The following is a 185688-nucleotide window of genomic DNA, read 5'->3' on the forward strand; positions in this document are numbered from 1 at the left end:
AAAAAGGTTTTGAGAAGATCCCAATCTTCATTCATCATGGCTTTGTTCTCCTATAAGTAGCGGGATAATTGTTATAAAAATACCATGATGAATAAAATTTGTCAATAAAACAAGTTAGCGCTTATGGAGCATACCCCTGCCTGGCCGCCGCATGAGTTAACTGCATTGCCCTTTGGAAATAACCGTGGTTTGTTCCGGCAATATAAATCTTTCTTTTTCGAATGCCCGATAACCCGTGATAATATAAATAGCCAAGCCAATCCTGAGCCTGAGGAGAGCTAAAGGAGAGCTAAAGGGAGAGCTAAAGGTGTCGGATCTTTCAAAATGACAATTTATTTATCCGATTTGTTCATCAATTTTTTTATCAACAATAAAGATACGTCCTCTTACGTCTTTATTTTTCCCAGTGTTCTCTGCGCCCTGTTGAATTGTTACATGATTTGAATACAAGACGGTGTCTTAAAGAAGGTACACGAGTAAATCCCGGATCTTTTTAACTACTTTTGTTTAGCTCCGCTTTATTTATCAGTGCATCTTTTAAAATACCTGCAACTGTTTTTTGCACCTTCTTCTCCCTCAAAGTTGAGTAGGATGGGTTAAACGAAGTGAACCCATCAGGACAATGATCTCGTTGGGTGCGCTTCGCTTTACCCAACCTGCAAAACTGATATACCTCCAAAGAGAAAACGCGGTTTCCTATCATTTCACATGACCGAGATTTGCACCTTGACGCAAGAGTTCTTTCTGGATATCCACTACCGGTATAGCTCGTAACGTTTTACCTCTGAGAGATGCAAACGCAGCGCATACCCCTGCTGCCTGCCCCGTTGCCATAGAGGCAGGTATTATACGGTACGAAGCATGGGCTTCGTGGGTGCCCGAAATACAACGGCCGGCAACAATGATCCCCTCAACACCTTTCGGCAAAAGGCAACGCAGGGGGATATCATATGCTTCCCCCGGAGGTAGCCGTTTAAATTCCGTTCCTTTGCCTTCGGGATTGTGCATGTCTATAGGATATGTACAGCGTGCAATAACATCAGGAAATTTGCGGGCATTCAATACATCGTTTGCCGTGAGTTGATAATCTCCCAGGATTCTTCTTGTCTCACGCACACCAATATTTACCCCACTTTGAGCAATATATGTCTTCTCAAAACCTGACACATAACGGCGTAAAAATGACGCGATCTGATGCATCTGCCGGCGGCTTGCACATTCTGCATATGTCAAATCCCATACATCAGTACCCAGCATCTTCGTTACGCGCGTGCTGTTCACACTTACCTCTCGTTCGTGCGGAGTTGCAAAAAACAAGATATCTTCCCGTTGCAGTTCGAGTTCACCTGCATCGGTAGCCTTACGGATAAGGTCCCAAAGCCCGTGAACACCGTACCATTGGTCAGGATGTTCATTTACATATGCCTTAAAAGCCGTGCGGTCAAACTCTACCAACCGAAACATTAATGTCATAGGCTGCACCAGTCCATCTTGATCCCGCCCTATTTCATATTGGGCTCCTGCCCGAGCTGCCACGTCACCATCACCGGTACAGTCAATAACAACCTGCGCCTTAATTACTACAGGGCCGGATTTTGTCTCGAAAACAACCCCTCTCTTCCCCTGATCACCAACAATATCACTTGCGAATGCATGCAACAAAATATTTACGCCAGCTTCATCCATCATTTCTAACATAATGAGTTTGAATATCTCAGGATCAAAGGGTACCATATGGCCTGTTTTAGGAGATGGCGGAATAGCTCCCCCCGATTTTATCAGGCGGTTGATCAGCTCCTTAAACACACCTGCTATTACAGGTTCACCCGGTCCATGGTCTGTGGGGAATAGCGTTGTGGCGGCAGGCTGTTCTTGGGTCGGATGTTCTGTATAAGTTGATGCTAGAGGCATAACCAAAGCTGCTGTTGCATTACCACCAAGGAAACCATAACGCTCGGCCAAAATGACCTTTGCACCTGCCCTTGCAGCACCCAGAGCGGCACCCAGTCCTGCCGGACCACCACCAACGACAAGCACATCTGTCTCAGCAGCAACTATCGCAGAACGGGCTGGCAAATTGACAGAAACAGGATGCATCGGATGGGAAAGTACAGGCACCCCCCTACCCTCCTATAAGTAATTTATCGGATGACTTTCTTGTTAAACCTTCTTTTCGCTTCCGGCCTTCCTTCAGTAAGCGTACCAAAAAAGTATTGTTCTCAAGGGCACGCCTTTTCAGCCCTGGAAGAGCACGGTTGATTTGCCTCTGCAGCAAACGCTGCTTATCCCAGGATCGGTCTATATAAGCTATAAGCCTGCCAGCGTTCACTAAATTGAGAGGAGGCATTATCATGTGTAATCCCTCAATAAACCCGCTAATTTTGGATGCATACGGCAGTGCAACAAAAGGTACCCCCTGGATCGCCGAGAAAATGAGAAAATGCAAACGCATACCGACTGCAAATGACAAATGCCCAATGATAGAGAGCAGTTGTCCTGACGTATATTCACCTTTCAACACGGTGGCCCGTGATGCACGAAGCATACGAGCAACTACCGCATGGGACTGCTGCATATCCTTCACAAGCCGCTCCATAGGAATGAATATCACATCGGCATCGAAACGATCCACCATATAATCAGCTGCATCTGCTAAAAGCGCATGATAATGATCTTCGGAGATATCCGGGGCAGCGAACCCCGGCTCACGGACAGACATGCCTATCATACAACGTTGTCCATCGAGATGCTCCCTTTTTAATGTACCGGGTGGCAGAGGCTCAGGCTTGAGAAGAAGTGCGGGGTCCGCTGTCACCACGATCTCACGACTCACTCCCACTTCCTCCAGTGCCTTCTGAGCATCCCGCTCACGAACAGTCACTATTGTTGCCCTGTTCAAACAATCCCGCACCATTTCCCTGGTAGTTGGGTCATTCAGTGGTCCGACACCTACGGCATAGACCATTGTCGGCACGCCCTTCTCTTGCGCCAGTACTACTTCCCGTAAGTATATTTTCACCTCCGGATCGAATAAAATTCCTCCTCCACCAAGAATCATAAGATCGAGCCGTTCAATCTCAGGAAGTACCTCATCACGGGTTATGTTACGAACCGGTACCGCCCGCTCAACATGGTGCCGTCGTAAAGTATCTTCAGGATTCCGTGAAAATACGGTAATCTCCACGGGCAAAGATTGACGCAACTGAGTAATAATACTTTGCAATATTGCCTCATCACCCAAATTCAGACCACCGTAGGACCCCGATATGCCTACCTTAAAAATATTTTTTTTATTTTTATTTTTTACTTTCATAAGATATACCTGATAGCCGATAAGTAGTATTACTTATACTAAATCCTGCAAACAAGGCGAAGCATTATTGCAGGATTAGGCATAAAAAATGTGGAATCTCCAGGGGAATTGGGACTTGAGAACATTTTAAATGAGATTCACCTTTTCAGTGAAGAATATAACACAAAGAGACCGCAGAATACAACCGAAAATCAAGGCGGAGATGAGGGGAAGGATTAACATTACATGCAGGACTTTTACCCATCCGTGCTTGACCGAGTCAGGATGAATATTCTTTGTGCCTATTCTTGTCTGTTACTACAGCGAAGAAGAACCCATTCTTTTTGCTGGTATGGTAATCTACGATATTGCATTATTTCCTTACTATGCCAAATTAGATTGTTGGGTTTCGTTCCTCAACCCAACCTTACGAGACTGTATCGAGATTAAAGGTAAATGTATTCCTAGCATTATTGCTGTTGCTGATTTTTCAATATTGATAAAAACACTGTATTCAGGTATATTTTGTGTCACGCTTCTACAATCGTTTACCCTCTTATTACGATTTAAAATACTTTACTTAAGAATTTCAAATCGAATATGAAATATCAAGAAATAATAACAATTGAACCTGGGAAACGCTGCGGTAAACCGTGTATTCGTGGTATGCGCATCACGGTATATGACGTATTGTCCTATTTGGCAGCCGGTATGACCACACAAGAAATACTAAAAGATTTTCCCTACTTGACGAAGGAAGACATTCAGGCATGTTTGAGCTATGCAGCAGACCGTGAGCGTCAGTTGCTGATAACGCAGTCATGAAGCTCCTTTTCGATCAGAACAACAGATGCAAGAAGACACAAACGCCGGGATTCTTTTATTTCAATAAATTAAATGAATATAAAACCCACAAGGCGGACGCCTGAAAATATCCAGAGAACCGTAGGATTCAAAGGATTCAACCAGCATTCCGTGTCGGCGATTATTGCATCCACAGATCCAAGAAAATACAAGGTTCAAGGGGCATGAGGAATTTTAAAAAGAAATTTTACCACAGAGACACAGAGGCACGAGGAAAAACAGAAAAATCAATGATAAATCACAAATCAAGGTGTGACACCACAACCATTGCCACAACCATGACTCGTAATTGAGCTTGCAAAGGGGAATTATAAGATTGTTTCTTTTTTCGCAGACTCAAATAAAATCGGTACGGTTTTATTCCATAGCTCAACTACGGATAAAATACTTAATGTTGACTAACCGTCATTAGGGCTTTTACCTAATTTTGTAAAGGCAATCTTTGAAAAGCTAATAGAGATTAATAAGAACGGAACGAACATTTTAATTGTTGAACAAAATGCTAAAAAGGCCCTCGAGATATGCCATAAAGGGTATGTCTTTAACATCGGCACGATTGTCCTGCAGGGCAAAAAAGAAGAACTTGTCCACGAAGAAAAAATAAAACAAGTATATCTTGGAGGGTAAAGCTTATTAATTATTATAAAAAGATTGATTGGTTGTTATTAATCTAAAGCCGATGTATTGGTACAGTCGGGCCATAAATAAAGGGAATTTTGATAGTTAAGTATAGTTCTAACAGGACCATCTTCAGAAGCAACAAACGCAATCGAACCTGGATGATTACCAACAAATTTTATTGCAGATTTATGTCTAGTTCCATAACCAGATACAGAGATATCGAATTTTTCAACATTTGGATTTTTTTTTGTAGGCCCTAGGAATATATTTCCTTGCCAATCATTTGAGTTCAAATGAGTACCAAAATAAAGCGGTTTAAGTTCCTCATCAATTATAAGTGCTCCGTCAATACCGGTAAGTTGTACTAACAAATCGATGTGGTCACATATATTTTGAAGTATGATTCCCTTTATTTCAGGGTCTGATTCATTAATAAGATCATAGAGGAGTTGAATTCCTGAAATAGATCTCTTAAATTTAAAACCACCCTTAATATCTTTTTCTGCAGAATCAATAGTTGATTTGGGAAGCCAGATTATTGTTCCTCCTCTTAGAAGGAGTGAAGTCTGGGTGTAAATTTCAGTTAAACAATCGCGGTACGATAACCAATATGAATTTCCAAATCTTTTATATCCCTGATGTTTCTTGATGTACTCTAACAAATATTCAATATATATCTGAGATGCCGTAGGACCAGGATTTGATTCGTAAAACTTACCATCTTCTAATCGCCCAATGATAAAATTCCCAAAAGAAATATCTACTGAACCTGGTTTATTATTACTAACAATTAAGTACTCTGGAATAGCACTACATTGGCCAACCTTATTAATAAGTGATAAACGGGCCCCGTAAGAGACAAATCCATTTATAATGAATTTGTTTGCGTTCTTTGAAATGACTAATGCTGTTTTTGTTTGGTCAAAAGATAAAGACAGTTTACGTAATTGTTCGGAGGTTAATTCTAAAGGTAAGTTAAATGGCAAATATAATACGCTACTGTACCTGTTAAACGTCAACGAAGCGTTGGATGTATCGGTATCTACCAACATGATACGTGTTTTAATTGCTTTTCCTTCTTCTGTCTTTAAACTTACAAAAAAAAACAATTTCAACCAGTTTAGCTAAATCCTCTTGTAGGGGTTTCTTCTTTAGCATTTCAGGACGATTGGTAAATTTGGCAGCATTTTCCCATTTATTAATAATCTCTTCATAAATACTTTGGTTAAAAAACATTAATTAATAGCCTTAATTAAATAATAGATTATTACTGTTTTATTTTTTTATCATTTAAGGGAAAGGTGTCGAATCCTTGTTATTGACTAGTGCCATAATGGGCAATCATTGCTATAGGCTCCTTACTCTATGCTTACTATACTCCTCTCCTTAATTTTACAGGCAATTCCATTCATCTGCAGTAATTTCTTTACCTATTATTTCTTCTACTTCACGTATCATCATTCGAAGCTGAGGAATAGAGTATTCAGAATTAGATGGAATTGACAGACGATGCCGTTTATAAACCATAAACTGATGTCTTGTTCCAGAAAATGGCCCATCAAAACCAAGTATTCGTAACCGACAAATGAAATCCCGACGTTTACACGGAATCCATCGGCTCACTCGTTGGCTCCCTATTTAAATCAATCTCTCCAATTACAGGTAGAGAATGTCCCAGTTTTAATCCTAACAGAATCCAATCTTCGAGTGTTGAACGTAGTTCATTTTCACACTCTCTTAAAGTATTTCCAAAGGCTATAACTCCTTTACAAATCGGAATTTTTCCGGCAAATGTACCGTCTTCAAGCTTGTCATAAAGGGCCTGTGCCATAGCATGTTCCACATATTCGCTCAGGACATATCGTATTGCAGGCATATTTAGCCCTACTGAATAAGTACCAACAATATTAAAGGATTAAATCTAAGAAAGGGGAGCTCTGGTGTTATTTTTCTATCATTTTAGACCTTTTGAATATGCAAGTCAACATGTTTAGTTCTTTACGTTAACCGCGGTGAATCCATCGGCATAATGGTCTTCCTGATAGAGAAACAAAAGAGAGCTTAATGCCTGATTCTACGTGGGAAGCAGACACCTTTCCTCAACAGCAAGATGAGAAAGGAATTTACTGACTTCATTTTGTCCCATGTGTAATGGATGCTGTTTTTCGTGAAAAAGGATAAATCGTTTAATCAAATGAACAGAAGCTTCTTCGGTTCTCATTCTGTAGTGTTTTACCCGAATCGCATCACGCACCTGATCAAAGATTTTAGGTTTGTCCATAAATTTCTCTCTTTTTAAGTAATTTTTTACTTCTAACAGATGAGTTTTTCACTCATTAAAAACTTGACATTGTTTTGCCAATTATTTAATATTTTGGTAAATAGTCTACAAACTTTATTATATGCCAAAATGGCCGTATAATAAGTCACTTGCAAACGTATTATATGTACTAATAGCCGTAATAAGATGGCTATTAGTACGGATACTTAGTATTAGGACTGAAGACTTGGTAGTCGGACGCTTGCTAAACGACGTGGTTCATGGATCTGGCTTGCGCGCCTGGATATGGAGAGCCTTGAGCGCCCTTGGGCTCGCTGGCATTACCTATCTCATTTGGGTTTCCTTCAATTGGCCGCTGACACAGAATGTCGTTGGCGGGCTCTGTGCTAGCCTTGTTGGCATCGGCATTTTGTGGCTTTGGAGGGAGTATCGTGCTTACAGTCCCATCTTTCAGTTTTGGAACGAGGTATTCCCCGAGGTCCCGCCAAAGCCATTGGAGATTGTGCTTGGGTATCGGGTGAAAAAAGATGAACAGCGCGACATGGGGTACGGACAGGCGATGTCTCTGCCATTGATCGCGCAGACGCTCCGTGCTTTGGGTGTGGACTGGGCGGATGCACCTGTGAAATACAGCGACCAGTCTGTGCGTGCTGATGTAAACTCCGTGATTATCGGAGGGCCCGTAACAAATCAGCACACAAAGGCGATGCAGAGCAGCCTTAGCCTGCCCTACTGCTTCAGTGACATCACCGACAGCGCCCCAACACGGAGGCTGAGTTCTACTCATCACCAAACCGAGTATGTTGCCAGTATTGCCGAAAACAAAGACTGTGCAATGATCGTTGTATGGCAGCGGACCACCACATCTAGGCACATGTTTATCGCTGGGGGCAAGCGCCTTGGTGTGCTAGCGGCTACACAACTAGTTTGCCAGCCCTCAAACCTGAGGTTGCTGCTCCAGAAAAAAGGAAAGATCGAAGGGTCCTTCCAGGTTGTTCTGGGTGCCACAGTGGATTTCGCCCATGAAAAAGTTCTTGCCATAGATGTTGACACGCTAAAGATACTGCCCGTTGGCTGCCCATCTGGCGTCGCGCTTAACAACGGTTTGAAGGTGACGAGCCGGCTGGCCGCGATGGCGCAGACGAACGACCAAATGTGTCTAGGGCAAGGCCAGCGCGTCTAAGGCGTCGGCTCGCAGCTTAATCCGACCGTTGGGCGCACCAGACCACGGACAACAGCACGATACAGTCTCTCGATCTCTCGTGTGGCACGCGATCACGCAGTTCGGTACTGGTACTAAAACAGTCATCATTTTCAAATAATGACTAGGATGTCTTTCGGTGCGAATATCCTAGATGAATGAGCGATTGACTCAATATCCTGTAGGCTCAACGAGCATTAGCAATTTTGGGAGGCAACAAACATGACGAGACTGAAGTGGAAAGAGTTAAGTAGGATGGGTTAAGCGAAGTGAACCCATCAGCATACCAAAATCTCGATATATTGCCCTTTTTCATCGTATCTGGCTGGTGTCTTAAATTCAGCGCTGAGCTTTTGTATTTTCCCTGAAATTTCCCTTGCTTCTCCCTGCGTGGCTAACCGTGCCTGAAAATCACGAATAACGGTTGGGTAAAGCCTGAGCCTATAAATTTGGGAATCGCGTGTTTCTACGGTAAAGATGAAAGACTGGTCGTTGCGCTCTATTTCGTCAACTGCATAATCATCGATAAAATCACCGGCGCCATAGATAATCGGTCGACCCTCATATAGCTCTATACCCTGAAAGACATGGCAGGAATGGCCAAAAACAACATCTGCACCGGCATCGATCAGGGGTGACCAAACGGGATGTGGCCGGGCCGGGGGTCGATAACCCCAATTCGGCCCCCAATGAGTCGAAACAATCAGAAAGTCAGCCTCTTTTTTGGTCTGGCGAACAAGCTCAAAAAGCCTTTTTGCACGATTATCATGAATATTAACCGGAATATAAAAGACACCAGGCATTTCTGTGGTGGATTCCCAATCCGGCTCATTATCAGTAAAGGCAATAAATCCAATCTTTATTCTTCCTATCTTAAATAAGGCAGGTCGGGATGCTTCGTCGAAATTGACACCGGCATAATGAATACCCGCGTCATCCAAAATTTTCAACATATCAAGCATTGCATCATATCCGTAATCTAACGCATGATTATTAGCCAGAGAAACAACATTAATTCCAGCGATTTTCAATGTTTCAATATTCCTTGCATCGGACCGGAAGTGAAAGACCTTGGGTGTTATAATCCATGGAGAACCCCGATTAGAAATCACACATTCGAGGTTACAAATTCTTACATCGGCATTTCGGAAAATCGGCAGGATATCACCCAGGGATACTCTGGCGGATTTTCCTGTAAAATAATGAAATTTATCGTTCGAAGGATGCTCGACATGATTTCATCCGTGCATGGTAAGCATGTCGAACCATCGCGACGAAGTCCGTGCCACCCTTAATATTATTTCTGAACACAAACTGAGCGTTTTTTATCCCCTTCCCCCTAACCCAAACGGTCCGGAATGGAATATACTGTGAAGATAGTATACAAACAGGAAAAACACTACTAAAATAAAAAACTCTTCCGACTCGTTCGGGTTAGGAAAAATTCCATAAAATGTGAATTGTTTTTGTATGGTATGGCACCTTTGTTTCTATAAATCATCGTGAATAATATAAATAACACCGAACTCAAGATTATGTTTTTTACTTGACAGAAAATTTTTTTTATGCTTTAGTTATTCAAATTTGAAATTGCTCTATAAAATTGAATTTGTTTCCGATAAAGGTAAACCCTGAGCGATTAGGGGGCACAAAGTAAAGGGTCTTTAGACGAACCGTTGAAGTTTTAGTATTGGATAAGACAGCCTTACTGCCGAAGATGTTGTTGATATCTTTGCAGTAAGGCTTTTTTTATTTTACAGGTCTTGTAAAGAATACGTATTGCTCAGAATAAAGCCATCTACTTCTTTATTTTTTGTTGGTTTTGTCGCCTTGTTGGTTTGTTATCTTTTGGGATTCCATTTCCATCACTTTGACAATTTCTTTATAGTTTGGATTTACCAAGCAGCAACTATTTCAGGTACAGTTTATTCCCGATCACACGATACCGGGGAGGTGTTGAGATCGTCTTGCTTAACACAAATCGCATTAAACCTTTTCTGATATGGAGACACACGTGAATTCAATTAGCAAAATTCTTTTGTTAATTTTTAATACCAGTAACTGCTCTTTGTTCCTGTTAAGGAATGCATCAGGCACGGAGAGACAAAGCTTTGTCCGTTCAACCCTAAAACCTGCATAAATAAAATAAAAATCCTATAAACTACGTGTACGAAAAAAGGAGAGGAAGATGAAAAAGATTCATTTGTTTCTTGTATTAACAATATGCCTTTTCTATTTAGGATGTGAAAGAATTAAAAAAACATTTGAACCGAAAGAGGAAGTACCCGAAGTTACTGTGAAAGAAGAACCAGAAGTTGTCAAAAGAGAAACATCAGAATACGCCAAAGAAGAAGCACCTGAAGTTGAGAAAAAGGAACCGGAAGAATTAGAAATGTCTGCATTATTAAAATTATCAGAGGAAGATATTGCAAAAGAACTCTGGCAGAAAATACAAAAGGAAAACTATCAGCATAATTGGAAACTGTGGCCGGACAAGAAGACTTTCTATGAGGCAAAAGAACCACATGGGCCTTTACTCACTACATACGTGAATGACATTTCATACGATACTATTATAAATAAAAAGGGGAAGATGCCGTTTGATGCAATAATAATTACTGAAAATTACACGTTTGATAATAGTCTCATTTCCATAACAGCGATGCGAAAAATAAAAGGTTTTAATCCTGTAAACAATGATTGGTTCTGGGTTGAGTTTGAACCAAGTGGCAAAGTCATGACGATGAGAGCAGACGACAAGATTATACAATTAGCTGGCAAAATTGCCACCTGTATCGAATGTCATGGGAAACAAGCCCATAATGACTATATCTTTACACGTATACTGAGAGATATAGAGCAGGAAACACTTGAGGCAAAAAAACGGGAAGAAGAAGAAGTAAATGCCATAAGAATTGCCAAGGAACTCTGGGACAAAATGAAGGAAGAAGATTATCAGGCAAACTGGCAGATGTGGCCGGACAAACAGGCTTTTTATGAAGCAAAGCAACCGCATGGAGCTTTGCTCACAACATACGTAAATGGCAGAGCTCATGATACGATTCTCAATAAAAAAGAAATAATGCCTCCTGGTGCAATTATTATTGCAGAAAACTATACCTTAGGCAAAAATCTCGCCTCTACAATCGTGATGCAAAAAATAACAGGTTTTGACCCTCAAACTCATGATTGGTTTTGGGTTCAATTTGACCCGGACGGGAATATTATGACAGAAAAAAAATATGGAGAGATCATACTCCAGGCGGGAAAAGTCGCACGGTGTATTGAATGCCATAGGGAGAAGGCCGACAATGACTTTATTTTCACAAGCCCTTTGAAGAAAACAGAGAAAGTCGAAGGAGTAACACCCGAAGTTAAAAAAACAGAAGAAATATCAGCAGAAAAAATGGCAAATATTCTCTGGAATAAACTGCAAACCGAAAATTACAGGAAAACCTGGCAGATGTGGCCAGGCAAGCCGGTTTTTTATGAAGGAAAAGAACCGCATGGATATTTTCTCACCACCTTTGTAAATGACATTGCCCATGAAATAATTAAATATAAAAAAGGAGAAATGCCCTCAGGAGCAATAATTATTAAAGAGAATTATAGGCAGGATAAAAACATTGAATCAATAACTGTAATGCAGAAGATAAAAGACTTTAATCCCGATTCCAAAGATTGGTTCTGGATTAAGTTTGAACCAGGTGGCAATGTAATGACGGTACAAAAGGAAGGCGAAACTATAAAGTTGGTTGGTAAAATTGCCAGCTGCATTGAATGTCATGGCAAACAGACCAGTAATGATTATATTATGACAAGTCCTTTGAAGTTAGAACATACGTACTAACCTTATTGAATTCAGAAATTCGAAACAAATTCTAAATTCGAATGTTCGAATGCTCAAAACATTTTGTATGTTGAATTTTATTCATTTGAATGTGTTTCATTCACCATCTCTGCCCGGCATGACATCATTCCAAAAGAGGGAATAGGTATGGAGAATAAAGAACCTGAAGAAACAGGAAAGAAAATTTGTTTAAGCTGGAAGGACATACTTGCATGTTATATTGCTCCATTGGGAAGTATAATTGTTGCTATAGCTATTGGGATTTCAGGGTTCCTTGGTTCCAGCTATTTGAGAGAAAGGGCTGCTTCTAAAGCGCGCACTGAAAAGGGTTACCTGACTGTGGAAGCATTGAGAATATACTCGGAGTTAATGAGCAAACGGGAAGTGGCAGATAATGAACTTTATAAAGAGATGTTTGATTCAATTATGAGATCGTATTCTGAGGCTGATAAAATGCCAACAGAAGAACTCTTATTAAATCTTAAACTCCTTGCCTATAATTTTAACGAATTATTGAATATTAAACCCTTTTTTTTATTCCTCAGGAATAAAATTTTAAATTCCTATGATTTGTCCCGTGAGGAATATTTAGAAGATTTGAAGTACATTGCACAATGGGTTGTTACGAGACAGATATGGGTTTTGGAAGGAGATGGGAAATGGTTTTCAAGAACTATTGATTTGGATTTACTTCACCAAAACCGGTCATGTCTTCTGCTCAAAGACGAGACCCTCATACTGGAAGGAATAGAAAGAAATTTTAAAATTGCAGTATTAGAAACTAATACTGCAATGAAAGAAATAAAGGTTAGATTAGAAATCAAAACACCAAAAGAATCAAATCATGCACCTGTCATAAAGGTAGCGGAATTCTGGATAGGCTTCTTTGACTTTCCCATGATTGATAATATTCGTTTGTCCCATGACCAGAGGTGTGCGGTTGTATTGGACCAACTTTCAGAAACATCCGCAGATATTACTTTAGTGACATTTCCCGGTGCGCTTGCAGGTATGAAAGGGAAACCATATTACCAGAAAGCAGTACAACATATTCTTGAAACAGGTGAAGTTTTTGGTACCGAAGGATTAAAAAAAACATGGTCACTTGAATAAATAGTATCAATTAATTTGATAATCATGAAGGCGTTCGTAAAATAGCAGAAAACAAGCCCGGGCTTTCCTATATTCTTCAACTCTGCTCAGACACCAGGAGGCGAGAGGATTGATTTGGGCTTATGCCTGTGAAGTGAAGTATTTCGTAAACCAATCACAAGCCAGTTGTGCCACCTTTTCCAATGTCCCGGGTTCTTCGAAGAGGTGTGTGGCGCCCGGAACGATGACCAGCTCTTTGGGACACGTCAATCGTGCATATGCTGTTTCATTCAAGGGGATAACCGGTTCGTCATCACCCCCTACGATAAGCAGGGCAGGAGCCTGAACGAGGTGCAAATATTCCATAGCAAGATCGGGACGTCCCCCGCGGGAAACCACGGCGGCAATTTCTTCGGGCTCCCGTGCTGCTGCCTGAAGTGCGGCAGCGGCACCCGTACTTGCCCCGAAGTAACCAATCTTCAACCCTTGTGTTTCCGGCTGCTGGCGTAACCAGTGGGCATTAGCTAAAAGGCGATCGGCCAGGAGGTCTATATCAAAGACATTCTTGCGGTCCAAAGCTTCCGGTTCCTCCAGGAGGTCTGTCAGCAATGTGGCAATACCCGCATCCTGGAGGATTCGGGCCACAAAATTGTTGCGCGGGCTGAAACGGCCGCTACCACTGCCATGAGCAAAAACAACTATCCCTTTTGCCTGAAAGGGTAAGCCAAGGATGCCCTGAAGATGTACAGAGTTTGCAGGGATTACAACTTCTTTTTCATTTTTTCCGATTGATTTTGGTCGAGTCATGGCACATTCCTAACGCGGCATAGCCGCAACCAAAAAGAGTTACCTGGTACTGAATAGCAAAAACTTACAAATAAAAGATATTTTTACAAATACTCTATTGCGAGGTCAACACATAACTCTTTCAGTCGTTCACAGGTTTCTGAGGTTTGGATCGGGCCCAATTGCGGCGAAGGATCGCAACGGCCTCCTCATCGCTCACCTGGTCAAAATCGCGGTACCATGCACCAACAGAAAAGAAGGATACTGGTGTGCTGAGAAATATCATTTCATCAGCAAAAACGCTTAACATATCGACACTGCTTTGAGCAGCGACCGGCGCCGCAGCAACGAGCCGCGCAGGATTACGCCGGCGCAGACCTTCCAGCGCGGCGCGGAAGGTATATCCCGTTGCAATGCCATCATCGATCACAATGACAGTCTTTCCAGTGACCTCTGGCGCTGGCCTGTCACCACGGTAAACGCGCAACCGCCGTTCAATCTCCTCCTGCTGGCAGGCAATCTCACTATTCAGATAATCTGACGAAACACCCAAAGCACGAACCAGCTCTTCGTTAATGATGCTAATGTTATCGCCGTCCACCACTGCACCAATACCCAATTCAGGTTGATAGGGGGCCCTGAGTTTACGGACGATAACGACATCCAGGGATGAGGAGAGGGCTTCGGCGACTTCATCCGCGACCACAACGCCCCCGCGCGGGATGCCCAGAACCGCCAGCGGCTGATTGCTATAGCCGCGTTTCATGAGGACTTCAGCTAATTGACGCCCGGCGTCACGCCGGTTTTCAAAAATTACATTTTTCATTATGCCCTCCACTTAGATAAAAAATACACCTTATCGCTCATATGTCAATTCAATTTTTTTCAGAAGATGGAATCCGGCCAGTACGGCGTCCTTATCCTTGATGAAATCAACAGTGCACTTAAACTGAGGTTGATGTATCCAGGACAGGTCAGAATATCATCCGGCATAAACCACCCCTGATACACCTTGTTCTAACGAATTGGGAGCCTATCCTCAAATAATTGATCTGGCAGTACCATGAGTGAAATAAAGGAAGTGAGGCATGCTTACAAAAGTGGATCAGACCTCAACCGGGAATTGATTCTTGAAAAGTAATTCCAGAATTTTTATGTTTTAAAAAAGGGGTATTGCTTACTATCACAATAAAAATTTCTGGCTAGTTGCCGCACTGCCTTGTTCAACTTGAAAAAATCGATTGGTTTACGAATATAGCTAATGGCACCCAATTTATAACCCTGAACCAGGTCTTTATCCTCTTTTGATGAGGTAAGAATAATCACCGGGAGCAGCTTTGTCCGCTCATCTGCACGTATGCTGCGCAGTACTTCCAGACCTTCAACTTTCGGCAATTTCAAATCCAAAAGAATAATCGCAGGCATCACACTCATATCTCGTCCTGCGTAAACACCTTTACCAAATAGATAATCCAGCGCCTCTTCGCCATCACGGGTCACTATTACCTCATTGTTGATATAATTCCTTTTTAGCACACGTAAGGACAATTCCACATCGTCCTGATTATCCTCCACCAGCAAGACAACTTTTACTTGTGGATTTGAGATTGAAGATTGTTGATTTATCATTGAATTACATCTTTTAATACTTTTGATTCCCTGCTTCGGATTTGAGATTGCCAGGAATCAGTCACAAATCTGAAATCTTAAATTATAAAATAAAAAACTGCTCCTTTGTCCACTTCGCCTTCGGCCCAGATATGGCCACCATGGCGTTGAATAACGCGCTGGACGATAGCCAGCCCAATGCCGGTACCTTCAAATTCAGTCGCCATATGCAGACGCTGGAATGCACCAAATAGTTTATTGACATATGCCATGTCGAAGCCAACACCATTGTCACGGACAAAATACACTGATTTTTCATTACTCTGTGTAATACCGAATTCTATCCGGGCTTGTTGACGATTTCTGGTGAATTTCCAGGCATTACTCAACAAGTTTTTAAATGCTATCCGTAACAAATTGGAATCACCTTTGGTGATTAATCCATTAGCTATGATGAACTCCACTTTTCGCTCCGGCTGCATCTCCTGCAGTTCATTTGCAATCGATCTTACCAACTCACTTAAATTAACCGTTACAAAGCATATCTCGCGCCGTGCTATACGGGAGAGATTGAGCAGGTCGTCAATAAGTTGCCCCATATGCTGGCTTGCAGCGCACACACGCTGAAGGTGCTTCCTGGCCTGCACATCAAGCTTATCAGCATAATCTTCCATCAGCACCTTACTGAAACCATCGATGCTGCGCAACGGGGCTCTCAGGTCATGAGATACCGAGTAGCAAAATGCCTCTAATTCTTTGTTCGTGGCCGTGAGTTGACGAGTAATATATTCAAGCGAATCGCGTTGTTTCCGCAATTCGTCCTCTGCATGCTTGCGCTTGGTGATATCTTCCTTAACCGCAAGGAAATGGGTAATAACCCCTTCCGAGTTTTTGATTGGTGAAATAGATGCATATTCCCAATAGCGTTCACCGCACTTTTTTTTATTATGTAATTCTCCTCTCCATTCATTTCCTGTAGTAATGGTGTCCCATAAACATTTATATTCTTCGGGTGGTTTCTCACCGGATTTTAAGATACGCGTGTTCTGCCCGATTGCCTCTTCGGGGGTGTAACCTGTTGTCTTGCAGAATTTGGGGTTTACATATTCGATGTTGCCATTTGTATCGGTAATGACAATTGAGCACGGGCTTTGTTCAATGGCATTGGATAACTTACGAAGTTCATCCTCCAGCCGCTTATGATCAGTAATGTCACTTATTGCAGTCCGGCATTGATTAAAATCAGCATCGTTGTTCCGCACCGGTATGCTTTCCAGTTGTGCATAGAATTGAACCCCATTCTTATTCATAAGTTTAATCTCACAAGTTTGACGGGCCCCGGTTCTAAAAACCTGTCTGAGGTGTGAATAAAACAGATCCTTATCAGCCGGAACAACATAAAGAGAAAATGGTTTTTTTATTAAAGAGATTCTTTCTTTACTTAATTTATGAGAACCGGTAAGATTTACTTCTATGATCAGTCCATTTTTATCAAAAGTAAAGTAAGAAACGGGGGCAAAGTCATAAAGATCGGAATACTTACTGAGTAAATTTTCAAGTTTAATTTGGGCACTGCGAAGCTCTTCGTTTTGCATTTCCAGTTCAGTCTTATGGATCTGGAGTTCTTCTTCCATCCGCTTTCGCGCGGTAATGTCTCTGATTATACCCCACATCCCCTTCGGTTTATCTTCTCCATCTCTGATCAGCCAAACCCTGATGGATATCGGGAATACAGTTCCGTCTTTTCTTCTATATTCCTTTTCATATTCATCGGAATAACCTCTTCCAATGATCAGTTCTTTTACTATCCTGGATTCCGTCCGGTGCCACTTTTCCGGTGTAAGCTGGTGGTAGGTTAATTTCATTATCTCGTCTTTCGAATACCCAAGCATATCCACATACGCCTGGTTGCACTCAAGTATATGCCCATCCATATCGGTAGCCACAATCCCGTCTCTGATAGTCTCGTATAAAATGCGGTACTTTTCCTCAGACATTCTCAGCGCTTCCATTGCATGCCTGCGCTCAGAACTTTCAAAAAGCTCCAGCCTGCCTTCGCGCTTAATAAGGGCGAACTGATGATTGCGAACCACATCGATGATCTCATATGCTCCACATGTATCGAGCGAATAACTGCAAATGGCCATCATTGGGTGTTTGCCAATAACATTGTCTATTTCTTCTTCATAATGGGCAAAGTTCCGCCAATCATTCTTTTCAAGCCAGGCCGTATTCCCTGTTATTCTCATACCCTCGTAACCTCTTGCCATGGCCAGGTTAAGCTTATCAACCCATCCATTGAGGACCCTCCGGAGATTGAAAACTCCATCTTTGAGATACCATTCGGTATGCGGAATAATCTCTATCTGCCCTTTATTCGCATAGAGTTCAAAATCACATACCTCCTTTTTCATCGCATCTCTGGCCTCTTCTACCGTAAGGGGCGCAGAAGTTATCCACATGCAGAATTCGTTGCTTTCCAATCCTGTCTTGAAGTAGGGTACTAAAATATCAGTTAAATCTTCTTTGGTTTGATAAAATTGACAAAAATGAGTGCCCCATGGTACATCCCCTATGATATCTATCCCTGTTTTCCTCATATTATCTGCCATTCTGCCTATCATTACGCTAATGTAAAATAAAACGTCGCACCCTTGCCCTCTTCACCCGCAGCCCATATTTGTCCGCCATGACGCTGGATGATGCGCCGTGCGGTAGCCAACCCGATACCGGTACCTTCAAAATCAGTTGATGAATGCAGGCGCTGGAAAGCATTGAATAATTTATCGGCAAGGTCCATTTTAAAACCGACACCATTGTCTCTTAAAAAATAAACTGATTTTCCATCATGCTGTGCCACCCCAAATTCTATTTTTGCATTTTGATGCATTTTAGTAAACTTCCACGCATTACCCAGCAGGTTCTCAAGCATTATCTGTAACAATCCAGGATCACCCCTGGCGGTCAGCCCTTCAGCGATAACAAACTCCACCTGGCGTTCCGGCTGTCTTTCCTTGAGTTCGTTGGCTAGCAGCTTCACCAGTACACTTAAATTAACTGTCTCATTATGCATCTCACTGCGGGTTGCGCGGGCAAGATGCAGCATATTTCTAATAAGTTTTACCATGTGCTGGCTGGCGGTAATCACACGGTGAAGATGATTTTTACCTTGCTGGTCAAGTTTATCAGCATAATCACTTAATAAGATATCGCAAAAACCTATGATACGATTCAAAGGCGCACTCAGGTCATGAGATACAGAGTAGCTGAATGACTCCAGCTCTTTGTTCAGAGCGGTAAGTTTACCGTTAAGATATTCAAGATGTTCGCGTTGTTTCCTCTGTTCTTTTTCAATACGTTTTCGCTCTGTTATGTCCTGTCCAACCGCAATTATCCCGGTAATGTTTCCCCTGTCATCCATGAGACGGTCAGCATTCCATATGAAAAAACGCTCGCTTCCGTCAGAACCCCTGACAGGATTTTCAAAACCCCGTGTTGGCTCACCATTCAAAACCTTCTTTACATCCTCAACAACCCTTTCTCGTATCTCAATGGTAATAAGCAATTCAAAATAATTCTGTCCAAGCACCTCTTCCCGTTTCCAGCCATAGATGTGTTCTGCTTCAGGATTGAACTCAAGAATCCTGCCCTCTGGCGACAGGCAAATAATAACACTCGGAGCGGCTTGAATGAGCGTCCTGAATCTTGTCTCACTTTCCCGCAGTACCTCCTCCGCCCGCTTGCGCTCGATGGCATAGCGTATGGAGCGCACCAGCACTTTGCTATCCAATTGCTCCTTCATCAGGTAATCCTGCGCCCCTTTCTGGACGGCTTCAATACCGATCATTTCGTCGGCAATACTCCCGGTAAGCACCACTATGGGTAATTTCTGTGCCCGGGGAAGGATATTGACAAGCGTGGGAAGCCCATAACTTTCCGGAAGCCCAAGATCGAGTAATATCACATCAAACTCTCTCTTTGTAAGGCGCTCCAACCCTAGCGAAAGACGGTTGGCATGCTCCAGCTCAAATTGAGTGGCGCCGGCATCTTTCAGCATCTCCTGTATCAACCGCACATCGCCTGGGTTATCCTCAATCAGCAGGATATTGATTCGCTTTTTATCCGTTTCACTCATACCGTGGCAATTTCACAATAGTAAACCAGAAATTCTCAATTGCCTTTACCACTGTGGTAAACTGGTCGAAATCAATCGGCTTGGTAACGTAACAATTTGCATGGAGGTTATAAGACCTGAGGATATCTTCTTCTGATTTTGAGATGGTCAGAACCACCACCGGGATGCTCTTCAGATCCTCCTCTGATTTTATTTCTGCAAGTACTTCGCGTCCATCTTTCTTCGGCAGGTTCAGATCGAGCAAAATAAGATCCGGACGAGGCGCATTGGCATACTTGTCCTTTTTTCGCAGAAAGGACATGGCCTCGACGCCGTCACCAACAATATGTAAATTATTTCGCATCTTGGCTTCCTTTAAAGCCTCCTGCGTCAACCGGACATCACCGGGGCTGTCCTCTACCAACAGAATTTCAATAGGCTTAGCCATCTCTTCATTGTTCATATGTATGTTCTCCCTTCTCTTATTGGAATTGTAAAATAGAATGTTGATCCCTTTCCTGGCTCCGATTCCACCCAGATTCTTCCGCCATGCCGTTTTACAACTTTCTTGCATATCGACAGACCCAAACCAACGCCAGGATATTCTCTGCTATGCAGGCGCCTGAAGATGACAAAGAGTCGCCCATGATATTCAGGCTCGATACCGATGCCGTTATCATGCACGGAGAATATCCATTCGTTTTCCTTGTGTTTGGCTGATATATGGATGCAGGGTGGTTCATTACCACGAAATTTGACGGCATTGGTTATGAGGTTCTGAAACACAAGCAAAAGCTGTGAACTATCAGCCATAACAGCCGGAAGAGGATCATGGGTAATTGTAGCGGCACTCTCTTCAATCACTACTTTCAGGTTGGTCAGGGCCTGCTGAAGGACAACCTCGCAATCTGCCAATTCGAATGATTTACCGTGGGTATCCACGCGTGAGTATTCGAGCAAGCCGTTGATCATTTTTTGCAGGCGATTGGCTCCATCCACGGCATATTGAATGAATTCATCTGCATCTTTATCGAGATTGCCTTTATATCTTCTTTTTATCAATTGAAGATAGCTGGATATCATACGGAGGGGCTCCTGCAGGTCATGAGAAGCAATATAGGCAAAGTGCTGTAGTTCCTCATTACTCCTCTTCAGCTCAGCTGAATAATGCTTTAACTCCTTCTCCGTCCGCTTGTGTTCGTTAATTATCCGCGCAAGTTCCTCAGCCATACTATTAAAACTGTTTGCCAGGACACCGATTTCGTCCTTGCGTGTTATCTTTACTCTGTGTTGTAAGTCTCCACCGGCGAACCGCTCTGTTGCCTTCGTCAAATCTTTAATGGGGCGTGACGTTGAAACAGCAAAGACGATTCCGAAGCTTGTAACCGTAGCAGCACTAACAGCCCCTAAAGTCAGGGCGATAATACCCAACATCTTTAATGGCGCAAATGCCTCTGGCTCATTTGCCTCGGCTAAAAGAATCCAGTTGTATTCGGGCAAATCCGTCGAAACGCCAACAACAGACTGACCTCTGTAATCTTTGTAAGTACCAACCATCTCTTCACCACTCTCTATAATTCTGCGGACCGGTTCCGTATCTACTACCATCTTAAGTGGTGCATCCTCCAGAAATCGTGATTCAGTTAACATCATCCTGTCCCTATTGACCAGATAGACCTCTCCGGTCTCACCCATTCCTATATAATTTGTTGTAATCTCATCCAGGGTTATCAGGTTATAGACATTCATAAGAACACCCAATGCCACTGAACCATGCTTGGAGATAATCGGTGACGAGATAAATATACAGTTTTCATCGAGATCAGGGAAATAATGCGGCTGGCCAACGCATGTTTCACCATAGTCCTTCTGCATGCATTGAACGAATACATCCTGGCTGGAAAAATCCATACCCACGAACTTCTCATCGGTGGACGAAACAACCTTACCGGACTTGTCCACAAGGATTATAGCCAGGAGATGCTGAGAATAAAGTGGCTGCTTGTTTTTTTTGAGGTATGTATTTAAGCGAACTACTGCCTTTTGCCGGGAAGGCCTTCCACGGACAATTTTCTCAAAACTATTTCTTATGAACCCGTCAGAGCTGAAATCAATGGTTCGAACCTTTTTCCGCTCCATGGTAGATAAGATGTGTCGCTCTCTCGATTCTGCAACTCCCTCCAACTTTTCAATGATCTCAAACTTCAATGCTTTTCTGGAATGGTAATAGTATATGGTTGTAATTATGGCAATAGGTATGAGCGCAACACAGAGCACAAATATGAGTAATCTGGCCTTAATTGATAGAAATGTGGTCACCTTGCAAGGCCCCTTAGGATTGTATCGGGATAGCGTTTTAGTAAAGTGTATACGTAAAAAAATGCAAGCTTGTGTCTTTTTTGCAGCAAATAATTGCTTCGCTGCTTTGCTCTCTGTAATAACGTTTTTCTGTGTATACCTTCGTATACTTAAATCTGTTTGACCACGAGATATTTTAACACACCAATGCTTTCTGTTCAACTCAAAAGATGGAACAGGCATTTGTATTCAGACTTCTGCACTGCTTCCGGTCTTGCTACGCTGAAACAGTCCGATTAATTTAAAAAGGACTGGCAACATGCCGGTAAATGTTGATAAAAGAGTTACGGTTGAGTTAAAAACATCCTGCTGCGTTATAAATATAAACAAAGCCACGCCCATCAAGCCCATCAATAAAGGACCTTTCAGGGTGTCCCAGCTGCTCCTTGCCCCTTTCCGCCAGGCTACAACCTGATCGGGATGGCTTTCCGTAAGAACAAATCGCCGAAAGCTCTCGTTCATAAGGCGGAGATTCGGTTCTCTGACAATGAGACCTCTCCTCATCAATCTCTGAATTTCGGGATTGGTAAAACTTAAAAGCCTGTCTTGCGCAAGATGAAACAGGGTAAGTTTTTCGTCTGACGTACAAATAGCCCAGATTCCATAATAATACGCATAAGCCCGGTCAGATATCTGTTGAATAATCTGGTGAGAAGTGAGTTGTTTGTGTCTGAGCTGTTTTACAATCTCTTTACCAATATTCTGAAGGTATGTCCTGGATTTACATTCCCTGTTCACGATGTTGAACAAACTGGTAAGACATTCTTTCATCCTCTTATCTCTTGTATCGGACAAAATCTTCATCTGCTCCCGGTACACATCCTTCAGAAAATCTTCCGGAGTTCCTGTATCCTCGATAGTGATTTTTACAAAGGACTTTAAAACTGTTGTCCAACGCTCCATCTGATTATCTTCAACCCCGGTCTTTCCTGTGTGATCTTCCCTGGCTCCAGCCTTGAAACGGAAATTCGCCGGATCAACCATTGAAGAAACAACCACGGTTCTGCCGTACATAAGGAGTCCTTCCAGCAACTGAAGTTTTTCAAGATTACACCGATGATCATTCATCCTGTACTCAAGGTGATCAATGACAATAACCGTATCTTTCCCGGTCGGAACTTCTTCATACGTGAATGTCTCAGACCATCCCGCTTCTTTTGCTACTTCCCGCAAATCGATCAGAGTAACCTCTTTTCTTTTCAAAAGTTCACTCCCTCCGGCAAACGGAGATCTCAATACGAGGAGATTCTGTGAAATGCTTTTGAAACTCAAATCCCCGTTGTATGAAGGCAAAGGCTCATCCAGGTTCAGGAGAAAAAGTCTCTGCACCATAGAGCGGACTACGAAGAAAAGGATGGTCAAAAGGATCATTGGCCCTATCCACCATAAAGGGTTCTTTGGTATTTCCAGAATAGGGATCATGGAGCTGATATGGAGGACGCTATCTTTCTTATCTCCCCGATTATATCCTGTTCTATGGAGAAACAAACCTGCAGGTGAACTTTTTTCCCATTGCCATAACCCGTCAGTTGAGGCATCAGGGGTCAGCCCGCCGAGCTCTATAGAGGTTTGATTGTAAAGAGGCCTGGTTTTGGCAAGAAACCAGCGGAAGTAGCCATGAGAGCTTTCGTTTCTCCTGAAAGGGCATTCGGTTTCCCAAACAGATGTCTCGAAGAAAAATGAATCATAGATATCCCATTTGAGATTCAACCGATTCTCTAACCAATCGTCCTTTTGTCCACTCACGGTAATGTTATCATAACGGTCTTTTACTCGTCCAAAGCGTTCCTTCAAACCAACAGCAAGATTGAACTGTCCGTGCTTGACAAAAAGTTTCATCTCCTCATCGTGGATGATTTTAAAAAAGGCACATGAGGGAAGAATGCCAATCAGTGTTAAAAGAGAAAACATCATGAATACATATCCTGCACGATAAGGGAGTAAATTCCATTGTTTGAAAACTACAGGGGTTTCAGCTCCCTTTCCCAGGATCGGCCCTTTTTTCAAAATGAAAGCGACCAGAACCATCCCAAGGAAAGGAAAGGCGAGGGATGAGAAAAAGAGTCGCCATCCATGCGAAGTCAATACCTCCCTGAACAACAAAACACAGAACAGAAAATTGATAATAAACAACAGATTGTAACTGACCGTCTGTTCCTTATTGGGCCAAACCCGCCTGGCCTGATCGCCCGAATTCAGTGAATAAATCAACCCAAAGATGATTACCAGACCGAGTGAATAAAATACGAAGAGAATCACAGAAATACTGAGGATATTGAGGTTGACAGTTCCCGGAATTTGCTTGTCCCGGTAAACAACAAGGGACCAGGGAAAATCGTCAACCGGACGCACATAGAGCCGGTGCCCCCTGCCCAAATACTTGGCGTTGACAAATTCCTTCTTCCGGCCAAACACGGCGGAAAGAAGCAACCGATCATTGTCGCACTCCACAAAGAAATTCTCCCGCAAGTTCCTTGTCTCGTCAGAGTGGAATAGCACTTTCCCATCATTCTCGATAACACAATATCCGAAGCCAGGGGGTAAAACGGTTTGGATGAGCGACAATATCCGCGTATCAATACTTGCTATCCATGCAGGATTATTTTCAGCCACGCGCATCGAAATGATCGCCGTGTTCTCCCCGGTATTCCAGGAATAGATCGGCTCCAGCCAGAACCGGTACTTTTTATTTTTCTCTCTATCTTTTATTTCCCAAAGATGGTCTTCTTTCGCTTTCTTAAAATAGTCCCTGGGCGAAACATTAATAAAAGGCGTTGTGTGTTTTCTCACACTCCATTTAATACGTTGTTGCCCTTCACTATCGGTCCAAAATGCCATGTTGAGGTATGGGTATGGGTCATCATGATGAATCATCTGAGCCAGAATGTCGGTAGCTTTTCTCACATTTTCTTTTTCTTTTAAATTCTCGAGCTCTTCAATATCATGAGCCAATGTATCGTTTAGGTTCCTTAGTTCTCTGAGAACACAGATCACTTCCGTAGTAAGATTTTTGCAAATATTGTCAGAAAATTTTTTCAATTGATCATCTGTTTTCATTCTTAAATTAACATAAGCATACGTGTCAAGAAAAACAAGAGTCAATAACGCACTGCCCATGAAGGCAGAGAAAACAAGAAAATACACATCGGAAGCACGAAGCCTGTCTTTAGGCCCCATGAACCATAATTTGAGAAAAGGCAAACTTAAGAATATGATCAGGACTAAAAATATGAATATAATCAGGATGGCATAAGGAATGGCATGAATTTCCGAATGAAAACGGTCAGACCGCACCAATCCGCAAATAACCCATTTCTTCACGGTTCCCTGATCGCCTGTTGTTCCACTCGCAGGTAAAGAGATTTGAACGGGCTGTAAGAAGAGGTTATAACTCGTGCCGGCAAGACGCACTCCATACAAGCTCGCGGGTGGATTGATCGATGTGAATTCGCTCTGCGTGCCATCCTTATCCAGGAGCTTTCCCAGCTTCGCAACGCTCAATTTTGATGCTGCCCGTTGAAAAATCACCCCTCCGTCTTCTTCTGCCAGCAGTATCTCGTCGAACACCCCCCTGCTGACAAATGGTTCGAAAAGTTCATTCAGATCACTCCTCGCATGAATTTCTATTGTATAGAAACCCTCATCCTTGCTACCTGTGTAGTCAAAGTAAAGCCATCCTCTATAGTCGATGTACAACCAATAAGTTTCCCCTTCCTGTCTTGTGTTGAAAAGTATCTCAGGGTTGGAGATATTTCCTTCGGTTACGGATGGATTGGCTTTTGGAGAGTAGTCTATTAATTTAAGATTTGGAACAAGACTTAAGGATCCTTTGACCCTGGCATGTATGAACTCAGCGATGGAATCCTTCGATGTTAAATTTGCATCTTTAGGAACACTTTTAGCGGCGCTCGCAATGTTTTTCAGATTGGTGCCAAGATTCTCGATCCTTAATTTCATTTGATTACCGATAACGGCAAGCAAACGGAAATTTCGGTTCGTAAAATACGTCTTTTGGGAAGAAACATAAAAGATGTAATACACACCAAAAGAGATAAGCAGGATAAGCAAGGTGATGGCTACGACATGAAGTTGCGTTAATTTAGAAAATTTTCTGCCCATGACAACCTCTCGGCACTAAAACAACGATGAATATTCGAGAGAAGAGATATTCCTGTCTCACTTACAGGAACCCTAACCCGAACAAGTCGGAAAAGACAAAATCCGAAGCACAAAATTTGTGAGTCAACCCTGTCAGGGTATAAAACCCTGCCAGGGTTAATATTCATAATTGTTGCTGGAAACGTCAAAATTATCTTTGGAAGCGTCTAAATTATATATCCAGGATTACCTGCGTTTCCCACCCGTAGTCGGTCTTTTCCAGGCGAAAACGATGGAGGGTGACGGCCTTGACGTCTACCCGAGGATGATGCCGGTCCGGATCTAGTTTTTCACCCATGAGGATTGCCTCCAGAACATAATTGTGGTCTTTCCCGCTGATTTGAATTTGCCTAACCCGTAACATCAACTGTTCGGAATCTTTGTAATAGATAAACTCCTGCAGGAAATTGAAAAGGAGCATATCCAGTTCGCTGTTTTCGAGTTTGATTTCACGCTTTTCACGAGGTTGGATCAAGTCGGGTTCCTCAACCATCACATTCATCGTGGCGTCTGCTGCTGCCGTAAACGTCTCCTCTAAATCCTTACCCCAGGCTTTAAAAGCGATATCAGCAATGGCGATGTCTTCTAAGAATTTGTATGGCATAATTTACTCCGGGATAGCCGCAACCAAAAAAACATTTGAAAAAATGTTACAAGTTGCGGGTTGCGAGTTACGAGTTACGAGTTACGAGTTGCGGGTTGTGCATTGTATTTATCTCTCATAAAGTAAATACTACTTCCATTTTAATATTTTAGTTTTTTGAAAAATCTCAGTAAATGAAACTTAGCCTGGCTTCGAGATTGAGGCCTGAAAAGGCCGTTAGAATATAGCAGGGGGTGAAGCCCCCTGACCTTGAATACAAAACAACAAGCCCCAAAGGGGCGAAAGGACATCTCTTTATTTCCAAAGATAATTTTCATCGTATTCGATGCCATGTTTGTTAAGAATTCCTTTCGCCCTTTCAGGGCTAATCAATTTATTATTCATTTTTCAGGGGGCTTCACCCCCTGCTATACACTGTCTGCCCTTCGGGCATAAAAGTTAACATCTCGGTATTTCGTAAGGCAAAATACTTACCTTTTTCAAAATACTTAACTGATACCTTTCATTCTGTCTCAAACATACTGAATGAATCTATATCTCACACCTTTTCAACTCCCCGATGATCTTTGATTCCTGCGATTTGAGCTCTTTTCCGATGAAAACCAATTTAGTCTTTTCTGCCTGGAAAGGCTCCAATTCCCAACGTCCGGCAACAAAGTTAAAAAGATACGTCCCTTGAGAAAAACGCACAAAACCCTTGGCGCGATAGACATATTCATTTAAATGATCAGCAAATTGCTCAAAACAGCTTTGATCTAAGGTTGCGCTGGTTTGATGACTGAATGACTCAAATTCGGGCTGGTGAATATGTTTGGGCTGTAGTATTTCCCGCTCCCGGGCAATTCCAAAAAGTAAATCAGGGTCGACCTGGGTGCGCTGGGTATACAGGATAGGTGCCATATTATTAAGCTGATGCAGCTTTTCTTGCAACATATCCAGATTTTCAGGCGTAACAAGGTCGATCTTATTGAGGAGAATGGTATCCGCCGCCTGGATTTGTGTCCGGGTCGTATACCCAAGTTGTGGATACTTTATCATGGCATCGGCATCTGCAATCGTCACTACCCCGTCCAGCCGCACACGTGGGATGTTTTCATGAATATTGAAGACCAGGGCATCGGGTTCTGCCACCCCGGTGGTTTCAACTACGATGGCTTCCGGGTCTATCTTGTCGATCACTTCATTTACCGCTGCCTCGAACTCTCCCTGCAGGGAACAACAAACGCATCCACCACCCAGTTCGGCAATGCGGATATTTTTCCCTTCGATGATTTTGCTATCGATGGCAATTTCACCAAATTCGTTCATGAGGATCGCTATCTTCTTTGACACCGTATCCAGGATGTGGCGAAGCAGCGTGGTTTTCCCGCTCCCAAGAGGACCGGTAATCAGGGTAATGGGCGTTCTGACATTCACGTCCTATCCCTTCACGTTACCAATGGGCGTAAAGCGTACTACTCGCCTGCTGATCCCCGCCCGCTCAGTGGCCTCGATGACATCGTCAATGTCCTTGTAGGCACCGCCCGCCTCCTCAGCAAGCCCTGACCATGAGGCAGTACGGACATAGATCCCGCGCTTTTCCATATCCTGCTGTAATTTTTCTCCCCACCACATCTTCCGTGCTTTGGTCCGGCTCATGGTTCGGCCGCTGCCGTGTGCCGTGCTGAAGAAGGTTTGATCGCCTCCGGGGGTTCCCACCAGTAAATAGGAACCCGTCTCCATGCTGCCTCCTATGATAACAGGCTGCCCTGCTTCCTTATATCGTTCCGGTATACCCTCCATTTGTGGCCCAAAGGCGCGGGTGGCACCCTTTCGATGCACGAGCAGGTTTTTGATTTGTCCATCAACAACATGCCGCTCGAACTTGGCGGTATTGTGTGCCACATCATATACCATGTGCATCTGTAAGTCCTGGGGAGAACGATTAAATACATCAGAAAAAACTTCGCGTACCCGGTGTAAGATGACCTGGCGGTTGGCAAATGACATATTGATCCCGCATTTCATGGCAGCAAAGTAATCTCTCCCCTCAGGAGAATTGAAAGGGGCAGAGGCCAGCTCACGATCCAGAATTTTGATCCCATACTTGCTTTGCATGACCCTCAGAAAAACCTGCAGGTAGTCGGTTGCCACCTGATGTCCAAATCCCCTGCTACCGCAGTGAAACATAACTACTACCTGGTCAGGGATAGTTATGCCAAAGGTCCGGGCCAGTTCTGTATCGTGAATATTTTCGCGTCGTACTACCTGGATCTCCAGGTAATGATTGCCGGAGCCCAGGGTACCAATCTGGTTATAACCACGGTCGATGGCTTTTTCACTGATTTTTGATGCATCGGCCCCATCGATACAACCAGACTCTTCAGTTAACTCCAGGTCTTCTTCCCATCCATAGCCATTTTTGACACACCACCGCGCACCCTGTTCAACCACCTGGCGGAACTCGTTCCTTGTTAACCTGAGAAAGCCCGTACTCCCCACCCCTGCCGGGACCCTGTCATAAAGCTTGTCGATCAGGGTTTTAAGATGCGGCTTTACATCATCATACATAAGGTTAGTCGTCACCAGGCGCATACCGCAATTGATGTCAAAGCCAATACCCCCCGGAGAAATCACCCCTTCGTCAGCATCCATGGCAGCCACTCCCCCAATTGGAAAACCGTATCCGAAATGGCCGTCTGGCATGCAGAGCGCATATTTGGTGATACCCGGCAACGTGGCCACATTGGTAACCTGCTCATAGACTGTTTCGTCCATCTCGTGAATCAATTTTTCCGTTCCGTAGATTCTGGCCGGAACACGCATCCCCTCCTTATAAGAAACGGGTAACTCCCAGATTGTATCGGATATCCGTTTCAAGAACGTTGGGGCAGGCATCGCTTCATTACTCCTTTCTTCAACATTTGGTCCTGTTAAAATAAACCTGCCTTAACATTTGATTAGGCCAACGGCAACTTTTAAATACAAATTTTTACGACAGTGTGCCACCCCCCTTCACCCCCGCCAGCGGGGGACAGGCGACTGTCCCCCTCAGTGAGGGGGATTAAGGGGGAGGAGCTTTTGTTTGAAATCCCTCACATTCAGATTAGGCCTTTTGGCGACGCATCTGTGTTGCAAAGATATCCCATAAAAACACTTACTTTATAATATACTACGATTCAGTTCTATAACAACTCTTTTTCCTATTTTACTTTAGTTGTTAAAATGAGTACTATATTTAAAAACAGAGAGGTTATTACCGCCTTAAAATATCTGCTGTCACTGACAAGATTAATAGGGAAAAACGGTTATTGCAGGTAAAGAGGCAAATGCGTCCTATACATTTGAAAAAGGGCCTGTTAAAAATCACTATGATCCGTAGCGCTGACCCCGATACGATACGTCCATATCTTAAAGACGCTTCTAACCTTACCGGTGGCTATGCAAGCGAGGTGGTCTTTCCTGAAGATGAAAAAGAGGTCATTCAGGTGCTGGATGAGGCGTGCTACACCCGCACACCTGTAACAATTGCGGGAAATGGTACAGGTCTCGCCGGAGCGAGGATACCGTTTGGCGGAATCGTTCTCTCAACTGAAAAGCTCGGCGGATTAAGGAGAATTTATCAAATCAACGGAGGTTCCAGTTACGCCGTGACAGGGCCGGCCATTACTTTAAGAGCGCTGCAGGAGGCGGTTTCTGCAAGAGGACTCCTTTACCCTCCGGATCCGACAGAACAGAACGCCTTTATCGGCGCCAGCGTCGCAACGAATGCATCGGGGGCACGCACTTTCAAATACGGAGCTACCCGACGGTGGATAAAACGAATAAGAGTTGTTCTTGCAACAGGAGACATCCTGGAACTGCGCCGTGGGGAGTTCGTTGCTGATAAAGAAGGCCGCCTTTTCCTGAATGGGGACAGAAACTCTTTTGAATTAAAGCTGCCCCAGTATCAAATGCCGGAGGGAAAGCACTCCGCTGGCTACTATGTGGCTCCAGGAATGAGCGCCCTGGATCTTTTTATTGGTTCAGAAGGGACTTTGGGTGTGATCACAGAGGTTGAGGTTGAGTTAATTCCTAAGCCACAGGAACTCTTTAGTGGCGTTGTTTTCTTTGACCAGGAGGAGAATGCCTGGCAGTTCACCGACCATGCAAGAGGAGAGTCGTTAAAAAACCGTGCTTCTCAAAGAAAAGATCAGATTGATGCCAGCGCTCTGGAGTATTTCGATTCTCAGTCTCTGGAAATTCTGCGTTCCTCCTATTCTCAAATTCCCCGAAATGCACGGTCAGCCATCTTTTTTGAACAGGAGATGCAATATGAGTCCGGAAAGATACTCATGGAACAATGGTTTCAGTTATGCAGAGATCATCAATCGCTGTTTGATCAGAGCTGGTTTGGCAAAAACCCAAAGGAACATGCTGAATTCAGGGTATTTCGTCATGCGATTCCGGTTCTTGTCAATAGAATCCTGCGACAGCATCATCAACTGAAGATTGGCACTGATTTTACCGTTCCAAACAAACGCTTTTTTGATCTGTTTAAGCTGTATCGTCAGAGTTTGGATAACTCAGGTCTTCGGTATTGTATCTTTGGCCATATTGCTGATAATCATCTCCACGTAAACATCCTCCCGCAGAACGATCAGGAAGCTGACCGGGGGTGGCAAATTTATCGCAAAATAGCCAGACAAATTATTGAATGGAGAGGCACCATTTCCGCTGAGCATGGCGTGGGCAAGATCAAACGTGAATATCTTTTGGACATGTTTAGCCAATCGGGACTACGGGAGATGGCCTTCATCAAAAAGACGCTCGATCCGTACGTAATTCTGGGCAGGGGGAATATTATTCCGGAAGAGTTTTTACTCCGCTGAGGTGATTAACCCGGTCATTCACGGTATATCTCGAACACATTACTTCAAATAATGCGCTATTCATACATATTCAAACCATCATTGTGATATGATGATGTAATAATGCCGTATCAATACAATCTCCGGAATGGGAGGCAAATATGGTGAAAAACGTCAAACGTTTCACTTTTTCTCAATCAATGTCAATTGTTTTTTTGTTATTCATGGTCGGCTGCGCCCCGGTTATATCAAAACAAATCAGAGATCAGATGAGACCTGATATCAGTTTTACTGAGGTACTAAAAGACCCCGAACAATACAAAGGCCAGCTGATTATCCTGAGCGGAATCATTATCGAAGGCAGAAATACCAGGGAAGGTACCTTATTACGGGTGTTACAGCGTCCAGCAGGTTTTCGCGGGAAACCCAAGGACGTGGATGAAACCGAAGGGAGGTTTCTGGCTCTCGACCACCGCTACCTGGATGTAGCCGTATTCACAAAAGGAAGAGCTGTTACAATCGCGGGAGAGGTTCAGGGAAAGAGAATTTTTCCTTTGGACGAAACAGAATACACCTATCCGCTGCTTCACGTGAAAGAAATATACCTCTGGCCGGCTGAAAAAAGCTATTATTCCCCTTATCCCTCATGGCACATCGGCTTCGGCTTTGGATATTCACACTGGTGAACCTTTCGCTGCTGATAATTATTAACGACAAAGCAGGATTGGACAGTGTGTAGACCGCATAACCCTTACCGTAGTGCCACCCAGAATCATTTCCTGGAGCCGGGAATGACCATAAGCGCCCATAACCAGGATATTAAATTTTTCATCTTCGTCATTACAAAGTTCCAGGATGCCTTTTGCATGATCGGTTCCTTCTTTTGCGACAGTATTGACGGTAAGGTTGTAACTTTCGAGAAATGTTTTTGCCTTTGAAAGTATCTCGGAAGATTCTTCTTTTTTGCCTGCCACGAAGACCACCGTTACAGGTAACTTCATGGGTTGTGCTATTTCAGCGCCGCTACGCAATGCCTTGTCAGCAAATGAGCTCCCGTCATAAGCAATCAGCATTTTGGTAAAAGGTTTGAATTCTGATGGCGTAATGAGTACCGGTTTATGGGTCTGTCGTACCACAAATTCAACATTAGTGCCTAAAAACACGTCTCGCCATTCAGCGTGAGCCCCCATCTTTCCCATAGAAATCAGGTCGCAGTCATCGGCAGATTTAATAATCTCACGACTCACAACCCCTTCTCTTACCTCCCGGGAAAACGGTATTCCTGCCTGACTGCATTTTCCCTCCAGCAGATTCAAGGCTGCATCAGCCTGCGATTCCATCATCTCTCTTACGGTTTGATTGAATGTGCCGTAGGGGACCATTCCACCAATGCTCGTACCAATGTCATGGATCAGGGGACCGGTCAATACCTTGACATCTTTAACGAACAATCCTTTGACACTGGCGTTAAAAAGGCGTGCCAGGTGTATTGCATAATCGGCTGCCGTTATACTGTTTTCAGAACCATCCGTAGGGACAAGGATTAGCTTTATCATAAAATGCAGAACCTCCGATTGTCTGGTTTTTGAAAAGTGTATGCTAAAACAGGATTCTCATTCTTCTTAAGTTAGTAACCATTGAAAATCGATGCGATTATTACCCATGAGTACTGTTTTGTCAAGTTAAATATGATGTTTGATACATATGTAATTTCGAATATCAGTGCCCAATCGTTATTTTAGAACGTTCAAGCATTTCAAAATATAAGAACGTCCACAAATCTGTTCTTTAAAATCACTTGTATTGAAATTTCAACCAGGTAATGCTCGACTTAGGTGATAAAGACGGATTTATTTTCAGAATAAGCCATGAAATCCCCCCGCACGAAAATATTCAGTATTATTAAATTATTTATATTAAATTATTTTATTGATCTGCCGATAATATTAACGAAAACTGACATTAATAAATGGAGGTAATAATAATGATGAAGATTACCCTTAACGCGAAGATTATAACGTTATTTGTAATTGCAGGTTTACTGCCTTTTATCATTACGGGAATGTTGAGTTATCGCATAGCGAGCAAGTCTCTTTCTGAACAGTCTTTTAATCAGTTAACCTCTGTACGGGATATAAAGAAGAAGCAGATAGAGGGATATTTTGAGAGAATACGATTAGATATAGCTGCATTATCCGGGGATCCAACACTCTGCAGCGCCATACAGAAAATGAAACAGGCATTCACGGAGATAGGCGCAGAGAAAGTCCATGAGCTTTACGTCAAAAAAAATCCATTCCGGAAAGAGAAAAAAATCGATTATCTCCATGCAACTGATGGAAGTGAGTATAGCAGTTTACACGCCACATATCATCCCTATTTCAAAGGCTTGTTGGAAAAACGTGGTTATTATGACATTTTTTTAATTGATTCAGAGACCGGGGATGTAATATATACCGCCTTTAAAGAGTCAGATTTTGGTTCTAATCTTTTACATGGTCCGTATGCAGATACGAATATTGCCAGGCTTTATACGGAGGTAAACAACGCGGACGGACAAGATCTTGTAAAGATGGTCGATTTTGAGTCATATGCGCCTTCTAACTTCGAACCTGCCTCGTTTATTGCAGCCCCTGTTTATGCAGGATTTAATAAAATAGGGGTTTTGATAATTCAAATACCCATCGATCAGATCAACACTATTATGACTGAAAGGGCTGGCCTGGGAGAAACCGGCGAGACCTATCTTGTAGGAATTGACAAATTTATGAGATCTGATTCCAGGTTTTCTGAGAAAAGGACAATATTGGTAAATAAGATAGACACGGAAGCAACCAGGGATGCCTTATCAGGCAAGAGTTCCTGTAAGATAATAAAAGATTACAGGGGTTTGGAAGTGCTCAGCGCATATGCACCCCTTGATATAAAGGATACAAATTGGGCAATTATTGCAGAAATTGACAGAAAGGAGGCCTTTAAAGCAGCAACGTTGCTAAAAAATTGGAATTTTATTATCGGCATAGCAGCAGTGCTTTTTGTCACAGCACTTGGATGGGTTGTACTGAAGATTACGGGAAAGATATCGGGCCTCTTTAAGATGTTGCTGGCCGATCTTACGGAGGGGTCTTCTCAGGTTGCCTCGGCAGCGGAGCAAATCTCAGAATCAAGCCAGAATCTGGCCGAGGGGTCTTCGGAACAAGCGGCTTCAATAGAAGAGACATCTTCATCTATGGAAGAGATTTCTGCTATGACCAGGCAAAACGCCGACAATGCCAAAGAAGCCGCCAGTTTGGCCAATTTGTGTAATGCATCTGCAGCCCAGGGTGATCATTCGATGGGGATGCTGAACACAGCTATACACGAAATCAGTGATAGTAGCAAGAAGATAGCAAATATTATCAAGGTAATTGACGAGATTGCATTCCAGACCAATTTGTTAGCCCTGAATGCAGCCGTGGAAGCGGCGAGGGCTGGTGAACATGGGAAGGGATTCGCTGTGGTTGCGGAAGAGGTAAGAAACCTGGCACAACGCAGTGCCAGCGCCGCAAAGGAGACAGCCCAGCTGATCGAGGATAGCGTAAAGAAGGTAGATGTTGGTGTGGAATTAACAAATAAGGTCGGAGAATCCCTCAAGGAAATTGTGAAAAATGTCAAGAAAGTGACAGATTTGGTAAACGAGATTGCCAATGCATCACAGGAACAGTCTGAAGGAGTCAGTCAGGTGGGAAAAGCCATAACCCAGATGGATCAGGTCATACAGCAAAATGCTGTAAATGCTGAAGAAACGGCATCGGCAAGTGAAGAGTTATCTGCACAGGCAAATAGTCTGCTCTCTCTGGTGGATAAAATTGCCAAAGAGGCGGGAGGCAGGGAAGCAGATACAGAGACACACAAAGATAAACCACAGGCAGCAAATAAACCTGACAGAGCAAAAGAACCGGCAAAGAGAACAGTGACAAGGGACAAAACGATATCGTACAATAAACGAAGTAATGAGCATGTCATACACATTTCAGGAGATGGGAATGGAAAAGAGCGAGGATTTGGGAAAAGACATCATCCCGAGTCAGATGCAGATGCAATTATTCCGATGGATGAAGAGGCTTTTAAGGACTTCTGAAATCTACTGATGAGCGATATCTGAAATGTGTTGATAGTCTCCTGGGGTTTAGCTCCTCCCGTCTATACCTCAAAGACTATCAATACATTTTGGATTTACAAACTACGTCATAAAATAAAGTACAGTGCAAGCAGCGCCAGTGCACCACCGAGAAAATATTGGGAAACATCTTTGATAATATTTTTCTTTTTGATTCCTATGATGTTTTTGTGTTTTTCAATGACCTGTGCGAAAATATGTTTAAGTTCGTTGCCTGTGGCATCATGCTGATAAGTCCCGCCAACCATTTCTGCAATTTCCCGTAAAAAAATCGGATTGGGATTGGTATAAATAGTTTCTCCTTCTTCCGTAATCTCGTAACCTGTTACGTTCCCTTCCTTATCTCTTTTGGGTATAGGGGATGCCTTTTTCAGGTCTCCGATGCCGACAACATAAATAGCGATATCCTTCCTCTCCAACAGCAGTTTTACGGCCTCTGCGACCTGGCTGCGGGTAATGATTTGCTCTTCTCCATCTGTGAGGAGAATCATCACCTTTTTTGTATTTTCTTTGCCGAACGTATTCATAGCCAGGATAAACGCATTGCCAATATTCGTCCCGTAAGGTACAAATCGCACATAATTTTCATTGATCATATTCAATATGCGCAGGAAGACCCTTTCGTAATCATTGGTGGGATACGGCAGAAGTGAAAAGGCACGGGCTGCAAACACCACCAGACCGACACGGTCACCTTCCAATCCTTGCACAAGATGGGATATCTCCATCTTTGCACGCTGTAATCGGTTGGGTTTTACATCTTCCGCTAGCATGCTGATCGAGACGTCTAAGACAAAGACAATCTCCAATCCCTCTTTTTCATAATGGTCCTGTGTTGTTTGCCATTTAGGCTGTAACACCACCATTCCCAGGATACAGCAGGCTGCACTCATACAAGCACCTTTCAGGAGGTTTCTGTGTATCCTGGGAATTTTGCTAAATCTGTTGATTAAACTTCTTTGGCCAAAGGCCTTTAACCAGGCTGACTTTCTTCGATAAAGGAATACATACAAGATAAAGATCAGACCTGCAAGTGCATAAACAAGGATTTTATGTTCTTCGTAATTAAAAAATAACATGGAGGCCCTTATTTCTTAATTTTTAACCAAGAAATTACCAGCGTATCTTCTGTTCTCCGCTATACTTGTATTTTGTACCCCACGGGATGAGTTTTAAGGCTTCGATCCGGTCTTCCCGCTCCTGTTGTTCCGGGCTAAACATGGTATTAAACTGCTGTTCGCCCAATCTCATCCTTTCTAAGTTCTTCTTTGCCTGAAAATCATTGGCATCAATTTTCAATACCTCAGCATATTGCATAGCGGCGGTAGAAAAATCCATGTCAGTTGCGATGATGTTCGCATTGTTATAAATTGCCCTTGCCTTTAATATTGGGTCACTTGTTTCCATTGCTTTTCTGTACTCTGCGCTTGCCTTTTTCTTGTTTTCCATAAGGGTGTACAATACTCCTTTATTATAGGCAAGCACGGGGTCTTCTTTTTCAAATTTCTCCATGATGCGGATTATTGCAAAATTTTGCAATTCCTGGATGGATGCCAGGGCGTCTTTATACTTTCCCATTTTAATCTTTCCTTCCAGCATTGCCAGAGTGTGGTATTTTTTATAATAGCCGTAGCTATACAATACGAGCAAACAAGCAAATACCAGAAGAAATAGCCTTATAAGATTTTTTCCAGACATTACATTCTCCTTTAATGACTCAGCAGTGAACAAATCATACTAGAGGCAGGGGCGGGGTTACCCCGCTCCTACGGTGCAATTTACATTTTTCAATTTCTTATTTACACTTCCACCTTGTTCGGTTTAGGCTTTGGTTTTATTGTGGTGGTGACTGTTGTTCAGTTTCCTGTAAGAGTATCGTTTCTTCTTCATTTGTCTGTTCCGGTTCTCTCTGACCTGACCTGGCCTTTCGTTCTGCTTCTGCTTTGGCCTTGGCTGCTTCTTCTGCCGCGCGCTGTTTTTGTAAACGTTTTTTCTCTGCTTCTCTTATTTCATATTCAAGTTCTTTGTTTAATTTATCCGGGTCTGTTTTTGCGTCATCAACGTAAATTTGCCTGGAAGTCCTGAATTCAATGTTAACCCGCTCACTGCCACAACTGAAAAGTAACAGCGGAATACTGCTCAATAATATAAATATATAGAGCAAATAACCATCGGTATGCATAGAAACATTCCTCTTTACATCATACTAAACGAAGATTGGAAACTAATGAAAATCAGGAATTAAAGATAAAAGGTCAAAATTACAAATTAAAATATGATTCATGAAACAACTGATGTTCCCAAGATGCGCTGGATATTTTCAGCAAAGGGTTTCGTGATTACTCCCTTTTCGGTAATAATGGCTGTGATATTTTTTGCCGGGGTTACATCAAAGGCGGGATTAAAGACCTTGACCCCTTCAGGCGCAGTTTTCTTGCCGAATCCGTTGGTAATTTCTTCGGGTGAACGCTCTTCAATGGGAATATCGTTTCCTGATTTTATGCTCAAATCAAAGGTTGAAACAGGAGCTGCGACGTAAAAAGGAATTCCGTGTTCCTTTGCCAGAATAGAGACACCGTAGGTACCAATTTTATTGGCGGTGTCACCATTGGCGGCGATCCTGTCTGCGCCCACAATTACGCATTGCACCTTTCCCTGCTTCATCACATGTGCTGCCATGCTATCACATATCAGGGTAACATCAATACCTGCATGCACGAGTTCCCAGGCAGTCAATCTTGCGCCTTGCAGCAGGGGGCGCGTTTCGTCTGCATAGACCTTGATATGTTTGCCTTGTTCCTTGGCCTTAAACAGAACGGCTAACGCAGTGCCATAATCAGCAGTGGCTAAACCGCCTGCATTACAATGGGTTAAAATACCGTTACCGTCCTTGATAAGTTTTGCGCCATTCTCGCCAATCTGCCTGCAAATAACCTTATCTTCATTTTGTATTCTTATTGCTTCATGGAGGAGTGCATCTTTTATTTCCCGGACGGATTTGTTCTTGTTTTCCCGAGCAACTCGCTCCATACGGGCAATTCCCCAAAAAAGATTGACTGCTGTTGGTCGTGCAGTGCTCAAATAGGACGTTACCTGTTTCAGTTCTTTTAAAAAGGTATCCGCATCCTTTGCACGTATGTCCTTAATTCCTAAGACCACACCCATTGCTGCTGCGATACCAATTGCCGGCGCACCTCTCACCATGAGTGTTTTAATTGCATGCCAGATACTTTTTATGTCCTCACAGTAAACGAATTTTAACTCGGTGGGCAACAAAGTTTGGTCGACCAATCGGATACGACCTTCAACATTTCCTTCCCATTCTATAGTTGGTAACGGCATTTCTTCTCCCTCATAGTATTCACGGTAAAATCTTCTTTTTATAAGCTTTTCGTAATTGCTACGTATTGTACGTTGCGGGTCATTACTTTGGATATTGAACTCTCAACTCATTACAACTCGCAACTTTCACCTTGGTTGCACTTGGGAGCATTCCCGATTTTTTGTAACTGTTCATGAGGTCAGGACGACACAACCCTGTCAGGGTTAACACTCTGCAACATTTCACCAAAACCAGCGGAAGTCACAAAAAATCGGGAATGCTCCCAAGCGCACTTACAGTAATCCAAGTTCAGTCCGCGCTTCTTTATCCTTTTTTGCAACATCATCCGACAGTTTCTTTTTATACAGTACCATTTTTTGCCTTATTTTTGGATCGGACAGGCTCACTATCTGGATTGCTAATATTGCGGCATTCATAGCGCCGGATTTTCCAATAGCCATGGTAGATACAGGAATACCCGATGGCATCTGCACCATAGAAAGAAGTGAATCCAGCCCACCCAGCCCGGATGTCGGCATGGGTACACCAATGACAGGAATAGGGGTCAAACTCGCAACAACCCCGGCCAGATGTGCAGCTCCGCCCGCGCCTGCAATAATTACATCGTACTTCTCTTCCGCTTCTGTCGCATACGAGTGAGCTCTTTCTGGCGAGCGATGGGCTGAAATGATATTCACATCGAAATCCACATCAAATTCCTTCAGTATATTCATGGCCTCCTTCATTATCGTGAGGTCAGAATCGCTACCCATGACAATCCCAATCTTTTTTTTTGCCATCATCCCCCCTCTGGAAATGGTTTTTATACTAACAAAGAATTATATATTTGTGTAATAAAATTTGGGAAGAACACCGATAAGGTTTTTGTGGCACACCCGGTCTGTTTGCGCAAACGATTCAGGTAGGGGATACGGTGTGGTCTATTCAAGAGATAACGCACGGTGGCCGATATGCTGACATTTCCCCCCTCGGTTACCATATCTTCGCAAATCTCCATGTCTTCATCTACGCCATCAGAAATTGCACGCACGACAATAAAAGGAATTCCCATGGCATTAGCCCGTTCTCCTATCACAAACGATTCCATATCCACGGCTATCGCAGAAGTTTTGGTCCCGATATGTCTTTTGACTGAAGACTGATGGATTATCTTATGAACGGACAAGATATCTCCGCAATGTGATCTGAGATTATCTGCGCTGCTTAAGGCAACTGCAAGATCTGCAATGGATGTATCACAGGAAAGGGTTGAATCGATTTTGATTGTTTCTTCCCAGGTTTCCTGGGAAGAATACAGAACATGTTTTCCTATAACTAAATCCCCGATGCCGACTTCTGGCCTTACGCTGCCTGCAAAACCAGAAGAAACCATTAATTGTATCCTGAAGCATTTTGACAGGCGGTGTACTACATCCGATACATTTTTCCCTATGCCTGTCTGAACAAGGGTTATCGGAAAACCATGAAATTCTGCCTGATAGAATACGGCATGGGCATACCGAATCTTTTTTACGATATTTACTTGCGATTTTAAGGAGGCCATTTCCTGGCTTAATGCAAAAAATACTGCTATCATAAATCTTCCTATCTGATAAGAAACGCATAAATGGAATCAAATTTAATTGAAATTTTCAATATAATTATGAAAAAGTTCTCGCCTGATCAATCACCAGACTACGGAAAACTCAACAGTGACCACTTAAATAATCCTTGACAGTATTATCTATTTGATATAGCATTTTGTGTTTACGTCTTTGCTCATTATTTTTTGCTTTGTTACAAAATGGAGTTTTCCCTATTATGAGGGTATCATTATCATTAGGTTCTTCTTTGACAAAATATCTGATTAAGAACAAGTTTTTATCCAGAGAACGGTTTCCACTGGTATTAATGTTAGAGATTACTCATTTATGCAATCTCGCTTGTGAGGGTTGCGGCCGCATACGGGAGTACCGGGAAACCATGCGGGAGATGTTAAGTCCTGAAGAGTGTATTCAGGCGGTGGAAGAATGTCCCGCACCTGTTGTCTCTGTTACAGGCGGCGAGCCACTGATGCACCCTGAGATTGATAAAATTATCCGTGGTATCCTGGATAAAAAAAGGCACATCTATTTGTGTACCAATGGCATCTTATTGGCAGACGCGATAAAAAAGCTGAAGCCCAGTAAATATGTTAACATTAATGTTCACATCGATGGCCTTGCTGAAACACATGATGCTATTGCAGGGAAAGGGGTCTTTGATCGTGCAACCAGGGCTATTCGGGAGGCAAAACGGGCGGGATTTAATGTCTGCACAAACACAACCATATATAAGAATACCAGTGAAGATGAGATAGAGGAATTGTTTTCATTTCTGGAGGGGTTAGGTGTCGATGGTATGCTGGTTTCCCCTGGCTTTAGTTTTGAACACAACGAGAATGAGGTGTTCCTTTGCCGGAATGAGATACAGGAACGATTTGGATTCATTTATGGAATTTCAAAGAAATACAAGATACTGAACTCTCCCCTGTATTTAAAATTTTTAAAGGGGGAAAGGTACCTAAGGTGTACACCCTGGGGAAATCCAACCCGAAACTATTTAGGCTGGAAAAGCCCTTGTTACCTTATTACAGATACTCACTATAAAACCTTTGCTGAGTACATGGAAAATACGGATTGGGAGAAGTATCAGGAAGGCAATGACCCGCGTTGCGAAAATTGTATGATGCACTGCGGTTTTGAGCCCACAGTAGTGTTAGAAGGTGGAAAACGATTATCTGATATCATTGAAATGGCCAAATGGAGTTTCAGCTAGAGAAAATAATCACCTTAGCAACTCACGTGGTTGCGGAAGGAAGTGTTGCATCTATACACAGCGTCATTAATCAGATACGAATATGTCATTCCCGCGGAAGCGGGAATCCAGAAAAATACTGGATTCCGGGTCAAGCCCGGAATGACAGACAGTTGTAAACTTATGTCGCTATGTATAGTTGTCTCGTTTAATTATGTTACAGAGTCCTTGAACAGTCCTCTCTTCTGTAAACGCACCCTTACAAAACTCTGGATCCCTTGTCGTAGGAGTTAAATCATATGCCCCCCTTCCTATTTCAAAGATGCGAGGACGTATCTTATTTAAATCGGCATCATCTTCATTTAAGATGTCCAGTGCCTGTAACGCAGCAACAAAGACGGAAGTTTGATAGGTGGATCTAAACGGAGGAACATCTCGTTGCCATTTACCAGGAAATTCCAGTCCATAACTCGATGCGGCGATCAGGTTCCTTGTAAAAGGTAATTCTGTGTATGCCAGGGGCGGGCGTCAAGGTCTGTGGTAAAAAAGATGGTGTTAGGAAATTCATCACGAAGCGCTTGCAATATCAGCGTATCCTGACGATACCACTCGTATGGAACTAGACGTTCTTCCCCATTAATCTCTGCTTTAAACGCCCCAATATGTGTTTCATTCCTGGGTTGATATCCGGCAACATGAAGCGCTGAAAGCACGGCATATCGAGTTCTCAGTCGCTCCTCTGCATCTTTTGTATAATGACCATCTGTAATCATAACGGGCATGATCAATACCTTCTTAATATCTTTTTGAGGTATGAATATCTTTGAACAGGGGTCATTGATATTACGAATTGTAAAATCTTGATGTGCCACCTTGGCATCTTTTCTATAACTTTCAACGGCTTGAAATGGATCCTGCCACAGACGGGCAAGCACCTTTTCCTCATCTACCTGCCGTTCCATCCACCTGCGATAATTGCAGCAACAAGCAGGGTAATAGAAAATGGAAACGATGCTTGTTGCTCTTGTTGTTCGGTCATAGTTATGGTATTAATTTTTTGAAATAAAAAGGATGCAAAGTTAAATAGCTATTATGTTTGTTCAGCAAAGAATCAAATAGGTGGATAAAAAATTATGACCCTTTTTTCTTGTCCTAAAAATAAAAAAGCCGTACTGCAATATATTCATAGCAAACATCTTTGGCAGTAAGGCTGTCTTTTTCAAAGCCGTTTGAACGGTTTAAGCGGTTTAAACTGTTTAAACCGCTTACAAGACCCTGTCCTTTGCGTCCCCTGATCGCTCAGGGTTTGCCCTTATCGTGATGTGAATTTTTCAGTGGAAACAGACAAAGTGTGCCATGTCACACCTTGTTATGTATGGAATTGCGATATCTCCCCAATGCCATCAAGGGGAAATAGTTGCGATACATATGGTATTTTAAATAAAAGACCTTAGGGAAACCCGTTGCGGTAAATTCAACTTCATCCCAGCTTCCGTCTTCTTTTTGTTTCATTAATAAAAATTTTATTCCCCTTTCTACTGCATCAGAATGTATCTCGCCTGCGGCCATTAAACCCAACAAAGCCCACGCCGTCTGCGAAGGCGTACTTTTGCCAATTGCCTTAAGGAATGGGTCATCATACGATTTTATCGTCTCGCCCCATCCCCCATCGGAATTTTGGACACTTTTCAACCACGCAACGGCCTTTTTGATATACGGCTTGTTCATGTCCTCTCCAACTGCTGCAAGTCCGGCGAGCACAGACCATGTGCCGTAAATATAGTTTGCGCCCCAACGCCCAAACCATGTTCCGTCTTTTTCCTGTTCTTTTTTGAGAAATTCTATCGCCATGCGAATCTGGCCCGAGGTCTTACTAAACCCAATACGACCTAAAAATTCTGTACATCGGGCAGTAACATCGCTCGTACTCGGGTCTAATAATGCATTAAAATCCGCAAACGGTATGTGATTGAGAATAGCTCTGTTATTGTTGCGGTCAAATGCGCCCCAACCTCCATCATCACATTGCATAGCCATAATCCATCGTAATCCACGTAAAACCGATGCCTCCTTGTGGGCAGTTTCAGGCAATGATACCCGCTGTAATGCCATAAGCACGGCCGCACTGTCGTCGGTATCGGGATAAAACTCGTTTGCATATTGGAAATACCAGCCGCTCGGTTCTTCCACCTTGCACTTTAAAGCCCAATCTCCAAAATTCCTGACTTCCTTGCTGATGAGCCATCGCCCTGCTTTTTGTAATGCCGGATCGCTGCCGGGTATCCCCGAGTCATGAAGCGCAATGATTGCCCATGCCGTATCCCAGACAGGCGATACGCATGGTTGTAAATAGAGTTTATTCACTTCGTATACAACCAGGTTTTCTACCTCTTGCAACTGGCTTTTTAATGCGGGGTGGTCATCCGGATATCCAAGACATTTCATGGCAAAGATCGAGTTGACCATTGCGGGCCATATAGCCCCTAAACCACCGGATTTTTCCACATGGTCCAGCATCCATTTTTCTGCCTTGCGGAGAGCCATCCTTCTGATAAATTTAATGGGTTGCTGTTCATATCTCCTGAAAATACTATCGGCATCAATAAAGAAATTATGCCAGCTCAATCCCGATTGGTCCCGCTTAATACGGTAAACTACCTTTTCGCGCGGGATCAGGTAAAGTTCCTTCAGCATGTCATCCCCTACCGGAATATGCGGCTTTTTAGCTATGGCAATGGAAAGAGGAACAACAATACATCTCGACCAATACGACATCTCGTAGATGCTAAAATAAAAACCCGGTGGAAACAGGATCATTTCGGCCGGAACGGCGGGTACAGCCTGCCAATCAACCTGTCCAAACATGGCAAGATAAATTTTCGTAAAACAGTTGGCCTTCATGATGCCGCCCATCTCAAGGATGCGCTTCCTGGCTTTTTGCATAAAGGGTTCGTTTGCAGAGTATCCTGCCAATTTCAAGGCAAAATAGGCCTTTACCGAAGCGCTGATTTCGCTCGGCCCTCCGTAATAAATATTCCACCCCCCGTCAGAGATCTGATGTTCACAGAGTAGATTCGCTGCCAATCTCTGTTTTTCCTGGTTTACCTTTCCAAGAAAATGCATGAGCATGATGTATTCAGATGTTATGGTAGTATCTGCCTCTAAGATTCCCACCCAATGTCCATCAGACCGGTTTTGATTGCGGAGAAGGTATTGTTGTGCCCTATATATGGTAATGTCCAGGGGATTTTTTGTTGACAACGGAGTATGGAAACCTGCCCCAAGAGGCATACTTTCGAATCTTAATTCATGCTCGGATAATTCAGGAATAGGGTGATTGCCGTTCCCGTTCCCGTTCCCATTTCCGTTGCCGTTGAATTTATGGATACTTGTTTCCAATCGTTCAAAAAAGCTAATTAAGAAATTTCTCATACTTTAGAATCTCCCAAACAACACTCCAATATCAATTTATTATCATTCTAAAATAGTAAGTAGATGATTACCATAAGGTTAAGGAAATACTTTGGCCAACAAAATAAGTGTCTTTCGTATTTAAGTTGAAAGCTTAGGGTCAAGAAGTCCGCAATGTTGATGAATCTTGAGTAAGAAGTATTTGACGTCTCGATAACCGTATGCCATGCGCTTTAACCTCTTTATTTTGTTATTGATTCCTTCTGATATAGCGGACGTTATTTTGCAAACAAAATAGTTCAGAACATAATGCCTCTTCCGGAAAAATTTGTATCCTAGCTCTACAAATGATGCTATCCCAGACCTTATTACTGTCCCTATCCACGCCCTCAGATTTGCATATGCTACCCTTCGATTACTTGCTACATAAAGAGAAAGAAACTGCTCCTTTAAAAGCATTGCCTTATATACCTTCTCATTGAGCGTTGAGAGTTTATCTAAAATGTCCTTCTGCTTATTTGTAACCTTATTTTGCATCAATATAAACCTCTTGTTGCAATGAAGAATTCGACTCAAGTCTTCCTGGTTTTGTTGCCTGGCTTTTCTGAGTTCTTCCTTCCTTACCGCATCTACTGCCTCATTGAGATACTTCTTTACATGAAAATGATCCAATACTATCAAGGCATTCTTCAAATGCTCTTTCGTAGACGTAAGAAAACCCTTTGCTCCATCACTTGCCACTGCCTTTATCCTCTTACAACCTTCCTTGCCTATCTTACGATAAAATTTATCCAGCGTTGTCTTGCCCCGTCCATCGTGATTCCAAATCACCTTGCGCTTTTCCACATCAACAACATTGGTAACATACTTGTGCCACTTCTGCCATGCAACCTCATCCACACTCATATGACGCGGCGCCTTCACTTTCTCAATTCTCTCCAGTGATAACTCCTCTAACATCTCCTTATCTATCCGGTACACCGTCTCATCGTCTATTCCAAGAAACCATCCTGCTTCCTTATTTGTCGTTATTGAGGTCAGTCGATACACCTGTTCCACAAAACGCTTCGTAAATCTCCCCCTTATCCACTCGTGCTCCTCTACCCGAATACTCCCATCTTCAAGGCACATCGATTTCCTCTTCGGTACGTGCAAATATACCCTCCTACCACTCATCGGTAGGTCTTCTACTGTTATTCTTCCCACACTATGCACTGCCGTATTGTGCACTTTACCGCAACCTGAACATACACTCGCTCTTTCTTCCTCTTGCTCCAATAAAAACTCTATACTGCTTTCCGTGCTGGATATCATATGCGTTACTTTAAATCCTGGAATTCGTAATAATTCTGTGATAGTATCTAACCGCATCGAATTTCTCCTCGTGTAGTATGATCTTATCTCTCATAAAACCATATTACATACGGATGAAATTCGATGCTATCCTTTTACTCTCATCTTTTACCCTATCTTCCCTACTTATATTTTCCTGTCTTCAACTTTTTTACGAATGAACCCAAAATAACAAATTTAGGAATTAATTGCAAGGAAAACTTACATTGTTACTAAATTTCTTGATAGAAAATACCTTCTGTTATTTTTCTATTGAAACAGGCCAAGGTGTCGACCATCAAGATGAAGTCTCTGTGACCTTTGCGGTATCTGTGGTGGGTTGAATCGGCACAGAAATTCTTTGCTGAGACTGAGATGGAGCAGTATGGATGGTGTATGTCGTGTAAGGAATTTCCCACCCAAATTTATTGCATGTGTTTAATGCAATTTTTTGAATGATTCGGGAAAGTTTATAATAATCTTTTGCAACCTGCCCCGAAAAATCAGCAAGAATTATATAGTCGAGAGATGAATCGCCGACTGCTTTAAATTCCACAGTAAGCTTGATGATGTCATTCCCATAACCTTCGTTTATAAGCCCAGCCTTTATCATTTCTCTCAGTTTATCAGGAATTTCTGTAGTACTTATTGACTGATACTGGTAATCAATACCAAAGGTAACATTAACGCGAAAATTCCTGGAAATATTCGTTGGATTTTGTTTCAAAAATTCTTCCGTAGGATAAGTTTTATAACTGCCACCGCCGATAATAAGTTGTACAGTCTCGGGAGTCTGTGTAACCACCCTACCCATTGTCCCATCTGCCAGAAGCACCCAATCGTTTTCTTTGCAAGGAAACCAGGGTTCATCCGGATGATATGGGCGCGATCTGATATCTTTCAAATCCCGTATGGGAATCCTGAGCATTCCACCCTTCAATTCCTGATTAACCAGGAGGGTATAGAGGTGCAACGAAGCCACCTTCCATGGAAGACCATTGTATATCACGCGTTCATTTTCCTTCACAGTTCCAAGGTTTAATAAAAGGGTGCCTTGTTCATAGAAACGAGGAAGAGTTTGCTTCGCCGCCCAAATAAGCCCTATAATAAAAATGAATGCAATACCCAAAAGTACCCAATCACCGCAAATATACAATACGATCAATAATGCCCCGGTAGCGCCGACAAATGTGAGTACATAATATAACACTTCTGCAAGGCGAATGTAAAACGAACTCGCCACCGTCTTGTGAATAAAACTGCCTCTATAGATATGTCGGTGAATGTAACGAAGCAAAAAGAATACAAAAAGGAATGCTAATACGGATAAGACAAAATTTCTCCCCCGGCTTTTGAAAAATACCTGCACGATATTTTTGCTCGATTCAAGAAAAGATTTCCTTTCACTCAATTTATCAGCCAATTGGTATTTTGCCACGGTAAGCTGGCTTGAAATTTGTTTTCCTTTATTATACCATTCAGTTTCAAGGTCAATGAGTTGATTTTTCAGATTTTCACCCTTCACTTGAGCAGCAAGATTGTGGATATTTTCTATGGCATTTCTTACCAGGAAAATTTGCTTTTCGTAGTAATCCACTTGTGTCCGCAGATTTTCAATTAACCGTGGGCGGGCAGTCATGCTTTTCAAGTCATTAATAATCGGCCCTATCAGGGTTTGGATTTCCTCCTTCCAGTCAAAACGTTTTTGAGGTTTTGCATAAAACGTCTCCAAATCCAGACCAGTTGCAATTTCCTCAAAATTTACCCTGAGAGATTCCAATCGTTCATTCAGTTTATCAATTTCTTTCGATATTTCTGATCTCTCTTCATGTGTTTCCGCCTCATGGAGTTTCGTTTTTTTGTCTTCGATTTCTTTCCCTAATTCCCTAATTACTTGAATAACGCCGGTAAGGGCGTCTATTGTATTCACCGCTCCTGTGGCAGCCGGGTTACCGGCAGCAGGGAGTTCCCGGTTTTCTGCTTGCCCGCACACCGGGATATTCTTCAAAAAAAGGAAAGACGAAATGACGATAAGAAGCGCAATAAGACCTGTCTTTGTTTTCATTGTATTTGTACAGCCTCCATAATTGAACACCGTGATAACAATTTCTTTTGCATCAAATTGATAAGACCGAAAATTTATGAAAACTGAGCGGATTATACCCAATACGATACCAAATACTTCCTCAAATGCATGGACATATGTTGTCTGCATAACGAAGCATTCGTGCAAGTATAGCTTATTTAAACGAACACTCAAGGAGAAATTTTCAACATCGTGATCCAATGGATAGAGGATCTTTTTTATCTTTGAAGATCAATGCTGACCATCAATACCTTATGATTCCAATCCGACGACCAAGTTACATTTTACCTTGAGAAAATGCCGTAAAAAATTTATATTCAACAAATCAAAGATTTTTTGACACATATCTGAACTTCCGTGTAATATAATGGGTAAGTCATTTTATTTAAGAGGTACAAAATGAAAGTACTAAAGCATTGGAGGAATTAAAATGATTCTGGAACGATTTCGCTTGAGTTGGGTTTATTTGACTATTGTAACAATTACATTCGTGTCTGGCTGTTACAGGGACAAATCCCCGCAAGAAGTAGCTCAACACTTTTGGGATACCATGAAAATTCAGGACATGGAGAATGCCCGTAAATATGCCACAACATCGACCCGAACTTTGATAGACACATCCAACGAACAATTCAAAGATGCGTTTGTGACGTTTGGCAAGATTGTTATTGATGGTGACCTTACTACCATAGAGACAATGGCGCGAGTACAGAAACATGGCACTGAAACTACTATTCCACTCCAAACGATTCTTAAAAAAGAGGATGGAAAATGGAGGGTAGATTATGCACAAACAAAAGAAACGATACAGGAAGATGATACCTTTTCTGATATTGCTAAAAAATTAGAAGCGCTGGGCGGAAAATTGTCAGAGCGTATGGATGAAGCCCTCGGAGAGATAAAACAAAAAATGCCTGAATATGAGGAGAAAATGAAAAAGGCGGGTGAAGCTGCATCAAAAAAACTGGATGAAGCATTGCAGCGATATGTAACGGAAATTAAGAAAGGTATAGAAAAATTAAGTGGAATCCTGGATGAGGTTCTGAAAAAAGAGAGTGAAAAAGACCAACAGGAAAAGCCTGAGGCTGAGGTCCAACTATGAATTTGAAACAGCTTCAAAATGAATTTACCGAAACAGTCCTCATGAAACCAGTCTTCGTAAAAACGGAGAACGGGGAAAAGAGGTTTTCACGCAGTAATACTATAAAAGGAGTTTGATGTGTTAAACTATCATTACTTGAGAAATGCTATTCTTTTTCTTTTGTTTTTGCCTTTCATTATTCCTGTTTCTGTCTCTGCACACGAAGGACATGATCATAATAATGAAACGGTAATTACTATCGCAAAGAGGACATATATTCATTTTCAATCGGTCCTGCTGGGTTACCAATACATCTATAGTTATATGGTAAAAGGCGGGGCAAACGAGATCTCCGGTCTGGCTCAGAATGTAATAGACGCTGCCACTCTGGGTACTCAGACCGAACCAGATGGGCCTGGCCAACACATGATGCAGCATATTCTTGAAGGGGCGGAGTTATTAAAAAATGCAAAGAATGTGAGTGAACGACAGGAGGCATTCGCTACAATCAGCAATGCCCTTTTCCCTTTTTTTAAGCAATGGCCAAATCAGCTCATGCGCAGCAGGCTGAAAATATGTCGCTGCAAGAGCGGACACCAATGGCTTCAACCGGACAATTGTCCCACTGCATGCCCCTATTCTTTGAATAAATCCTCAAATTGTTTAACTATTGAGGAAACAATATACTAACAAAGGCTTGTCCCCGGACCCGAACGAGTCGGAAAAAACAAAATCCGAAGCACGAAATTCGTGAGTTAACCCTGTCGGGGTTAATTATTTTTGCTAAAAATGTCAAAATTATCTTTGGAAGATACTATGAGGATGCTTTCCATGAAAAAAGGCGCACCCGAAACATCTTCTGCCGTACTGACGATCGGTCATTCTACGCATACACTTGATGTCTTCATAAAACTCTTACAAGCCCATGGCGTAAAACATGTAATAGATGTTCGTACCGTACCACGCTCACGGCGCAACCCGCAGTTTAACCGGGAAACACTGCCAAATAGCCTGAAAGCTGCTGGGATAGCTTACACACATATGCCAGGACTCGGAGGTCTTCGGCGTCCACGTCCCGATTCACCTAACACAGGATGGCGTAATGCATCCTTCAGGGGTTTCGCCGACTACATGCAAACGCCGGAATTTAGGGAAAACTTAGAAACACTCACTGAACTGGCAAGTAAAGATCGCATCGCATTGATGTGTGCGGAAGCTTTGCCCTGGCGCTGCCATCGCTCCCTGATTACCGACGCATTACTTGTTCGGGAAATTCAGGTTGAACATATTATGAATGAGAAACACAGGCAGGCCCATAAGCTCACACCCTGGGCCGTGATAAATGGCGCGAACATCACGTATCCTCCAGCATCAGCTCAGACCGGCATTGAAGCTGGAAAAGAATGTTGAGTTCCGCGGGTAAGTTGGTTATCATCACTCCGTATCTTATGTAATAGCAACACACTTTCTTGAGAAGGTACCTACTATGGCGAAACTAATCAAAAAAAGATCGGAGAAAGCCGGCCTCCTGCCAGACGCACTGATCCACATTGGAGAGAGAAAGACTGAAAAGGTAAAGATTACGATCACAGAGTATGATGAAATGCATTTTCATGAACAAGAGGCGAAGGCAATTGAGGAATGTTTTCCTTTTAAGGATAAGGGCCGGCCTACGATAGCGTGGATAAATATCGACGGAATTCACCGGAGTGATATATTAGGGAGACTCGGTGAAGGTTTTGGGCTTCATCCACTCACTGTGGAGGATATTATGAATACCGATCAGCGGCCAAAGATTGAGGATTTTAAAGAATATAGTTATATTGCGCTTAAAATGCTGCAGTTTTCTGGTAAGGATAGCGAGGTTATCTCTGAACAGGTTAGCCTGGTTTTAGGGTCAAATTTTGTCATTTCATTCCAGGAACGAGAGGTTGATATTTTTCATGTAATCAGGGAACGGATCAGAACAAATAAAGGCCGCATAAGAAAGATGGGCGCTGATTACCTTGCGTATTGCCTGCTCGATGCAATAGTTGACAACTACTTCATCATCATGGAAACACTGGGAGAAAAGATAGAATCATTGGAGGATGAATTAGTCAGTAATCCGACCCCCAGGGTTTTACATGCCATCTATAATCTGAAAAGGAACATGATATTATTACGCAGGTCAGTATGGCCATTGCGGGAGTTAATCGGTGGTTTGGAGAGGGGAGAATCTTCACTGATTCAGGAATCTACCAGAATTTACCTGAAGGATATTTATGACCACACAATTCACATAATTGATACCCTGGAAACCTTTCGGGAAATGGTTGCTGGAATGCTTGAAATCTATCTTTCGAGCATCAGTAACAGATTGAATGCCGTCATAAAGGTGCTTACCATGATTGCCACAATCTTTATGCCACTCACCTTCATCGCTGGCATCTATGGAATGAATTTTAAACACATGCCGGGGCTTGAATGGCGCTGGGGGTATCCGCTGATTTTACTCGTCATGTCCACTATAGGCATTACCATGGTGTATTACTTCAAGAAGAAAAAATGGTAACAAATATTTGCATCTTTCGCTGGTTCAATCGTGGACGATTGAACCGCAACGTTTGGCATTTTTCAAGATTTGGTGCTCGTCCAAAACGTTATGGTACGGTGCAAAACTGCTGGTTCAAACTGCAAGTTTGAACCAGCAGTCGGTATTTCCCATCTTTATACCTCAACCGTCCAATCAGGATCGTATCTGGCATGGCAGCGCGGACAGATGAGGATGATCTTGCAGGTTTCTTCTGTTGTCCGCACAAATGACGTGTGGAAACCGTCATCATACCCGCAATTGGGACAAATATGGAGTTCATGTTCTATCTTTATGGCTACAGGTTTTGGTGTCGTATTATTCAAAACACTCCTCCTTCTTTATTGAAACCGCCGTGTGGGCATTGCTGCTGGTTCAATCTACAAGATTGAACCAGCACAATCACTTATTCCACAATCACGATTAAATAGTTGTCATTCTGGAAGACTTGTCTGGCCAGGCGTTCCACATCCTGTACAGTAACCTTTTTTAGCTTCTCTGCATCCTGATCGTCTGCCTCTGGTCCTTTGCCGTCAAACACCTCCATGCTTATGTAATATGCCTGGCTTACCCGGTCCAGCCTGCGCATGCCACGTCTTCCCAAAATGGCATTTATGGTTTTTTGGACTTCCTGTTCTTCGATCTTTGCTTCACGCATGGAGTGAATCTCATTGCAAATACCGTTGATGGCCCGTTCTATGTTTTCCGGCCGTGTACCCATCGATATACGATACCACTGAACACCATCGAATTTATGAAAGGAAACGCCAATACTGTAAGCGAGACCTTGCTTTTCACGCAGATTAAAAGCGAGCCTGTCACTAAAGATGGTTTCCATTACATAGAGCGCCGGTTGATCTTCCTCGCTCACATCACAGACATTTGCCACAGAGATAGACGACTGCTGTTTCCCCATCTTTTCACGTATCGTAGTACCAAGGGCCTGAAACTGCGGCGTAAATGCTGGGGGATGCCATCCTGCCTCACCCCAAACACCCCCAAAACATTGTCTGATCAATGATAGTGCCTTTTCGATCGGTATATTACCAGAGATAACCAGCATCAGGTTCGCAGGGTTGTAAAACTTACGGTGGAAGTCCTGTATATCTTTTAATTGAATCCGTTCTAGTTGTTTAACATCCCCAAACAGCCGTCCAAAACCGGGGTTTTCTTTAAACAGGTTATCATAAAAGATTCGCTCTGCTACCTTTGGTGTACTCATCTTAGCATTAGCCGATAGCGTTATAACCTCTTTCTTCGCTTCAGCAAGGGTTTTTTCAGTAAGGTTTGGCTGCAATATCATTTCCGAAAGCAGATTCAATCCCTTCTCAAAAAAGGCATCTATTATCTTTAACCGGATGTAAGCAAAACGGGGGGTATGGTAATAGTCATCGAAAGGAACGGATGGGTCATCGCAAAGTTTTATTTCAGCACCAATGGACTCAAATGCCTGATACAGCGTATTGTCCGGGTGTTCTGTAGTTCCGCCATCGAGGAGCATGCGCTGTAAGATTTCCGTCATACCCCACTTCTCTTTACCTTCGCTCAGGCTACGATCTTTTGCCAGAAGATGTATACCAGCGACCCGGCTGTCCCGGTTTTCTTTCACAACAACTGTCAGGCCATTTTTCAACGTTTCCATTTTATATTGATTGACCGATTGAGTCGAAACATCTTCGGTTGTTTTCTCAACCGGAGGGGTCATCAATGTAACCACAGGCACCTGGGTACTCACGTATTTTTCAGCTGTCTTTTGAATAGCCTGCGGTGTTACCTTCATTAAACCATCCATGTAATTGCGAAGAAGGGCATAGCCGCCAGCGGCCAGATAACCTGATTTCATCATACCGTAGTAGTGTAAACTTTCCTGCAAATAAAGTTCGTGCGTTGCCCTCGCAATCAGCGTTGATTTCACTTCATTTTCTGGAACGGTTTTTTTTGCCATGCCTTGCACCGCCTGCATAATCAATTCTACCACACGCCCTGCATCAGCATTCATGGGAAGTTCGGCAGATATCTGTAACGTTGAAAAATCACGGTTGAAATCTATGCTGGTATCAATTGTTTCAACCATATTTTTATATTGCTCTTGTTTAAATAATGCTTTCAGAACGGCATTCTCCCTGCCACCGAGAAATTCAGAGAGCAATACCAGCGCTTGAAAATCATCAGAAACTGGCGGTGGCAAGAGATAACCCATATTCAGATACTGACGATCCTTTGGAAATTTGCCCATACCATTTGCCTTGCTAATGCGTAATTTTTGTGGTGGATTAAGGGTTATGGTTTTGTGCTCTGGTATAGGACCCGCTGGATATAGGCCATATTTTTCTTTAACCAATTTCACCATCTCCGGGGTTGAAAAATCACCAATTACCATTAAGGTCATGTTATTGGGTACATACCACGTCCGGTAATATTCCCATACGCTTTCCCGTTTGAGATGTGTAATGGTGGAAACTGTCCCAAGTACCGGGCGTTCGTATGGTGTGCCTGCAAAAAGAGTCCTCTGAAAATGGTTGTTGACCTGATATTCAGGCCGGTCTGCGCTTTTGCCTATTTCTTCTATAACGATGCCGCGTTCCTTTTCGAACTTTTCTTCGGGCAGGGTGGAATTGAAGAGCATATCCGCCTGGATATCCATCCCCTGAGCGATATACTCCTTCGGCATAAGGACCATGTAGTTGGTGTAATCCTGACCGGTATGGGCGTTGTTATAGCCACCGTAAAAATCCATTTCGTCGTAAATCTGTTTCTGCGTGCGTGTCTTTGTGCCGTTAAATAACAAATGTTCCAAAAAATGGGCAGATCCATTGCTGGCCTCATCTTCATTCCGACTGCCGGTCTTAACAATAGTTACTGCTGCGATCATGGGACTGGCATGGTTTTCCACGAGGATCACTTCCATGCCATTATCCAGGTAAAATACCGAGGCTTGTTGTGTTTCTTTGAATAAAGATGCTATTTGGTTGTTTTGATCTTCTCCATAACCCAGATGGCATGCCATCAAGATGGATACTACCATGATCGCAATGAGATTCCTTATGCCTTTTTGCGCATTCCACTGAAAATACCGGATTTTCAACTGATACCAGAGTCTAGGAATAAATGACATTGCACTCTCCTCATTTTTGTTGTGAATGTTTCTTTAAAATACACCATTTTTCCAATCAACTATTTATCAAATAAAATATACTTATTGTACCAGCAACCTGACGAACTTCAAAAACTATCTATCGTATTATTTATCATATAAAACTTTCTTTCATAGCAAGTATTTTACCTCCCCCTGCCTAAACAAACTTATGGATATCCAGGTATAAGACCACCGGAATTTTCACTCATACCATTCCACCCCCTTAATCCTCCGCCAGCAAGGGACATTGGCTCGCAACTCTCTGGCAATATTCATACCATTGTGAGTTACAAGCAGCCACAGACAAACATGGTTCGTTCATGCACTCAAATCGCTTAACTTAGCACCTAACCCGAATGAATCGGAAAAGACCGTAGTGGCAAGGCGCGCCTTGCCACTACAAAAAATATTTTTGCTGAAAATGTCAAAATATTTTTTGCAAGGTATTACGGGGTACGGGGGGAGAAACAAGGAATTTCGTAACAGTTTAGTTTCTTGAAAAAATTCCAATAAAGCGATGTTTTGCCGCGCTGTATCGCACCATTCAGGAAATTCTTGGGTACAAAGACGTTAGTACAACGATGATCTACACCCATGTCTTGAATAAAGGAGGTCACGGTGTCCGAAGTCCCGTCAATGGGCTGTAGTCCGGTTTATACAAATTGTATAAACCGGAATGGACAATTTAGCAAAAAGGCGGAAAATGCTTAATTCGAAATAAGTTACAATACGTGATAAGAAGACACGGCAACTTCTTAAATATATTGAAACAGTCGTGTTTGCCGTTTTATACAGACTGTATAATCATTGTTAGCAGCATCGAAGATAGACCAACTATTCATAAATGGAAAATCATGGGACACTATTGTAGGATATGTGGAAGACGCCGATCAAATGAAAAATTTTCAGGGAAGGGTCATAAAACTCACGTGTGCAAAGAATGTGCTCGCATGCCAAAGGAAGAGCGTGAAGCCATCGAACAGGAAGACGAAATATTCGGATTCTTAACGCAGTCTCACATATCGGCAAAAAATATTTCGAGACTCGAAGCTCTCGCAAAATCTAACAATGATACAATTGTGGCGCTTGCAACCATAGTACTTGAAGTCGGCAAAGTTACACCATACAAAAGACAACGTCTGAAAATATTAGCGCAAAAAAGAAGAGACCTATTACGAAAGCTTGATGAAACAGGCTTGATTTTCGCTCACTATTGAGAAACGAGAAAACAAATAAGGAATACTTTCATTTCAAGTGCCTCTTTTTTTGACTTACCATGGGCCATGCACCCAGGAAGTTCTGGTACTTCAACAACCTAAATATTGTCCGTTTTATCCCAATAAATAATCATTTCATAATTGTGATTCACTCATCGCTTCTCCATATATTAAATTTATAAGTTGAGTGCGCTTCGTACCATCGACAAGCTCAGGACGGGCTTCACCCAACCTACAAAACTTATTGTTCAGTGTCTTCGATAAATATATCTCTACTCATCTTTCCCGAAATAAATCATTTTTGACACATTTCATTGTTCATTTTTTGAGTCTAGCCCCGTATAAGTTTCTCCACTGCATCAGCCACAGCGCCGATGGTGAAGGGTCGCTGGAGTATTGCTGCCCATTGAAAATCTCTAATCAACTTTTGATTCAACTCCGTTACGCCACCAAGAAGGATAATGGGGACACCGATGCGTACCATGGCTTCTAATTCATGTCGTACTAAGATCAGATCGCAAAGCTCAAGTACGATCAAGTGAGGTTTTTTAATAAGCGGATAACGGAATGCTGCCAGCGCATGGGCGGGGTTTATATAGCCAACTGCCTCAAAGCCACGTTCGATCAGTTCGGCGCGTAAATTCGCACGCGGCCAGTGTTGGCTATCAATGATCCATATTACCGGTTTTGCTGGTTCAATCAAGAATATCTTAACAGGTCATTATAGTATTACATGGGAAAAAAACCTCTTTCCTTTATTCCCCATTTTCACGGGGACAAGTTTTCATGAGGCCAAGTTTCTGTGAGTTTTTACCTCTTCCCATCCCCTCCTTGCAAGGACAATGTCATTGAGTTAAAATACCATTTCTCCCTTTCAGGCCGAGCAATAAAATCCCTTAACACAAATTTTGAGAAGATCGTTAAAGAATTGTTTTCTTTCTATTTTATGGGAACAATTTCAGCCCTTCTGTTCAGGGAGCGGCCCTCTTCGGTATCATTGGGAGCAATAGGCTTTTTATATCCAAAACCCACGGTAGAGACGCGCGATTCATGAATGCCTTTTCCGACCAAATAATTCTTTACCGCCTGGGCTCTTTTTTGTGAAAGGTCTATATTGTATTCCATTGAGCCGATATTGTCCGTATGTCCCTCTATTCTTATATGCATATCCGGATTTTTTTGCAAAACATCGACAATGTTGCTGAGATTCGAGTCAAATTCCTCTTTAATATCCCATTTCTTATAATCAAAAGTAACTCCTTTTACCACCCAGCACCCTCTGGAATCAACAATAGCCCCTTTCGGCGTATCCGGGCATTCATCGTCCTTATCGTAAACACCATCACCATCACTATCACTAACTTGTTTTGGTATAGCTGTCAAAAACACCTTTCTGACAAAATCTGCCATGTTGTCACTGGACGCAATTTCATCAGCAGTTACCGAAAAACCACATTGTACCTCTCGTGCAAGCTCTCTTAGTGCTTTTTCTCCCTCGGCAGTGTTCCCCACAAAAATAGTATAAAGGCATACCCTGTCTCCATACATCTCTTTTAAATCTTGTGCCTTCTCCAGAGGACTTCCGATTAACTGTTCACCGTCACTGACAAGTATTACTGCATTTTGACCTCCAGACGTCAGTAATAAATTCGTTGCATCTTTAATAGCATTACCAGCCGGGCTGCTACCCTCGGGAATCGTTATTCCGTTCAATTCGTTTTCAAAAAGATCCCGTGAGTGCTTCGTAAGTTCATAAACAATAAACGTCCTGTCCAACGGCTTAAAAAATCCATGTCCAAAGGTTACAAGGGCACTGTTGATATCGATTTCAGGCAGGGTATTATTCATTCTCGTCAAAATATCTTTAGCAACGGTAAATTTGGGATGCCCATTATTAACGGCGCCGGCAAATGCATCTTCCATAGATGCTGATGCATCTAAAATAATTACAAAACTTTTAATTTTTGGTACATATTCCACATCTTGAAATTCTGCATCTAAATTTTGAGGAACGAAAGTTTCAAGGGGCCCGATAGGTTTCTTAAAAGACTTCAGCTGTGCACAACCTGTAAAAATGGTCATTGATGCCGTAAGAAACGATGCTAAAAGATATATTTTCCGCATAACGATTCCTCTATAAAAAATATTAGATGAGATAACAGGAAATCGCTTTCCCCATTGGGTGGATAGCCTAACAAAAATGAAGAAGATTGCAAGTTATTTTCATTCTTTTCAGTTACATTGATCGAAAAGATGAGTGAAAATAATTAAGAATGGTATGAAATTATAGAATTAAGGAGTGCCTTGATAGACGAGACTGACAGTATCCGGATCTATCTCTCTCAGCACCACAGAGGATAGGTTTTCGGATAAACGACTTTGGCTAGATCGCTTCTCCGAGCCGTCGGATCCATAATTTTTGAAGCGGATCGAGATTTCCCGCATCGCCGGCTCGCAGGGCTTCAAGATATTCATGACGCCGCTCAGGGTCCGTTGGTGCGGCTTCGACAGGAGGCAGGGCAAGCTTATAAAGAAGTGCGGCCAGCACCAGGCGACCAATGCGACCGTTGAAATCTTTGAAAGGGTGAATCCACTGAAATCGCCAGTCCACCCAAGCAAGAAACGCTGCTATCTCCGGCAGATTATCATCTTCCAAATGCCGCAACCGCTCGGCTAAATCGTCACAGAAAGACCGCACGAGAATCGGCACTTTATAATAAGCCGGTGGCTCCAGTGTTCCGACTTTCACATCCGTTGTGCGAAACCGGCCAGCCCATTCGGGGAAGAGGTGCCCGGCAAGTTCCCGGTGCCTCTGGCAGAGCCACTCGGGCGTGATGATGATCTCATGGGCTGGAGTTTGCAAAATCTGAGCAAGCATCCTGGCAAGCGAGACGGCAAGCCTTTCTGAGACTTCCGTATAGGTAAGCACGCCCTCAGCCGTGTCAAACGCACGGGTTGATCCTAACTGTCCTGATTCTTTGCCCATTGGTCTAATTGATCTAACAGGATTTTAAGACGGGTCACCGTAATCGGTTCGCCTTCGAATGTCATTGATTGGGCCACTCGTTCCAGCATGACTTCCCGATGGGCAGCGACAACCGTGTCTGGTGTTTTGTGCTGAGCCCGCCATTGGCGAAACCTGGTTGCTAACGCATCAAGATCGATGGGCTCGCTACTATTTGCTGTCATAGCGTGTGTTCTTGCATGGATCCGAGTTTCGGGCAATCACTTTCCTCTACAGGAGAGACCAACGACATGGCGTTGATGATGGGAAATTACCTTTTTCACTCTGAGGCAATGTTAAATAAAAACGGAGAAGATTGCAAGCTTTTTCATTCTCGGTTGAATAGACCTGCTGATTTTGCAGATTCTTTGTCTCTTGATACTATTCATTCTCGTTTAAGTTATACATGCAAAGATACGGCATTGCCTTGTCTCTATTGCCTGAAAAACCCGCTTCAATAAAATGAAAATTCCTGTGTAATCGAGTTATTTGACATGCTTAGTCAAATCTGCTATCATTGAGCCAAAACTGTAATCACTGGAGGCTAATATGGTACGTACTCAAATTCAATTGACAGAAGAACAGGTAAAGGCATTAAAAAAAATTGCATTATCCCGGCATCTATCTATTGCAGAGCTCATAAGGCAAGCAGTCGATACCATGATCCGGTCCAACACAATGGTTGACATCGAAGAAAGACGGAAAAGGGCTATTGACATAGTGGGCAGATTCAGTTCCGGCAAACGTGACATTTCAAGGAAACACAATACATACCTTGTAGAGGCATTCGGCAAATGAGAATTTTTGTTGATACACCGGCATTTTTTGCCCTGCTCGACAGAGACGATGCCAACCATAAAAAAGCAAAAGATGTATGGAATAAAGTACTCTGCCCTGAAAATGTCCTTATCACCACAAATTATATTTTGGTGGAAAGCTTTGCCCTTGTACAGCATCGTCTCGGCATGGATGCAGTAATGGGATTTCAGGAAGACATCTTGCCGATTATCAATATTGAGTGGATTGCATCGGGAGTACACAGATCGGGAGTAAGCGCCCTTCTGGCGGCTTCGAGACGTAAACTGAGCCTTGTTGATTGTATAAGTTTCGAAATTATGCGCAATTCAGCAATTAAAACCATTTTTACTTTTGATTCCCATTTTGAAGAACAGGGTTTTCATTGCATTCCTTAAACGGTTTAGGTGATCAGGTCTTTCCATGTAATAAGGGGCAAACACTATTTATTTGTGTTTTGTTTCTTCGGCCTTACCCCTGGCAAGAGATGCCTCTTTTCGTGGGGTTGCAATAAAATGCACATGATTACCAATCAGGCAGTAAGCAAACAATGATAGATTATATGTCTTGCTGTACTCATCAATCCGGGAAAGATACCGTAATCGATCTGCGTCATCTTGAAAAATATTTTGACGAGCATCACCTCTTTGGGTAATATGGCAAATATCGTTTGGAACAACTACCCCTGAAGTACCTGGCATGTTCAAACATCTGTCCCTATGTGTCTTAACCTTAAATTTCCCGGCAAAAATGATTCATAGAACTTATAAAGAACAATTAGAAACCTGGGATAAGACCTATCTCTGGCATCCTTTCACCCAGATGCAGGATTACACCAAAGAAACACCTCTGATTATTGAAGAAGGAAATGGTATTTTTCTTAAGGACGTTGATGGCAAAGAATACATCGATGGGATCTCCTCCATGTGGTGTAATCTGCATGGCCACCGCAAGAAGGAGATCGACAATGCCATAAAACGGCAACTCGATAAGATTGCGCATAGCACACTCCTTGGCCCATCCAATATACCGGCCATCGAACTAGCAAGAAAACTTGCAGAAATCGCGCCAAAAGGGCTAACAAAGGTTTTTTATTCGGATAACGGTTCCACCGCGAATGAGGTTGCACTCAAGATGGCCTTCCAATACTGGCAACATAAAGGATTGAAAGATAAGACACAATTTGTAGCCTTGCAATACGGTTACCATGGAGACACTGTAGGAACTATGAGTGTTGGCGGAATAGAAATATTTCATCGCGCCTTCCGCCCCCTGTACTTCAAGACACACTTCGCACCATCACCTTATTGCTACCGCTGTCCACTGGGAAAACAGGATAAGGATTGTGCTTTGGCTTGTCTTGAGGAATTGGAAAATATTTTAAAGGATCATTCAGACCACATTGCCGCTCTGATTATGGAACCACTGGTGCAAGGAGCCGGGGGGATAATCGTCCATCCGGCAGGCTATCTATCAGGAGCGCGGACTTTGTGCAAGAAATATAACGTGCTTTTTATTTTAGACGAGGTACTTACCGGCTTTGGACGGACAGGCAAAATGTTTGCCTGTTTCCATGAAAATATTGTCCCTGATATCATGGCGGTGTCCAAAGGCATCAATGGGGGCTATATGCCATTGGCCGCCACACTTGCCACCGAGGAAATTTACCATGCTTTTTTAGGAGAATATTCACAGCTTAAGACATTTTTTCACGGGCATACCTACACGGGAAATCCTTTAGGTTGTGCAGCCGGGCTGGCCAGTCTGGAATTATTTGAAAAGGAACATCTACTGGAAAATCTGAAATCAAAGATTAATCATTTACGAGCCAAACTTAAGCGCTTCGAATTGTTGGAACATGTTGGAGACGTCAGACAATGCGGGCTTATCGCAGCTCTTGAACTGGTGAAGGATAAATCCACGAAAGAACCATATCCCTGGGAAGAGCGGGTAGGAATCAGGGTATGTCTCGAGGCCAGACAACGCGGCTTGCTCATACGACCGCTTGGACACATTCTTGTTCTTATGCCCCCACTAACTATCGAAATTAACGAATTGGACAGATTACTCAATATCGTTTATGAATCTATACAAAATGCAGTATGAATTTAAAAAGAAAAAAATCACTGTTATGGGGTTAGGCTTGTTTGGAGGCGGGGCAGGCGTTGCCCAATTTCTTGCAAAACGCGGTGCTCACGTTACCATAACCGACCTGAGAAACGCCACAGAACTTGCTCCATCCATAAAACAACTTGAAGGACTTCCTATTACATACAAACTCGGTGGACACTGCGACGAAGATTTTATCAATGCGGACATGATTATCGTTAATCCTGCTGTACCAAAGGAATCAAGATTTATACGAATCGCAAGAGATAACCACGTTCCATTAGATACAGAAATAAACATTTTTTTTCAATTATGTCCGGCCCCTATTATTGGCATCACCGGTAGCAACGGGAAATCAACTACCACAACACTTACCGGTAAAATATTGCAACAGACACAACGTACAACGTGGGTCGGCGGAAATATCGGGAAATCACTCCTCTTACATCTTGAAGAAATAAAGCCTTCCGACATCGCGGTCCTTGAGCTTTCCAGTTTTCAGCTGGAAGAACTCCATAATGCAAAAAAAAGTCCCGGCATCAGCATCGTAACCAATATATCACCCAATCATTTAGACCGCTACTCAAGCATGGATGACTACATTCAAACAAAAAAAGGCATCATCTTACACCAAAAACCAGATGATTATGCAATCCTCAATTATGATGATCCGGAACTGAGAACGTGGCAAAAAGAATGTAAAAGTACTGTTTTGTGGTACAGCGCAAAAGACACGTTAACCGAAGGTGCCTTTGTAAAAAATGATACCATCGTCCTCTCTGTGAAGGGTAAGATGACGACAATACCGTGCATATCCAGGATCAGGATACCCGGTGTCCATAATCTTCAAAACATTCTTGCTGCCTCAGTGGCAGCCTATCTGGCCGGCACCGGCGAACAATACATTGAAAAGGCCATAACCACCTTTTCTGGATTAGAACACCGTCTGGAATTTGTTCGTAAGATAAACGGTATACGGTATTACAACGATTCTAAGGCCACTACACCAGAATCGGCCATGGCTGCCATTACGGCATTCCAGACACCAGTAATACTTATTGCCGGTGGATATGACAAGGGTAGTAGTTTCGAGAAATTTGCTGAGGCATGTGCAAGGCACACCAGGGCAGTTGTCCTCATGGGGAAAACAGCGAAAAAAATAAAAGAACTCATACTACAGAAACAGGCGCAAAAAGAAACCCCATCAATATTCACGTCAAACACCTTCCAGGAGGCATTTCAGCAGGCAAATATCCTGGCAAAGGCGGGAGATGTTGTATTACTTTCTCCTGCCTGCGCCAGTTACGACATGTTCCTTAACTACGAAGAGCGTGGAAGGCAATTTAAAGACATGGTACAAGCATTATGAACACATCGGTCCTGCAGAACAAAAAAAACTTTTAGCCCGATTTAACTTGGCCAGATACCACACACGGTGTTTTCCACTGAAAAATTTTGTCTGTTATGGAAAGAGAAGGGTATGTTGTTTTTGTATAATCCCTTGGACATGTCCGATGACATTTGATATATATCCTTTGAACATTGTATATTTGTCGTTATAATAAAATAAGTCTTGCGGTTTTTAAAGTAAAATCAGGATGTTTTCGAGTTAAGGAAATCTGTATGAACAAATTTATGACACACGGTGGAAAAACTGCCCGTCATATTATACAAAAAGCCTTAGTCCAGAGTCGATATGAATTACTTGAACCTGAGGCTAAGGAATTCATTGAAACGTTTGGTATAAGCGCTACCAGGCATATCGTTACATCTTCACGTGCAGATGCAATTCAGGCCGCGACTTCTATCGGATATCCGGTTGTCCTCAAGATTGTTTCTCCTGATATTAGCCATAAAACCGATGTCGGTGGTGTTAAGCTTGGTATAAAGGATGATGAAGGTGTCAGGAGTGCGTACGACGAAATTATAAGAAGTGTAAAAAAGAGGCAGCCGGACGCACGGATTGATGGGATTCTTGTTCAGGAAATGGCAACACCTTCCACGGAAGTTATTATAGGCGGGCTTCGGGACCCTCAATTTGGCCCGGCCGTGATGTTCGGGTTGGGGGGTATCTTTGTTGAGATTTTTAAAGACGTATCTTTTCGTATCGCCCCGGTGGAGGAATATGAGGCATTGAATATGATTCACGATATAAAGGGGGCAAAGGTATTCAAGGGTTTTAGGGGTAGGGAAGCAGCGGATATTTCCGCATTGACACAAACCATTGTACGGGTATCAGACATCATGGTTTCCATAGAAGAAATTAAGGAGATAGACCTGAACCCAGTCCTTGTTTATCCGAAAGGCTTGAAGGCTGTTGATGCGAGGATTATTTTATGTCAATTGTAGAATAGAGGTATAAGTGAAATTAAAAGACACTGCATTTACGGTAAGGGCGGAACGCGCCATTCTTTTCCGGGTTATGCTGTCTGGAGATCATAGTGATAATGAAGCACCCCTGGAAGAACTTCGGCGATTGGCAAAAACTGCAGGTGCAAACGTTGTCCACACAGTAGTTCAAAAAAGACCGAACATCGATCCCGTATATTATGTTGGGAAGGGAAAAGCAGCCGAATTATCCGGGATTTCAAAGGATTTAAGTGCCGATGTGCTTATTTGTGACGACGACCTTACTCCGGCGCAGGTCAGAAATCTTGAAAGAGTTATCGAGAAAAAAGTAATTGACAGGAGTGAATTAATCCTGGACATATTTGCTACCCGTGCAAAAACATTTCAGGCAAAACTTCAGGTAGAATTAGCTCAATTAGAGTATACTCGACCCAGATTAAAGAGGCTGTGGACACACCTCTCCAGGATTGAGGGTGGTATTGGAACAAGGGGACCCGGTGAAAAACAATTGGAAGTTGATAAGCGCATTGTGTTAAAAAAAATCCATGACCTGAGAAAAAAATTACATGAGATCGAAAAGAGGCAGGAACGGCTAGTCGCCTCGCGGAAGGAATTTTTCACGGTATCCATCGTGGGATACACCAATGCCGGGAAATCGACATTAATGAATGCCCTGACGGAGATTGATACCTTTGTAGAGGATAAACTCTTTGCAACACTTGACACAAAGACAAGTATCTGTAAATTGGAAAACGGAAGAAAGGTTTTAGTAAGTGATACGGTGGGTTTTATCCAGAAGCTACCTCACCACCTGGTTTCGTCCTTTAAAGCAACACTTGAGGAGGCCAGGCACGCCGACCTTCTGCTCCATGTTGCAGATATGAGTTCCCCTCTGGTTCACAAACAAATCGGCGCGGTGAATGCCGTGTTAAAGGAATTAGGATGCGACAATAAACCGACGATCATGGTATTTAACAAAATAGATGCCATAAAAGACGAGTCTGCTGTTCCTTTGCTCCAGAGTTATTACAGGGATTGCGTTATGATCTCTGCGAGGACACACCAGGGGATAGAAGAACTGAAACGAAAGATCAGGGAAATACTGGAAAAAAATTTTATGGAAGTGGAGCTTACCTGCAGCCCAGCCAATGGGAAGTTAATTGCATATCTTCATGAACATGCACATACTTTAAGTAGCCGTTTTGAAGAACAGCGGGTAACATTCCGATTGCTTATAGAAGACAAGCTTATTCAGAAATTACGGGTGCTGGATGATGACATACAGATAAAAGAAGCTGTTGTGGCGAATTAAGTCTTTATGACCACTTCATGCTGGTTCAGGCTTGTAGCCTGAATCAAAACATTTTAGAGGTATCCAAAAAGGTCCCGTGCAACTTAATTTTAGCCCTAATCAAAACGTTGAAAAAGCTGTCAAGGGCTGATGAATTGGCATGGGTTTATGCCATAGCGCGGTTCAAAACCATGGTCTGGTTCAAAATAAACGGATAGCACTCATCCAGGGAAAATCACCCTCCCGGTTTCTTCCTTTGATGGGGGATTAACTTAATGACATTAATTATGTGGTATCCCCGGGTTGTTCCTTACCGGTTTAAGTCTGGAGATAGCAAAAAGACTTATTGATATAATAAACATAGCGATACTGATAATCTGCGCGATGGTAAAAAGCCCAAAGAATAATGGATTATCATCCCGGAGTGCTTCCATGCAAAATCGTATGATGGGATAAAGTATACCAAAGAGGAGCAGCACCTCTCCATCCCTTTTCCGATATTTAAAGAAAGCACTGAGAATAAAGAAAAGGGCAACATCGGAAAGAAATGAATACAATTGGGTGGGATGTATGGGCAGAGTATGTACATCAGAAAGGTGAACTAATCCGAGTTCGTATTGATGAAGGAAGGCAGGGCTGCCATCTATCATGCCTGTTTTATCCTGCGTTCTTGGGAATTGAATTGCCCAGGGGATATGGAGGGCAACCTTTCCAAAGCAGCATCCGTTCAGGAAACATCCGATACGGCCAAAGCCGAGCCCCAGTGCAGCAGAAGGCATAAGGATATCAATGATCTTTAAAAAAGACAGTTGATGCTTCTTAACATACACAAACAAAGTAACAATGCCGGCGAAGAGTCCCCCATAGTATACTAAACCGCCTTCATAAATCTTAAAGATGCTTAAGAGATTGTTTTTGTAATCTTCATAGAATTGAATAATAAAAAACAACCTTGCTCCAAAAATTCCTGCACAGACGAGATAAATGCCAAGATCTGTAATCTTATTTGGGTCAATACCTTCCTTCCTTGCCCTCCATCGTGCAATGGTAATGGCCACCAAAAAGGCGACCATCAACATGAATCCGTATGAATAAATGGGTATGTTTCTCTGGAGGAAGGGGAGCGGGATTTCGAATAAGATTCTTCTCATAACTAGAGGGTTTTCATGAGTTTGTTGTTTCCGTCAACGAGAATAATCTTCGGTTTCCAGTTTCTTGCCTCTTTATCTTCAACAAGGCAATAAGAAATAATGATGACCCGGTCTCCTGGTTGTGCCCATCGTGCAGCAGCACCATTTAAACATATGATACCGGAGTTGCGTTCTCCCTCAATTATGTAAGTTTCTACCCGCGTTCCATTGTTAATATTGAGGACCTGTACCCGTTCGTAATGCAGGATGTCTACAGCATCGAGAAGGGCTTTGTCAATAGTAATACTACCGTTATAATTAAGGTTGGTTTCCGTTACTGTTGCAGCATGGATCTTGGCCTTGCACATCTCCCGTAACATTGTTTCTCCCTATTAGGTTGATTACATACAAATTTTCATAATGTACAAATTTTATCTTAAACTAAGACAAAATCAATAGTAACTCCTCATTGTTCCTGTGGCGGGTAATAACTCCTGACGCAAACCTTGACCAGATCAACAATCTCTTCGTCTTTCAGCTTGCCCTTAAAGCCAGGCATCTTTTCTTTACCATTGGCCACAGAAATAATTAATCTCGAATCGGATACGTTGTCCTGCCATTTGTGATTGGTAAAATTCGGGATTTTGAAAATAAGTCGACCGATGAAAGAACCCTTTCCGTTAGCTCTGTGGCATTTCTGGCATTCCCTTTCATATACTGCCCAGATCCCGCCTTTTTCTGACAAGGCTGTTTGTTTGGTATTGCATCCATAGGATAACAAGACACAAAAAATAAAGATACCTATAAAGGAAGTAATTTTTTTCATTCTTCTCTCCTGTGATAGTTCTTTGTGTTTGTTTTTACTTAACTTTCCGAGTTTACCATAAAACAGCATATATTCAAGTCTCTTATCCTATTATTGTGATAAATTTAACACAAAATTAACAATTCTTTAATAATTTTTTAACATTAAAATACTAGTATAACAACAAGATTTTCATGATTAACCCCCATGTGAATCTCCGGTAAGGATAACCGGACCCCATGCGGGAGAGAGATTTCCTCCCCTCTCCCGCAATTCTTGAAATTACGCTGTTGAGTAATTAGGTTGTATAGGAAGGTTCATTTTATTATGCAGTTTCTTAGGCGGCCGAGGTATAAAAATCCCCGTAGGGACACGGCGCTCCGTATCCCTGCAAGGGGGATTGGTTTGAAATTTATGGAAAGAGTAGTTTTGTACGTTTATATGAAAGGCTACTTGTAGAAAAGGAGGGTTAAGAAATGCGAAGTAAATGGTGTAAATATGTTTTGTCGTTTGCCACGGTATTTTGTGGGACATACACAGACGGTATGTTGCAAGATGTGTTTGCCCAGGAGACAGAACAAACCGAGGAGATATCAGGAAGCGCGCGGGATTATTTACAATGGCAGTTGAAACGGATGGAGGAATCAATGCAAAGGCAGCAGGAACAGATACAGGCCTTAAAAAATCGAGTGGAGGCATTAAGTGTAGAGAAACCACCGGTTACGAAGGAAGAGATTAAGCATGAAATTGAGGACTATCTTGCCACAGATGAGGCACGGAAAAAGATGGGGCTAGGCCTTCCGAGTCTCCCAGCCGTCTACACCCCTGATGATGAAAAATATGCACTGAGCGTTAGGTCGCCTGATGGCAAATTTTCCTTAAATACGGGTGGCCGATTGCAGTTCCGATACACATTCAAGGATAGAGATGCAGATTTTGGAAAAAACGATACCAATAACATTGATGTTCGCCGGGCAAGGGTTTACTTTGGTGGAAATATTTACAGTAAACTGGTGCATTATTACGTTGAGCTAGACGGAGATAGCTTTGATGTTGGCATTAGGGATTTTTATGTATACTGGACTCCTCTTGAAGAATTAAATGCCAAGATCGGGTACTTTAAAGTACCCTTTAACAGACAAAGAGTTGCATCATCCGCAAAGCTCTTATTCCAGGACAGATCCATTGCCAGCGAAGCCTTTGATCAGGATCGAGACTATGGATTCGATATCTATGGACACCCCTTTGAAGGACACATGGAATACCATGCAGGGATATTTAATGGGGCTGGTGAAGATCCTGAAGATAGGGGTACGGACGATAACCTCGATAATGAACTCATGTATGTGCTTAATGTTAGATATAATCCATTTGGAGAGTATGATTATTACGATGAAACCGATGTGAAGTATTCCGATGCCTTAAAGGCAACAATCGGTGTTTCTGTAACTTTTAATGCAAAAGATAGAGATGAAAAGCTTGAGAATACTGATGCAATAGCCGGAGTCATTGATCTTGGTGTAAAGTACAGGGGCTTATCATGGAACAACGAGTATTATGTAATGACACAGGACCCGGAATCTGATGGCGATTCAGTAGATTCCGATGGTTTCTTTACCCAGCTCGGCTATTTCGTGATACCGAAAAGACTGGAATTGGACGTTCGTTATTCCCAGCTTGATCCCAATAACGATGTATCGGACGACTTTGAGAGGGAATATGCGGCCGGTGCAAACTATTACTTCCGTGCCCATCGTTCCAAGATACAGGCAGATTTTGGTCACCATGTAACCAAAAAGGGTGATGCGGGAGATGAAGATGAGAATCGGTTCAGGGTGCAATATCAGATTATATTTTAATATTTAGAATTTCAAACTTTTCGCCTCCCCCTTAATCCCCCTCATTGAGGGGGACAACAACTGTCCCCCGCTGGTGGGGGTAAGGGGGTGGAATTTTGTTGTAAAAAAGGCGTACGTGTAAGTAGCCGAAGGCCTAATTTAAGGAGGTAAGAAAGAGTATGAGAAAATTGAGCAGAAGGTTTTCGAATGTGTTTTTTGCCATGGTTGTGGCTCACATGCCATCTTATGTTGTTTCGCAAATGGCAATGTCCCATGCTGCTGACCCATCGCAGGCCGAGTCATCAAAGGAAAGCGCATATCAGGAGACCGAAAGGGACGGAAGGCTGTATGTCTTTACTTCATCCACGTGGTTAACAGATTTTGAAAAATCGGGAGAACTTGGCAAGGCAGCAGTTATCAAAATAGGTTACGGACCAAATGGTGAAACGGTCGTCTTTGATTCTGACGAAGCTGTGAAAGAATATAACTACCGACGTTATGAAAAATGAATCGACTTCTGCAATAAATTTGATTAAGATATTGTCCACGAACATCTATTTAAGGAGGGGGATGTATGGTAAAAAAATTATGGCTTTTGATGTCAATTTTTAATCTGGGTCTGGCCTGTACTGCCATAGCTGGTGAAACTATCCATGTGGACCCGAAGATTAAGTCATATGTCAAAGTGGGTGGGGTTTCTGGAAATCTCAACAGCATAGGCTCTGACACCATGAATAACCTCATGACCTATTGGGCAGAGGGTTTTAACAGGGTATACCCAAACGTGAAGGTTCAGATAGAGGGGAAGGGATCTACAACCGCACCACCGGCCTTAATCTCAGGAACGGCACAGATGGGACCCATGAGCCGGGCAATGAAACCGACAGAAATTGATGCCTTTGAAAAGAAATACGGCTATAAACCCACAGCAATAAAAACTGCACTGGATGCCCTTGCAGTATATGTAAATAAAGACAATCCTTTAAAGGGTTTAACCCTTTCACAAGTTGATGCTATTTTTTCAAGAACCCGAAAAGGTAAATATAAAGAAGATATTAAAACATGGGGGCAACTCGGATTAACGGGAGAATGGGCAACCAGACCGATAAGCCTCTATGGCCGTAATTCTGCATCAGGTACCTATGGTTATTTCAAGGAGCGGGCCCTTTTCAAGGGAGACTTCAGAGATACCGTAAAAGAGCAACCCGGTTCTGCTTCTGTTGTGCAGGGTGTAACTGAAGACCAATATGCCATGGGTTACAGTGGGATTGGATACAGGACTTCAGGTGTGCGTACTTTGCCTCTTGCATTTAAAGAAGGGGAACCGTATAAAGAGGCTGAAATGGAAAATGTAATGAACGGTTCCTATCCGCTGGCACGGTTTCTTTACGTATACCTTAATAAGAGGCCGGGTCAGCCGCTCGACCCTCTGGTTAGGGAGTTTGTGAAATTTATTCTGAGCAGAGAAGGTCAGGAAGTAGTCGTAAAAGACGGATTTGTACCTGTACCGACATCGGTTGCTGAAGAGGAACTGAAGAAAATAAATTAGATACATGAAAAGTTTGAAGAGAAGAAAGTTTACAGATATGGCTGCCCACTGGGTAATTACACTCGGTGGAGCGGCTACCGTTTTTGTTGTACTTGCCCTGTTTTTCTTTATCTTTTTAGAAGTTTATCCACTTTTACAGGGCGCTAAGGTAACAAAGGAAAATACCTACACTTTACAGGGTAAGGCAATTTCCATAGGAGTGGATGATCACCAGGAGGTTGCCTTTGCCGTTTATAATAACGGCAATATAGAGTTTATCTCACTACCAAATGGAGAGGTCTTTAAAAAATATACTGTAAAAGGCCTTAACGGTTCTTTCCTGCCACATCAAGCCGCAACCAATTTCCCCCCTAAAACAAATGCACAGAGTAATTACATCACATCCGTTAGTCAAGATCGCGATCGTCTTGCTTTGGGAACGAATGACGGGAGGATCTTAACAGTATCTATCAGCTTTTCTGAATCGTTTGACAATGAGAAAAGGATTATTCTCCCTGAGATATCAGAAGCGGAAACTGTACTAGTAAACACCGAAGGAATAGGGCTCAAATCTATTACATCCAGGGGAAATGAAGGCGCAATAGTTACGGCAGTCCATACAGAAGATGGGAAATTAGTGTTCATATCCTCAGAAGTCGAAAGGACGCTCTTTGGTGAGGGTGAAAGAAAGGAGATTAAGAAGGATATCACCGATCTCGTTGTGCAGTATAGCTTAAACCAAATTCCCCCCCCTTCGCAAAAGGGGGACTTCGTCGTGAGCACTCAGTCGAACAATGACGGAGGAGGAAAACCTGAGCCTGGTACAATGCTTATATCACATAACCCGATACATTTGACAGAACAGGGAAACAAGACCGGGATAACTTCCCTTGCGCTTGACCTCTTTATGGAAAACCTTTATGTGGGGACATCTTCGGGTGAGCTGTTCCACATAAACGTGAGTGACAGGAGTAATCCCTATCTTGTAGAAAAGGTAAAAATGTCTGACGAAGCAGTTACCGCATTAGATTTTTTATTGGGTGATGTTTCACTTATCGTCGGCGACGCCGCAGGTGGAGTGAATGTATGGATGCAGGTAAGAGATGAGATGTCATCTTCAGGATGGGCTTTGAAAAAGGTGCATACCCTTACATCTCACAGCGCTCCGGTTCTGGCAATTGCCCGGTCTATGAGGGATAAAGGGTTTGTGACAGCAGCAGCTGACGGAACAATTCATCTCAACCACGCAACCTCTGAACAAACACTTTTAAAACTCGGGACAAAATCTATTCCGGCGACCCTTTCCTTTTCGCCAAAGGCCAACGGCATTCTGGCGGCTGATGCGAATAACCATCTCTTTCAATGGATCATTTCAAACCCTCATCCGGAAACGACCTTAAAAACCCTGTTTGGACCGGTATGGTATGAGGGATACGAAAAACCGGAGTTTATCTGGCAGTCTACGGGTGGTACAGATGATTTTGAACCGAAGCTGAGCCTGGTACCATTGATCTTTGGCACTATTAAAGGTACAGTATATGCCCTGATTATTGCTGTACCTATTGGCATCCTTGCTGCACTCTATACTTCCCAGTTTCTTCATAATTCCTTAAAAATAATAAAGCCGGTTATTGAAATCATGGCGGCGCTTCCCAGCGTTATCCTTGGTTTTCTTGCCGGACTCTGGCTTGCGCCATTATTGGAGAGAATATTTCCTGCAATCATTATCATGCCGTTTTTCATTACCCTATCCATTGTCATAGCCCTTGTTATCTGGAAAATCCTGCCAGTCTTTGGAAAGGGTTGGCACAAGTATGGAACAGAGGCACTCGTTTTAGTACCCTTTCTTATCGGGGCGATATATGTGTCTCTTCAGCTTGGTGATATCTTTGAATCCTTCTTTTTAGGAGGTGATTACAGGGAATGGTTTTCCAATATTTTTGGATTAAGGTATGACCAGAGGAACGCCGTTGTTGTGGGTATTGCTATGGGATTTGCCGTCATACCCCTTATCTTTACCATATCAGAAGATGCCATGAGCAATGTTCCCAGTAGCCTCCGGTCGGCCTCACTGGCGCTTGGTGCAACCCCGTGGCAGACGGCGGTCAGGGTAGTTTTACCCACTGCAAGTCCGGGAATTTTTTCAGCCGTCATGATTGGTTTTGGGAGGGCGGTGGGCGAGACAATGATTGTTCTTATGGCCACCGGTAATACTCCCATCATGGACTGGAATTTGTTTAATGGCTTCAGGGCACTTTCGGCAAATATAGCGGTTGAGATACCGGAGGCGCCGCTTGGAGGAACACTCTACCGGGTACTTTTTCTTGCTGCATTGCTCCTTTTTGTAACCACCTTTATCGTTAATACCCTTGCAGAAATGGTAAGGCACAGAATGAGGCTAAGGTATAACAAGCTATGAAAAAACTTTTTAGAACCGGTAACCCGTATATATGGTTGACAGCTGGAACGCTGACATTTTGTCTCCTGATGATAGGTGGGTTGGTTGTACTCATTATGGTAAATGGATTCGGTATATTCTGGCCTCGGAAGATAGTTCAGTTTACCCTCCGGGACGGGACGGTAACTTTGGGAGAAATTGCAAAACGAGAATCCATTCCCCACAAAAAAGACTCTTACCGGACAAAGCTGAAAGTTGGTAACAGGGATGTTTATGGTATGGATTTCAGATGGATAGATAACGCAGATATTGTATCTCAGGATTATCCTGTACATGCGTTAGTTTTCGAAAGACGCGAGTGGGGCAATATGTATGGCTTTTTAAAAGGTTTTAAACAGGATGATGGTGTTAAACCACTGAAATTAGAAGACATGGTTTCCTTGCTCGAAGAGAGCCACACTCTTTACAAAAGGATACGGTATGTAGAGAAAAAAGAGATTGGTAATATAAATTACCGGATGGAAAAATCCCGTCTTGAGTTGAAGCGTCTGATGACGTTTCAGCCATCCGAAAAAATTCAAAAAAAAATCGCGGCTGCGAGGATCAGGACGGACAATCTGGAAAAAACATACCGGGAAAAAGAAGATGTGCTTGCCGGACTTTATACGAAGGTAAGGGGAAAAGAGGTTGTTGTGCTCCTTGCGGATGGCAAGGAAAAGATTTTACCTGTTTTTCAGATTATCCGTATCTATGCCCCGAATGAGATGGGAATTCTTACCAAAATGGGTTTTTATACAACAAAATTTTGGGAGTTTATCTGGGGCGAACCGAGGGAGGCAAATACCGAAGGTGGTGTATTTCCCGCTATTTTTGGGACAGTTATGATGGTCCTGATCATGAGTATTGCAGTTGTTCCACTCGGTGTATTGACAGCGGTATATCTCAAAGAATATGCCAACGATAATTTTATTGCCAGGCTTGTCAGGATATCAGTAAGCAACCTGGCGGGCGTGCCATCTATCGTCTTTGGTGTTTTTGGCCTCGGTTTTTTTATTTATTTTATCGGGGGAGGTGTAGACAGATTGTTTTTCTCGGAATCCCTACCGACTCCTACCTTTGGAACAGGTGGAATTCTGTGGGCATCGCTTACCCTGGCGCTCCTGACCGTACCGGTGGTTGTGGTAGCAACGGAGGAGGGTCTGTCAGCTGTACCCATGTCCATACGAGAGGGCTCGTATGCGCTTGGCGCTACCAAGAGTGAAACTCTATGGAAAGTGGTGATTCCTCAGGCAACTCCTGGTATACTTACCGGCACTATTCTGGCTATGGCAAGGGCTGCCGGAGAGGTCGCACCCCTGATGATTACCGGTGTTGTGAAGCTAGCACCCTCTCTGCCAATTGACAGTTACTTCCCCTATATCCATTTGGAGAGGAAATTTATGCACCTGGGGTTTCATATTTATGATGTCGGATTCCAATCACCCAATGTAGAGGCGGCCATCCCCATGGTCTATACCACAACCCTCGTTTTGCTCTGTACAGTGCTTGTGTTGAATCTTACGGCCATTGTGGTGAGAAATAAACTGAAGAAATGGTACAGCACTGGGGCGATGTAGAAGAATAACGATTTACCACAGTAACCTTGACTTACAGGAATTTCAAATAAAAATTTCCTCCCCCTTTATCCCCCTCACTGAGGGGGACAAACAACTGTCCCCCGCTGGCGGGGGTGAAGGGGGAGGGCTGTTATTGCAAAAATAGATATTTTAAATTGCCGAAGGCCAAATTAAATGTTAATTTCACTTCCCCCCCATAATCCCCAGTAAACGGGGGGATTATGGGGGGGAAGTCATCGAAGGCCTGATTAAATTGTGAGAAGCAACGCGACAAAACAATCTCAAACGAGGATTGTTTTGCTATCACTCGCATGACAATCGCATGCCAACTTATTTGAGACGTTCACCATACTATGGAAAATGAGAGAACAGAAGTCCCGGAACCGATCGTTAATATCATAGACCTGGTCCTTTATTATGGCAAGATTAAAGCATTGAAAGGGATCTCTCTGGAGATCCCAAAGAAGAAAATTACTTCTTTTATCGGTCCGTCCGGGTGCGGGAAGTCCACATTAATCCGGTGTTTAAACCGTCTGAACGATCTTATAGAAAGCGTGACAATTGAGGGGAGTATCAAAATAGACGGCAGGGATATCTACGATCCCGCAATTGATGTTACTGAGCTCAGAAGAAGGGTTGGCATGGTCTTTCAAAAGCCTAATCCTTTTCCAAAAACCATTTATGAAAATGTAATATTTGGTCCCAGGATTGTGGGGATTAAGAAAAGGGGTGTACTGGACGAAATTTGCGAAAAGGCGCTGAAAAAGGCAGCCCTCTGGGAAGAAGTAAAAGAGAGGCTCCATACGAATGCCCTCGACCTTTCCGGCGGCCAGCAACAGCGAATTTGTATTGCCAGGGCGATAGCCATGGAACCCGAGATTATCCTCCTTGACGAACCATGCTCCGCCCTCGACCCCATTGCCACAGCCAAGATAGAGGATATGCTCGTGGAACTCAAAAAGGATTATACCGTTATCATTGTCACTCATAATATGCAGCAAGCAGCCAGGATATCGGACTTCACAGGCTTCTTTATGCTTGGAGAACTTGTTGAGTTTAACGTTACCACCGGGATATTCACGAACCCACGGGAAAAACAGACGGAAGACTATATTACGGGCAGGTTTGGGTAAATTTGCTGTAAGAAGTTTCCTGCTGGACGCGGATGAACGCAGATAGATACGTATGTTTATAGTAGAGGTTTAAGATTTTAAACCCCTAACACGAATGGATCGGAAGAGACAAAATCCGAAGCACGAAATTTGTGAGCTAACCCTGTCAGGGTTTAAAACCCTGACAGGGTTAATATTCATATTTTTGCTAAAAATGTCAAAATATTTTTTATAAGATATATTATGTATCTGTGAAAATCTGTGTCCTGTTTTAAAATAAAAATGAGGAGAAACCATGACACGTGAGGCCTATCACAAGGCATTAAAAAATCTTGAGGACGAAGTGCTGCAGATGGGGGAGATGGTGGCAAACGCCATAAGAAACTCTGTGGAGTCGTTACAAAAAAGGGATATAAATGCATCCAGGGAGATCATAAAGAACGATCTTCTCATAAATAAAAAACGGTTTGATATTGAAGAAAAGTGTATTTTGCTTATTGCCACACAACAACCCATGGCGGTTGATTTGAGGGAGTTGACTTCTATCTTAAGCATAGTAACGGATCTCGAACGCATGGGTGACCATGCAGAGGGGATTGCAAAGATAAACATTTTAATGGGTAGCGAGCCGTTGGTAAAGCCTCTGATAGATATTCCCAGGATGGCCGATATAGGGCTATCCATGCTTGACAAATGCCTTAAGGCATTTATTGATAGAGATACGGAGACGGCAAGACGTATCTGCAATGAGGATGATCAGGTGGATGCCCTTCATGACCAGATTTACAGGGAGCTCCTGGTACTCATGATGGAGAATCATCGGATAATCCGCATGGCTACCTATCTTACCTGGGTGTCCCACAATCTGGAACGCATTGCTGACAGGGTTACTAATATTGCAGAAAGGATTGTCTTTATGGTCACAGGGAAGATGGAAGAGATAAACGTGTCGAAGTATTAGTCTTGTTGTGATTGTTTCTGATTGTGAATAAAATCGGCTCGATTTTCAGTACCTCCATACTGATGTTGCCCAAAAAGTTTCAAAAAACGATTTTGGTATACAACATGTAGCGCGAAGTTCACTTCGCTTTACTTATAGTGTACAGGTAAAGTATGGGCAGAAATTTTTGGAGATTCCCAAAACGTTTCGGTTCAACCTACAAGATTGAACCGGCAAAAGAGTATTTCATTTTCAAGTTTCATTCTATAAAAGTAATGCTTCGGCACAGAGGTAGAGTTTTGCATGCTGCCCGGCAGAACAGTATGCTTGCCAGAGGGTTCCACTGCCTAATGATCCGCTCCATAACTGTTAAGTCTTGCACGCTTATTGGCAGTAAAAATTAAAATATCATTTGATATTGTAGTTTGAATCTGTTTTCGTTTTCATCCGTCTCTGTGGTATCAGTTACGAAGTGACTCATGTCGGCCTGTATCTTTGAGCGATGGCCCCTGAAGTAATAATTGATACCATCCGCATACTCCTTCTGGACATCATCCGGCATATCATTGTCAGGGTCAAGCAAAGAGTAACGGGCTGCAAGTTCTAGTTTTTGGGGAAGTACAAAATACCCTGCCTGGGTATAGAAACCGTCAGAAGTTATTGAGTCGCCATTATCCTCAGGGTCATTTTTCCTTATGTAATATTCACTATCCCAGGTAAACCCTCTGTATCTCATACCCAGGTCAACGTTACCCATGATGGAATCGGTATCCGCCAGCTTTCTATCTCTCTCCTTTGCATTACTGACCACAGATGCACCCATTACGGCCTTAAATTGCTCTTCATATTTCAGGTCAGTCTCATCCCAACCCGTTGCCAAATTATAAGAATTATACCATCCAAAAGGATAATACCGTGCGGTAAGCACATACAGGAGTTCATTGTCGATATTTTCATCCTTTCCGAGTACCTTTGAGGGATTCTGACCAACACCGCGGAAAACGGCTGCGTGATATTCCATATGGCCATCAAATGGTCGTCCAAAGATATCCAGGCCATAATCACGGTCCTGCTTAAAGGCATCGCTGGCAATGGACCTGTCCTGGAACAGGAGTTTAAAACCCGATGAATTCCATTGACGGTTGGCCGGTACCTTAAAATACCCGGTCTTTATATTTAATTCCTCCAGGGGTGACCACCAGACATAATAATCCCTCAGATTTACCTCAAAGCTGTCGCCATCGATTTCCACGTAATAATTCACATCCTTGCTATAGATATTACCACCAAAGCAGAGTCTTGCCCTGCGCACATCGATATCGGTTTTATCGGGTTCGTCAAAATCATGGTCATTGTCTCTATAGGTAAATCGTGTCTGGAATCTGAAACCCATATTGAAAGAATAATTTCCATCTCGTGTTTGAAAACCTATCGAGGCCTTTTCCTTGTCGAGCAGGTAGTAACCGTTAACAGGTACATCTTTGCCAGGCAAGCCTAATCCCAATTTTTCGCGCGCCTCATCCGATGCGAGGTAGTTTCCTACCTCTTGCTTTACTTCTTCTTTTATTTCTTCTTCGGTAACTATTGCAGATTTTTCACTAACCTTTTCGATGCGATTTTTTAATTCCAGGATTTGCTCTTGTTGTTTTGAAGTGGATGCTACCAATTGCTGTATCAGCTCCTGTTGCTTTATAAATGCCTCTTCCATCTGCTTTAACTGTTTTTTCAAATTATCTGTTTCGCTTTCAGATGACTCATGAGTTTGTTCAGCCTCCTGCGAAAACACTTCCAGCAGTTTCCCATGTGAATAAGTAATGAAAAATACGATTACCGGCAGCAAAACTGTTTTACACAAACTTCTGACCATCCCATTCTCCTTTATTTCTGTATTTCTTCTTATTTTCAAACGCTCCAATTCCTTATTTTTACAATGCCGACGATTCTTTAAAATTGAGCAAGTGCCAAAGCGTTATATCATAAAAGACATAACAAAATCAAGAAGTTTATCCGTTTTATTCTACTAGTATTTAAAAAGATTCCTTACATCAAAGCTACGTATTATTCTACTAGTATTTAAAAAGATTCCTTACATCAAAGCTACGTAACCCTTAAATAGTGAGTCAAATAGCCAAAGAATAAGACATTGCGAAAGTATCATGGGATGATTTTCGAAGGAAGCTAGCGAAAAAACTTACCGAACAATGCAAAACTCTTTAAAATAAGTATCTTACAGCTTATTTATTCCTCCTTACTCAGCAGTGAACAACTGCTTATATTGTATAGATGCCTTCCCGCTTTTGAATGAAAATTTCCCAGTCTGTTTGGTTAATCCTCTTTACTTCAAGAATCTTGTGCCCTTCGAATTCCATGGCTTTTGGCACCTCGTTTACGGCTACTTCGTAATCAACTACGACCTTCAAAACCTGACCGTGTTTCAACTCCTCTAAAGCGAGTTTTGCCTTTACAAAATTATCAGGACAGACGGTCGCCTTTAAATTCAATTCTTTATCAATGGTAAGTTCTTCAATAAATTCTCCGTTAATGTAGTTTTGAGTTTTTACATATTTTGGGTTCTTAAGAACTTGCACAGTTGGACCATGTTCAATGAGATTGCCTAAATATAGAAAGATAACATAGTCGGCGAGTCTTTCCGCTTGTCTTAAGTTATGGGTGACGAGTACAATCGTATATTGGTTTTTGAGTTCCAGGAATCGTTGTTCGATGCGTTCGGCGGAAAGAGGGTCTAGGGCCGAAGTGGGCTCGTCTCCTAAAATGACCTCGGGCTCAACGGCCAAACCCCTTGCCAGGCAAAGTCTTTGCTGTTGACCAATGGATAGTCTTGTGGCAGAGCCGTGCAGTCGGTCTTTTACTTCATTCCAAAGGCTTGACACTTTTAGATAGCATTGAACAATACCATCCAATTTCTTCTTATTCCTTACACCGTGTATCCTTGGGCCATAAGCAACATTTTCATAAATAGACATCGGCAAAATCTGTGGTCTCTGTAAAAGCAGCCCCATCTTTTTTCTCAGGTGCGTAATTTCAACCCTGGGATCATAAATATCTTCACCGTCGACTAATACTTGGCCACTAACCCGAATTTCATCTTGCAGGTCAATTATTCTATTTAACGACTTTAATAAAGTCGTCTTACCGCAGCCCGAAGGCCCAATGATAGCCGTAATTTTTTTATCAGGGATATCAATACTAATATTATTCAATACTTGAGTCTCTCCGTAAAAGACACTCAGGTTTTTAACGCTTATATGAGTCTTATTTTCCATGAATTCTTTTCTCCTATTTGACAATGCGTTTGCTAAATTTCTTTGACAAGATCCTCGACAATATACTTATCAGGAAAATTATCCCGGTTAATACCAACGCCGAGGCATAACCGCGTTCTTGTACCTCAGGGAACGGTGTGCCTAGTTGGAAAAATATTGCCAGTGGTAGTGTTGCTACGGGTTTAAAGAACGAATAAGGCAAAGAGTCTGTGAAACTAGCCGTAAATAATACTGCTGCAGCATCACCGATACCCCTGCCGAAGGCAATCAAAATTGCTGTAATAATCCCAGGCAATGCTTGTCTGAATATTACTTTTGCTGCGGTTTCCAACCTCGTTGAGCCTAATGCAAAAGATGCCTCTTTTAATTCTAAGGGAATCATCTTTAAGACCTCATCCATGCTCCTAGACATAATGGGAATGATTACTAAGGCCACGGTAATCATGCCGGCTAAAAGTGACGCTCTTAAGCCAAAGAATATCATCAGGGTGAAACCAAATGCCCCATAAACAATGGAAGGGATTCCCCAGAGAACGTCGAGAAAGAAACGCACAAGAAAGGCAAACCTTGACTTTCTTCTTACACATAAATTTAAGTAAAACACCAGGGGAAGACTGATAACGAGGGCCAAAAATGTCGCCCCTGTTCCCAAAACAATTGACCCCAGGATAGCATTGAGTATCCCGCCTTCTTTCCCTATGTAATACCCGCCTTTGGGTGTCTTTATGAGCATATCCAGATTTAATGCCGGAAACCCTTTTAAGAATATCGTCACCAAAATAAGGGCTAAACTTCCTACGACCACAATGGTAGAAAGTACCATGAAACAGCGGAATATATTCTCTTCTATCTTTCTTTTATTCATAATGAATACCTCCCTCTTGATTTTTGTCATTTGCTTTGCTTGTTCCCAAACTCTGTTTGGGAACACAATTGTATAGAAACTGAGTTTCTCGTCTATTACACTCCCAAACAGGAGTTTGGGAGCGAGTAAGAAAAAATTTACGATTTACGAATTACGATTTGAGATTTTAAAAATCTGAAAATCATTCGGCTTGGCTTATGACGAAATCCGAAATCCAAAATCTGAAATCCTAAATAGATTCCCTCCTTTCAATGCGAAGCAGGATTCCCCATCCAACGAGATTGAATAGGATGGATACAACCAACAAGATAAATGCCGCTAAAAGCACGGCTGCATCATATAACGGTATCGACATCATCTCGCCGTAGGTATTAGCAATGAGCGCAGGTAAAGGATATGCCGGATCAAAGATGGATTTCGGAAATGTATTAAGGGCACACCCTGCAACCATGAGTACCGCTATGGTTTCACCAAATGCACGAGACAATCCCAGAATTATTGCTGCGATAATGCCTGGCCAGGCCTTTTTTAAGATCACATGTTTTACGGTCTGCCACTTCGTTGCACCCAGAGCCAATGATGCCTCCCGTATCTCAAAAGGAACCGTTCTGATTACCTCACTGACTATGGATATAATTATAGGGCAGACCATTACTGCTAAAATGATACCACCGCTAAGGGCAGTAAAACCGGTATAATTATCAGAGGCAAACGGGAAAAAGGGCATCTTCTCACTCATGAAAGGCATGAGATAGTCACGTACAAAAGGCACGATTGCAACTACTCCCCAGACACCGTAGATAACGGGAGAAATTCCTGCAAGTAAATCAATCATTGGTTTCACAATTTCACGCACCCGTTTGTGAGAATATTCTGAAAGATATATTGCTGTTAGTATGCTTAAAGGTACGGCAATAATCATTGCAATTGAAATAACCCAGAGTGTGCCAACAATGAAACTCGACAGACCAAAATTACCCTGAGCAGGATGCCAGGTGGCAGAAAAGAGCAAATCCTTCACACTCTTTATTGCCAGAATTGGCCTGGACCTTTGATATAAACCAAAGATTATGAGAAAAGTTAAACTCAAGACAAATATACACAGAAGAAACATCACTTTTTGAGCAACAATATCTTTGAATTTCCTCGTATTCATTTCCCCTCCGGAGATGAAGATACATAATTTCTTAAAATGTTACGAACTTCCACATCTAACTCCTTCCTCCACTCTAAGTATTTTCTTGGAAAAAGTTTCTTTTCCTTCAACACTTTATATAAATAATTAATCCTGGAGATTACCATTAATTCAGCGGTTTTTGTATTATCATGAATGTATTTATCTAGCAAACTTAATATCTTATCTCGGTTTTTATAAAAGTTTTCTATCAATTCCGCAATATGTGAAATATCGTGAACAATCCAACTGCAAAAGAAACATATTGTTGAATTTGGAAAAGACAAAATATCTTCGTCTTTACTAATAATAAGGCAAGCGCTGTTATCTATAGCGTGTATCTTATTATCATCTGTAAACAATACATTTTCCAGGTGTCTGTCACTATTCCCGATCACGAAATCAAAGACCTTTAGCCGTTCATAATCTTTTCTTTGTTCACTTGTAAATCTTTCTATCTGATACCCCTCTTTAGCGTCTTGAATCCAATCCTGAGCCGAACCATTGTATCGTACATTGTTAATTGTGTCGTCAATTACCATGGTTTTCGGTACTAATCCAAGCTCCACGGCTTTGTCAATTTGAAAAACTATCGCATCGCGAATGGCGGTATCGGGATTATTGGCGCTCCAGTAATGCCGAATATCACACTTAAATATTACGGAGCTACCGTCCTCAAATGTTATTTTCTCAGGTCCCCGCAGTCCTCCCCACCACCGATCGCGGTCTATTCTAGCGATCTCCTTGCCCTTTATACTGCCAAAGATGCCAGCTTTTATCCCGTCTACAATGGTCTTATTTTGTTTATTATGTGTATCACTTTTTTCAATTACTAGGTTATGACCACTCATATTTTACTCTCTCCAAAAAACCATGATATTTTCAATGAGTTCAAACATCAAAATTCCTTAAACAAAACAGTAGACAAATATCTTTCGCCCGTGTCCGGAAATACGACCACAATCAGCTTCCCTTTGTTTTCGGGTCTTGCTGCCACCTGCAATGCCACATATGCAGCGGCTCCTGAAGAAATACCAACCAAAATGCCTTCTTCGTGTGCCAATTGCCGGGCTAATGCGAATGCCTGCTCATTTTTGACCGTAAAAATTTCATCGATTACCTTCATGTTGAGGATATCGGGGATAAACCCTGCACCAATTCCTTGTATCTTGTGGGCTCCGGGTTTCCCTCCTGAAAGCACCGGTGAATCGGCAGGCTCAACGGCAACGATCTTAAGTGACGGTTTGCGTTTCTTGATGACCTCCCCAACGCCCGTAATCGTTCCCCCTGTGCCCTCTCCTGTTTTGATAGGTACTAATAACCGGGAACGAATTTCCGGTATCTTAACCCGACACCTTGTATCGATATGTGCATCGGGAATAATAAGGGGCTCCCCGGCCGTGAATACGTGGCCTCTCAGTCCCTCGTCTGTTTTAAAGCGTGAATTCAAATGCTCATGCTGTTTATTTATCCCCATAGCGCTCTTAACAACCAATTCGTGTGTTTCCCTATCCAGGACACTAATTGTTCCATTGGATGTACGAAGCACCTTTCCAATGGATTCCAGCGCCAGATCAAAGATGTGTTGCAAGGCAGAGGGATCATTTAAAGACCAACTACTCAGAAGTTCAACGATCATGAATATATTTTCCGATAGTTTCAATTGCTCCTGAGACGCGATAAGTTCGGAATAGTAGATCTCGCATCGCGAACAATTCTTAGTCCTGGTTCTGTTTATCTGGTCTTGATTGTTATGTCCTTGTCCAAGAACATCTTTTTGTTCTTTATCTACCACCATTTTTCCCCTTTAAGAAACGTTCTTCTCTACTTCCTTGTGTAAAGAATCTTCTTTCATTTGATAATATCCCAAGCCATTTTGTAAGTTGTTCTACATGGCTCTTTCCCATTTACACATCCTTAAATCGGGCTGCCTTCGGCAGTTTTATAACAGTGTAGTGGCAAGGCGCGCCTTGCCACTACGGTTGGTTTGAAATTCCTATTTCTTGATAAATGTCTTGCCGATAGCTTGCGCGGTATCGCAATCAAATCTTTGAGAGCACAACTGACATTCAATATAGTTGTCATTTTCTCGTAAATTTGGCAAAGCGCCGCTTTCTATTCGTATCCCCATTTCAGGGGATTGCTCAATGCTCCGAAAGCTGCTTGTAAAGACCCTGAACTTCTTTTTGTTACCGCACTTGGAGCATGCAAAAAATGTATTTGATATCATGTTTCAACCTCCTTTCTGCCCTGCCCTTTCTTGACATATGAGACCTTAAAATGTTTATTGAAAGGGCGGGGCTCGTTTTACTCTAAACTTTTTAACAGCTTCTCCCTTTCTGCCTTGAGTACAGGGAGGCTTGTTCCCGCCTCATCAACAATCTTTGCGCCTTCATCGGAAAGGGCAAATTTGATAAATTCTTTCACTATGCCTTGAGGCTTACCCTTAACAAAGAAGTAATTCTTTCGTGTGGCAGGGTATCTGCCGGACCGTATGGCCTTAATCGCTGCCTCCCGGCTTTCGTAGATCTCATCGGGGTCAGCAATACCGTTTTCATTAGAGTCTATGGGGATCAATTTTATCCCTTTTAATACTTTGCCTTCGCGCGTAAAGACGAAACTGAAGTTCCCATAGCCAATACCAACGGGGTCTTTTTTTGCAGCCTCAATGACCCCCGGATCACCATAGATACCAACGCCTTTTAAGTCTTCCTGCTTTTTGTTGCCAAGGTATTTTGCCCAACTGGCAGCAGCTCCGCAAGAATCGGATCGTGTATAAACATGTACGGGTTTGCCTACTTTGTTGCCCACTACCACATCCCAACTCTCTATAATTCCCTTAATATAAAGCTCAATCAAAGTTTGCTTCTTTACGCCTTTCTTTAAAAGGCCACCAAGCGCCGGATTTTTCTCGCTTACTACAGGAAATACCGCATCATGCAGGATGTATATGGGGACGATACCCTTTTTAATCTCGGCGGGGTCGGGGTCCCGTGAGACCATCCCGATATCCACAAGGCCCGCAATGGCATCAGATGCGCCTTTGCCTGCCCCGCCGGCAGACACATCGACTTTTACCCTGGGATGCAATGCCTGGAATGCATTACCCCACGCTACTGCTGTTGGATAAATTGCCCATGCGCCTGACAGGGTTACTGTGCCTTCGAGTTCTTCCTCCACAGCGCCCACAGGTTCTTTTTCCTGAGCCGATACCAGAGCATGGCTCAAGAACAAAATACTGATGAACAACAAACCACGAATTAATCCCTTCATTTCTCTCTTCTCCTTAAAAAAACCGTATTAAAACGACAACTGAAGGCGGGTGGAGAATACCTTTTCCGTCTGACGATCTCCTCCGCCCGCCGCACCACCATCAAAATAAGTTTCCTCATAGTTGGCCATGAGCCGCGTAGCTTTGTTGAGGAACCAGTTTGCGCCCACAGTCCAGGTTCTCGCATGGTTCACCGACCTGTCAGGATCCAGGAATGCAAAAGTATCATCATCGATGTCCAACTCCGTCCAGCGCGCTGAAAGTTGCAGGGCACCCCATCCCCCATTCCGCGGATCGAAGTTTTTCCGGGGAGTTACACTCTGGAAGGTATTGTCTTCACCGGTCACCACATAAGAAGCTTGCACCTGCCAGGCAGTATTGTCTTGTCGAATGAAGCTCTCACCGCTGGCATTTTTGCCCAGCAATTCTTGCGACGACACCACGTATTCGCCCAACAATCCGAATGGCCCATAGTACCAGTAGGCTTGCGGGGAAACGCGGGTGTGGTCACCACCATCGGCGGTAAGTGAGGTAACACCGCTTCCCAGTTTCGAATAATCGACAATCGTATTTTGGCCGTTCGGGCTGGGCAAATTCGTCAGCCTTCGTGTATGTGGCTGCCCCCAACTGCTGCTCACACCGATACCCAGGCCATCGAGTATATCGACACCGCTGTACTGAAAGGGATGCGCCCAGATGCGGCCGGCGAACTCCTTATTGTCGTCGAAATCCGTTTGTTGATCAAGGGGTCCGTTGTCACCAACGCCATTGAAAACACCGAGTTGATAACTGAATAAATTTTTGAAGTTCACGTGGCTGCCGGTGTACACCGTTTTATAGCCCGGTCTGGCGAACTCGCCGTGCAGCACGATGCCGACATCGCGGTTTGGTCCCAGGTATGTGGGGTAAGCCCGCTCTAAGAATGTAAAATCGTTATCACCCTGCAAACGCTCCAGAATGATGGGCGGCTTTTGCTTCCCGACATTGAGACTGGCGAATGAGAAATAGTGGGTGTCAAGATAGGCATCGTACAAACGAGTGCCGCTGTTGCCGCCGAAATCGGGCATAATCTTGAAGTCGAAGTATCTGAACAGCGTACCTTCGAGTCGGAGACGGGCTTGTTTGAGTTCAAACCTGTCCGTCAGATTGCTGCCCGCTTCGGGCGTACGTTTATTGTCAGGTTTATCGTCTATGAAGAATTTGCCGTCAGTTTGCACTGAACCGCGCAAATTCAAGACGTGTGCGCCATCGGCTGAACTGAACCGGAGCCCGGCGCTGCCAGCTTCGATTTTCGGTGCTTTTTTGGCGGTCTCCGCGGCAAATTCCTCTCCCGCCTCCACCCTTTGCTCCAGAACCTTTATCTTTTGATCCAATGCTTTAATGTCTGGCTGCGAACCAGTCGGTACGATTGTGGATTTTTCGGCGCGAAGTCTTGTATTTTCCCGCTCGGATTCTTCCAGCCGCTGCTCAAGCGTCTCGATATGCCGTTCCAATTTTTCCAACCGTTGTTCCGATTCCTTTCTTGTCATATCCCCCCTTAGCCCGGCTGCCTTTTCTGGTGTAATCAAGTGCTTTCCTTGAAGAAGGTCGAGTAAGTCATCTGCACTAGTTTCTTCTGCATGAGATGAAGTTGTTAAAAACAAAAGGCTGATTATCAGCCAACTAAAAACGAGAAAAATTCTCATTGTTTTCCTCCTAGAACTTTCCTGCCTCCAGTTGACTGGTCAGCCTGAAATATTTACATTAATAATAAATCAATTTCACACCCACCGTTGTCGGATTGGTGTAATGTTTTCTAATCGTTTTCACCCCCTTTCGGTTTTAACGACTTTAGACCATCTAATCGAAACTTCTCCGTCTTCTCAATTTGAACTACCTTGGAATCTTGAACAGTAATTTGGACATAACCGTATTGAATGCTCTTTAGCGCTCTGAGAATCTGAGTTATGATTGCCTCATCGGTTTTCTTGTTATCAGTTAAGTTTTCATCCATTTTTAGAAACTTCCCTTTAATACATTGTCTATAAAATCTACTAAATTAGTAGACAACTAAAGAAAAAATTTTTTAATTATATAAAAAGCTTGTCCAATAGCATTAACACTACAGATTCTGTCAAAGATGTTCATGTGTCTAATGTAATCAAAAATTGTATCAATTTAGTTTTTGAAAAAACACTTTGAAAAGCTCCGTTAGGAGTAGCATATTAATTAACAGGAAAACGATTTACACCAATGTTAAGCTCTATCGGAGCTATACATTGTTTGTTTCACGTGTCGCTCCTCTGGAGCTATGATTTTGTGTATGATTCTTTTTCTATTAATATTTTGCCCCTAACGGGGCTTTAGAAATACTATTTTGATTTTTTTCAAAAAACTAAATTGTTACCAAAAATTTTATATATTAAACCCTTGCCAATAAGATGGCAGTTTCAGTTTATTTATATAAATTCTACAAAGATAGTAGATAATGTAAAAAGTTCAAGTACTTTTGTCAAACATTTTTTTAAAATTTTTCGACACCGGATCAGCATTGTCCGGTTAGGGAATTGCGAAAGAGCGTCCATGTTGTTCTTTGAGATTATGAATATCTGCCTGATGACAGGCAGGAGTTGGTAGACCAGAGTCGAGATTGCGGGCTTCGTTTTGTATTTTGATGCGCAACTCTCTGACCCTTTTAATACTCACCTTCTCCTTATGATGGTTGTAACAATAAATTGCAAGAAGCAGATAGGTTATAAGACCACCGAGTATTTGCGCCATTAATCCGTGTTCACTTCTTGCGATAAGATGATAGACTTTGAGATGTCGTTTCCACCAGCCGAAGAAGATTTCGATGTTCCATCGGAGCTTATAGACGGTTGCGATTTCTTCCGCAGAGAGGTCAAATCGGTTCGTGGCAACCCAGTATACTTTATTATCAACGCGATAGCCAATAACCCGCAATTCCTTTTCTGTTTGGTTAACTCCGGCAGTGCCAAGCAGTACAAGAGCATCATAAAAAACGATGCTGCCGGGTTTAACGATATTGGCTTTTATACAGGTCTTTTTGGTATTTTCTCTGATACGACAGACAAAGGACTTTCCTTCTGTCTGCCAGAGATCAAAATCTTTATGGCACTGGTAGTACCTGTCCATAATTCCGGTTTGACCAGGCGAAAGTATCTGTTGGACAAAGGGACGTTCATCAGCCTTGCCATCAGTGAGAAATATTTTTGACGGTATGGATTGATTAATGTCAAAGCCTATATGTACTTTGGCCTTTCTGCAATCTTTGCGATAGTCGGCCCAGTGCATGGAAAGAACCGCATCAATGAGCGAACCGTCAATAGCAACGAGATTTCCAAGCTCTGCATGTCCTTGGGCAGGATTTTAGCTGCGCTAGCCTGGAGTTGCTGGAATACATATATTAACTGTTCAAGACCGCGGGAATTTATTGCCTCGAAGAAGCTGCTCTTTTTTATTCCCTCAGGCGGTGCTATCATTTTACGGGCGAAGTCGTCTTCTTCGAGAACTTGTAGGAGATGTCGCCCTGAGGTATGTTCTTCAAGGTGGAAGAAAACTAATGACTTAAGCTGGTGTTCAAAATCCATTTGCAAAGGTCTATTTCCCCGTGCCTCAAGCGGAGGCATACTGATAAAAACGGTTTCGACAGGTTGCCATAATTCGTGAAATGAAGGTACATTTTGTTTTTTGTCGTGAGGATGAAAGGTGCACGGCATTTTTCGTAACTCCTATAGTTAAGGGTTTTTACGAAAAATTGTGCATGCACATTTTACTGATTTGTCAAGTAAAATATCTCCTCAAAACATTATTTTTTCTCGTTTTTTCTCACACTGTATTACGCAATTTCCTAACCGGACAATGCTGAAAACATCCATGATTGAAAATGCCTTTGTGACAGTATGTAGTGGCAATTCACGAATTGCCACTACAGTGCATGATAACCACAATTATTGCTGGAATTTTTCAAAAAACTAAACTGTTACGTACCAAGTAATAGCGAACGGCCGAAACTTGAGCTTGCGATAAAGAGTCCAGCGATGATCGGTGATGCAAAATCAACCGTCGTATAGACTTTATATCCTTCACAGACATCATCATTTTTGACGGTTATATAAAGGCATGAACATCAGCAAAAACCTCAGATCGGGATGTTGCATAAAGCAAAAATTCGTGTTCATTCGTGGCCAAACTAATACCCAATTCTGCCGTTTTTCATTTTGATGGTTACGTCGGCAATCTTTTCAAAAGAAGTATCGTGGGTAGCAATGAGGATGGTTACTCCTCGTGCTTTTAGTTCGCTCAGAAAATTTAGTATATGCGCGCTGGTTTCGTCGTCGATATTTGATGTGGGTTCGTCCGCAATAATAATTTCAGGATTATTTATCAGCGCCCGTGCGATAGCCACCCGCTGCTGCTGCCCTCCGCTGAGTTCCTCAGGGGTATGGTCTAACCGGTCGCCAAGTTCCATCTTTTCTAAAAGGAATTTTGCCCTTTCAAAACGTCCTTTGAAACCGATCCCTAATGGGATAAGCGGATAAGCGACATTCTCCCAACTGGTAAGCCTTGGGATCAGATGAAAATCCTGAAAGATAAAGCCGATCTTTTCACGCCGCAGCCGTGCAAGGGCAATATCGGAAAACGAGGTGATTTCCTCTCCATACATGAACACCTTACCCGCAGTAGGTCTGTCCAGAGTACCAATAATATTCAGCAGGGTAGTCTTTCCTGAGCCAGATGGACCGTTGAATACCACAAAGCTGTTTTTTGAAATGTTTACGGTAATATCATATAAAGCGCGTACCTCATAATGTGAATGCAGTCTATAAGATTTATACAGATTCTCTGTTCTTATCATTGCATCGACACAACCGGTGATACCGTTGATGCCCTCCATGAAGAATAGACACTGCCAACCATAGTCAGGAGAAAGGCGAAGAAAAAACTCAGGAGGCACGGTAAGGGGAGAAACTGTGCAGGGAGAGTAAATTTGGGCAACATGGTCACCTCCGCAATAAAAAATTGTGCAATAAAAGCACCATTAAAACCCTTGACCCAAAGGATGGATAGCACTATGGCAATGGTAGCCCCCAACAAACTGATGAGTAACTGTTCAAAGGAAATGAGTTCTAATACCTCCAGGGTATGCCACCCCGTAGCCTTCATAATACCGATTTCCTTTTTTCGCTCAGATAACCCAAAACCAGACGCAACCAGGATAGCTGGAACTCCTAATGCAAAGGCAACGATATATAACGCACTAAAGATACCTTCCTTGAGCATAAACCCCTTTTTAAAATACAGTTCTATCATATGTTTATCTTGTAGCCGGTAGGCTTCATTCTGAAAGATGTCATACAAATCTGTAGCAATTTCTGAATTATGCCCCGGCAGGCTGTGAATTTGTATATCGGTAGCGACACCCTGTTTGCCAAACAGTTCTCCCGCATCATTGAACGACATGAATATCATAGATGCCCCCCAGATACTGGAGTCTGAAGAAAAGAAACCTACAACAGTAAAGGTCTTCCGTTGCTGGCAGCGCATGCTAAACTGGTCACCGATATTAAGCTGGAAATGCCTCGCCAGTTCATGGCCCACAACCACCTCATTCGCATTTTCAAAAATCCTGCCTGAAACACAGGATATGGACTCAGGGATATCTTCTTTATTAAGACCAACGATGACCGTCAGTTTATTTTGCAAAAACCCCCTACCAATAATTCGGGGTATCACCTTTGTTACCCCAAAGATTTTTTTAATCTCGTCCAGATATTTTAATGGAATGGCTGAATTTCGGCCAAATTCATCAAATGTCAGATAGAGATCCGCACCGGCATTTACGGAGATGAGTGATTGAGCACGTACCCCCTCCGAAATGGCAATAGCAGTAATAAACGGTGTAAGGATGGCAATAATACAAAGGCAGACGACAATAGTCTTTGTCCTGTGACGCAACAAATTTTCAGTTGCCAGAAGAAGTAAATTACTATGTTTGCTCATAATACGTTTATATCGTTATATTCACTAAGAACGTTTTCAGTTCAACAGAAACCCTTTTTTGTGATATATACTGAATTGATGAAAGGTTGTTTATTTTTCCTTATACTGGTTCATCCTGAGCATGTCAATAGATGGACGGCAATAAATCAAAACAAAATCTTCATTTCTCGTACCTTCATGTGTATTTTATTTAATTGTATACACATTATCAAACGTTATATTGAAAAAAAACATCTTCAGGTATCTCCTGTAATCATGCTGATTTTAGGTTGACACGCGCTATTTCATGAGATACTATGCTGAAGATTAAGGAATATTGATTTTATACAATTTGCAGAATGTATCGGCGCTCTCTTGTGAATGTCACAAGAAAGTTGGTATAACGGTTTGCCTTGTAAATTTCCCGGTCGCTCACTAATCAAGCATGTCATTATGCGGAAACAATGAAGAACTATCACGTACCCACCATCACTGAAGTCGATCGAATCTCTGCAATTCAGGACCCGATCCTGCGCAATCTGCAGATCACACAGTGCTATCACGAATTGTCCGCAGTACTTTCGGAACGAACGGGTCTGAGTGCTAACTGGTGCACGTTCGCAACCTGGGCATCCAAGCAAGCCGGGCAGACAATTCGCAAAGAGGACCTCGTGCAATCACTGGAAAACATACTCGATAGAGAGCCCATAGTAACACAGGCAGTCAGGGATATCGCCACACTCGCACAACAAGCCGGCGCAAGACGAGACATCCGGGAGATACAGGAAACAGTGCGGGATATCTTGAATCCTTTCTTGGCAATTGATCGGGCAGGCAATGTGGTGGGCAGAGGCAATAAAAAGGTCTTTGAAGAAATCGGCCGCGAATTTGCCCGCTTCTTTTCAATGTGCCTGCACGACGAAACGTTCGATGCCGGTAAGATAGGACGTTTCTGCGATGAACTGCGGCCCGGCGATCCGCCCGATGGACAAAGATATTTGAGCCAGGCATTCACGCGGCACTATCAGTCGTTCTTCGAAGACGATGCTAAAAAGCGTGCAGAACTCAGGCTGCTGGCCAATATTGAAATCGGTTTTCATGAACAGACGCGATTACAGCCAGAGATTGCAGAAGCCCTTAATGCTGCCATCACGGATCACCGGCAGTTCGCCCATCTCCTCATAAAGGCTATTTTCACCTCCAGAGGATGGCTTGCACTGGTACAACGACTTTTTACACGACTGCTTGGCAGGCTGAAGCCATTCGAAGCGGCGATCAACACGCTCATTACCACCGCACGACAAAAGGCCCGGCTGGTTATCACTGAACACTTGATGACCATTAGCCTGCCACACGAGCGGTTACGGTTGGGCAAAGACCTGAACGCGGAGTTTCCCGTTTTACTGAAAGAGATAACAAACCCCGATCTGCGTGCCCTGCTTGATCGGATCGACCCGACACCTGACAGCCTGAACGAAACCGGTGCAGTTGATTGGGCTGATCTGCCAGATCGATTACACTTTATCATCGACCTGTTCCGATGTTATCAGGAGTCGCAGTATCTCTTCGAGCCACCCTTCACCCCCGAACAGGTTACTGCACTGAAAGCCGGTCACATACCCGGCGGCCAGTTGTGAGTATTTGATTCCGTCCAATCGGCATGGTTTATTCATAGAAACCTTATACCGGAGCACAGTCACGACCAAACCAACCACCTTTGTTCCACACCTTCGCAAGGCAACGTCAATGAATTAAGATAATGTGTCGCCCTTTCAGGGCTATAAATATTATTAAATATTTATTCCAGGGCTGTCGCTCGGACTTTACTTCAAAGAGAAAATCGCTTTTGCCTTAATTCAATAACATTTTCTTGCGAAGGAGGGAAAAAGGAGAAAGAGGAGTGGTTATAACTTGACAAATACTTCAACAAATCTTTCCACAAGATAGGCAAGGTATTCAATGTCAATGTAAGCCTCAGCGCTACTGTCCAGAAAGAGCTTGCAACTCGCCGGAAACTCTTCATCGGCCTCCCAAAAGCATAAATATAAGGGTATGCGTGGCAAGAGGTTAAAACGACAGATATAATCGGCCTTCATTTTGCCCTGGCTTTCCAGCCCTCCTAGTTCTTTACACCGTTCCTTCAGGCCATTCATATTCTTGTTGAAGGTTGTCGCGATCTTCTCTTCAGCACTGCGTTGAAATGCCTTTACATGCGAGGCAGTATTAGGGAAATATCCCAGCGTGACCCAATCACCTGTTAAAGGCTTATTTCCCTTCCTGCGTATATAATCATAGATTATGATTTTTGACCACGAATCGTGACAATACGCACCATTTTCAAATAAACCCTCTTTGCACATCTCGTAAAGTTTGTTCATCATGGTAAGCCGTATCGTTTCCTGGCCATTTTTAGCTTCAAAATTGCCGCCGATGGCATGAGCCGACTCTTTGAAGTCAGTATGTTTGGCCGCAACTTCTAATTCATTACTTACACGTTCGTAGTTATCATCCATGGTGACTGTGGCTTTCTGGGGAACGGATTCCACATTTTCTTTGGCAATATAAGGACAATCCCATATCTTGAGTTGTGCATTTTTTACCTTAAGTGCAAAGGCCATGCAGGTAGGTACACCACATTTACCGCAATTTGTCTTGGGTAGTTTTTTATATATCTCAATCATTAGATTTTTTAAAGCGTTCAGCCACCAGTGGTCAGTATTCGACTTTTGCCTGATTGCTGATGGCTGATGCTAACTGCTTAAGGTTTTTTGTTCATCCGCCTGAGCCAATGCCTGCTAGCTAATCTTTGTAAACATGGACTTGGATGCGCCGCAGATAGGGCATTTATCCGGTACGGTCTTTTCAACCGTATTTCCACAGACCTGGCAAACATAGTAATCCATAGTCTCATTCTTTCCCAAATCTTGTAATGCCTTTTGATAAAGACCGGCATGGATCTTCTCTACTTTACTGGCAATCTCAAAGCTCTGCAGGGCCTGTTTGTTTCCCTCTTTCCCGGCCTCCTCAATCATTTGCGGGTACATCTTGGTAAACTCGTGCGTTTCTCCACCAATGGCCTCCTGGATATTTTCTTTTGTACTCTTAATACCTCCCATTACCCTCAAATGGTTATGGGCGTGCACAGTTTCGGCCTCGGCTGCAGCACGGAAAAGCTTCGCTACCTGCTGAAAACCCTCTTCGTCCGCCTTTTTAGCGAAGGCGAGATATTTTCTGTTGGCCTGCGATTCACCCGCAAAGGCATTCTTCAAATTATCCATTGTCGACATATTGATTCTCCCCTCTTTTTATTAAATTTTATCAAATAAAGCATCACGAGAAAATGGCTACTCGCAGATAATCCCCTCATTTTGTAATAACCGTTTGCACTTCGTTATCATCACCTCCCTTTCGTTTCCGGAGATATAAAACCTTACCTTCGCTCTTAAAGGAATCTTATGGGTTTCTTTTGCTGCCTCGTCACTCAGCAGACATTCGCTTTGAAGAGCTTTCCGTAAATGTCTGGCTGTCCCACAATTCCCATCTATAATAGCAATTTTGCATCCTACCGTATTCACAATTTCTTTTTTTATTAAGACATAGTGAGTGCAACCCAGGACGATGGCTGAAATACTTTCTTTGTTTACCGGAGAAAATATGTGAAAAAGATATTCTTTAATCTCGCTTCCATGGGAATGATCACGTTCAATGATCTCCACAAGTCCTGCGCACGGGAACGGAACGATCTCGACACGATGTTTGTAATGACACGCCAACCCTTTAAATTTATTACTTTTTAACGTAACGGGGGTAGCCATAACGAGAATTTTTCCCGCAAGTCCCAGTTCCACAGCTGGTTTTAGTGCAGGTTCCATACCGATTACGGGGAAGGGATACATCTTCCGAATCTCATTAATCGCAACGCTTGTAGCTGTATTACATGCGACGACCAGGGACTTTATGCCTACAAGGGATAGGAATTCAGCTGCCTTTATGGATAAAGAACGAACAACATCTTCCGGCTTGGTCCCGTAAGGGGAATGGAGCGTATCTGCAAAATAAACAAACTCCTCGCAAGGAAGTATCCTGATTATCTCGGCAAGGACAGAGATCCCTCCAATGCCGGAATCGAAGATTCCGATTGGCAATTGGGTTCCTGGGTTTTCCATTCAATTTTAGCACATAAAATTATGGGCAATGGGCATTCGTCTGCCTGATCCAAATGCCTTGGAAGTTACTTTGATACCAGGGGCTGCCTGTCGCCTCTTGTATTCATTCCTGTTTACCTTTCTGATAATCTCACGCACAACCTTTTCATCAAACCCCATCCGAATAATTTCGTCAATTCCCCTGGCATCTTCCACATATGCCTTCAGGATACCATCCAGTACATCGTAAGGGGGTAAACTGTCCTGATCGAATTGATCCGGTTTCAATTCGGCTGAAGGAGGCTTGGTGATAGAATCCAGCGGAATAATTTCTTTTTCCCGATTTATATACCTGGCCAGTTCATAAACCATCGTTTTGGGGACATCGGAGATCAGGGCAAATCCGCCACTCATGTCTCCATACAATGTACAATAGCCTACGGCCAGTTCCGACTTATTTCCCGTTGTCAGAACAAGGTATCCATACTTGTTAGAGAGTGCCATCAGAATATTGCCTCGGATGCGTGCCTGAAGATTTTCTTCGGTAATACCAAAGGAGAGTCCTTTGAATTCTGTCTGCAGGGTTTTCTGATATGTTTCAAATACGTCTTTAATGGGTATGACCTTGTAAGCAATACCCAGATTCTGAGAAAGCTTCGCGGCATCATCGATACTGCTTTGCGAAGAAAACTGGGATGGCATGAGCACCCCGATGACATTTTTATTGTCCAGGGCTTCTACGGCCAGCGCGGCGGTTACGGCAGAATCGATCCCCCCGCTGAGGCCAATGACCACTTTCTTAAAGCCGCACTTTATGACATAATCCTGGAGTCCGGTAATTAAGGCCATATGAACGGTTTGGATAGGGGAATAGGTCTTAGGTTGCACTTGTACCGCCTCGTTTTCAATATCGACCACCATCAAGTCCTCTTCAAAGGTAGCAGCTTGGGCAATAAGTTTGCCCTGGGCATTTATTACGACACTGTTTCCATCGAAGACGAGATCATCATTTCCTCCCACCTGATTTACATAGATAAAAGGGATTTTATATTTCACAGCATCATGAATGAGCATGCGCAATCGTATCTTGTCATGCTTCTCCACGGTAAAGGGCGATGAAGAAATATTTATCATGACATTCGCCCCGTAAGAGATCAGGTTCTCGATGGGGTCTATCTCATATAAGGGGCGTGGCCAAAACTCTTCGTCATTCCATATATCTTCACAGATAGATATACCCAATATGGAGTCCATAAATTTTACCGGAGAAATCGTATGTGCCGGCTCAAAGTAACGGCATTCATCAAAGACATCATATGTCGGCAGGAGTGACTTGTGATGGACAGAAACAATTTTGTGGTCTTGAATAAATGCCGCCGCATTATGGACAAACTTACCATGCCGTCGTTTGTTTCTGTCGACGAAGCCTACAATGGCAGAAATACCATATACGCGGCTGGCTATTGTGTCGAGAGTTTTCAGGTTCTCATCGATAAACGCGGGAATGTCCAGAAAATCCTTTGGAGGGTAGCCCGTAACAGCTAATTCCGGAAAAACGATAAGATCGGCACTTTTGCTCCTGGCACGTTCAATGTACGAGCATATCTTTTCGGCATTTTTCTGAAAGTCGCCTACGGTTTGATTAATCTGTGCCAGCGCAATTTTCATGGCTCTTAATTTAATATGTAATTTTATCTTTAGCAAACAAATTTTATTCTTTTGGATTGATTTTAGCACAAAATTAGCACAAATTATGACACAAGAATTTACCATATAACCTTGCATAAATAGAGCTACAATGTACTCGGGCCGGTCTCTCGCACGAAATCTGAACCGGCCTGTTTGTGGATAATGTCAATAATATTTATATCGCTTTATTTATGCAATGCTGTATAAAACACCAATTCTCGGATAACGGATAACATGAAAAATTCGACCCCGTTCCTTTCCCCGGAAAAAACCAAAAAAGCTTGCATTCTTCTTTATTATTGTATTATCATCCTTTTTAAAGAAAAAACAATTTCCAACCCTCTCTCCATTTAAAAGAAGCTTGACATTGCAAAACGGTAAATGACAATATCTGATTACCTTCACCAAAGACGTCACCATGACGATAATATACACCCATGCCTTGAGCAAAAGAGGTCACACGAAGTGTCCGAAGCCCGGTTGATGGGTTGTAGGCAGGATTATACAGTCTGTAATAATCCAGAATGGGCAATTGCCGAAAATGCAGAAAAAGCTGTATGCGAAAGTAATTACAATGCGTGACAAGAAGGCATGGCTACTTCGTTTAAATTTGATGAACCTAATCTGAACGAGTGGATTGAAAAATAGTTATTCGCTTATTATTGTATATTATGTTTGCAGGTTCTTAAAACACAAAACTCTTCCGACTCGTTCGGGTCAGGAATAATAACACGATAATTTAAAAGTACGAATGTCTCTGAAGGGAGGGGGATAAATATGATAAAAAGACGCGAATGCTTCAGTTTTTCTCATTCAATGCTGATTGTCTTCTTGTTATTGATATCTGGTTGTGCGCCGGTTATATCAAAGCAAGTCAGGGATCAAGCCAGGCCAGATATTGCTTTCGAAGAAGTATTGAGTGAACCCGAACAATACAAAGACCGGATGATTATCTTAGGTGGGATCATTATCGAAACTAAAAACACCAAAGAAGGAACCTTCTTAGAAGTATTGCAATGTCCCGTTGGTTACCGCGGGAAGCCTAAAAACGTGGACGAAACCGGAGGGAGGTTTCTGGCTCTTGACAGTCGCTATCTCGATGGGGATGTATTTGCCAAAGGGCGGTCTGTTACGATTGCGGGGGAGATTCAGGGAAAGAGGACGTTACCGTTGGGAGAAATAGAGTACAACTATCCCCTGATTTATGTCAAAGAAATATACCTCTGGCCAGTTGAAAAAAATTATCCCAGTCGTTATTATTACTACAATGACTATTGGTGGTGGAGAAGCCACTATTTGTATTACTAACCCGGATATCCTGCGCAGCCAGAGAAGTAGCATAAGCAAGGGATCTCCCATATTCACGAAAGAGTGATCACATGATATTGCGCAGCAAATACTTTACATTCCCTAAATCAATGTTGTTTGTGGTATTATTTTTAACGGTTGGCTGTGCACCGGTTATATCGAAGCAAATCAGGGATCAAGCAAGGACCGATGTTACTTTTAGGGATGTACTCAATGACCCTGAGCTTTACAAAGGCCAAATGATTATTTTCAGCGGCGTCATTATCGAAGCCAGAAATACTGCGGAGGGGACTTTGTTACAAGTATTACAGCGCCCTGCTGGTTTCCGTGGGAGGCCGAAAGAGGTGGACGAAACCGGAGGAAGATTTCTGGCGATTGACAACCGTTACCTGGATGTGTACGTATATGAGAAAGGACGAGATGTTACAATCGCAGGAGAAGTTCTGGGAAAGAAGATTTTACCTTTGGATAAAACAGAGTATGTCTATCCACTGATTCAGGTGAAAGAAATATACCTCTGGCCGGTAATTGAAAAAGGATACTACGTTCCTTATCCCTATCCCTACTATTACTATGATGACTATTGGTGGTGGCAAAGCCATCTTTCGCCCAGAAGAAAGCATCATCGACATCGGAAAAATCGGAAACAATCGCAGGGGATGTTAAAACTTCAAACTGTTAGTTCCTTGGTTTGGCTACAACCCTGTCTTTTGCAAAGCCTTGCCATGTATCCTCCATCCCCTTCATCCACGCTGGGCAAATAATATGCCTCTGCGTCCAGGGAAAATTGGGATTCAATGCCCATAAATTTTTTTACTATATCCTGATTTTCTTCGGGTTCGATACTGCAGGTGCTATATACCAAATAGCCGTTAGATTTTAGCAGAGAGGCACCCGTTTTTAGTATCGAATATTGGAGATCAGCAAGTTTTTTTATATCGCCTTCCTTTAACCGCCACCGGGCCTCTACGCGGCGTGAAAGAACCCCCGTATTGGAACACGGTGCATCTATGAGTATACGATCAAATTTCATCTGGAAAGGAACCTTTTCGTCTGATGCATCACCACAAACAATAGAAACGTTGTGAATTCCCATCCGCAAACAATTTTCTTTGATCAACTGCAACCGTTTTGCAGAAATATCTAACGCATATATCTTGCCCGTATTTCCCAAAAGTTCCGCAATATGAGTCGTCTTTCCTCCGGGCGCCGCACACATATCTAACACGGTATTCGATTTTTCTACCTTGAGGAATTGCGCAATCTTCATAGCGGATATGTCTTGCACAAAGAACAATCCTTCTGCAAACCCCGGAATTTCAAAAACTGCAATATTTTCAACAACGACAGCGGTATCAGTGGCGCGTGCACTGATGCCCTCTTTATCGAGCAAAGCAAGAAATTTCCGGGTAGACATTTTTTCCTGATTTACGCGAAGGAATACCTTTGGGACAAGATTATCGGCTTTGCATATCGCAACGGTCTTTTCCTTCCCATACCTGCTGATCCAACGTTTTATCAACCATTCAGGGTGACTGTAATTAATTGCTATGGAAGAGGAAAGATGTTTGACCGGATCGGGAAAGATCGGATGGTGAAACGTACACCATATGTTTTTTCTTCTGTACAGGGCTTTTTGCAGGTCGGCAATCTCCGGTTCGCATGCAGATTTATTTTGGATACTTCTTTCGATGGCGCGGAGAATCGCATTGGTAAATCTGACCGCGTCCGTTCGGCGGACCAATTTTTTTACGATTGCCACTGACGTGTTTACTGCGGCGGAAACGGGGATTCTGTCCAAATAGACAATTTGATAGAGACCCGCACGCAGGGAGTATAATACCCATGGTTCTATCTTATTTAAGGGAATATTCGAAAAAAAGGAGATAAGGGTATCGAGGGATAAACAATGGCGAATAACACCGTTTACTAATTCTGTGAGAAGGTTTTTGTCCCGCTTTGACAAATCACCCTGTACACATCTTTCAGAGATAAGTTCCCGGGCAAAAACCCCTTTGTCATCAACTTCTCTCAGTATACGAATGCCTGCGTAGCGAACGTCTGTCTTATGTGAGGAATTTTTCAATAGCTTCTTTTACCTCATCCAGATACACATCCGTATCCTTACAATATCCGTGAGGTCTTAGATTAGGAACTGCAAAAATTGCCTTAGACATGGCAGCCATCAAACCCGTCCGGAGTTCCTTCTCGCAGGCAATAGCTATTACCCCATGTATGTCTTCAGCCATTACCCTTTGAAGGGCAACACGCCCCCCTGTTGCAAGGCTAATATGCACCCCATATTTCTCAGAAAATTCCAGTAAATCCTTGATTTTACATTTTCCACAACGTTTACATTCGTTCAGGTCATTCCTGACATTTTGTTTGCACTGTGAATTCTGGATGCAATGGGGAAACAAGATCAACAAATTTTTCGGAGAACACTTTTTCTTGCGAAACTTCAACATAAGGTTATTGATAGAAACTACTTTTTTATCAATAAATTCCATGGTACCTGCCTTTGAGTAAATGATAAAAATTTGGTTTACCGCAGAAAACACCAAGGTTGCGGAAAAGTATTACAGCAAATGAAAAATGGTGTTACGATACAAACATGTCTTCAACTACTATCTTATGACCACGCAAGTATTCCTGTGCACTCATCGCTCGCTTACCCTCCGGCTGTAATTGCGTAATACAAACAAACCCGTCCCCGGTAGCAACATGGATTCCGCATTGAGCAATCTCAATTATCATACCGGGGTTAAGAGATATTTTCGTCTTTGGTACGTCGTGAATTTGCGTCTTCAAGATAATAATTCTTTTTTTCTCTTTGGAATCTTTTTTGAGATAATACGTATAAGCTCCGGGGGATGGGGTTAATCCGCGTATCAGATTTTGAATTTTTTTTGTTTCCTGGGACCACGGAATTAAGCCGTCTTCTTTCTTCAATTTAGGAGCAAAAGTTACTTCTCTTTCGTCTTGTTTTGTGTAAGTAGCCTTTCCTGTTTCCACAAGGTTTAACGTCTCAATCAACAGATCTGCCCCCATGGAAGCCAGTCTCTTTTCAATATCCCCTGCATTTTCTCCTGAAAATATTGGCGTTTTTTTCTGGGCAATAATATCCCCTGCATCCATTTTTGCGGTCATAACCACAGCAGTAACACCGGTGACGGTCTCTCCCTGCATAATTGCCCAGTTAATGGGTGCGGCACCTCGATATTTTGGTAACAAAGAGGCGTGGATGTTAATGCATTGATAGCGCGGAAGATGGATAATCGAATTGGACAAGAATTGCCCGAAGGCAACAACAACGATACAATCAGGCGAGAGATTTTGAAGTTGTTTCACAACCAGCTCATCATTGACATTGACAGGTTGCATAATTTTTAATCCCAATTTTTCAGCGGCTTCCTTTACCGGTGAAGGACACGGTATTTTACTCCTTCCTTTTGGTCTGTCCGGTTGTGTAATAACAGTGATAATTTTTTGTGTAGCTGTTGCCAATGAACATAAACTGGGAACCGCAAAATCTGGTGTTCCCATAAAGATCACATTCATTATTTTAAAACACCATCCTGTGTCCCTTGTTTGACTTTTTTATGTAAGCGTAATTATCAATCACACAGGAACTTGTGTGCTTTTGTAGGTCCGTTCAAATTCTTTTAACCGCTGTGATATAGCCAAACGGTTTGAAGGACTCATTCTGTCAATAAAAAGTTCCCCGTTGAGATGGTCCAGCTCGTGTTGCCATGCACGTGCAACCAGCCCTTCTGCCTCTATTTCTAATTTTTGTCCTTTGAGGTTATAAGCGTAAGCCTTAATTCGCTGGGCTCGGATGATTTTGCCCATAATGCCTGGAAAGCTTAAACAACCCTCCTCTTTGTTCAACTCGCCAGTTTCTTCTATTATTGTCGGATTGATAAACACCTTTTCTTCATGGCTATTCCCACCAGCATCAATAATGAACAGGCGGACAGACCATCCCACCTGAGGTGCTGCCAGCCCAATACCGTGAGCTTGATACATCAATTCCATCATTTCTTCTGCTTTTTTGCATACTTCTTTATCAATTTCCTTGATCGGTTTCGCCTTCTGGCGAAGTACCGGGTCTGGATACAGGACAATATTCATGAATTTCATTTCTCTCAATAAACTAAGGTTTTATATGATTCTTGATTCACTATACTAAAAAAACAGAAAGATTGCAAGTCTCTTTCATTTTCCTGTGTTTTCCTATTGACTTTATGTTATAAATTCAATACATTATAGTTCTTTCAGTTTTTGAACCTGATAATATTTATCATTATGGATCTTAATTAAAGGAGCATCGGACAATGCCTATAATGCAATCAGCCAAAAAAAGGCTCAGGCAAAATATAAAACGCAATTTGAGAAACCGGTCTTACAGATCTGCACTGAAAACTCAAATAAAGAATTTTTTGGGTGTTATGAAAGCAGGCAATGTTCAGGCTGCCGAAGAAGAACTCCGGCTTGCGATAAAAAAATTAGACAAAGCAGCCGCGAAGGGAATTTTGCATAAAAATACTGTCAGCAGAAAGAAGTCGCGCCTGACTAAGAGATTGAATAAAATAAAAGCCTCAGCACCACAGAAAAGTTAATTATGCCTGCAGTAATGCCTTGAGGTGGGCTTCTATACATGAAGGGAGATCGGATAGATTGTAACCACCTTCAAGGCATGATACAATCCTGCCGCGGCATCTTTCAGCACATGTCATAACAATTTCTGTCAGCGTACGGAAATCCTGTATTTCCAAATTTAATCCACCAATAGTGTCTTTTCTATAGGTATCAAAACCTGCTGAGATAATGATAAATTCCGGGGCAAATTGATTTACCCGATGGTCCATAATATCCAGAAATGCTGCGATATACTCTTGAGAAGTTATATCTGCCGGAAGAGGTACATTAATGGTAAATCCCTTGCCTTTGCCCTGTCCATCTTCCTCTTTCCGGCCTGAACCGGGGTAAAACAGGTGTCGGTGTATGGAAAAGTACAACACCGTTGGGTCACAGAAAAACGCATCCTGTGTACCGTTTCCATGGTGAACATCCCAATCAACGATACAGATTTTTTCTAGCCTATACCTGGATTGAATGTATTTTGCTGCAATGGCTACATTATTGAAAAGGCAAAACCCCATACCCCCTGAGGGTGTTGCATGGTGACCTGGTGGACGTACAAGACAAAAGGCATTCTTCCCTTCGCCTTTCATTATCAAATCTATTGCCGTTAATGGCGCCCCTGCTGCATGAACAGCAGCATCATATGAGGCTGTAGAAACCACGGTATCACCATCCAGCCAACCCCCGCCAGTATCAGCGATTTGTTTGATAGCCTCAATATAGGTTTGTGGATGAATCAGGCCAATTTCCTTTATCGATGCTGCGCGGGGATTTACAACCCTTAATTGTTCCCAGAGGCTGTTTTCTTTCAGATACCTTAGGGTGTTTTCCAGTCGCCGGGAATTTTCCGAATGCCCAAAGCCAGTATCATGTTTTAAGAAGATTTCATCATAAATGAGGAGTGTCATAGATTTTAAACCTTATACCCGGTATTACATTTTTTACGTTCTTTTGTGATAGGAAAGCCCATGAAGGTTTATCAGGAAAATGAAAGGGCTTCTAAAAAGAACCATTCCGTCTGCTAAGAATGGCTTTTTTTCCAGAAAGGAGTTTGAAGTAATGTACACCTCTTGGAATCTCGGTTTTAAAAACGAAGAATTGCTTAAATTTTGATCTAACCCTTATAGCGTATAAACATATCCTGAAGTTTCCTGAAGATTTCTTTAACAAACGTGGTATTATTAAAGAAAATACCCCAGGGGAATTGCCCGTCCTCAAAAGATTCAGCAAAGTTCCCCCCTCGATCATGACCAGAAATCGGTGCTGCTTTCTCTACCAGATGATTTACCTGGTCATGCCGTAACATCAAAGTTGGCACACGCTCTTCTACCCTGGTAATCATCTCAAGAGGGATAATTCCATTCCACTCCTTCGAAAAACCCTCCACAATATACGCACTGCCATGCTTATCAAATAATTGATACCATACATGGGCAAAGGCAATCGAAGTATTTCTGTCTACCACCCAGCCCCATACCAGATCACCATTAATGTCCAGTCCGGAGAGATTTGAAAAGAACAAGAAGATCGAATCTTCACAATCGCCCTTTTTGCTTTGACGTGTTTCTCCCGGTGTCTGCCAGTAGTCTGTCTTCGGTGGTTCGGCCCGGTAGTCAATATCAAAGGCTATTTCCCTATACGCATCATAAATTTGTTCGCCATTCTTGAAGGTGTTGATACACCATTCTTTGTAAAATAGATTGTCAGGTATGCAGCTCCCATCCGGTGAATGAGCCGTCAATGGCTTTTCTGCCCAAATATCTTCAACCGGTTTATAGCCCCTTCCCGTCAGAAATAAATCGGCGTACGAAACATCCGCATATGTTTCCACGCAACACATCCCCGATAAAACTAAGGTGGTTACAATCATTACCAAATGTTTCATAAATGGCTTCAATTGCAACTCCTCTCATTTCGGATTTGGGATTGCGGATTTCTGATTTTCGCCTGTTCCGCAACCCACATACTATAATCAACAAAATCAAAACTTAATTGCGCTTCTCCTTTATAATACGATAAATACTTCGTTTTCAACAAGTTTCTGCACTATACAGGAGGGTGAACTTAATTTCGTCTTACTTCATCTCCCCTTACAAAGGGGAAAAGAGGATCAATTTGGTTGCAGTTGCACGGCACTATGAAGTTTTCAGTACCGTAAGATCGTGCTTTACCTTTGTATTTCCACGTTCTTCAATGGTCTTTATAAGTTTTTCTTTTGTCGTCCATCCCCGATAAAAACTAACCATCACTTCATTGGTAACAATATCGACATCCGAACCGGACACTCCAAATATACCCAAAAGATATGCCCGCACGTCGTGGGCATCAACCTCAGCCATACCCTCTGTCTCAAAGGTAATTGCGTCTATGGGCACTATAGCCTTAAATCCATTATCTTCAAGGGTTTTGACTATCTTTCTGGCAAATCGGATCCAGCCTTCATAATAGTTGATAGTGACGTCCTTTGTATTAAGGTCGATATTGGCAGTTGTAACTCCCGGTAGTTCATCCAGGCACTCCCTTAATCTTTTCACATCTGATTCATGTATGAAATTATCAATTTTAAAAGTAAGGTAATCGGGTAACGATGCATCATAGCCTGCATCTTTAATGGCTTTTATAATCTGCTCCTCTGTGATTGCTCCCGGGCAGAGGGTAGAAATACATATCTCAGTTTTATCAGGGCTGATATTGGCGCACTTGATCACCTCGTTCTTTTGTAAAGTGGCTTTTAGTTGAATGGCCTCTGCAAGATCATTTACTCCCCGTAATTTTAAAGTAATGCCATCAGGCGAGGAACCACCGCCGCCGCATGCAGAGAGTTCATTCGAAATCGTATTGAACGATACGAAACTTACGAATAATAACAATATCGTCATGTATTTACATGAAATCTTCATTTGTATTCCTTCCTGAAGATAGTATTTTATCAAAATAGTTTTTAAATAAATTGAATGACCCGCCGATATAGCGGGTCATTCAATCTGGTACTTTACAAAGCCTTCAGGAACTCCACCAAATCCTGCAAATCTTGAGCACTCAGGTGTGACGTCCTTCCATGCATGTCCTTATCATTTACCGTGTTGTTGATCGTGTCAATCAACGTCCTGGCACTCCCGTCATGGAAATACGTACCTGAAGCATAGATGTCCCTCAGGGTCGGTGTATCAAACTCCTTCACCAGGTCTAACCCAATGATCGGCGTATCACTCTCCTCTCCATAGGGATCCTCACCGGCATTCAATGCCTGCATGTTAAATACCTTACCCGGTGTTGACCTGAAACCCTTCACTCCTACACGACCGGTTCCCACATCATGGGTCTGTGCATCGCTAAATAAGGCCTTCGGATCCATTGCATCACCAGGATGACACTCCGCACACCCTACATTCGGATCATTAAATAACTTCTCACCCCTCTTTGCAGCCTCTGTCAAACTGCCATCCGCATTCCTGAACGGACTTCCCGTAAACTCCAATGCCCGAATGTAACAAATCAAAGACTCCAGCCTCTCCGGTGAAAAGTTCTCACTCCTGAACACAAACCCAGGGTCTCTTCCGCACACCCTGTCAAGAGAACTTGTTGCACCTACGATTTCATCCGGATGACCCGTAAACCCTTCATGCCTGAATGGAGGCAAATACCTTCCGCCACGGATATACTTTACATTCTTCCAGCTTCCCCATCCTTCATCTCCAAGGTCCCAGATCAAACCGGTCGTCTGTCCCCTCTCGTAATGGCAGCTGGCGCATGCATACTCACCCTGTAACCCCCATGATGCGTCATTGAATATGAACTGCCCGTACCTCACCAACTCACTCTTAAAGGGTGAGTGTTTTACCCGGTAATGTACCTCAGGCACCGTCAATGGCTCGCCCCTGGGAAGAGGCTCCCACTCCGGCCCCGTCTGGATCGTTGCTATCACCTGTGGCGTACCCGCCATCAACTCTCCAGTTGTCACCACCCCTGCTATACCAAGGACTGCGACCAAGCCTAATTTTAAAGTCTTTGTAAACATGTTAAACCTCCTTCACTACATAAAAAATTGCAAATCCAAGAATGAGACCGACAAAAACAGTAAAACACATCATAATTTATCCTCCTTCCGTTATTTCACTTGCTAAACAGTTCCTCCGGAATCACCTCCTTTCATTCGGGTTCAATTTCCTTTCATTTCCCCTATATTCTCTGTCGTAGGTGAATATCTGTCCTATAGAATTAGCAATGAGAGTGCCAGGATAAATCCAATTGGGTATTTAGTTCTACAACTATTTATAAATTCATAACTTAAAGAGATTCAAAACAAAGTTGTTTGTGTTTTTTAGAAATCGGTAACACTTGAAATTTGACTGGTGTAAGTCTGGAATGCTTCCTGGTAAGAATAAATTTTGTATTAAGCCTTGAAAATATAGGACTTAGAAAAGTGCCTAAATGTGGGCACCGTCTCGCCCATTCACTGGCAGGAACATTTTTTTATATGTAGTTTACCGCAGAGGACGCAGAGAACACAAAAAAAATAAAAGAGAGAAATACTTCATTTTATTTTATTATAGCCATGCTCAGTCAGAATGGGATTGCTGCTATGCAGATGTCTGTTCAGTGGCGGGGATATTGGTTTTTGTTATGTTATACTTAACGAGCTTATTTTGAAGCGTAGTACGAGGTATCCGCAATATTTCTGACATGCGTACCTGGTTACCGTTTGTCTTCTGATAAGCCCACAAAAGAAGCTTTCGTTCAGCTTCGCTAAGGGTTTCTTGCAGGTCCAAGGAGTCAATCGTAGAAAGTTCAATAGGGAATATACCAGAAGAGGTCTCTCCCTGCGTTAAATTTTGTGGGAGATTTTTTGGGAGAATTGCACCAGATGTACAAAACGCTACGGCATGTTCCACAGCATTTTCTAATTCGCGGATGTTTCCAGGCCAATTATACGATAACAGCAAATGAAGCGCTTCCTGAGAGATTGAATTAATCACGACACGTTGCTGTGCGGCATATTTTTTCATAAAGTAATTTACCAGGAGTGGTATATCTTCTTTCCTTTCCCTTAAGGGTGGAAGATGAAGAGTGACTACATGAAGTCGATAATACAAGTCTTCACGAAATCGCCCTTCCTGGACAAGCTTTTTAAGGTCTTTTTTGGTTGCGCAAATAACTCGGACATTGACGGGAATCGTTTCCTCACCTCCAACGCGTTCAAATTCCCGTTCCTGAAGGACTCGCAGGAGTTTCACTTGCATTTCTAATGGAATATCATCTACGTCATCGAGAAATATCGTGCCTCCATCGGCGAGTTCAAAACGGCCCCGCCTCGTTTTTATCGCACCGGTAAAAGAACCCTTCTCATGTCCAAAGAGTTCGCTTTCCAGGATTTCCTTGTTTAAAGAGGCGCAACTGAGCTTTATAAAAGGCCCATTCCGCCGGTTACTATTGTAATGAATAGCCCCAGCTGTAAGTTCCTTTCCGGTGCCGCTCTCTCCCTGAATAAGGATTGTGGTATCACGATTGGATACCGTGTTTATAATTTCAAACACGTGCTTCATAGCATCGCTGCTTCCTATCATATTGTCGTAACCATATCGGCTCATAACCTGTTGTTTCAGTAAAATGTTTTCTGCAACCGTGTCTTTGTGTTTGAGTGCCTTCTGGAGTTTAATCATTAATTCTTCCAGGGAAAAGGGCTTCGTTACGTAATCATACGCCCCTGCTTTCATTGCTGTAACAGCACTTTCAATGGAACCATAAGCAGTCATGATGATAACAACCATATCGGGTGATGATTTTTTTATCTCCTTCAAAAAATCTATCCCATCCATCTTGGGCAGGCGCAAATCTGTTATTACCGCATCGAAGTTTGTTGATTGCAGTACCCTGAGACCTTCAGTGGCATTTGACAAACAAGTGACGGCATATCCCTCTTTCACTAATTTATCTTCAAGGGATACACGCATAAGTTTTTCATCATCAACAATTAGTATTTTGCTTTTCATTTGAAAAATGTTCAGTCTCCTCTGCGACTGGGAAGACATACCTGAAAGGTAGTCCCTTCCCCCACATTACTTCCTATACGGATTTCCCCGCGGTGGTCCTCGATAATCCTCTTCGATATTGCCAATCCCATCCCCAGCCCTTTTTCACCTTCTTTGTTTTTCGTGGTAAAAAAAGGTTCGAAAATCTTATCCATAATTTCTCCCTGGATGCCGCAGCCGGTGTCACTAATACAAACGGCAACACACCCTTCATGTCTCTTGCAAGTATCTGTCTTTATGGTCAGTGTTCCCCCGTCTGGCATACTCTCAATGGCATTAACCAGCATATTGATGAATACCATAGATACGTGGTCCACATCTATAAAAACCGGTGGAAGGGATTCGTTGAGTTCTTTCTGAATACGCACAAGGCTGGGTTCAATCCTGTGCTCTACAAACTCGAGAGAATTATTTATGACCACGTTAATATTGTTTTCAGAAAAGCGCAGTGTATAGGGTCGGGAAAATGTTAAAAGGCGTTTTACAATCAATTCCACCCGCTTTAGTCCTTCCAGCATAAGAGTGGCGTATTTCTTCGTTTGCGGGACATTTTCCGGTTCGTGTTCAATCATGCTGGCAAAGTTCTGCAAACCACCCAATGGGTTATTGATTTCATGGGCCACCTCGGCTGCAAGCTCTCCTACCGCAGCGAGGCGTTCAGCGCGCAACAACTGTGCCGTTCGTTCCTCTACCTTTTGTTCCAGATTCGAATACGACTCTTTCAGTTTTGTGGCCATGTGATTAAATTCCCTGGCAAGAAGACCCACCTCATTTTCCGATAGAATCGATATACGATGGTCAAGATTTCCTGAACCAATAGCCTTTGCCCCCTGCGCCAGTTGTAATATAGGCTGTGTGATCCGGTTGGTGAATGAAATGCCAAGAGCAATGACCACGGTAATACAAACAAAGATCAGCACGATAACACGGTTTTTCAGTTTTTCAACCGCGGCAAATGCCTCTGTTAAATCCTGTTTTGCCACAAGTCCCCAATTGAGAACGGGGATGTGCCGGTAGGCAGAAAGTACGGGAACATTCCTGTAGTCTACAGATTCTTTAATCCCTTCTTCGCCACCGGAGCTTAACACCGAAGGGATATCCAGGGTAGAATGGATGGGGCTGGTAAATTGCAAGGCCGCTCCCTCCTTATGACGAAGGTCATTTAAATAGACAATGGTATTCCCTTCTCTCCTCACCAGGAGTGTTTCTCCTGTTGTTCCCATTCCTGGCCAGTTGCGAATCACCGGTTCAACGCTGTTTTTCACATTAACATCCAATAATATGGCGCCAATGATAATGTCGCTGCTTTCCAGGGTAATGGTATCTGTCATGCAAACCGGGCAAAAATACGTCATACAATTCTGGTCGGTCAGTTCAGAGGTATGGATATCCTTCACTGCTACCTCTTTTTCCCCCAGGATATCTATGTAACTGCTAAATGAATCCAGGGTTTTACCCACGATCCCGGGGTATGTGGATATAACCACCTCCCCATTTGCGCCGTCTATTATAGAGATAACGTTGTAATGTTTATAAAACTGCTTCAGGACATGAAGATTGTCTAAAATTCGTTCGTAATTTATCCGGCCGGCTTCTGATTTTCTCAACTCATCGATACTTTCAAATCTTCTCCTCTGTTGTAAAAGACTTGTTGCTGCCGCAGCAAGCACCTTGTTGCGGGCAATTACCGAGGTATCTGTCAACCGCTCTTCCAGCCAATTGTTCAGCTCGCTTTTTTTCAGATCAGCAATGGAGGTCAATTGTTCGATCATCCGCTGTTCAATGGCGTTCTTACTACTGTAATATTCCACGACACAAACAAACAATAATGGAACAGTGGTTAAAAGACAGATATAAGAGATGAGTTGTATCTTAATACTTTTGAAGATGTTTCTGTAGTAATTCATAAAAATCTATTTTAAGAGCAATATCCCGCCTAAAATAAGTAACATACCTGCTACCTTGGACAGAGTCACCTCCTCGCCCAGGAAAATCCAACCCAAAAGAAATGTAAATAACGGGTAACAGCTTGTAATGGGAATAACCCTAGATATCTCACCCATCTTGAGCGCCTTGTAAAATATCAATTGTGCTACAACACCTGCCAGAATACCAGCAAAGATAAGAAAGAAAATCGATTTAACCCCCATCTTCCCAAAAGATGGAAACTGAGGTGTAAAAGCGATAAGGATTACAACACCCAGAAAAACGCCTGAGCATCTTACCAGGTACGCTGCTGTGGGTTCAACGGACGAGAGTCCTACCTTTTCCAGAAAAGGCACGAATCCCCAAATAAAGGCCGTAAGTAAGGCAAGGAAAAATGTTTCCATGAAAGTACTCCAAAAATAGGTGGCTTTCCTCAGAGAATTAAAATTATTAATATTAAGCAACGAATTAACGCCGATAAGGATACATATAACAAATGTACGGTGTAAAGTCGCACGATTATATGAAAATCCAGGAAAAATTTCTTTAGCAATATTTTCATGGCCTTTTCGATGTCTTGATATATTTTGTCCTCTTATGATTTTACCAGTATTTTTCAGGCATTCAAGACAATTTGAAGCTTGTATGTTTTCATCAAATCTGATATGTTTTTATGACGATGAGTAATCAAAATCCGGAACAAAGAGCACGAGACCATATTGATAAGCAACTCACTGCCTGCGGCTGGCTTATTCAGAAAAAGAACAGGATTAATCTTCATGCGGGAATTGGAGTTGCGGTTCGTGAGTATCTGACTGATGCGGGGGTAGCCGATTATGTTCTGTTTGTTGATGGGAAACCCGTTGGTGTTATTGAAGCCAAGCGTGAGGAAGAAGGACACCGCCTCACCGTTCATGAAGTACAATCTGAAGAATATGGCTCATCAAAACTCAAATACTTGCATAACGAAAAACTCCCGTTTGTATATGAAAGCACAGGCGAAGTAACCCGGTTTACCGACTTCAGAGACCCCAAGCCACGCTCAAGACCGGTATTTTCCTTTCACCGCCCGGAAACCTTCCGTGAAAGGCTGAAGAAATCGAAATCGCTCCGTGGCAGTTTGCTTGACCTGCCAGCGCTACCTGTTGAAAGATTGCGTGATTGCCAGATCAAGGCCATCAACAACCTTGAAATATCTTTCAAAGACAATAGACCGAAGGCGTTGATTCAGATGGCAACGGGTTCCGGAAAAACCTATACCGCCATCACGTTTATCTATCGTTTACTGAAATACACCCAGGCAAAACGTATATTGTTTTTAGTTGATACCAGAAATCTGGGCGAACAGGCAGAACAGGAATTCATGGCGTATCAGCCAAATGACGACAACCGCAAGCTCACCGAGTTGTATGGTGTGCATCGTTTGAAATCAAACAACCTCCCTTCCGACAGCCAGGTTTACATCAGCACCATTCAGCGATTGTATTCCATTCTGAAAGGAACGGAACTGGAGGAAAGCGCTGAGGAACAAAATCCGAACGAGAAAAGATGGCAGCCGAAAGAAGTCCCGCCTGTTGAATACAACGAAAAATTGCCGACTGAATTCTTTGATTTTGTGGTGATTGACGAATGCCACCGCAGTATTTACAACCTGTGGAAGCAGGTGCTGGAATACTTTGACGTGTTTCAGGTGGGATTAACCGCAACACCTGACCAACGCACGGTGGCTTACTTTGACCAGAACCTGGTCTCGGAATATGCTCACGAAATGGCTGTGGCTGACGGTGTGAATGTAGGTTACGATGTATTTCTTATTGACACGCGAATTACTCAACAGGGCGCTACCTTCTGGAAGGGCGCATACATAGAGCATCGTGAGCGATTGAGCAGGAAGAAACGACTGGAGTTGCAGGATGAGGATGAGACTTATACCGCCCAGCAGTTGGACAGGGACGTGGTGAATCCGAATCAGATCCGCACGATCATTCGCACGTTCAAAGAACATCTGCCCGAAATATTTCCCGACCGCTACAATGGACAAGGCGAATTTGAAGCGCCCAAGACACTCATCTTCGCCAAGACCGATTCCCATGCTGACGACATCATTCAGATCGTCCGTGAGGAGTTTGCCGAAGGGAATCATTTCTGTAAAAAAGTGACTTACAAAACAACTGAAGACCCGAAGACCGTGCTGGCGCAATTCCGCAACGAATATTATCCGAGGATTGCCGTTACGGTTGACATGATTGCCACCGGCACGGATGTAAAGCCATTGGAATGTTTGCTTTTCATGCGTGATGTAAAAAGCCGGAATTATTTTGAACAGATGAAGGGGAGAGGCACTCGAACCGTTCCCTTCGATGACCTGAAAAAGGTCTCGCCTTCTGCCAAATATACCAAAGACCATTTTGTGATCGTTGATGCCATCGGCGTTACAAAAAGTCTGAAAACCGACAGCCGTCCACTGGAAAAGAAGCCCGGTGTGCCTTTAAAAGATTTATTGGCAGCCATTGCCGTAGGCGCGCGGGACGAAGAGTTGTTCACCTCTGTTGCCAACCGTCTGACACGGCTGGAAAAACAAATTACCGATAAAGAGAAACGGCAATTTTCTGAAAAGACCAATGGCAAAACCATTTCGCAGGTGGTAAAAGACTTGTTGAATGCCTTCAATCCTGACGTCCTGGAAGATTTGCGCTCGAAAGTAGAACAGGAAAATCCTGACGCAGCGCCCGTTGTGAAGGAAGAAAAATACAACCATCTGAAAACCGAACTGCAGAACAACGCAGCAAAGGTATTTACCGGTGAGTTGAATGAATACCTTGAAAATGTCCGCAAGGCGCACGAACAGAAGATTGATATGCAGAACCCCGATACCGTAACTGCCGTGGGTTGGGACAGAGACAGTAAAACAAAGGCGGAAATCATCGTACATGATTTCAAGTCATGGATGATGCAGCACAAGGATAAAATTACTGCCTTGCAGATATTTTATGCGCAGCCTTATCGCAGGCGTGAACTCACCTACGCCATGATTAAAGAGGTGCTGGAAAGATTGAAGGCAGAGAAGCCCGTGCTTGCGCCCATGCAGGTGTGGCGCGCATACGAGCAACTGGAAAAAGCAAACGGCTCACCGAGAAATGAACTGATTGCATTGGTCTCTTTGATCCGTAAAGTTTCAGGTATGGATAAGACGCTGACGGCTTACGACAAAATCGTGGACAAAAATTTCCAAAACTGGGTGTTTAAGAAACAGGCGGGCGCATTGAAGTTTACAGAAGAACAGATGCAATGGTTGCGGATGATAAAAGACCACATCGCCACCAGCATCCATCTGGATGCCGATGACCTGGATTACACACCCTTTGATGCCGCAGGCGGCAAGGGGAAGATGTATCAGCTTTTTGGCGACAAGATGAATGAGATTATAAACGAACTCAACGAGGCATTGGCGGCATGAGATGAATGACAGAAATCCTACAGCGTGTTTGGGTTTGTAATCTGCAACCAAATAGTTTGTTCGCTGGCAACGTTGGAAATTCAAATCGGCTTGGAGATTAAATAAAGCGCTGGCGGCGTAATCCCGAAGGGATGCTATGATTATAGCAATGCATTATGAAAACGCATTTGAATCCCGTATGGATGACATAAAAAATTTCACCCCTTCGGGGGTTGTTTTCAAATTTAGGTGGTCAATTACGCAACCATAGTCAAATAAATCTGATTTTAGAAATTTAAGCGCCAGAATAGGGCTTAAAACTGGGGAGCTCTATAAAAATTTTTCGAAAAATAGATTTTTTGACTAGATAAACATTCCACGCCCCTGGTGCTAATGAGTATATACAGCATCACTATAGCTGCAGGGCAGCGATATGTTTATAGAAAAAACAAACCAATGAGCCAAAATAGCTCCATAGGAGCGAAATGTAAATGGTGAGAGAACATATCACCCCTACGGGGTTGCATATATGGAGGGAATTACACGACTATAAACATCCCGCACCTCTGGTGCTGATAAGTATGTACGGTACACTATAGCTGTGAAGCAATGACATGTTTATAGGATTAAAATCTCATTTGATAGTAATTCGATAGGCAGGGGTTGTTTCAATCGTAACTCCTTAATTAACAACCATTTTTTTATTTGATGGTTATTTGATAGATATCCCGTATTGGTCCCGTATTAATTCCGATTTGTTTACAATATTGTTCCGGTATTTACCCATAAAAAAGCCGTATAAAAATGATTGACAAAAGCAAAATACCTCCAAGCTGGGATGTGGTAAAGTTGGGGGAAGTGTGTGAAAACGTTGAAGTGGTAAAACGAAAAGAAAAAAATGGAGACACAGAATTTCTGTATTTAGATATAGGTGGAATTGACAACTCAATAAACAAAATTGTCAGTCATAAGAAATATAAATGGAAAGATGCACCTTCAAGAGCGCAGCGAATTATTTTTAAAGATGATGTTCTTTTTTCAACGGTAAGAACTTACTTGAAAAACATTGCAATAGTTGAGAATAAGACATACAACGGAGAAATTGCTTCATCAGGTTTCACTGTAATCAGAGGCGATAAGAAAGTCACAAATCCGAAGTTTCTTTTTTACCTATCTTTGTCTCATTCATTTCTTCAACCATTGAATGAATTGCAAACAGGAAGCTCATATCCTGCTGTTCGTGATAAGGATGTTTTCTCACAGGCAATCCCTCTTCCCCCCCTCCATGAACAACACCGCATCGTTTCCAAAATAGAAGAACTCTTCAGCGAATTAGACAAAGGCATTGAAAGTTTAAAAACCGCCCAGCAGCAACTCAAAATCTACCGCCAAGCCGTGTTGAAGTGGGCGTTTGAAGGAAGGTTGACAGAGGAATGGAGAAAAGAAAACTCACATTTAAATACAGCCTATGACTATTTAAGACAAGTATCGGAAATACGTAAGAAGAATTTTTTAGAAGCTAAAAAAAATGGTATAAAGGCAATTGAAAAAAATTATGATTTTGAATTTAGACGAAGTGAGGAAATAAATACTTGGGCAAAAGCCACTTTGAGTAAATTAATCTACATAGCGGGTAGAATAGGATGGAGAGGTTTAACAAAAGATGAATACACAACTGAAGGCCCATTGTTTTTAAGTGTGCATTCACTTAACTATGGAAAGCATGTAGAGTTTGAAGACGCTTATCATATTTCCGAAGAAAGGTATTTGGAAAGTCCAGAGATAATGCTTAAAGATAAAGATATATTGCTTTGTAAAGATGGTGCAGGTATTGGTAAAATTGGCATCATTAATAAACTTCCATCGGAGGCAACGGTAAATTCCTCTTTGCTTATAATAAGAGGTATGGAAATATTTATCCCTGAGTTTTTATATCATCTGCTAAGTGGACCTAAATTACAGAGTATAGTGCGAAAACGAATTACTGGAAGTGCTACTCCTCACTTATTCCAAAATGATATTAGAAAGTTTGAACTTCTTATTCCTCCCCTTGAAGAACAAAACCAAATCGTTCAAGAAATAGAAACCCGCCTTTCTGTATGCGATAAATTGGAGGAAACCATTACAACTGCTTTGCAGCAAAGTGAGGCGCTGAGACAAAGCATTTTGAAAAAGGCATTTGAAGGAAAGCTGGTAGAACAAAACCCCAAAGACGAACCGGCATCAAAACTGTTGGAGAGGATAAAGGCAGAAAAAGCTGCTGAGCTGCGACATGTTTATAGGAAAAAATAAACCAACCGTAAATAGAGCTCTATACGAGAGGACATGTCACCCCTACGGGGTTTTTCTATTTGGGTGGTGATTCCATAGCTATAAACATTCCGCACCTCTGGCGCTAGTGAAGATATGCGGCATCACTATAGCTGCAGGGCAGCGACATGTTTATAGAAAAATAGACCATCCACAAATAGAGCTCCATAGGAGCGGCATATTTATAGAATGCGTAGCTGTGGCATGTTTATAGGAAATTCGACTACCAAACGGAGGCGCTAAAAAATGGCAAATACCTATACACAAATTTATCTGCATGTGATTTTTGCAGTGAAGGGACGAGACAATCTTATTTCGCCCACGTGGAAAGAGGAACTATACAAATACATCACTGGCATCGTTACCAACAAAAATCAAAAACTGATTGCCATTAATGGCATGCCCAACCATGTTCATCTGCTGGTTGGATTGAAACCAGACATCGCACCTTCAGACTTAATCAGGGATGTAAAGGCAAACTCATCCAAATTCATCAAAGATAAACAATGGGTCATGGGAAAATTTGAATGGCAACTCGGTTTTGGTGGATTTTCATACAGCCATTCACAATTAGATGTCATTATCAATTACATCAGAGGCCAGGAAGAGCATCATAAAACAAAATCATTCAAGGAGGAATACCTTGAATTTATGAAACGCTATGCAATTGATTACAAGACGGAATACCTGTTTGAAGATGTTTAGGGAATAAACACCAATAAACGACATGTCACCCCTACGGGGTTTTAAATCTGGGAGGTGGATCTATTGTCTATAAACATTCCGCGCCTCTGGCGCTGACAAATTGAACAGGCATGGAAACTATACCACAATATAAGGACAGGATTAAAATAATATGAACAACACATCCGGCACTATCAGCAAAATATGGAGCTTTTGCAACACCCTTCGGGATGACGGTGTAGGCTATGGCGATTATTTAGAGCAACTCACGTATATGCTGTTCCTGAAAATGGCAGATGAGTTTTCCAAACCGCCATATAACCGTAAACTTCCCATCCCTCAGGCATATACCTGGGAAAGTCTGACTGAAAAGAAGGGCGCAGCGCTGGAACTACATTACACCACGTTGCTTCGTGAGCTTTCGCAACAAAAAGGCATCCTGGGGCAAATTTTTACCAAGAGCCAAAACAAGATTCAAGACCCCGCCAAACTCTACAAGCTCATTGACATGATTGACAAGGAACAGTGGAGCACCATGGGCACAGATGTGAAGGGACAGATTTACGAAGGGCTGCTGGAGAAAAATGCAGAGGACACCAAAAGCGGCGCCGGGCAATACTTCACACCAAGGGCGCTGATTAAAGTAATGGTGGAATGTCTTAGGCCTGAGCCTTATAAAACCATTGCAGACCCGGCATGCGGGACTGGTGGTTTCTTCTTGGCTGCTTACGATTTTATTGCCAGCAAACCTTCGCTGGATACGGGACAAAAGCGGTTTCTTAAGTATAAGACATTTTTCGGTAATGAGATTGTCGCCAGTACCCGCAGGCTGTGTCTGATGAATATGTTCCTGCACAACATTGGTGACATTGACAGCGAGAGTGTGATTTCTTCCAACGATGCGCTGGTTGCCGACGATGGCAGGCGGTATGATTATGTCCTTACCAATCCGCCTTTCGGAAAGAAGAGCAGTATGACGTTTACCAATGAAGAAGGCGAACAGGAAAAGGAAGACCTTACCTACAACCGGCAGGATTTTTGGGCAACTACGAGTAACAAGCAGCTCAATTTTGTCCAGCATATTCACACCATTTTAAAAACGACAGGGCAGGCAGCCGTCGTGGTGCCTGATAATGTATTGTTTGAAGGCGGGGCGGGAGAAACGGTGCGCAGGAAACTTTTGGAAACAACTGACCTGCACACCATCCTTCGCTTGCCAACGGGGATTTTTTACGCTCAGGGCGTAAAGGCGAATGTGATTTTTTTTGATGCAAAAACTGCCGGGAAAAAGGCATGGACGAAGGAAACCTGGTTTTACGATTACCGTACCAACATTCATCACACACTGAAAAAAAATCCCCTACGGTTGGACGACCTGAAAGATTTCATTACATGCTATAATCCAACTAACCGCCACAAAAGGAAGGAAACATATAACCGTGAAACAAATCCCGAAGGCAGGTGGAGGAAATTTATGTATGACGAAATCATTGGCCGTGATAAGACCTCGCTTGACATCACATGGATAAAGGATAAGTCCTTAGCCGACCTTGATAACTTGCCCGACCCTGATGAACTGGCTGGAGATATCATTGAAAATTTGGAAGCTGGTCTGGAAAGTTTCAGGGAGATCATGCAATCTATCAACGGTAGGAAATAGTCAAGTCCGTGACCCTGACGGACTGTCCTTAAACATAGGGAAAATACTAGAAGCAACAAAGAACTTTTACGAAGTGATACTATAGGATAACGATATGTCAGATCAAACAATAACATGCCCCTATTGCGGTAAAGAGATACCATTAACTGAAACACTCTCCCATCAGATAAAAGAAGGGCTTCGAAAAGAGTTCGAACTGAAATCACGGGATAGAGAATTAGAGCTTGCCAAGCGTGAGAAGATACTTGCAGAAGAGAAGAAAATTCTGGAAGACTCACAGAAGGCAATTGACCAGCAGGTCTCCCAGAGATTGCAGGCCGAAAGAGAAAAGCTAAAGCAAGAGGCTAGAAAAGAGGTTGAGAACGCCATTCAGGTTAAGTTAAAAGATTTGCAGGAACAGAATAATGAAAAAGAGGTGAAAATTGCCGCGGCCCAAAAGGCCGAGTTAGAATTTCGCAAGAAGATACGCGAGTTAGAAGAATTGAGAAAGAACCAGGAACTCGAAATAACCAGAAAACTCGACGAAGAACGTAAATTGATCTCTGAAAAGGCTAGAAAAGAAGCGGAGGAAGAAAATCGCTTAAAACTCATGGAAAAAGAGAAACAACTGGAAGACACCAAAAAGGCCCTTGACGAAGCCAAACGCAAGGCACACCAGGGTTCCATACAAACTCAGGGTGAGGTGTTGGAGTTGGATTTGGAATCTCTTTTAAGGTCCCAATTTCCGGTTGATGAAATCCAACCAGTACCCAAAGGAATTAAGGGGGCTGATATCGCTCAAAAAGTCCATAACCGGAGTGGCCATTATTGCGGCACTATTCTATGGGAATCAAAGCATACGAAGGTCTGGAATGACGGCTGGCTATCGAAACTGAAAGATGATCAGCGGGAGGTAAAGGCAGAAATTGCCGTCCTGGTGACAGAAACTCTGCCCAAGGGACTAGAAACTTTTGGTCAAATAGAGGGGGTGTGGGTCACGGGTTCTTTGTTGTCAATTGCCCTGGCGTCAGTTTTACGGACGAGTTTAATAGAGTTGGCGCAACACAAATTATCCATTGTTGGCAAAAGCGAAAAAATGGAGGTGCTTTACAATTATTTGTCAGGACCGGAATTCAGACAAAGAATTGAGGCGATCGTCGAATCGTTTAAAACCATGAAAGAAGATCTGGATCAGGAAAAAAGGGCAATGATAAAAATATGGGCAAAGAGAGAAAAACAGATTGAAAGGATAGTCAATAATACCGCCGGTATGTATGGCGACATGGAAGGTATTATTGGTGCGTCTCTGCCGCACATCAAGAGTTTGGAATTGACCGATGGGGCAGAGCCTCTTAAGAGAGATGATATCTCCTAGTGCGTCTCAGTAAAAGGTTTACATGAATACTTTTCTATTATATAAATTCGAAATTCGAGTTTCGGATTTTGAATTTAGTGTTTAGTAGTCAGCGGAATATGAATCAATTCCAAAAAACGTAAAAAGAGGTTTTTGGCAAGGTAAACTATAATGTTATCCGTTAAGATTGGATACTATCATCCATCCCTTGAAGATTCGTTTGTAAATACCATACAAACGTTAAAAGAGAACGATCCCTTAGCACCCCTTGCCGTTGTGGCACCCATAAACTGGATGCTGAATCGCCTCCAGGAACGTCTGGTTCAGGAGCATGACGCCTCATTTATGAATATCTCGTTTATGAACTTCTCTATCTTTGCAAATGAGATATGCAGACGGTCAGGAGTAGACGCAGGCCAGATTATTCAACAGCAGGTTATTTATGAAAGCATCATTGCCGGATTATTAAAACAATATACGACTCAAGAGCCTCTCTTTAAAAATGTACAGTCCCTACCTGCCCTCGCTAAAGCCCTATTCCAGGTCATACAAGACCTTATTGACGCAAATGTTCGGGTCGATGACTTGAAAGAGGCTGTTCGTGAAGGATTCGTCGAAGGTATGGAAATACAGAAACTTCACGGAATTATACATCTCCATAACATGTTCTGCCGGAAATTGAAAACCTTAAATATATCCCATTATTCTGATGTCTTTCGGATGGCCACTGCATGTATACCGGATTCCGGATTTCTTAAAGGTTTTAATCGCATCCTGGCATATGGGTTCTATGATCTTACAGGAGTCGAACAGGATTTTTTCAGAGAAATATTTCGGACTTATCCATCAATACTGTTTTTGCCTTACCAAAAGAAACATCCCGCCTTTTCCTATGTAAAGCCCTTTTTTGAATCATTCGTTCTGGGACTGGCACGTGATGTAGAGGAGTTATCCGCAGAGGGCGATACCGGATTCTCATACCTGATTGCTCTTCAATCAGAAGATAGCTCTGTTGCGGGTTGCGGGTCACGGGTCGCTGGACACAAGTTAAACACACAACACACAACTCACAACACGAAACCCGTATCAGATATCCGTATTATAAATGCCTCAGGTAAACGGGATGAGGTCTGGACGGTTGCTAAGGAGATACTTACATTAGCGGATGAGGGTTATAAGATGGAGGAGATCGGCGTAGTCGCAAGATCGCTTGATCCTTACACCGATGCCATCAAAAGAATATTCCAGGAGAATTCTATCCCATTTATAACCAGTGCACAGGAACCTCTGGTAAGGTATCCATTGGTAAAAGTCATCCAACAGATCCTCAGGTTGAAGCGGGAAGATTTCTATCGTCCTATGGTCATTGAATTGCTCTGGTCACCTTACTTCAAGGTGCCGCCGTGTGATCCTCAGGGAGTTATTCCACGCCCCGACCTCTGGGACATCCTGAGCAGAAGGCTGGGTATTCGGGGTGATATCACGTGCTGGTTGTCGAGACTTGAGCAAGCGAGGACAATGCCGTCAGAATCTGTTGACATGGATAATGAAAAATCCATATCAAAAGAAGACACAAATATTGGCGGAAATACCCCTTCGTATTCCCCTTTTAGTGAAGGGGATGTCAGGGGGGGAAAAAATATGTTTCCAGATGATGAAGAGACAGGCAGGCGCGTCCACATCCCCACGGATCAAGTGAAGCTTCTGGAAAATATCCTCTATACGTTATCAAATGATCTATCTTCCCTTCCTGAAAAGGCGTCATGGACGATTATGAGTCAAAAAATAACTCATTTTCTCTGGAACTATATCCACATTCCCTCCGAAGGCATGAATCCGGAGGAGGAAGAAAGAGACCTCTTAATACTGAATAAAATAGGGGATTTGTTGCGCACTTTATGCACCCTGGACTGTTTGGGTGAAGAGGTAACATCGGATCAATTTATAGATACCTTCATAGACGCATGTTGGCAGGAATCCTTACCCATAGGATTGGGAAACGGCAGAGGTGTAAAGGTTCTGGATGCCATGTCGGCCCGCGGCATCCCCTTCCGTGCCCTGTTTGTACTGGGTCTCAATGAAAAGATATTCCCCCGTGCCATTTCTGAAGAACCCTTTTTGCGCGACCATGTCCGCCGCAGGCTTTCTGAAGTCCTGGGAAACTTCATTCCTGAAAAGCTCCGGGGGTTTGATGAGGAACGTTTGCTCTTCACTTTCTTGTTAAATGCTGCGGGGGAGCGACTCTATCTCCTCCATGAACGTTCAGATGAAGCAGGAAAGCCGAAGGTTCAATCACATTATCTCCTGGATATCCTTCAAAATATAAAAGGGATGTCTGTGACTGGAAAGAATCTTTTGAAAAAGCCGGAATACGCAGTTTACGCTCCGCGGGGTATTAAGGACAAGCTATTCAATAGAGAAGTGTCCTTGCTTACACCCAAAGAGATTGGCATTCGCATGGCACTCGACCGAATAGACCCCACCCATTATCTGAAGACCTTTGGAATCAACCGGGATGTCTTTGATCGCTCACAGTCAAGCTTAGGTTTTCTCGAAAGCTACATGCCTCACTTAACATCATGTGACGGGGTTATTGGTGACATGTCCGAATGGCTAAATGAGCAGGCATGCCGTGGTCTTAGCCCTACCGCGTTAGAGGTCTTTGGGGTCTGTCCGTTTAAGTTTTTTATGAGCAGGATTCTCGGATTGGAGTCCCTGGAAGAACCAGAAACGGCCGAGATGATAGCAGCCGTGGACCTTGGTACCCTTTATCACAACATACTGAGGGACTTTTATCATGCCCTGATAGAGAAAGGATATTTTGCCATAAAAGGACATAAATTGAATTCTGTAGAACAAAACAGTAGCGGGCCAAAGACATCTCCTTGTCGTGATCGGAATACCCCTCCTTCATCCCTCCCTTGCAAAGGGGAGGAAACAAGGGGGGGAAAAGCCCGCGATGGAAAAAAGACGTTTTTACATGGGAATCCTATAGAACTTTTGCGCAGTATTGCCCAAAAATATTTCACAGAAATAGAGCAAAAGATACCGATTCCATACCCAATCATCTGGGAAATCGAAAAAGAGGAGATACTCGACCTTCTCACAAGGTTTATAACTTGGGATCTCGAACAGATCGAAAAAACGGGCTATATCCCCACTTACCTGGAAAAGACAGTAAAACTGGGTCCACAAAATGATTTGTTCAAACTCATCCCCGAATCCTTTCAACAGGAAAAAGGTTCAAAGATGACGTTTAAAGGAAAGATCGACCGGATAGATATAAAACAAGCCGGGGACATAGCTAGTTTTCATGTGATCGATTACAAATCCGGGAAGTTTCCTGTGGAAAATCTCTTGAAATCTGTCATCAGGGGTCAAAGATTGCAACTTCCCTTCTATATCATCATGGCAGAACATTTACTATTGGGGGAAATTAAGAAGGGTCGTATTCCCAAAGATCAGGTCAACTTGGATGAGGCCTCCTTTGTATACATTGCAGGGTCTCAGGAGGAAAAGAAGAGGCAGATGTGTCCGCAAAAAAAGACCATCGACGGTGAGGGTTGGGTGTCGTGCAAGGAGCAATACTGGGAGACCTTGCGTGAATTTCTCCGGGTCATTCGTGAGGGCATCTTTCCCGTTTCGCCGGCAGAAGACACACAAAAATGTGCATGGTGCGAATTTGCTACCATATGCCGAAGGGGACACCAACCGTTGCGATTTAGACTGGAACAGGATGCAAGGCTAAAAAAATATAGGGAAATTATTAATTTGAATATCACGAAAAAGTCAAATAAACACCGATAAGTCTATTGCTCTCATGAAGATCATTGAATTTCAAATCGATGTGATATATTTCAATAACGATAAGTATTGGCAAGCAACTTATAATAGGGAAAATTTCGCCCTGGGCAATCCGTCTGTCTGCAGTGTCTGTGCATGATAACATTTTCCGAAGGAATATGACATCTGTTCTGCAAGTATTCTGTCAATACTGAAAGTGAGGCCATTTGAGCTGCCGTTGGAGAGGATTCGTTAAAGTTTCCCACAAGGCATATTCCTATGCCATAATGGTTGTATTCCTCCACGCCGGCATGGGCGCCATTAATCTGATTTACCCATCGATTACCGATCTCAATCTTTCCGTCCGGGGTGCCGTTTCCATTCCCGATCACAAAATGATATCCCAGGCCATTCTCCCATCCTTTTTTTTCCCTGTGAAATCTGTCAAAATCGGCGGCGCTACCGGACGCTGAGGCACTATGATGAATAACGATGTACTTCCAGTCTCGCACAAAATAACGGTCTAATTGACTGATAATATAAGGTTCTGCTCTTTTATGGGGTTTTCCAGGGGGCAGGGTACTTTCGCGAGGTTTTATGATAGTAATCGGTTTTTGAGCAGGCGGTGTATAACAACCGTACACGCCAAGGACTGCAAGAAAAGATATACAAACATATATTTTCCACCGAAAGTGCATGGATATTCTCCTAAATAGATTTGATACCGGCTAAGCACCTGAAATGGTTATAATTTCTCCTGAACAACAAAATTCATCTGATGGTTTTTTCCTGGTTTTTTAGTATCGTATTTATTATTAAATGTTTTGCAAATAATATGCCTCGTTAATTTCGGTCATTTTTCAGGAGAATTATCTGCAAGGGGCATAGTTATTGTGGTTTTTTTGTACTCTTCGTAGGCATTTTAAACACGCACTGCGTGTCTTCAGAAGATGTTGTTTCTATTTCTGGATCTTAAGCTAAGGTAAATTTTTTCCCTTTCTTTTTAATAAAACCTTCTTTTTCCAGTTGAACAAGGTTATTTGCAAGTTTTTTCTTGCTGATCCGAAGTTTTTGCGCCATTTCAGGTTCAGAAACAGATGATGCACCGGTAAGGGCTTTCAGAATCATTCCACGAACTTGCCTGTTGGAACCTTGAAATGGAGACTGCCTTTGGTAATGGGCGCTTTTCCTGTTAAAATTTTCATATTTCTGATTCAGCATGACTCCATAATCCATGAGGGCATAATACCACTGCCGGGGATTGGAAGTATCAAGGGTCTTTTCCACCAAAGGAAGGATTTCGGCATCCGTGATATTCGTCTTATCATGGAAAAAGCTATGGATAAATACCCTTCGTATATTTGTTTCAATAAAGACCGTAGGTAGGTAAAATGCAAAGGCAGAAATTGCACAAGCTGTCGCCCTGCCGATTCCGGGAAAGGTAATCAATGTTTCTACAGCAGAGGGAAGATTGCCATGAAATTCTTCTATGACCCTTTGAGCGATCTTTTTTAAGGCTATCGCCCGGCGGTTGTAACCCAATCCCTGCCATTCACTGAGTACCGGGCGGAGCGGTGCCTGGGCGAGGGAAGAAAAATCCGGAAATATTTTGATGAATCGTTCGTATTTTCTTATAACCCTCTGTACCTGGGTTTGCTGCAACATAATTTCTGAGATGAGGATATGATAGGGGTTTTGTGTCATTCGCCAGGGAAGGTTACGGCCGTGTTCCCGGTAATAGCAGTAGATCATTTCCTGGAATTTCTGCACTTCGGATGAAGTGATGACCTTTTTCCGGACTGCCGGTGCCGCCCCAGAACTTCTGTTTTCCCGTTTCTGTGCGTGTGCTGCGTATTCTCTTTTCATGAATTACAAAGAGAATTACGGTTACCCAAAACCTCATTCCAATACTGATCGACCGTTGTTTGTATACTCTTAAGGATGCTTTCTTGCCTCACCGGTTTAAAGAGATGTGAAAATCTCCCCTGTTCTTTTAAATAGTCTTCGACAGGTTTAAATTTCCTTGGAATAATCGTATGCGTTACCTCACCATAAATAGCCTCTTTCAATGCCCAGATACCCGTATCCACTGCGAGCTTCGCTAATCTGGCAGAATGGGACGGATCTGTTGTCCAGCCAGGCGGACAAGGAGAAAGGTTTATGAAGAGTTTCGGCCCTTTGTACTGTTCTGCCTTTTTAAACTTGTTGATCAGATCAACCGGGTGGGCCGGAGAGATGGTTGCAAGATATGGTGGTTTATGACTTCTCCATATCTCAAAAAGGTCCTTTTTAGGGAGTAAAGCCCCGGTTGGACTTATCTTCCCTATGGGCGTTGTCCCCGTCTTTGATGCAAAGGGTGTCGCACCTGACGACTGGAAGCCCGTGTTCCCATATGCTTCGTTGTCGGAGCAGATGTAATAGAAATCGAGATTACGATGCATGGCCCCCGATGTGGATGCAATGCCCATATCATAAGCAACTCCATCGCCCGTCAGCACAACCACCTTCAAATCTTCTTCGGGATCCAACCTTCCCTTTTTTATCAATATGTCAAGGGCATCTCTTATACCTTGTGCCCCGGCAGGGGCACAGGCCATCGCTGTATAAAGCCAGGAATTCTGAAAAGGCGTAAATGGATAGACTGAAAGCAGGGTGAAACAACCGGCGGCATTTACAATTACGGTCTTTTTCCCCAAAGCTTTCAGACAGTGCCTCAAAGACAAAAGACCCCCACAGCCTGCACATGTAGGGGTGCCAGGGAAAAGATTCTCTTCTGCAGGAAGGTCTTTTAAGGATTTTATAAGTTGCATATTCATATTCAAATATTAATTCCGCGGGTCTCCGTGGTTATCTATTATAATTTTTATTATACTTCTTTCCAGCAATTGTTTTTAATCTCTCCATATCCTTCCATTCTCCCTCTGTATAAAGGAGCCGGGGTGCCTCAACTTTCCCTGTCTCTCCTGCCTTAATCATGTTATCGAAGATAAATTCAAACTCCTGGGGACTTATGTTTTTCCCCCCGAGTCCGCCAATAAAAGACAGTAAAAGAGGCATTTCTTTTCCGTTAAACAGTGCACCGGCGATCTCCGAATACAAAATGCCACCCTTTCCCACGCTAATATTCTGGTCTAAGACAGCCACGGCTTTTTTCCCTTTCAGCGTCTCCTTTATATCAGCCTCTGGAAATGGCCTTAAAAGCCTCAACCTCAAAAGCCCGGCTCTAATGCCTTTCTCCCGTGCCTTTTCTATAGCAGCCTTCCCGAGGGTTGAAAATGAATTGGACATGACCAGGATATATTCGGCATCGTCTATCATATACCCTTCGATGGTATTATAGCTTCGGCCAAATATCTCTTCAAATTCCTTAGAAACCTCCTTATAAACATCCAGCGCCTTCATGCTTGCAAGGTGCATCTGATATTTAAAATACGAATAGAGGGAACCTCCAATGACCGCCAGGCCCTGTGCCATTGGTTGACTTGCCTTGAAAAATGCATGTTTTGGTTGGTAAGGTGGCAGAAACTTTCTGACATCTTCTATCTCCGGTATATTTACAGGTTCCCTGGTAAAGGAGAGATGGAATCCGTCCATATTTACAAAAATGGGGAGAAGGACACGCTCATCCTCTGCCAATCGATACGCCATTAATATGGAGTCCAGTACCTCCTGGCATGTTTCACAGTGAATTTGCAAAAACCCCGAATCTCTGGCTGCAAGGATGTCATTATGGTCGGGTTCCAGCGTTATCGGGGCTGATAAGCCCCTTGAAACGTTTACCATCACAAGGGGCACCCGCCACCCTGCTACGGTATAGAGCATCTCAAAGCCGTACAAAAGCCCCTGACTTGATGTCGCAGTAAAAACCCTCACCCCCGTTGCTGATGCGGCCCCTGCTGCGGTAATCATGGAATGCTCTGAATCTAAAGAGACAAAGTTGGCATCCATAAACCCGTCGCTAATCCATCGTGACAGTGTTTCGATAATCTCTGTCTGCGGTGTTATGGGGTATGTCGGTATATAATCGACATCAGCCAGCCTCACACCCCAGGCAGCCGAGGCATTACCCGTGAGCATCTCCCTTATCATTTCCACATTATCTCCCTTTCAAACCCTAAATTTCAAATAAATTCCAGGAGTCGACATTGTCTGAATTGCTATTTTCCGGGACCAATGGGTATTGCAGCATCCAGCTCGTGAATACCCCCAAAATAATTGCTATTACAAAACTGATCATGGTGCCTATTAATATGTATTCGGCCTCTTTTCGGCAATTTGGGGTTCTCATCTCGCCAAACCGAAGGATCGATTTCGCTGCAATCAGGAAACCAATGGCTTCAAAGTGTCTGAGCAGGACAAACGTCAATATGAGGAAGCGTTCCAAACGTCCAATCCATAGTCCGGCCTTCTCCAGACCCGGCGAAGACGTTTCTTTTATTTCTTCCCTCCACGGTTTTGTAATTTTACCGATCCAGACACCTGCCGGCCAGATTACTATAATATAAGACAGAATTACAGCCCAAAATCCTGCATTTGCTGTTCGTGAAACCAGAAAGGTAACGATGCCTGATATATTACCATGTATCAGTAATATCCAGCATCCTAAAATAATGACCAAATGTCCTGATTGATCACACAGGAATGACCGGGCTGTGTCATCTCCTTTAGATTTTAAACCATCGCGCAAAACGTGTGAAATAAAAATAACAAACGGGAGCCAAAGTGCATTCCAGAATCCCGCAAAAATATATGCAAGTATTCCGGCAAATGCCCCATGCACGCAAAGCCAGCCGGATATCTTTTTTCCCCCGAATCGCTGCCCTGCCCAGGAATCCCCTTGAAACACAAAGTCTGCAATTACGTGGGCTACGATAAGGCGGAGGAGTGGTAGTAAATCATCTTGACTCAATGGGCTTATCATTATAAGCTCCTGACCTTATTTCGCTTCATTATAAGCCCCTGTGCTTTCTTTTCGGCAATAAGCAGTTCATACCGGCGGCATAGCTCTTCGATGGCCCAGCCACCAGCACTTTTCAAACGCTGGCGGACGGCTGGTTGGGAGATACCGAATTCCTTCGCAGCCCTCTCTTGAGTTAAACCCCGGATTTGACCAAGTATTGCCTGCGACTGCTCGGCAGACCACCTGTTTATCAGGGCATCGAGCAAGGCGCATTCTATATCAAGTTCCGCATCAACCGCTTGCCAGGGAGTGCGGATAAGCAACCGCCGGTCTCCCTTCATCCCATCCAATGTCGGCCCGGAACGACGAAATGCCTCGCCATCTCCTTCAGACCCCCGACCAGAGGGAAGAAAGTCGATGGACCCAATTCCTATGGCAATCCGCGCATCCAGTGCATAGCGGCGCTGCTTTGTCTTAAAACCGTGTCGTAAACCAGCACGAATAATGATAGCTACCCGAAGGGCTGCCTCTGGTTTGGATAACACCCCCTGGAAACTATCCCCACGATGTATTTCAAAGGGTGCGCGTATTCCGTCAGGCAGGATATCTTTGATCGTATTGAACGAAGATTTGAGTACCGATAATAAACGGCTGCGCTGAGCGGTGGTGAGTCTTGAAGATCCAACGATGTCGCCAGTTATAACCGCATAAAGCCCGTCATTTCTCATACCCCACATTCTCCCGGTGTTTTTGAAATTATAAGTCCTCACCATTATATGCGTAGTATATAAGCCTTAGGGCTTATAAGGCAAGAGAATATTGGCAAATGGCCGAATATTTAAGAAGCTCAACGATAAACAGCATACCACTATCGCAGGGTGGCATCGGGAAACTTTGAAAATATTTCAGATGTTTCGGCGTGTCCCCACACCGAAACATCAAGAGACAGTATTCTGGCTATCATTCCGGTGTCTATAAAGCCCGGACAAATCAAGTATACTCTGTTAATCGCTAACAGCAGGTTAACCTGGCCTTTACTTCATTTTGAAAGCGAGTGCTGATATTGATTTTTTTAAAATTTCTTTTAACTGGTTATCCCCTTCATGTTGTTCAGCCCTAATTCTATTTATATCAAAAGGTACATTTGCAATAGGAGTTTGAGTAAGAATAATACAATCCTTTTCAAGCATATGTGCCAAGCCTAGTTCATATAATACATTGGGATTAAGAGTAGTAACCTCGGCAATTATAAATGCCGATTTCAGGAGATAGCTATAAATTTTATTATCAATACGATCGGGTAAACGATCCTCATCTACCCGATAAAATGAAATTTTAAAAAACTTCCTCAACTAAGGGTTTTATGACTTCCGTATAAATTCTTTGCGGAAACTCTTTTTGTTTAAATGGCATTATGATAAAACAAAATGGTTCAACGGCCTCGATTTTAATTTCTTGATAATATCGGTTAATTTTTCTATCTAATGATACTTCACCCTTCGGTAAAGGCAGATTATCGAAGATACTGGGTTTAACTTTATATATATCTTGTTTTATTTCTTCAATATGACCTAAAAACTTTAGAGTATTAATACCTCGTTTTAACATATCAACAGGAATATCAGTAGAAATATATATTTCGTACAATGTTATATTTTCACTTGGAAAAACGCGGACCCAGGACATGAGTATAACACGCAACATCTGTTCAGCTTCATTATCAGTAATTACCCTACCCAAGTAGTCATTAAAAGTAGTTGTTGTGAGGACTTCTCCACCTGTACCGGCAAGAATGTGAACTGAATTCGTGCGAACGTAATGAGATAAAAACCTGAAAAGAACCCATTCAAGAGGAATAGCCTGTCTGAAACCAGGATAATCCTCGTAAAGTTCTTCGCTCACCTCAGAGTGTACTCCATTTATCTGAGTTAGATAAAGGATTTTCTCCCGTTACGTGAAAGTCTATAAGACCCCGGTTAAACGCTCGACTACCATTTGCAGGAAAAACAGAAAGATTGTAAACTTTGTTTGATAAAATAAGATGTTTTGGATATTCTGGCATTTAAGATGTCCTCATAAATAATTTTCCCTTCATAGTTCTGTAGGTTGGGTAGAGCGAGAGTGAAACCCAACATCAACCATGCCATTTACAGAAACGTTGGGTTTCGTTCCTCAACCCAACCTACCCCCTAAACGAACAGGAATGGAAAATCTATCTATTTCCTCACACAAAGCCACTAAGGCACAACGATTTATTGTGTATCCTCTATTGATTATCCTTGATATTCCATCCTTCATCATTCTTTGCGGCTTCGTGTCTTTTCGAGATTATCCCTCTTATTCGTAACAGTTCAACCAACAAAAACAGTCTTCAACCCTTTTCCTTCAGGAATATCTTCAAATAGGCGCTTGTATCAATATTATCCAGGGCGGGTTCATTTAAAACCTTTCTTCCCTTCTCTCTATCACGGTTTCAGATAAAGGCTTTCCGGCAATCGTAATAGTTCTGCCAAGCGGCAACTTCCCTTTAACAGCCCCTCGCAATATCCCCTGATCTTCCAGACCTTTGATCTTATCGTCCGGTGTCCCCTCTTTCATAACCGGCTTGATAACGGCAACAGGGGTTCCCCTCTCCGTTACAACAACCTCCTGCCCTTCTCTGACGAGCTTCAGGTATTTTGAAAAGTGCATATTTGCTTCCCTTAATCCAACGTGAAGCATATCAGTCCTCCTACTATAGTTACGTTACTACTTTTTACCTGTTTATACATTCTATGTCAATTTTTTTAAAGACCGCCATGATATTCCAGTTTATAATGGGTGCTCCACAACAATCATAATCAACTTGCAATCATATAACTTTCTGCTTAACCAGAACGAGTCGGAAAAGACAAAATCCGAAGCATGAAATTCGTGAGTCAACCCTGTCAGGGTTAATTTTATTCACAATTTTTGCTAAAAATGCCAAGATTATCTTTGGAAGATACTACTAAACAGTTTTCTTGTTTCTATCTTCTGCTTCAACCGCGACTCAACTTCGTCAATCAAATTTTCTTTTTTGTAATTAAAGAATAATATCAGCTATTGCAAACATGTCATCCCTTTTCCCGTTATACCAACGTGCACTTGACCATTTCAACTTTTGGGGAGTTAATACAAGTCCCCTAGTAACAGGGTTATTGTGAATGTAATGAATTTTTTCAAATTTACATTTTATGAGATCAAACAAACACGGACAAACATGTTTGTCCGTGCTCAAGTTTATTTACCATGAATGATTAAAAGGTAAAATCATTCATTGGCTAACACGACGTCCCTTTCTCCAAGGTACCAGCCCGCGCTTGACCATCTCCATTCTTGAGGAGCTAATACTAAACCTCTCTTAACGGGATTATTGTGGATATAATGCATCTTTTCAAAGAGTTCATTTTCACTGTTAATATTCCGATCATATCCCGGCCCAGTTTGCCAGAATCTAAAAACCTTTCTTGACCCACGTTTGACAGTTAATTTATCCAACCACTGTCGATTGTTTTTTTCCAGATAATGTTTAGCCTTTCTGGCTACCGATTGTTTAAGTGTTTTCAGAAATAATGAAATATTATACTTTTGAACCAGTGGATAGACTGCGAGATGAACATGTTCTGGCATGATTACGTATGCTCATAGGGCGTACTTATGTTTTCCTTTTGCTTCTGTAATTGCCTCAATTAACCAACGTTTTGTTCGTTCCCTGCTCAACAAAGGAAGTGTTGATAACATGAAAAGGTTAAAAGGTGTGCGTGGCCTGGGCTGTTGTAATGGCAAATGGTTTTCCTTTGCTGCTGCTCCATTTATATCCCATATCACATTCTATGCAAGATAACACAAACACGGACAAACAAGTTTGTCCGTGCCACCCAGCCAATCCCCTGTTTTTATATTCGTTATTTAGCGCATGGATGAATCTTGATAGTTTTGTACTTACTTCTAAGTACCTTTTTAAATATTGCTTATGGCTATGTGCCGATGTAGTGAGAAGTTTCTCTATCGGTGTAATTTTGAGTTTACCATGCATGAACCTCCCGCACCTTCTCTATTGCCTTTACAGGACATTCCTCCACACATATCATACATCCCTTGCAGTTGCTATAATCGGTATAGGGGAAGCCGTCTTCATTCACAGCAATGCAACCGTCCGGACACCGGGCGACACAGGTCATACATTTGGTACAGGCTTCGTAGTTCCAGACGGGCTTAAATACCCGCCAGTTACCCGTCTTTCGTAAAGGGGTATTTCCCGTAGAATTTATGGCGGGACTGGAAATTAAGGCGGGCTCGAACGGTACGTCAATAACGGGGCTTTCTTTGTGAATGGCTTCTGTAGTCTTTATTTCTATAGGTTGGATCGCATGAAAACAATAGAGTGCAGCCTCTACGTTTTTTGCAAGAAGTTCCTTGTCGGTTAATATCTCAGACGTCTCCTTTTCAACCGCCTTTTTTAAGGAATCCGCTTTGAGACCGGCAATCCTTGAGGCAACGCCGCCAGCTAAGGTGCTCAGGACAGGCAGTCCCAGCATATCAAGGCCGATCTTCGTTAAGTCCAGGGTAATAACCTGTGCTGTTACTTTGTACTTGTCCTTTGCCTCTGCCGGACTGTGGGTGGTATTTATAAAGACAATACCACCCTCTTTAAGCCTTGATAACGGGTTTGCCAGGGGATCATCCAGGAGGGTCTCGTCCATCACGATCACAATATCCGGCATGGGAATCACACCTCGTTCCAGGATGGGTTCTTTTGATATGCGGGTGAAGGCAGCTATGGGTGCACCCCTCCTCTCGGCACCGTAGAGTGGGAAGTCCTGCGCGTAGTAACCTTCAAGAAAGGCGGCAGTACCGAGTACCCTGCTTGCCACCTTTGCCCCCTGACCGCCCCTGCCATGGAATCGTACTCTGAACATGTTTTTAACTCCGAAAGCTACAAATCAGACCATGAAAATTTTTTTTCTTCGAACTTTTCTATACCACTGAATTTTGGATTAAAGGTATTTTGGAAAGATAAACGTGATACGATAAAATATTGTACTATAATAAACACTGAAGAGGCAAGGATTGTTCTCCTTAATTGTTACCGGTACAACCAACGTTGATGTGTGGTTTATGATAAAGAATATTTTTTGTTGACTCTGGAAAAATATTGTGTTATAGGTTCTGTATGTATTTTTAATCTATCCTGCCACATTTTGAAAAAGGAGGATGGTCATGTTAAAATACGTTTTGCCCTGTCTTGTATCATTAGTGACACCCTTCGCAGCATCATTTGCCGCAGACACCAAAAACACACCGCCGTCTATTGTGTGGGAAAAAACCCTTGACGAGGCAGTTACAAAGGCAAAAATGACGGGAAAGCCTGTCTTGTTAGACTTCTTTGCACCCACCTGAACAGGCTGCAAAACATTGGGTACCGTGACGTACCCTGATGCTACAGTAGTAGACTATGTCAGAAAAAATTTCATTCCCCTGCAAATCAACGTTCAAAGCGGTTCGGACCTTCTCGGCAAATACCGGGCATTTTGGACACCAACGATCATTATTTTGGATTCTTCCGGTACCGAATATTATCGTTTCAATGGTTTTCTGCCCCCAGAAGAATTTATACCACAATTGCAGTTCGGACTGGGTTTTATGTCACTGCAAAAACAGGATTATAAGAGTGCCGGCGCCCAACTAAAGTGGGTGGTGGATAGATATCCTAAGAGCGATGTTGCTCCGGAAGCACAATATTGGTTTGGTGTTTCGGAATATAAGGCCGCCCATAACGTGGACGCATTACTAAACGCATGGAAGAAAATCAAGAAGGATTATCCCGGGAGTATTTGGGCAAAGAAGGTTTCTTTTGTAAAGGATTGATTGTTTTGTAGGTTTTTTATAACTGTTCAGTTTCCTGATTTGAGTAAGCAGTCGGTAATGGAAATTCATCCCTCTCTGTCTATTGCCAACTGCGTACTGTCTGCTGCATCTTCTGGGTTGCGGTCACGGCCGCAGTAGGATTATATATTACGCCTCTTTCCAATCGATCTGTTGGGGAACCTTGTAAAGGGGTTTACGGCGGATGAGTTCCGACAGCAGTTCTTCGGGGTCGTGAGATGTTATAATGAGACGATGATGTTTTGTTTGTATAAAACGTTCCTCGAATACATGATTTATAAACGCCAGTAATAAATCAAAATATCCTTGCACATTGAGTAATCCAATTGGTTTTGTATGTAGTCCCAGTTGTGCCCAGGTAAGAATCTCGAAGAATTCATCAAAGGTGCCAAAGCCACCTGGCATGGCAATAAAGGCATCGGATAACTCCACCATCATGGCCTTTCGTTCATGCATACTCGATACCATTCGGAGTTCTGTCAGGCCAGGATGGGCAAACTCTTTGGAAGCAAGGGCATGTGGAATTACACCGATAACATTTCCCTTTTCTTTTAAAACAGCGTCTGCAATGATTCCCATCAGACCAATACTCCCTCCGCCGTAAACAAGTCCCATTCCATGTGATACAATAGCGCTACCGAGCTGTTGAGCAACATCGGTATACACCGAACGCGCACCGGTATTGGAACCACAAAACACACAGATACGTTTTATAGGGTCATCATCTACCATATGTTACCTATATCTTTACGCCTGTTTTATAGAGGGTATTCAGTATGTTCATAGCGAGTTCTATTGCCTGAGACTTGGAGAGGTACAATTCATAATCATCGGTATCTTCTTCACCTTCCACAACAATCTCAATGCCCTCTGTCCTTGCAACGACAGCAATTTTTTTCTTTTCTTCCATGTTCGTCATCCTTCCTTAAATAAAAGTTAGTCTCTAAATTTTGTTTTTAACAATTTCCATCTTCAAATGGGCGATAGAACCACTCGGATTCAAGTCCCTGGGGCATACCTCCTGACAATTGAAAACCGTATGGCAACGCCATACACCATGTTCATCGTTTACAATTGTCAGACGTTCTTCCTTTGCGCCATCCCGGCTGTCTGATACAAACCGGTCTATCGTAAGGAAAGCCATAGGACCAAGATATTTTTCATGTGATGCCGTAACAGGACACGAGGAATGGCAGCAGGAGCAAAGGATGCAATCGACCAGGATATCAATTTTCGCCCTTTCGTCAGGACTCTGTATCCGTTCTCCTGATGTTGGTAATGGTTTACCGGGCATCAGGTATGGTTTGATATACTCGTACTTTTCCCAGAAGGGTTTCATGTCAACAAAGAGGTCTTTATGTATGGGCATGTGGGCAATCGGCCGAATCGTAATGGTATTTGATTTGAGTTTTGAAACCAGGGTGTTACAGGCCAGGCGATACTTTCCATTGATATGCATAGCACAAGAACCGCAAATAGCCTCCCTGCAAGAAGACCGAAAGGCCAGGGAGTTATCCAGTCGCTGCTGGATATAATTAAGCCCCTCAAGCACTGTCAGGTCTTTCCGGGTAAAAGGGATTTCAAATTTCTGGAAAAACGGCTTTTTATCAGTGTCCGGATTAAAGCGAAGGATATGAAAAAAAACCTTATCGTTTTTCATCATATATTTTTCTTTTTTTGTTTTCTTTGCGTTCCCGCCACTCTCTGCAGGAAAAGCAGTATACTATTCAAACAAGGCATTCACAAAGGCATCGGGGTTAAATTTCTCTATATCCTCTGCTTTTTCACCCAACCCGATATATTTTACGGGAATGTTTATTTCATTGCGCATGCCGAGTACGAAACCGCCCTTTGCCGTACCATCTAACTTTGCTAAAAAAATTCCTGTAATGTCAACAGACTGTTTAAACATTTTTGCCTGGGAGATGGCATTTTGTCCGGTTGTGGCGTCGAGTACCATCAGAACTTCATGGGGAGCACCAGAAATTCTTTTGGAAATAACCCGTTTAATCTTGCCCAGTTCGTTCATAAGATTCTCATGGGTGTGAAGACGTCCTGCTGTATCAACAATGACGACATCGATACCCCTTGCAATACTTGCTTCCAGGGCGTCATATGCTACTGCTGCTGGGTCAGAACCGGTTTGATGCTTTACAATCTCCGCCCCGATGCGTTTGCTCCAAATATCCAGTTGATCAACAGCGGCCGCCCGAAAGGTATCGCCTGCTGCAACCATCACCTTTTTGCCATCTCTAATGAAAGTGTTTGCAAGTTTTGCTATGGCTGTGGTCTTGCCAACTCCATTTACTCCTACAACCATGATAACCGTAGGGGGGATAGGGGCATAATTGATATCGATTTGAAGAGACCGTAGGCTTTCTTTGAGTCTGTCTTTTATAAAATCATGTATCTGTGAGGTTTCAGTTATTGTTTTGGATTTCCATGCTTCGTGTAATTCGTGTACTAATTTTTGGACGGATTTTACACCGATATCAGCACCAATCAGGATATCCTCCAATTCCTCAAGTACAGATTCATCGATCTTTCTCCTGAAAGAAAAGAGGTTTTTCAGACGGGACCAGAATCGATTACGCGTTTTCTCTAAACCCTTCTTGAGCCTTTCTGATGAAACAGGAATTTCCTCTCCAATATGTTCTTCAACAACAGCAGTTTCCGGTAAAACCGGAACGGTCTCTACTGGTGGAGGCAAGGTCTGACTTCCAGCTTCATCTTTACCAACAATAGTTTCCGGTGAGATCGAAACCGCTGTCTCAGAAGGGACAGAAGTTTGTCTTTCCGGAGCTTCTTCAATAACCTCAGTTTCCGGTGAGATTGGAACGAGCTTTATCGTATCACCATCTACAACGACAGTTTTTGGCGCTTCTGCTGTAAAATTTTTTAATCGGGACCAAAAACTGCCCCGGTGTTTTCCCCTGCCGTTCTTCCGGTTTTCAGATGATCCTTCAGATTGCTTTTTCATGTCTTCTTTTCCGCGAACGGTTTCCGGTGTTTCCACTTTTGTTTCATCCAATATATTTTTGTCTTTCTTCGAAGACTGTGCCATTCAGTTATTATCTCCTGTCTAGATTTTCATAAATAGACCATTCCCAAATAACATCTATTTGTGACGTTTGAGAATGGTCTGTTGTTCAATGAGTTTATTGGTAAATTAATAAAATAAACTTCTGCATTACGCAGGACATTTTTGCCTGAGTTTTGTAACGAGCTCCCCCGGCACCACTACTTTAGCGATAGGACTGTCTTTCTTTCGTTCACCGTGGAAGTCTGAGCCACCAGTTGCGGCCAAGTTGTACTTCTTTGCTATCTTGAGATACTTCTCGACTGCCTGGGGGGTATGAGATGGATAATATGCCTCGATCCCTTTCAGTCCGTATTTTACCAAATCTTCAATAACATTATCTCTTTGAGTTAGTCCTGGATGGGCGAGAACCGGCACACCCCCGGCATCTCTGATTAATTCAATAGCCTGTTGTGGCGTCAATGTTTTTTTGGGAACATATCCAGGCTTATTATCGCCTATATATTTTAAAAATGATTCTACAATGGAATTACAATAGCCGTGTTTCCATAGCACTTCTGCCACGTGCATACGCCCGGGGGAACCCTTTCCGGCGAGCGTCAAAATTTCCTGTGGATCAATATCAACCTGGAGCTTATGTAATTTCTCCACCATAGCACATATACGGTTAATGCGGTCCTCGCGGGATTGTTTTATTACTTTTAGTAAAAATTTGTTATTCACATCAATAAAATATCCCAGGATGTGAATTTCCGAAGGGCTAAGATATGAAGAAAATTCTATACCAGGTATAATATGGATATTTTTGTCCTTGCTGTAACGAGAGGCGACCTTAACACCGTCAATAGTGTCGTGGTCCGTAATCGCAATAGTTGAAACACCGAGTCTGATAGCCTCATCGACAACCTCTTCTGGTGTCATCGTCCCGTCGGAATAGTTTGTGTGTACGTGCAGGTCTGAGTTTCCATAGTCTATTTCTCCTCTGTCCTGAAAAACGGAAGTATACCCACTGTCTTTCCATTTCCCATTTCCAAACTGAGTATAAATCTTGTCTAAAATTCCATTCACAAACGTTCCTGAATTTTTCGTGCTGAATTTTTTTGCAAGCTCTATGGCCTCGTTGATTGATACCTTTGGGGGGATATCACTTCTGTACAGTAATTCATAAACCCCTAAACGCAGAATATTTTTATCAATAATAGCCATGCGGCGTAATTCCCAGTGTTCTGTAACACCGGAGATTTTTTCGTCGATCTCTTTTATCCGTGACCGGCAGCCGTTGACGAGTGCTATGGCAAACTGATAGATATCTTCCTTTTCCGTGCTGTTTTTGCAGAAGGTATTAATCTCGTTAATGATGTCATCGCCGCGTAGATCAAGTTGGTAAAGGGATTGAAGGGCGAGTTCGCGAGCAATCGTTCTGTTGCGCATGGAATATTTGGTTTTTAATAAGAGCAACTTTAAAATAAATCTACAATTGAAATAACTGATTAAGAGAAAAGAAGGGTAAAATACCGATAGTGGGTTAACGACTTTTGATTGTTTTTATACCGGATTGCATTTGTTCAAAAAGATTTACCATCTCTATGGCGGATATGGCAGCCTCAGCACCTTTATTTCCAGTTTTTGCGCCAGCACGGTCAATGGCCTGTTCCAGGGTCTCTGTTGTAATTACACCATAGATGGTTGGAATTCCTGTAGATAATCCAACGTGTGCAATGCCTTTGGCAGATTCGCTTGCGACATAGTCAAAATGAGGTGTTTCACCACGGAGGATTGCGCCTAAACAAATTACTGCATCGTATTTACCGCTTTGCGCAGCCTTAAGAGCGGCGACTGGTATTTCACAGGCGCCGGGTACCCAAAAAATATCAACGTCCTCTTCTTTTACACCGTGCCGAATAAGTCCATCGATTGCGCCATCCAATAAACGCTTTGTTATAAAATTATTGTATCGGCTAATGATAATTCCAAAAACCTTTCCCGCACCAATTAAATTACCCTGAAATTCAGCGCCCATAATATAAGTCCCTTTCCGGGTTGTACCAAACAGGGTACAATTATTACTTTAACCTAAATGGTTTTTAAAGATTTTTACACAAAAATCATTCAATTTGGGGGTTTGAACAAATATACTATGGAAATTTCCTTCTAATAAGAAGATAATACTAGCATATGCCCGTAAATCTTTCAAGGCTTTTCTCCTGGCTTTTCTGGTGGAATTTCTATCCGGAATAGCACCCATGTGGCTTTGTTTTTGACTGGTACCTGTCCGAAAGGGCAAATTCAAAGACAATAATATTTCTCCATGACTACAGAACCTTTGAAGTTTATTGCTGATGCCATGCTTGGCAAGCTCGCACGATGGTTGCGCATAATAGGACATGATGTGGTGTACGAATCTTCTATTTCTGATGATGACCTTATCGCAATGGCCATTCATGAGCACCGCGTCATCTTAACAATGGATAGGAAGTTAACTGAACGTGAATCAGCAAAAAACTCCCTGCTTATCAAAAGCCCTTATTATAAAGAACAACTCAGGCAAGTTATCGGCCATTACAACATCGATTACATGTCGGGTATTTTTACCCGATGTTTGCTGTGTAACAGACTGTTAGATTCTGTCGAGAAGGAAAAAATAAGAGACAGAGTACCACCGTATGTTTATTCAACACAGGATGAATTTGATGTTTGCCGGCAATGCAGCCGCGTGTACTGGTCAGGCACACACAGGGTAAAAATGCTGGAAATGCTGGATAAAATAGTGAAGTAGGCCTTTTAAGAAAATAATAGATTCGCTTCTTTGATGGAAAACCTGATTAGTTCACCTATTCTATAAAAATTTTGATTATAGAATTTAATTTCACCTTGAGGTATCTCGATATAATATCTGTACCTTCCGCCTATAAATTCCCGTTTAATAATTACCCCCTCATAAAAACCATTTTGCTCAACCTGTACCTGATGTGGTCTAAAAAAAAGAAAGGCCTCTCCCCTCTCATGACCCTTTGTCCTACATACCAACTCACCCCATGGGGTTACTACTTTATCCCTGTCTACTATTCTTACCCGTATAGTATTCGATTCTCCGATAAAATTAGCCACGAAAAGTGATCCCGGAGAAAAATAAATCTCCTCGGGACTATCGATCTGCTCCACTACTCCTGCATTCATTACGGCTATCTTGTCAGCTAACAGAAATGCATCTTCCTGGTCGTGAGTTACATAAACGGTTGTAATTCCTGTCTCCTGCTGAATACGCTTTATTTCCTTTCTAATATCATCACGCAATTGCACATCAATATTCGATAAGGGTTCGTCCATGAGGAGTAACTTGGGTTCTGTAACAATAGCTCTTGCAATGGCGATGAGCTGTTGTTGTCCCCCTGAAAGTCTTGCAGGGTACTCTTTGGCATATTTTTGCATATTGACCTTGCCAAGAACAGCCTCAATCCTCTTTTGTCTCTCAGTTCTTGTAAGCCCAATTGTCGTTAATCCAAACTCTATGTTTTTATATACCGTCATATGCGGCCAGAGGGCAAGGTCTTGAAACACCATTCCGATATGACGTTCTTTTTGGGACATCACTATCTTTTGGCTGCTACTGGCAAGTGCCCCATCTATCCAAATCTCACCATAATCGAGTACTTCTAAACCTGCAATCATTCTTAACGTCGTCGTCTTTCCACATCCGGAAGGGCCTAAGAGGGCCAGCAGTTGCCTTCTTTCAACCTCAAAGGAAACACCTCTCACAACCTCCTTTTTGCCAAGGATTTTTAGCACGTGTTTTACTTCAAGCACATTCATAATAAACCTATTATCATAAACGATCGTATTACCGTAGGACTCTGCTACTCTTTTGCTTCCGTTGTCAGGAAATACCTTGTGGTTGCAAGGAAAATACCGAGAGGTAATAATGTCATTACCACAATGATAAGAGAAAGCGCCGAAACAATGTTTGCCGGACTATTTACCATCACCGTGAATAGTGTTATCGGAAGCGTTTCGTGTCCTGGTGGATATACCAATATCGTTGTACCCAACTCTCCAACACAAAACATGAAGGAAATCAACCATGCAGCGACTATCCCATACCCTTGTAAAGGTACGATAATTTTCTTTAAAATACGGAACCATGAGGCGCCCATTACTATGCCTGCTTCCTCTGTTGAATTGGAAATTTGCTTAAAATAATTCGCCATAATACGGCTCGATAATGGCAAAAAACGTGCCCCGTACCCCAAAATAATGATCCATAAGGAACCATATATAAACTGGAATATACCTTCAGGCCTATTGCAGACCTTAATGAGTCCGACACCTATTACCGTTGCAGGCACTGCAAAGAATAGCCAAATAAACGGTGCTATACTGTTTCTCAATTTTGATTGGACTTTTTCTGAAAGATAACCCAAAAAGAAACCCACAACGGTAAGAAATGTAGCTCCTAGAGAACCGTAAAGGATAGTATTTTTGATACCAATCTTTGCTAAACGAAATGCATCATAATACGCCGATACTGTCTTACTGCTTACAATAAGGGTAGTAAGAGGAACAATAACACAGAGAATGAAAATAAAGGTACAGAAGAGTATGCCTATCACAGTAAGCCCTCTTTCTTGATAGTGTATCGTACCATTTGAAGCCCTTCTTCCCAATATATCAAACGACTTTCCCCGGAAATAAACCTGCTCTAATATCATAAGAATGATGGTAATTACAATGAGTGGGAAGGCAATTGCCGTTGCAGCCTTCTCATTATAAAAGGCACTAAATTGGGTAAATATCTGGGTGGTAAGTACATTAACCTGCAATAACGACGGTATCCCAAACTCAGAAAGCGACAGTATAAAAACAATCATCATGCTGGAAAGAATGGCAGGGGCAATTAAGGGTAATGTAATTTGTCGTACTACCTGAAAAATACTTCCTACTATAAGGCCGCTCTCTTCAAGCCGTGGATTTACATTTTTTAGAGCATATTCAGTCATTAACATTACGACAGGAAAGAGATTTATCGAAAGGATAAACGAAGCACCATATAAACTATACATAAAGTTTGAGATTGACTCAGGAGAGAGCGGCGTATATTGAGATAGGAGGGTATTCAAAAATCCTGTCCTTCCTAATAAATTTGCCCACGCAATACCTACTATATAAGATGGTATAATAAATGGGATAAGAAAACATATTTTAAAGACATTTTTCAGGGGAAGATTTGTCTTCGCCAAAAAAAATCCTGCGGGAATGCCTGCAAGCGAAGACAACGCGGTTGTGATAGAGGCAAGGATAAGACTATTAAGGATAACCTTTACATACCTTTGTGTTAAAAAAATATCCCTGTAATAAACAAATGAAAACCTACCATCCTCATAGAGAGAACTTCCAAACATCCACAAAATTGGTATGAATGTGGTACAGACAAACACCGTAAAGAAAAAACCCAATGTTAACCTTTTTTGCATCTTTCAATAGTATCTCCAAAATTTATTAAATTATTCCTCCGACAATTTTAACAGAAACAAGTTTCAAACCTGTCTCTGCGTTTGAAATTTCTAAACACTAAATTAGTACCCAGCCCACTGTTTGAGAAATTCACCGATCTCGTCAAGCTTTTGTGCAACTGCATGGTAATCAACATCCATGCCTTTTACGGCATCGATGGTTAACACGTCAGCAGGTGTCCGCACATCATACCTCAGTGGCATCTGTGCACATGTTGCCCATGCAAGACTTTTTTCAACCTCACTACTGACTAGGTAATCAATCAGTTTCTTTCCATTTTCCTGATTCGGACCGTTTTTTATAAGACTGACCATATTGGGCATAATGAGGGTGCCTATGCTGGTTTTGTCCGGGAATTCCATTTTTACCGGACTTCCCTCTTTAATAGCTACACTGGCGTCATCCGTATCTGTGATACCAGCCTTAACCTCACCCCTTGCAACAAGTCGTTTTACTTCACCATTTGATGAGACAACTTTTACACCATTTGCTTTCAAATCTTGTAGAAATTTCCTTGCCTTTTCATCACCCAATGTGATAAAAAGGGCTGCCATGTGTATGGAGGTGGTACCAAATAAGGGGTTTGCCATGGCTACCTGACCCCTCCACATGGGTTTAGCAAGATCAAATATGGATAATGGCCTTTCGTCCATGTTTATCAGATTTGTATTATAAAGAATAATGCGGGCACGTGCAGAAAAACCAGTCCAATGCCCCACATTATCCTTGTAGATTTCCGGGATATCTGACGCTGAACTTGAAATATACGGTGTTGTAATACCCTTCGTCTCAAGCAATACAGGTCGTACTGGATCCCCACTCCAGAATACATCCGCCTGTGGATTATCCTTCTCAGCAATCAGGCGGTTAACCAAACCGGTACTCTTTGTCTCTTCCGTATCATAAATAGCACGAACCTTTATCCCTGTCTTTTTCTCAAACTGTTGAAGAACAGGTTCTGAGAAAACCTTATCTTCTGAGGTATAAACAACGACCTCTCCTCCAAGGCATATTTTAAAGAAGAGTAACGGAACTAAAATCATCAAGGTAATAAATCTCATAATTTCACCTCTTTTTTTTCTGGCACTTTCAGTGCAAAAATAAATGACGATACTATCAACAAAAGGGCAATAATAACAAACGAGTGTTGATAACGCAGATGCGACAAAAGGAATCCGGCTAAAATAGGGCCTGAGGCATGACCAATATCAAAGATACTTCCAAACGTCCCCATGGCAGCGCCGTAGTTCTGTTCCTTACAGAAATCAGCGACCATAGCTGCCGAAGAAGAGGTCACAAATGCCTCACCAACACCAAAGACGGCAGCTAAAAGGATCAGAAAGTAAAAATTTTGTGTGAAAGGGATGCACGCTAAAGAAACAGCACATATCCACATCCCGGAAAAGATTATAGGCTTTCTCCCGTATCGATCGGAGACCTTTCCCATAACTGGTTTTGCAAGGATTGTTGTAACCACCTGTGCACCCCACAGAATTCCAGCCCGAAATGGATCCAATTTTGCCACAGTAACGGCATAAATGGGCAAAAAGGCCTCCAGGGCACCAACCGACAGATTTTGTATACCTTCCATATTACTGGTGATGATAATCCGATAGTCACCAATGACCTCCCTGATGCCTTTCAAGAACTTCCGCCATACTTCACTCAGGGGATTTTTGATTTGTATGGTTTCTGATTTTTTTGAATTCATCAATTTTACGGTAAAACCCAAAGAAATCAGGCCAATAATCCCACAGACTAGATATGCACTATGAAAATGGTGTATAGAATTACTTCCGTTGCCGGAGAGATACTTGAGGATATATCCACCGAGTGGTGCACCAGTGAGGTTTCCGATAATGGTAATAGATGAAAATATCGAAAGCCTTTCCCCTTTTTTTCCCCCGGCAATATCGGCGATTGTCGCCATGGCAACTGGTCCATAAATCGATGTGGCCAATCCGTGGAAAAACCTGAGAGAAACGAGTTGCCAGTAACTTGTTACGAGATAGTAAATAAAAGGGGTAAATGCAAAAACCAGGACGCTGAGAAACAGCATTTTGTATCTGCCGTAAATATCGGAAAGTGTGCCTGCTGGTAATTTGAAAAAGATCCCTGTTATGGTAGAAGCACCGACAACAAACCCAATTGCCTCCGGGCCCGCACCTAATGACAATGCAAAGAGTGGCAAGAGTGGTGTTCTTGCCATAGCATAACTCATCCTTGTAAAGAACCCCACCGTGCAAAGGATAATGAATGGGGATAATACTCTGGTATTGTTTATCATTTGAAAAGCCCAAAGTATTGCAGATTTTCTTTTAATCTGTGTTCCAGGTCTTCTTTTATATGAAGCACAAACTCCTGAACCGCTGCTTCTCCCCATCACTCACGGGCGTATGCTATATTTTCATGAATTTTTGCAAGATCATGAATTCCCGGGGCTGTTGTCTTATTATCATCAATCCAGTGATGAAGTTCCTCATAAGCATTTCCTGTTCTTTCCATACTATTTTTAAAATGATCATCAAGTGGTGGCATATCTGTTACCTCCTTTCTTTATCTTGATTGTATAGGTAATTTTCATTTTATTTATGCGTGTTTGCGGTAGGGTGGATTAAGCGAAGCGAATCCACCACATCACAAAATGTTGAAGGTGGATTCGGCGTAAAACCAACGCCTTAATCCACCCTACTCATAGTTTGAAGAGTAATTTTGATAGAGGGCATCAAATATCTCCATACCCTTCTCCAACAACTTATTATCGTTATTGAGTTTTTTGCTAAGCCCGGCAATAATTTGATCTATTCCATCGGCCTCTTTGCGATTATATTTATTATCTTTCAAATCTATATCATGCACAATCTCTGCAATTGGCCGTAAAGCAGGATCTTTTAAATCAAATACCATGATTAAGGTTTCAAAAGTACAGTCATCGCCATGATGGGTAAACTCTGCGCCATACATATCGAAAGGTATAGTATTTTTGGGTAGGTTATTTTCTCCTTTGGATATAAAGACGAACTTCGCATTTGGATCGATAAATTTTCTGATAAGCCAGGCAGATGCTAAACGATCGATATAAATATCTTTTCGCGTCACCCATTTTTTACCCAGGAAGTCCTTTTTTTGATAAAATTTATTGATCACAGGTACTTCTTCTTTCATTTTTTTAGACCATTTTTCTATCTTCTGGCGTATAGATTCAATTTTTTTCAGGAGCACGTCTCTCTGTGGGGCATGGAAAAAATCGATCTTTGCTACCTCATCAGCACCTTTCATTATCTCGCTTAATTTCCTTTTCAAATCTTCTACAAAACGGTCTGTTACCCCTTCTGTCCCTTCTATCTGCTCTATTTGTTTTAGTACATCATTGCATTGATCAATTAATGGAACATACTCCTTATTACAGGATTCCTGAAAGGTTTTGATAATTTCTTCATTGTGCTTTTTGTCCATTGATTCAGTAATAAAGAGTGATGCATCACTTCCACTGTCCCTAATTTGTTTACAAATCCACTGCATACTCTCCTCATGTTCCTTCGTATAAGGGAGTAAATATACGGCATTTTTGAAGAGTACAGCTCCCAGTTTTTTCAGATGCCGCCAGACCTTTACCCTGAGGTTTGGTGCATCTTGTGCAATTTGATGTGTTAGGAGTATCCATTTATTCATGAATTTTTATTAAGACTCTATGTAAGCAAAAATTTATGTCTTACCTCCTCCTCTCTTCTTAGCGATAAAAAATGTTATACCCATTGTTATGCCCCAATCCACGCTTTTGCTATTTAAACCTGCAAACCCTGCAATATCATAATCTATATTGAGCGGTCCTTCCCATACCACTCCACCCAACAATTGATGATCTAGGATAGCATTTTCTATCTTTTCTCCACTATATTCTGATACAAGATGAAGTTTTTTATACCAGGGCGAAGGTACGTCTAATATAATACCGTAGATAAAGAGACCTCGCGTGTTATGCTCAAAAGCCCCTTTTTTTGTACCTCCACCAAGGGTGAGGTGGCATGTTAATTTCTCCAAATACCACGAGAAGATACCGGTACCTTCAAAATCTAATCCTGAGGTCCCCTTTTCTGTAGGAAACACAAAACCTGTCTCTGTAGCAAAATTAGGTATCCAGCCACCGTTCTCGCCACTACGCCACCAGACCTTTTTGTAAAAGGCTGCCGTATCAGCAAATTGTTTCTCTTTTACGCCCAGCGTTCCTACATATTTGCTATCGATTAATTCACCTATAGTCTCAAGCACAATTTCGCTATCCCATGGCAACCCATAGTTAAAACGTATACTCGGTACGTCTAATACGAATTCGTCAGGACCAGGATGCTTTTGCTCATGCAATCCAAATATTCCCAATTCTATCTCCGCAATATTGGGTTCAACTACATCAGCATCTGTTGTAACGAAAGGCCGCAATGCCAGGACATTTTTAGGGGCAACAATTCCTCCCAAAGCACAGAGTATTATTAACCATAATATTTTTTTATTTAACTTGTCCACTTGTAAAAAATTTATCTCTTTATATGGTGATTCAGACAACTATGTATCGGTAAGCATTAGATTATCAAAATGTGTCTGTACATCGGCCTTTGTCCATAAACCAATCTTGCCATCCTCTGGAAAAGTTGAATCTTTTACCTCTGAACAAAGACAATTTAATATATGTTATAAACGTAACATAATGTTATTATCATAACAACACCATCTTTTATGTCAACAAACTTTTAGGTAAGATTCGGTTTTGCAATTAATTTATGGAAATTTGTTGACACTGCAATTATTTCATTCATCATCGTTGCAGGTTTATTAGCGGGCTGTAAAGATGATAATCATAAACACGGTAATGCCGACACGGACATTTGCATGAAGGCGAAGTACATACAGGTGGAGGGCTTGAACCGCTTGTTTATACGCTCTACACAGACAAATCGGAACCATTTGTAGAGTTTAAACCTTTGATCGTAGGGGAAACCTCAAAGTTCGCTGCCCACTTTACACAATTAGGAGAAACCTTCAAAGCAGTAACAGAAGGTTCCGTAACAGTTAGCCTCATCGGAAACGAGACACAATTAACTGATAATGCCGAAGAACCATCATCTCTGGGCATTTTTCGACTGGCTTTGAATCCTGAAAATCCTGGCACATATCAATTGGTCTTTGACATTCAAACTAATGAGTTTTCCGACAAAATAACAATAGCAAATATCACTGTTTACCCTGACACACAAACTGCACTCGTAAACCAACAAGAACAGACAATCGACGAAGAAATTGTTTATTTAAAAGAACAGGTATGGAAGATAGATTTTGCCAATAGGGAAGTAAAAGACAGCCCTTTACTGAAATAATCAAAACAACAGGACAAGTCTTGCCTGCGCCTGGAGACGAGACAACGATGATAGCAAAATGCAAAGGCATCATAACATTCGGAAACAATAAAAAACTGATTGGTTCTGCGGTAAATGCAGGCGAAACATTATTTATAATTTCAGGAGCCGGTTTAACAAAGGTAATTTAGACGCGAAATACAAAGAAGCAAAAAATAACTACGAAAAAAGCAAAATAGATTTTGAAAAAGCCAAAACATTGGTGAAAGACCATATCATTTCACAAAAATCTTTTCAGGAAATACGTCTCCGATACAAAAATGCTCAAACCACTTTTAACATTATTGAAAAAAACTATACTACTGACGGATACAAAATCATGTTGCCAATACAAGGCTATATAAAAAATGTGATGATAAGCGAAGGGGATCATATTGAAATCGGGCAGCCCATTGCCGTCGTTTCCCAAAACCGCAAACTCATTTTAAAAGCCGAATTGCCTCAAAAGTATTTCTCAAAACTCAATAGTATTTCATCGGCGAATTTCATAACTGCTTATGACAATAAAACACACAATACTGACAGCTTAAATGGAAAGCTCGTTTCATATGGGAAAAGCGCAGAGAATAACGCTTATTATATTCCAGTAAACTTTGAGATTGACAATAATGCTGGAATCATCCCTGGCTCATTCGTAGAGGCGTTTATAAAAACCAATATAATCAGTGATGCATTAGTAATTCCCTATTCGGCGCTCATAGAGGAACAGGAAAATTTCTTTGCCTATGTGCAAACATCAGGCGAAGGATTCCAGAAGCGTGAATTAAAAATCGGAGCCAATGATGGTATGAATGTACAGGTATTAGCAGGTATAAAGGAGGGGCGAAAGAGTTGTCACGAAAGGAGCCTACCAAATAAAATTAGCAACAATGTCGGGTAAAATGCCTGCTCATGGTCACGAACATTAAAGAGGGAAATCATGATAAATAAGATTATAGAATACTCCTTAAATAATCGCTTAATGATTATAGCGGCATCAGCGTTGCTTTTGATAGCTGGCATTTACACGGCCTCAAAAATGGAAGTTGATGTATTCCCTGACCTTACTGCCCCAACGGTAGTAATGTTAACCGAAGCGCATGGAATGGCCCCGGAAGAAGTCGAAAAATTAGTAACCTTTCAGATTGAAACGGCAGTCAATGGTGCCACCAATGTGCGCCGGGTAAGATCATCATCTGCCGCGGGAATATCCATTGTTTGGATAGAATTTGAGTGGGGGACGGATATTTTTAAGGCACGACAAATAGTTAGCGAAACACTAACCACCATTGCCGAAAAGCTGCCGCTGGGAGTTGGAAATCCTACGCTTGCGCCTCAATCGTCCATCCTGGGGGGAAATTATGCTCATTGGTTTATCATCAGATAACACGTCCCCAATGGATTTAAGAACCATTGCATCGCAGTGGACGAGCTACTATGATTGATATAAATAACTCTCAAACATTACGCTTAGCTCAGCAGTCAGCGGGGCTGGAGAGCTGTAGCGTTCCTGATAGTCGTCATACCCTACCAGTCCGCTGCATCGCCTTGTTCGGTGTCCGCCCTTGCTCAAACTGGCTCACCTGAGCTTCTTGGACTTTCTTCCGACGGACCTTGCGAACCACGACTCGCATAGCACCCCTTTCGACAACATCGCCACCGCGAACTTCCCTGCCCAGGTGTCCGCTGACCCAATCACTGAGCGTACGGGCACCGGCAGCGGGATGATCGATACTTAGGTCGATGCCGGTTGTGGCCTTCAATCGGTCAATGGAAACCCCACCACCTGCAACCCAGGAGGAACCAGATTCGACAATGTGGGTAGGGAGGCGATCGTACTCATCCTCAATCTCGCCCACCAATTCCTCTAGGATGTCTTCGAGCGTGACTATTCCCACCACCCTGCCGTCGGCGTCACGCACCAAGGCGATGTGTGTGTGCTCGCGCATCATCTGCTCAAGGCATACGGCGATCCGTTCGTTGTCCTTGAAGGACAGGATCGGGCGGATGATGGTACGGAACGTGGGTTCCTGTGGGGCCAGGCGCATCGTGGCAATGATGTCCTTGAAGTTTGCATAGCCGATGATAGTCTGCGGGTCGCCCTTCCGTGCGACTACGGGAAAGCGTGTATGCATGTCGAGGTGGGCCGTAATTAGATTTTCCGCCAGTGAGGCATTCGCATCGAGTGTGGTCACATGTTCAGCCGGGAGCATGATAGTGCGGACTACGCGTGACTGCAACTCCATCGCTCCCAGAATGATTCGCTCCTCCCGGTGCCCAATGAGCCGCGATGCGCGGGCCATAGCGGCTATGGCGCGGAGTTCTTGAAACTCCACCGTCTTAGACTTACCCGCATCGCCCGAGCCAAGGCGGCGCTCACCCCACGACATTACACCCATGACAACCGTTTCAAACAGCCACACGGCAGGCCAGACGCTGAAGGAGAACCAACGCATAAAAGGCGAAAGGGTGAGGCACACCCTTTCCGCATTGCGCAGCGCGAACACCTTCGGTATCAATTCTCCGACCACGATTGTCACGACGGTGAGAGGGACAACCACGAGCGCAATGGCTAGGACCTCAGCCGTACCCTCCGAAACACCCAAGCGACCAATAAGGGTCGGGGCCACCTTCTCCTCAGCGCCGGATCCACCGACAGCCGCCGCGATGGTGCCGACCAGTGTGATCCCCAGTTGGACAACGGCCAGGCTCGCCTCCATGTTCTGCTTCATGTACAGGGCGACTTTCGCCCCGCTCCGGTGATCATCCGCGAGACTCCGTAGTCTGGCGAGGCTTACGGACGCCAAGGCGATTTCGTACGCTGCAAAAACGCTGTTGATGCCGATCATGGTGACCATGATGGCAAGTTCAAATCCCCACATGTACCCTTGTAACAAGCCTCCTGTTGGCGGGCGACGATCCACTGCCGTGAGTGCCACAGGCAAGCACACCGCTCCGCCGCCGAATATTAATTAGTTTGATCTGCATACTATGCGGAATACAGATTTATTGCGCATATAACATGCCTTTAATATGGCAAGTACTATATTGATAAACACTTCAGACATCACTTACGTCTCTTTGCACTTTTTATCATGTCACCCTATACGTGATCAGCATAAAATATTCTTGTTCTATTTCAAAGTATATCTCATGGAGAGATAATAGGAAATTATTTTTTTAATGAATAGAATTAATATTATGATGCCAGCAATACATTAATTTTAAAAGTAAAACAGGAAACCAGCCCAATATCAAGGACTTAAAGTTTTTAACCCTTGTCGCCCTTTCAGGGCTAAAAATATTATTAAATCCTGATCCCAGGGCTGTTACTCCGGGCAATACACTGTCAGCCCTTCGGGCTTTACCTCGAAGAGAAAAGCTCTTTACTTTAATTCAACGACATTGCATTTACAAGGGGGCTAAGGGTAGTATAAAAAACTTGATAAAAAAAGGTGGATATTTTCGGATGAATACGATAAATCAGGCATGGTAATTTAAACAAATACATATCCCTCGCGCAGGTAGGTATCATTAGTGGGAATGCCCGCCCGGTTGCAGATGGCACGGGATGTAGCGACTGTAGCAATGACGCTGTCAAGGGCGTCTCCGTAATCGTCGCCTAAGACTGCCATACGGACTGTTCTGGGTAGGGACATACCACATGCTTCTTCTATCCAGGCAAAGATACGTACCCTGACCGAATAATGTGACCTGGAACTGCCTTTATAGGGAAAATAGAGACGTGCCTGCTTTAAGGTCGAAGCAGGACAGACTTCCAGTAACCATGTTTTGCCTGGCAGGGCTTTTTGCATGGGGAGCACACATACCAAATGGTCCCGAATTAGTGGGGAAAGTACTTCCCGGATGCCAAAGTAGGTTTGACGATAGAGCCTGAGGTTGTAAGGAGAAAAGGGTGTTTGGCATTCTTTATCAGTAACTCGCTTGAGTTCGTAACCACCAGAGGATGTGTAGAGAATCTTCCTAAACGCTTCGGCGCTGAGGTAGTTGCATGGAAAGGATAACACAAAGTCCTCCCACCATTCCTCTTTTACCAGACTCTGAGGCAACCCAAAAGGGAAATCGATCCCGAAGGCACTCGGACGTTCTTCCATGATGAAATTCCGAAGTGCCGCCATACATTCGTTACGATTACTCCCTGAGCCAGGAAGGGCTTCTGCCCGGAAACAGTCTTTAATTAGCAGGGTGTCCTTTTCTATTATCCCGCTCGTAATCCATATCTTTTTACCGGCGTTTGCCGCACCGCTGAAGTCGATACCGTAAACGGGTTGCGGGTAATGAAAAAGATGCTGCTTCGAGCCTCTCCTCCTGAAGTTATTCTTTATTCTCTTTTCCTTTTTTCTAAAGTGGATAGGTACTCTTTTAAATGGTTTATTCTGGAATTAATCATTTTCGCAGAGGAAGTTAGACCCCCCAATCCAAACATATTTTTGCGAATCATGAGACTGAGATGCCTTTCCAGAAAGTCCAACAGACCGTTGGGATTAAATCCGGCTTTAGATGCATATAAAACACCCGTTGTATCAGCTTCCTGTTCAAATTCTTCGAGGTGATTATTTAACAGTAATAAATTCTCAGGTGTATGAGTCCCATTATTCTGCCGGGAAAGGATTTCCATAACTTCGTGATACAATTTTGAAGCGTGATGCAAGGACGCATGAGCCACTTCATGGCCGACAATTCCAGCCACTTCGTCTTCTGTTTGCGCAAATTTGAGTAATCCATAGGTTAGATAGATGTGTCCGCCCGGGGCAGAAAATGCATTGATCGAAAATGATTGAAGAATGGTGCAGCTGAAGGGAAGTGTATTTCTATCGGATACCGTTACAAGTCTTTGCGTAATGTTGCTGACCGCCATGTTGAGGTCTGGATCATTTTCCAGATAAAATTGACGTCGTATATACTCATCAACCCGTTTCCCCAACTCTATCTCTTCCGCATCGTTCATTTCTGACGGAGTATCATCCAGTTGCCAATCGTCGTCAGCTATGCTGTGTTGTCCATTGGTAAGGAGGATAACTGCAAGAACAAAGATAATAAATAATAGCTTTCTTTGTAATGCCATAGCAGGATAGCCTGTAATTAATGATTATTTATCACACGATGACATACCCACGGAGAAAACGTTTTTTGTAAACATCCGGAAAAATAAAAAAACCTTACTGCAAAGATATCTTTAAAATCTTCGGCAGTAAGGCTGTCTTTATATTTTCCTGCCTTTGCAGAAAATATTTTAAAGACCCTATACTTTGCGTCCTCTGATTGCTCAGGGTTTGCCCTTATCGGAAGTATGAATATTATAATTATGAAAAGGTTTGGTATTCGATGTCAATCAAAAATTTGGAATATTGTCAAACTACTTTTACATAAGTGGCCTGTGGTCCTTTTTCGCCCATTTCTTCACCAAAACGTACCTCCATTCCGATCTCCAGTTGCTTAAATTTATGGCTCTGTACGCTATTCTCGTGGAAATAAATTTCCCGTCCATCCACTGTGGTAAGGAAGCCGTAGCCCTTGTCCTGGAACAGGGTACTTATGCGGGCATGGGGTGGTTCCTCATGGCGTTTTACGTCACCACGCTGCCTTCTGGCAAAATCCTCCAGCTTACGGCGCGCATCATGAAAGGCATCTCTTATTGCAATATAGAGGTCTGAGTTCGGATCGAGTTTTATTACAAGTTCCACACCAGGGACGGTCATATCGATACGTACGTTGTACAAAGACCTGTTGGGAAGCGCCTCTACAGCGACCCGGCAGCTCATAATCCGGCTGTAATATTTATCTAAACTTTCTGCATGCTCACGGATGTTTGTTTTGATCGCTTCAGTGAGTTCTAAATTTCTCGACGTAATTTGCAATGGTAGTATCATTGTATTTCCTCCTTAAAATCCATTGATTTCATAATAATATCAGTGGGGCTATTGTAGCAATCAATTATGGCCATGTCAACGTAAAGCATCTCTATTTGTCATTTCCCATTATCTGCAATGCGGCGCGCAGGCGGTATAAACTCTTTCAAATTTTCAGCACTGTTGTTAGGTCAGATTTGTGCACTGGTATAATTTTACGAATTTGCTATTCTGGCCGGAATTTCTCAACTTTAGAATGGAGCGGGCGAAGGGAATCGAACCCTCATACCCAGCTTGGGAAGCTGGTATTCTACCACTGAATTACGCCCGCATCATATTTCTATGGTATGCAGTTTCGACTCTTCGGAAACTTGTCCCTGTATGTTTTGGACAGGAAATGGTGTCGAGTGATTTATTGCAGGTACTGACACGTTATACCGTGAGCCTTGCCAGGTACCCCTTTGTTCCAATTCCCGTGTAATTCCGTAAGTGATCTCGGCCTTACTGGCCTTCCATATTGGCGATATAAGGAAATTGCCATGCGTGTCACCTACGAGTCTTTGTATGGTAATATCCGATGGAATACGCTCCAGAAAATCAGCGGCAAGCTGAATATAGGTATTCATATCCAGCGTCTGTACCTTCCCCTGAAAATACTCCTCGGCCAGTGCCGTATTTTTCGCCACATACAAGTGGTGAAGTTTGATACCCTGTATGCCCAGGGTTGCCACTGCCTCAGCTGTTTCCATCATATCGTCCCTCGTTTCGCCAGGGAGACCTAAGATAACATGAACACATATATTGATGCAAGTTTTTTTTGTGCGATTTATGGCATCCAAAAATATCTTGTAATCGTGTCCTCGGTTAATTCGGTCGAGAGTCTTGTTGTGAACAGATTGGAGGCCATACTCGATCCAAACGTGGTATTTTTTTGTATAACTTTCGATGTGGCTTAGAATAATATCCGTGACGCAGTCTGGCCGCGTGCCAATAGAAATTCCAACAACATCTTCATCTGTTAGTGCTTCTTCATAACGGTCCTTTAAGGTTTCCACGTCTGCATAGGTATTTGTAAAGGACTGGAAATAAGCGATAAATTTTTCAGCACCATATCTCTTTTTATGGAATATCTTGCCTCTTTCAACCTGTTCCCTGATAGAAAGAGAATGTCCTTTGACATTTGGACTAAAGCTTTCATTGATACAATAAGTGCAACCACCCACCCCTGCACGACCATCACGGTTCGGACAGGTAAAACCTGCATGAAGCGGAATCTTGTGCACTTTATAAAGAAAATGTTCTTTCAGGTATTCACGAAATGGATAAAATCGATGCTTTCCAAGATACGACTTTTGTTGAGATAACAGTGTCAGACTTTTCATACACATAATTTAGCACGAATATGAGGAATTATCAAATACAAACTGACGGGGTTATACGCCAATCTAATGGTAACCTAAGCATTTAACCATCCTGGTAATTATTTTATCATCCCGGTTCCAAATTCAAAGATCCAAATCCGGGTCAGATTGGAAAATCACCTGATAACTTACTTCTGTTTAAAGATGGTATTCATATCAGATTTGTAAAAACGGTAGGTATTTTTCCCCCGTGCCTTGGAAATGTACATGGCAATGTCTGCCTTTTTGACCAGGTCTGCTTTGTCATCCCCATCGAGTGGATAGAGACTAACGCCAATGCTCGTAGAGATGTGAATTTCGTGGCCTTCAAGCAGAAAGGGCTGGTTTAGTGCATCAATAATTTTACTTGCAACAATGATAGTATTTAGTGCATGAACAAGGTCAGGGAGAATGATCGTAAATTCATCGCCACCCGTGCGCGCGATCGTGTCACCCTCACGAACACATCGCGTCAGCCGCTCGGCGACCGCCTTGAGCAACAAATCACCTATGTGATGTCCCAGAGAGTCATTGATAGTTTTGAAGTGATCCAGGTCAAGGATCATAACAGCCACCATCTTTCCATTACGCTTTGCCTGAACTATTGCTACTTTCAAACGGTCATGAAATAAATTGCGGTTGGGTAAGTTTGTGAGGGTATCATGATAGGCCATGTAGGTGATACGGGACTCCGACTGCCTGCGTGCAATCGCATTTCCTATAATCTCTGCCATAATGCGAAGCAGTGCAATATCTTCTTCATGCCATGGGTCAATAGCCACGACATTGTCAAAACCAACAAACCCGGCCAATTCCTTTTCAGCATATACCGGAAGGATTAGTATTGCCTTGATACCCTGCCTCTTAAATTCCTCTTTTTCAGTTGCAGCCTCAGGCGGCATTTTAGAAACATCGGCAATATGAATTACCTTGCCAGCATGCAAGTTCTCCAACAGCCAGGGCAACATCGCAGCGGGAAGATTTTGGAGATGCTGGATTTCAGATGCGACCCCTTCGCCACACCATTCATGGGTGTTGTCCATAATTTTGCCGTTATCACGAAACTGGAAGAGGTACGCTCTGCTGGCTTCACTCAGCCGGCCTGCATCGGCCAATGATTTAAAAACGGCATTGTTAAAATCCGAAAGAGTAACAAATCTTGTGGAGATATTGGCAACGGTCTTTTCAAAGTCTATTCTGCGCCTGAGGGCCTCTTCCGATTGTTTTCGTTCAATGAACTGGCCGATCTGACCGCCTATGGAGGCCATCATCCTGAGCAGGTCTTCATCCGGTGGTTGTATCGCATTGCTAAAAAATTCAATTGCGCTCAACACATTGTTTCCAATCAAAATGGGAAAACCAAAAGCCCCGTACAATCCCTCTTTCGCCGCGACTGGTGCCCGGGGAAAGTTTGCATCAGAAACGACGTTGGTAATCCAGAGGGGTTTTTTGCTGGCATAAACACTGCCTGGCAATCCGACACCAGGTAAAAAGGTAATCTGCCGGGTAAGTGCTTCAAACTCCGGAACCTTTAACGACGGCTTGTGCCAGATTTCAATACAATTGAGCACATTGGTTTTCCTATCAACAGTCCAGAACGCGCCTAAGTCCCATTCAAGACTTTCACATATGGCTTGAAGAATTTTTGGAATGGCCTCTTTAAATGTGGCAGACTCTGCCAATACCTGCGTGGTGGCATACAACACGTTTTTGCGCCGTTTAATCCGTTTGGACTCGGTAATGTCAGTCAATGTAATAATGCAGCCGACCACCGTATTCTGTGAATTCTTCAGGGGTGAGGCGTTGATGAGCAGATTGAATACTTTAATATCGTACGGGCGAGTAGAGGAGAAATATTCCAGTCTCACTTCATCTTCCCGAAATTCTTTACCACGCAAAACATCTGCAATCCGGAAATTTCTGTAATGCTGTTTTTCCCTCTTAAACCGCATCGGAAAGATAGTTTCAAATGGCTGTAGTAATGGCTCTTTGCCACAAATGACTTTGGCTGTTTTACTGGCATGAATGATCAGGCCATTTACGTCGCATATCACAATGACTTCCATCGCCTGGTCGAGGATCGCATGTGTCAGGTATTCAGCAGTTACGGCTTCTTCATTTTCAAGCTGTAGTTCTGTTTTTGTTTTATCATGGTTACTCATAGGAGTATTTTGATAATTTCCCGGATGAAAATTGGAAATGCATCCCAACCTTCAAGAAAATTTAATTCAACACCACAAATTATCTGAAAAGAAATAATATGATATGCCGCTCCTTCCTTGTTGCCAAAACATACCGTAATTTAATATCAGATTGGTTTTTGCTTCAACTGTTTTTTCATCTCTATCGCGATCTCTTCCTCTCCTCCCTCTTCAAGCATTACCGTCTGCCTGCCTTTCCGATACCCCCTTTTCTTTGTCGTTATTTTATAAGTATCAGCCTCTAAGTCCGCGAATTCAAAGGATCCTTCCGTATCGGAGAGGGTTTTCTTCCTGATCTTTGTTTCTTTTCCTTTGAGATTTACCTTTACCGATACAAGGGGATTACCTTTGATGTCCACAACATATCCATATATTTTACCAGTTTTCACCGGGGTAGGTACCTGCGTTGGTACTGTTGAGGGTGTGGGTATTGGTGTAGGTGTTTGTGAAGGAGAGGTGGGTGTTGGTCTTGGAGTATTTGTGGCAAGTTTATAAATTTTACCATCCAAATCACAGAGATAAACTTCATTATACTTATCAACCCCAAAAGATGAAATATTAATATCTTCTTTTAATAAAAGGGCATTCGAAACTGGGTTAATACCATCATATTTTAATGCCCATACTCTGCCAGTGCAGTAATCACCATACAGATATCTGCCGGAAAGCTCTGGAAATATTTTCCCACGATAAACATAGCCACCAGTTACTGAGCACCCACCCTGATCATCATGGCCATACTCCCATATCGGCAATGCAAGTCCGGAAGTATTGCAGGAAGAAGATTTATAACAGTGATTTCCTTCCATGATCTTCCAGCCATAGTTTTTCCCTTTTTCAACAATGTCAATCTCTTCCCATAAATCCTGGCCCACATCCCCTGTCCATAACCGGCCAGTAACAGAATCAAAGCAGAATCTCCAGGGATTGCGTAAACCATACGCATAAATTTCTTCTTTGTAGCCTTGTGTGTTTCCTGCAAATGGATTATCAGGCGGGATACAATAATTTTTATCGTCTGATGTGCAGTTTACATCGAGACGTAATATCTTTCCAAGGAAAGATGATTTATTTTGCCCATTATTCTGAGGATCGCCAGCAGAGCCTCCGTCTCCTAATGCAATATATAAATATCCATCAAGGCCAAAGGCAAGCTGACCACCGTTATGGTTGCTATAGGGCTGATTTACCTGAAATAAAATAAGTTCACTCTTTTTGTCAGCTGAATTGGAGTTGGTTGTACTTACCGAGTATCGTGCAATAACGGAGCGAAGGGGTTTGGGTGCCGTATAATTCACATAAAAATATCCGTTCTTTTCATAATCAGGATGAAAGGCAAGTCCCAGCAATCCTAACTCGCCACCAGCAATTACTTTGTCCCGGATATCCAAAAAAATCTTTGCTGACTTTACGTTTGATGTATTTTCGAAAACAGAAATGAGTCCATTTTGCGATACGACAAAGAGCCGATTTGTACCATCACCGGCGTGTTGTAAATCCAGGGGTCTATTAAAGGAAAGATTGGGGAATGCATCTTGTAATTTATATGACTGCTGAGCTTGTTGGGCATTAACAATGCAGGATACAGAAAACAGTAAAAAGAAATTGGTCAATATATGTGGGAATTTCATAACAGGTTCCACCTTAGTGCGGTTGTTTAAAAAGTTCTAAAAATCGATTTTATATTCCATTATTGAAGCGTCGTACATACCTTTTGCGTCATAGGCAATTCCAGGATTATAATGTGCCTTGGGTATGCATATTGTACCTCTGATGCCTTTGACAGGGCAATAGTATACTCTTCTATGGCCTTATCGGTCAGACCTTGTTGAAAGCATTCCTTTCCCCGATTGTTATGTGCATTAAAACTGCAAGGGGTGTCATTCACGGTGTGGAGCCACAGTGTCCGCTCATCAGTCCAAATCCTATTGTGCTTAATGGTACAGGTAAAATAAAAACAAGTATGGCTATTAAACAAACCGAGACGACAGGGTTATACACAAAATGATAAGTGGTGCGTATTTTTTTTATAAGTATTCCCAGAAACATGCAAAATCCCAATGAAGGAATGTACAGATACCTTTCAGCCATACTATTGCCAATGGGTATAATATTCATACCGGGTATCAGCGTAATGAATATCCATAGAATAGAAAAGGTTATTTCCTTTTGTCTGTTGTAAAGCCGTAAGGTGATGAATACGATGCAAATCAACAAAACTCCGGAGAAGAAAAAAGGAGGTCTCATGGTGGATATTTCTGGTGTGATATGATAATCTGCGTTGAGAACAATGGGAAAGAATAGCAGCGTAACAAGTATTTTTATATTTTGAAGTATATATCTTTACATAAAAGAATAACGTCAACAGAAAAAAGGTTGCGCATAACAGGTCTTCTCGAAACCCTACAGAATTTACGGTCTCGGTAAGTATGGGATGAACGCCAAAAAACAAAGACGATATTCCCGCAAGCTCAAGGTCTTTGGTTATTTCAGAAATTAAGGAATATACCAAAAAGACATTTAACGCATGGAGTAATAAATTCGCTAAATGGAATCCAAAAGGATTATGATGCCACAGGGTATAATCTATAAAATAGGATAGGGTGACAAGTGGACGATAGCTGAGTTCCCCTGATATCTTGAAGTAATTGCCGGTAAAAAGTGTCGGGAAATACTTCCAATCCTTTATATACGGATTGTTCACAATAATCCTGAAATCATCGAACACAAATTGATGATGAAGCGTGTTCAGATACGCCAGAAGTGAAACTGACGAAATCAGGAGGGGCAGGAAAATTCGATAATTTTTAGTCAAAGGAGATAGTGGATTTTAAATACCTTATATGAGGTTATATTTATAAATAAGTTACGTTTAAAGCAATACAAATAGGCCGTTTAAACCGTTTCAATGGTTTCAATGGCTTTTATTCATCTGTCCAGGTTGATGCCTCGATAACATAGTATGATGTACTAACTAATTTTACGCCCTGGGATGTGCCTTGTCATATACCTGTTTCAGCCGTTCTGTGGTTATATGGGTATAGATTTGGGTTGTAGAAAGGTTGGCATGTCCCAGAAGCTCTTGTACAGAACGCAAATCGGCGCCGCGGTCTAGCAGGTGGGTTGCAAAACTATGCCGAAAGGTATGGGGAGAAATATTCAGGCTTAGGCCTGCTTTTTTTACATACTTTTCCAGCATCCTTGCCACACTGCGTTCGGTAAGACGTCCGCCCCGGTTGTTTAAAAAAAGGGCTTTACTGTCTGAATTCCTTTTGTCCATATATAACCGTATGGCATCTAAGGCATGATTCCCAATAGGTTGTAAACGTTCCTTTTTACCCTTCCCCTTTACTTTAATAACTTCATTGAAGAAGTCCACATCTGCAACATCGATTCCTACCAATTCGCTTACCCTCATACCCGTACTGTATAAGGTTTCCAAAATGGCCCTATCGCGGATGCCCAACAATGTATTCAAACCAGGTAGATTTAAAAGGGTTTCCGTCTCGTTGATACTCATAAATCCGGGGAGTTTTCTTTCCAGCTTAGGTGCACGAATATTCTCCAGGGGATTGAATTTTAAAATACCCTCACGGCATAGAAATTTGTATAGGGATCTGATAGAAACTAATTTTCTGGCAATCGTTGTTTTAGAATAGTCTTGTTTTTTCAGGAAGGCAAGAAATCTTCTCAGGAATAAACGGGTGACATTTCCAAGATCACGGCAACCTTCGGTGCCAAGAAATGAAAGGAATTGGTGTAAGTCATTCCGATAAGCCCGTAAGGTCTGCGATGAAAAATTTCTGTTGTGTTCAATATGGGCCAGGTATTTATTGATATAATCCTGCATAATTTGGACCCTTTAACCACAGAATTCACTGAAAAACAGTTTAAAAAATAAGGTGAAAGGGAGAAGAAGGGGGAGATGGAATAAAAATATGTTTTTTGGTTTTTCTTTCCATTTTTTGATTCCCCATTTTCTCCTTATTTTTTATTTTTGTTCTTCAACAAAAAACTCGCGTGTGCTCTGTGGTTTGCCTTTTGTATTTGATTGTTGATTTTTGATGTTAGCATACCCATCGTGAAATGACAAGGATAAAAACGGCATTTTAAGGCACTGAACAGGCGATTTGCCTTGACAAAAAATTGCACCACCTTTAAAATTACTCACCATAAAATAAGCCTACAAAAAGAAGTCTTGAAGTGTAATATCAAATAATGGATTCAAACAAGAGTATAGCAGGTGAAATTTTTATCCGGGAAATCAAGGATGCTTGCTCCCCTTTAGAAGCATTTTGCCGGTTTGCTTCCCGTGCGAACGTATTTTTTCTCGACAGTGCCTTGCCTGTAAAAGGGATTTCAAGATATTCCTTTCTGGGTTTTAATCCTTTTTTGGTAATGAAGGCGAAGCAACGGAAGATCACCCTGACCGACTGTAATGGTGTACTCGAAATTGAAGGGAACCCCTTTGAACACCTGCGTGAGTTACTCAAACAGTTTTCATTACAAAACACGATTGAATCCATCCCGTTCCAATGCGGCATGGTGGGATATTTTGGTTATGACCTGTGCCATTTTATCGAACGGTTACCCATAAAGGCTGTGGACGATATTGGACTGCCGGATATGTATATGGGATTTTATGATACTATTGTGTCGTATGATAATTTTCTCAACAGGTGCTACGTAATCGGGGCGGATTTTGGTTTAGATAATACACTGAAAGAGAGAATGGAACACGTGGTTGACGTATTGTGTAGAAAATTCGATACGGGTTACGAGTCCATGGACGGTAAGCCTAATTCAGAAATACCTGAACCCACACTGAAATTTAATTTCACAAAAGAACTCTATATCGATGCAATCAAACGCATCAAGGACTATATTACGGCAGGGGACGTCTATCAGGTAAATCTCTCTCAACGGATAGAGACTCAGATTGATATCCCTTCCTATGAACTGTACAGAAAATTGCGTTTGATAAATCCTGCTCCGTTTTCGGGTTATTTGGCCTTTGACGACGTTGCTGTCATCAGTTCCTCGCCAGAGCGATTCCTTCATATTAATGCCAGACATGTCCAAACCCGCCCTATCAAGGGTACACGACCGCGGGGTAAGGATGCAAAGACAGACGAGGTTATGAAACAGGCACTGCTTTCGAGTCCGAAGGACGATGCAGAGCTTACCATGATCATTGATCTGGAGCGTAACGATCTCGGACGTGTGTGCGATTACGGTTCTGTCAGGGTTGTAGAAAGAAAGGTTTTGGAGGCCTATCCCACCGTATATCATCTAGTCTCTACAATTGATGGTGACCTGTACGAACGATATGATTTCATAGACCTCCTCAAGGCCATGTTCCCTGGCGGTTCCATCACAGGGGCACCGAAGATACGTGCTATGCAGATCATTGATGAACTTGAACCTACCCAAAGAAGCGTTTACACAGGAGCTATCGGTTATATCGGATTTAACGGGGATGCGGACCTGAATATCGCTATACGAACTTTCATTATGAAGGATAAAAAGGTATATTTCCAGGTTGGTAGCGGTATTGTTGCGGATTCAAATGAGGAAGAGGAATATGAAGAGACTCTGCATAAGGCCAGGGCCCTCATTGATTCATTAAAAACATGCCCAATCTCATCTTCTTAAACGGTAAAATTGTGGAAGAAACCCAGGGACATGTAAGTATCCTGGACCGTGGTTTTCTCTATGGTGACGGGCTCTTTGAAACCCTCAGGGCTTATGATAAAAAACCTTTCCGTCTGGAAGATCATGTTACGCGTCTCTCAAACTCTGTTCAGCATTTCGGAATCCCTTTTCATTATACACCCCTGCAAATACGGCATATCATTGAACAACTCCTCACCCGGAATAATTTACCAGACGCCTATATCCGGATGACGTTGTCTCGCGGGTCCGGAGCCAACGGACTCATTCCCACAGGTATATGCAATCCCACCTTTGTGATTTATACAAAGCCGTTTATTGCTTATTCAGCAACATTGTATAAAACAGGTGTATCGCTTATTACTTCCCATATACAAAGGAGTACCACCTGTCCCATCTCAGCGCACAAGACTCTAAACTATCTGACCAATTACCTCGTTAAAAAAGAGGCGGTTGAGAAGGGCGTTCACGATGCAATTATTCTGAACACAGAGGGTCATGTTGCCGAATGCGCTGTAAGTAATATCTTCATTGTTGAGAGAGGTACCGTTATTACCCCTTCCCTACAGGCCAATATCCTGCCAGGTATCACCCGTAAGATCATCCTGGAGTTAAGCAAAGAAAATGGCATTCATGTTTCAGAGGAGCTATTTGGGATGGAAAGGGTTCGGGCGGCTGAAGAAGTCTTTCTTACCAACTCTCTTATGGAAATAATGCCCGTCTCTAAGATTGAAGGACGGACCGTTGGTATGCTTGCCCCGGGTGCCGTAACTAGCTTTTTGCATGAAAAATACAAGGTTTTAACACATTAAGGTTCTTGTCTGATTCGGCTGAATATGGAAATTCCTATACAATCAAGGTAAGAATCACTAAAATAATGCAATAGAAAATATGAATATTTATTATTAGATGGGTGACCCTTTAACCTTCCCTTAAACATGAATCACTCACCAGATGAAATAATAAAGTTTTTTCACAACGAGTTAAATGGGGATATCCAGGGTCACCCATTAGAAGGCTTTTGTCAAGCGAAAAAAAATTCTCTCGAGCAAAAAATCGAAGATTTTTTGCCTTTATTATCACGAAAATGATATTGTCTCATAAGCATTCACCTCATTGACCGCACCCGTATTTTCTCCTTTGTAGTTACGGATTACAAAAATCCGCACCAGTCACCCATCCGGATCAAGGCTCGTGCTGAACAAATTCAGCACACGTTCAGGAATTATTCCTCATTTCCATGAGGACGTGCTTGTACGATAAATTCCTTATGCCCCTGGCAAGTAGCTGCCCCAGAAAATCGTTGGTACCATGCTGTGTCCAATTGTTTGTCACAAACCTGTGGCTCTCCGGCCAACCCCTTGTGGCTCACAGCATAGGCGGACTTTGAAGATCATGCCTTCAGACTCCATTTTATGCATGGAACAGCTTCCCAATCACATCTCATGGATTGATTACCAACCCTTATACCGGTTCACTGCCCCATTCTTTCATTCCTTTACATACCTCTGCTTCCCTGTTCTTTCATCTCTTTGATCTGATCCTCCTCTCTTGCACTTTTTCCTTTGCCTTTGCTCTTCACATGACTTTCTCTTTAAACATATCTTTTTTCGGGTGTTAAATAACCCATGAATGGCTTTTTCCAGGGCAATCTTCTGCCACCCCTCGTACTGATTATTGACAAATTATCCGGGATTCCCTTTCCCTTACTCCTTTCTCTGGTGAGTGGAACAGTTTCCATTTTATTTGGGTTTTATAAACCACTTCGTATCTCTTTGGTTCCCTGCTCCACCCACGGTTTTAGTGAAATAATTTCTTCGGATCAAACGGTGTTTGGTCCTTTATGATAAAGTAACATGCCCTGGCTATCTTGTTACTCAATGCCTTGATTGCTACGATTTTGTTCGTCTTCGCTGCCTTGCGTTGATACCATCTTCTGGCAGGTTCACTATATCTCACCATAAAATTTGCCGCTTCCACATACGCCCACGCCAAATATTTGTTCCCGTTCTTTTTATTCCCCTCTCCCTTCTTCTTCCCGTTTGATATCTTTTGGGACGATACACACCGGCAGTATGAGGAGTAATCTGATACCGTGGGAAACCGGTTAATATCTCCTGTCTCAAGCATGATCGTTATCCCTAATATCTTGCCTATCCCCGGTACGGTGAGCAGTTCTTCATACGGATATCGTAATTTTACCTCTTTCAGTACGGCCTTTTCTATCCGGTCTATCTGTTCATGGAAAAAGTCTATCACTGCCTTGTCGCTCTGCACGGCCATTTTGTGGTGTTCATCCGTTAACTGCTCGCTTATCTTTTCTTCGCTCAGCCTCTTCGCATCGTTGACGTTCACCTTTCTTCCCGTATTGCGATTCACCATGTTTTGCAGGCTTAATATGTGCGCTGTTCTGTGCCGTACCAACATGGTTCGCTTTCTCAATAAATCCCGTATCGGCCTTATCTCTTTCGGATAAATGTACCCTTCCGGTAATATGCCCAAACGCAGCAGATGTGCCAGCCAATAGGAATCCCAGGTGTCGTCCGTGTACTTCATGCCACTATACTGCTGCATCTCCGCAGGATTGGCCAGGTGTACCTGGTATTTCGCCGCCTGTAATCCGTCCACCAACCAATACCAGTTGTATGTCGACTCTACCGCAATCCCTTGTATCTTCTTCTGAAACGGCTCCAGTGTCTTTAAGATCATGCCAAGATCATTGGGGAGTTTCTTGCCAAATATCCGACTATCTTTCTTATCGATCACTCCCAGGTAACTATTATCCGAATGTAAATCTATTCCCACAAAATAACTCATATCTGCTCCTCCTTTCTTACCGTTTTCACCGTTTATTTCACGATGCCCTTATGATACAATTTGGCATCGAATTGTGAAGGAGCCTTCTATATGATTATCACATCTTAATTGTTAAATAATGATGGATATAAAATTAAAATAGATAATAACTTACAAAACTTTTCAAAGCCTCTTATTCGTTATTTTCCTTAGATTTAATTCAAAAAAGGAAGGGCGATACAGTTACTCCGCTTCTTGGTTGATATAAACCCTGGGCACACGTTTGCTTACAGCACAGGTAATTTCATAGGGAATGGTATTTAATTGCTTCGCAACCGATTCTATTGAGATCGTTTTCTGTCCCTGACTGCCGTATACTACGACCTCATCTCCGACTGATATATCTTTTATATGGCTTACATCCACAAAACATTGATCCATACAAACCCGTCCAACAATAGGCGCCTTTATGCCCCTTATAATGACTTTTCCTTGACCAGACAGTAATCGATTATATCCATCGTTATATCCAAAGGGAAGAGTTGCGACACGGGTAGGTTTTGTGATTCTGTATGTCCTACCGTATCCCACAACATCACCCGATTGCATGTCTTTGATATGAACAACCCGAGTCTTAAAGCTCATAACAGGCGTGATGCCAATATCCTTTGGTATATCTTCTGAAGGATAGAGTCCATACAACGATAGACCCGGTCTGACTATGGTAAAATAGGCATCAGGATAACTGATAATAGCCCCACTATTTGCCATGTGTCTTAGTGGAATGTGTATCTTAATTGCATCCAGGGTTGTTAGTACGTCTCTGAATCTTTTTATCTGCAGATTCGTATATTCTGAATTTTTTTCATCTGAAGAAGAACAGTGCGTATATATTCCACCGATAAAAAGGTTTTTCATATCTTGTAAAGACTTTACAAACTTTACGGCCATGTCATGCTTCACACCAATACTCCCCATTCCCGTATCCACATATACATGTACATTCACGATTTTATTATAATAGTGTGCTTTTTTTGATAATACTTCTGCAAGCTTTAAATCATACACAGTCGGTGTTAAATTATATTGAATAATTGCGTCAATTTGATCTTCGAAGATACCACCAAACAGTAATAACGGCGCTTGTATGCCTTTGTCTCTTAATTGGATGCCTTCTTCAAGGATGGCTATACCCAGCATTTCAACCCCGTGGTTTAACAAGACCCTGCATACCTCATAGTCGCCATGCCCATAGGCATCGGCCTTGACAATACCCATAATTTTTACCTGCGGTCCGACCCTTTTCTTTATGGCCAACACATTATGTCCCAGGGCATTTAAGTCAATTTCAACCCACGTCGGTCTATGCATAATTCTCCTTAAAATCTTTAGCCACCACAGATTTCGCAGATTACACAGATAATGAAAAACCCTGAGAAATCTGTTTTTTATTAACTTATGAATCTTTTGTAACGAAGAGATTCTTCACCGAAATTCAGGAGTAATCCTACATTATGATAAATAATAGTAAGACTATTTATTAATTGTGCTTCGTCAATCTTTGTCAAGAACTTCTCGGCTTTATTTTATTTTCTGTGCAATCTGTGGTTTCAAAGTGCTTATCAATTTGTCTATATCGTCTTCAGTATGAGTAGCCATTAAGGAAATACGTAATCGGCTTGTGCCTTGAGGTACCGTAGGTGGCCGGATTGCAGGGATTAAAATACCGTTTTCATAGAGTTTCATGGATACATTGATCGCATCTTCTGCAGATCCTATAACAAGAGGAACAATAGGACTTTCCACTGCAATAGTGTTTATAAATTTCGATAGTTGAGACTTTAAATAGTTAATATTTTTCCATAATTTATCCATAAGGGATGCATCTTCCTGGATGAGTGTCAGTCCCGCCAGGGAGGCAGCACATACTGCCGGTGGCAGCGCCGTTGTATAGATAAAAGGTCTGGCCTTATTTTTTAAAAAATCGATGAGGTCCTTGCTTCCTGCAATAAATCCACCGATACTGCCAATCGCCTTGCTGAAAGACCCCATAATAATATCGATTTTTCCTTCGAGACCATAATGTTCGATCATGCCTTTCCCCTGTTTACCAAACACACCTGTAGCATGGGCATCGTCCACCATAATGATGGCATTATATTTTTTGGCAATACCTGCAATCTCTGTAAGCGGGGCTGTATCGCCATCCATACTAAACACGCTGTCGGTAACCACCAACTTTCTACGATACCCTGAAGACCTCTGTAATAAGGATTCCAATTGGCTTACATCCTTGTGAGGATAAATACGAAACTCTGCGCCAGAGAGACGACAACCATCAATAATACTCGCATGGTTTAATTTGTCGCCAAGAACAATATCCCCTTTTGAGACAAGAGCACAGAGAGCACCCAAATTGGCCATATATCCAGTCGGAAACAGAAGTGCCGCCTCTGCCCCTTTAAACTCTGCAATTTTTGCTTCGAGTTCTTGGTGAAGGGTCATAGTCCCGGAGACCAATCGCGATGCGCCTGTACCCCATCCGTATTGATGAATGGCCGCAATGGCGGCTTGTTTTATCTTTGGGTGGTTGGCAAGTCCGAGGTAATTATTTGAACAGAACGACAGATACGATTTGCCGTTTATTTGAATATAGGGATTTTGTGGGCTTTCAATGGTTTTGTACTCACGCAACAACGTGCGATCTTTCAACGTATTTAATTCGTCTAAAATAAATTCTATCTCCATGAAGTAAACGTTTCCTTGTTTTTATCCTGTGTCGCTATTATAATACAACAGTCGTGATGCCTTTACGACCGCTATTCTTTCTTTGGAGGAAATCTGTATGAAGCCAATAAATCATTTTAATCTGTCTCTTATTACGGGTGCTACTACCTTTCTGGCAACCAAGACAATTTTTCCCAGCCTTGCATCGTTTCTGGCAGGGTGGTTGATAGACGTTGATCATATATGGGATTTTTACAGAAACGGGTGCAGACGCTTTAGTGTCAGAAGATTTTTGGATGCCATGGACAATGGTGAAATAAAGAAGACTTATTTATATTTCCACAGCTACGAACTCTTGTTGATATTGATATCTCTGTGTTTCGTTACTCATTTTCATTATCTTTTATCCTTTACGACCCTGGGTTTCGCCATCCATCTCTTTTTTGATCAGCTATTTAACTCTGTAAATCCCCTCACCTACTTTCTTACGTACAGGATGTTACACGGTTATAAGACAGAAATTATTCTTAGAACAAACACCCATGCATCTTCTGCTCAAGAAAGAGCACATTAGGTTGAAAACATCGTAAATCTGAAATCGTAAATCGTTCGACTGAGCGCTCACGACGAAATCTAAAATTTTAATCCCAGGTCTTTGATCATCTGAAAGTCGTCCTCAACCTTTCGACCCGTTGTCGTTAAGTAGTTTCCGATCATCGTGCTATTAGCACCAGCGTAAAACATCCATGATTGTAAGTCCCTCAGGTTCCTTTCTCGACCGCCTGCTATCTTAATTTCTTTGTCGGGTAAGACAAATCGAAATACAGAAATAATTTTTAGCGCTTCCATAGGCGTCAACGGGACACTGTTCTCCAATGGCGTACCTGATACCGGATGTAAAAAATTAATGGGGACGACATCGACGTCCAGATTCTTTAATGTGAATGCCAGACCAACACGGTCCTCTATTCCTTCTCCAATGCCAAAAATTGCTCCGCTGCATATTTCTAGTCCAACCTCTTTTGCAATACGAATGGTATTCATTCGATCCGAAAATGTATGCGTCGAACATACGTTTGGGAAAAATCTTTCAGATGTTTCCAGGTTGTGGTTAAGCCGCTTTAATCCTGATTTAACTAGAGATTCAGCGGTTTCTCTGGTCAATATCCCAAAGGAACCATGCGGATGGACATAAGTATTCTTCGCAATTTTTTCAATTGATGTGCAGATACTCCTGAGATCACGAGAGCTACTTATTCCACGCCCGCTGGTAACGATACCGATGGAACTCGAACCTGTTTGCTCAGCACATCTGGCAACATCTAGTATTTTGTTTGTATCAATAAGCGGGAATTCTTCTATGCCGGTATGGTAGCGGGCTGATTGAGAACAAAAACTACAATCTTCTGTACATCGTCCCTGTTTTGCGCTGACAATGGAGCATGCCTTTACAGAATGGCCAAAATACCGTAAACGAATCTGATTAGCCCAATACCATACATCATAGATTTCATCACCGTCTACCTGCATGAGATAAAGGGCATCATCACGACTGATTGGCTCATTCTGCAAGGACTGGTTTGCAATTTCTTTTATTTTATCGTTCATTACCGGTAATCATTTAGCCACGAATGAACTGAACTATTATTTATCTTTATATTTTAGATAAGCGCTACGAACATTTTGCCAAACGACATCAGGGCGTTCAGACCGGACATACGTCATGCAGTCTGTACCTTCGAAGCTCCAGGTAGCGATGTTACGAATTCCCGACTTATAAGCCACATCCACTGCTGTCACAATCTCCTCTTCTCTGTTTGCAGGCACCCGATAGCCCTGTATCCATATCTGTGGCTCTTTGTTATACCTTTTTGAGAGTGTAAGCACCTCATTGGAGATACGGTGTACAAAATCAGTTACGTCTTGCTGATAAGCATACCAATAGGGATCGCTTCCAAAGATGTCCATACTTTTAATCATGGCAACTTTTTCCCACTCATAAATGCCGTATCTCGGATCGGTTGTGGGAAATAAACATACTGAATTCTTCAGTCCCTTCTTTGCCGACGCATTTGCGAGGTATTCAAGAAAATGAACAATGGTCATTTGACGGAATGCCTTTACATCATCTGTAAAATCTAACGGCATCCCATAGCCGTACTGCTGTTTGAAGATATCTTTACAAATTTCACAGGTACACCCCCAAATATCCCTCTTTTTGCCACCAAACAAGGGAGTAAACTCTCCGAAAAACAAATGCGGTTCATCCCAAAAAACGCCTTCTGCGCCCGTTTTTGCTGCAAGTTCAATCCAGGTTGTCATGGTATCCCGGAACGTTTTTGAATTCAAACACGCCTTGTATACCTTTATTTCACCCTCGGTAAAATTTAATTGCTGCCTGCAATTGGAATAGGTCTTAACAAAGGTAGAAAATGACTCTCCGCCAAATACGCGTCCTATACCCCAAGGATCGAGAAAGACTTCCAAGCCAACCTCGCAACTTGCCTTTACGATATCGACCATTGTTCCCGTATGGTATGTAATGTCGTGTTCACTCATGGTGTGAACGACAAAATTACATCCGTCGTCAATCATTTTTTTCATGTCTTCACGAACGTGACGTAATATCCTGCTCCCAAAATAGCTTGCTCCAAATTTCATGTTTTTCATGTTATCCGCACCGGGGCTTTATGTCAAGAAAATCCGTCAATGCAACTTTTTACTTGCCCGGAGTTGAATTAATTGCTAAGATAACCGCAACTTTGGTTGAGGCTCTGCCATGTACGTGTTTGAGGTGTTATTTTTAAGGACCTATATCAAATATCTTGGGAACCCGTCTTTGCTAGGAAACGTACATTCTCAAAGAGAAAAGTACAAATCTAACATAGGGTAAACCACCGTAAAATACGGGTCCAAAAGATAGCCTCTCACGGCATTGCGGTGGAGCCTTAAATCATACCTTACGCCTTTTCATCATAAATATTGCTTGCCTCATTTTAGCTAGTGGATAAGAGCAAAATCCACAAACAAATCCCATGCCATTTTGAGGTTGTGAATGTAGATTTATACAATATTATAAATAAAAAGAATAAGGAACCTTATTCAAAGTTTTATTGTTAAAAACAAAGGAAATCAAGCAATGAGGGAAGAGAATAACAGAAGAAAAGAATTTGAAGAGAGCGCAATGGCGCATATCGATTCCCTCTATAACATGGCTTTACGTCTGGTGTTTAATAAAGAGGAAGCTGAAGATCTTGTCCAGGAAACGTATTTAAAAGCGTATCGATTTTTTGATACCTTTGAAAAAGGGACAAATATAAAAGCATGGCTTTTTAAGATCCTCCGAAATACTTTTATCAATAAATACCGGAAATCGACAAGTATGCCGGGTGAAGTTTTTTTCGAAGATATTGAATCGGTTAACACCAATATGACCTATGAGCAGGAAGCCAAATCCGGGGAAGCAGTCGATACCCTGGAGAGTAAGTATACTGATCTGAGTAGTTTATTGGATGATGATGTAAAGCGCGCGATAGATAGCTTGCCGATTGAATACCGTGAAGCGATTTTATTTTCAGATGTGGAAGAATTATCGTATAAAGACATTTCGGAAATTACAAACGTGCCAATAGGAACTGTAAAATCGAGACTGAATCGGGGGAGAAAGTTACTCCAGAAGAGTCTGTGGGAATATGCTAAAGACAGAGGTTTTATTAAAAGGGGGAAATGATGTCTTGCATTGAAGCTAACAAATATTTTCATGAGTTCATGGATAAGGAATTGGATAAATCTCATTATTTTGGAATTAAAAAGCATATTGATCATTGTGAGGTATGCCATCAAAGGTACGAATTTGAAAAGGGTGTTCGGACCCTTGTAAAAGCATACTGCATAAACACAACAGCGCCCGCATTCCTCCGTGAGAGGATTATAGAAGGTCTCGATTCCCTCGCTGCAGATGATACGGAACGTGCAAACAGAGGAGATGTTTATAAACAAAAGGCAGGAATACACAAATTATTTTCATCGCGTACCGTTGCTATCGCGGCATCCATTCTTATTTTAGTATCAGGAGGCATTTTTTATTATGCAAATTATTATGGTAATGATTCCATAACTATTGTTGATGATGCAGTAAAAAATCATGTCGTGGCAGTAAATGACAATTTAGTATTTAATGAAAAGACCTCTGTTGTGGGCAATGTCAATAAATATCTTGGGAATACAATAAATACCAACCTTAGCAATTCGTCTCCGGTGCTCAACGCAGAAAAAATTAGTGTCATGGGAGGATCACCTGTCAGATTTTCTGGAACAAGCAGTTCCTGTGTTCTTTTCGACAAAGGGGGCAATAAATTATCACTCCAAGTTGTACGCAATAGCCGTATTCCAATCAGAAATCTTGAAAGAGTCAAATTGGGCACGAAAGAATTTTATATAGGAAATCGACGGGGATTTAACTCCGTATTATGGGAAGAAGAAGGTATCACATATTGCCTTACCTCAGATATTAACAAAAGCGAAATGCTAAAATTTGCAGCAACCCTTACCGCCCGCTGACGCCGTCTCTCTATGCGCATCCACAATGTAAAATACAATGTCCCCCATTTCACCCAACAGAAAACAATCACTCCCCTATTATTCCCCATTGCTAAGACACTTCTGAAAATATCAAAACGCCTCACTCTGGAAGATATAATATCGTTTCTTTCATGACCAGAGGGGATTTCTGAAATGAATTTTTATGACGTCACACTTACCATATCGGACACCCTTGTCACATGGCCTGCAGACCCCGCCGTATCCATTCGAAAAACAGGTATGATTTCTCAAGGCAACTCATGCAATGTATCTGAACTAACATTCGGTTCGCATTGCGGCACGCACATTGACGCTCCCTATCATTTCGAAGAAGATGGCATTAAGGTCGATCAAATACCATTAGATCTTCTCATGGGAAACGCAACGGTATTTGAGATAAAAAATAAAGAAAAGATTGATTTATCGGATCTAAAATCATTAAAATTAATTAATTGCAAAAAAGTCATTTTTAAGACCATTAACTCCACCTATTGGAAGTCTTTCGGGTTTAAAAAAGATTTTGTTTATATCACCAGAGAAGCTGCCCGGTACCTGGTAGATTGTGATGTAAAACTTGTGGGGATAGATTATCTTTCAATCGAAAGATTCGGAAACAAAGCCGCCGAGACACACCATACTTTTTTAAAAAATGGTGTAATTATCATCGAAGGGCTTGATCTGAGCAATGTAAATGCCGGGAACTATGAACTGATTGCACTACCACTAAAAATAAAAGACGGTGATGGAAGCCCGGCTCGGGTAATTTTAAAAAGTGTATGATAAACAAAAGTTAAATAGTATACGCAGATGGGAGGTGTATATCCATTGATCGAAATAAGGATTCATGGACGCGGAGGGCAAGGTTCTGTTACCGCGGCAGAATTATTGGGTTTTGCAGCCCATAGTGACGGGAAATATGCACAGGCATTTCCGTCATTTGGATCAGAAAGAATGGGAGCGCCGGTTCAGGCCTTTGTGAGAATCAGTGACAAGCCAATCCGTATCCGGAGCCAGGTGTATAAACCGAATTATGTGATCGTGCAAGACCCCACTTTATTAGAAGTAATTAATGTATTGGATGGATTACAAGAAGATGGATTACTGCTTATAAATTCAAAGAAAAAGGCTACTGATCTCGGTATTAACACAAAGGTAAAGGTAAAAACGATTCCGGCTATGGAAATTGCCTTAGAGGTGATTGGACGACCAATAATGAATACGACCCTTTTGGGGGCATTTGCCGCTGCTACAGGGGAAATCAGCCTGGAAGGTATCCGGAAGGCGATTCACCATAAATTTCCAGGTTCGGTCGGGGAAAAAAATATTGCAGCCGTCATGAAGGCTTTTGATTTTATTAAAAAGGAGTCATTATGAGATTAGATTTAGGCGCCATTGCAAAGGCAGGTACCAGTAAGGCTAACCAAACCGGTGGCTGGAGAAATTTTAAGCCGGTCTTCCATCAGGAAAAGTGCGTTGGTTGCGGCCTTTGCAAAATCTATTGTCCCGAGGGTTGTGTTACCATGGTAGAAAAAAAGAAATACTCGGTAGATTATACGTATTGTAAAGGTTGTGGAATATGTGCTGAAGAATGTTCTTCAAGCGATATCGAAATGGTAGTGGAGGAAAAGTAATGAGTACTACATTTATTGAAGGCTCAATTGCAGTAGCGAAAACTGTGGGTGTCTGCAGGCCCCATGTGATTTCAGCTTATCCTATTACACCGCAAACCCATATTGTGGAGCATCTTTCGGAATTGGTGGCTAACGGAGAACTCAAAACAGAATATGTCAATGTGGAAAGCGAACATTCCGCGGCATCCGTAGCCCTGGGTGCAAGTGCAACAGGGGCCAGGACGTATACCGCCACGACCTCACAGGGATTTTTACTCATGATCGAGGTACTCTACAATATTGCCGGCATGCGGCTTCCTGTCGTCATGACGTGTGTCAACCGGGCCGTGTCTGCCCCTATTAACATCTGGAATGACCAGCAGGATTCTTTAACAGCTCGTGACAGCGGTTGGATACAGCTTTACGCAGAAGATAACCAGGAAGCAAGCGATATGCATTTACAGGCATTTAAGATCGCCGAAAATAAGGATGTCATGCTTCCCATTATGGTTTGTATGGATGGATTTGTCCTCACTCATTCATTTGAACCCATTGAACTTATCTCGCAGGAAGAGGCCGATAAATTCCTGCCGCCATTCAAACCCCAATATTATCTTACACCGAAAAATCCGCTTACCTTTGGAACAATGGTGGGTCCGGACGGGTACATGGAGACACGCTACTTTATTGAAAAGACGATGCGCACCTCGTTACAGGTTATCGGTGATGTTGCGGCCGATTTCCATAACCAGTTCGGCCGTTTTCAGGGTGGACTTATTGATACGTATAAAGTTGAAGACGCCTCTCTGGTACTCGTGGCTATGGGCTCTGTTATCGGGACACTGAAGGACGTTGTCGATGAGTTACGGGCAAAGGGGCAGACAATTGGTGTTCTTAAAGTCCGTTCATTTCGGCCTTTTCCGAAGGATGAAATTTACAATGCATTAAATCATGTAAAAGAGATTGCCGTGCTGGAAAAAGCAGTCTCCCTTGGTTATGGTGGCATATTAGTAAACGAAATCAAGAGCGTATTCTACGGCAAACCCAAGACACCCAAGATTAACGGGTTTATTCTGGGGCTTGGTGGCCGGGATATCACCGCCGACACAGTACATCACATCATTAAAGATACTGTGAAGGGTACATTCGAAGAGAAATTTGTTGGACTCAACGAGGCATTAATTGGGGGTAAATAATTTTATGACTACAACACTTACAGCATCAAAGGAACAATCGTGTCAAACACTCTTAGCTTCCGGGCACACCGCCTGTACTGGATGTGGTGAAGCACTTGCCGCAAAGCTCGTACTGGGTGCGGCTGGTTCCAATGTAATTGTAACAGATGCCACGGGGTGTCTGGAGGTCTTTACCACACGGTTTCCTCAATCTTCATGGGAAGTTCCTTTCATCCACTCACTATTTGAAAATTCGGCTGCCGTGGCATCCGGTATCGAGGCTGCCCTGAAGGCATTGGGAAGACAGAACGAGGCAAAAGTCATTGCACAGGGTGGTGACGGCGGAACGGCCGATATTGGCCTCCAGGCACTCAGCGGTATGCTGGAAAGGGGGCACGATATTCTTTACGTTTGTTACGATAATGAGGCGTACATGAATACCGGCGTGCAGCGTAGCGGTTTGACACCCTTCGATTGCATGACGACGACCAGCCCTTATGGAGAGTTTTCGTGGGGGAATAAACACAACAAAAAAGATATGCCCGGCATTGCTGCTGCACATAACATTCCTTATGTCGCAACGGCCTCTGTGGCATTCCCGAAAGATATTGAAAACAAGGTAAAAAAGGCACTCTCTGTAACGGGCCCAAAATATCTGCAAATCCATTCCCCGTGTCCACTGGGTTGGAGATCGAATCCCCAGATGACCATCAAGGTCGCCAAATTAGCCGTACTGACAGGCCTTTACCCCATCTTTGAGATTGAGAATGGCAAAGTAACAAAGGTAAGAAAGGTTACTACCCCAAAAACTCTGGTGGAAGAATACCTGAAGATCCAGGGCCGTTTTGCCCATCTCTTCAAGTCACCGAATGGGAAGGAAGAGATACAGAAGATCCAGGAAATTGCGGACAGGAATATTGAGAAATACGGATTAGCTTAAGTGGACAATTCGCCGCAGTTATCATACTGCTCCTGCGGCACCCGGAAAACCATAAAAATATTTTGGATGTTTCGGTGCGTCCCCACACCAAAACAAAATAACATGGAAGCGTATGTACGTTTTGGTGTGGGGACACACCTTTTTGCCCTTTACTCCAGATGACAAATTACTTAAAAAATCAGGAATACCTTTAGTAAAGTTTAACCTTGATTTCAAATTTGCTATTGTTGTAGAATTCTAACTAAAGCTCACGATACAGCCCCCATAGCTCAATTGAATAGAGCGTTGGCCTCCGGAGCCAAAGGCTGCAGGTTTGAATCCTGCTGGGGGCGCCAAGCCACACCGATTATCGATGCCTTGTTACTCTCACCTTTTTGCAGTAGATATTAACCAAGCAGATATTGCATTTCGGGGAGATGGGACGCAGATATTTTGACCGGAAGTGAATGTAGATTGGGTTAAGCCTGTCCTAAGTGCGTGAAGGGCGAAGTGAACCCAACAAAAGAGAAACAGTATTATAAATAGAAAACAACGCGAAAGTGCAGCAAAATATCTTTACGACATAAGCAAAGGAATAGCCTTGCTTTCAGTAATCGGAAATTTGTTAAAGGAAAATGGGATATCCCGGTAATAATCATAGGAATGTTAACAACCATATCACTTTTTATTTGGGCATAAATTTTAGAGGAAGAAATCGCTAATGAGTAACCTCGCCATACTCCTGCTGATCGTCTTTATTATTTCACTAAATTGCAAAATATTTTGTGATCACAATTCATAAAAACCAGCGCTTTTTATTTATATTCGTTAGTAAGTGTTAACAAAATTGTAGGTCGTAACTCACCCATATTAAAATACATATATCACAAAACACACACAAATCAAAGAACTCCAAAAAACTCGAAATCAGGTTTGAGTCCTGCTGGGGGCGCCAAAACCACATCGATTATCGATGTCTTGTTACTCCCACCTTTTTGCAATAGATATTGATCGGGCAGATACTACATTTTGGCGAGATAGGGACGCAGATATTTTGACCGAAGGTAACGAGGAGGTCATTGATGGTAAGCCAGTATTTTCTGGGGAGTTTTTCACGGAGGGCAAATTCGGTTTCGTGTGGATTCTTCGTTTTAATATATCCCCATCGATTGGTAATCCGATGAACGTGGGTATCAACACAGATGCCGGGCTTTTGATACCCCAGAGTTACCACTAAATTTGCCGTCTTACGGCCAATACCATTGAGTTTCAATAATTCATCGATTTCGTCCGGCACCTTTCCATCATATCTTTCAATTAATACCTTACAAATCTCCTTGATCTTCTTTGCCTTTATCCGGTAGAACCCCACAGGATAGATGAGTTTTTCTAACTTCTTGGTAGGAATCTTTATCATATCTCCCGGGTTGTCGGCCGCGGCAAAGAGCCGCATCGAAGCCTCACGGGTGGTCTGATCCTTTGTCCTTAGGCTTAAGAGACAGGAAATGAGGACATGGAACGGCGTCAGTTCCCTGGAAATCGTTGTAACGACGGGTTCAATAAACCGCCTGTTTTCTTGCTCAATAATCTTTAGTATAGCATCAATATCAAACAAGAGTTTTTTCTCTCAATGAAAACGGCAACGTATAAATCAGATTTATACGTTGCCGCTCTTTTGTTTCAAACCAGTTTCTAAATTTATTTATTGTTACCAATAAGCCTAATTTTATCTGGTCGTAATTATTATTTTCTGGTCTCAGCAAAGAGTTGATCGTAAACAAACCCCGCGACAATTCCTCCCAGGATTGGGCCAATCCACCAGACATAGTGATGGGTAAACTGCCCTGACGCGATGGCTGGACCGAACACGCGGGCTGGGTTCATTGCACCGCCACTGATCGTACCACCAATCATTGCTCCAAAGAGTACCACGAGTCCAACTGCCACCCCGGCAAATCCCGCGGATGCCCTTCTGTCTACGAGTGTCCCGTAAATGGTAAAAACCAAAAGAAAGGTAATAATAAATTCCATCAATATCCCACGCCCAATAGAAACCCCGGGCGACAACATACATGTTCCTAAATATACGGTCTTGAGCGCATCGGGAAACAGGGTTCTTAACGCGAGTCCTGCCAATGTTGCACCGGCAATCTGAGAGACAATGTACATAATTGCCGTATTGGGATCCATCCGTCTGCTGATCCAAAATGATATAGTCACCGCCGGATTGACATGGGAACCGGACACATAACTCGTGGCATAAATAACGGCGATTACCACTACGCCAAATGCGATAGAAATACCTAATAGACCCAGTCCTTGCCCGCCTGCTTGCCTCAAATAAAAATCGGCGCATACAGAGCCAGCCGCTATAAACACAAGCGCAAATGTTCCAACTAACTCGGCCATATACTTTTTGTACGCTTTCATTTCGCTTTCTCCCGTATATTTTTAACTAAATTTGCTTTTGCACTTAGCAAGAACATTTATAGATTATATATAACCTACTAAATTAAATGCAAATACTCCAAATTATTATTTTATTATCCTCTAAATTTCCCTTTTATCTTTTAAGTAACCTCCTTTCGGATTTATAAATAGTATCTAACTATGTTAAAGACATAAATTTGTAACAAACTAACACAATCAATTAACCCTGTCAAGCAAAAAGATATATAAGACTTTATCAAAATATGCAGGTCGAATAAATTGAGACACAGATTTTATAAATACAATACCGATAAATGCTTTCTAAAATTATCAAACATCTTAATAACATAGAAAAAAATATTGGGTCAATACATTTACTCTTTACTCGACAAAATGTGAAAAATATTGTATGCTGGTTGTTATAAAAATACTAAATACCACTTAACTACAAAGACATAAAGGGCAAGACGAATGGAATTTTAAATAAAAAAACTCTGTTAACTTTGTGGTTTAAAGTGTTACGTTGCTACGTTTTTTGGATAAATACGTTAAATCAGCAAGGAGAATATTATATGAGCCGTAAGATGGTAACAGTTGATGGCTGCACGGCGTGTGCACATGTAGTGCATGCCACCAATGAAATTATTACAATTTATCCGATAACCCCTTCATCGCCCATCGCAGAGATCTGTGATGCAAAATCTGCAGCAGGACAGGTGAATATTTGGGGATCGGTACCGAAGGTAAGCCAGATGCAGTCAGAGGCAGGGGTTGCAGGGGCAGTGCACGGGTCATTGACAACGGGCGCACTGGCAACCACTATTTCGTGCTCTCAGGGGCTCTTATTGCTTCTTCCGAACATGTACAAGATTGCCGGAGAACTTGCCCCAACGGTGTTTCACATAACCGCCCGTTCCCTGGCATGTCAGGGATTGTCTATTTTTGGTGACCATTCTGATGTTATGGCTGCACGGTCTACCGGTTTTGCCATGTTATGCTCAAGAAATGTGCAGGAGGCAATGGATTTTGCCTTAATTGCCCAGGCTGCAACACTTGAGTCCAGGATACCCTTCATGCACTTCTTCGATGGGTTCAGGACATCCCACGAGGTACAGAAGATTGAGGAGGTCTCTTTTGACGATATGCGGGCAATTATAGATAATGACCTGGTCATAGCCCATCGCATGCGGGGGCTTACCCCAGATCGGCCGCATATACGCGGTACGGCACAAAACCCCGACGTATATTTCCAGGGAAGAGAAACAGTAAATAAATACTATAATGCAACACCAAATATCGTTCAGAAGGTAATGGATAAATTTGCCCAAAAAATCGGACGACAATATAAGCTCTTTGAATACTCTGGCGATCCGAACGCCGAGTGTATCATTGTGACGATGGGCTCATCAGGGGAGACGGTATTCAATACGATTCATGCCCTGAATACAAAAGGGGCAAGACTGGGGCTTGTTCAGGTAAGACTCTTTAGACCCTTTGATATCGATGCCTTTGTTAATAGTTTACCAAAGAGTGTCAAATCGATTGCCGTCCTTGACCGCACCAAGGAACCTGGTGCGATAGGTGAGCCGTTATACCTCGATGTCAGGACTGCCATAGGCGAAGCAACAGAAAGGGGGACGGCCAAGTTTACGGATTACCCAATAATTGTTGGGGGCCGTTACGGTCTTGGTTCGAAAGATTTTACCCCGGCTATGGTAAAAGCTGTCTTTGATAATATCTCACGGAACAAGCCAAAGAACCATTTTACCATCGGCATTCATGATGATGTCACCGGTACCAGTCTTGAATATGATGAGTCCTTTAATATAGAAGGAAGTGGAGATTTTCGTGCCCTCTTTTACGGCTTGGGCGCTGACGGTACCGTTGGTGCCAATAAGAATACCATTAAGATTATAGGGTCGGAAACAGACAATTACGCACAGGGTTACTTTGTTTATGATTCTAAGAAGTCAGGTTCCACTACGGTATCCCACGTGCGATTTGGAAAAGAGAAGATATTCAAACCGTATCTCGTTTCAAAGGGGAATTTCATTGCCTGCCATAACCCCGCTTTCCTTGAGAAGATTGACATGTTGTCCCACGCTGAGGAAGGAGCAACATTTCTGCTCACCACCTCACATAATAAGGACGAGATCTGGGATACTTTACCGGTTGAGGTACAGGAGCATCTTATCTCCAAAAAGATGAAGTTTTATATTATTGACGCTATTTCTCTCGCTGATGAGCTTGGACTCGGTTCAAGGATCAATATGATCATGCAGACTGCCTTCTTTGTTATTTCTGGTATTATTCCCAAAGAAGACGCTATCAAAGCGATCAAGACCGAGATTAAAAAGACTTATATAAAAAAGGGTGAGGAAGTTGTCAATATGAACTATGCTGCAGTGGATAAGGCACTGCAAAATATTGTTGAGGTGAAGATACCAGGCAGGGTTACGAGCAAGATCAGGATGCGGCCGCCTGTACCTGAAGATGCACCTGAATTTGTCAGGAAGGTAACGGCGAAAATGATTACCGACAAAGGGGATTCCCTGCCCGTTTCGGCTATACCTGCCGATGGGACCTGGCCAACGGGAACCACCCAGTATGAGAAACGAAACATAGGGGTATACATCCCGATATGGGAGCCTGATATCTGCATACAATGCGGTCAATGCTCATTTGTCTGTCCTCACTCAACCATCAGGATAAAGGCATATGACCCATCATTGTTAAAGGACGCTCCTCCTGCATTTAAATCCATTGATGCCATGGGTAAAGAACTCAACGGGCTTAAATTTACCGTTCAGGTAGCGCCTGAAGACTGTACTGGCTGCGGTTCCTGCGTGTACAACTGCCCCGGGCAGAAAAAGGATGCCGAAGGGAAGAAGATTCCGGACTTTAAGGCAATCAACATGAGACTCCAGGAACCACTGCGGCATCAGGAGGCAGCGAATTATAAGTTCTTCCTCAGTCTGCCCGAAACCGATCCTGCAAAATTTAACGTAAAATCGGTAAAAGGAAGCCAGTTCGTGAAACCTCTCTTTGAGTATTGCAGTGCGTGCCCTGGCTGTGGAGAAACCCCTTATATAAAATTGCTTACTCAGTTGTTTGGCGATCGTTTGCTTATTGCAAACGCTACGGGCTGTTCTTCTATTTACGGTGGCAATCTGCCAACAACCCCATACACAAAGGGGGCCGATGGCAGAGGACCGGCATGGTCGAATTCATTGTTTGAAGATACTGCCGAATTTGGTCTTGGCATGAGACAGACGGTGGACAAGTTTTATGCACAAGCAATTGAATTGACGGATAGGTTTTCAAAGAACCCTTCCTATTCAGATGCAAAAGAACTCTTTGACTCACTGAAAAATGCCGATCAATCCACACAGGGGGGCATTAATGCACAGAGGGCTCGTGTTGAAGAGTTGAAAAAGAGATTGTCGCAAGATACTTCCCCTGAGGCAAGGAGCCTCCTTTCCCTTGCCGATTACCTGGTCAAGAAATCAGTATGGGCGATTGGTGGTGACGGGTGGGGCTATGATATCGGTTATGGCGGGGTAGACCATGTGCTGGCATCAGGTGAGAATATGAAACTCCTTATTATGGATACCGAGGTCTATTCGAATACCGGTGGTCAGATGTCAAAGGCGACCCCTCTTGGAGCGATTGCACAGTTTGCGGCGGGAGGAAAGAGGACTCCCAAAAAGAATATTGGTATGATGATGGCTACCTACGGCAATGTGTATATTGCCCAGGTGGCCTTTGGGGCAAATCTCGTACAGACAATGAAGGCAATTTCTGAGGCCGATGCATACAATGGCCCTGCATTGATAGTCGCTTATTCAGTATGCATTGCGCATGGCATCGATATGAGCAGGGGAATCGAACAACAGAAAAAGGCAGTGGCTTGCGGTTACTGGCCTCTTTATCGCTATAACCCCGAACTCGAAGCCCAGGGGAAGAGCCCACTGGTCATCGACAGTAAGGAACCGACCATCTCCTTTGAGGAATATGCATACAATGAAAACCGGTACAGGGCATTGAGGGCAAGCAAACCAGAAGTTGCGGCGGCACTGGCAAAACAAGCCGAAGCTGAAATAAAGAGGAGATGGAAAATACTCAAGCATCAGGCGATGTGGTCGCCTGTTGAGAATCAGTAATACCAGGAAGAAGCATGAGCGTAATAATCGTAATAATAATGATCGGGTGGCACGGACAAACGTACAGACTGTGCCAAATGAAACTGTTCTTTGACAAAAAAGTTTGAAAAAGAAACCCTAGCAGGCACTATTTTTCAAAAGCGAGTTGTTTCAAGCTGAAATAATATGATAAGTGACTATCGATATCACA

Annotated in this window: 155 protein-coding genes, 2 tRNA genes, 7 pseudogenes and 3 riboswitches; of the genes and pseudogenes, 55 read left to right on the plus strand and 109 right to left on the minus strand. The window is 42.6% G+C overall.

What is annotated here, in order from left to right:
* Positions 1-699 precede the first annotated feature (699 nt).
* Complete coding sequence (locus E3K36_04810; protein MCF6154570.1) at positions 700-2118, minus strand: FAD-dependent oxidoreductase; 1419 nt, start codon at positions 2116-2118, stop codon at positions 700-702.
* A gap of 4 nt (positions 2119-2122) precedes the next feature.
* Complete coding sequence (locus E3K36_04815; protein MCF6154571.1) at positions 2123-3313, minus strand: polysaccharide pyruvyl transferase; 1191 nt, start codon at positions 3311-3313, stop codon at positions 2123-2125.
* 579 nt (positions 3314-3892) lie between these two features.
* Between E3K36_04815 and E3K36_04820 the strand changes: the two genes are divergently transcribed.
* The gene (locus E3K36_04820; GenBank protein MCF6154572.1) at positions 3893-4117 is read left to right on the plus strand and encodes a DUF433 domain-containing protein; all 225 of its coding nucleotides are present in this window, start codon (positions 3893-3895) and stop codon (positions 4115-4117) included.
* 704 nt (positions 4118-4821) lie between these two features.
* On the opposite strand, the gene E3K36_04825 is transcribed toward E3K36_04820, so the two are convergent.
* The 4 genes from E3K36_04825 to E3K36_04840 all read right to left on the minus strand — a co-directional run bounded on the left by E3K36_04825 (position 4822) and on the right by E3K36_04840 (position 7058).
* Positions 4822-5892: a hypothetical protein gene (locus E3K36_04825; GenBank protein ID MCF6154573.1), complete on the minus strand. Its 1071-nt coding sequence runs from the start codon at positions 5890-5892 to the stop codon at positions 4822-4824.
* 277 nt (positions 5893-6169) lie between these two features.
* The gene (locus E3K36_04830; GenBank protein ID MCF6154574.1) at positions 6170-6400 is read right to left on the minus strand and encodes a type II toxin-antitoxin system HicA family toxin; all 231 of its coding nucleotides are present in this window, start codon (positions 6398-6400) and stop codon (positions 6170-6172) included.
* Positions 6378-6653, minus strand: coding sequence for a type II toxin-antitoxin system HicB family antitoxin (locus E3K36_04835; protein MCF6154575.1), 276 nt, complete (start codon positions 6651-6653; stop codon positions 6378-6380). Before E3K36_04835 ends, E3K36_04830 begins: the two co-directional genes overlap by 23 nt.
* 198 nt (positions 6654-6851) lie before the next feature.
* The gene (locus E3K36_04840) at positions 6852-7058 is read right to left on the minus strand and encodes a hypothetical protein (GenBank protein MCF6154576.1); all 207 of its coding nucleotides are present in this window, start codon (positions 7056-7058) and stop codon (positions 6852-6854) included.
* Positions 7059-7353: 295 nt separating this feature from the next.
* Between E3K36_04840 and E3K36_04845 the strand changes: the two genes are divergently transcribed.
* The gene (locus tag E3K36_04845; protein MCF6154577.1) at positions 7354-8241 is read left to right on the plus strand and encodes a hypothetical protein; all 888 of its coding nucleotides are present in this window, start codon (positions 7354-7356) and stop codon (positions 8239-8241) included.
* A 296-nt stretch (positions 8242-8537) separates the two neighbouring features.
* Here the strand turns inward: E3K36_04845 and E3K36_04850 are convergent.
* Positions 8538-9493: pseudogene (locus tag E3K36_04850) on the minus strand (CapA family protein).
* A gap of 379 nt (positions 9494-9872) precedes the next feature.
* Positions 9873-9975, plus strand: a riboswitch (cyclic di-GMP riboswitch).
* Positions 9976-10447: 472 nt separating this feature from the next.
* On the opposite strand from E3K36_04850, the gene E3K36_04855 reads away from it, so the two are divergent.
* Both E3K36_04855 and E3K36_04860 read left to right on the plus strand, forming a co-directional pair.
* Entirely contained in the window at positions 10448-12109 is a 1662-nt protein-coding gene (locus E3K36_04855) for a heme protein (protein ID MCF6154578.1), read from the plus strand.
* 147 nt (positions 12110-12256) lie between these two features.
* Positions 12257-13222 (plus strand): hypothetical protein, encoded by a 966-nt coding sequence (locus E3K36_04860; GenBank protein ID MCF6154579.1) that lies wholly within the window; start codon positions 12257-12259, stop codon positions 13220-13222.
* 120 nt (positions 13223-13342) lie between these two features.
* Here the strand turns inward: E3K36_04860 and E3K36_04865 are convergent, their stop codons facing one another.
* From E3K36_04865 to E3K36_04915, 11 genes are all read right to left on the minus strand, one after another.
* A complete protein-coding gene (locus tag E3K36_04865; protein ID MCF6154580.1) occupies positions 13343-14008 on the minus strand; it encodes an alpha/beta hydrolase in 666 nt (221 codons plus the stop codon).
* Between the two features lie 121 nt (positions 14009-14129).
* The gene (locus E3K36_04870; protein ID MCF6154581.1) at positions 14130-14813 is read right to left on the minus strand and encodes a phosphoribosyltransferase; all 684 of its coding nucleotides are present in this window, start codon (positions 14811-14813) and stop codon (positions 14130-14132) included.
* Positions 14814-15139: 326 nt separating this feature from the next.
* Positions 15140-15616 (minus strand): response regulator, encoded by a 477-nt coding sequence (locus E3K36_04875; GenBank protein ID MCF6154582.1) that lies wholly within the window; start codon positions 15614-15616, stop codon positions 15140-15142.
* A 77-nt stretch (positions 15617-15693) separates the two neighbouring features.
* Positions 15694-18219: a PAS domain S-box protein gene (locus tag E3K36_04880; protein ID MCF6154583.1), complete on the minus strand. Its 2526-nt coding sequence runs from the start codon at positions 18217-18219 to the stop codon at positions 15694-15696.
* The gene (locus E3K36_04885) at positions 18219-19730 is read right to left on the minus strand and encodes a PAS domain S-box protein (GenBank protein ID MCF6154584.1); all 1512 of its coding nucleotides are present in this window, start codon (positions 19728-19730) and stop codon (positions 18219-18221) included. The genes E3K36_04880 and E3K36_04885 overlap by 1 nt, the downstream gene beginning before the upstream one ends.
* A complete protein-coding gene (locus E3K36_04890; protein ID MCF6154585.1) occupies positions 19723-20172 on the minus strand; it encodes a response regulator in 450 nt (149 codons plus the stop codon). Before E3K36_04890 ends, E3K36_04885 begins: the two co-directional genes overlap by 8 nt.
* The gene (locus tag E3K36_04895; protein MCF6154586.1) at positions 20169-21266 is read right to left on the minus strand and encodes a HAMP domain-containing sensor histidine kinase; all 1098 of its coding nucleotides are present in this window, start codon (positions 21264-21266) and stop codon (positions 20169-20171) included. The genes E3K36_04890 and E3K36_04895 overlap by 4 nt, the downstream gene beginning before the upstream one ends.
* Positions 21267-22256: 990 nt before the next feature.
* Positions 22257-26186, minus strand: a complete 3930-nt coding sequence (locus tag E3K36_04900; GenBank protein MCF6154587.1) for a hypothetical protein — start codon at positions 26184-26186, stop codon at positions 22257-22259.
* Positions 26187-26397: 211 nt separating this feature from the next.
* Complete coding sequence (locus tag E3K36_04905; protein ID MCF6154588.1) at positions 26398-26829, minus strand: archease; 432 nt, start codon at positions 26827-26829, stop codon at positions 26398-26400.
* Positions 26830-27360: 531 nt separating this feature from the next.
* Entirely contained in the window at positions 27361-28245 is an 885-nt protein-coding gene (locus E3K36_04910) for a GTP-binding protein (GenBank protein MCF6154589.1), read from the minus strand.
* A 3-nt stretch (positions 28246-28248) separates the two neighbouring features.
* Positions 28249-29706 (minus strand): RtcB family protein, encoded by a 1458-nt coding sequence (locus E3K36_04915; GenBank protein MCF6154590.1) that lies wholly within the window; start codon positions 29704-29706, stop codon positions 28249-28251.
* Positions 29707-30137: 431 nt separating this feature from the next.
* Between E3K36_04915 and E3K36_04920 the strand changes: the two genes are divergently transcribed.
* Entirely contained in the window at positions 30138-31679 is a 1542-nt protein-coding gene (locus E3K36_04920) for an FAD-binding oxidoreductase (protein MCF6154591.1), read from the plus strand.
* Between the two features lie 140 nt (positions 31680-31819).
* A complete protein-coding gene (locus E3K36_04925; GenBank protein MCF6154592.1) occupies positions 31820-32344 on the plus strand; it encodes a hypothetical protein in 525 nt (174 codons plus the stop codon).
* A 21-nt stretch (positions 32345-32365) separates the two neighbouring features.
* On the opposite strand, the gene E3K36_04930 is transcribed toward E3K36_04925, so the two are convergent.
* Entirely contained in the window at positions 32366-33214 is an 849-nt protein-coding gene (locus tag E3K36_04930; GenBank protein MCF6154593.1) for a universal stress protein, read from the minus strand.
* A 413-nt stretch (positions 33215-33627) separates the two neighbouring features.
* On the opposite strand from E3K36_04930, the gene E3K36_04935 reads away from it, so the two are divergent.
* Entirely contained in the window at positions 33628-35778 is a 2151-nt protein-coding gene (locus E3K36_04935; protein MCF6154594.1) for a methyl-accepting chemotaxis protein, read from the plus strand.
* Positions 35779-35885: 107 nt separating this feature from the next.
* Here the strand turns inward: E3K36_04935 and E3K36_04940 are convergent, their stop codons facing one another.
* From E3K36_04940 to E3K36_04965, 6 genes are all read right to left on the minus strand, one after another.
* On the minus strand, positions 35886-36896 hold the full coding sequence (locus E3K36_04940) for a VWA domain-containing protein (GenBank protein ID MCF6154595.1): 1011 nt from the start codon (positions 36894-36896) through the stop codon (positions 35886-35888).
* Positions 36897-36930: 34 nt separating this feature from the next.
* Positions 36931-37515: a hypothetical protein gene (locus E3K36_04945; protein ID MCF6154596.1), complete on the minus strand. Its 585-nt coding sequence runs from the start codon at positions 37513-37515 to the stop codon at positions 36931-36933.
* Positions 37516-37651: 136 nt separating this feature from the next.
* Positions 37652-37999, minus strand: a complete 348-nt coding sequence (locus E3K36_04950; protein ID MCF6154597.1) for a hypothetical protein — start codon at positions 37997-37999, stop codon at positions 37652-37654.
* A gap of 98 nt (positions 38000-38097) precedes the next feature.
* The gene (gene mtnA, locus E3K36_04955; protein ID MCF6154598.1) at positions 38098-39159 is read right to left on the minus strand and encodes an S-methyl-5-thioribose-1-phosphate isomerase; all 1062 of its coding nucleotides are present in this window, start codon (positions 39157-39159) and stop codon (positions 38098-38100) included.
* A 273-nt stretch (positions 39160-39432) separates the two neighbouring features.
* A complete protein-coding gene (gene purE, locus E3K36_04960) occupies positions 39433-39939 on the minus strand; it encodes a 5-(carboxyamino)imidazole ribonucleotide mutase (GenBank protein ID MCF6154599.1) in 507 nt (168 codons plus the stop codon).
* A gap of 23 nt (positions 39940-39962) precedes the next feature.
* The gene (locus E3K36_04965; protein MCF6154600.1) at positions 39963-40736 is read right to left on the minus strand and encodes a hypothetical protein; all 774 of its coding nucleotides are present in this window, start codon (positions 40734-40736) and stop codon (positions 39963-39965) included.
* Positions 40737-40960: 224 nt separating this feature from the next.
* Here E3K36_04965 and hpnH point away from each other — a divergent pair, with 224 nt between their 5' ends.
* Positions 40961-41956, plus strand: coding sequence for an adenosyl-hopene transferase HpnH (hpnH, locus tag E3K36_04970; GenBank protein ID MCF6154601.1), 996 nt, complete (start codon positions 40961-40963; stop codon positions 41954-41956).
* A 461-nt stretch (positions 41957-42417) separates the two neighbouring features.
* Here the strand turns inward: hpnH and E3K36_04975 are convergent, their stop codons facing one another.
* The 4 genes from E3K36_04975 to E3K36_04990 all read right to left on the minus strand — a co-directional run bounded on the left by E3K36_04975 (position 42418) and on the right by E3K36_04990 (position 48893).
* Complete coding sequence (locus E3K36_04975; GenBank protein MCF6154602.1) at positions 42418-42897, minus strand: hypothetical protein; 480 nt, start codon at positions 42895-42897, stop codon at positions 42418-42420.
* Positions 42898-43132: 235 nt separating this feature from the next.
* A riboswitch (cyclic di-GMP riboswitch) is annotated at positions 43133-43256 on the minus strand.
* A gap of 38 nt (positions 43257-43294) precedes the next feature.
* Entirely contained in the window at positions 43295-45367 is a 2073-nt protein-coding gene (shc, locus tag E3K36_04980) for a squalene--hopene cyclase (GenBank protein ID MCF6154603.1), read from the minus strand.
* A 120-nt stretch (positions 45368-45487) separates the two neighbouring features.
* The gene (locus E3K36_04985) at positions 45488-46717 is read right to left on the minus strand and encodes an ISL3 family transposase (protein ID MCF6154604.1); all 1230 of its coding nucleotides are present in this window, start codon (positions 46715-46717) and stop codon (positions 45488-45490) included.
* A gap of 259 nt (positions 46718-46976) precedes the next feature.
* A complete protein-coding gene (locus E3K36_04990; protein MCF6154605.1) occupies positions 46977-48893 on the minus strand; it encodes a mechanosensitive ion channel in 1917 nt (638 codons plus the stop codon).
* Positions 48894-49194: 301 nt separating this feature from the next.
* On the opposite strand from E3K36_04990, the gene E3K36_04995 reads away from it, so the two are divergent.
* The 4 genes from E3K36_04995 to corA all read left to right on the plus strand — a co-directional run bounded on the left by E3K36_04995 (position 49195) and on the right by corA (position 52399).
* Entirely contained in the window at positions 49195-49866 is a 672-nt protein-coding gene (locus E3K36_04995) for a hypothetical protein (protein ID MCF6154606.1), read from the plus strand.
* 117 nt (positions 49867-49983) lie between these two features.
* Positions 49984-50535 (plus strand): hypothetical protein, encoded by a 552-nt coding sequence (locus tag E3K36_05000; protein ID MCF6154607.1) that lies wholly within the window; start codon positions 49984-49986, stop codon positions 50533-50535.
* Positions 50536-50676: 141 nt separating this feature from the next.
* Positions 50677-51255 (plus strand): DUF488 domain-containing protein, encoded by a 579-nt coding sequence (locus E3K36_05005; protein MCF6154608.1) that lies wholly within the window; start codon positions 50677-50679, stop codon positions 51253-51255.
* Positions 51256-51331: 76 nt separating this feature from the next.
* A complete protein-coding gene (gene corA, locus E3K36_05010) occupies positions 51332-52399 on the plus strand; it encodes a magnesium/cobalt transporter CorA (protein MCF6154609.1) in 1068 nt (355 codons plus the stop codon).
* Between the two features lie 155 nt (positions 52400-52554).
* Here the strand turns inward: corA and E3K36_05015 are convergent, their stop codons facing one another.
* Positions 52555-52743, minus strand: coding sequence for a hypothetical protein (locus E3K36_05015; GenBank protein ID MCF6154610.1), 189 nt, complete (start codon positions 52741-52743; stop codon positions 52555-52557).
* An 80-nt stretch (positions 52744-52823) separates the two neighbouring features.
* Positions 52824-55532 (minus strand): insulinase family protein, encoded by a 2709-nt coding sequence (locus E3K36_05020; protein ID MCF6154611.1) that lies wholly within the window; start codon positions 55530-55532, stop codon positions 52824-52826.
* Between the two features lie 557 nt (positions 55533-56089).
* Between E3K36_05020 and E3K36_05025 the strand changes: the two are divergent.
* Both E3K36_05025 and E3K36_05030 read left to right on the plus strand, forming a co-directional pair.
* Positions 56090-56200 (plus strand): annotated as a pseudogene (locus E3K36_05025) (integron integrase).
* 84 nt (positions 56201-56284) lie between these two features.
* Entirely contained in the window at positions 56285-56770 is a 486-nt protein-coding gene (locus tag E3K36_05030) for a hypothetical protein (GenBank protein MCF6154612.1), read from the plus strand.
* Here the strand turns inward: E3K36_05030 and E3K36_05035 are convergent.
* From E3K36_05035 to E3K36_05055, 5 genes and pseudogenes are all read right to left on the minus strand, one after another.
* Positions 56764-56904, minus strand: a pseudogene (locus E3K36_05035) (type II toxin-antitoxin system HicB family antitoxin). The gene E3K36_05030 and the pseudogene E3K36_05035 sit on opposite strands and share 7 nt — an antisense overlap.
* Before the next feature lie 197 nt (positions 56905-57101).
* Positions 57102-57473 (minus strand): hypothetical protein, encoded by a 372-nt coding sequence (locus E3K36_05040; GenBank protein MCF6154613.1) that lies wholly within the window; start codon positions 57471-57473, stop codon positions 57102-57104.
* Positions 57474-57709: 236 nt separating this feature from the next.
* The gene (locus E3K36_05045; GenBank protein MCF6154614.1) at positions 57710-58894 is read right to left on the minus strand and encodes a VWA domain-containing protein; all 1185 of its coding nucleotides are present in this window, start codon (positions 58892-58894) and stop codon (positions 57710-57712) included.
* Between the two features lie 259 nt (positions 58895-59153).
* Entirely contained in the window at positions 59154-59756 is a 603-nt protein-coding gene (locus E3K36_05050; protein ID MCF6154615.1) for a hypothetical protein, read from the minus strand.
* Complete coding sequence (locus E3K36_05055; protein MCF6154616.1) at positions 59732-59995, minus strand: hypothetical protein; 264 nt, start codon at positions 59993-59995, stop codon at positions 59732-59734. The genes E3K36_05050 and E3K36_05055 overlap by 25 nt, the downstream gene beginning before the upstream one ends.
* A 328-nt stretch (positions 59996-60323) precedes the next feature.
* Here E3K36_05055 and E3K36_05060 point away from each other — a divergent pair, with 328 nt between their 5' ends.
* Positions 60324-60572, plus strand: coding sequence for a ribbon-helix-helix protein, CopG family (locus E3K36_05060; GenBank protein ID MCF6154617.1), 249 nt, complete (start codon positions 60324-60326; stop codon positions 60570-60572).
* The gene (locus tag E3K36_05065; GenBank protein MCF6154618.1) at positions 60569-60967 is read left to right on the plus strand and encodes a PIN domain-containing protein; all 399 of its coding nucleotides are present in this window, start codon (positions 60569-60571) and stop codon (positions 60965-60967) included. Before E3K36_05060 ends, E3K36_05065 begins: the two co-directional genes overlap by 4 nt.
* 48 nt (positions 60968-61015) lie before the next feature.
* Here the strand turns inward: E3K36_05065 and E3K36_05070 are convergent, their stop codons facing one another.
* Positions 61016-61270 (minus strand): hypothetical protein, encoded by a 255-nt coding sequence (locus E3K36_05070; protein ID MCF6154619.1) that lies wholly within the window; start codon positions 61268-61270, stop codon positions 61016-61018.
* A 49-nt stretch (positions 61271-61319) separates the two neighbouring features.
* Here E3K36_05070 and bioA point away from each other — a divergent pair, with 49 nt between their 5' ends.
* The 4 genes from bioA (at position 61320) to hflX (ending at position 66339) form a co-directional block, all read left to right on the plus strand.
* On the plus strand, positions 61320-62675 hold the full coding sequence (bioA, locus tag E3K36_05075) for an adenosylmethionine--8-amino-7-oxononanoate transaminase (protein MCF6154620.1): 1356 nt from the start codon (positions 61320-61322) through the stop codon (positions 62673-62675).
* Entirely contained in the window at positions 62650-64047 is a 1398-nt protein-coding gene (gene murD, locus E3K36_05080; protein ID MCF6154621.1) for a UDP-N-acetylmuramoyl-L-alanine--D-glutamate ligase, read from the plus strand. Before bioA ends, murD begins: the two co-directional genes overlap by 26 nt.
* Positions 64048-64313: 266 nt before the next feature.
* The gene (locus tag E3K36_05085) at positions 64314-65027 is read left to right on the plus strand and encodes an acetyl-CoA synthetase (GenBank protein MCF6154622.1); all 714 of its coding nucleotides are present in this window, start codon (positions 64314-64316) and stop codon (positions 65025-65027) included.
* A 13-nt stretch (positions 65028-65040) separates the two neighbouring features.
* On the plus strand, positions 65041-66339 hold the full coding sequence (gene hflX / locus E3K36_05090; protein MCF6154623.1) for a GTPase HflX: 1299 nt from the start codon (positions 65041-65043) through the stop codon (positions 66337-66339).
* Positions 66340-66599: 260 nt separating this feature from the next.
* Here the strand turns inward: hflX and lgt are convergent, their stop codons facing one another.
* The 3 genes from lgt to E3K36_05105 all read right to left on the minus strand — a co-directional run bounded on the left by lgt (position 66600) and on the right by E3K36_05105 (position 68343).
* Positions 66600-67469 carry a prolipoprotein diacylglyceryl transferase gene (gene lgt, locus E3K36_05095; protein MCF6154624.1) on the minus strand — a complete coding sequence of 290 codons (870 nt, stop codon included), beginning with the start codon at positions 67467-67469 and terminating at the stop codon, positions 66600-66602.
* Positions 67470-67471: 2 nt separating this feature from the next.
* Positions 67472-67828, minus strand: a complete 357-nt coding sequence (locus E3K36_05100; protein MCF6154625.1) for an aspartate 1-decarboxylase — start codon at positions 67826-67828, stop codon at positions 67472-67474.
* A gap of 86 nt (positions 67829-67914) precedes the next feature.
* Positions 67915-68343, minus strand: coding sequence for a cytochrome c (locus E3K36_05105; GenBank protein ID MCF6154626.1), 429 nt, complete (start codon positions 68341-68343; stop codon positions 67915-67917).
* A 386-nt stretch (positions 68344-68729) separates the two neighbouring features.
* Here E3K36_05105 and E3K36_05110 point away from each other — a divergent pair, with 386 nt between their 5' ends.
* The 7 genes from E3K36_05110 to phoU all read left to right on the plus strand — a co-directional run bounded on the left by E3K36_05110 (position 68730) and on the right by phoU (position 77706).
* Entirely contained in the window at positions 68730-70112 is a 1383-nt protein-coding gene (locus E3K36_05110) for a porin (GenBank protein ID MCF6154627.1), read from the plus strand.
* A gap of 158 nt (positions 70113-70270) precedes the next feature.
* Positions 70271-70600 carry a hypothetical protein gene (locus E3K36_05115; GenBank protein MCF6154628.1) on the plus strand — a complete coding sequence of 110 codons (330 nt, stop codon included), beginning with the start codon at positions 70271-70273 and terminating at the stop codon, positions 70598-70600.
* A gap of 65 nt (positions 70601-70665) precedes the next feature.
* On the plus strand, positions 70666-71640 hold the full coding sequence (locus E3K36_05120) for a phosphate ABC transporter substrate-binding protein (GenBank protein MCF6154629.1): 975 nt from the start codon (positions 70666-70668) through the stop codon (positions 71638-71640).
* Between the two features lie 4 nt (positions 71641-71644).
* The gene (locus E3K36_05125; GenBank protein MCF6154630.1) at positions 71645-74038 is read left to right on the plus strand and encodes an ABC transporter permease subunit; all 2394 of its coding nucleotides are present in this window, start codon (positions 71645-71647) and stop codon (positions 74036-74038) included.
* Positions 74035-75633 carry a phosphate ABC transporter permease PstA gene (pstA, locus tag E3K36_05130; GenBank protein ID MCF6154631.1) on the plus strand — a complete coding sequence of 533 codons (1599 nt, stop codon included), beginning with the start codon at positions 74035-74037 and terminating at the stop codon, positions 75631-75633. The genes E3K36_05125 and pstA (E3K36_05130) overlap by 4 nt, the downstream gene beginning before the upstream one ends.
* Before the next feature lie 353 nt (positions 75634-75986).
* Entirely contained in the window at positions 75987-76766 is a 780-nt protein-coding gene (pstB, locus tag E3K36_05135; GenBank protein ID MCF6154632.1) for a phosphate ABC transporter ATP-binding protein, read from the plus strand.
* A 274-nt stretch (positions 76767-77040) separates the two neighbouring features.
* Positions 77041-77706 (plus strand): phosphate signaling complex protein PhoU, encoded by a 666-nt coding sequence (gene phoU, locus E3K36_05140; GenBank protein MCF6154633.1) that lies wholly within the window; start codon positions 77041-77043, stop codon positions 77704-77706.
* Positions 77707-78085: 379 nt separating this feature from the next.
* Here the strand turns inward: phoU and E3K36_05145 are convergent.
* The 13 genes and pseudogenes from E3K36_05145 to E3K36_05205 all read right to left on the minus strand — a co-directional run bounded on the left by E3K36_05145 (position 78086) and on the right by E3K36_05205 (position 92282).
* Positions 78086-79471, minus strand: a pseudogene (locus tag E3K36_05145) (porin).
* A gap of 484 nt (positions 79472-79955) precedes the next feature.
* On the minus strand, positions 79956-80969 hold the full coding sequence (gene pstB / locus E3K36_05150; protein MCF6154634.1) for a phosphate ABC transporter ATP-binding protein: 1014 nt from the start codon (positions 80967-80969) through the stop codon (positions 79956-79958).
* Between the two features lie 13 nt (positions 80970-80982).
* On the minus strand, positions 80983-81834 hold the full coding sequence (pstA, locus tag E3K36_05155) for a phosphate ABC transporter permease PstA (protein MCF6154635.1): 852 nt from the start codon (positions 81832-81834) through the stop codon (positions 80983-80985).
* A gap of 229 nt (positions 81835-82063) precedes the next feature.
* Complete coding sequence (gene pstC / locus E3K36_05160; GenBank protein MCF6154636.1) at positions 82064-82990, minus strand: phosphate ABC transporter permease subunit PstC; 927 nt, start codon at positions 82988-82990, stop codon at positions 82064-82066.
* Positions 82987-83859: a hypothetical protein gene (locus tag E3K36_05165; GenBank protein ID MCF6154637.1), complete on the minus strand. Its 873-nt coding sequence runs from the start codon at positions 83857-83859 to the stop codon at positions 82987-82989. Before E3K36_05165 ends, pstC begins: the two co-directional genes overlap by 4 nt.
* Before the next feature lie 47 nt (positions 83860-83906).
* Positions 83907-84308, minus strand: a pseudogene (locus tag E3K36_05170) (pyridoxal-phosphate dependent enzyme).
* 696 nt (positions 84309-85004) lie between these two features.
* On the minus strand, positions 85005-85238 hold the full coding sequence (locus E3K36_05175) for a hypothetical protein (protein ID MCF6154638.1): 234 nt from the start codon (positions 85236-85238) through the stop codon (positions 85005-85007).
* Between the two features lie 77 nt (positions 85239-85315).
* Positions 85316-86281: a phosphate ABC transporter substrate-binding protein gene (locus tag E3K36_05180; GenBank protein ID MCF6154639.1), complete on the minus strand. Its 966-nt coding sequence runs from the start codon at positions 86279-86281 to the stop codon at positions 85316-85318.
* Between the two features lie 27 nt (positions 86282-86308).
* On the minus strand, positions 86309-87964 hold the full coding sequence (locus E3K36_05185; protein MCF6154640.1) for a hypothetical protein: 1656 nt from the start codon (positions 87962-87964) through the stop codon (positions 86309-86311).
* A gap of 110 nt (positions 87965-88074) precedes the next feature.
* Complete coding sequence (locus E3K36_05190; GenBank protein MCF6154641.1) at positions 88075-88272, minus strand: DUF2292 domain-containing protein; 198 nt, start codon at positions 88270-88272, stop codon at positions 88075-88077.
* A gap of 641 nt (positions 88273-88913) precedes the next feature.
* Positions 88914-89899, minus strand: a pseudogene (locus E3K36_05195) (IS4 family transposase).
* A 572-nt stretch (positions 89900-90471) separates the two neighbouring features.
* On the minus strand, positions 90472-91137 hold the full coding sequence (locus tag E3K36_05200; protein ID MCF6154642.1) for an ABC transporter ATP-binding protein: 666 nt from the start codon (positions 91135-91137) through the stop codon (positions 90472-90474).
* Complete coding sequence (locus tag E3K36_05205) at positions 91134-92282, minus strand: ABC transporter permease (GenBank protein MCF6154643.1); 1149 nt, start codon at positions 92280-92282, stop codon at positions 91134-91136. Before E3K36_05205 ends, E3K36_05200 begins: the two co-directional genes overlap by 4 nt.
* 443 nt (positions 92283-92725) lie before the next feature.
* On the opposite strand from E3K36_05205, the gene E3K36_05210 reads away from it, so the two are divergent.
* Positions 92726-93898 carry a hypothetical protein gene (locus E3K36_05210; protein MCF6154644.1) on the plus strand — a complete coding sequence of 391 codons (1173 nt, stop codon included), beginning with the start codon at positions 92726-92728 and terminating at the stop codon, positions 93896-93898.
* A gap of 267 nt (positions 93899-94165) precedes the next feature.
* Here the strand turns inward: E3K36_05210 and E3K36_05215 are convergent, their stop codons facing one another.
* The 4 genes from E3K36_05215 to E3K36_05230 all read right to left on the minus strand — a co-directional run bounded on the left by E3K36_05215 (position 94166) and on the right by E3K36_05230 (position 98074).
* On the minus strand, positions 94166-94942 hold the full coding sequence (locus tag E3K36_05215) for a DUF3786 domain-containing protein (GenBank protein ID MCF6154645.1): 777 nt from the start codon (positions 94940-94942) through the stop codon (positions 94166-94168).
* Positions 94943-95056: 114 nt separating this feature from the next.
* Positions 95057-95548 carry a rubrerythrin family protein gene (locus E3K36_05220; protein ID MCF6154646.1) on the minus strand — a complete coding sequence of 164 codons (492 nt, stop codon included), beginning with the start codon at positions 95546-95548 and terminating at the stop codon, positions 95057-95059.
* A 57-nt stretch (positions 95549-95605) separates the two neighbouring features.
* Positions 95606-96427: a glutamate racemase gene (murI, locus tag E3K36_05225; GenBank protein MCF6154647.1), complete on the minus strand. Its 822-nt coding sequence runs from the start codon at positions 96425-96427 to the stop codon at positions 95606-95608.
* A 6-nt stretch (positions 96428-96433) separates the two neighbouring features.
* Positions 96434-98074: an NAD+ synthase gene (locus E3K36_05230; protein ID MCF6154648.1), complete on the minus strand. Its 1641-nt coding sequence runs from the start codon at positions 98072-98074 to the stop codon at positions 96434-96436.
* A gap of 798 nt (positions 98075-98872) precedes the next feature.
* Here E3K36_05230 and E3K36_05235 point away from each other — a divergent pair.
* Both E3K36_05235 and E3K36_05240 read left to right on the plus strand, forming a co-directional pair.
* Entirely contained in the window at positions 98873-99403 is a 531-nt protein-coding gene (locus E3K36_05235) for a hypothetical protein (GenBank protein ID MCF6154649.1), read from the plus strand.
* Between the two features lie 71 nt (positions 99404-99474).
* A complete protein-coding gene (locus E3K36_05240; GenBank protein ID MCF6154650.1) occupies positions 99475-100167 on the plus strand; it encodes a hypothetical protein in 693 nt (230 codons plus the stop codon).
* On the opposite strand, the gene rsmB is transcribed toward E3K36_05240, so the two are convergent.
* The 4 genes from rsmB to def form a co-directional block, all read right to left on the minus strand.
* Entirely contained in the window at positions 100074-101489 is a 1416-nt protein-coding gene (rsmB, locus tag E3K36_05245; protein ID MCF6154651.1) for a 16S rRNA (cytosine(967)-C(5))-methyltransferase RsmB, read from the minus strand. The two genes, E3K36_05240 and rsmB, sit on opposite strands and share 94 nt — an antisense overlap.
* On the minus strand, positions 101470-101913 hold the full coding sequence (locus E3K36_05250) for a DUF116 domain-containing protein (protein ID MCF6154652.1): 444 nt from the start codon (positions 101911-101913) through the stop codon (positions 101470-101472). The genes rsmB and E3K36_05250 overlap by 20 nt, the downstream gene beginning before the upstream one ends.
* A gap of 91 nt (positions 101914-102004) precedes the next feature.
* The gene (locus E3K36_05255; protein ID MCF6154653.1) at positions 102005-102964 is read right to left on the minus strand and encodes a methionyl-tRNA formyltransferase; all 960 of its coding nucleotides are present in this window, start codon (positions 102962-102964) and stop codon (positions 102005-102007) included.
* A gap of 60 nt (positions 102965-103024) precedes the next feature.
* Positions 103025-103537: a peptide deformylase gene (gene def, locus E3K36_05260; protein ID MCF6154654.1), complete on the minus strand. Its 513-nt coding sequence runs from the start codon at positions 103535-103537 to the stop codon at positions 103025-103027.
* Between the two features lie 203 nt (positions 103538-103740).
* On the opposite strand from def, the gene rpsT reads away from it, so the two are divergent.
* Positions 103741-104025, plus strand: coding sequence for a 30S ribosomal protein S20 (rpsT, locus tag E3K36_05265; GenBank protein MCF6154655.1), 285 nt, complete (start codon positions 103741-103743; stop codon positions 104023-104025).
* Here rpsT and E3K36_05270 read toward each other — a convergent pair whose 3' ends face one another.
* The 7 genes from E3K36_05270 to E3K36_05300 form a co-directional block, all read right to left on the minus strand.
* Positions 104026-104958 (minus strand): histone deacetylase, encoded by a 933-nt coding sequence (locus E3K36_05270; GenBank protein MCF6154656.1) that lies wholly within the window; start codon positions 104956-104958, stop codon positions 104026-104028. It lies immediately after the preceding gene.
* Positions 104959-105164: 206 nt separating this feature from the next.
* On the minus strand, positions 105165-105935 hold the full coding sequence (locus E3K36_05275; protein ID MCF6154657.1) for a hypothetical protein: 771 nt from the start codon (positions 105933-105935) through the stop codon (positions 105165-105167).
* Between the two features lie 250 nt (positions 105936-106185).
* Complete coding sequence (locus tag E3K36_05280; protein MCF6154658.1) at positions 106186-106950, minus strand: copper chaperone; 765 nt, start codon at positions 106948-106950, stop codon at positions 106186-106188.
* 92 nt (positions 106951-107042) lie between these two features.
* The gene (locus E3K36_05285; GenBank protein ID MCF6154659.1) at positions 107043-108068 is read right to left on the minus strand and encodes a c-type cytochrome; all 1026 of its coding nucleotides are present in this window, start codon (positions 108066-108068) and stop codon (positions 107043-107045) included.
* Between the two features lie 562 nt (positions 108069-108630).
* Positions 108631-110040 (minus strand): sigma-54-dependent Fis family transcriptional regulator, encoded by a 1410-nt coding sequence (locus E3K36_05290; GenBank protein ID MCF6154660.1) that lies wholly within the window; start codon positions 110038-110040, stop codon positions 108631-108633.
* Positions 110041-110051: 11 nt separating this feature from the next.
* Complete coding sequence (locus E3K36_05295; protein MCF6154661.1) at positions 110052-111986, minus strand: HAMP domain-containing protein; 1935 nt, start codon at positions 111984-111986, stop codon at positions 110052-110054.
* A 6-nt stretch (positions 111987-111992) separates the two neighbouring features.
* A complete protein-coding gene (locus E3K36_05300; protein ID MCF6154662.1) occupies positions 111993-112409 on the minus strand; it encodes a hypothetical protein in 417 nt (138 codons plus the stop codon).
* Between the two features lie 275 nt (positions 112410-112684).
* On the opposite strand from E3K36_05300, the gene E3K36_05305 reads away from it, so the two are divergent.
* The 6 genes from E3K36_05305 (at position 112685) to E3K36_05330 (ending at position 125235) form a co-directional block, all read left to right on the plus strand.
* Positions 112685-115462: a DEAD/DEAH box helicase gene (locus tag E3K36_05305; protein MCF6154663.1), complete on the plus strand. Its 2778-nt coding sequence runs from the start codon at positions 112685-112687 to the stop codon at positions 115460-115462.
* Positions 115463-116245: 783 nt separating this feature from the next.
* Entirely contained in the window at positions 116246-117733 is a 1488-nt protein-coding gene (locus tag E3K36_05310; protein MCF6154664.1) for a restriction endonuclease, read from the plus strand.
* A 264-nt stretch (positions 117734-117997) separates the two neighbouring features.
* Positions 117998-118456 carry an IS200/IS605 family transposase gene (gene tnpA, locus E3K36_05315; protein MCF6154665.1) on the plus strand — a complete coding sequence of 153 codons (459 nt, stop codon included), beginning with the start codon at positions 117998-118000 and terminating at the stop codon, positions 118454-118456.
* Between the two features lie 151 nt (positions 118457-118607).
* A complete protein-coding gene (locus tag E3K36_05320) occupies positions 118608-120095 on the plus strand; it encodes an SAM-dependent DNA methyltransferase (protein MCF6154666.1) in 1488 nt (495 codons plus the stop codon).
* A gap of 94 nt (positions 120096-120189) precedes the next feature.
* Positions 120190-121449 carry a DUF2130 domain-containing protein gene (locus E3K36_05325; GenBank protein MCF6154667.1) on the plus strand — a complete coding sequence of 420 codons (1260 nt, stop codon included), beginning with the start codon at positions 120190-120192 and terminating at the stop codon, positions 121447-121449.
* A 150-nt stretch (positions 121450-121599) separates the two neighbouring features.
* Positions 121600-125235: a hypothetical protein gene (locus tag E3K36_05330; protein MCF6154668.1), complete on the plus strand. Its 3636-nt coding sequence runs from the start codon at positions 121600-121602 to the stop codon at positions 125233-125235.
* 50 nt (positions 125236-125285) lie between these two features.
* Here the strand turns inward: E3K36_05330 and E3K36_05335 are convergent, their stop codons facing one another.
* The 12 genes from E3K36_05335 to E3K36_05390 form a co-directional block, all read right to left on the minus strand.
* Entirely contained in the window at positions 125286-125909 is a 624-nt protein-coding gene (locus E3K36_05335) for an N-acetylmuramoyl-L-alanine amidase (protein ID MCF6154669.1), read from the minus strand.
* A gap of 274 nt (positions 125910-126183) precedes the next feature.
* Positions 126184-127077 carry an A/G-specific adenine glycosylase gene (locus E3K36_05340; protein ID MCF6154670.1) on the minus strand — a complete coding sequence of 298 codons (894 nt, stop codon included), beginning with the start codon at positions 127075-127077 and terminating at the stop codon, positions 126184-126186.
* A complete protein-coding gene (locus E3K36_05345) occupies positions 127074-128027 on the minus strand; it encodes a pyruvate synthase (GenBank protein ID MCF6154671.1) in 954 nt (317 codons plus the stop codon). Before E3K36_05345 ends, E3K36_05340 begins: the two co-directional genes overlap by 4 nt.
* A 31-nt stretch (positions 128028-128058) precedes the next feature.
* A complete protein-coding gene (locus E3K36_05350) occupies positions 128059-129306 on the minus strand; it encodes a pyruvate synthase (protein ID MCF6154672.1) in 1248 nt (415 codons plus the stop codon).
* A gap of 19 nt (positions 129307-129325) precedes the next feature.
* Positions 129326-130132: a DUF3307 domain-containing protein gene (locus E3K36_05355; GenBank protein MCF6154673.1), complete on the minus strand. Its 807-nt coding sequence runs from the start codon at positions 130130-130132 to the stop codon at positions 129326-129328.
* On the minus strand, positions 130132-130839 hold the full coding sequence (locus E3K36_05360) for a hypothetical protein (protein ID MCF6154674.1): 708 nt from the start codon (positions 130837-130839) through the stop codon (positions 130132-130134). Before E3K36_05360 ends, E3K36_05355 begins: the two co-directional genes overlap by 1 nt.
* A 306-nt stretch (positions 130840-131145) precedes the next feature.
* Entirely contained in the window at positions 131146-131463 is a 318-nt protein-coding gene (locus tag E3K36_05365; GenBank protein MCF6154675.1) for a hypothetical protein, read from the minus strand.
* Entirely contained in the window at positions 131447-132013 is a 567-nt protein-coding gene (locus E3K36_05370) for a hypothetical protein (protein ID MCF6154676.1), read from the minus strand. The genes E3K36_05365 and E3K36_05370 overlap by 17 nt, the downstream gene beginning before the upstream one ends.
* Positions 132014-132550: 537 nt before the next feature.
* Positions 132551-132832, minus strand: coding sequence for a type II toxin-antitoxin system prevent-host-death family antitoxin (locus tag E3K36_05375; protein MCF6154677.1), 282 nt, complete (start codon positions 132830-132832; stop codon positions 132551-132553).
* Between the two features lie 570 nt (positions 132833-133402).
* Entirely contained in the window at positions 133403-133762 is a 360-nt protein-coding gene (locus E3K36_05380) for a hypothetical protein (protein ID MCF6154678.1), read from the minus strand.
* Between the two features lie 118 nt (positions 133763-133880).
* Entirely contained in the window at positions 133881-134168 is a 288-nt protein-coding gene (locus tag E3K36_05385; protein ID MCF6154679.1) for a hypothetical protein, read from the minus strand.
* A complete protein-coding gene (locus E3K36_05390) occupies positions 134158-135051 on the minus strand; it encodes a hypothetical protein (protein ID MCF6154680.1) in 894 nt (297 codons plus the stop codon). Before E3K36_05390 ends, E3K36_05385 begins: the two co-directional genes overlap by 11 nt.
* A 301-nt stretch (positions 135052-135352) precedes the next feature.
* Here E3K36_05390 and E3K36_05395 point away from each other — a divergent pair, with 301 nt between their 5' ends.
* Together E3K36_05395 and E3K36_05400 are read left to right on the plus strand one after the other, a co-directional pair.
* Positions 135353-135532: a hypothetical protein gene (locus E3K36_05395; protein MCF6154681.1), complete on the plus strand. Its 180-nt coding sequence runs from the start codon at positions 135353-135355 to the stop codon at positions 135530-135532.
* Positions 135533-135556: 24 nt separating this feature from the next.
* Positions 135557-136000, plus strand: a complete 444-nt coding sequence (locus E3K36_05400; GenBank protein ID MCF6154682.1) for a thioredoxin family protein — start codon at positions 135557-135559, stop codon at positions 135998-136000.
* 147 nt (positions 136001-136147) lie between these two features.
* Here E3K36_05400 and E3K36_05405 read toward each other — a convergent pair whose 3' ends face one another.
* The 5 genes from E3K36_05405 to E3K36_05425 form a co-directional block, all read right to left on the minus strand.
* The gene (locus E3K36_05405; protein ID MCF6154683.1) at positions 136148-136750 is read right to left on the minus strand and encodes a TIGR00730 family Rossman fold protein; all 603 of its coding nucleotides are present in this window, start codon (positions 136748-136750) and stop codon (positions 136148-136150) included.
* Between the two features lie 211 nt (positions 136751-136961).
* Positions 136962-137681, minus strand: coding sequence for a succinate dehydrogenase iron-sulfur subunit (locus E3K36_05410; GenBank protein MCF6154684.1), 720 nt, complete (start codon positions 137679-137681; stop codon positions 136962-136964).
* A 60-nt stretch (positions 137682-137741) separates the two neighbouring features.
* Positions 137742-138998, minus strand: coding sequence for a signal recognition particle-docking protein FtsY (gene ftsY / locus E3K36_05415; protein MCF6154685.1), 1257 nt, complete (start codon positions 138996-138998; stop codon positions 137742-137744).
* 210 nt (positions 138999-139208) lie between these two features.
* On the minus strand, positions 139209-140489 hold the full coding sequence (gene nusB, locus E3K36_05420) for a transcription antitermination factor NusB (protein ID MCF6154686.1): 1281 nt from the start codon (positions 140487-140489) through the stop codon (positions 139209-139211).
* Between the two features lie 94 nt (positions 140490-140583).
* Positions 140584-141078, minus strand: a complete 495-nt coding sequence (locus E3K36_05425; GenBank protein ID MCF6154687.1) for a 6,7-dimethyl-8-ribityllumazine synthase — start codon at positions 141076-141078, stop codon at positions 140584-140586.
* A 288-nt stretch (positions 141079-141366) separates the two neighbouring features.
* Here E3K36_05425 and E3K36_05430 point away from each other — a divergent pair, with 288 nt between their 5' ends.
* A complete protein-coding gene (locus tag E3K36_05430; GenBank protein ID MCF6154688.1) occupies positions 141367-141834 on the plus strand; it encodes a hypothetical protein in 468 nt (155 codons plus the stop codon).
* 5 nt (positions 141835-141839) lie between these two features.
* Here E3K36_05430 and E3K36_05435 read toward each other — a convergent pair whose 3' ends face one another.
* From E3K36_05435 to E3K36_05460, 6 genes are all read right to left on the minus strand, one after another.
* The gene (locus tag E3K36_05435; GenBank protein ID MCF6154689.1) at positions 141840-142868 is read right to left on the minus strand and encodes an ABC transporter ATP-binding protein; all 1029 of its coding nucleotides are present in this window, start codon (positions 142866-142868) and stop codon (positions 141840-141842) included.
* Between the two features lie 44 nt (positions 142869-142912).
* Positions 142913-144526: an iron ABC transporter permease gene (locus E3K36_05440; GenBank protein MCF6154690.1), complete on the minus strand. Its 1614-nt coding sequence runs from the start codon at positions 144524-144526 to the stop codon at positions 142913-142915.
* A gap of 102 nt (positions 144527-144628) precedes the next feature.
* Entirely contained in the window at positions 144629-145627 is a 999-nt protein-coding gene (locus E3K36_05445) for an extracellular solute-binding protein (GenBank protein MCF6154691.1), read from the minus strand.
* The gene (locus E3K36_05450; GenBank protein ID MCF6154692.1) at positions 145624-146853 is read right to left on the minus strand and encodes an MFS transporter; all 1230 of its coding nucleotides are present in this window, start codon (positions 146851-146853) and stop codon (positions 145624-145626) included. Before E3K36_05450 ends, E3K36_05445 begins: the two co-directional genes overlap by 4 nt.
* Positions 146854-147254: 401 nt before the next feature.
* Positions 147255-148238: a hypothetical protein gene (locus tag E3K36_05455; protein ID MCF6154693.1), complete on the minus strand. Its 984-nt coding sequence runs from the start codon at positions 148236-148238 to the stop codon at positions 147255-147257.
* Between the two features lie 33 nt (positions 148239-148271).
* Positions 148272-149087: a hypothetical protein gene (locus tag E3K36_05460; protein MCF6154694.1), complete on the minus strand. Its 816-nt coding sequence runs from the start codon at positions 149085-149087 to the stop codon at positions 148272-148274.
* Between the two features lie 359 nt (positions 149088-149446).
* Here E3K36_05460 and E3K36_05465 point away from each other — a divergent pair, with 359 nt between their 5' ends.
* The 3 genes and pseudogenes from E3K36_05465 (at position 149447) to E3K36_05475 (ending at position 151371) form a co-directional block, all read left to right on the plus strand.
* Positions 149447-149935 (plus strand): hypothetical protein, encoded by a 489-nt coding sequence (locus E3K36_05465; protein ID MCF6154695.1) that lies wholly within the window; start codon positions 149447-149449, stop codon positions 149933-149935.
* Between the two features lie 127 nt (positions 149936-150062).
* The gene (locus tag E3K36_05470) at positions 150063-150854 is read left to right on the plus strand and encodes an efflux RND transporter periplasmic adaptor subunit (GenBank protein ID MCF6154696.1); all 792 of its coding nucleotides are present in this window, start codon (positions 150063-150065) and stop codon (positions 150852-150854) included.
* 39 nt (positions 150855-150893) lie between these two features.
* Positions 150894-151371, plus strand: a pseudogene (locus E3K36_05475) (efflux RND transporter permease subunit).
* A 102-nt stretch (positions 151372-151473) separates the two neighbouring features.
* Here E3K36_05475 and E3K36_05480 read toward each other — a convergent pair.
* The 10 genes from E3K36_05480 to xerC all read right to left on the minus strand — a co-directional run bounded on the left by E3K36_05480 (position 151474) and on the right by xerC (position 163274).
* The gene (locus tag E3K36_05480) at positions 151474-152850 is read right to left on the minus strand and encodes an HlyC/CorC family transporter (protein MCF6154697.1); all 1377 of its coding nucleotides are present in this window, start codon (positions 152848-152850) and stop codon (positions 151474-151476) included.
* 600 nt (positions 152851-153450) lie between these two features.
* Positions 153451-154068 carry a hypothetical protein gene (locus E3K36_05485; GenBank protein ID MCF6154698.1) on the minus strand — a complete coding sequence of 206 codons (618 nt, stop codon included), beginning with the start codon at positions 154066-154068 and terminating at the stop codon, positions 153451-153453.
* A gap of 227 nt (positions 154069-154295) precedes the next feature.
* Entirely contained in the window at positions 154296-155039 is a 744-nt protein-coding gene (locus tag E3K36_05490) for a hypothetical protein (protein MCF6154699.1), read from the minus strand.
* A 119-nt stretch (positions 155040-155158) separates the two neighbouring features.
* Positions 155159-155262, minus strand: a riboswitch (cyclic di-GMP riboswitch).
* Between the two features lie 63 nt (positions 155263-155325).
* A complete protein-coding gene (locus E3K36_05495; protein MCF6154700.1) occupies positions 155326-155844 on the minus strand; it encodes an HPF/RaiA family ribosome-associated protein in 519 nt (172 codons plus the stop codon).
* A 236-nt stretch (positions 155845-156080) separates the two neighbouring features.
* Positions 156081-156154, minus strand: a tRNA-Gly gene (locus E3K36_05500).
* 1 nt (position 156155) lies between these two features.
* Complete coding sequence (locus E3K36_05505) at positions 156156-157211, minus strand: TIGR01212 family radical SAM protein (protein MCF6154701.1); 1056 nt, start codon at positions 157209-157211, stop codon at positions 156156-156158.
* A gap of 161 nt (positions 157212-157372) precedes the next feature.
* Positions 157373-159385: a diguanylate cyclase gene (locus E3K36_05510; GenBank protein MCF6154702.1), complete on the minus strand. Its 2013-nt coding sequence runs from the start codon at positions 159383-159385 to the stop codon at positions 157373-157375.
* Positions 159386-159531: 146 nt separating this feature from the next.
* A complete protein-coding gene (locus E3K36_05515) occupies positions 159532-161055 on the minus strand; it encodes a glucose sorbosone dehydrogenase (GenBank protein ID MCF6154703.1) in 1524 nt (507 codons plus the stop codon).
* Positions 161056-161516: 461 nt separating this feature from the next.
* Positions 161517-162128, minus strand: coding sequence for a hypothetical protein (locus tag E3K36_05520; GenBank protein MCF6154704.1), 612 nt, complete (start codon positions 162126-162128; stop codon positions 161517-161519).
* Between the two features lie 276 nt (positions 162129-162404).
* Positions 162405-163274: a tyrosine recombinase XerC gene (gene xerC / locus E3K36_05525; protein MCF6154705.1), complete on the minus strand. Its 870-nt coding sequence runs from the start codon at positions 163272-163274 to the stop codon at positions 162405-162407.
* Positions 163275-163642: 368 nt separating this feature from the next.
* Here xerC and pabB point away from each other — a divergent pair, with 368 nt between their 5' ends.
* Both pabB and pabC read left to right on the plus strand, forming a co-directional pair.
* Positions 163643-165079: an aminodeoxychorismate synthase component I gene (gene pabB / locus E3K36_05530; protein ID MCF6154706.1), complete on the plus strand. Its 1437-nt coding sequence runs from the start codon at positions 163643-163645 to the stop codon at positions 165077-165079.
* Positions 165058-165909: an aminodeoxychorismate lyase gene (gene pabC, locus E3K36_05535; GenBank protein MCF6154707.1), complete on the plus strand. Its 852-nt coding sequence runs from the start codon at positions 165058-165060 to the stop codon at positions 165907-165909. Before pabB ends, pabC begins: the two co-directional genes overlap by 22 nt.
* Positions 165910-166897: 988 nt before the next feature.
* Here pabC and E3K36_05540 read toward each other — a convergent pair.
* The 4 genes from E3K36_05540 to bioF all read right to left on the minus strand — a co-directional run bounded on the left by E3K36_05540 (position 166898) and on the right by bioF (position 170641).
* The gene (locus E3K36_05540) at positions 166898-167914 is read right to left on the minus strand and encodes an IS110 family transposase (GenBank protein MCF6154708.1); all 1017 of its coding nucleotides are present in this window, start codon (positions 167912-167914) and stop codon (positions 166898-166900) included.
* Positions 167915-168136: 222 nt separating this feature from the next.
* Entirely contained in the window at positions 168137-169264 is a 1128-nt protein-coding gene (gene alr, locus E3K36_05545; GenBank protein MCF6154709.1) for an alanine racemase, read from the minus strand.
* Between the two features lie 80 nt (positions 169265-169344).
* Entirely contained in the window at positions 169345-169461 is a 117-nt protein-coding gene (locus E3K36_05550; protein MCF6154710.1) for a hypothetical protein, read from the minus strand.
* A gap of 13 nt (positions 169462-169474) precedes the next feature.
* Positions 169475-170641, minus strand: coding sequence for an 8-amino-7-oxononanoate synthase (gene bioF, locus E3K36_05555; protein MCF6154711.1), 1167 nt, complete (start codon positions 170639-170641; stop codon positions 169475-169477).
* A gap of 97 nt (positions 170642-170738) precedes the next feature.
* Between bioF and E3K36_05560 the strand changes: the two genes are divergently transcribed.
* Positions 170739-171194, plus strand: a complete 456-nt coding sequence (locus E3K36_05560; protein ID MCF6154712.1) for a hypothetical protein — start codon at positions 170739-170741, stop codon at positions 171192-171194.
* Positions 171195-171253: 59 nt separating this feature from the next.
* On the opposite strand, the gene bioB is transcribed toward E3K36_05560, so the two are convergent.
* Together bioB and E3K36_05570 are read right to left on the minus strand one after the other, a co-directional pair.
* Positions 171254-172228 carry a biotin synthase BioB gene (gene bioB / locus E3K36_05565; protein ID MCF6154713.1) on the minus strand — a complete coding sequence of 325 codons (975 nt, stop codon included), beginning with the start codon at positions 172226-172228 and terminating at the stop codon, positions 171254-171256.
* Between the two features lie 36 nt (positions 172229-172264).
* The gene (locus E3K36_05570; GenBank protein MCF6154714.1) at positions 172265-173290 is read right to left on the minus strand and encodes a hypothetical protein; all 1026 of its coding nucleotides are present in this window, start codon (positions 173288-173290) and stop codon (positions 172265-172267) included.
* Positions 173291-173759: 469 nt separating this feature from the next.
* Between E3K36_05570 and E3K36_05575 the strand changes: the two genes are divergently transcribed.
* The 8 genes from E3K36_05575 to E3K36_05610 all read left to right on the plus strand — a co-directional run bounded on the left by E3K36_05575 (position 173760) and on the right by E3K36_05610 (position 179261).
* Positions 173760-174350, plus strand: a complete 591-nt coding sequence (locus tag E3K36_05575) for a sigma-70 family RNA polymerase sigma factor (protein MCF6154715.1) — start codon at positions 173760-173762, stop codon at positions 174348-174350.
* A complete protein-coding gene (locus E3K36_05580) occupies positions 174347-175180 on the plus strand; it encodes a DUF4367 domain-containing protein (GenBank protein MCF6154716.1) in 834 nt (277 codons plus the stop codon). The genes E3K36_05575 and E3K36_05580 overlap by 4 nt, the downstream gene beginning before the upstream one ends.
* Before the next feature lie 174 nt (positions 175181-175354).
* Complete coding sequence (locus E3K36_05585; protein MCF6154717.1) at positions 175355-175981, plus strand: cyclase family protein; 627 nt, start codon at positions 175355-175357, stop codon at positions 175979-175981.
* Positions 175982-176026: 45 nt separating this feature from the next.
* Complete coding sequence (locus E3K36_05590) at positions 176027-176575, plus strand: pyruvate ferredoxin oxidoreductase subunit gamma (GenBank protein ID MCF6154718.1); 549 nt, start codon at positions 176027-176029, stop codon at positions 176573-176575.
* Entirely contained in the window at positions 176572-176832 is a 261-nt protein-coding gene (locus E3K36_05595) for a 4Fe-4S dicluster domain-containing protein (GenBank protein ID MCF6154719.1), read from the plus strand. The genes E3K36_05590 and E3K36_05595 overlap by 4 nt, the downstream gene beginning before the upstream one ends.
* Positions 176832-178007 (plus strand): pyruvate ferredoxin oxidoreductase, encoded by a 1176-nt coding sequence (gene porA / locus E3K36_05600; protein ID MCF6154720.1) that lies wholly within the window; start codon positions 176832-176834, stop codon positions 178005-178007. The genes E3K36_05595 and porA overlap by 1 nt, the downstream gene beginning before the upstream one ends.
* Positions 178008-178011: 4 nt before the next feature.
* Entirely contained in the window at positions 178012-178926 is a 915-nt protein-coding gene (locus E3K36_05605; protein MCF6154721.1) for a pyruvate ferredoxin oxidoreductase, read from the plus strand.
* Positions 178927-179184: 258 nt separating this feature from the next.
* Positions 179185-179261 (plus strand) — tRNA-Arg (locus E3K36_05610).
* A gap of 611 nt (positions 179262-179872) precedes the next feature.
* Here the strand turns inward: E3K36_05610 and E3K36_05615 are convergent.
* On the minus strand, positions 179873-180520 hold the full coding sequence (locus E3K36_05615) for an endonuclease III (GenBank protein MCF6154722.1): 648 nt from the start codon (positions 180518-180520) through the stop codon (positions 179873-179875).
* Positions 180521-180648: 128 nt separating this feature from the next.
* Entirely contained in the window at positions 180649-181335 is a 687-nt protein-coding gene (locus E3K36_05620) for an MIP family channel protein (protein ID MCF6154723.1), read from the minus strand.
* Between the two features lie 572 nt (positions 181336-181907).
* Between E3K36_05620 and nifJ the strand changes: the two genes are divergently transcribed.
* Positions 181908-185498, plus strand: coding sequence for a pyruvate:ferredoxin (flavodoxin) oxidoreductase (gene nifJ / locus E3K36_05625; GenBank protein MCF6154724.1), 3591 nt, complete (start codon positions 181908-181910; stop codon positions 185496-185498).
* Positions 185499-185688 lie beyond the last annotated feature (190 nt).

Source organism: Candidatus Brocadia sp. (assembly GCA_021646415.1).
Lineage (GTDB): Bacteria > Planctomycetota > Brocadiia > Brocadiales > Brocadiaceae > Brocadia.

What these genes read in the sequence shown, in the direction of transcription:
- E3K36_04815 (MCF6154571.1), bottom strand. Translation starts at nt 3,313, where the DNA reads ATGAAAGTAAAAAATAAAAATAAAAAAAATATTTTTAAGGTAGGCATA.
- E3K36_04820 (MCF6154572.1), top strand. Translation starts at nt 3,893, where the DNA reads ATGAAATATCAAGAAATAATAACAATTGAACCTGGGAAACGCTGCGGT.
- E3K36_04835 (MCF6154575.1), bottom strand. Translation starts at nt 6,653, where the DNA reads ATGCCTGCAATACGATATGTCCTGAGCGAATATGTGGAACATGCTATG.
- E3K36_04840 (MCF6154576.1), bottom strand. Translation starts at nt 7,058, where the DNA reads ATGGACAAACCTAAAATCTTTGATCAGGTGCGTGATGCGATTCGGGTA.
- E3K36_04855 (MCF6154578.1), top strand. Translation starts at nt 10,448, where the DNA reads ATGAAAAAGATTCATTTGTTTCTTGTATTAACAATATGCCTTTTCTAT.
- E3K36_04860 (MCF6154579.1), top strand. Translation starts at nt 12,257, where the DNA reads ATGGAGAATAAAGAACCTGAAGAAACAGGAAAGAAAATTTGTTTAAGC.
- E3K36_04865 (MCF6154580.1), bottom strand. Translation starts at nt 14,008, where the DNA reads ATGACTCGACCAAAATCAATCGGAAAAAATGAAAAAGAAGTTGTAATC.
- E3K36_04870 (MCF6154581.1), bottom strand. Translation starts at nt 14,813, where the DNA reads ATGAAAAATGTAATTTTTGAAAACCGGCGTGACGCCGGGCGTCAATTA.
- E3K36_04875 (MCF6154582.1), bottom strand. Translation starts at nt 15,616, where the DNA reads ATGATAAATCAACAATCTTCAATCTCAAATCCACAAGTAAAAGTTGTC.
- E3K36_04880 (MCF6154583.1), bottom strand. Translation starts at nt 18,219, where the DNA reads ATGATAGGCAGAATGGCAGATAATATGAGGAAAACAGGGATAGATATC.
- E3K36_04885 (MCF6154584.1), bottom strand. Translation starts at nt 19,730, where the DNA reads ATGAGTGAAACGGATAAAAAGCGAATCAATATCCTGCTGATTGAGGAT.
- E3K36_04890 (MCF6154585.1), bottom strand. Translation starts at nt 20,172, where the DNA reads ATGAACAATGAAGAGATGGCTAAGCCTATTGAAATTCTGTTGGTAGAG.
- E3K36_04895 (MCF6154586.1), bottom strand. Translation starts at nt 21,266, where the DNA reads ATGGTTGGTACTTACAAAGATTACAGAGGTCAGTCTGTTGTTGGCGTT.
- E3K36_04900 (MCF6154587.1), bottom strand. Translation starts at nt 26,186, where the DNA reads ATGGGCAGAAAATTTTCTAAATTAACGCAACTTCATGTCGTAGCCATC.
- E3K36_04905 (MCF6154588.1), bottom strand. Translation starts at nt 26,829, where the DNA reads ATGCCATACAAATTCTTAGAAGACATCGCCATTGCTGATATCGCTTTT.
- E3K36_04915 (MCF6154590.1), bottom strand. Translation starts at nt 29,706, where the DNA reads ATGCCTGCCCCAACGTTCTTGAAACGGATATCCGATACAATCTGGGAG.
- E3K36_04920 (MCF6154591.1), top strand. Translation starts at nt 30,138, where the DNA reads ATGCGTCCTATACATTTGAAAAAGGGCCTGTTAAAAATCACTATGATC.
- E3K36_04925 (MCF6154592.1), top strand. Translation starts at nt 31,820, where the DNA reads ATGGTGAAAAACGTCAAACGTTTCACTTTTTCTCAATCAATGTCAATT.
- E3K36_04930 (MCF6154593.1), bottom strand. Translation starts at nt 33,214, where the DNA reads ATGATAAAGCTAATCCTTGTCCCTACGGATGGTTCTGAAAACAGTATA.
- E3K36_04935 (MCF6154594.1), top strand. Translation starts at nt 33,628, where the DNA reads ATGGAGGTAATAATAATGATGAAGATTACCCTTAACGCGAAGATTATA.
- E3K36_04940 (MCF6154595.1), bottom strand. Translation starts at nt 36,896, where the DNA reads ATGTTATTTTTTAATTACGAAGAACATAAAATCCTTGTTTATGCACTT.
- E3K36_04945 (MCF6154596.1), bottom strand. Translation starts at nt 37,515, where the DNA reads ATGTCTGGAAAAAATCTTATAAGGCTATTTCTTCTGGTATTTGCTTGT.
- E3K36_04950 (MCF6154597.1), bottom strand. Translation starts at nt 37,999, where the DNA reads ATGCATACCGATGGTTATTTGCTCTATATATTTATATTATTGAGCAGT.
- mtnA (MCF6154598.1), bottom strand. Translation starts at nt 39,159, where the DNA reads ATGCCGTTACCAACTATAGAATGGGAAGGAAATGTTGAAGGTCGTATC.
- purE (MCF6154599.1), bottom strand. Translation starts at nt 39,939, where the DNA reads ATGGCAAAAAAAAAGATTGGGATTGTCATGGGTAGCGATTCTGACCTC.
- E3K36_04965 (MCF6154600.1), bottom strand. Translation starts at nt 40,736, where the DNA reads ATGATAGCAGTATTTTTTGCATTAAGCCAGGAAATGGCCTCCTTAAAA.
- hpnH (MCF6154601.1), top strand. Translation starts at nt 40,961, where the DNA reads ATGAGGGTATCATTATCATTAGGTTCTTCTTTGACAAAATATCTGATT.
- E3K36_04975 (MCF6154602.1), bottom strand. Translation starts at nt 42,897, where the DNA reads ATGGAACGGCAGGTAGATGAGGAAAAGGTGCTTGCCCGTCTGTGGCAG.
- shc (MCF6154603.1), bottom strand. Translation starts at nt 45,367, where the DNA reads ATGAGAAATTTCTTAATTAGCTTTTTTGAACGATTGGAAACAAGTATC.
- E3K36_04985 (MCF6154604.1), bottom strand. Translation starts at nt 46,717, where the DNA reads ATGCGGTTAGATACTATCACAGAATTATTACGAATTCCAGGATTTAAA.
- E3K36_04990 (MCF6154605.1), bottom strand. Translation starts at nt 48,893, where the DNA reads ATGCAGACAACATATGTCCATGCATTTGAGGAAGTATTTGGTATCGTA.
- E3K36_04995 (MCF6154606.1), top strand. Translation starts at nt 49,195, where the DNA reads ATGATTCTGGAACGATTTCGCTTGAGTTGGGTTTATTTGACTATTGTA.
- E3K36_05005 (MCF6154608.1), top strand. Translation starts at nt 50,677, where the DNA reads ATGAAAAAAGGCGCACCCGAAACATCTTCTGCCGTACTGACGATCGGT.
- corA (MCF6154609.1), top strand. Translation starts at nt 51,332, where the DNA reads ATGGCGAAACTAATCAAAAAAAGATCGGAGAAAGCCGGCCTCCTGCCA.
- E3K36_05020 (MCF6154611.1), bottom strand. Translation starts at nt 55,532, where the DNA reads ATGTCATTTATTCCTAGACTCTGGTATCAGTTGAAAATCCGGTATTTT.
- E3K36_05045 (MCF6154614.1), bottom strand. Translation starts at nt 58,894, where the DNA reads ATGCGGAAAATATATCTTTTAGCATCGTTTCTTACGGCATCAATGACC.
- E3K36_05050 (MCF6154615.1), bottom strand. Translation starts at nt 59,756, where the DNA reads ATGGGCAAAGAATCAGGACAGTTAGGATCAACCCGTGCGTTTGACACG.
- E3K36_05060 (MCF6154617.1), top strand. Translation starts at nt 60,324, where the DNA reads ATGGTACGTACTCAAATTCAATTGACAGAAGAACAGGTAAAGGCATTA.
- E3K36_05065 (MCF6154618.1), top strand. Translation starts at nt 60,569, where the DNA reads ATGAGAATTTTTGTTGATACACCGGCATTTTTTGCCCTGCTCGACAGA.
- E3K36_05070 (MCF6154619.1), bottom strand. Translation starts at nt 61,270, where the DNA reads ATGCCAGGTACTTCAGGGGTAGTTGTTCCAAACGATATTTGCCATATT.
- bioA (MCF6154620.1), top strand. Translation starts at nt 61,320, where the DNA reads ATGATTCATAGAACTTATAAAGAACAATTAGAAACCTGGGATAAGACC.
- murD (MCF6154621.1), top strand. Translation starts at nt 62,650, where the DNA reads ATGAATCTATACAAAATGCAGTATGAATTTAAAAAGAAAAAAATCACT.
- E3K36_05085 (MCF6154622.1), top strand. Translation starts at nt 64,314, where the DNA reads ATGACACACGGTGGAAAAACTGCCCGTCATATTATACAAAAAGCCTTA.
- lgt (MCF6154624.1), bottom strand. Translation starts at nt 67,469, where the DNA reads ATGAGAAGAATCTTATTCGAAATCCCGCTCCCCTTCCTCCAGAGAAAC.
- E3K36_05100 (MCF6154625.1), bottom strand. Translation starts at nt 67,828, where the DNA reads ATGTTACGGGAGATGTGCAAGGCCAAGATCCATGCTGCAACAGTAACG.
- E3K36_05105 (MCF6154626.1), bottom strand. Translation starts at nt 68,343, where the DNA reads ATGCTGTTTTATGGTAAACTCGGAAAGTTAAGTAAAAACAAACACAAA.
- E3K36_05110 (MCF6154627.1), top strand. Translation starts at nt 68,730, where the DNA reads ATGCGAAGTAAATGGTGTAAATATGTTTTGTCGTTTGCCACGGTATTT.
- E3K36_05115 (MCF6154628.1), top strand. Translation starts at nt 70,271, where the DNA reads ATGAGAAAATTGAGCAGAAGGTTTTCGAATGTGTTTTTTGCCATGGTT.
- E3K36_05120 (MCF6154629.1), top strand. Translation starts at nt 70,666, where the DNA reads ATGGTAAAAAAATTATGGCTTTTGATGTCAATTTTTAATCTGGGTCTG.
- E3K36_05125 (MCF6154630.1), top strand. Translation starts at nt 71,645, where the DNA reads ATGAAAAGTTTGAAGAGAAGAAAGTTTACAGATATGGCTGCCCACTGG.
- pstA (MCF6154631.1), top strand. Translation starts at nt 74,035, where the DNA reads ATGAAAAAACTTTTTAGAACCGGTAACCCGTATATATGGTTGACAGCT.
- pstB (MCF6154632.1), top strand. Translation starts at nt 75,987, where the DNA reads ATGGAAAATGAGAGAACAGAAGTCCCGGAACCGATCGTTAATATCATA.
- phoU (MCF6154633.1), top strand. Translation starts at nt 77,041, where the DNA reads ATGACACGTGAGGCCTATCACAAGGCATTAAAAAATCTTGAGGACGAA.
- pstB (MCF6154634.1), bottom strand. Translation starts at nt 80,969, where the DNA reads ATGGAAAATAAGACTCATATAAGCGTTAAAAACCTGAGTGTCTTTTAC.
- pstA (MCF6154635.1), bottom strand. Translation starts at nt 81,834, where the DNA reads ATGAATAAAAGAAAGATAGAAGAGAATATATTCCGCTGTTTCATGGTA.
- pstC (MCF6154636.1), bottom strand. Translation starts at nt 82,990, where the DNA reads ATGAATACGAGGAAATTCAAAGATATTGTTGCTCAAAAAGTGATGTTT.
- E3K36_05165 (MCF6154637.1), bottom strand. Translation starts at nt 83,859, where the DNA reads ATGAGTGGTCATAACCTAGTAATTGAAAAAAGTGATACACATAATAAA.
- E3K36_05175 (MCF6154638.1), bottom strand. Translation starts at nt 85,238, where the DNA reads ATGATATCAAATACATTTTTTGCATGCTCCAAGTGCGGTAACAAAAAG.
- E3K36_05180 (MCF6154639.1), bottom strand. Translation starts at nt 86,281, where the DNA reads ATGAAGGGATTAATTCGTGGTTTGTTGTTCATCAGTATTTTGTTCTTG.
- E3K36_05185 (MCF6154640.1), bottom strand. Translation starts at nt 87,964, where the DNA reads ATGAGAATTTTTCTCGTTTTTAGTTGGCTGATAATCAGCCTTTTGTTT.
- E3K36_05190 (MCF6154641.1), bottom strand. Translation starts at nt 88,272, where the DNA reads ATGGATGAAAACTTAACTGATAACAAGAAAACCGATGAGGCAATCATA.
- E3K36_05200 (MCF6154642.1), bottom strand. Translation starts at nt 91,137, where the DNA reads ATGATAAGAACAGAGAATCTGTATAAATCTTATAGACTGCATTCACAT.
- E3K36_05205 (MCF6154643.1), bottom strand. Translation starts at nt 92,282, where the DNA reads ATGAGCAAACATAGTAATTTACTTCTTCTGGCAACTGAAAATTTGTTG.
- E3K36_05210 (MCF6154644.1), top strand. Translation starts at nt 92,726, where the DNA reads ATGAAGAACTATCACGTACCCACCATCACTGAAGTCGATCGAATCTCT.
- E3K36_05215 (MCF6154645.1), bottom strand. Translation starts at nt 94,942, where the DNA reads ATGATTGAGATATATAAAAAACTACCCAAGACAAATTGCGGTAAATGT.
- E3K36_05220 (MCF6154646.1), bottom strand. Translation starts at nt 95,548, where the DNA reads ATGTCGACAATGGATAATTTGAAGAATGCCTTTGCGGGTGAATCGCAG.
- murI (MCF6154647.1), bottom strand. Translation starts at nt 96,427, where the DNA reads ATGGAAAACCCAGGAACCCAATTGCCAATCGGAATCTTCGATTCCGGC.
- E3K36_05230 (MCF6154648.1), bottom strand. Translation starts at nt 98,074, where the DNA reads ATGAAAATTGCGCTGGCACAGATTAATCAAACCGTAGGCGACTTTCAG.
- E3K36_05235 (MCF6154649.1), top strand. Translation starts at nt 98,873, where the DNA reads ATGATAAAAAGACGCGAATGCTTCAGTTTTTCTCATTCAATGCTGATT.
- E3K36_05240 (MCF6154650.1), top strand. Translation starts at nt 99,475, where the DNA reads ATGATATTGCGCAGCAAATACTTTACATTCCCTAAATCAATGTTGTTT.
- E3K36_05250 (MCF6154652.1), bottom strand. Translation starts at nt 101,913, where the DNA reads ATGGAATTTATTGATAAAAAAGTAGTTTCTATCAATAACCTTATGTTG.
- E3K36_05255 (MCF6154653.1), bottom strand. Translation starts at nt 102,964, where the DNA reads ATGAATGTGATCTTTATGGGAACACCAGATTTTGCGGTTCCCAGTTTA.
- def (MCF6154654.1), bottom strand. Translation starts at nt 103,537, where the DNA reads ATGAATATTGTCCTGTATCCAGACCCGGTACTTCGCCAGAAGGCGAAA.
- rpsT (MCF6154655.1), top strand. Translation starts at nt 103,741, where the DNA reads ATGCCTATAATGCAATCAGCCAAAAAAAGGCTCAGGCAAAATATAAAA.
- E3K36_05270 (MCF6154656.1), bottom strand. Translation starts at nt 104,958, where the DNA reads ATGACACTCCTCATTTATGATGAAATCTTCTTAAAACATGATACTGGC.
- E3K36_05275 (MCF6154657.1), bottom strand. Translation starts at nt 105,935, where the DNA reads ATGAAACATTTGGTAATGATTGTAACCACCTTAGTTTTATCGGGGATG.
- E3K36_05280 (MCF6154658.1), bottom strand. Translation starts at nt 106,950, where the DNA reads ATGAAGATTTCATGTAAATACATGACGATATTGTTATTATTCGTAAGT.
- E3K36_05285 (MCF6154659.1), bottom strand. Translation starts at nt 108,068, where the DNA reads ATGTTTACAAAGACTTTAAAATTAGGCTTGGTCGCAGTCCTTGGTATA.
- E3K36_05290 (MCF6154660.1), bottom strand. Translation starts at nt 110,040, where the DNA reads ATGAAAAGCAAAATACTAATTGTTGATGATGAAAAACTTATGCGTGTA.
- E3K36_05295 (MCF6154661.1), bottom strand. Translation starts at nt 111,986, where the DNA reads ATGAATTACTACAGAAACATCTTCAAAAGTATTAAGATACAACTCATC.
- E3K36_05300 (MCF6154662.1), bottom strand. Translation starts at nt 112,409, where the DNA reads ATGGAAACATTTTTCCTTGCCTTACTTACGGCCTTTATTTGGGGATTC.
- E3K36_05305 (MCF6154663.1), top strand. Translation starts at nt 112,685, where the DNA reads ATGAGTAATCAAAATCCGGAACAAAGAGCACGAGACCATATTGATAAG.
- E3K36_05310 (MCF6154664.1), top strand. Translation starts at nt 116,246, where the DNA reads ATGATTGACAAAAGCAAAATACCTCCAAGCTGGGATGTGGTAAAGTTG.
- tnpA (MCF6154665.1), top strand. Translation starts at nt 117,998, where the DNA reads ATGGCAAATACCTATACACAAATTTATCTGCATGTGATTTTTGCAGTG.
- E3K36_05320 (MCF6154666.1), top strand. Translation starts at nt 118,608, where the DNA reads ATGAACAACACATCCGGCACTATCAGCAAAATATGGAGCTTTTGCAAC.
- E3K36_05325 (MCF6154667.1), top strand. Translation starts at nt 120,190, where the DNA reads ATGTCAGATCAAACAATAACATGCCCCTATTGCGGTAAAGAGATACCA.
- E3K36_05330 (MCF6154668.1), top strand. Translation starts at nt 121,600, where the DNA reads ATGTTATCCGTTAAGATTGGATACTATCATCCATCCCTTGAAGATTCG.
- E3K36_05335 (MCF6154669.1), bottom strand. Translation starts at nt 125,909, where the DNA reads ATGCACTTTCGGTGGAAAATATATGTTTGTATATCTTTTCTTGCAGTC.
- E3K36_05340 (MCF6154670.1), bottom strand. Translation starts at nt 127,077, where the DNA reads ATGAAAAGAGAATACGCAGCACACGCACAGAAACGGGAAAACAGAAGT.
- E3K36_05345 (MCF6154671.1), bottom strand. Translation starts at nt 128,027, where the DNA reads ATGAATATGCAACTTATAAAATCCTTAAAAGACCTTCCTGCAGAAGAG.
- E3K36_05355 (MCF6154673.1), bottom strand. Translation starts at nt 130,132, where the DNA reads ATGATAAGCCCATTGAGTCAAGATGATTTACTACCACTCCTCCGCCTT.
- E3K36_05360 (MCF6154674.1), bottom strand. Translation starts at nt 130,839, where the DNA reads ATGAGAAATGACGGGCTTTATGCGGTTATAACTGGCGACATCGTTGGA.
- E3K36_05375 (MCF6154677.1), bottom strand. Translation starts at nt 132,832, where the DNA reads ATGCTTCACGTTGGATTAAGGGAAGCAAATATGCACTTTTCAAAATAC.
- E3K36_05380 (MCF6154678.1), bottom strand. Translation starts at nt 133,762, where the DNA reads ATGCCAGAACATGTTCATCTCGCAGTCTATCCACTGGTTCAAAAGTAT.
- E3K36_05385 (MCF6154679.1), bottom strand. Translation starts at nt 134,168, where the DNA reads ATGCATGGTAAACTCAAAATTACACCGATAGAGAAACTTCTCACTACA.
- E3K36_05390 (MCF6154680.1), bottom strand. Translation starts at nt 135,051, where the DNA reads ATGTTCAGAGTACGATTCCATGGCAGGGGCGGTCAGGGGGCAAAGGTG.
- E3K36_05395 (MCF6154681.1), top strand. Translation starts at nt 135,353, where the DNA reads ATGTTAAAATACGTTTTGCCCTGTCTTGTATCATTAGTGACACCCTTC.
- E3K36_05405 (MCF6154683.1), bottom strand. Translation starts at nt 136,750, where the DNA reads ATGGTAGATGATGACCCTATAAAACGTATCTGTGTGTTTTGTGGTTCC.
- E3K36_05410 (MCF6154684.1), bottom strand. Translation starts at nt 137,681, where the DNA reads ATGATGAAAAACGATAAGGTTTTTTTTCATATCCTTCGCTTTAATCCG.
- ftsY (MCF6154685.1), bottom strand. Translation starts at nt 138,998, where the DNA reads ATGAAAAAGCAATCTGAAGGATCATCTGAAAACCGGAAGAACGGCAGG.
- nusB (MCF6154686.1), bottom strand. Translation starts at nt 140,489, where the DNA reads ATGCGCAACAGAACGATTGCTCGCGAACTCGCCCTTCAATCCCTTTAC.
- E3K36_05425 (MCF6154687.1), bottom strand. Translation starts at nt 141,078, where the DNA reads ATGGGCGCTGAATTTCAGGGTAATTTAATTGGTGCGGGAAAGGTTTTT.
- E3K36_05430 (MCF6154688.1), top strand. Translation starts at nt 141,367, where the DNA reads ATGACTACAGAACCTTTGAAGTTTATTGCTGATGCCATGCTTGGCAAG.
- E3K36_05435 (MCF6154689.1), bottom strand. Translation starts at nt 142,868, where the DNA reads ATGAATGTGCTTGAAGTAAAACACGTGCTAAAAATCCTTGGCAAAAAG.
- E3K36_05440 (MCF6154690.1), bottom strand. Translation starts at nt 144,526, where the DNA reads ATGCAAAAAAGGTTAACATTGGGTTTTTTCTTTACGGTGTTTGTCTGT.
- E3K36_05445 (MCF6154691.1), bottom strand. Translation starts at nt 145,627, where the DNA reads ATGAGATTTATTACCTTGATGATTTTAGTTCCGTTACTCTTCTTTAAA.
- E3K36_05450 (MCF6154692.1), bottom strand. Translation starts at nt 146,853, where the DNA reads ATGATAAACAATACCAGAGTATTATCCCCATTCATTATCCTTTGCACG.
- E3K36_05455 (MCF6154693.1), bottom strand. Translation starts at nt 148,238, where the DNA reads ATGAATAAATGGATACTCCTAACACATCAAATTGCACAAGATGCACCA.
- E3K36_05485 (MCF6154698.1), bottom strand. Translation starts at nt 154,068, where the DNA reads ATGGAAGAACGTCCGAGTGCCTTCGGGATCGATTTCCCTTTTGGGTTG.
- E3K36_05490 (MCF6154699.1), bottom strand. Translation starts at nt 155,039, where the DNA reads ATGGCATTACAAAGAAAGCTATTATTTATTATCTTTGTTCTTGCAGTT.
- E3K36_05495 (MCF6154700.1), bottom strand. Translation starts at nt 155,844, where the DNA reads ATGATACTACCATTGCAAATTACGTCGAGAAATTTAGAACTCACTGAA.
- E3K36_05505 (MCF6154701.1), bottom strand. Translation starts at nt 157,211, where the DNA reads ATGTGTATGAAAAGTCTGACACTGTTATCTCAACAAAAGTCGTATCTT.
- E3K36_05510 (MCF6154702.1), bottom strand. Translation starts at nt 159,385, where the DNA reads ATGAGTAACCATGATAAAACAAAAACAGAACTACAGCTTGAAAATGAA.
- E3K36_05515 (MCF6154703.1), bottom strand. Translation starts at nt 161,055, where the DNA reads ATGAAATTCCCACATATATTGACCAATTTCTTTTTACTGTTTTCTGTA.
- xerC (MCF6154705.1), bottom strand. Translation starts at nt 163,274, where the DNA reads ATGCAGGATTATATCAATAAATACCTGGCCCATATTGAACACAACAGA.
- pabB (MCF6154706.1), top strand. Translation starts at nt 163,643, where the DNA reads ATGGATTCAAACAAGAGTATAGCAGGTGAAATTTTTATCCGGGAAATC.
- pabC (MCF6154707.1), top strand. Translation starts at nt 165,058, where the DNA reads ATGCCCAATCTCATCTTCTTAAACGGTAAAATTGTGGAAGAAACCCAG.
- E3K36_05540 (MCF6154708.1), bottom strand. Translation starts at nt 167,914, where the DNA reads ATGAGTTATTTTGTGGGAATAGATTTACATTCGGATAATAGTTACCTG.
- alr (MCF6154709.1), bottom strand. Translation starts at nt 169,264, where the DNA reads ATGCATAGACCGACGTGGGTTGAAATTGACTTAAATGCCCTGGGACAT.
- bioF (MCF6154711.1), bottom strand. Translation starts at nt 170,641, where the DNA reads ATGGAGATAGAATTTATTTTAGACGAATTAAATACGTTGAAAGATCGC.
- E3K36_05560 (MCF6154712.1), top strand. Translation starts at nt 170,739, where the DNA reads ATGAAGCCAATAAATCATTTTAATCTGTCTCTTATTACGGGTGCTACT.
- bioB (MCF6154713.1), bottom strand. Translation starts at nt 172,228, where the DNA reads ATGAACGATAAAATAAAAGAAATTGCAAACCAGTCCTTGCAGAATGAG.
- E3K36_05570 (MCF6154714.1), bottom strand. Translation starts at nt 173,290, where the DNA reads ATGAAAAACATGAAATTTGGAGCAAGCTATTTTGGGAGCAGGATATTA.
- E3K36_05575 (MCF6154715.1), top strand. Translation starts at nt 173,760, where the DNA reads ATGAGGGAAGAGAATAACAGAAGAAAAGAATTTGAAGAGAGCGCAATG.
- E3K36_05580 (MCF6154716.1), top strand. Translation starts at nt 174,347, where the DNA reads ATGATGTCTTGCATTGAAGCTAACAAATATTTTCATGAGTTCATGGAT.
- E3K36_05585 (MCF6154717.1), top strand. Translation starts at nt 175,355, where the DNA reads ATGAATTTTTATGACGTCACACTTACCATATCGGACACCCTTGTCACA.
- E3K36_05595 (MCF6154719.1), top strand. Translation starts at nt 176,572, where the DNA reads ATGAGATTAGATTTAGGCGCCATTGCAAAGGCAGGTACCAGTAAGGCT.
- porA (MCF6154720.1), top strand. Translation starts at nt 176,832, where the DNA reads ATGAGTACTACATTTATTGAAGGCTCAATTGCAGTAGCGAAAACTGTG.
- E3K36_05605 (MCF6154721.1), top strand. Translation starts at nt 178,012, where the DNA reads ATGACTACAACACTTACAGCATCAAAGGAACAATCGTGTCAAACACTC.
- E3K36_05620 (MCF6154723.1), bottom strand. Translation starts at nt 181,335, where the DNA reads ATGAAAGCGTACAAAAAGTATATGGCCGAGTTAGTTGGAACATTTGCG.
- nifJ (MCF6154724.1), top strand. Translation starts at nt 181,908, where the DNA reads ATGAGCCGTAAGATGGTAACAGTTGATGGCTGCACGGCGTGTGCACAT.